The organism is Thioalkalivibrio sp. AKL17, assembly GCF_000377885.1.
GTDB lineage: Bacteria > Pseudomonadota > Gammaproteobacteria > Ectothiorhodospirales > Ectothiorhodospiraceae > Thioalkalivibrio > Thioalkalivibrio halophilus.
Window position 1 is genome coordinate 360119 of sequence record NZ_KB898764.1, and the last position, 229956, is coordinate 590074.

General features: G+C 67.2%; 204 protein-coding genes, 3 tRNA genes, 2 other RNA genes and 1 pseudogene (2 of these 210 only partly in view). 132 read left to right on the forward strand and 78 right to left on the reverse strand.

The genetic code is table 11. The features are described from left to right. A protein-coding gene (locus D577_RS13785) for a GGDEF domain-containing protein (RefSeq protein WP_051073604.1) crosses the window boundary here: on the forward strand, positions 1–824 show its 3' portion. 736 nt of this gene lie to the left of the window's left edge; the window shows 824 of its 1560 coding nt (coding positions 737–1560); its start codon lies beyond the left edge, outside the window; it ends in the stop codon at positions 822–824. 78 nt (positions 825–902) lie between these two features. Here the strand turns inward: D577_RS13785 and D577_RS0101665 are convergent, their stop codons facing one another. Both D577_RS0101665 and D577_RS0101670 read right to left on the reverse strand, forming a co-directional pair. Further along, positions 903–1439: an SCO family protein gene (locus D577_RS0101665; RefSeq protein ID WP_026288850.1), complete on the reverse strand. Its 537-nt coding sequence runs from the start codon at positions 1437–1439 to the stop codon at positions 903–905. A gap of 68 nt (positions 1440–1507) precedes the next feature. Next, the gene (locus D577_RS0101670; protein WP_018945865.1) at positions 1508–1888 is read right to left on the reverse strand and encodes a magnesium transporter MgtE N-terminal domain-containing protein; all 381 of its coding nucleotides are present in this window, start codon (positions 1886–1888) and stop codon (positions 1508–1510) included. 531 nt (positions 1889–2419) lie between these two features. Between D577_RS0101670 and alaC the strand changes: the two genes are divergently transcribed. From alaC to thrC, 3 genes are all read left to right on the forward strand, one after another. Then, entirely contained in the window at positions 2420–3622 is a 1203-nt protein-coding gene (alaC, locus tag D577_RS0101675; RefSeq protein WP_018945866.1) for an alanine transaminase, read from the forward strand. Between the two features lie 63 nt (positions 3623–3685). Further along, positions 3686–4993, forward strand: a complete 1308-nt coding sequence (locus tag D577_RS0101680) for a homoserine dehydrogenase (RefSeq protein WP_018945867.1) — start codon at positions 3686–3688, stop codon at positions 4991–4993. A 37-nt stretch (positions 4994–5030) separates the two neighbouring features. Beyond that, a complete protein-coding gene (thrC, locus tag D577_RS0101685; protein WP_018945868.1) occupies positions 5031–6173 on the forward strand; it encodes a threonine synthase in 1143 nt (380 codons plus the stop codon). Between the two features lie 48 nt (positions 6174–6221). Here thrC and D577_RS0101690 read toward each other — a convergent pair whose 3' ends face one another. Next, positions 6222–7100, reverse strand: coding sequence for a peptidylprolyl isomerase (locus tag D577_RS0101690; RefSeq protein ID WP_018945869.1), 879 nt, complete (start codon positions 7098–7100; stop codon positions 6222–6224). Beyond that, complete coding sequence (locus tag D577_RS0101695; protein ID WP_018945870.1) at positions 7101–7397, reverse strand: YciI family protein; 297 nt, start codon at positions 7395–7397, stop codon at positions 7101–7103. Between the two features lie 114 nt (positions 7398–7511). Here D577_RS0101695 and D577_RS0101700 point away from each other — a divergent pair, with 114 nt between their 5' ends. The 4 genes from D577_RS0101700 to D577_RS0101715 are packed head-to-tail and all read left to right on the forward strand — an operon-like array spanning position 7512 to position 11620. Next, a complete protein-coding gene (locus tag D577_RS0101700; RefSeq protein WP_018945871.1) occupies positions 7512–8132 on the forward strand; it encodes an L-threonylcarbamoyladenylate synthase in 621 nt (206 codons plus the stop codon). A 2-nt stretch (positions 8133–8134) separates the two neighbouring features. Continuing rightward, positions 8135–9505, forward strand: a complete 1371-nt coding sequence (locus D577_RS0101705) for a DUF945 family protein (protein ID WP_018945872.1) — start codon at positions 8135–8137, stop codon at positions 9503–9505. 49 nt (positions 9506–9554) lie between these two features. Continuing rightward, complete coding sequence (locus D577_RS0101710) at positions 9555–10775, forward strand: tryptophan--tRNA ligase (protein ID WP_018945873.1); 1221 nt, start codon at positions 9555–9557, stop codon at positions 10773–10775. 5 nt (positions 10776–10780) lie between these two features. Continuing rightward, positions 10781–11620, forward strand: coding sequence for a ScpA family protein (locus D577_RS0101715; RefSeq protein WP_018945874.1), 840 nt, complete (start codon positions 10781–10783; stop codon positions 11618–11620). Positions 11621–11668: 48 nt separating this feature from the next. On the opposite strand, the gene D577_RS0101720 is transcribed toward D577_RS0101715, so the two are convergent. From D577_RS0101720 to D577_RS0101730, 3 genes are all read right to left on the reverse strand, one after another. Next, positions 11669–14839, reverse strand: a complete 3171-nt coding sequence (locus tag D577_RS0101720; RefSeq protein WP_026288851.1) for an efflux RND transporter permease subunit — start codon at positions 14837–14839, stop codon at positions 11669–11671. After that, positions 14832–16148 (reverse strand): efflux RND transporter periplasmic adaptor subunit, encoded by a 1317-nt coding sequence (locus D577_RS0101725; RefSeq protein WP_026288852.1) that lies wholly within the window; start codon positions 16146–16148, stop codon positions 14832–14834. The genes D577_RS0101720 and D577_RS0101725 overlap by 8 nt, the downstream gene beginning before the upstream one ends. A gap of 181 nt (positions 16149–16329) precedes the next feature. Next, on the reverse strand, positions 16330–17313 hold the full coding sequence (locus tag D577_RS0101730) for a sigma-54-dependent Fis family transcriptional regulator (RefSeq protein WP_026288853.1): 984 nt from the start codon (positions 17311–17313) through the stop codon (positions 16330–16332). 282 nt (positions 17314–17595) lie between these two features. On the opposite strand from D577_RS0101730, the gene D577_RS0101735 reads away from it, so the two are divergent. From D577_RS0101735 to D577_RS0101835, 20 genes are all read left to right on the forward strand, one after another. Next, on the forward strand, positions 17596–18744 hold the full coding sequence (locus D577_RS0101735) for an efflux RND transporter periplasmic adaptor subunit (protein ID WP_026288854.1): 1149 nt from the start codon (positions 17596–17598) through the stop codon (positions 18742–18744). A gap of 42 nt (positions 18745–18786) precedes the next feature. Beyond that, positions 18787–22650 (forward strand): efflux RND transporter permease subunit, encoded by a 3864-nt coding sequence (locus D577_RS0101740; protein ID WP_018945879.1) that lies wholly within the window; start codon positions 18787–18789, stop codon positions 22648–22650. Between the two features lie 33 nt (positions 22651–22683). Beyond that, the gene (locus tag D577_RS0101745) at positions 22684–23412 is read left to right on the forward strand and encodes a hypothetical protein (RefSeq protein ID WP_018945880.1); all 729 of its coding nucleotides are present in this window, start codon (positions 22684–22686) and stop codon (positions 23410–23412) included. A 563-nt stretch (positions 23413–23975) separates the two neighbouring features. Next, positions 23976–24428, forward strand: coding sequence for a sulfur globule family protein (locus D577_RS0101750; protein WP_018945881.1), 453 nt, complete (start codon positions 23976–23978; stop codon positions 24426–24428). Positions 24429–24515: 87 nt separating this feature from the next. Beyond that, positions 24516–25142, forward strand: a complete 627-nt coding sequence (locus tag D577_RS0101755) for a ParA family protein (RefSeq protein WP_018945882.1) — start codon at positions 24516–24518, stop codon at positions 25140–25142. Between the two features lie 35 nt (positions 25143–25177). Continuing rightward, positions 25178–25837, forward strand: a complete 660-nt coding sequence (locus D577_RS0101760) for a hypothetical protein (RefSeq protein WP_018945883.1) — start codon at positions 25178–25180, stop codon at positions 25835–25837. 53 nt (positions 25838–25890) lie between these two features. Then, positions 25891–26439, forward strand: a complete 549-nt coding sequence (locus D577_RS0101765) for a hypothetical protein (protein ID WP_018869584.1) — start codon at positions 25891–25893, stop codon at positions 26437–26439. Between the two features lie 46 nt (positions 26440–26485). Beyond that, positions 26486–28057, forward strand: a complete 1572-nt coding sequence (locus D577_RS0101770; protein ID WP_018945884.1) for a dynamin family protein — start codon at positions 26486–26488, stop codon at positions 28055–28057. A 330-nt stretch (positions 28058–28387) separates the two neighbouring features. Next, positions 28388–28861 (forward strand): DsrE/DsrF/DrsH-like family protein, encoded by a 474-nt coding sequence (locus tag D577_RS0101780; protein WP_018945885.1) that lies wholly within the window; start codon positions 28388–28390, stop codon positions 28859–28861. Positions 28862–28991: 130 nt separating this feature from the next. Next, entirely contained in the window at positions 28992–29900 is a 909-nt protein-coding gene (gene cysM / locus D577_RS0101785) for a cysteine synthase CysM (RefSeq protein ID WP_018945886.1), read from the forward strand. A gap of 7 nt (positions 29901–29907) precedes the next feature. After that, positions 29908–30699: a 3'-5' exonuclease gene (locus tag D577_RS0101790; protein ID WP_018945887.1), complete on the forward strand. Its 792-nt coding sequence runs from the start codon at positions 29908–29910 to the stop codon at positions 30697–30699. 4 nt (positions 30700–30703) lie between these two features. After that, positions 30704–32029: a 23S rRNA (uracil(1939)-C(5))-methyltransferase RlmD gene (gene rlmD / locus D577_RS0101795; RefSeq protein ID WP_018945888.1), complete on the forward strand. Its 1326-nt coding sequence runs from the start codon at positions 30704–30706 to the stop codon at positions 32027–32029. Positions 32030–32070: 41 nt separating this feature from the next. Next, positions 32071–32709, forward strand: coding sequence for a MotA/TolQ/ExbB proton channel family protein (locus D577_RS0101800; protein ID WP_018869578.1), 639 nt, complete (start codon positions 32071–32073; stop codon positions 32707–32709). Further along, complete coding sequence (locus D577_RS0101805; protein WP_018869577.1) at positions 32706–33143, forward strand: biopolymer transporter ExbD; 438 nt, start codon at positions 32706–32708, stop codon at positions 33141–33143. Before D577_RS0101800 ends, D577_RS0101805 begins: the two co-directional genes overlap by 4 nt. A 5-nt stretch (positions 33144–33148) precedes the next feature. Then, positions 33149–34297 (forward strand): glycosyltransferase N-terminal domain-containing protein, encoded by a 1149-nt coding sequence (locus tag D577_RS0101810; RefSeq protein ID WP_018945889.1) that lies wholly within the window; start codon positions 33149–33151, stop codon positions 34295–34297. A 28-nt stretch (positions 34298–34325) separates the two neighbouring features. Beyond that, complete coding sequence (gene lpxK / locus D577_RS0101815) at positions 34326–35339, forward strand: tetraacyldisaccharide 4'-kinase (protein WP_018945890.1); 1014 nt, start codon at positions 34326–34328, stop codon at positions 35337–35339. Positions 35340–35346: 7 nt separating this feature from the next. After that, positions 35347–35541: a Trm112 family protein gene (locus D577_RS0101820; RefSeq protein WP_018945891.1), complete on the forward strand. Its 195-nt coding sequence runs from the start codon at positions 35347–35349 to the stop codon at positions 35539–35541. 7 nt (positions 35542–35548) lie between these two features. Beyond that, positions 35549–36316: a 3-deoxy-manno-octulosonate cytidylyltransferase gene (gene kdsB, locus D577_RS0101825; RefSeq protein ID WP_018945892.1), complete on the forward strand. Its 768-nt coding sequence runs from the start codon at positions 35549–35551 to the stop codon at positions 36314–36316. Next, on the forward strand, positions 36313–37650 hold the full coding sequence (locus tag D577_RS0101830) for an efflux RND transporter periplasmic adaptor subunit (RefSeq protein ID WP_018945893.1): 1338 nt from the start codon (positions 36313–36315) through the stop codon (positions 37648–37650). Before kdsB ends, D577_RS0101830 begins: the two co-directional genes overlap by 4 nt. Further along, the gene (locus D577_RS0101835) at positions 37647–40751 is read left to right on the forward strand and encodes an efflux RND transporter permease subunit (RefSeq protein ID WP_018945894.1); all 3105 of its coding nucleotides are present in this window, start codon (positions 37647–37649) and stop codon (positions 40749–40751) included. The genes D577_RS0101830 and D577_RS0101835 overlap by 4 nt, the downstream gene beginning before the upstream one ends. A gap of 19 nt (positions 40752–40770) precedes the next feature. Here D577_RS0101835 and D577_RS0101840 read toward each other — a convergent pair whose 3' ends face one another. Beyond that, a complete protein-coding gene (locus D577_RS0101840) occupies positions 40771–41499 on the reverse strand; it encodes an HAD family hydrolase (RefSeq protein ID WP_018945895.1) in 729 nt (242 codons plus the stop codon). A 62-nt stretch (positions 41500–41561) separates the two neighbouring features. Between D577_RS0101840 and D577_RS0101845 the strand changes: the two genes are divergently transcribed. Continuing rightward, a complete protein-coding gene (locus D577_RS0101845) occupies positions 41562–42077 on the forward strand; it encodes a cytochrome c (protein ID WP_026288855.1) in 516 nt (171 codons plus the stop codon). Between the two features lie 117 nt (positions 42078–42194). Here the strand turns inward: D577_RS0101845 and D577_RS0101850 are convergent, their stop codons facing one another. From D577_RS0101850 to D577_RS0101875, 6 genes are read right to left on the reverse strand one after another with little or no spacing between them, the layout of a single operon-like run. Further along, on the reverse strand, positions 42195–42986 hold the full coding sequence (locus tag D577_RS0101850; RefSeq protein WP_018945897.1) for a secretin N-terminal domain-containing protein: 792 nt from the start codon (positions 42984–42986) through the stop codon (positions 42195–42197). Beyond that, entirely contained in the window at positions 42973–43473 is a 501-nt protein-coding gene (locus D577_RS0101855; RefSeq protein ID WP_018945898.1) for a hypothetical protein, read from the reverse strand. The genes D577_RS0101850 and D577_RS0101855 overlap by 14 nt, the downstream gene beginning before the upstream one ends. A 27-nt stretch (positions 43474–43500) precedes the next feature. Next, a complete protein-coding gene (locus D577_RS0101860) occupies positions 43501–43953 on the reverse strand; it encodes a GNAT family N-acetyltransferase (RefSeq protein WP_018945899.1) in 453 nt (150 codons plus the stop codon). A 57-nt stretch (positions 43954–44010) separates the two neighbouring features. Beyond that, positions 44011–45267, reverse strand: coding sequence for a cyclopropane-fatty-acyl-phospholipid synthase family protein (locus D577_RS0101865; RefSeq protein ID WP_018945900.1), 1257 nt, complete (start codon positions 45265–45267; stop codon positions 44011–44013). After that, positions 45267–46034 carry a DUF1365 domain-containing protein gene (locus tag D577_RS0101870; protein WP_018945901.1) on the reverse strand — a complete coding sequence of 256 codons (768 nt, stop codon included), beginning with the start codon at positions 46032–46034 and terminating at the stop codon, positions 45267–45269. Before D577_RS0101870 ends, D577_RS0101865 begins: the two co-directional genes overlap by 1 nt. Next, positions 46034–47386, reverse strand: coding sequence for an NAD(P)/FAD-dependent oxidoreductase (locus D577_RS0101875; protein ID WP_018945902.1), 1353 nt, complete (start codon positions 47384–47386; stop codon positions 46034–46036). Before D577_RS0101875 ends, D577_RS0101870 begins: the two co-directional genes overlap by 1 nt. Before the next feature lie 85 nt (positions 47387–47471). Here D577_RS0101875 and D577_RS0101880 point away from each other — a divergent pair, with 85 nt between their 5' ends. After that, complete coding sequence (locus D577_RS0101880) at positions 47472–48227, forward strand: DUF3429 domain-containing protein (RefSeq protein WP_018945903.1); 756 nt, start codon at positions 47472–47474, stop codon at positions 48225–48227. Positions 48228–48257: 30 nt separating this feature from the next. After that, positions 48258–48881: a GTP cyclohydrolase I FolE gene (gene folE / locus D577_RS0101885; RefSeq protein WP_018945904.1), complete on the forward strand. Its 624-nt coding sequence runs from the start codon at positions 48258–48260 to the stop codon at positions 48879–48881. A gap of 18 nt (positions 48882–48899) precedes the next feature. Here folE and phoU read toward each other — a convergent pair whose 3' ends face one another. The 5 genes from phoU to D577_RS0101910 form a co-directional block, all read right to left on the reverse strand. Further along, positions 48900–49622, reverse strand: a complete 723-nt coding sequence (phoU, locus tag D577_RS0101890; RefSeq protein ID WP_018945905.1) for a phosphate signaling complex protein PhoU — start codon at positions 49620–49622, stop codon at positions 48900–48902. 14 nt (positions 49623–49636) lie between these two features. Next, positions 49637–50464 (reverse strand): phosphate ABC transporter ATP-binding protein PstB, encoded by an 828-nt coding sequence (pstB, locus tag D577_RS0101895; RefSeq protein WP_018945906.1) that lies wholly within the window; start codon positions 50462–50464, stop codon positions 49637–49639. Positions 50465–50507: 43 nt separating this feature from the next. Then, positions 50508–52175: a phosphate ABC transporter permease PstA gene (gene pstA / locus D577_RS0101900; protein WP_018945907.1), complete on the reverse strand. Its 1668-nt coding sequence runs from the start codon at positions 52173–52175 to the stop codon at positions 50508–50510. A 9-nt stretch (positions 52176–52184) separates the two neighbouring features. After that, positions 52185–54455, reverse strand: a complete 2271-nt coding sequence (locus D577_RS0101905; RefSeq protein ID WP_018945908.1) for an ABC transporter permease subunit — start codon at positions 54453–54455, stop codon at positions 52185–52187. 191 nt (positions 54456–54646) lie between these two features. Further along, a complete protein-coding gene (locus tag D577_RS0101910) occupies positions 54647–55615 on the reverse strand; it encodes a PstS family phosphate ABC transporter substrate-binding protein (protein WP_018945909.1) in 969 nt (322 codons plus the stop codon). Positions 55616–55773: 158 nt separating this feature from the next. Here D577_RS0101910 and D577_RS0101915 point away from each other — a divergent pair, with 158 nt between their 5' ends. Beyond that, positions 55774–56400 carry a YIP1 family protein gene (locus D577_RS0101915; RefSeq protein WP_018945910.1) on the forward strand — a complete coding sequence of 209 codons (627 nt, stop codon included), beginning with the start codon at positions 55774–55776 and terminating at the stop codon, positions 56398–56400. Between the two features lie 2 nt (positions 56401–56402). Here D577_RS0101915 and phoR read toward each other — a convergent pair whose 3' ends face one another. The 7 genes from phoR to D577_RS0101950 all read right to left on the reverse strand — a co-directional run bounded on the left by phoR (position 56403) and on the right by D577_RS0101950 (position 63630). Next, positions 56403–57716, reverse strand: a complete 1314-nt coding sequence (phoR, locus tag D577_RS0101920; RefSeq protein ID WP_018945911.1) for a phosphate regulon sensor histidine kinase PhoR — start codon at positions 57714–57716, stop codon at positions 56403–56405. Between the two features lie 13 nt (positions 57717–57729). After that, positions 57730–58419: a phosphate regulon transcriptional regulator PhoB gene (phoB, locus tag D577_RS0101925; protein WP_018945912.1), complete on the reverse strand. Its 690-nt coding sequence runs from the start codon at positions 58417–58419 to the stop codon at positions 57730–57732. 129 nt (positions 58420–58548) lie between these two features. Beyond that, on the reverse strand, positions 58549–59886 hold the full coding sequence (locus D577_RS0101930; RefSeq protein ID WP_018945913.1) for a DUF3422 family protein: 1338 nt from the start codon (positions 59884–59886) through the stop codon (positions 58549–58551). A gap of 50 nt (positions 59887–59936) precedes the next feature. Beyond that, positions 59937–60809 (reverse strand): squalene synthase HpnC, encoded by an 873-nt coding sequence (gene hpnC, locus D577_RS0101935; protein ID WP_018945914.1) that lies wholly within the window; start codon positions 60807–60809, stop codon positions 59937–59939. Between the two features lie 97 nt (positions 60810–60906). After that, positions 60907–61584 (reverse strand): phosphoglycolate phosphatase, encoded by a 678-nt coding sequence (gene gph / locus D577_RS0101940; protein WP_018945915.1) that lies wholly within the window; start codon positions 61582–61584, stop codon positions 60907–60909. Further along, positions 61581–62285: a bifunctional 2-polyprenyl-6-hydroxyphenol methylase/3-demethylubiquinol 3-O-methyltransferase UbiG gene (gene ubiG / locus D577_RS0101945; RefSeq protein ID WP_018945916.1), complete on the reverse strand. Its 705-nt coding sequence runs from the start codon at positions 62283–62285 to the stop codon at positions 61581–61583. The genes gph and ubiG overlap by 4 nt, the downstream gene beginning before the upstream one ends. A 7-nt stretch (positions 62286–62292) precedes the next feature. After that, a complete protein-coding gene (locus D577_RS0101950; protein ID WP_018945917.1) occupies positions 62293–63630 on the reverse strand; it encodes a TRZ/ATZ family hydrolase in 1338 nt (445 codons plus the stop codon). 201 nt (positions 63631–63831) lie between these two features. Here D577_RS0101950 and D577_RS0101955 point away from each other — a divergent pair, with 201 nt between their 5' ends. From D577_RS0101955 to D577_RS0101965, 3 genes are read left to right on the forward strand one after another with little or no spacing between them, the layout of a single operon-like run. Then, positions 63832–64962, forward strand: coding sequence for a polysaccharide export protein (locus D577_RS0101955; protein ID WP_038035878.1), 1131 nt, complete (start codon positions 63832–63834; stop codon positions 64960–64962). Between the two features lie 18 nt (positions 64963–64980). Next, positions 64981–65421 carry a low molecular weight protein-tyrosine-phosphatase gene (locus D577_RS0101960; protein ID WP_018945919.1) on the forward strand — a complete coding sequence of 147 codons (441 nt, stop codon included), beginning with the start codon at positions 64981–64983 and terminating at the stop codon, positions 65419–65421. Between the two features lie 35 nt (positions 65422–65456). Beyond that, positions 65457–67685: a polysaccharide biosynthesis tyrosine autokinase gene (locus D577_RS0101965; protein ID WP_018945920.1), complete on the forward strand. Its 2229-nt coding sequence runs from the start codon at positions 65457–65459 to the stop codon at positions 67683–67685. A 4-nt stretch (positions 67686–67689) separates the two neighbouring features. Here the strand turns inward: D577_RS0101965 and D577_RS0101970 are convergent, their stop codons facing one another. The 3 genes from D577_RS0101970 to D577_RS0101975 form a co-directional block, all read right to left on the reverse strand. Then, positions 67690–69597, reverse strand: a complete 1908-nt coding sequence (locus D577_RS0101970; RefSeq protein WP_018945921.1) for a nucleoside-diphosphate sugar epimerase/dehydratase — start codon at positions 69595–69597, stop codon at positions 67690–67692. Between the two features lie 126 nt (positions 69598–69723). Continuing rightward, positions 69724–69870, reverse strand: a non-coding RNA gene (locus D577_RS13910) — RtT sRNA. Positions 69871–69910: 40 nt separating this feature from the next. Next, a tRNA-Ser gene (locus tag D577_RS0101975) sits at positions 69911–70001 on the reverse strand. Positions 70002–70439: 438 nt separating this feature from the next. Here D577_RS0101975 and soxB point away from each other — a divergent pair. Both soxB and rlmM read left to right on the forward strand, forming a co-directional pair. After that, complete coding sequence (gene soxB, locus D577_RS0101980; RefSeq protein ID WP_018945922.1) at positions 70440–72173, forward strand: thiosulfohydrolase SoxB; 1734 nt, start codon at positions 70440–70442, stop codon at positions 72171–72173. A 261-nt stretch (positions 72174–72434) separates the two neighbouring features. Continuing rightward, a complete protein-coding gene (gene rlmM / locus D577_RS0101985; RefSeq protein ID WP_018945923.1) occupies positions 72435–73505 on the forward strand; it encodes a 23S rRNA (cytidine(2498)-2'-O)-methyltransferase RlmM in 1071 nt (356 codons plus the stop codon). Positions 73506–73516: 11 nt separating this feature from the next. On the opposite strand, the gene D577_RS0101990 is transcribed toward rlmM, so the two are convergent. After that, positions 73517–73936, reverse strand: coding sequence for a secondary thiamine-phosphate synthase enzyme YjbQ (locus tag D577_RS0101990; protein WP_018945924.1), 420 nt, complete (start codon positions 73934–73936; stop codon positions 73517–73519). Between the two features lie 217 nt (positions 73937–74153). Here D577_RS0101990 and D577_RS0101995 point away from each other — a divergent pair, with 217 nt between their 5' ends. From D577_RS0101995 to D577_RS13790, 5 genes are all read left to right on the forward strand, one after another. Continuing rightward, complete coding sequence (locus D577_RS0101995) at positions 74154–75632, forward strand: DUF3939 domain-containing protein (protein ID WP_018945925.1); 1479 nt, start codon at positions 74154–74156, stop codon at positions 75630–75632. Further along, positions 75629–76039, forward strand: coding sequence for a response regulator (locus D577_RS0102000; protein ID WP_018945926.1), 411 nt, complete (start codon positions 75629–75631; stop codon positions 76037–76039). Before D577_RS0101995 ends, D577_RS0102000 begins: the two co-directional genes overlap by 4 nt. Continuing rightward, on the forward strand, positions 76023–77786 hold the full coding sequence (locus D577_RS0102005) for a bifunctional diguanylate cyclase/phosphodiesterase (RefSeq protein WP_026288858.1): 1764 nt from the start codon (positions 76023–76025) through the stop codon (positions 77784–77786). The genes D577_RS0102000 and D577_RS0102005 overlap by 17 nt, the downstream gene beginning before the upstream one ends. Positions 77787–78115: 329 nt before the next feature. Beyond that, entirely contained in the window at positions 78116–78427 is a 312-nt protein-coding gene (locus D577_RS13915) for a hypothetical protein (protein WP_244263428.1), read from the forward strand. Then, entirely contained in the window at positions 78406–79011 is a 606-nt protein-coding gene (locus D577_RS13790) for a response regulator (protein ID WP_018945928.1), read from the forward strand. Before D577_RS13915 ends, D577_RS13790 begins: the two co-directional genes overlap by 22 nt. A 138-nt stretch (positions 79012–79149) precedes the next feature. On the opposite strand, the gene ssrA is transcribed toward D577_RS13790, so the two are convergent. After that, positions 79150–79511: a transfer-messenger RNA gene (gene ssrA / locus D577_RS13920) on the reverse strand. 131 nt (positions 79512–79642) lie between these two features. Here ssrA and purL point away from each other — a divergent pair. The 34 genes from purL (at position 79643) to D577_RS0102180 (ending at position 114082) form a co-directional block, all read left to right on the forward strand. After that, the gene (gene purL / locus D577_RS0102015) at positions 79643–83515 is read left to right on the forward strand and encodes a phosphoribosylformylglycinamidine synthase (RefSeq protein ID WP_026288859.1); all 3873 of its coding nucleotides are present in this window, start codon (positions 79643–79645) and stop codon (positions 83513–83515) included. A 24-nt stretch (positions 83516–83539) separates the two neighbouring features. Next, positions 83540–84079, forward strand: coding sequence for a PilZ domain-containing protein (locus D577_RS0102020; protein ID WP_018945930.1), 540 nt, complete (start codon positions 83540–83542; stop codon positions 84077–84079). Between the two features lie 65 nt (positions 84080–84144). After that, positions 84145–85545: a sigma-54-dependent Fis family transcriptional regulator gene (locus D577_RS0102025; protein WP_018945931.1), complete on the forward strand. Its 1401-nt coding sequence runs from the start codon at positions 84145–84147 to the stop codon at positions 85543–85545. Between the two features lie 144 nt (positions 85546–85689). Beyond that, complete coding sequence (locus D577_RS0102030; protein ID WP_018945932.1) at positions 85690–87063, forward strand: sigma-54-dependent Fis family transcriptional regulator; 1374 nt, start codon at positions 85690–85692, stop codon at positions 87061–87063. An 80-nt stretch (positions 87064–87143) separates the two neighbouring features. Further along, complete coding sequence (gene fliE, locus D577_RS0102035) at positions 87144–87473, forward strand: flagellar hook-basal body complex protein FliE (protein ID WP_018869492.1); 330 nt, start codon at positions 87144–87146, stop codon at positions 87471–87473. Positions 87474–87502: 29 nt separating this feature from the next. Beyond that, positions 87503–89197 carry a flagellar basal-body MS-ring/collar protein FliF gene (gene fliF, locus D577_RS0102040; RefSeq protein WP_026288860.1) on the forward strand — a complete coding sequence of 565 codons (1695 nt, stop codon included), beginning with the start codon at positions 87503–87505 and terminating at the stop codon, positions 89195–89197. Continuing rightward, positions 89187–90200 carry a flagellar motor switch protein FliG gene (fliG, locus tag D577_RS0102045; protein WP_018945934.1) on the forward strand — a complete coding sequence of 338 codons (1014 nt, stop codon included), beginning with the start codon at positions 89187–89189 and terminating at the stop codon, positions 90198–90200. Before fliF ends, fliG begins: the two co-directional genes overlap by 11 nt. Next, a complete protein-coding gene (locus tag D577_RS0102050) occupies positions 90197–90961 on the forward strand; it encodes a FliH/SctL family protein (RefSeq protein ID WP_018945935.1) in 765 nt (254 codons plus the stop codon). The genes fliG and D577_RS0102050 overlap by 4 nt, the downstream gene beginning before the upstream one ends. Next, positions 90958–92337 carry a FliI/YscN family ATPase gene (locus tag D577_RS0102055; RefSeq protein WP_018945936.1) on the forward strand — a complete coding sequence of 460 codons (1380 nt, stop codon included), beginning with the start codon at positions 90958–90960 and terminating at the stop codon, positions 92335–92337. Before D577_RS0102050 ends, D577_RS0102055 begins: the two co-directional genes overlap by 4 nt. Next, positions 92334–92795 (forward strand): flagellar export protein FliJ, encoded by a 462-nt coding sequence (gene fliJ, locus D577_RS0102060; protein WP_018945937.1) that lies wholly within the window; start codon positions 92334–92336, stop codon positions 92793–92795. The genes D577_RS0102055 and fliJ overlap by 4 nt, the downstream gene beginning before the upstream one ends. Positions 92796–92862: 67 nt before the next feature. After that, positions 92863–93948 (forward strand): flagellar hook-length control protein FliK, encoded by a 1086-nt coding sequence (locus D577_RS0102065; protein WP_018945938.1) that lies wholly within the window; start codon positions 92863–92865, stop codon positions 93946–93948. Positions 93949–94158: 210 nt separating this feature from the next. After that, complete coding sequence (fliL, locus tag D577_RS0102070; RefSeq protein WP_018945939.1) at positions 94159–94638, forward strand: flagellar basal body-associated protein FliL; 480 nt, start codon at positions 94159–94161, stop codon at positions 94636–94638. A 10-nt stretch (positions 94639–94648) separates the two neighbouring features. Further along, a complete protein-coding gene (gene fliM, locus D577_RS0102075) occupies positions 94649–95626 on the forward strand; it encodes a flagellar motor switch protein FliM (protein ID WP_018945940.1) in 978 nt (325 codons plus the stop codon). Positions 95627–95642: 16 nt separating this feature from the next. Further along, positions 95643–96236, forward strand: a complete 594-nt coding sequence (gene fliN, locus D577_RS0102080) for a flagellar motor switch protein FliN (protein WP_018945941.1) — start codon at positions 95643–95645, stop codon at positions 96234–96236. A 2-nt stretch (positions 96237–96238) separates the two neighbouring features. Continuing rightward, positions 96239–96673: a flagellar biosynthetic protein FliO gene (gene fliO / locus D577_RS0102085; RefSeq protein WP_018945942.1), complete on the forward strand. Its 435-nt coding sequence runs from the start codon at positions 96239–96241 to the stop codon at positions 96671–96673. Then, positions 96670–97425 (forward strand): flagellar type III secretion system pore protein FliP, encoded by a 756-nt coding sequence (gene fliP / locus D577_RS0102090; protein WP_018869481.1) that lies wholly within the window; start codon positions 96670–96672, stop codon positions 97423–97425. Before fliO ends, fliP begins: the two co-directional genes overlap by 4 nt. Before the next feature lie 9 nt (positions 97426–97434). Further along, positions 97435–97704, forward strand: a complete 270-nt coding sequence (gene fliQ / locus D577_RS0102095; RefSeq protein WP_018869480.1) for a flagellar biosynthesis protein FliQ — start codon at positions 97435–97437, stop codon at positions 97702–97704. Positions 97705–97733: 29 nt separating this feature from the next. After that, a complete protein-coding gene (gene fliR / locus D577_RS0102100) occupies positions 97734–98486 on the forward strand; it encodes a flagellar biosynthetic protein FliR (protein ID WP_371180221.1) in 753 nt (250 codons plus the stop codon). A 1-nt stretch (position 98487) separates the two neighbouring features. Beyond that, the gene (flhB, locus tag D577_RS0102105; RefSeq protein ID WP_018945944.1) at positions 98488–99648 is read left to right on the forward strand and encodes a flagellar biosynthesis protein FlhB; all 1161 of its coding nucleotides are present in this window, start codon (positions 98488–98490) and stop codon (positions 99646–99648) included. Further along, positions 99645–101744: a flagellar biosynthesis protein FlhA gene (gene flhA, locus D577_RS0102110; RefSeq protein WP_018945945.1), complete on the forward strand. Its 2100-nt coding sequence runs from the start codon at positions 99645–99647 to the stop codon at positions 101742–101744. The genes flhB and flhA overlap by 4 nt, the downstream gene beginning before the upstream one ends. Positions 101745–101799: 55 nt before the next feature. Next, a complete protein-coding gene (gene flhF / locus D577_RS0102115; RefSeq protein WP_081618793.1) occupies positions 101800–103206 on the forward strand; it encodes a flagellar biosynthesis protein FlhF in 1407 nt (468 codons plus the stop codon). Then, complete coding sequence (locus D577_RS0102120) at positions 103190–104014, forward strand: MinD/ParA family protein (protein ID WP_019570004.1); 825 nt, start codon at positions 103190–103192, stop codon at positions 104012–104014. Before flhF ends, D577_RS0102120 begins: the two co-directional genes overlap by 17 nt. Beyond that, positions 104011–104772: an RNA polymerase sigma factor FliA gene (locus tag D577_RS0102125; RefSeq protein WP_018945948.1), complete on the forward strand. Its 762-nt coding sequence runs from the start codon at positions 104011–104013 to the stop codon at positions 104770–104772. Before D577_RS0102120 ends, D577_RS0102125 begins: the two co-directional genes overlap by 4 nt. A gap of 39 nt (positions 104773–104811) precedes the next feature. Then, positions 104812–105192, forward strand: a complete 381-nt coding sequence (locus tag D577_RS0102130; protein ID WP_018945949.1) for a chemotaxis response regulator CheY — start codon at positions 104812–104814, stop codon at positions 105190–105192. A gap of 35 nt (positions 105193–105227) precedes the next feature. Beyond that, on the forward strand, positions 105228–106010 hold the full coding sequence (locus D577_RS0102135; protein WP_018945950.1) for a protein phosphatase CheZ: 783 nt from the start codon (positions 105228–105230) through the stop codon (positions 106008–106010). Positions 106011–106082: 72 nt separating this feature from the next. Further along, a complete protein-coding gene (locus D577_RS0102140) occupies positions 106083–108368 on the forward strand; it encodes a chemotaxis protein CheA (RefSeq protein WP_018945951.1) in 2286 nt (761 codons plus the stop codon). A 2-nt stretch (positions 108369–108370) separates the two neighbouring features. Continuing rightward, on the forward strand, positions 108371–109483 hold the full coding sequence (locus D577_RS0102145) for a chemotaxis response regulator protein-glutamate methylesterase (protein ID WP_018945952.1): 1113 nt from the start codon (positions 108371–108373) through the stop codon (positions 109481–109483). A gap of 1 nt (position 109484) precedes the next feature. Then, the gene (locus D577_RS0102150; protein ID WP_018945953.1) at positions 109485–110228 is read left to right on the forward strand and encodes a flagellar motor protein; all 744 of its coding nucleotides are present in this window, start codon (positions 109485–109487) and stop codon (positions 110226–110228) included. A 7-nt stretch (positions 110229–110235) separates the two neighbouring features. After that, positions 110236–111111: a flagellar motor protein MotD gene (gene motD / locus D577_RS0102155; RefSeq protein WP_018945954.1), complete on the forward strand. Its 876-nt coding sequence runs from the start codon at positions 110236–110238 to the stop codon at positions 111109–111111. A gap of 17 nt (positions 111112–111128) precedes the next feature. Next, positions 111129–111932 (forward strand): ParA family protein, encoded by an 804-nt coding sequence (locus D577_RS0102160; protein ID WP_018869467.1) that lies wholly within the window; start codon positions 111129–111131, stop codon positions 111930–111932. Beyond that, positions 111929–112678, forward strand: a complete 750-nt coding sequence (locus tag D577_RS0102165) for a chemotaxis protein CheW (RefSeq protein WP_018945955.1) — start codon at positions 111929–111931, stop codon at positions 112676–112678. The genes D577_RS0102160 and D577_RS0102165 overlap by 4 nt, the downstream gene beginning before the upstream one ends. A gap of 138 nt (positions 112679–112816) precedes the next feature. Then, entirely contained in the window at positions 112817–113275 is a 459-nt protein-coding gene (locus D577_RS0102170) for a chemotaxis protein CheW (protein WP_018869465.1), read from the forward strand. Positions 113276–113348: 73 nt separating this feature from the next. Next, positions 113349–113576 carry a hypothetical protein gene (locus D577_RS0102175; protein WP_018869464.1) on the forward strand — a complete coding sequence of 76 codons (228 nt, stop codon included), beginning with the start codon at positions 113349–113351 and terminating at the stop codon, positions 113574–113576. An 83-nt stretch (positions 113577–113659) separates the two neighbouring features. Then, positions 113660–114082: a DUF2802 domain-containing protein gene (locus D577_RS0102180; RefSeq protein WP_018869463.1), complete on the forward strand. Its 423-nt coding sequence runs from the start codon at positions 113660–113662 to the stop codon at positions 114080–114082. Positions 114083–114092: 10 nt separating this feature from the next. On the opposite strand, the gene D577_RS0102185 is transcribed toward D577_RS0102180, so the two are convergent. Next, entirely contained in the window at positions 114093–114410 is a 318-nt protein-coding gene (locus D577_RS0102185; RefSeq protein ID WP_018945956.1) for an EscU/YscU/HrcU family type III secretion system export apparatus switch protein, read from the reverse strand. Next, positions 114407–115600: a flagellar hook-length control protein FliK gene (locus D577_RS0102190; RefSeq protein ID WP_026288861.1), complete on the reverse strand. Its 1194-nt coding sequence runs from the start codon at positions 115598–115600 to the stop codon at positions 114407–114409. The genes D577_RS0102185 and D577_RS0102190 overlap by 4 nt, the downstream gene beginning before the upstream one ends. A gap of 154 nt (positions 115601–115754) precedes the next feature. On the opposite strand from D577_RS0102190, the gene D577_RS0102195 reads away from it, so the two are divergent. Next, the gene (locus D577_RS0102195) at positions 115755–116261 is read left to right on the forward strand and encodes a low molecular weight protein-tyrosine-phosphatase (RefSeq protein WP_018945958.1); all 507 of its coding nucleotides are present in this window, start codon (positions 115755–115757) and stop codon (positions 116259–116261) included. A gap of 59 nt (positions 116262–116320) precedes the next feature. Here the strand turns inward: D577_RS0102195 and D577_RS0102200 are convergent, their stop codons facing one another. Continuing rightward, positions 116321–119398: an Rne/Rng family ribonuclease gene (locus tag D577_RS0102200; protein ID WP_018945959.1), complete on the reverse strand. Its 3078-nt coding sequence runs from the start codon at positions 119396–119398 to the stop codon at positions 116321–116323. A gap of 478 nt (positions 119399–119876) precedes the next feature. Here D577_RS0102200 and D577_RS0102205 point away from each other — a divergent pair, with 478 nt between their 5' ends. The 3 genes from D577_RS0102205 to D577_RS0102215 are packed head-to-tail and all read left to right on the forward strand — an operon-like array spanning position 119877 to position 122550. Further along, positions 119877–120860: an RluA family pseudouridine synthase gene (locus D577_RS0102205; RefSeq protein WP_018945960.1), complete on the forward strand. Its 984-nt coding sequence runs from the start codon at positions 119877–119879 to the stop codon at positions 120858–120860. Then, positions 120857–121561 (forward strand): HAD family hydrolase, encoded by a 705-nt coding sequence (locus D577_RS0102210; RefSeq protein WP_018945961.1) that lies wholly within the window; start codon positions 120857–120859, stop codon positions 121559–121561. Before D577_RS0102205 ends, D577_RS0102210 begins: the two co-directional genes overlap by 4 nt. 29 nt (positions 121562–121590) lie before the next feature. Then, complete coding sequence (locus tag D577_RS0102215; protein ID WP_018945962.1) at positions 121591–122550, forward strand: S49 family peptidase; 960 nt, start codon at positions 121591–121593, stop codon at positions 122548–122550. Positions 122551–122617: 67 nt separating this feature from the next. Here the strand turns inward: D577_RS0102215 and D577_RS0102220 are convergent, their stop codons facing one another. The 5 genes from D577_RS0102220 to D577_RS0102240 are packed head-to-tail and all read right to left on the reverse strand — an operon-like array spanning position 122618 to position 129121. Continuing rightward, on the reverse strand, positions 122618–123313 hold the full coding sequence (locus D577_RS0102220; protein WP_018945963.1) for a CsiV family protein: 696 nt from the start codon (positions 123311–123313) through the stop codon (positions 122618–122620). Then, on the reverse strand, positions 123314–126784 hold the full coding sequence (mfd, locus tag D577_RS0102225) for a transcription-repair coupling factor (protein ID WP_018945964.1): 3471 nt from the start codon (positions 126782–126784) through the stop codon (positions 123314–123316). It lies immediately after the preceding gene. A 51-nt stretch (positions 126785–126835) separates the two neighbouring features. Further along, positions 126836–127756: a carbon-nitrogen hydrolase gene (locus D577_RS0102230; protein ID WP_018945965.1), complete on the reverse strand. Its 921-nt coding sequence runs from the start codon at positions 127754–127756 to the stop codon at positions 126836–126838. Next, complete coding sequence (locus tag D577_RS0102235) at positions 127753–128832, reverse strand: agmatine/peptidylarginine deiminase (RefSeq protein ID WP_018945966.1); 1080 nt, start codon at positions 128830–128832, stop codon at positions 127753–127755. Before D577_RS0102235 ends, D577_RS0102230 begins: the two co-directional genes overlap by 4 nt. Positions 128833–128839: 7 nt before the next feature. After that, positions 128840–129121, reverse strand: coding sequence for a hypothetical protein (locus tag D577_RS0102240; protein ID WP_018945967.1), 282 nt, complete (start codon positions 129119–129121; stop codon positions 128840–128842). 284 nt (positions 129122–129405) lie between these two features. Between D577_RS0102240 and D577_RS0102245 the strand changes: the two genes are divergently transcribed. Next, positions 129406–130656 carry a lipoprotein-releasing ABC transporter permease subunit gene (locus D577_RS0102245; RefSeq protein WP_018945968.1) on the forward strand — a complete coding sequence of 417 codons (1251 nt, stop codon included), beginning with the start codon at positions 129406–129408 and terminating at the stop codon, positions 130654–130656. Beyond that, positions 130649–131350: an ABC transporter ATP-binding protein gene (locus D577_RS0102250; RefSeq protein WP_018945969.1), complete on the forward strand. Its 702-nt coding sequence runs from the start codon at positions 130649–130651 to the stop codon at positions 131348–131350. The genes D577_RS0102245 and D577_RS0102250 overlap by 8 nt, the downstream gene beginning before the upstream one ends. A 12-nt stretch (positions 131351–131362) precedes the next feature. Here D577_RS0102250 and D577_RS0102255 read toward each other — a convergent pair whose 3' ends face one another. Next, positions 131363–132040, reverse strand: a complete 678-nt coding sequence (locus D577_RS0102255; protein ID WP_018945970.1) for a DUF2062 domain-containing protein — start codon at positions 132038–132040, stop codon at positions 131363–131365. A gap of 95 nt (positions 132041–132135) precedes the next feature. On the opposite strand from D577_RS0102255, the gene D577_RS0102260 reads away from it, so the two are divergent. The 17 genes and pseudogenes from D577_RS0102260 (at position 132136) to galU (ending at position 151391) form a co-directional block, all read left to right on the forward strand. Beyond that, complete coding sequence (locus D577_RS0102260) at positions 132136–134394, forward strand: ComEC/Rec2 family competence protein (protein ID WP_018945971.1); 2259 nt, start codon at positions 132136–132138, stop codon at positions 134392–134394. Between the two features lie 42 nt (positions 134395–134436). Continuing rightward, positions 134437–135525: an S-methyl-5-thioribose-1-phosphate isomerase gene (gene mtnA, locus D577_RS0102265; protein WP_018945972.1), complete on the forward strand. Its 1089-nt coding sequence runs from the start codon at positions 134437–134439 to the stop codon at positions 135523–135525. 77 nt (positions 135526–135602) lie between these two features. Beyond that, a pseudogene (gene gyrA, locus D577_RS0102270) lies at positions 135603–138126 on the forward strand (DNA gyrase subunit A); the annotation flags it as partial. Positions 138127–138247: 121 nt separating this feature from the next. Then, entirely contained in the window at positions 138248–139330 is a 1083-nt protein-coding gene (serC, locus tag D577_RS0102275; protein WP_018945974.1) for a 3-phosphoserine/phosphohydroxythreonine transaminase, read from the forward strand. A gap of 13 nt (positions 139331–139343) precedes the next feature. Beyond that, positions 139344–140507, forward strand: a complete 1164-nt coding sequence (locus D577_RS0102280) for a phosphoglycerate dehydrogenase (protein ID WP_018945975.1) — start codon at positions 139344–139346, stop codon at positions 140505–140507. 3 nt (positions 140508–140510) lie between these two features. After that, positions 140511–141596, forward strand: a complete 1086-nt coding sequence (gene pheA / locus D577_RS0102285; RefSeq protein WP_018945976.1) for a prephenate dehydratase — start codon at positions 140511–140513, stop codon at positions 141594–141596. A gap of 9 nt (positions 141597–141605) precedes the next feature. Next, the gene (gene hisC, locus D577_RS0102290; protein WP_018945977.1) at positions 141606–142757 is read left to right on the forward strand and encodes a histidinol-phosphate transaminase; all 1152 of its coding nucleotides are present in this window, start codon (positions 141606–141608) and stop codon (positions 142755–142757) included. Then, on the forward strand, positions 142754–143635 hold the full coding sequence (locus tag D577_RS0102295; RefSeq protein ID WP_018869440.1) for a prephenate dehydrogenase/arogenate dehydrogenase family protein: 882 nt from the start codon (positions 142754–142756) through the stop codon (positions 143633–143635). Before hisC ends, D577_RS0102295 begins: the two co-directional genes overlap by 4 nt. Before the next feature lie 4 nt (positions 143636–143639). Further along, the gene (gene aroA, locus D577_RS0102300) at positions 143640–144944 is read left to right on the forward strand and encodes a 3-phosphoshikimate 1-carboxyvinyltransferase (RefSeq protein WP_018945978.1); all 1305 of its coding nucleotides are present in this window, start codon (positions 143640–143642) and stop codon (positions 144942–144944) included. Beyond that, the gene (cmk, locus tag D577_RS0102305) at positions 144941–145666 is read left to right on the forward strand and encodes a (d)CMP kinase (RefSeq protein ID WP_018945979.1); all 726 of its coding nucleotides are present in this window, start codon (positions 144941–144943) and stop codon (positions 145664–145666) included. The genes aroA and cmk overlap by 4 nt, the downstream gene beginning before the upstream one ends. A 55-nt stretch (positions 145667–145721) precedes the next feature. Continuing rightward, complete coding sequence (rpsA, locus tag D577_RS0102310) at positions 145722–147392, forward strand: 30S ribosomal protein S1 (RefSeq protein WP_018869437.1); 1671 nt, start codon at positions 145722–145724, stop codon at positions 147390–147392. An 85-nt stretch (positions 147393–147477) separates the two neighbouring features. Further along, complete coding sequence (locus tag D577_RS0102315) at positions 147478–147774, forward strand: integration host factor subunit beta (RefSeq protein WP_018869436.1); 297 nt, start codon at positions 147478–147480, stop codon at positions 147772–147774. A 13-nt stretch (positions 147775–147787) separates the two neighbouring features. Continuing rightward, a complete protein-coding gene (locus D577_RS0102320) occupies positions 147788–148105 on the forward strand; it encodes a lipopolysaccharide assembly LapA domain-containing protein (RefSeq protein ID WP_018945980.1) in 318 nt (105 codons plus the stop codon). A gap of 6 nt (positions 148106–148111) precedes the next feature. Further along, positions 148112–149338, forward strand: a complete 1227-nt coding sequence (locus tag D577_RS0102325) for a tetratricopeptide repeat protein (protein WP_018945981.1) — start codon at positions 148112–148114, stop codon at positions 149336–149338. Further along, positions 149339–150079 carry an orotidine-5'-phosphate decarboxylase gene (pyrF, locus tag D577_RS0102330; protein ID WP_018945982.1) on the forward strand — a complete coding sequence of 247 codons (741 nt, stop codon included), beginning with the start codon at positions 149339–149341 and terminating at the stop codon, positions 150077–150079. 122 nt (positions 150080–150201) lie between these two features. Continuing rightward, a complete protein-coding gene (locus D577_RS0102335; protein WP_051073616.1) occupies positions 150202–150444 on the forward strand; it encodes a helix-hairpin-helix domain-containing protein in 243 nt (80 codons plus the stop codon). Positions 150445–150503: 59 nt separating this feature from the next. Further along, entirely contained in the window at positions 150504–151391 is an 888-nt protein-coding gene (galU, locus tag D577_RS0102340; protein WP_018945984.1) for a UTP--glucose-1-phosphate uridylyltransferase GalU, read from the forward strand. 18 nt (positions 151392–151409) lie between these two features. Here the strand turns inward: galU and D577_RS0102345 are convergent, their stop codons facing one another. From D577_RS0102345 to D577_RS0102395, 11 genes are all read right to left on the reverse strand, one after another. After that, on the reverse strand, positions 151410–152096 hold the full coding sequence (locus D577_RS0102345) for a rhomboid family intramembrane serine protease (RefSeq protein ID WP_018945985.1): 687 nt from the start codon (positions 152094–152096) through the stop codon (positions 151410–151412). A 22-nt stretch (positions 152097–152118) separates the two neighbouring features. Further along, entirely contained in the window at positions 152119–153804 is a 1686-nt protein-coding gene (ilvD, locus tag D577_RS0102350) for a dihydroxy-acid dehydratase (protein WP_018945986.1), read from the reverse strand. Positions 153805–153811: 7 nt separating this feature from the next. Further along, positions 153812–154132: a heat shock protein HspQ gene (gene hspQ / locus D577_RS0102355; protein ID WP_018869428.1), complete on the reverse strand. Its 321-nt coding sequence runs from the start codon at positions 154130–154132 to the stop codon at positions 153812–153814. 73 nt (positions 154133–154205) lie between these two features. After that, positions 154206–154886, reverse strand: a complete 681-nt coding sequence (locus D577_RS0102360; protein WP_018945987.1) for a class II aldolase/adducin family protein — start codon at positions 154884–154886, stop codon at positions 154206–154208. After that, positions 154883–156724: a complex I subunit 5 family protein gene (locus D577_RS0102365; RefSeq protein WP_018945988.1), complete on the reverse strand. Its 1842-nt coding sequence runs from the start codon at positions 156722–156724 to the stop codon at positions 154883–154885. Before D577_RS0102365 ends, D577_RS0102360 begins: the two co-directional genes overlap by 4 nt. Further along, a complete protein-coding gene (locus D577_RS0102370) occupies positions 156721–158193 on the reverse strand; it encodes a complex I subunit 5 family protein (protein ID WP_018945989.1) in 1473 nt (490 codons plus the stop codon). The genes D577_RS0102365 and D577_RS0102370 overlap by 4 nt, the downstream gene beginning before the upstream one ends. Next, positions 158190–158495, reverse strand: a complete 306-nt coding sequence (locus tag D577_RS0102375; protein WP_018945990.1) for an NADH-quinone oxidoreductase subunit K — start codon at positions 158493–158495, stop codon at positions 158190–158192. Before D577_RS0102375 ends, D577_RS0102370 begins: the two co-directional genes overlap by 4 nt. Further along, positions 158492–159436: a hydrogenase subunit MbhD domain-containing protein gene (locus tag D577_RS0102380; RefSeq protein WP_018945991.1), complete on the reverse strand. Its 945-nt coding sequence runs from the start codon at positions 159434–159436 to the stop codon at positions 158492–158494. Before D577_RS0102380 ends, D577_RS0102375 begins: the two co-directional genes overlap by 4 nt. Then, positions 159437–159736, reverse strand: coding sequence for a monovalent cation/H(+) antiporter subunit G (mnhG, locus tag D577_RS0102385; protein ID WP_018945992.1), 300 nt, complete (start codon positions 159734–159736; stop codon positions 159437–159439). Next, entirely contained in the window at positions 159733–160020 is a 288-nt protein-coding gene (locus tag D577_RS0102390) for a monovalent cation/H+ antiporter complex subunit F (protein ID WP_018945993.1), read from the reverse strand. The genes mnhG and D577_RS0102390 overlap by 4 nt, the downstream gene beginning before the upstream one ends. Then, on the reverse strand, positions 160013–160543 hold the full coding sequence (locus tag D577_RS0102395; RefSeq protein ID WP_018945994.1) for a Na+/H+ antiporter subunit E: 531 nt from the start codon (positions 160541–160543) through the stop codon (positions 160013–160015). The genes D577_RS0102390 and D577_RS0102395 overlap by 8 nt, the downstream gene beginning before the upstream one ends. 235 nt (positions 160544–160778) lie before the next feature. Here D577_RS0102395 and D577_RS0102400 point away from each other — a divergent pair, with 235 nt between their 5' ends. From D577_RS0102400 to D577_RS0102425, 6 genes are all read left to right on the forward strand, one after another. Next, on the forward strand, positions 160779–161528 hold the full coding sequence (locus D577_RS0102400) for a hypothetical protein (RefSeq protein ID WP_018945995.1): 750 nt from the start codon (positions 160779–160781) through the stop codon (positions 161526–161528). 371 nt (positions 161529–161899) lie between these two features. Continuing rightward, positions 161900–164320 carry a class I SAM-dependent DNA methyltransferase gene (locus D577_RS0102405; protein ID WP_018945996.1) on the forward strand — a complete coding sequence of 807 codons (2421 nt, stop codon included), beginning with the start codon at positions 161900–161902 and terminating at the stop codon, positions 164318–164320. Further along, positions 164313–165509, forward strand: a complete 1197-nt coding sequence (locus D577_RS13925) for a restriction endonuclease subunit S (protein ID WP_167539476.1) — start codon at positions 164313–164315, stop codon at positions 165507–165509. Before D577_RS0102405 ends, D577_RS13925 begins: the two co-directional genes overlap by 8 nt. 47 nt (positions 165510–165556) lie before the next feature. Beyond that, positions 165557–167401, forward strand: a complete 1845-nt coding sequence (locus D577_RS0102415; RefSeq protein WP_018945998.1) for a DUF262 domain-containing protein — start codon at positions 165557–165559, stop codon at positions 167399–167401. A 24-nt stretch (positions 167402–167425) separates the two neighbouring features. Then, positions 167426–168598, forward strand: coding sequence for a hypothetical protein (locus D577_RS0102420; RefSeq protein ID WP_018945999.1), 1173 nt, complete (start codon positions 167426–167428; stop codon positions 168596–168598). 40 nt (positions 168599–168638) lie between these two features. Next, on the forward strand, positions 168639–169253 hold the full coding sequence (locus tag D577_RS0102425) for a Fic family protein (RefSeq protein WP_018946000.1): 615 nt from the start codon (positions 168639–168641) through the stop codon (positions 169251–169253). On the opposite strand, the gene D577_RS14330 is transcribed toward D577_RS0102425, so the two are convergent. After that, positions 169231–169395, reverse strand: coding sequence for a hypothetical protein (locus tag D577_RS14330; RefSeq protein ID WP_167539477.1), 165 nt, complete (start codon positions 169393–169395; stop codon positions 169231–169233). The genes D577_RS0102425 and D577_RS14330 overlap by 23 nt on opposite strands. Positions 169396–169513: 118 nt before the next feature. Here D577_RS14330 and D577_RS0102435 point away from each other — a divergent pair, with 118 nt between their 5' ends. Together D577_RS0102435 and D577_RS0102440 are read left to right on the forward strand one after the other, a co-directional pair. Continuing rightward, positions 169514–172852, forward strand: a complete 3339-nt coding sequence (locus tag D577_RS0102435) for a type I restriction endonuclease subunit R (protein WP_018946002.1) — start codon at positions 169514–169516, stop codon at positions 172850–172852. Next, entirely contained in the window at positions 172849–173550 is a 702-nt protein-coding gene (locus D577_RS0102440) for a M48 family metallopeptidase (RefSeq protein WP_018946003.1), read from the forward strand. The genes D577_RS0102435 and D577_RS0102440 overlap by 4 nt, the downstream gene beginning before the upstream one ends. Positions 173551–173722: 172 nt before the next feature. On the opposite strand, the gene D577_RS0102445 is transcribed toward D577_RS0102440, so the two are convergent. Together D577_RS0102445 and D577_RS0102450 are read right to left on the reverse strand one after the other, a co-directional pair. Next, positions 173723–173798 (reverse strand) — tRNA-Asn (locus tag D577_RS0102445). 36 nt (positions 173799–173834) lie between these two features. Next, a complete protein-coding gene (locus D577_RS0102450; RefSeq protein ID WP_018946004.1) occupies positions 173835–175025 on the reverse strand; it encodes a pyridoxal phosphate-dependent aminotransferase in 1191 nt (396 codons plus the stop codon). A 62-nt stretch (positions 175026–175087) separates the two neighbouring features. On the opposite strand from D577_RS0102450, the gene uvrB reads away from it, so the two are divergent. The 5 genes from uvrB to D577_RS0102475 all read left to right on the forward strand — a co-directional run bounded on the left by uvrB (position 175088) and on the right by D577_RS0102475 (position 180206). Then, positions 175088–177169 (forward strand): excinuclease ABC subunit UvrB, encoded by a 2082-nt coding sequence (gene uvrB / locus D577_RS0102455; RefSeq protein ID WP_051073607.1) that lies wholly within the window; start codon positions 175088–175090, stop codon positions 177167–177169. A 27-nt stretch (positions 177170–177196) separates the two neighbouring features. Next, positions 177197–178249: a beta-N-acetylhexosaminidase gene (gene nagZ, locus D577_RS0102460; protein ID WP_018946006.1), complete on the forward strand. Its 1053-nt coding sequence runs from the start codon at positions 177197–177199 to the stop codon at positions 178247–178249. A 118-nt stretch (positions 178250–178367) separates the two neighbouring features. Beyond that, positions 178368–178736: a DsrE/DsrF/DrsH-like family protein gene (locus D577_RS0102465; protein ID WP_018946007.1), complete on the forward strand. Its 369-nt coding sequence runs from the start codon at positions 178368–178370 to the stop codon at positions 178734–178736. A gap of 128 nt (positions 178737–178864) precedes the next feature. Beyond that, positions 178865–179416, forward strand: a complete 552-nt coding sequence (locus D577_RS0102470) for a hypoxanthine-guanine phosphoribosyltransferase (RefSeq protein WP_018946008.1) — start codon at positions 178865–178867, stop codon at positions 179414–179416. A gap of 37 nt (positions 179417–179453) precedes the next feature. Continuing rightward, the gene (locus D577_RS0102475) at positions 179454–180206 is read left to right on the forward strand and encodes an S-methyl-5'-thioinosine phosphorylase (protein WP_018946009.1); all 753 of its coding nucleotides are present in this window, start codon (positions 179454–179456) and stop codon (positions 180204–180206) included. Between the two features lie 127 nt (positions 180207–180333). On the opposite strand, the gene D577_RS0102480 is transcribed toward D577_RS0102475, so the two are convergent. Together D577_RS0102480 and D577_RS0102485 are read right to left on the reverse strand one after the other, a co-directional pair. Further along, a complete protein-coding gene (locus D577_RS0102480; protein WP_018946010.1) occupies positions 180334–181692 on the reverse strand; it encodes an adenosylmethionine--8-amino-7-oxononanoate transaminase in 1359 nt (452 codons plus the stop codon). Positions 181693–181695: 3 nt separating this feature from the next. After that, entirely contained in the window at positions 181696–183066 is a 1371-nt protein-coding gene (locus D577_RS0102485) for a KamA family radical SAM protein (RefSeq protein WP_018946011.1), read from the reverse strand. Positions 183067–183332: 266 nt separating this feature from the next. Here D577_RS0102485 and D577_RS0102490 point away from each other — a divergent pair, with 266 nt between their 5' ends. Beyond that, a complete protein-coding gene (locus D577_RS0102490; RefSeq protein WP_018946012.1) occupies positions 183333–184463 on the forward strand; it encodes an aminotransferase class V-fold PLP-dependent enzyme in 1131 nt (376 codons plus the stop codon). 6 nt (positions 184464–184469) lie between these two features. Here D577_RS0102490 and D577_RS0102495 read toward each other — a convergent pair whose 3' ends face one another. The 10 genes from D577_RS0102495 to fabD all read right to left on the reverse strand — a co-directional run bounded on the left by D577_RS0102495 (position 184470) and on the right by fabD (position 193123). Continuing rightward, positions 184470–184808: a PilZ domain-containing protein gene (locus D577_RS0102495; RefSeq protein ID WP_024328801.1), complete on the reverse strand. Its 339-nt coding sequence runs from the start codon at positions 184806–184808 to the stop codon at positions 184470–184472. A 40-nt stretch (positions 184809–184848) separates the two neighbouring features. Further along, positions 184849–185874 carry a DNA polymerase III subunit delta' gene (locus tag D577_RS0102500; protein WP_018946014.1) on the reverse strand — a complete coding sequence of 342 codons (1026 nt, stop codon included), beginning with the start codon at positions 185872–185874 and terminating at the stop codon, positions 184849–184851. Continuing rightward, the gene (gene tmk, locus D577_RS0102505; protein ID WP_018946015.1) at positions 185871–186506 is read right to left on the reverse strand and encodes a dTMP kinase; all 636 of its coding nucleotides are present in this window, start codon (positions 186504–186506) and stop codon (positions 185871–185873) included. Before tmk ends, D577_RS0102500 begins: the two co-directional genes overlap by 4 nt. Beyond that, the gene (gene mltG / locus D577_RS0102510; protein ID WP_026288862.1) at positions 186506–187549 is read right to left on the reverse strand and encodes an endolytic transglycosylase MltG; all 1044 of its coding nucleotides are present in this window, start codon (positions 187547–187549) and stop codon (positions 186506–186508) included. Before mltG ends, tmk begins: the two co-directional genes overlap by 1 nt. Next, complete coding sequence (locus D577_RS0102515) at positions 187536–188342, reverse strand: aminotransferase class IV (protein WP_018946017.1); 807 nt, start codon at positions 188340–188342, stop codon at positions 187536–187538. Before D577_RS0102515 ends, mltG begins: the two co-directional genes overlap by 14 nt. After that, complete coding sequence (locus D577_RS0102520; protein ID WP_018946018.1) at positions 188339–189694, reverse strand: aminodeoxychorismate synthase component I; 1356 nt, start codon at positions 189692–189694, stop codon at positions 188339–188341. Before D577_RS0102520 ends, D577_RS0102515 begins: the two co-directional genes overlap by 4 nt. Before the next feature lie 18 nt (positions 189695–189712). Continuing rightward, positions 189713–190933 carry a beta-ketoacyl-ACP synthase II gene (gene fabF, locus D577_RS0102525; protein WP_018946019.1) on the reverse strand — a complete coding sequence of 407 codons (1221 nt, stop codon included), beginning with the start codon at positions 190931–190933 and terminating at the stop codon, positions 189713–189715. A gap of 109 nt (positions 190934–191042) precedes the next feature. Continuing rightward, on the reverse strand, positions 191043–191282 hold the full coding sequence (acpP, locus tag D577_RS0102530; protein WP_018869396.1) for an acyl carrier protein: 240 nt from the start codon (positions 191280–191282) through the stop codon (positions 191043–191045). A 127-nt stretch (positions 191283–191409) separates the two neighbouring features. Continuing rightward, positions 191410–192147, reverse strand: coding sequence for a 3-oxoacyl-ACP reductase FabG (gene fabG / locus D577_RS0102535; protein ID WP_018946020.1), 738 nt, complete (start codon positions 192145–192147; stop codon positions 191410–191412). Between the two features lie 31 nt (positions 192148–192178). After that, positions 192179–193123 carry an ACP S-malonyltransferase gene (fabD, locus tag D577_RS0102540; RefSeq protein ID WP_081618796.1) on the reverse strand — a complete coding sequence of 315 codons (945 nt, stop codon included), beginning with the start codon at positions 193121–193123 and terminating at the stop codon, positions 192179–192181. 183 nt (positions 193124–193306) lie between these two features. On the opposite strand from fabD, the gene infA reads away from it, so the two are divergent. Continuing rightward, positions 193307–193525, forward strand: coding sequence for a translation initiation factor IF-1 (infA, locus tag D577_RS0102545; protein ID WP_018946022.1), 219 nt, complete (start codon positions 193307–193309; stop codon positions 193523–193525). Positions 193526–193629: 104 nt separating this feature from the next. Here the strand turns inward: infA and clpA are convergent, their stop codons facing one another. The 3 genes from clpA to icd form a co-directional block, all read right to left on the reverse strand. Beyond that, entirely contained in the window at positions 193630–195906 is a 2277-nt protein-coding gene (clpA, locus tag D577_RS0102550) for an ATP-dependent Clp protease ATP-binding subunit ClpA (protein WP_018869393.1), read from the reverse strand. Positions 195907–195911: 5 nt separating this feature from the next. Then, positions 195912–196238, reverse strand: a complete 327-nt coding sequence (clpS, locus tag D577_RS0102555; protein WP_018869392.1) for an ATP-dependent Clp protease adapter ClpS — start codon at positions 196236–196238, stop codon at positions 195912–195914. 229 nt (positions 196239–196467) lie between these two features. Further along, entirely contained in the window at positions 196468–197730 is a 1263-nt protein-coding gene (gene icd, locus D577_RS0102560; RefSeq protein ID WP_018946023.1) for an NADP-dependent isocitrate dehydrogenase, read from the reverse strand. 100 nt (positions 197731–197830) lie between these two features. Between icd and D577_RS0102565 the strand changes: the two genes are divergently transcribed. From D577_RS0102565 to D577_RS0102595, 7 genes are all read left to right on the forward strand, one after another. Next, complete coding sequence (locus tag D577_RS0102565; RefSeq protein ID WP_018946024.1) at positions 197831–198313, forward strand: NUDIX domain-containing protein; 483 nt, start codon at positions 197831–197833, stop codon at positions 198311–198313. A 5-nt stretch (positions 198314–198318) separates the two neighbouring features. Next, on the forward strand, positions 198319–199440 hold the full coding sequence (gene mnmA, locus D577_RS0102570) for a tRNA 2-thiouridine(34) synthase MnmA (protein ID WP_018946025.1): 1122 nt from the start codon (positions 198319–198321) through the stop codon (positions 199438–199440). 61 nt (positions 199441–199501) lie between these two features. After that, positions 199502–200131 (forward strand): high frequency lysogenization protein HflD, encoded by a 630-nt coding sequence (gene hflD, locus D577_RS0102575; protein WP_018946026.1) that lies wholly within the window; start codon positions 199502–199504, stop codon positions 200129–200131. A gap of 17 nt (positions 200132–200148) precedes the next feature. After that, on the forward strand, positions 200149–202902 hold the full coding sequence (gene acnA / locus D577_RS0102580) for an aconitate hydratase AcnA (protein WP_026288864.1): 2754 nt from the start codon (positions 200149–200151) through the stop codon (positions 202900–202902). Between the two features lie 47 nt (positions 202903–202949). Further along, complete coding sequence (locus D577_RS0102585; protein ID WP_018946028.1) at positions 202950–203312, forward strand: hypothetical protein; 363 nt, start codon at positions 202950–202952, stop codon at positions 203310–203312. A gap of 2 nt (positions 203313–203314) precedes the next feature. After that, entirely contained in the window at positions 203315–204154 is an 840-nt protein-coding gene (locus tag D577_RS0102590) for an HDOD domain-containing protein (protein ID WP_018946029.1), read from the forward strand. Between the two features lie 7 nt (positions 204155–204161). Beyond that, on the forward strand, positions 204162–206114 hold the full coding sequence (locus D577_RS0102595) for a bifunctional diguanylate cyclase/phosphodiesterase (protein ID WP_018946030.1): 1953 nt from the start codon (positions 204162–204164) through the stop codon (positions 206112–206114). A 31-nt stretch (positions 206115–206145) separates the two neighbouring features. Here D577_RS0102595 and D577_RS0102600 read toward each other — a convergent pair whose 3' ends face one another. Continuing rightward, positions 206146–207537: a lyase family protein gene (locus tag D577_RS0102600; protein ID WP_018946031.1), complete on the reverse strand. Its 1392-nt coding sequence runs from the start codon at positions 207535–207537 to the stop codon at positions 206146–206148. Between the two features lie 74 nt (positions 207538–207611). On the opposite strand from D577_RS0102600, the gene purB reads away from it, so the two are divergent. Next, complete coding sequence (gene purB, locus D577_RS0102605; RefSeq protein WP_018946032.1) at positions 207612–208979, forward strand: adenylosuccinate lyase; 1368 nt, start codon at positions 207612–207614, stop codon at positions 208977–208979. A gap of 7 nt (positions 208980–208986) precedes the next feature. Next, the gene (locus D577_RS0102610) at positions 208987–210153 is read left to right on the forward strand and encodes a cupin domain-containing protein (RefSeq protein ID WP_018946033.1); all 1167 of its coding nucleotides are present in this window, start codon (positions 208987–208989) and stop codon (positions 210151–210153) included. A 49-nt stretch (positions 210154–210202) separates the two neighbouring features. On the opposite strand, the gene dusA is transcribed toward D577_RS0102610, so the two are convergent. After that, on the reverse strand, positions 210203–211276 hold the full coding sequence (dusA, locus tag D577_RS0102615; protein ID WP_167539478.1) for a tRNA dihydrouridine(20/20a) synthase DusA: 1074 nt from the start codon (positions 211274–211276) through the stop codon (positions 210203–210205). Positions 211277–211600: 324 nt separating this feature from the next. Between dusA and D577_RS0102620 the strand changes: the two genes are divergently transcribed. Further along, positions 211601–211906, forward strand: coding sequence for a hypothetical protein (locus D577_RS0102620; protein ID WP_018869379.1), 306 nt, complete (start codon positions 211601–211603; stop codon positions 211904–211906). A gap of 114 nt (positions 211907–212020) precedes the next feature. Continuing rightward, entirely contained in the window at positions 212021–213454 is a 1434-nt protein-coding gene (locus tag D577_RS0102625; protein ID WP_018946035.1) for a Glu/Leu/Phe/Val dehydrogenase, read from the forward strand. Here D577_RS0102625 and D577_RS0102630 read toward each other — a convergent pair. Beyond that, a complete protein-coding gene (locus D577_RS0102630; RefSeq protein WP_018946036.1) occupies positions 213447–214841 on the reverse strand; it encodes a M17 family metallopeptidase in 1395 nt (464 codons plus the stop codon). The two genes, D577_RS0102625 and D577_RS0102630, sit on opposite strands and share 8 nt — an antisense overlap. Before the next feature lie 92 nt (positions 214842–214933). Here D577_RS0102630 and D577_RS0102635 point away from each other — a divergent pair, with 92 nt between their 5' ends. The 4 genes from D577_RS0102635 to mnmD all read left to right on the forward strand — a co-directional run bounded on the left by D577_RS0102635 (position 214934) and on the right by mnmD (position 220198). Then, a complete protein-coding gene (locus tag D577_RS0102635; protein WP_018946037.1) occupies positions 214934–215911 on the forward strand; it encodes an ABC transporter ATP-binding protein in 978 nt (325 codons plus the stop codon). Beyond that, complete coding sequence (locus tag D577_RS0102640; protein WP_018946038.1) at positions 215908–216690, forward strand: ABC transporter permease; 783 nt, start codon at positions 215908–215910, stop codon at positions 216688–216690. The genes D577_RS0102635 and D577_RS0102640 overlap by 4 nt, the downstream gene beginning before the upstream one ends. Before the next feature lie 104 nt (positions 216691–216794). Continuing rightward, positions 216795–218324: a peptidoglycan DD-metalloendopeptidase family protein gene (locus tag D577_RS0102645; protein WP_018946039.1), complete on the forward strand. Its 1530-nt coding sequence runs from the start codon at positions 216795–216797 to the stop codon at positions 218322–218324. Positions 218325–218347: 23 nt separating this feature from the next. Continuing rightward, complete coding sequence (mnmD, locus tag D577_RS0102650) at positions 218348–220198, forward strand: tRNA (5-methylaminomethyl-2-thiouridine)(34)-methyltransferase MnmD (protein ID WP_018946040.1); 1851 nt, start codon at positions 218348–218350, stop codon at positions 220196–220198. A gap of 145 nt (positions 220199–220343) precedes the next feature. Here mnmD and D577_RS0102655 read toward each other — a convergent pair whose 3' ends face one another. From D577_RS0102655 to D577_RS0102670, 4 genes are all read right to left on the reverse strand, one after another. After that, entirely contained in the window at positions 220344–222518 is a 2175-nt protein-coding gene (locus D577_RS0102655; RefSeq protein WP_026288866.1) for a diguanylate cyclase, read from the reverse strand. A 227-nt stretch (positions 222519–222745) separates the two neighbouring features. Continuing rightward, a tRNA-Leu gene (locus D577_RS0102660) sits at positions 222746–222832 on the reverse strand. A 24-nt stretch (positions 222833–222856) separates the two neighbouring features. Next, positions 222857–224833, reverse strand: coding sequence for a M48 family metallopeptidase (locus D577_RS0102665; protein WP_018946042.1), 1977 nt, complete (start codon positions 224831–224833; stop codon positions 222857–222859). 12 nt (positions 224834–224845) lie between these two features. Further along, positions 224846–225430 (reverse strand): LemA family protein, encoded by a 585-nt coding sequence (locus D577_RS0102670; protein WP_018946043.1) that lies wholly within the window; start codon positions 225428–225430, stop codon positions 224846–224848. Positions 225431–225561: 131 nt separating this feature from the next. Between D577_RS0102670 and D577_RS0102675 the strand changes: the two genes are divergently transcribed. Both D577_RS0102675 and D577_RS0102680 read left to right on the forward strand, forming a co-directional pair. Beyond that, a complete protein-coding gene (locus D577_RS0102675) occupies positions 225562–226374 on the forward strand; it encodes a motility protein A (RefSeq protein WP_024328824.1) in 813 nt (270 codons plus the stop codon). A gap of 3 nt (positions 226375–226377) precedes the next feature. Then, on the forward strand, positions 226378–227232 hold the full coding sequence (locus D577_RS0102680; protein WP_018946045.1) for an OmpA family protein: 855 nt from the start codon (positions 226378–226380) through the stop codon (positions 227230–227232). A gap of 8 nt (positions 227233–227240) precedes the next feature. On the opposite strand, the gene D577_RS0102685 is transcribed toward D577_RS0102680, so the two are convergent. Beyond that, positions 227241–228428 carry an NAD(P)/FAD-dependent oxidoreductase gene (locus D577_RS0102685; protein ID WP_018946046.1) on the reverse strand — a complete coding sequence of 396 codons (1188 nt, stop codon included), beginning with the start codon at positions 228426–228428 and terminating at the stop codon, positions 227241–227243. Between the two features lie 212 nt (positions 228429–228640). Here D577_RS0102685 and D577_RS0102690 point away from each other — a divergent pair, with 212 nt between their 5' ends. Continuing rightward, on the forward strand, positions 228641–229165 hold the full coding sequence (locus D577_RS0102690; protein ID WP_018946047.1) for a hypothetical protein: 525 nt from the start codon (positions 228641–228643) through the stop codon (positions 229163–229165). Between the two features lie 101 nt (positions 229166–229266). On the opposite strand, the gene D577_RS0102695 is transcribed toward D577_RS0102690, so the two are convergent. After that, positions 229267–229956, reverse strand: partial view of a methyl-accepting chemotaxis protein gene (locus D577_RS0102695; RefSeq protein WP_018946048.1) — the final stretch only. 930 nt of this gene lie beyond the right edge of the window; only the last 690 of its 1620 coding nucleotides appear in the window; its start codon lies off the right edge, out of view; it ends in the stop codon at positions 229267–229269.

Sequence of the window (229956 nt, forward strand, 5' to 3'; positions counted from 1 at the left end):
AGACGGTGGTCAACACGAACGAGGCCTGGAGCACCAACATGGGCCTGACGGCGCCCGGGGCCAGCGTGCGCGATACCCTGATCTGCTCCGTGCCCGGGACCTGGGAAGAACTGGTGGCCGAACTGCAGTCGTCGCCCGATCGCGTGCTGGATAAAAAGGAGATCAGCCTGCGTCTCCCCAACGGGCAGGAAGGCCTGTTTGAGGTTTCCGTGGTGCTGCACGAGGAAAGCCAGCCCGTGATGGCCATCCTGACCATGGAGGACATCACCCAGCGCCGGCGGACCGAACAGACCATGCAGCGCCTGGCGTTCCACGACATGCTGACGGACCTGCCCAACCGTACCCGACTGCTGCAGGTTCTGGAGCAGGGCCTGCGGGCGTGGGAGCGTGACGGCCAACCCCTGGCCGTCCTGCTGATGGATCTGGACGGCTTCAAGCCGGTGAATGACACCCACGGCCACGACGCCGGGGACGAGGTGCTGCGCGTGGTGGCGCAGCGGCTGCGTCATGCGGTCCAGGCGGACGACCTGGTCGCGCGCCTGGGCGGCGACGAATTCGTCGTGGTCTTGCAGGGTTATGGCAACGGGGAGGCGGCCCGGGAAGTCGGGCAATGGTTGCTGGAACACATGGCGCGGACCATGGAGCTGGAGACTGCGGGCATTACTGTCCAGGTCGGGGGCAGCGTCGGGATTGCCCATGTCGGCCAGGGGGCGCGTGATGTGGATGATCTGTTGAAGCAGGCCGACGTAGCCCTTTATCAGGCGAAGGGTCAGGGCAAGGGCGTGGTCAGCGTCTATGATCCGTCCCGCGCAGCCACGGGCTGACATCCTCCCGGATCGTTTCACGCGGGAGAAGGCGAAGCGAAAGCCGTTGCGCCGATGCAGTGCCCTGGCAGAGCCGATTCAGTGTTGATCCGATGCCTGCATGTGTTCCCGCAGGGAATCTTCAAGCACCGAAGCCGGCGTGTCGTCCGGATACATGTGCACGATCTCGCCTCGGGGGTTGATCAGGTAGCTCCAGGTGGAGTGGTCGACGGTATATGCCAACGCCGAGTCAAGTTCCACCCGCTCGTATTCCGCACCGTAGCGCCCGGCCACCTTCGCGATCTGTTCGGGCGAGCCGGTCACCCCGGTGAAGGCCGGATCAAAGAAATCGACATATTCGGCGAGGTGTTCCGGATCATCGCGCCATGGGTCGACGGAGATCAGGATGAGGCCCGCTGCGTCGCGTTTGTCCGCCGGCAGTTCATCGAAGACTTTGGCCCAGCGGGAGAGGCTGACCGGACAGGCATCCGGGCAATGGGTAAAGCCGAAATACAGCACTGTCCATTGACCCCGGCGGTTGACAAGGGACACTGGACCGGCTGCGCTTTCCAGGGTGAAGTCGCCGCCTTCTGGCTGGGGACGCCATTGTCCCAGGCTCCATGCGATGAAGGCCACAACCGCCGCGGCTCCGATCAGGGTCCCGGCGAGCAGGAGCGGGCCTCGCCGGGACCAGCGGCCTGGCTTCACAGCCGGGCGCGATGATCCAGGATTACCCCGACCCCGTGGCGTTTGCCGGCGGGCAGGGCGTCGAGCACCTCCCGGCGTACGCCGGCCGGCAGCTGCTCGCAGGCACGCGCCAGCCCGTGGCTGGGCAGGCGGTCGGCGAGGCGCGCCACGGAATGCGGATCCAGCGCTCCGAGAACGTCGGCCTGGGCCCGCTCGGTGAGGTTGAGAAAGCGCATGCGCGCGGCGGCCAGCTGGCCGGCCTCCAGTGCGCCCTGGATGCCGGCTACGGCGGGGTCGGGGCGCATGTCGGCCCAGTGCACCCCGGGTACGGCGCTTTCACCGCGGAATTCGGCGCCGGTGTGGAAATCCTGCACGGTATCCATTGCCAATTCGGTCATGTTCGGTCTCCTCGCATCGGTTCGGTGAAACGGAAAAACACACGATGCGAAGGCCGTCCGGAGGTCCCCGATCGGGGAGCGGGCGGTGGGGGCAGGCACGACCCGGTCGCTACCGGGATGTGCGGGAACCCGTATCCGGCGTGTATCCACGTCACGACGGACCGGGTTCCGGGGCCTCGTTCAGACGAGGAGGCGGCGGGTCCGGGTCCGACGGACAGCTGGATACACGTCATCCGCCGCGCCGGCGGCCTTCGTGCATCGGCAACTGCAACTGTCCATGGGTGTCGTCATACCTCGTATGGCTCAACATGCGCTCGTGGCACCCGGCCACGAACGGGCGCGAATCATAGCTAAAGCGCGGGTGGCGAAACAAGCCTTGCGGCGGTGTGCGTTGACAGGTTCCCATGCGGGTTATAGTTTGACCCGTTTCCCGGCGCGCGCCGGATCAGGGTGCGCGTATCCTGATCGCGCCGGTCGCCAGCGCCGCAAAGCCTACGCCCGGTGATCCCGGGCCCAATCAGGAATCGACCCGTGACCGACGTCTTTCCCCGCATCGAGCGACTGCCCCCCTACGTCTTCAACATCGTGAACGAGTTGAAGGCCGAGGCACGAGCTCGGGGCGAGGACATCATCGACTTCGGCATGGGCAACCCGGACCAGCCGACTCCGAAACACATCGTCGACAAACTGACCGAGGCGGTACAGCGCGGCGACACCCACCGTTATTCGGTGTCGCGCGGGATCCCGCGGCTGCGGCGCGCCGTCACCCGCTGGTACCAGGACCGTTTCGATGTGGAACTCGATCCGGAAACCGAGGCGATCGTCACCATCGGCTCCAAGGAAGGCCTGGCGCATCTGGCGCTGGCCACCCTCGGGCCGGGCGACGCGGTGCTGGTGCCGAACCCGGCGTATCCCATCCATCCCTATGGCTGCGTGATCGCGGGGGCCGACGTTCGCCACGTGCCGCTGACCCCGGATGTCGATTTCTTCGCCGAGCTGGAGCGCGCGATCCGCGATTCCTGGCCCAAGCCGAAGATGCTGATCCTGAATTTCCCGGGGAACCCGACCACGCAGTGCGTGGATCTGGAGTTCTTTGAACGGGTGGTGGAGATCTGCCGCGAGCACGGGATCTGGATCGTGCACGATCTGGCCTACGCCGAGATCGCGTTCGACGGCTATCGGGCCCCCTCGATCCTCGAAGTACCGGGCGCCAAGGACATCGCGGTGGAGTTCTACACCCTGTCCAAGACCTACAACATGCCCGGCTGGCGGGTCGGTTTCATGTGCGGCAACCCCACGCTGGTGGCCGCCCTGGCGCGGATCAAGTCGTATCTCGACTACGGCACCTTCACGCCCATTCAGGTGGCGGCGATCTCCGCGCTGGAAGGGCCGCAGGACTGTGTCGAGGAGATCCGCGAGACCTATCGCGTGCGCCGCGACGTGCTCTGCGACGGCCTGAACAAGCTGGGCTGGGCAGTGGAAAAGCCGAAGGCGACCATGTTCGTCTGGGTGCCGATCCCCGAGCCCTATCGCGAGATGGGGTCGCTGGAGTTCGCCAAGAAGCTGCTGCGCGACGCCAAGGTGGCGGTCTCGCCCGGGATCGGCTTCGGCTCCTACGGGGATGACCACGTGCGCTTCTCCCTGATCGAGAACGAGCAGCGCACGCGCCAGGCCCTGCGGGGGATCAAGGCGATGTTCCGGGCGGATTCCGTCCTCGCCGATGCCTCCGCGTAACCAGGCATTCGAAGACCAAAACCCGGATGCGGTGCATCCGGACGATCAGGGAAACAGGATCATATGACGCCGGTAAAGATCGGAATTCTCGGACTGGGTACCGTGGGCTGTGGCACGGTGAACGTGCTGGCCCGCAACGGCACCGACATCGCCGGGCGCGCCGGACGCGGGATCGAGGTCGTGGCCGCGGCAGCCCGTGACATCGAGCGCGAGCGCGACTGCGACACTTCCGGAATCCGCCTGACCACCGACCCTGGCGTGGTGGTGGACGATCCCGAAGTCGAGGTGGTTGTCGAGCTCATGGGCGGTACCGAAACCGCGCGTGATCTGGTCCTGCGGGCGATCGATGCCGGCAAGCACGTGGTGACCGCGAACAAGGCGATGATCGCGCTGTACGGCAACGAGATCTTCGAGCGGGCCCATGCGCGCGGCGTGATGGTGGCCTTCGAGGCGGCGGTGGCCGGTGGCATCCCGATCATCAAGGCGATCCGCGAGGGGCTGGCGGGCAACCGTATCGAGTGGCTGGCCGGGATCATCAACGGGACCGGCAATTTCATCCTCACCGAGATGCGCGACAAGGGTCGTGACTTCGAGGACGTCCTTGCGGAGGCTCAGTCGCTGGGTTACGCCGAGGCCGATCCGACCTTCGACGTGGAGGGCATCGATGCGGCCCACAAGCTGGCGATCCTGGCCTCCATCGCCTTCGGCATCCCGCTGCAGTTCGATCGCGTGGCGGTCGAGGGCATCAGCGGGATCACCCGCGAGGACGTGAGCTTCGCCGCCGAGCTGGGCTATCGCATCAAGCATCTTGGCATCGCCCGGCGCATGGACAACGGCTACGAGCTGCGCGTGCATCCGACCCTGATTCCGGAACGCCGGCTGATCGCCAATGTCGACGGGGTAATGAACGCGGTGCTGGTGCAGGGCGACGCGGTCGGCCCGACGCTGTACTACGGCGCTGGCGCCGGGGCCGAGGCCACGGCCTCGGCCGTGGTGGCCGATCTGGTCGACGTGGTGCGCGCCCTGACCACCGATCCCGAGAACCGCGTGCCGCATCTGGCGTTCCAGCCGGATGCGCTGTCGGATCACCCGGTGCTGGCGATGGAAGACGTACACACCTCGTTCTACCTGCGCCTGCGTACCCAGGACCGGCCGGGCGTGCTGGCCGATATCACCCGCATCCTCGGCGAGCACGGCATCAGCATCGAGGCCATTCTGCAGCGCGAACCCGATCCGCAGCGCGGCGAGGCCACCATCATCATGCTGACGCACGCGGTGCGGGAAGGTGCGATGAACGAGGCCATCACCGCGGTGGAGGCACTGCCGCACCTGCTGACGCCGATCACGCGCATCCGCATGGAAGCGCTCTGAACAACCGACTGATCCGATCCACGACACGAGAATCCGCATGGCCCACGGACACCGCTACACCGGCCTGATCGACCGTTACCGCGATCGCCTTCCGGTCCACGACGACACCCGCGTGATCTCGCTGGGGGAGGGGGCGACACCGCTGATCCGCCTCAACAACATCCCGCGCGAGCTGGATAGCGAGGTGGAGATCTACGTCAAGTTCGAGGGCCTGAACCCCACCGGTTCGTTCAAGGACCGGGGCATGACCATGGCCGTCACCCGCGCCGTGGAAGAGGGTTCGCGGGCGATCGTCTGCGCATCTACCGGCAACACCTCGGCCGCCGCCGCGGCGTATGCCGCCCGCGCGGGGATCACCGCGTTCGTGGTGATCCCGGACGGCAAGATCGCGATGGGCAAGCTGGCCCAGGCGATGATGCACGGGGCAACGGTGATCCAGATCGCCGGGAATTTCGACGATGGCATGCGCCTGGTCAAGGAAGTCGCCTCGAACACGCCGGTGACCCTGGTCAATTCGGTCAATCCGTACCGTCTGCAGGGCCAGAAGACTGCGGCGTTCGAGATCATCGAGGAGCTGGGTCGGGCACCGGATTATCACTGCCTGCCGGTGGGCAATGCCGGCAACATCACCGCGCACTGGATCGGCTACAGCGAGATGGCCGCCCGCAGCAGCGAGGACGTGACCGACGCCTGCGCCTACTGCCAGGGGCACTGCAAGTATGCCGGCGGCGGCATGGTCGGGAACCGGCCGCACATGGTGGGCTATCAGGCCTCGGGTTCGGCGCCGTTCATGCGCGGGGCCATGGTGGACGATCCCGACACGGTCGCGACCGCGATCCGCATCGGCCATCCGCAGTCCTGGGACATGGCGTGGAAGGTGCGCGAGGAATCGGGTGGCTGGTTCGACGAATGCGCGGACGACGAGATCCTGGCCGCGCAGAAACTGCTGGCGGAGAAGGAGGGGGTGTTCTGCGAACCGGCCTCCGCTGCCTCTCTGGCCGGCGCCCTGCGCGACATTCGCTCGGGGCGAATCCCGGCGGGGTCCACCGTGGTCTGCACGCTCACCGGTAACGGGCTCAAGGACCCGGACACCGCGATCAGTCAGAGCGTGGTCCAGCCGACGCGGGTGCCCGCGGAGCTGGACGCCGTGTCGCAGGCGATCCGCGACAACCTCGCCTGAAACCGTTCACCTGAAGCCGCGGGACCGATTCCGGCCCCGCGGGCAGGGTCAGTTCGCCGGGCGTTCGGGGATCTCGATCCGGGCGGCTTCGCGCAGGCGTTCGATCTCTTCCTGGATCGCGCGGCTTTCCAGGATCTCGATCAGTTCGGCCCGCACGTCTTCCATGGGCGGCGGGTCGACCGGGCGCGTCTCTTCCAGCCGGATCAGGTGCCAGCCGAAGCGGCTTTCCACCGGATCCGTCGTCGTCTCGCCGGGTTCCAGGCGCTGCACGGCATCGCTGAAGGCCGGCACCATGCGGCCGGCTTCGAACCAGCCCAGGTCACCTCCGCGTTGGGCGGAGCCGGGGTCGGTTGAATGCGCTTCCGCCAGCTCGGCAAACGACACCCCGTCCTCGAGTTCGGCCAGCAGGTCCCGGGCGGTTTCCTCGCTCTCGACCAGGATGTGGCGGGCGCGGTACTCCTCGGCGGCCATCTGCTCCACCTGCCGCTCGTATTCGGCGCGCAGGTCGTCGTCGGTGAGTTCCAGCTCGGCCGTCAGGCGCTCCATCATCTCGGAGGCGAGGAAGTTGGTGCGGACCATCTCGAGGATCCGGCGCGTTTCTTCTTCCTCGTGCAGGCCACGCCGCTCGGCTTCCTGACGCAGCAGCCGCAGGCTGATCAGTTCGTCGATCACGCCATCATCGCCGGCCAGCCCGGGGTCGTCGTCCAGGCCGGAATAGGTAAAAACATCGGCCCGGGTGATCGGTTCGCCATCGATGCGCGCGAGGATTTCGGCGTCTTCGGTCGTCGTGGCGGCATCGGTTTCGTGGCCATTGCGTTCGTCAGCCGGACCATCGTTGCCGCAGGCGGCAAGAGAGGTGACGGCGGCCAGGATCGCGGCCGCGAGCAGGCCGCGGGGTGCGGACAGTGGAAACGTTGATGCGGCCATTCAGAACACCTGCTTGAAGGGGCGGACATCCACCGAGGCATACACCCCGGCCCGGACATAAGGATCGGCATCGGCCCATTCGCGGGCCGCTTCCAGAGACGGGAATTCGGCGACGATCAGGCTGGCGCTGAAGCCGGCCGGCCCCGGATCGGGGCTGTCGATCGCGGGGCACGGCCCGGCCAGCACCAGGCGTCCGGTATCGCGCAGGGCCTGCAGGCGTTCCAGGTGTTCCGGACGCGCCGCCAGGCGGGCGTCCAGCGAATCGGGGGCATCGTGGCCCTGGATCATGTAGAGCATCGGCATTCCGTGTCGGGGGACAGGCGGACATTGTAACGTCACGGGCGGGTGCGGCGTGATGGTCGGGTCACAGTTGCGCTACACTGCGCGCTTTGTCCGATCTGCGGTTCCCCCATGAGTACGTTCGCGATCCACCCCGAGAATCCCCAGCCACGGCTGATCCGCCAGGTCTGCGACCGGCTGCAGGAAGGTGCGGTGATCGCCGTGCCCACCGATGCCTGCTATGCGCTCGCATGCCTGCCCGGTGACAAGACCGGCGCCGATCGCATCCGCCGCATCCGCGAGGTGGACGAGACCCATCATCTCACCCTGCTGTGCCGTGACCTGTCCGAACTGGGGGTGTACGCCAAGGTGGACAACAGTGCCTTTCGGCTGATGAAGAACCGAACTCCGGGGCCCTACACCTTCATTCTCCCCGCCACCCGCGAAGTCCCGCGGCGGCTGCAGCATCCCAGGCGCCGGACGATCGGACTGCGGGTGCCGGACAGCCCCATCGTGTCCGCGCTGCTGGCGGAACTCGGTACGCCGCTGATGTCCGCCACCCTGCAGCTGCCGGGGGACGAGACCCCGCTGACCGAGGTGTGGGAGATCGAAGAGCGTCTTGCGCATGCGGTGGACGCGATCCTGGACGGAGGAGCAGGGACGCTGGAGGCCACCACGGTGCTGGACCTGACCGGTGACGGCGTGGAAGTGGTACGACAGGGCCTCGGGGACGTGGCCTTTCTGGAAGAATAGCCATGCGTAAATGGATCATCCTGGCCGCTCTGGTGGTCGCCATTGGTGCGGCGTGGCCCTGGTACGTCGGGGGACAGGTGGAAGACACCCTCGACGCCCGCATGGAGCTGCAGGCGGGCGGTCTGGAGCTGCGCCACGAGCCCGTTCGCTACGAGCGGGGCTATCGCGAGGCGCGTGCGGAAGGAACACTGCACCTGCGTCGGGGCGAGGACGCTTACGAGCTCCCGGTGGTGCACGAGGTGCAGCACGGGGTGCTGGGCGCAAGGATCGTCACCCGCCTGGATCATGCGGCCCTCGACGACGCCCTCGCGGAGCATGACGGCCTGGCCGCGATCCTGCAGCGTCTTGCCCCGGAGGCGGAGAGCCGGACCGGCCTGGGCGGCGGCGTCACGACCCGCCTGCGCGTGCAGGATGCGCGCCTGGATGTTGCGCAATGGCCGGCAGTGGCACCGCGCCGGGACGCGGAGGGCCCGCTGTGGCTGGAGTTCGAGGACGCCCTGGGGCAGTTCGCCTGGTCGGACGAGCAGGCGATGGCGAGTCTGTCGATCCCGCGTCTGCGACTCGATCAGGCGGACGGAACCCTGGTGTTCGAGGGACTGCGGCAGGTCCTGGCGCTGGAGCCCGACGCCGACGGGGTCTATGGCGTGCTTCCGGATTATGAAGGCGGCGTGGCGGCCGACCGGATGGAATGGACGGGTCCGGGATGCGAGGGCAGTCTGCTTCTGGAGCGTGCCCGGATCAATGCATTCCAGAGCACCCATGGCGACCGGCTGGACGCCCGCGCGCGTCTGGAGGTCGACCGGATGACGGTGACGCGGAGCACGCAGCGTCTCGTGCGCCAGAGCGGGCCGATGGATCTGCAACTGGGGCTGGAGCGCTGGGACCGCGCAGCCATGGAGCAGCTCGCCGGAACCCTGCGTGACCCGGCGCACCGGCGCCAGGAGGCCGAGCAACGCCGCGATCTCACCCATGCCGCGATGATCGATGCCGTGAGCCAGTCGCTGGAGCGCAGCCCGGCGGTGACGCTCGGGGCGATCATGAACGACGAGCCGGAGCAGCGGCTGGAGCTGGAGGGCAACCTGGTCTTTTCCGGTACGCCTGAAGGCTTCCGCATGCGCCCGGTGGAGGCGATCGCGCTGGACATGCAGGCCGCGGTCGGGCTGCAATGGCCGGAGTCGCTGGCCGGGCTGACCGACCCGGAGCCGTTCGGCCGGGTGCTGGCTGCGGCCGAGGCGGATGCCTGGCTGGAACGCGACGGCGAGATCCTGAGCGGGACTCTGGCGATGCGGGACGGCCGCATCCACGTCAACGACCGGGATCGTACGGCCAGCGCCCTGGGCCTGCTGTTCGCCGCCGCCGGCGGCATGTTCTGACACCGACCACCTCAGTCTCATCAGTCAACCATCAGGAAGGATCGCGACCGTGACCACCAATCAGGGGACGAACCAGCGTGTCATCTCGGGGATGCGGCCCACCGGGCGCCTGCACCTCGGGCATTATCACGGGGTCCTGAAGAACTGGATCGAGCTGCAGCACAACTACGAGTGCTTTTTCTTCGTTGCCGACTGGCATGCGCTGACCACGCACTACGAGGACCCGGGCGACCTGCAGCAATACGTGACCGAGATGGTGATCGACTGGCTGGCCGCGGGGGTGAGTCCGGGATCGGCCACCCTGTTCGTGCAGTCGCGCGTGCCGGAACATGCCGAGCTGCATCTGCTGCTGTCCATGATCACCCCGCTGGGCTGGCTGGAGCGGGTGCCGACGTGGAAGGACCAGCAGGAACAGCTGCGCGAGAAGGACCTGGCGACCTACGGTTTCCTCGGCTATCCGGTGCTGCAGAGCGCCGACGTGCTGGCCTATCGCGCCGGCATGGTGCCGGTGGGCGAGGACCAGGTCTCGCACCTGGAGGTCACGCGCGAGCTGGCGCGGCGCTTCAACCATCTGTACGGGCGCGAACCCGGGTTTGCCGAAAAGGCCGAGCAGGCCGTGGACAAGATGGGCAAGAAGGCAGCCAAACGCTACCGCGATCTGCGCAAGCGCTTCCAGGAGCAGGGCGAGGACGAGGCCCTGGAGGTCGCCCGGGCGATGCTGGAATCCCAGCAGAACATCTCGCTGAAAGACCGCGAGCGGCTGTTCGGCTACCTCGAGGGCGGGGGCAAGATCATCCTGCCCGAGCCGCATCCGAAGCTGACGCCCACCGCGAAGATGCCCGGGCTGGACGGGCGCAAGATGTCCAAGAGCTATGGCAACACCATTAGCCTGCGGTCCGAGCCGCAGGAGGTGGAGAGCCAGATCCGGACCATGCCCACCGATCCGGCGCGGGTGCGCCGCACCGATCCGGGGACGCCGGAAAAATGCCCGGTGTGGGAGCTGCATCAGGTCTACACCGGCGAGGAAAAGCGGGGCGAGCTCTACGAGGGCTGCACCACCGCCGGGATCGGCTGTCTGGACTGCAAGAAGCCCCTGATCGCGGCCATCCAGGAGGAACTGGAACCGATTCAGCAGCGCGCCCGCGAATACGCCAGTGATCCCGGGCTGGTGCGCTCGATCATGGTCGAGGGCTCGGAGGCCGCCCGCGAAGAGGCGCGCGAGACCCTGGAGGAGGTCCGCCGCGCGATGGGGCTGGACTACCTGCGGTAGAACCGGTGAGCGAACATGCCGAAGACGCCACCGTCGACCCCGTTGATCCGGCCGCCGCCGGGGAGGGCGAGCACGTCTGGCGTGTTCACGGCGAACCGGTCGCGGAGCTGCCCGAGGACCTGTACATCCCTCCGGATGCACTGGAAGTGTTCCTCGATTCCTTCGAGGGGCCACTGGACCTGCTGCTGTACCTGATCCGCCGGCAGAACCTCGACATCCTGGCGATCCCCATCGCCGAGATCACGCGCCAGTACATGGCCTACATCGAGGTGATGCGTGCCCTGCGCCTGGAGCTGGCGGGCGAATACCTGGTGATGGCGGCACTGCTGGCCGAGATCAAGTCGCGCATGCTGCTGCCACGCCCGGCGGAGTCGGGCGAGGAAGACGCCGGTGATCCGCGCATGGCCCTGATTCGGCAGCTGCAGGAATACGAGCAGTTCAAGACCGCGGCCGAACGCCTGGACGCACTGCCGCGCATGGAGCGGGATTTCTTCGCCGCCGGCGCCGCGACCGACGCACTGGAAGGCCCGCCGCCCCCGGCGCCGTCGCTGGATGCCCTGATGGATGCGCTCGCCGGGGTGATGCGGCGTGCCAGCCTGAACGCCCACCACCACGTGGCCACCGAACAGCTGTCGGTGCGCGAGCGCATGACCCGGCTGCTGCACGAGCTGGACAGCGAGACCTTCACCGACTTCGTCGGCCTGCTGGAACGGGCCGAGGGCCGCCAGGGCGTGGTGGTGTCGTTCCTCGCCATCCTCGAGCTGGCCAAGGCGGGGCTGGTGGAGTGGGGGCAGAGCGAACCCTACGCCCCCATCCGCCTGCGTCGGCGCGGCGGCGACGCCTGACCCCGACGCGCCCCGCCGCCCCGTGCCCCCCCTTCCGCGGGGCTGCGGTCAGCTCGCGTGGTGGGTGGACGTGGCGCCGCGATCGAATGCCCCCTCGTACAGGCGCAGCAGCGCCGGGATCACGAACAGTACCAGCACCGTGGCCACTGCCAGCCCGAACACGATCGAGATCGCCATCGGGATCAGGAACTGCGCCTGCACCGAGCGCTCGAACAGCAGCGGGGTGAGGCCCGCGATGGTGGTGACCGAGGTCAGGATGACCGCGCGCAGGCGCTGGCAGGAGGCCTCGATGATCGCCTCGCGCAGGGCCAGACCGCTCTCCCGCAATCCCTGGTAGAAGCTGACCAGGATGATGGAGTTGTTGACCACGATCCCGGTCAGGCCGAACAGGCCGAACATCGACAGCACGGTCAGCTCCACCCCGAGGATCCAGTGGCCCAGCAGGGCCCCGAGGATGCCGAACGGGATGATGGCCATCACGATCAGCGGCCAGCCCCAGGAGGCGAAGACCCAGGCGAGGATGATGTACATCAGGCCCAGCGCCAGCACCAGGCCCGTGCGCATGTCGGCAAACGTCTCCTCCTGATCCGCCGCCCGGCCTTCGAAGGACCAGTCCACGCCGTGGCGCTCGGCGACCGCGTCCAGCGGACCGTCTTCCAGCGCGGCGCGGATGCGCGCGGCATTGTTTACCGAGCGGTCGACTTCGGTGGATACCTCGATCGCGAGGCGGGTATCGGCATGCCGCAGGGTCTCGAAGCCGGGACGGGATGCGAGTTCCGCCACGTTCTCCAGCGGGGTCAGCTCGCCATCCGGCAGGCGGATCTGCAGGCGGTCCAGGCTTTCCGTCGCGTGGCGTTCGTCGTCGGGCAGACGCACGCGCACCTCGACCTCCTCCAGGCCATCCTGATAGATCTGCGCCAGATGGCCGTCGTAGGCGTCGCGCAGCTGCGCGCCGAGCTGCTCCGTGGTCAGTCCGAGGGCGCGGCCTTCCGGCAGGATGCGGAAGGTCAGCTGCTCGCGGCCGAACGGGGTGTCGTCCTGGGTGGCGAAGGTGCCCGGGAACTCGTCGAACAGATCGGCCACGTCCAGTGCCGCGTCCTTGAGGATATGCGGGTCATCGCCGGTCAGACGCACTTCGAGATCGCGCCCGGGCGGGCCGGCCTGACGCTCGTCAATAGAAAAGGTCTCGATGCCGGGGGCCTCGCGGACGTTGTCCCGCCATGCCTGGATGAACGCCCGGTTGCGCACCTCGCGGGCCTCCGGCGAGATCAGCTCGACCTGGATGTTGCCGAACTGGTCGCCCTGCGGGGCGTTGCCGTCGCCGGGGTCGATGCCGCGTCCGAGCCGGGTCACCGAGGCACGCACCAGGCCGCCGCCGAGTTCCTCGTCGGTTTCCTCCAGCGCCTGTTCGACGTGGATGAGGAACTCTTCGACCCGTTCCGGCGGGGTGCCGGCCACGAAGTTCACGCCCGCGTTGACGACCGTGCCCTCGGGCGAGGGGAAGAAGGTGAAGCCGATGCGTCCGGATGCCGCCAGGCCGATGGCCAGGATCACCGCGCCCACCGCCAGGGCGAGGGTGACCCCGGAGTGGTCCACGGCGTGCGTGACGGCACGGCGGAACGGGCCGTTGCGCAGGTTTTCGAAACCCCGGTCGAAGCGCGCCCGCAGGCTGCCGGCCGGCGGTTCCTCGAGGCGATCCATCACGCCCTTGAGATGGGCCGGAAGGATCAGGAAGGCGATCAGCAGGGTGGCCACGATCACGCAGATCACCACCAGCGGGATGTCGAACAGGATATTGCCGATGATCCCGCCGATCAGCATCAGTGGCATGAAGGCCGCGACGGTGGTCAGTGACGCGGCGACGACCGGACCGACCATCCGCTGAGCACCCTGACGTGCCGCCCGACTGGCCGACAGGCCCCTCTGATGCAGGCTGTAGGCGTGCTCGGAGACGACGATGGCGTTGTCGACGATGATCCCCAGCGACATGATGAAGCCGAACAGCGACATCATGTTGATCGAGCCACCCACCAGCCACAGCACCACGAATGCGGCGGTGAAGGCGATCGGGATGCCGAGGGCGACGCGCAGGGCGATGTGGCGGTTCAGGAACAGGAACAGGATCCCGAGCACCAGCAGGAGTCCCCCGGCACCGTTTTTCAGCAGCAGGGTGATGCGCTCGGACAGCAGCTCCCAGAAGGCATCGGTCTCCTGCAACTGGACACCCGGGGGCAGGGCGGGCCGGGTGCGCTCCAGCCACTGTTCGAGGATGCGCGCGGATTCCAGGGCGTCGCCGGTCTCGCTGCGCATCAGCTGCATCTCGATGGCCCGCGTACCCTGCGAGCGGACACGCACCTCGCCGTCCCGGGGGCGCAGGTCGATGTCGGCGATGTCGCCCAGCAGCACCCGACCGCGTTCGGGGTCGCCCTGCAGCACCAGGCGTTCGAAGGACACGATGTCGCGGGCCTGCTCCAGGCTGCGCAGCTGTCGGGCGGTGTCGTCGCGGCCGACGGAGCCGGCGGGCATGTCGCGGCTCATGCCGGCGATCGCGGCGCCGATGTCGGCCAGGGTCATGTCCAGGCGGTAGAGATTGAAGGCCGGCACCTGGATGGCCATCTCGTCTTCCGTGAGGCCGGTGAATTCGACCCGCGCGATGCCGGCGTCCAGCAGCTCGCGTTCGTATTGCCGGGCCAGGGTCCGCAGCTGTTCCGGGTCGTCGGGGCCGGTGATCAGCAGGCGCGAGACCGGTTCGTAGTTGATCACCTGATTGACGATCGGGGTCTCGGCATCCGCCGGCAGGTTGCGCTGCTGATCGACCCGGTCGTTGACCTGTTCCAGCGCGTGCGACATGTCTGCGCCGGGTTCGAACTCCAGGGTGATGGTCGCCACCCCCAGCGCGGAGGTGGAGGTCATTTCGCGCAGGTCGTCGACCGTGCGCAGGTCCTGCTCCAGCGGGTCGGTGATCGACTGTTCCACGTCTTCGGCGGCAGCGCCCGACCACACGACCTGGACCGTGATGATGTCGAGATCAAAATCGGGGAAGAACTGCGAGTTCAGCTGGTTCAGGGCATAGGCGCCCGCCAGCAGCATCAGCGCGATCAGCAGGTTGGCGGCCAGCCGGTGTTCCAGGAACAGCCGGATCGGACCGCGACCGGCCGCGCCCTCCGCATCGCCCCCGGCCGGGGCGCCGCCCGGCATGGGTGCGCTGGTTTCACTCATCGCCGGCGTCCTGCGGCTGGAGGTCCGGGTCGCCTTCGCGCACGGCTTCGGCCGCGGTGGGCAGGTCCTCGCGGTCCTCGACCTCCACGCGCAGGCCATCCACCGCATTGGGCAGGCGGGTGGCGATCAGGACGTCGCCGGCCGACAGGTCCGGATTGCGGACCAGCGCCAGGGTGTCCCCGGCCTCGCTGCGGTATTCGCCCAGACGTTCAACCTTCAGGGACTGCAGGCGGCCGTCGATTACGCGGAACATGGTGTCGCGCCCGTACAGGGCCTCGAACGGAACGGCCAGGCTGTCGTCTTCCTCGGGCAGGCGCAGGTCCAGTTCAAGGAAGCGGTTCAGACCCAGCGAGCGCCCGCCTTCGCGGATCGCAAACACGCCGTGCGAAGCGCTGGCGCCAGGCCGGGTTTCGCCTTCGATGCGGACCAGTTCGCTGGTGATCTCGCGGCCGCCGTTGCGGGCCGAGGCTTCCAGCGTTCTCCCCTCCGCCAGCAGCGCCTCCAGCCGCGGCTCCAGCGACACGGGAAGTCCGGCCCGGATCTCCACGTCGTCCACGTCGAACAGGCGCACCAGTTCGTCGCCCACCCGGGCGCGTTCGCCCGGCGAGGTCCGGACGGCGGTCACGCGGGCATCGAACGGGGCGCGGATCTCGGTGCGTTCCAGGTCCAGTTCGGCCTGTTCGACCGCGGCCCGGGCGCGATCCAGCCGCGCCTCGGCGCCGGCGATGCGCATGGGGGCATCCGCGATCGCTTCTTCCCGGTTCTGTACTGTAAGTTCGGCCTGTTCGAGACGTTCGCGGGCATCGTCGACATCTCTGTCGGAGCCCATGTCCCGCTCACGCAGGTTGCGGGCCCGGTCGAGGCCGCGTCGGGCGATGTCCCGCATTTCACGTTCGCGGATCAGGGCCTCGCGGTCGTAACGCGCCCGGAGTTCCTCGCTCTCGAGGGCCCCCTCAAGTTCACGCACCTCCGCTTCGGCCTGGCGCAGGGCGAGGCGGGCGTCGGCCGGGTCGATCCGGACCAGGAGGTCGCCTTGCTCCACATGCTGTCCGGTGCGGGCGGAAACCGTTCCCACGTCCCCCTGAACGGCGGCCCGCAGGGTCGCATCACTGGCCGATGCGCTGCGTCCGTAGAGCATGACGGAAGGCCGATGGGTGCCCGGTTCGGCGACGAACCCCCGTACTGGCCAGGAACGTTCCTCACCCGCGGGTGCGGGCGCCTCGGGACCGGTAGCGCGCAGGATCATGAATCCCGCCACGCTGAGCGCGAGGATCAGTACGGGGATGAGGGCACGGCCGACTCGCGGCATGACACGGGACATGCAGTTCTCGCTCGGGTCCTGGGCTGGATGGGGCACGGGCCTGACGCCCGGGCCTTGGAGACGGTGCACCGGTTGAAGTTCCCGTCCACGGGAGACCGGTATCAGTGTCTCCTGATGTGGCCAATCCTACCATCGGCGGCCCGAGGACCGCAGGCGTTCGGATGGTCTTTCAGGCGAGGTTATAGCGATGCAGCTTGCGCCACAGGGTCGTGCGGTCGATCCCGAGACTGCGGGCGGCCCGCGAGCGGTTGCCATTATGGGCGGCAAGGGCCTGGCGCAGGCGCCGCGCCTCTTCGGACTCCCTCGGGGATACCTGCGGGGCCGTGTCCGTGGGAGCCCCTTCCGGAAAAGCCGTAGCCGGGGCGGCAGCCTCCGCCGGTGGTGAAACGGTCCCGGGAGGCCGGCCTTCGGGCAGGGGAAAATCCTCCACGCGACCGTTGACCGCGTGCAGCTGGAGGCAGGCGAACACGTTCTCCAGCTCGCGGAAATTGCCGGGCCAGGGGTGGGCTTCCAGTTTGCGCCTTAACGCCGGCGCCAGCTGCAGCGCGTGTTCCTCGACGAAGCGGTCGAGGGTGGCGGCCAGGTCACGCGGCCGGGTCCGCAGGGGCGGCAGCTCCACCGTGGCGACAGCCAGGCGGTAGAACAGATCGGCGCGGAACTGTCCCGCATCCACGCGGGCCTGGAGGTCCTGATTGGAGGCGGAAAGGATGCGTACGTCCACCTGCCGCGTGGTGTTCTCGCCCACGCGTTCGAACTGGCCATCCTGCACCGCGCGCAGCAGCTTGGCCTGCAGACGCAGCGGCAGTTCACCGATCTCGTCGAGGAACAGGGTGCCGCCGTGGGCGGATTCGAAACGACCCTCGCGATCGCTCACCGCGCCGGAAAAGGCCCCGCGCACATGGCCGAACAGCTCCGATTCCAGCAGCTCGTCGGGGATGGCCGCGCAGTTGACTTCGACGAAGGGTCCGGCGGCCCGCGGGCTCCATTCATGGATGCCCCGGGCCAGGCGGGTCTTGCCGGTTCCCGACTCGCCCAGCAGCAGCATGCGAATGTCGCTGCCCGCCGCCCGGCGGGCGAAGACCATCTGGTGATGGCAGTCCGGATCGGCCGAACGGAACGCGTCCGGCAGACCCTCCCCACGATTCATTTTCATGGCCTTCCCCTCCGGGAAACTCACCGGGAGTATGGCAGCGGCGTTGCAACGCCGCCACCGCTGTTGCAACAAAAAAATTTCGCAGTAACAGATGCTTATATTCGAATTTCCGGGTGGCGCGTGTTGCAACACCCTGAGTGCGCGGTGTTTTTTCACGAGGACAAATATCTGAAATTCAATAATATTCTAATATTGGCATTTCTATTGCTTGTATCGGGGCGTGCTTTTCTCTACAACGAAACAAGACCAACGGAACAGGCACGCTGTCGGGGGGAGGTGCGAATGACGCTCATGCGAACGGCCAGCCTTATGCTGTGCATGGTCACCGTGGTTGGCACGGCCGGTGCGCAGACTGCCTGGACGCCGGCCCAGAGTCCGGGAACCACCAGTCCGGACAACACCGGGGTCCATGTTGCGCAGCCGCTCGCCGCGGAGCGCCATACCGTCAGCGGCACGGTGATCCCGTTCAGTGAGGTGACCCTGCGGGCGCAGTCGGGTGGCCGGGTGATCGCGGTCGAAGGGGTCGAGGGCGATCGCTTCGAGGCGGAAGAAGAGCTGGTCGCGATCTCCGACGATCGCCTGCAGGCTCAACGCCAGGCGGCGCTCGCCGAGATGCGTACCACCGAGGCGGCGATCCGCGAAGCACGCATGCAGTACGACCGCGAGGTCATTTCCCCGCGCTCGCAGGACATCGGGCAGATGCCGGGCATGGGCATGCCGTCGATGTTCGATCAGATGTTCACGCGCAACATGGGGCAGTTCATGGGATTCGGTGATCCGACCCTGGACCGCACCACGGATCTCTTTTCCCGCCACATCGGCGTCGATCAGGCCCGAGCGCGCTGGGAACAGGCCCGGGCCCGCGTCGAGGAGCTCGACGTCGCGCTGGAGGACACCCGTTCCCGCGCTCCGTTTGACGGGGTGATCATGCACAAGCACGTGGAACAGGGCGATACCGTTCAGCCCGGGCATCCTCTGGTCACCTTCGGGCACCTGGATTATCTGCGGGTGGAGGCCGCCGTGCCGGTTCGCCTGGTGCGTCAGCTGGATGTGGGCGACATCGTGCCGGTGACGCTCGACGGTCATGCGGAAGAAGTCAGCGCGCGGGTCTCGCGGATCTTCCCGCTGGCCGACCCGCAGCGCCATACCGTAACCGTGAAATTCGATCTCCCGCAGGAGGTCCGCGGCGGCCCGGGCATGTACGCCGAGGTGCATCTGCCGGGCGAAGTGACGCGCGAAGACCGGGTGGTGATCCCGGAGAGCGCGATCATCCCGGGCGGGGCCTTGCCGCGCGTGGCCGTGCTGGATGCCAATGACGAGGTGCGCATCCGCATGGTCCGGCTGGGGGCGTCGCGTGATGGCGGCGTGGTCGTGACCTCGGGGCTGGAACCCGGGGCGCGGGTGCTGCGGCACCCCGGCGGCCGCCATTGATGCGCTTCGAAATCGAACAATGACAGGACGTTCACGCCAGACATGAGCGACCAGGAACCTCGCAACCAGGAACGGCCCGGCGATCACGCGACCGATCCCGGCATCGCCGGGCGCATGGCCCGCGCATTCGTCCATTCGCCGCTGTCGCCGCTGCTGCTGCTGGCCAGCATCGCGATCGGCATCCTCGGCCTGATCGTCACGCCACGCCAGGAAGACCCGCAGATCTCGGTCCCGATGGTCGACATCATGGTGGAGTATCCGGGCGTACCGTCGGAGCAGGTGGCCAGTCTGGCCGCGCGGCCGCTGGAACGCCTGATGAGCGAGCTCTCGGGTGTCGATAACGTCTACTCGGTCTCGCAGCGAGGCGAGGCGATGGTTACCGTCCAGTTCGACGTCGGCGAGGAAATGGAATCCTCGGTGGTCAAGGTGCACGACCGGCTGATGTCGAACCGCGATCTGATGCCTCCGGGGGTCAGCGAGCCGATGGTGAAGCCCAAGGGTGCGGATGACGTGCCGGTGGTCACGCTGACCTTCTGGTCGCACGAGGTCGATGACGCGATGCTGCGCCAGATCGCCCTGGACGCGAAGCAGCAGCTCAACGAGGTACCCGACACCGCGCAGAGCTTCGTGGTCAGTGGCCGCGAGGAAAAACTGCGCATCGAGGTGCGGCCGGAACGGCTGGAAGGTTACGGGGTCACCCTGGATCAGATCGCGGGTGCGGTGCGCCAGGCCAATTCGGAACGCGGAGCGGGCGCGATCGAGGCGGGTGGACGGCACATGTCGGTGCACACCGGTTCGTTCCTGACCAGTGCCGAGGATGTCGAACGCCTGCTGATCTCGGTGGAGGACGGTCGCCCGATCTATCTGCGCGACGTGGCCGACGTGAGCTATGGCCCGGGGGAGGTGGATCGCTTCGTACGTCACTATTCCGGCCCGGCCGCCGAGGCCCCCGATGGCGCACCGGAAGGTGCGTCCGCCGTGACCCTCGCGATCGCCAAGAAGCCCGGCAGTAACGGGGTCACGGTCGCCAATGGCGTGCTCGAACGCCTGGAGCGCCTGAAGGGCTCCGCCATCCCCGACAACGTGGGCGTCGAGATCTCGCGCGACTACGGCAAGACGGCCAACGAAAAGGTCAACGAGCTGATCTTCAAGCTGTTTGTCGCGACCTTCGCGGTGACCCTGCTGGTGGCGCTGTTCCTGGGGCTGCGCGCGGCACTGGTGGTGCTGATCGTGATTCCGGTTGTGATCCTGTTCACCGTGTTCAGCGCGTGGCTGCTCGACTACACCATCGACCGGGTGAGTCTGTTCGCGCTGATCTTCGCGATCGGGATCCTCGTGGACGATGCCATCGTCGTGGTGGAGAACATCTACCGCCGCTGGCTGATGAAGCGCGGCCTGGATGCCGAAACCAACGTGGATGCGGTACGCGAGGTGGGCAACCCGACGATCCTCGCGACCTTTACCGTGATCGCTGCACTGCTGCCCATGGGCTTCGTGTCCGGGATGATGGGTCCCTACATGCAGCCGATCCCGGTTCTGGGGTCGGTCGCCATGCTGTTCTCGCTGGTCGCGGCCTTCGTGTTCACCCCGTGGCTGACCCAGCGGCTGCGCCCGAGCATGGCCTATCTGGAAAAGGCCACCGAAAAGGAACACCGGCAGGCCGAGCGGCTGGGTACGTTCTTCCGCCGGGTGATCCCCGGGCTGGCGGACAATCCCGCCCGGGGCTACGCCTTCCTGGCCGGTATCGTGGTGGTGTTCTTCCTGATGGCCAGCCTGTTCTACACCACGGATGTCCGGGTGAAGATGCTGCCGCTGGACAACAAGCCCGAATTCCAGGTGATGATCAATTTCCCCGAGGGCACGGCGCTGACCGAGACCGCCTCGCTCAGCGAAGCGATGGTGTCCGAGCTGCGGGAGTTCGAGGAAGTGACCGGGCTGCAGGCATATGTCGGCACTGCGGCGCCGTTCAATTTCAATGGTCTGGTGCGTCATTACTACCTGCGCCAGGACCCCTGGCTGGGCGACATACAGGTTCAGCTGGTGGACAAGGGCGATCGTGCGCGCTCCAGCCACGAGATCGCCACCGAGGCCCGTGAGCGTCTGACACCGCTGGCCCGCGAAGCCGGCGCCCGCATCGAAGTGGTGGAGATGCCGCCGGGGCCCCCGGTCCTGCAGTCGGTGGTCGCCGAGGTGTATGGCCCGGATGCCGATACCCGGCGTCAGGTCGCGCGCGACCTGGAAGGAATGTTCCGCGGGGCCGAGCACGTGGCGGACGTCGACAGCTTCCTGCAGGCCCCGCACGACGTCTGGCATTTCGACGTGGACCGCGACAAGGCCCTGCGCCGCGGTGTCACCGTGGAGACCGTGAACCAGACGCTGGAGACCGCGATCGGTGGCCGGGTCCTGGGCGACATCAAGGCGCGTTCGCTGGTGGAGCCGCACCTGATCGAGCTGCGCCTGCCACGCCCCACGCGCTCCGATATCGGGCGTCTGGAACAGCTGCCGGTGGCCTCGCAGCATGGCGGGACAGTCAGCCTGGGCGAGCTGGGTCGTTTCGTCGAGCGCCCGCAGGACGAACCCATCTATCACAAGAACCTGCGGCCGGTGGAGTATGTCACCGGCGAAGTGGTGGGGCGTCTGGCGGCGCCGGTCTACGGGATGCTCGAGGTGCAGGAACAACTCGCCGATTACGAGCTTCCCGACGGCAGTCGGGTGCAGCCGCACTGGCTGGGACCGCCGCCGAACGACGGCTCCACGGCGTTCGAATGGGCCGGCGAATGGACGGTTACCTACGAGACCTTCCGCGACATGGGCATCGCGTTCGCCATCGCCCTGATTCTCATCTACATGCTTGTGGTCTGGGAGTTCGGGAACTTCGTGCTGCCGGGCATCATCATGGCCCCGATCCCGCTGACCCTGATCGGGATCATCCCGGGCCACTGGCTGTTCAACGCCGAATTCACCGCGACCTCGATGATCGGGTTCATCGCTCTCGCAGGGATCATCGTGCGCAATTCCATATTGCTGGTCGATTTCGGTCGCCAGGCGGTGGATCAGGGACATGACGTCCGCGAGGCGATGATCCTCGCCTGTCAGGCGCGCACGCGGCCCATCATCATCACCGCGTTCGCGCTGCTCGCCGGTTCCAGCGTCATCCTGTTCGACCCCATTTTCCAGGGCATGGCGATCTCGCTGATGTTCGGGACCATCGTGGCCACGCTGCTGACCCTGGTCGTTATCCCGCTGGGCTGTATCTCCGGGCGGCGCGCGTTCTGTCCCGCCTCGCTGGAAGACGGCGACGGCACCAACGGCTCCGGCTGTGCTACCCCGACGAGTGGCAGTGCCGGGACCGGCCGTGACGACAATCCCTTCGGCCCGGCCGAGGGCGGACCGGTCACACGCGCAGTCCAGTATCTCGGGTTGTATCTGCGCTGCCTGGCCGCCGCCTTCGTCGAGGGCATGCGCGATCTTTTCCTCGCCTTGTTGAAGCTTCTGCGCGGCCGTTTCGGGGCGCGCCCGGGGCCGGGGCCGGGCGGTGGCCCGGGATCCGGCGGTTCCGGCTCGGACTCCGGGCCTTCTCCAGCCCCGTCGTCCGGTCCTGCGCCGGGTCCCCCCGCGTCGGGGGCCTCGGACGGCCCCTCCGGCCGTGAAGCGGATGCGGGTGCGAACGCCGAATCCGCGCCGGACGACGGGCATGAACCGAAGGAGCGAGATACGGACGCGCCGCGGAAATCCGGCAGCGCTTCCCGTTCCGCCGGGCCGAGTGCGACGCCGGATCACGATTCCGCCACGGCGGAACAGAAGTCGGACTCGGGGGAAGATGGCAATGAAACGTCTTCCTCGGAGGCGGGCCCCGGTGCACGCCAGTCGGGTGGCCGCCGACGCCGGGGTATTCGGCTGAAATGAGCAATCACTGAAAGAACCTCAAGGAGGTTAATGATGAAGAAGCGATTCAATGCACGCATGCTCGGTCTGGCCATGGCCGGCGCCGCAGTGGTCTCGATGTCCGTGCTGGGCGCGGCCCAGGCGGAAGAAGGGAACCCGGGCGCTCAGGGTCAGCCGATGGGCCAGCATGCCCCGGTCCCCGGTCCCTGGGGCCAGCCGGGTCCGTATGGACAGGGCATGGGCGGGCATCAGGGCGGCGAGATGATGCAGCGTCGCGATGCCTCCGGTGACTTCAGCTTCGGCATGTCCGGGCGCAGCCACGGGCAGGGCTACGGCCAGGGCCGCGGTCAGGGATATGGCCAGGGCTACGGTCAGGGTTACGGCCCGGGACATGGTTACGGTCAGGGTTACGGCCCGGGGTATGGATACGGCCCGGGCCATGGTGCCGGCTATGGTCCGCAGCAGGGTCATGGCCCCGGCATGATGCACGGTCCCGCGTACGGTCCCGGTTATGGTCCCGGCATGCAGGGTCCCGGAGGCTACGGCCAGATGCCGGAATTTGATCCGGAAGATCTGCCGGAGGACATGCCGGAAGAGATGCGCGAGCGCATCGAGAAGATGCATGCCGAGCGGCAGGAACGCATCGAGGAAATGGAAGCCATGCGCGAGGCCCGGATGGAGGCGATGAAGAAGGGTCGCCAGGCCTACATGGAGGAGATGGAACGCCAGCGCGAGATGCGCATGGAGCAGATGGAAGAGCGTCGCGACTCGGGGAACTACTGAGCGCCGGGTGACGCATGGGAGCGAGGCGAATGGCGTTCGGAGGTGACGGCATGCAGCGGGGAGCAACGGGGGGGCGGAGCGCCCTGCTGGTCGCCCTGGTGACGGTCGGGGTGATGGTGGCCGCTGCGGCTGCCGAGGCCCGGGAACGTCACAATCCGTGGCATGCCGGACCGCCATCCGCGGCCGATGCGGGAGAGCCGGGAGGCTTCTCCCGGGGCGAACCCCGGTCGGCCGGATCGTTCCCTCCGCCGGACTACGATCCGGCGCGGCGGGGACGCGAGGACCGCTCGCGCGTTCCCGCAGGTGAAGCACGCCCGGGTCCCGGGATGTCGCCCTACGGTTACGGGTCCGGTCCGTATCCGTATGGCGGCCACCGGGGGCCGGGGGCAAGTGAACCGGGCATGTCAGGATATGGATTCCCGTTCTTCGGCGGCCCGGGTTCATGGGGACCCTTTTCGGGGCCCTGAATCACCTGCCTTCGGGCAGGGGCCGGTGCGTGACCGCCCTCCGCGCATCGGTGGCAGAAATGGGAGGGCATGTCTCCGAGAGGAGGAGGTAACACTATGAGCAAGTTTCTGAAAGCAGCCGTTCTTGCGGCATCCATGGCCGGTCTGGCCGCTGCCCCGATGATGGCTTCCGCGCAGTGGGGCGGCCCGGGGTATGGCGGCCCGGGCTACGGGGCTCCCTACGGTCCCGGTTATGGCTATGGCCCCGGCTACGGTGGCATGCCGTTCTTTGGCGGTCCGGGTTACGGCCGCGGTCACAACATGGGCGACATGATGGGCGACATGATGGGCGATTTCGATTTCTCCGCCCGCGGTCGCGGTCATGGTCACGGCTACGGTCACGGGCGTGGTGACGGCTACGGCTATGGTCGTGGTCAGGGCTACGGTCCCGGCTACTATGGCCATCCGGGCTACGGTTACGGCCCCGGGTACGGCTATGGCCCGCAGCAGGGAATGCCGCAGCAGGGCATGCCGCAGCAGGGCATGCCGCAGCAGCAGCAAGAGCAGTGATCTGCTCGCACGGGCTCGCCCGTGCATGATCGGCTGCCCGGTTCGCCGGGCAGCCCGTTTTCGAATTCAATGGATCCGGGAGCCGCAATGCTGACCGTGGTGGCCAACCTGAAGGGTGGAACGGGCAAGAGCACCGTCGCTTTCAATCTCGCGCTCTGGCTGCTCGCGAAAGGGCACCGCGTGCAGGCCGTGGACCTGGATCCGCAGGGGACTCTCGGCGATGTCCTGGAAGTGCGGCAGGAGGAGGGGTACAGCCCCGCGCTCCCCGCCACGACCGATGCCGACGTCGCGCTGGGTCGGCAGGGGGATTTCGATCACTGGCTGGTGGACGTCGGGCCCTCCGCCATGGACACCCTGATGCAGGCGGTCGCCGCCGCGGACCGGGTGCTGATCCCGGTGCCGCCCAGTCAGGCCGACGTCTGGTCCACTCACCGTTTCGTGCGCGAGATCCAGGGGCGTCGGACCGATCGCGACACAGGCCCCGGCATCGAGGTATTCATCAATCGCGCCGACACGCACCAGTTCGTGCGCGAGACCGAGGAGACTGCGGAGGCCCTGCAGCAGATCGAAGGTATCCGTTTTCTGCACCCTCGGCTGAAGCAGCGCACGGCCTTTCGGCGGTCATTCAGCGAGGGCCTGGCGGTGAACGAGCTGGAGCCATCCGGCAAGGCGGCGGAAGAGCTGGATCGACTGGCCCGCGCGATTTTCGGATAAAAAGGGGCTATCCCCTCCAGGAAACGAGGTGACAAATGGGATCAGGTGAAGACAAGCCGCGCCACGGTTTCATCAATCGCTACTGGGTGCTGATCGTGATCGTCCTCTGGCTGATCGCCTGGTCCGCCCGTGACTGGCTGGCGCCGGCCGAACCGGAAGATCCGCCCGCGGATTCCGGCGTCGTGCTCGAGGAAGAGCCCCCTGCCGGGGACGAAGAAGCCGCCAGGGAAGAGGCTGCTCGGCAGGAAGCCGCTCGGCAGGAAGCCGCTCGGGAAGAAGCCGCCCGGGAAGAAGCCGCCCGGGAAGAAGCCGCCCGGGAAGAAGCCGCCAGGGAAGAAGCCGCCGGGGAAGAAGCCGCCCGGGAAGAAGTCGCGGAGGAACCGGCGGTGGAGGTCGAGGCGCTGCTGACCGAAGCGCGGGAGACGTACTGGCGCGAGGGCGCCGCAGCCGCGATGAACATTCTCGAAGACGGGCTGGAGACGCAGGCGTACGAAAGCCGGGAACGGGCGGACATCCTCGGGGAACTGGGCAATCTGCAACACGCCACCGGCGACGTTGAAGCCGCCATGGGCAGCTGGGACCGGGCGCTGGAGAAGCTTCCGGAGGGCGAACGCCGGGCGATGATGGCCCCACTGCGTCCGATCTATGCCCGGCATCATCCGCAAGGGGTGGACCACCTGGAACGGTTCCGCTGAGGTTTGCGGCACCCTCCACATCACGTGTGCTGTAGTCACCGACCGGAGGAACGATGGGTGCGAAAGACAGGCCAGCTGACGGCGACAGTCAGTATTACGAGGTCAAGGAAGAGGCGGACGATGCGCAACGACGGGCCCGGCGGCTCGAACTGATCGTCTATGCTTCCCTGGTCGCATTCGTTGTGCTGGCGGTGTACGGTTTCTGGTTGATCACCAGCCTGACCCGGGACGTGTCACAGCTGACCGAGGAGATCTCCTCGATGACCCGGGTGGTGGACCGCGACATGTCGGCGATTGTGCGCCACATGGAGGCGATGGAGGGCCGCATGGTGGATATTGCGGGGTCCACGGCCGAGATGGAGCAGAGCGTTGCGTCCATCAGCGAGGACACCGGCCGCATGAGTACGGACATCGGGTCGATGACCCGGGATACCGAGGTGATGGCCGGGTCCGTGATCGGCATGCAGCGTGACATGTGGAGCCTGAATCGCAATGTGGGCGGTCCCATGGGTATGATGAACATGTTCAACCCACTCTCGGGGCAGGGCGGTCCCTATCCGGGGTCGGGCGGCCCATACCGTCCGCCGTCGGCGCCGCGCTAGTCGTGTGCGCGGTCTGCCCCGGGCCCGAACCAATACGGAGATCGGAATGTTCAATCGACCTGGCAGCCGCGTCCGCAAGCAGCTCAAGCTCCTGAGTGACCGTCTGGCGGAGGAAAACCCGGTCCTCGAGGGCGTGGTCAATCCGTTCCGGGAACTGGATCGGGTCGGATATGCCTCGGGCCTGCTGGATCCGGAAGAAGAGTCCTACGCCTTCACCATTTCCTGGTGGCCGATGATCTCGGTCCTGGGGACCTTTTCCTCGGGCAAGTCCACGTTCATCAACGAGTTCGTGGGTGAAACCGTGCAGCGCAGCGGCAGTCAGGCGGTGGACGACAAGTTCACCGTGATCTCCTATGGCGGCAGCGAACGGGTGCAGGAGCTCCCGGGCCTGGCGCTCGACGGTGATCCGCGCTTCCCGTTCTATCGGGTGTCCGACGAGATCGAACGCATCACCGATGGTGGCGGGCGCACGGTGGATCATTTCCTGGCCATGAAGACCGCGCGCGCGGAGCAGCTGCGGGGCCGCATCCTGATCGACTCGCCCGGCTTCGATGCCGACGAGCAACGCACCACCATCCTGCAGCTGACCGACCACATCATCGATCTGTCGGATCTGGTGCTGGTGTTCTTCGATGCACGGCACCCCGAACCCGGCGCCATGCGCGACACTCTGGAACACCTGGTCAACCGGGTGGCCGAGCGCAACGACTTCACCAAGCTGGTCTTTATCCTGAACCAGATCGACACGACCTGGCGCGAGGACAACCTCGAGGAAGTCGTCGCGGCCTGGCAGCGCGCGGTGGTGCGCCAGGGGAATGCAACCGGGCGTTTCTACTGCATCTACAACGAAAGCGGTGCGGTGGAGATCGGGGACCCGCAGGTGCGGGAACGCTACGAGGAGAAATCCGCGCACGACCGCGAGGAGATCCACAAGAAAATCCGGGAGATCAGTTCGTCGCGGTCCTATCGCATTATTGGAGCATTGCAGGCGATTGCCGAGTCCATCGAGATGGATGTGCTGCCGGCGATCAAGCGCAGCCTCGACCGCTGGCGTCGTCGGGTGCTGCAGTTCGACGCGGGCATGATGGGGGTGCTCGTGGCGGTGCTCGCGGTGATCGGGTATCAGGCGACCGACGGCATCCGTCCGTGGATCGACGGGCGGGTGTGGGGAACTCTGCTGGATAACCCGGTCTGGACCTCGGCGGGCGTGATCCTGCTGGTGGTGGCTCTGGGCGGGATCCATTTCTTCAACCGGCGCTGGCTGGCGCGGCGAATCGCGCGCGAACTGCCGAAGGAATCGGCGGCGGGGAACTGGCAGGAGGCCTTCCTCAAGAGCACCCGTCCGATGCGTTCGCTATTCGCGCGCTCGCCGCGCGGACTCGGGCGGCGGCGTCTGGCGCGTCTGCATGGTCTCCGCGATCAGGCAGAGGCCTATATCCAGAAGCTCAACAATCAGTTCGTGGACGCACGTCCCGTGGATCCCGGCAGTGGCCGGGCGTCCGCGGCGGACGTCCACCGTCCGGCGGAGGCGGCCGAACGGCGGCCGGCGCCGGAATCCGGACCGAATCAGGAAGGTTCGGCCGAGGTCAGTGATGCAGGGAGCAACGGAACGCGGTAGGCTTCCGGCTGCCCTGGTTGGTGCCTGCCTGCTGTCGAAAAAAAGCAAAGCGGTCGCGGGACGGCCCAGGGCCGGCTGCACCGAAGGAGGAGAGCAATGACCGTACTGGCGTGGGTCATGTTTGGGCTGGCGATGATTCTGGTGCCGATTTCCGTCTGGGCCAGTCTTGCCGCCCTGGGCGTTTGCGCGGGTTGCGCCCTGGTTCGGGACTGGCGACGAGCGCGTCACAACGCCGGACACTGAAGTATCCGCGAATCACGCCATTCGGAGCCGGGTGGTGCAGGGGGCGCTACCCGGCTTCGCCATGTATAACAACAGGAGGAAAACTCAATGAGCGACGAACAGAAGAAAATGGCCATCATCGCGACCAAGGGCAGTCTGGACTGGGGGTATCCCCCGTTCATCCTGGCCTCCACCGCGGCGGCCCTGGGCTATGAATGCGAGATCTTCTTTACTTTCTACGGGCTGAAGCTGCTGGAGAAAAAGCTGGATCTTCAGGTGACCTCGCTGGGCAATCCGGGCATGCCGATGCCGATGCCCATGCCGGTTCTTGTGCAGGCCCTGCCGGGGATGCAGAAGATGATGACCGTGATGATGAAGAAGAAGATGAAGGCGAAGGGCGTCTCTGATCTGGAGGATCTGCGCGATCTGTGCCAGGAGGCCGAAGTGCGGATGATCGCCTGCCAGATGACGGTGGATCTGTTCGAAATGGACACCAGTCACTTCATTGATGGCGTGGAATACGCGGGGGCGGCGGCGTTCTTCGAGTTCGCCGGTGATTCCGACATCTGCCTGTTCATGTAAACGGGCGGGGCGTTCGCGCCATTCGGGCCCCGGAGCCGAGCTCCGGGGCCTTTTTGTTGACGGGGTTCACGTCGCATTCATCGTGTCCACGGACCCGCAAAGCCTGCGCGAGTCGTTATACTCTGCGGCCATGAAACGACTGCATCCCGATTCCTTTTCGACCCTCGAGGACTTCGTCGGCAACACGCCGCTGGTGCGCCTGCAGCGTCTGGCCGCGGATCTGCCGTCGACCGTGCTGGTCAAGCTCGAGGGCAATAACCCCGCCGGTTCGGTCAAGGACCGCCCGGCGGTGAACATGATCCGGGCGGCGGAACAGCGCGGTGACATCCGTCCCGGCGACACGCTGATCGAGGCCACCTCCGGCAACACCGGTATCGCGCTGGCGATGGCGGCTGCGATCAAGGGCTATCGCATGATCCTGATCATGCCGGACAACATGTCGGCCGAACGGCGGGCGTCGATGAAGGCCTATGGCGCCGAGCTCAAGCTGGTCACGCGCGAGGAAAGCATGGAAGGGGCGCGTGATCTCGCTCAGGGCATGGCGGACGCGGGAGAGGGCTTCCTGCTCAACCAGTTCGGCAATCCCGATAATCCCGATGCGCATTATCAGGGCACAGGGCCGGAGATCTGGCGCGACACCGAGGGCACGATCAGCCATTTCGTGTCTTCCATGGGCACCACCGGGACCATCATGGGGGTCTCGCGGTACCTGAAGGAGCGCAATCCGGAGATCGAGATCGTCGGCGTGCAGCCGGGGGAGGGGGCTTCCATACCGGGGATCCGGCGCTGGCCCGAGGCCTATCTGCCGACGATCTTCGAGGCCGCGCGGGTGGATCGCACCGTGGACGTGACCCAGGAGGAAGCGGAGACCACCATGCGCCGGCTGGCGGCGGAGGAAGGCATCTTTGCCGGGGTGTCGTCCGGCGGCGCGGTGGCGGCCACCCTGAGGCTCGCCGCAGAGGTCGAGGGCGGGACCTTCGTCGCCATTATCTGCGATCGTGGCGATCGCTACATTTCCACCGGCGTCTACCCCGACTGAGGCTGGCATGTCCGCTCCCGTACTGGTTTTTGACCTGGAAACGGTGCCCGATATCGAGGGCGCGCGCCGGCTGCACGACTTTGACGGCCTGACCGACCGGGAGGTCGCGGATGCGATGTTCGCGATGCGCCGCGCGCAGACCGGTTCGGAATTCCTGCGCCATCCGCTTCACCGCATCGTCTCCATCGGGGTGCTGTACCAGGGTGGGGAAGCGCTTAAGCTGTCGGCCTTCGGGCGCGACGGCGAGGACGGTCGCCCCCCGGACGAAGCCGAGCTCCTGCGCCAGTTCTTCGGCGTGATCGACCAGCGCACCCCGACCCTGGTGAGCTGGAACGGCAGCGGCTTCGACCTGCCGGTGCTGCACTACCGCGCGCTGGTCAATGGCGTGCAGGCGCCGCGGTACTGGGAGCAGGGCGACGACGACCGCGAATTCCGCTACAACAATTACCTGTCGCGCTTCCACTGGCGCCATGTCGACCTGATGGACGTGCTCGCCGGCTTTCAGGGCCGCGCGGTCACCGGGCTGGACACCATGGCCAGTCTGCTGGGTTACCCCGGCAAGCTGGGCATGGACGGATCCATGGTCTGGCCGGCCTGGCGCGACGGCCGGGCCGGCGAGATTCACGATTACGTGGAGCACGACGTGCTCAATACCTACCTAGTGTGGCTGCGCTTCGAGCACATGCGCGGGCATCTGACCGACGACGCGCTGAAGTCCCGCCAGGACCAGCTGGCGGATTACCTGGCCGCCAGCCCGGCGGAGCACCACCTGGAATTTCTCGAAGCCTGGCGGGGCTGACGGCATGGGCAAGAAGTTCGACCGCACACCGTTCGAGGCCGTGATTGAGGATGTGACCCTGGATGGCCAGGGGGTGATCCGGCGTGACGGCAAGGCCTGTTTCGTGCACGGGGCACTGGCCGGCGAGCGGGTGCGCGCGGTGCAGACCCGGCGCAAGCGCCGTTTTGATATGGCCGAAGTGGTGGAGGTGCTGGAGCCCGCTGCCGGCCGGGTGGATCCGCCCTGCGCGTTCTTCGGTCTGTGCGGTGGCTGCAAGCTGCAGCACGCCTCGATCGACCTGCAGCGCGAGATCAAGGAACAGGCCCTTTTCGACGCGCTGGAACGCATCGGTCATGTAACGCCCGAGGCGCGGTTCGAGCCGCTGACCGGGGCGACGCTGGGCTATCGGCGTACCGCGCGGCTCGGCGCCAAACATGTCCCGAAGAAGGGCGGGACCCTGGTCGGCTTCCGCGAAAGGGGCAGTCCCTATCTTGCGGAGATGGATCACTGCGAGGTGCTGCATCCGGCGGTGGGGCACCGGATCCGTGCGCTGCGGGACCTGCTGGACGGCCTGCAGGCGCGAGACCGGATCCCCCAGATCGAGGTCGGTGTGGATGATGACGACCGCGTGGCGCTGGTGTTCCGTCATCTCGATCCGCTGACCGACACCGATCGGGCGCGGCTGGCGACCTGGGCCGACGAGGAAGACATCAGTGTATTCCTGCAGTCGGGCGGGCCGGAGACTGTGGTCCATCTGGCGGGGCCGGATGCCCCGCTGGTTTATCGTCACCCGGATTTCGGCGTCGAGGTGGGCTTCACGCCCATGGATTTCGTGCAGGTCCACCCCGAGGTGAACCGTGCCATGGTGCGCCAGGCAGTGGCCGCCATGGAACTGGAGCCGGGGCACCGGGTACTGGATCTGTTCTGCGGGCTGGGCAACCTCACCCTGCCGCTGGCCACCCGGACGGCCGGCGTGACCGGTATCGAGGTGGATGAGGCCATGCTGGCACGTGCGGCGGACAGTGCCCGCGCCCAGGGCATTACCAATACCCGGTACGCGCGTGCGGATCTGGACGACGCCGAGGCCCTGTCGCGGGCCGACTGGCTGCACGAGGACTGGGACCGGGTCCTGCTCGATCCCCCGCGCACCGGGGCGGCCGCCGCCGTGGAGGCCCTTGGCCCGCGCCGGATCGAGCGCATGGTGTACGTGTCCTGCAACCCGGCGACCCTGGCCCGTGACGCCGAACGTCTGGTGCATCATCATGGCTACCGGCTGGAACGGGCCGGGATCATGGACATGTTCCCGCACACCGCGCACGTGGAATCCATGGCCGTCTTTTCCCGGGCCTGAGGGCGCGGCCGGATCGCGTGGTAACTCCAAGGAGGCAGTGAATGCTCGAGATCGTGAAAAGTGGCGGCTGGCTGATGGTGCCGATCCTGCTGTGTTCGGTGCTGGCCGTGGCGATCATCCTGGAACGTTTTATCTCGCTGCGGCGAGGGCGAGTGGTACCGCAGGGCCTGCTGGCGCGCGTATGGGAACAGATGCGCGAACACGGCCTGTCGATGGAGGACATCGAGCGCCTGCGTGAAAATTCCCCGCTGGGGGCCGTGCTGGCCGCGGGTCTGGCGACCCATGACCGTACCCGCCAGATCACCCAGGAAAGCATCGAGGAGGCGGGCCGGCGGGTGGCCCATGAACTCGAACGCTACATGAACACCCTCGGCACCATCGCGATGATCACGCCGCTGCTGGGGCTGCTGGGCACCGTGGTCGGCATGATCGAGGTCTTCACGGTGGTCACCGAGATCGGCGTGGGCAGTCCGCGGGATCTGGCCGGCGGCATCTCGCAGGCGCTGATCACCACCGCCACCGGCATCGGGATCGCGATTCCGGCGCTGATCTTCCATCGCTACTTCCGCGGCCGGATCGACGAGCTGGTGCTGGAGATGGAGCAGGAAGCCACCAAGCTGGTCGAGATCATGCACGGCGAGCGCAGTGCCAGCAGCGTCGAGGCCGGAGGCCGGGCGTGAAGTTCCGCCCGCCCACACAACGCGAGGAGCCCGGCGTCAATCTCACGCCGCTGATCGATGTGGTGTTCCTGCTGCTGATCTTCTTCATGGTCTCCACCACGTTCGACCGGCACGCCGACATCGACATCACCCTGCCATCGGCCGACCGGGAAGCGGAACAGGTGGACGATCGCGCCTGGATCGACATCGTGGTGGACGCCGACGGCCGTTATTTCGTGGACGGGCGGGAACTGGTGAACCGTCGGGCCGAAACCCTGGAACAGGTGCTGGGCGAAGTTCTCGAGGCCCGCGGCGATGACCCCGTGGTGATCCGCGCGGACGCCAGTGCCAGTCACCAGTCGGTGGTGCGGGCGCTGGACGTGGTGGGCCGCCTCGGTGTCAGCGCGGTGTCGATCGCGACACTGGGTGATGACGGCCGGGCGGCGGACGACTGAGCGGCATGTACACGACCGAACCGGGATATGGGGCCGGACTGGCGGGAGTCTGGAGCGCGGTCGGGCGGGACTGGCGCCGCGGTGACCGGGCACGCGCGCTGGCGCGGCTGGGGTTCCTCAGTCCGCCGGAGGACCGTGGCCGCCTGATCTGGATTCGGGCCGGGGCCGACCCCGAGAGCCTGCGCCTGGGGATCGAGCTGCTGGGATTCGTGCGCCACAAGCGTCAGGACGTGCGCCTGGTGCTGACCTTCGAGCGCGACTGCCCGGAGCTGTTCGAACAGCACATGCAGCCGTTTCGCAAGGTGGGCGTGGGGTACGGCCCCTGCGACCGGCCACGGGTCGTGCGCCGCGTGCTGGACCGCTTCCAGCCCGCGGGCATCATCCTGGCGGGCGGCGTGACCCCGCCCAACTTGCTGGAAGCCACGCAGGCCCCGGTGATCGCGGTGAACGCGGCACCGCCGGCGCGGCCGGCGGCGCGGGGTCTGGAGCTGGCCTGGCCCCGTGATCCGGAGGAGAGCCGGTGCTGGAGTGATCGCGCCGGCGAGGGAGGTGCCGCGCGGTGGCTGGAACCGGCGGATCCGATGGCGCGTTTCGTCGAAGCGCAGGCGGACGTGGTCCTGCGCTCGCTGGTGGGTGGCGAGGTACGCCGGCTGTGGTGGTGGCACGGCACTGCGGCCGGCTGGCCGGACTGGCGCGCCGCCTGGGAGGCCTCCGGTTTCGGGGAGGAGGATATCCTGCTGGCCAGTCTGGAAGAGGATCCCGGTCACCCGCTGCCGGGGCGTTCACTGCGGGTGAGCGAATGGGATCGCAATGCGCTCGCCCCCGGGAATGTCGTGCAGCTGGACGACCCGCGCTGGTTCGCCGCGGCGGCCAGCGCGACGCAGGCGGTGCATCTGGATGCCCCGGGATCGCGGGTGTTGTGGCAGGCGCTTGCGGGCGGGACCGCGGTCAGCCTCGGGCGCGAAGGGACCCTGGAATTGCCGGTGGAGGTGCACGCCGATCCGCAGGCGGTGCTGGCCCGCTGGACCGCGTTGCGCGACGATGCCGCCGTCCGCCGGCAGCTGGGGGATGCCGCCCGCCGCCGGTTCTGGGACGAGCGACGGCGGGTGGATGACCATTTCGAGACGCTGCTGGCCGAGGTCTGGGACTGGTGAGCCCGTTGCCGGGGAACGGAGGCCACGCATGAATACCGCCTGGCTGAGTCGATGGTGGTGGCGGCACTGGAGCCAGCGCGGCCCGGTGGCCGCGACGTTGTACCCCCTTTCGCTGGTCTATGCCGGTCTTGCGGAATACAACCGCATGCGCCTGGAAGAGATCCGCCGGAATACCCGACTGCCATTGAAGGCCGTGATAGTGGTCGGGAATCTGACGGTTGGCGGCAGCGGCAAGACCCCGATGACCGACTGGCTGGCGCGGCGTCTGACGGAGGCGGGTTATCGTCCGGGGATCGTGTCCCGCGGCTATGGCCGGCGTGGCGAGGCGGGGCAGGCGGTGCATCCGGATTCGGATCCGGCTGAGGTCGGGGACGAGCCCGTGCTGCTGGCCCGACGGACCCGGCTGCCGGTCCAGGTGGACCGCGATCGCGTGCGTGGCGCACGCGCGCTGGCCGACCGCGGCGCGGACGTGGTGATCGCCGATGACGGCATGCAGCACCATCGACTGCCACGGGATCTGACCGTGTTGATGGTGGACGGACGCCGGGGCCTCGGCAACGGTCTGTGTCTGCCGGCCGGGCCGCTGCGCGAGCCGAAGGCGGCACGTGCGCGGGCCGATTTCGTCGTGCGGACCGGTGGCGAGGCCGGTGTCGACGAAATCCCGATGCACCTGGTCCCGGCCTCGCGCCTGCGGCGGGTGGACGGCAGTGACGAGACCATGCGCCCGAGGCTTCTGGGCGGGCAGGAGGTCCACGCGGTCGCCGGCATCGCCGACCCGGAACGTTTTTTTTCCATGCTGGAGCAGCGCGGCATCTACGTGATCCGGCACCCGTTTCCGGACCATCATCGTTTTCGCGCGCGCGATCTGGCGTTTGATGACGACCTGCCGGTTCTGATGACCGAGAAGGATGCCGTAAAATGCCGGTCGTTCGCGCAATCCCGCCACTGGTACTGGCCCGTGGCGGCCAGCCTTCCAGCCACTTTCGAGCCGGCCCTGCTGCAGCGTCTCAGGACCAGCATCCGGCTCCGCCATCTGGGGTAAGTACAACATGGACAACCGCCTTCTCGACATCCTCGTATGCCCGGAGACCAAGGGCCCGCTGAAATACGACCGCGAGAATCAGGAGCTGATCTCGGTGCAGGCCGGTCTGGCGTACCCGATCCGGGACGAGATCCCGGTGATGCTGGTGGACGAGGCCCGGCACCTGTCGGACGAGGAAAAGGAACGCTGGCGCGACGTCTGAGGGCGCCGTGGAACCCTTCGTCGTCGTCATTCCGGCGCGGCTGGCCTCCAGTCGTCTGCCGGAGAAGCCGCTGGTGCCGGTCGCGGGCCGTCCGCTGATCGCGCATGTCGTCGCGCGTGCGCGGGAGAGTCGTGCCTCCCGCGTCATCGTGGCGGCCGACGATGAACGGGTGCTGGCCGCAGCCCGCGAGGCGGGCGCGGAGGCGGTGTTGACCGCCGCGGACCTCCCGTCGGGGACCGACCGCATCGCCGCCGTGGCTGCGAGGGAGGGCTGGGGTGACGAATCCCTGGTGGTGAACCTGCAGGGGGACGAGCCCCTGACGCCCGGCGGGCTCCTCGACGAGCTGGCGGCCCTGCTGGCGGAATCGCCGGAGGCCGAGATGGCGACCTTCGGGGTGCCGCTGGGCAGTGCGGCCGATCTGCACGATCCGAACCAGGTCAAGCTGGTGACCGACGACCACGGGCGGGCGCTGTATTTTTCCCGCGCGCCCATTCCCTTCGACCGTGAGGCCGCGCGCGCCGGCCGCGACCCCGACACGTCGGCGGCCGTGCGTCACCTCGGACTGTACGCGTATCGCGCCGGGTTCCTGCGGCGCATGAGTGCGACCCCGCCTGCGCGTCTCGAACGGCTGGAGCAGCTGGAGCAGCTGCGAGCCCTGGCGATGGGCGCGCATATACGGGTGGGGCTGCGCGCGGAGGCGCATCCGCCCGGTGTCGACACCCCGAGCGATGTAGAACGCGTGGAAGCCGTGCTGGGGCAGGCGGGAGGTTCATGACGGGCGGGTGGCCGCGTCGCCGGACGGCGGGTTACGCCGCGGGTGTCCTGATACTGGCGCTGGTGTTGACCGGATGTGGCGAGGGGCCGTCGGAGGCGCCCGCACCCGAACGGCCCGTCAAGCTGGTCACCGTGAGCGAGCGGGACACTCTCATCGAGCGCCGCTTCTCCGGGCGTACCCAGGCGGCGGAACGTGCCTGGCTGGCGTTTCGCGTCGGAGGGGTGGTCGAGTCGGTTGCGGTGGAGCGCGGCGAACGCGTGGACGAGGGCGACCTCCTGGCGCGTCTGGACCCGCGCGACTTCGAGCGCCGGGTGCGTGAACTGGAGGGCGGTCTGTTGGAGGCCCGCGCGGAGCAGCTGATGCTGGAGCGCGGCGCACGCGAGGAAGAACGGCGCCAGTTGGAGGCGCGGCTGGAGGCGGCCGGGGCCCGCGAGGAACAGGCCGAGTCCGAATACCGCCGGGTGGCGCGCATGCGCGACGACGGTCATGTGAGTCAGTCGGAATATGACCGCGCCCGCCGGGCTCTGCGCGAGGCCGCGGCGGACCGGCGTTCGGCGCAGGAGGCGCTGACCATCGCGCGGGCCGGCGGCCGCGAGGAGGAGCGCGAGGCCGCCCGGGGCCGGATCCGGCGCATCGAGGCGCAGCTGGAGCAGGCGCGCGACGCACTGGAAGACAGCGAACTCAGAGCCCCGTTCACCGGTTACGTCGCCGAACGCGATCTGGAACCGCATGAACCGGTGCAGGCCCATCACCCGGTGGTCCTGTTCGAGGATCTGGAATCCATCGAGATCGAGGTCGGCATTCCCGAGGGGCTGCTGGCCTGGCGGGACCGGCTGGAGGCGGTGGAGGTACGCATTCCGGCGCTGGACGACGCGCGTTTCTCCGCCAGCATCCGGTCGGTCGGGGTGGACGTGCTGCCGGGACGGCAGACCTATCCGGTCAAGGTGCGTCTGGAGACCCCCGACCCGCTGACCCTGCCCGCGACGGCGCTTGACCCCGACCGGGTCCTGCCGGGGATGACCGCCGAGGTCGCCTTCCGGGCGCGCCCCGAACCCGGTGTCGGCGTAGTGCTGCCGCCGTCCGCTCTGGTGGAACACGCGGAGGGCTACGCGGTGTGGGTGCGGGACCCGGAGGACGGCCGCGTCGCCCCGCGCCAGGTGGAAGTGCTTGGCGCGGATGGTCGCGGGGTGCGCGTGCAGGGTGATCTGGAACCGGGTGATGAGGTCGTCTCCGCGGGTGCCGGGCGGCTGCGCGAGGGCCAGCGTACCCGTCGGTTCAATGACGAAGCCCCGGCTTCGGGACGCGACACCGGGGCCGGGGGCAACCGGCCGTGAATCCGCCCGGCGGCGACAACGCCGGGTCCGGGTTCAACGCCGCGACCTGGGCCATCCAGCGGGCCCGGCTGGTGGTCTTCCTGACGGCCCTGCTGGTCCTCGGCGGGACCTGGGCCTTCATCGACATGGGCAAGCTCGAGGATCCCGAGTTCACCGTGCCGACCGCGCTGGTGCAGACCGGGTATCCCGGTGCTCGAGCCACGCGGGTGGAGGAGGAGGTCACCGAGGTCCTGGAGCGCCATATCCAGCAGCTCGACGAGCTGGACGAACTGGAATCGGTCAGCCGCCATGGCGAGTCGGTGATCTTCGTCCACGTCGACGAGGCTCTGGGGGATCAGGCCCAGCGCCAGGTCTGGGACGAGCTGGAACGCACCGTGCGCGCGGCGGTGCCGGATCTTCCGGAGGGGATCCGCGGTCCACTGGTGGACGACGACTACGGGGATGTCTTCGGTACCCTGCTGGCGATCCACGGCGAGGGCTACAGCCACCGCGAGCTGCACGACTACGCCGATGAACTGCGCCGTGAACTGCTGCGCCTGCCCGGGGTGGCGCGGGCGGAGCTGTTCGGCGATCGCGGCGAGCGGATCTTCGTCGAGACCCGGCGTTCCCGTCTGGCCGCACTGGATCTGCATCCGGGGGTGATTATCCAGGCCCTGGAGCGCCAGAACGTGGTGGCGCCCGGCGGGGCGATCGAACTGGAGGAGGATCGCGTCCGGCTGTTCGTCTCCGGGGTGTTCGAATCGGTGGACGACGTTCGCCACCTGGCCATCCACAACCCCGAGACCGGCGAGCGTTTCCAACTGCGCGATGTGGCCGAAGTACACCGCGGTGACGCCGAGCCGCCGGAGCGCATATTGCGCTACAACGGTCAGCCGGCGGTGGCGCTGGGGGTGAGCCCGACCGAAGGGACGAACGTGGTCGCCCTGGGTGACGACGTCCTGGAGCGCATCCAGGCGTTGCGCGGGGATCGCCCGGTGGGGATCGACATCGACACGGTCAACTTCCAGCCGGAGACCGTGCGCGCGGCCATCCTGGATTTCGGCGGCAATCTGGCGACCGCGGTGGTCATCGTGCTGGGGGTGCTGCTGGTAGCGCTCGGGTGGCGCACCGGCCTGATCGTCGGCATGGGCGTCCCGCTCACCATCCTGGCGACCTTTTTCGTGATGTGGGTGGCCGGCATCGAACTGCACCGGGTCTCGCTGGGGGCCCTGATCGTGGTGCTGGGGATGCTGGTGGACAACGCCATCGTCGTCGCCGAACTGATGATGACCCGCATCCGGCGCGGCACCGAGCGGCTGCAGGCGGCGCGCGAGGCGGTCAGCGAGACCGGCGGGCCGCTGCTGATCGGGACCCTGATCGCAGCGCTGGCGTTCTCGCCGATCAGCATGACGCCGACCCTGGTGGGCGAATTCACCCGCTCGCTGTTCTGGGTGGTGGCGATCGCGCTGGGCCTGTCGTGGCTGCTGGCGGTAACCCTGACGGCCCTGCTGGCGTGGCGCTGGTTGCCGGGTCCGGTGAATGGCGACCCGACCGGCACGGAGACGCCCGGAATCGGCACGCAGCTGCTCGCGCTCTATCGCCGGGCGCTCACGGCCATGCTGCGCCATCGCCGTCGGACCCTGGCGTCGGTGGTCGGCCTGATGCTGGTCGCGGTCGCGTCCTTTGCGCTGGTACCGCAGATCTTCTTCCCGCCGGCCGACCGGGCGCAGTTCATGATCGATCACTGGCGGGGAGAAGGGACGCGCATCGAGACCACCGCAGCCGATGTGGCGCGTCTGGAATCCTGGCTGTCGCAGCACCCCGAGGTGGAAAGCTACACGGCCTTCATCGGCGAGGGGTCGCCGCGGTTCTATCTGCCGATGATGCCCGAGCTTCCCAATCCGGCGCTGGCCCAGATCCTGGTGCAGGTCGAAGACGTGGATCGACTGCATGACATCATCGCGGAGACCCGCGAATGGATGGACGGTCGCTTCCCCGGGGCGGAACCTCGGGTGCGGCCGATGCAGCTGGGGGAGCCCGTGCGCTATCCGGTGGAGCTGCGGCTGTCCGGGCCGCAGGACCGGGCCGAACTGCGCGCCACCGCCGACCGCGTGCTGGAATGGATGGAAGGTCACCCAGACCTGGAACGGCCCCGGCATGACTGGCGCGAACGCACACTGACGCTGGACGTACAGGTGGATCAGGACCGGGTACGAGCGGCCGGGCTGTCCAGCGCCGAGGTGGCCGAGACGCTGGAGGCCGGGGTCAGCGGCATGCCGATCGGGGTGTTTCGCGATGGCGATCAGGCCCTGCCGGTGCTGTGGCGCTTCCCGGAGGACGAACGCCGGGATCTGGCACAGCTGCACACCCTGGAGATCTGGCCGCGCGACGGCGGGGCGGCGGTGCCACTGGGCCAGGTAGCCGAGGTGGAGCCCGTGTTCGACGAGGCGGTGATCTGGCGCCATGACCGGCGCCCCACCGTGACCCTGCAGGCGGACCTTGCCCCCGGTGCCACCGCCAGCGGTTTCGTGCGCGAGGCCGACCCGGTGATCGACACCCTGCTGCAGGGCACCGGGAACGCCGGGCGAGTGGAGCGCGCATGGGGCGGCGAGTTCGAGGCGGCCGCCGATGCCCAGGCCAGCGTGCTGGCGCCGGTGCCCGTCGTCCTGGGGCTGATGGTGGTGTTACTGCTCTGGCAGTTCAACAGCTTCCGCAACACCCTCGTGGTGGCACTCAGCGTCCCGCTGGCGGTGGTGGGCGTGGTCGCGGGTCTGCTGCTGTTCCGGCAGCCGTTCGGTTTCATCGCCCTGCTGGGGGCAATGAGCCTGGGCGGAATCCTGCTGCGCAATGCGATTGTGCTGGTGGAGCAGGCCGAGCTGGAACGCCGCCGCGGACTGGAACCCCTGGAGGCCCTGATCGAGGCCGCGGTCAATCGTTTCCGCCCGGTGCTCCTGACCGCCCTGACCACCATCCTCGGCATGATCCCGCTGGCGCTGTCCGGACCGTTCTGGGCGCCGCTGGCCATCGCCGTGATGAGCGGCCTTGCCGCCGGCACGGTGCTGATCCTCGGCGTGGTGCCGGTGCTCTACGCGACGCTGCACCGGCTCCCGCGCCCGGCCTGAAATTGCCGCGGGTCGGGATTCAGTCGTGCAAGCCGAGTATGCGCGGGAGCTGCCCGAGACGGCCCAGACGCGGCGGGGCGGGAACCGGGTGTTCCCAGGGCAGCGCGTCGGGGTTGTACCAGGCGGCGTTGAGACCCGCATCCAGCGCCCCGAGGATGTCCGCCACGGGGTCGTCGCCGACATGGAGGATGGCCGGTGCCGGTACGCCGGCACGCCGGCGCGCGTGTTCGAAGATTCGCGGATGCGGTTTGGCGGCGCCCGCTTCGGCCGCGGGAACGGCGAAATCGAAATAACGGCCCAGGGGCGTGCGGAACACGTCGGCGTTGCCGTTGCTGATGGCGCCGAGGGTGAATCGGCCATGCAGGCGGGCGAGCACCGCGTCGGCCTCGGGGAACGGGGTCACCTCGTTGCGGGCATGCCAGAAGACCGCGAAGCCTTCCTCCTCGAGGGTGTCCGGACAGACCTGGCAGCGTTGTGCAAGACCGCGCAGCCATCGCTTGCGCAGGCGGGTAAGGTCGTGGCGCTCTTCCTCGGGTGCGGCACGCATGAAGCCCGCGCGGTCGGCCACCAGCTCCTCGGGTTCGAAGCGGGCGCAGACTGCGGGCGCGCGTTCGCGCAGCCAGGCGTAGAAACGGTCTTCGGCATGACGGATGACCGGCATCACCGGCCAGAGGGTGTCGTCCAGATCGAACGTGATGCATTCGATCGAATGATCGGGTACGGAGGCGGGTCGAGCTTTCGAATTCATCGAACGTTATTGTCGGAGTTTTGCGTCGAGCGTCGCTTTTCCGAACCTCAAGCAGGTGTAAAATGAAGGGGAATTTTAATCGTGCAGCTTTCATTCTGCCCGAAAAGGAGAATCACAACATGAAGAAGCTCTTTCTGCGCAGTCTTCCCGTGGCCCTGCTGGGTGCGATGATGATGACCGGTACCGCTCAGGCGGTCGATCCCGAGGACGCGATCGAGTATCGCCAGGGCGTGTTCAAGGCCTTCAGCTGGAATTTCGGCCCGATGGCGGGCATGGCCCAGGGCGAGATCCCGTTCAACGAGGAGATGTTCCTGGAGCGTGCCGATCAGCTGGCGCGCCTGGCCGACATGCCGTGGCAGGGCTTTACCGAGGGCTCCGATCTCGGTGAAACCGATGCCATGATGGAGGTCTGGGAAGACCGCGAGTCCTTCGAACAGAAGATCGCGGACTTCGAAGAAGAGGTTTCGCGCATGACGGCCCTGATCGATGAAGGGGCCGATGAAATGCAGCTGCGCCGTCAGGCCGGCGAGATCGGCCAGTCCTGCAAGGCCTGCCACGACAGCTTCCGCGCTGACTGATCGGCAGGCGGGGCCACCCGGCGGTATACGCCGCCGGGTCGGCCCGTGCCGAACGGAGACATACCGGGGCCCGTCGCTGCAGCGGCGGGCCTTTCTGGTTGCGGGCCGCGCACGACTTCAGCGTAACCCGGGGGCCGTGGCGTCCTCCGCCGGGTCCACCCGGATCTCCAGCGATACGTCATCCCGGGCGCGGGTGGTGCGGCGGCGAACGGGCGGGTGAACGTCGCGGGCGTCGCTTTCCAGCCGCGAACGGATGCCGGCGAAATCGTGCCAGCTCCCGGGCTCCAGGGTGATCTCCGTTGCGACCCGTTCGTGCTCGGCGCCGCGCTGCAGGGGCGTCTGATGGAGATGGGTGATCGCCACGCGCACGCGGCCATCGGGTTGCATGCGGGGTTCCACGGCGAAGCCGCGCGCCGTGTCGCGATAGATGGGTTCGATGGCCACGCCGGCACGGCCGGCAAACAGGCGGTAACCGGCGGGCAGCGTCTCCCCGACCATCAGAACGGCGCGCCCTCCGTCGCGCAGCCGCAGGAACTGCTCGCGGTCCTCGTCTCGCCGGGTGGTAAAGCGCCGGATACGGCCGGCGGTTTCGTCGTCGTGGTCGCGGTGGCGGCGCACGCGCAGGACCAGATCGGGGGACGCACGGTCGAGCTCCGCCACCATCTGGCGGATCTCCTCAATCTCGTGCGCCGGCGCCCGCACCAGCAGGCGGAAGCCATCCGGCTGCAGGGTGGCGCCGGGGAACAGTTCGCGCAGGTCGTGCACCACGGCCTCGGCCCGGCGATTCTGCAAGTCGATGACCGTGACGCGGTCGGCCGCGTCGCGAGCCGTGGAGCGGAGAGGCAGGGCGAGGAGGCAGGCGGCCGCGCTCGCCCGCAGGAACCGTCGGCGTCGGTCAGAGATGGACACGTCGCAGTTCGTCCGAATCCCGGCCGGCTTCCCAGCTCGCTTCGAATTCCTCGGCGCGGCGCCGGGTCCGGCCTCGATGATCGGTTTCACCCCGCAGGATGCGCTGGCTGCCCGAACGCGTGAACTGCATCCAGCCGGACTGATCGGCGATGACCGTCACCACCAGCGGTGCGTTTTCGTCGGGTTCCAGCACCCGCACGGAGACCGCGGTGGTCAGGCGCTTGAGCGTGCCGACCAGTTCGGGCAGACGGTCCTTCAGTGCCAGGTCGTCGTCCACCAGCAGGCGAATGTCGGTGGAGCGGTGGCGCTGGGCCATGCGCGCGAGGGTGCCGGGGAGATCGTCGTCCGCGACTTCTTCCAGCAGCGATACCGGAGCATGGATCCACAGGATCCGCCCGGCGTTTTCGCTCATCTCCCGCAGCATTTCGCGGGCCTGCTCGCGCGGGTCTTCCGTGGTTTCCTCGACTTCGCCGCCTTCCGTGTTCATGCCTTCTCCTTTGTCATCCGGCCCGTCTCATCCGGCGCGGGCCATGGAATTCCGGATGCGCCGCAGCATGCGCCGGTGGGGGATGCCCGCATCCTCGAACGTGTCACTGATGATAAAGAAATCGTGACGGGCATAGAATCCCAGGCGAGTCGCCTGGGCGTTCAGCCAGACCTCCCGCCAGCCGTGGCGGATCGCTGCACTCAGGGCGCACTCGAGCAGATGCGATCCGATGCCGTGACCGCGCCAGGGCTGGCGCACGGCCATGCGTCCGATCTGGCCGCTCGGCAGCAGGCGCAGGGTGCCGATGGGTTCGCCTCCCGGCTCCTCCGCCAGCCAGTGCAGGGCCCCGGCGTCGAGGCCGTCGAATTCAAGGTCTTCGGGCACCTGCTGTTCCTCCACGAAGACTTCGCGGCGAATCAGGGACAGTGCCTTCCGGTCGGCAGGCCAGCTGGCCTCCCGAAAGTTGATGCGCTGGGACATAACCACCTCCTCCTCGTGGCCGGTTACCCAAGGCCACGCCGGACAGAAGAGTCTAGTTCAGCCTCGGGGTTCCTGCCCGTGAGGCAGTCCGCGTTCCGGGCGTTCCATGACGGTCTGCATCAGGTCGACCCGAGCGGAACTGAAACCGATTTCGCAGTACGCCAGGTAGTAACGCCACATGCGCAGAAACGCCGGTGAATAACCGAGCGCCTCGATGGGCCCCCGGGTGCGCATGACCTCGCGGTACCAGTGCATCAGGGTGCGGGCGTAGTCGGCACCGAAGAACGCGCGCTCGGTGACCTGAAGGCCGGCCGCGGCCGCCGCGTCGCCGAAGCGTGCCGGGGTCGGGAGCATGCCGCCGGGAAACACGTACAACTGGATGAAGTCGGCGTTGCGGCGGTAATACTCGAATGCCGCTTCCTCGATGGTAATGACCTGAACCGCGGCACGCCCGCCGGGCCGCAGGCAGCGGTGCACCTGCTCGAACCAGGTGGACCACCAGCGTTCGCCGACGGCCTCGAACATCTCGATGGACACGACGTGGTCGAAGGTCTCGTTCAGTTCGCGGTAGTCCTGCAGACGCAGGTCGACCCGGTCCGCCAGTCCCGCCTGCCGGATCCGCTCGCGGGCGTATTCCAGCTGCTCGTCGGACAGGGTGACGCCGGTTACCCGGTAGCCGCGCCGGGCCGCGAATTCCGCAAAACCGCCCCAGCCACAGCCAATCTCGAGGATGTGGGCGCCGGGTTCCGGAGCCAGGCGCGTCAGCAGGCGTTCGTATTTGTGCTCCTGGGCGCGCTCCAGGGATTCGTCGCCGCGACAGAACAACGCGGCGGAGTAGCCCATGCCGCGATCCAGCCACAGGCGGTAGAAGTCGTTGCCGAGATCGTAATGGAAGCGGATATTGGCGCGGCTGCCCCGGCGCGAGTTGCGCCGCAGCCAGTGGCGCAGGGCATCCACTCCGCGTTGCCAGGCGGGGCGCTGGTACACGCGGCCGAGCCGGTGTTCGTTCTCCATCGCCAGACGCAGCAGGGCATGCAGATCGGGCGTGGTCCATTCGCCGTTGATGAAACCCTCGGCGAAGCCGATGTCGCCGTGGCGGGCCAGTCGCACAAGCGTGGCCCACGGCCGCCGCAGGTGCCAGACCGCTTCGCTGCCCGGGCCCTGCCCGGCGATCTCGCGGCGTTCGCCATGCGGACCGATCAGGGTCAGGTGACCGTGGTCCAGTCCATGGATACGTCGCGCCAGCAGATCCAGGGCCCGGCTCGCCGCGGACCGGGACACGGCCGGAAGCCGTTCGCTGCGTTGCAGTTCCATCAGCTCAACTCCTTTTCGGGCGGGTCGGGCCGCGGGTGATAGCGCCCGCCGCGCCACCAGATCTTCAGCGCCTGCCAGTGGATCAGGAACAGGACCTGGAGGGTCATCCAGGGCATGCGGGCCCACTGGCGCAGCAGGGCCGCGTCGGTCATCGGACGGACATGCCCGTTCTGGGTGGCGACCAGCAGCAGCCGGTCGTCCTGGTATTCGCGGATCGCCACGCGCATCGAGCTGCCTTCGTGCAGTTCGGGCACGGTCACGGCGAACGCGTAGCGTGCGTCCATATCGATGAACGGCGAGACGTGGAACTCCTTGTCCTTCTCCCCGCGCAGCATGCCCCCCGCGCTGTCTCCGGCCGGCAGCAGATAATGGTGATGCTGGCCGAAGGTGTTGCGGACTTCCAGCAAAACGGCCTGCAGACGCCCGTCGATGTGATGGCAGTACCAGATGCTCAGGGGGTTGAAGGCATGGCCGAGGACCCGGGGCGTGGCCTGCAGGAGGATCGCGCCGCCATCCGGCTCCAGTCCGCCCTCGCGCAGCCGGGCCTCGACCCACGGCCGCCAGGGCGTCCCATCGCGGCGGCCGTGGTCACGGGTATGCAGGCTGAACAGATTGAAGCGATCCAGCGAGAACCAGCGGCGGTTGCGCGCCAGATCTTCGATCCGGTCGATGTCGAACAGCGCGCTCACCACCCGGTAGCGAAAACGGTAGTCCGGCCCGTGCAGGCGACGGTGCATGACATGGCCGGGAAGCAGGGCGGCATCCATCAGGTTTGTCCCGTCACGGTGCGCACCGCGGTTCCCGCGGGCTGACTGGCGTCTGCGCGGGGAACAGCCAGGGGTTCGGAACCCGCCGCCCAGGGCATTTCCACTCCCAGTGCGCGCCCCACGCTCCGTGCCGAACGCAGGCCGTCCTCGTGAAAACCGTCGCCCATCCACGCCCCGGCAAAATACAGGCCGTCCTCGCCCTGGTGTTCGGCCAGTGCAGCACGCGCCCGTTCGGCCGGTGCGTCCATCACCGGGTGTTCCCACAGGAACTCGCCCAGGGTCAGCGAAGGATGCGGGTCGTACAGGGGGTTGAGGCTGACGATGTAGTTCTCGCGACGCTGCAGCCGGTGCAGGGCGTTCATCCAGTAGGATACCGAGACGCCGCGTTCGCCGGTTGTGCGTGCGCGAGAAAGGTAGTTCCACGAAGACCAGACCCGCCGGGAGCGCGGCATCAGCCGGGCGTCGGTATGTAGCAGGGCGCGGTTTTCCTGAAACTGGCAGGCGGCCAGGCGGGCGCGGGTGGCCGCAGGGCCGCCGTCCAGCAGCCGGCGGGCATCGCCCGCGTGGCAGGCGAACACCACGCGGTCGAACTCTTCGGGTTCTCCGGGTCCGTGCACCCGCCACTGCGAGGCGCGGGCCTCCACGGCGGATACCGCGCCGTGCGACACCGAGCCGGGGGCCAGACGCTGCGCCAGACGCCGGACGTAGCTGCGCGAACCGCCGACCACCGTGCGCCACTGCGGGCGGTCGCGCAGATCCAGCAGACCATGATTGAGGAAGAAGCGCAGGAAGCTGGCCGCCGGGAATTCGCGGATGCGCGCCGGCGGACACGACCAGATGGCCGCGCCCATCGGCAGCAGATAGTCTTCGGTGAAGCCGCGCCCCAGGCGATGACGGGCCAGGAACTCGCCCAGCGTGCCCTCCGGCATCTCCTGCCGTGCATTCAGTTCGTGCCCCAGGCGGTTGAAGCGCAGGATATCGGCGACCATGCGCAGGAACCGCGGACGCAACAGATTGGTGCGCTGGGCGAACAGGGTGTTCAGGTCGTTGCCGGCATATTCCAGCCCGGCGGGTTGTTGTGAACAGGCAAAGCTCATGTCCGTGGGACGGGTCTCGACGGCCAGCTCCGCGAACAGGCGGGTGAGCAGGGGATAGTTGCGTTGGTTATAGACCACGAACCCGGTGTCGATGGCGGTCGGCCCCTCGGGGTCGGCCACATCCACGGTATGCGCATGGCCCCCGAGCTGCGGCGCCTGTTCGAACAGCCGAACATCGTGGCGCTGCTGCAGGATCCAGGCCGAGGCGAGTCCGGCAATACCGCCGCCGATGACGGCGAGGCGCTGTCTTTGCATGTCCGGGCTCTCCAGCGGCCGGGGTCGATATCTATCTTATACAATACCTGTACAATGGCTGTAAATGACGCCGAAGGAGACGAGCATGGCGGAGACCAACCCTGACTGGCCCGAACCGGTGCGCCGCGCACTGGAGGAATACCCGATCGTGCTGGTGACCTCCGGTCTCAGCGACACCCGCGAAGCGGAGGCCCTGCTGGACCAGCAGCGGCCCGGCGAGTGGACCCGCCTGGAATGGGGCATGGGGTCGGCCGGGAACCGCGCGGCGTTCCACCAGTTGCAGCAGGCCACCGGCATGCGCATCCTGCCCCTGGTGGTCACGCGGGAAGGCGCCCTGGGCGGGGTGCCCGAACTGCGCGCCTGGCTGGGTGATACCACGCCGGACACGCCTCGGACCGACGCGCGGGACCCGGTCCTGACGGTGCTGGGCGCCGGCGGACTGATACCGTTCGTGTTCTTCGGGGCAGGGGCATGGATCGCCCATCCGGAATGGCAGGCTTTCGCACTCAACGCGCTGGCGCTATATGGTGCGGTCATTCTGGCGTTTCTGGGGGCGATCCACTGGGGCATCCACCTGGCGGACCGTTCCCATCGAGTGGGGCCGCTTTCGGGCCCTGCCTGGGCGGTCATCCCGCCCGTGCTGGCCTGGCTGGCGGTCCTGCAACCGTTGCCCGAGGCGATCATGACCCTGGCGGTCCTGTTCCTGGGCGTGTTGTGGGTGGACCGGCTGAGCCTGCGTGACCGGCGACTGCCGCCGGGCTATCTCACCCTGCGCATGGTGCTGACCACCGGCGCGATCCTCTCCCTGGCCGCGGGCCTGGGGGCGGTCACGGTCGGTTGATCCGATCCGCTCTGATCCAAGGAGAACATGATGGATGCCGCTTCGCACAGCGACTCGCACAATGACAAGGAATCCGATAACCGCACGCCGGCCAGCGAACTGGCCGGGCACTACCGCGAGATCCTGGTCGGGCTCGGCGAGGACCCGGAACGCGAGGGCCTGAAGGACACCCCGCTGCGTGCCGCGAAGGCATTGCAGTACCTCACCCGCGGCTACGAACAGGACCTGGACACCATCGTCAACGGGGCACTGTTCACCTCAGACAACGACGAGATGGTCCTGCTGCGCGACATCGAGCTGTATTCGCTGTGCGAGCACCACGTGCTGCCGATCATCGGCAAGGTGCACGTGGCCTACCTGCCGGACGGCAAGGTGATCGGCCTGTCCAAGATCGCACGCATCGTCGACATGTTCGCCGCCCGCCTGCAGATCCAGGAAAACCTGACGCGTCAGATCGCCGAGGCCCTGCAGCAGGTGACCCAGGCCAAGGGCGTGGGCGTGGTGGTGGATGCCCGCCACATGTGCATGACCATGCGCGGCGTGGAAAAGCAGCACTCCTCGATGGCCACCTCGGTCATGCTCGGCGCGTTCCGTGAGGACTCGCGCACCCGGCGCGAATTCCTCAACCTCATCGGCCGAGGCGGGCGCGACTGAGCGTCGGCCCGAAATCGGTCAGCGCCGATCCCCGGTGGCCTCGGCCGCCATCTGTTCGTAGCTGGTGTGGCGCACGTTCTTGCCCTTGACGAAGTAGACGACGTATTCGCAGATGTTGCGGGCGCGGTCGCCGATGCGTTCCAGGGAGCGGGTGGCCCAGACCACGTCCATCAGCCGCGGCACGGCGTCCGGGGCGGCGGTCATCTGTTTCATCAGCTTGTGGGTGACGGATTCGTACAGGCTGTCGATCTGGATATCCTGCTGGGCAACACGCACGGCCTGTTCGGTGTCCATGCGGGCGAAGGCGTCCAGCGCGCCACGGGTCATGTGGCGCACGTGTTCGCCCATTTCCGCGAGATCGCTCATGGGGGCGGTCTGACGGTCGGCTTCGAGCAGGTGCAGTCCCATGCGGCCGATGCGTTCGGCTTCGTCGCCCATGCGTTCGAGGTCGGTGATGGTCTTGATTACGGCGATCACCAGGCGCAGGTCGGAGGCGGTGGGCTGGCGCCGGGCGAGGATGTGGGTGCACTGCTCGTCGATCTCCACCTCCATCGCGTTGATGCGGTAGTCGGTGGTGATCACGGTCTCGGCCTGCTCGGTGTCGCCCTCGACCATGGCGCTCACGGCATCGGCAAGCTGCTGTTCCACCAATCCGCCCATTTCCATCACACGCTTGATGATGTCTTCCAGTTCTTCGTTGAACTGCCGGGAGATGTGCTGCTTGAAAAAACTCTTGTCCATGGTGTCGGGGCTCCTCAGCCGAAGCGGCCGGTGATGTAGTCCTCGGTCTGCTTTTTCGCGGGCGAGGTGAACAGGGTGTCGGTGTCGGCGTATTCGATCAGTTCGCCCATGTACATGAACGCGGTGTAGTCGGAGACGCGGGCAGCCTGCTGCATGTTGTGGGTGACGATGACCAGCGTGTAGTCCTTCTTCAGCTCGATCATCAGCTCTTCGATCTTGAGCGTGGCCAGCGGGTCCAGCGCCGAGCAGGGCTCGTCCAGCAGCAGCACCTCGGGGTCGATGGCGATCGCGCGGGCGATCACCAGGCGCTGCTGCTGGCCGCCTGACAGGCCGAAGGCGTTCTCGTGCAGGCGGTCCTTGACCTCGTCCCACAGGGCCGCGCGGCGCAGGGACTTTTCCACCACGTCGTCGAGGCGGCGCCGATTCTTCACGCCCTGCAGGCGCAGGCCGTAGGCCACGTTCTCGTAGATCGACTTGGGGAAGGGATTGGGCTTCTGGAACACCATGCCGACCCGGCGGCGCAGCTCGGGTACGTCCACGTTGGCACCGTAGATGTCCTCGCCGTCGAGGCGGATGGTGCCTTCGATGCGGGCGACGTCGATCAGGTCGTTCATGCGGTTGAAGCAGCGCAGGAAAGTGGACTTGCCGCAGCCGGACGGTCCGATGAAGGCGGTGATCCGGTTCTTCGGGATGCGGATGTCGATACCCTTGAGCGCCTGGTCGTCGCCGTAGTACAGCTTCAGGTCTTCTGCGGTCAGGCAGATGTCTTCGCGATCGATGTTCAGGCCGCGCGGGGCCTGCTGCTGGGCCGGATTGACGGCGTGGGTCCGGGTGTCACTCATTTCGGGTACTCCGTGGCGAATGGGGTTCGACGCCGATCGCGTCTCAGTCGCTTTCCGCGCGGTATTTCTCGCGCAGATGGTTGCGGATGGAGATGGCGGTCAGGTTAAGGACGACGATCAGCAGCACCAGGATCAGGGCCGTGGCGTACACCAGCGGCCGGCCTGCCTCGACGTTCGGGCTTTTGAAGCCCACGTCGTAGATGTGGTAGCCGAGATGCATGAACGCACGGTCCAGGTGCAGATAGGGGAAGGTGCCGTCCACCGGCAGGTTGGGCGCGAGCTTGACCACGCCCACCAGCATCAGCGGTGCGACCTCGCCGGCGGCGCGCGCCACCGCAAGGATCAGGCCGGTCATCATGGCCGGCGCGGACAGCGGCACGATCAGCCGCCACAGGGTCTCGGCCTTGGTGGCGCCCAGCGACAGGGAACCGTGGCGTACGCTGCTGCCGATCCGTGTCAGGCCCTCCTCGGTAGAGACGATCACCACCGGCAGGGTCAGCAGGGCGAGCGTCAGCGATGCCCAGATGATCGCCGGCGAACCGAACGTGGGCGAGGGCAGGGCATCCTGGAAGAAGAGCTGGTCGATGTTGCCGCCGATCAGGTACACGAAGAAGCCCAGGCCGAACACCCCGAACACGATCGACGGTACCCCCGCCAGGTTGTTCACCGAGATGCGGATGATGCGCACCAGCGGGCCCTGTTTCGCGTATTCGCGCAGGTAGATCGCGGCAAGCACGCCGAACGGGGTCACCACGATCGACATCAGGATTACCATCAGCACGGTGCCGAAGATCGCCGGGAGGATGCCGCCCTCGGTGTTCGCCTCACGCGGGTAGCCGGTCATGAAGTCCCAGAAACTGCCGACGTAGTGGCGCAGTTTGGCGGCCGTGCTCATGTCGTTCGGCCACCAGGCGTTCACGATCTGCGACAGCGCGATGGTGGTGCGCTGGCCATCGGCGGTTTCCAGCACGATGGCGTAACGGGCGACTTCCTCGCGCAGGGCGTTGCGTTCGGATTCCAGCTTGGCGTATTCGGCGTCCAGGGCTGCCTGTTCCTCGTCGAGTTCCCGGTGGCGCTGCGCGCGCTGTTCCTCCGGTAGCGAGGTGTCCCGTTCGAGGCCGCGACGGTCGAGCCGCACCCGTTCCATCTGATGGTTGACCTGACCGATCTCCACCCGCTCGATGCGTTCGAGCTGCTGCACCAGATCGCGGGTCTCCCGGATGCGTTGTTCGAAGGCGGTGCGTGCCGCTTCGCCTTCGGCCACGGTCTCGCCGTCCTCGCGGTATTCCCGGATGAAGCCGAAGAAGTCACCCCATTGCAGGCGTTCCAGCACCACGGCGTCGCGCGGGGTGCGGCGTTCGGACATCGCGTCTTCGAGATACCAGCGGAAGTCGCGTGAATCCAGGTCGCGGTTGCCGCGCTTGATCAGGTGGCGCACGACGATTTCCTGACCCTCCGGCACCTGAAAGCCGGCTTCCCGCGCGGCCTGGGCGGTCATGGTCTCCGAGCGTGCGAGTTCGCCCATCACCCCCCGGGGCTCGCTGTCATCCGCGGGCTGGTATTCGAACTCGATGACCTCGGACGGCCAGAAGAACGACAGGCCATTCACCGCGATCATGGTGATCAGCCCGAAGACCATCACCAGTGAGGCGGCGATTGCCCCGGCATTCAGCCAGATCCACGGGGTGCCGGACTGGAACCAGTGTTTCATCGTTGTTCCTTACAGGGTGCTGTATTTGTTCCGCAGGCGCTGGCGCACGATCTCGGCGATGGTGTTCACCGTGAAGGTGAGGGCGAACAGGACCAGCGCGGCCAGGAACAGGATGCGGTAATGGGTGCCGCCCACCGCGGTCTCGGGCATCTCCACCGCGATGTTCGCGGAGAGCGTGCGCATGCCCTCGAAGATGTTGAAGTTGACCACCGGGGAGTTGCCGGTCGCCATCAGCACGATCATGGTCTCGCCGACGGCGCGGCCGAAGCCGATCATCACCGCCGAGAAGATCCCCGGGCTGGCGGTCAGCAGCACCACGCGCACCACCGTCTGCCAGGGGGTGGCGCCCAGTGCGAGCGAGCCCTGGGTCAGGTGCCTGGGCACGTTGAATACCGCATCCTCGGAGATCGAGTAGATGGTCGGGATCACCGCGAAACCCATCGCGATCCCGATCACCAGGGCGTTGCGCTGGTCGTAGGTGTAGCCGGCGTCGGTCAGCCACTGACGGGCATCCCCGTTGAACATCCAGATTTCCAGATGCGGGCTGATGAACACCGCGAACCAGCCCACCAGCAGGATCACCGGGATCAGGATCGCGGCTTCCCAGCCTGCGGGGATCGCACGGCGTACGCCCTCCGGCAGGACCCGCGTCCAGATATAGGCCATCACCAGCATGGCCAGCGGGAGCAGAATCAGGATGCTGGCTACCGCGGGCAGATTGGCCTCGATGAACGGGGCCAGCCACAGGCCCGCCAGAAAGCCCAGGATGACGGTCGGCAGGGCCTCCATCAGTTCGATGCTGGGCTTGGTCAGGCTGCGCATGCGGCTCGACATGAAATACGCGCTGTAGATCGCCCCCATGATGGCCAGCGGGGTGGCGAACAGCATGGCGTAGAAGGCGGCCTTGACCGTTCCGAGGGTCAGCGGCACCAGCGAGAACTTGGGTTCGAATTCGTCGGTGGCGGATGACGACTGCCACACGTAGTCGCCGCCGGAACGGCCCTCGTACCAGACCTTTTGCCACAGCACGTGGAAGGAGACTTCCGGGTGCGGGTTGGACAGGTCGTTCACGAACCAGCTCTCGGCGTCGTCGATCGCGATCAGCATGCGATTGCGCGGGTCGATGTACGCGCGGTAGAGGGGACGGTCGCTGATCGTTTGCTGGAGCAGGGTGCGCTGCGAGGTCGGGTAATGGACCGCCAGGGCGCCCGAGGCATCGGTGGTGGCGAACCCCTTGCGGATGTATTCCGGCTGGGTGTTGGTGACCGCATCGGTATGTTGCGGGAAGTCGCGGACGCGGGTGATGCGGTTCACGTTGTCTTCGTCGCGCACCAGCATGTACTGGGCGACCGAGCCATCCGAGCCCCCGACCACGACGGAAACCGTCCCCAGGATGTATTCCAGCGAGGTCACCTCGGCATCGTCCCCGCGCACCACGCGCTGGCTGTCGACGAGCCGGGCGTCGCGGGGAGTGCTGATGTCGTAGAAATGCAGCCGGCCCCGGTCGTCGCCCACCATCAGGTTGCGTCCGGTAATGTCGACCAGGATGCGGGTCGGTGTCGCGTCCCCGGGCAGGGAGGGCAGGTCGTGGGCCGAACGGGTGACCTCGGTCTCGCCGGTCATCATCGAGGTGCGTTCCTCGAAGTTGACCAGTCGCAGGTCACCGTCCTCGGTGGCCGCGGCCACCCGCACGCCGCTGGAGCCTCGCTGGATGCCGACCACGTCGATGGCCCGGCCCTCGGAATCCACGTCCAGCAGCGCCGAATCCTCGTCTCCCAGGGGGTACACCAGGCCCGGATCGTATTCGCGACCCTGCGGCGTGAAGCGTTCGTTGTATTCGTATTCGATGGCCAGTACCTGGCCGTTGTCCAGGCCGGCCGCGACCAGGCGCGTGCGCGGTTCGGCCATGCTGAAACTGGTGACCCGTACGTCATCCGGTATCGGCAGCGGCTGTTCGCGTACCACCTCGCCGCTGTACGGGCGGAAGAAGACCGCCCGACGGTCCTCGGTCAGGCGCACGGCCATTTCGCGATGCCGATTGACCGCCAGGTGGATGGTCCCGGTGTCGGCCCCGCCGGGTGCATCGTAGGCCGCGCGTTCCTCCAGCGAGGCGCCCTGGAACATCGGCAGGGTTTCGCTCAGGAGGTAGACGAACATCAGGGTCAGGGCGCCGATCACGGCCAGCCCGAAAAATCCGATCAGGTAGCGGGCCGAGGTGTCCTTGGCGCGGCGCCAGCGCTGGAAGCGGTCGAGGGTGGTGTTCGCGATGGTGCCGGGCATTCGGTTCCCCTGAAATATCGACGGGCGCGTGACGGTCGTTGGCAGGGATCCTAAGGGCGCGTTGTGACAGTCCGATGACACTGCGGTGACAGGCATTTGAACGCGCAGCGGCTCGTGCTCAGGGGCATAAACGAAAAAGGCCCGGACATTGTCCGGGCCCTGATGCCTCCCCATTGCGGGAGGTGCGCCGGTTATTCGAGGCCGAGGGCCTCGCGCTGGCGCTTGGCGACCGTCTCGGGCAGCGGGACGAAGCCGTCGCGCACCACGACCTCCTGGCCTTCCTTCGACAGCACCATCTTCAGGAACTCGGCCTGGCGCGGGGCGAGGCCGTCTTCCGGGTGGTTGTTGACCGCGACGTAGAGGAAGCGCGACAGGGGGTAGTCGCCGGAAGCGGCGTTCTCGGCAGTCGGCTCGTACAGGGCATCCTCGCTCTCGCCGAGGGCGATGGCGCGGACACCGGAGGTGTTGTAGCCGATGCCGGAGTAGCCGATGCCGTTGAGGGACTCGGCGACACCCTGGACGACCGAGGCGGAACCCGGCTGCTCGTTCACGGCATTCTTGAAGTCACCGTCGCACAGGGCGTGCTGGCGGAAGTACCCGTAGGTGCCGGAGACCGCGTTACGCCCGTAGATGGTGATGTCGCGGTTGGCCCAGGAGCCTTCCAGGCCGAGCTGGCCCCAGCGGTTGATGTCCTCGGCACCGCCGCAGCGGCGGGTGGACGAGAACGCCGCGTCCACCTGTTCGATCGACATCCCCTCGATCGGATTGTCGCGGTTCACGAACACCGCGATGGAGTCGATGGCCACCGGCACCAGGGTCATCTCGTAGCCGTGGCGCTGCTCGAACGAGGCCTGCTCGCTGTCGCGCGGCTGGCGCGACATCGGGCCGAAGTCGGCCGTGCCCTCGGTCAGGGCGGGCGGGGCGGTGGAGGTGCCGGCACCCTGGATCTGGATGTTGACGTTGGGGTAGAAGTCCTGGAACTCCTCGGCCCACAGCGCCATCAGGTTGTTCAGGGTGTCCGAGCCTTCGCTGGACAGGTTTCCGGAGATGCCGCTGACGGTCTGGTAGGCCGGCAGATCCGGGTCGACATCGGCCATCGCCGGTGTGACGGCAAGGGCGGCGGCCGCGGCGGCGGCCAGAACACTACGCTTGAACAGCATGGGTCACTCCCTCGTGCTTGCTTGACGGTGCGTCGGACCGGTGGGTCCTTGATGCCGGATTATCGGGAGCCATGCTTGCAGTTTGGTGACGGCGACGTGACAGAAGCATGACAGGGGGCTGTAACGGGATTGTCATCGGCGCTTCATACAGTGCACCCATGAAAGCTGATCGTCCCCTTCGCGTCTGGCCCCTGGCCGCCCGTGTCCTGGTGCGTCCGGGACCGGTGCTGCGCTCGCTCGCCGGTCACGGTCCGCTGCCTTCGTGGCAGGCCGTGTTCCTGCGTTTCTCTCTGCCCCTGGTGCTGACCAGCGTCATCCTCAGTCAATGGCTTTACGGGCTGATGCCGCCCGCGCTGCCTCCCGAGTCCATTCCGGATCCGGTAGGCTTCGGCGTCTACAGCGTGCTGGCGATGACGGTGGGGGTCGCGGGGCTGACCCTGTCGGCTCACTACCTGGTGGAGCTGTTCCAGGGGCCGACGGGTCCCGAGCGGGCCGCCATGGCCGTGACTCTGGGGCTGGTCCCGGCGTGGCTGGGCAACGTGGTCGCGGCGTTCCCCTGGCCCTGGGGCAACGGTCTCGCGCTGGCCCTGATCCTGTACAGCCTTGCGCTGCTGTATGTGGCTTTGCGCGAATTGCTGGGACTGAAACGCGGCAACCGGATCGGCCTGTGGGCGGCCACGCTGTTCTCCGGGGCGTTCATCACGCTGGTCTTTGGCTGGGCGTTGATGGACCTGATCCCCGGGGCTGCCCCGGAGCTGCGTCTCGGCACGACCTGGTTGATCTGAGTTCAGTTTTCGCAGCGCCGCACCGCATGCACCGGGAAATGGCAACTGAAGCGGCTGCCGACGCCCAGTTCGCTGTCGATCTGCAGCTGTCCCTGGTGGCGCAGCAGCACGTGCTTGACGATGGCCAGGCCCAGGCCGGTGCCGCCGCGATCCTGGCTGCGGGCGTCATCCACGCGGTAGAAACGCTCGGTCAGCCTCTCCAGATGGTGGCTGGCGATGCCGGGACCGTTGTCGTCCACGGCGAGGGTAGCGCCGCCGTCGTCGGTTGCGGACCAGCTCAGAGTGACCCGGGTGCCTGCCGGGGTGTACTTGATGGCATTGAACAGCAGGTTGGCGAAGGCCGATCGCAACTCGGTCTCGGTGCCGAGGATTTCCAGATCGGGCTCGGCGTCCAGTGCCAGGTGGTGGCCGCGGTCGCCGGACAGCAGTTCGGCCTCGTCGATCAGATTGCGCAGCATCTTGGTCGGATTGAACCAGGTCTGCTCGCCCTGTTCCGCCCCGGTCTCCAGGCGCGAGAGCATCAGCAGGTCGTCCACCAGCAGTTTCATGCGCTCGGACTGTTCGCGCAGCAGGCGTACCGAATCCATCAGTTCCGGCTGGTCGACCAGTTCGTCCTCGAGGGTTTCGGCCACGCCGTAGAGCACGGTCAGCGGGGTGCGCAGTTCATGGGACACGTTGGCGATGAAATCCCGGCGCATCACCTCCAGACGGTGCAGGTGCGTGGTGTCGCGCGCCAGCAGCAGGTACTGGTGCTCGCCGTAGGGCACCAGACGGATCTCCAGTCGCCGGTTCGCATCCAGCGGCGACGGCATGTTGAGGCTCTCCTGCGGCGCGCTGGCGGGATCCATGAAGCTCAGGAAATCCGGATGGCGCACCAGGTGGGTGATGCGGCGGCCCTCGTCGGCCGGCCAATCCAGGTCCAGCAGGCGCGCGGCGGTGGGATTCGCCCATTCGATCCGGTGCTCGGGGTTGAGGACCACCACCGCGTCGGGAAGGGCGCTGGCCGAGTCGCGATAGCGTTCCAGCGTGCGCCGCAGGCCGGCCACCCGGCGCAGTCGCCGCTGGCGGCGCTGGTGCAGGTTGGTGAAGATCTCGCCCCATATCCCGCGGGCATCCGGGGGCTCGCTGCGGCCGCCGCGACGGGCCCAGTTTTCCAGACGGTAGAGCTGCAGGAGGTTCCAGCCCAGCGCGGCGGTCAGCAGGGCCGTCGCGGTGATCCACGGGTAGCCGAGGGCCCATCCGGTGCCGAGAATGATCAGGCCGGCGAGCAGGTTGCGGGCAATAACCCGTGGCCAGGGATTGAAGGGGGGCTGCAAGGGGCGGATCCGGTCAGGGCTGGTCGGAGAAACGGTAACCGGAGCCCCGCACCGTCTGCACCAGGTCGTCGTGTCCGGTTTCGGCCAGGGCCTTGCGCAGGCGACGGATGTGGACATCCACGGTGCGTTCCTCCACGTAGACGTTGGTGCCCCAGACCTTGTCCAGCAGCTGCTCGCGGGTGAAGACCCGGTCGGGGTGGGTCATGAAGAAGTGCAGCAGGTTGTATTCGGTGGGGCCCAGGCTGACCGGTTGCCCGTTGCCGCTGACCCGGTGTGAGACAGGATCGAGCGCCAGACCGCGGAATTCCACAGGCTCCTCCGAGCTGGTGGGCGTGGTGCGCCGGAGCACGGCCTTGATCCGCGCCACCAGCTCACGCGGCGAAAACGGTTTGACAATGTAATCGTCCGCGCCGACGTCCAGCCCGCGGACGCGGTCTTCTTCCTCGCCGCGCGCGGTCAGCATGATCACCGGGATGTCCCTGGTGACCGGGCTGCCCTTGAGTTCCCGGGCCCACTCCAGACCGCTGATGTCGGGCAGCATCCAGTCAAGCAGCACCAGGGCCGGGGGATCCTGCAGCAGAGCCGAGCGGGCACTGCGGACATCGCCAGCCTCGCGCAGATCGTAGCCGGCCCGGTTCAGGGGCAGGCGGAGCATCTCGCGGATGGCGAGATCATCTTCCACGAGCATGATGGAAACAGCCATGTCGGCCTCCGGTTGCGTAATGACCGCATTGCATAACAGCCGTGTTACAGGAGTGTGAACGCTCGCATCGTGGTGAGCGTTCCCGGCTGTATCCGGGCGGCCCGATCCGGGTGTCCGGGTCGGCGCGGCTCAGCGCGAGTGTCCTGGCTCCTCATCGGTACGGGCCGTAATGCGCGCGCGCATGCGGCGCAGGGCATACCACACGCCGCCGATCACCACCGGGACCGATGCGCCGATGGCGATGTTGACCGGAAGCGGAAGGGTTCCGGCATCGTCCAGCCCGCGCAGGAAATAGGCGAGCAGGCTGGTGAGATAGTAGGAGATCACGACCACCGACAGCCCCTCGACGGTTTCCTGCAGGCGCAGCTGCAGGTGGGCGCGCCGATTCATGGAGCGCAGCAGGTCGCGGTTCTGGTTTTCCACGGCGACATCCACGCGGGTGCGCAGCATGGAGGTGGTGCGGTGAATCCGGGTCGCGAGATTGTTGAGCCGTTCGTCCTGCGAGCGGCAGGTGCGCATGGCCGGGTCAAGGCGGCGGCCGAGGAATTCGCACAGGGTCTGCAGGCCCGGGATACGCACGGGGCGCAGTTCCTCGGCGCGCTTGTCCACCATGGAGGCGTATGCCCGCGCGGCGTGGAAGCGGGTGGCCGTGTGGCTGCCCATGCGCTCGACATCGGCGGCCAGGTCGGACAGCGCGGCCAGCAGCCGCTGTTCGCGGTCCGTGCCGTGGAAATGTTCGGAGATCCCGGCCATTTCGTCGTTGATGTCGTTGAGGCGGCCTTCCAGTTCGTTGAGCTCGGGCATCAGCTCGCGGGCCAGCGGCAGGGCGAGCAGGGCCATGAGGCGATAGGTCTCCAGCTCGAGTACGCGCTGCACCAGGCGGCCGGCCTGACGGGGTGACAGATCCACGTCGCGGACCAGGAAACGCTCGAAGCCGTCCTCGCGTACGCGGAAATCGGTGAACACCCGCCCATCCCCGCCCGATACACCATTGCCAACGAACGAATGGGGCGCGAACAGCTCGCCCAGATCCCGCATGCTGCGCACCGGGGCCTCGCGCGGCTCCAGCTCCAGGTGGATGGCGGCAATGGTCTCCCCCGGCAGGCCGGTCAGCCAGTCGATGGGCACCCGATGGATGGCGGGATGGGTAAACGGTTCCTGCCGGGGTTCGTTCACAACGAAGAACGCCCAGGTGGAGAATTCGTTGTGGCGTTCCCAGCGCAGGCGGAACTCGCCCAGGTCCACGGCCACGAAGTTCTCGCCGTTCAGCGGGGGCTCGATTCCGTGCCGCCGGCACAGATCGGCGACACATTCACGTTCCCGGTCGATGGCTTCGCGCGGGCTCAGCAGGGTCAGCCAGGAGACCCGTGCCGGCGGATCCAGGGGCTCGTAGAAACGGGTATGGATCTCTTCCTGGATGGACTCGCGCAGGGGGTGGTTGCCGGGCAGCAGCGGGTTGGTTTGCATGTCAGTAGTCGGCTGATCGTTCGGAGTCGGGATCGGGTCGGGGTGGACGTTCAGGCACCGCGTCCCCGTCGGCGCGGCCGCAGACTGTGCCACAGGACCACCGCCATATCGCGCGCGCCCAGGCGGGGGCGGGCGAAGGCATCGTTCTCCTGGCGCAGGCGCCAGAGCACGCGCGCGCCGCCATTGACGATGGCACGGATCTCGAGACCGAGCCGCCCGCCCAGGGTTCCGCCCAGCGGCGCGCCGGCGCGCAGCAGGCGGTCGGCGCGGGCGTACTGGAACTGCATCAGGTTCTGCAGGGGCAGGGTGTTGAGCCGCTCGCGCAGCATCACCTCGGTCACGCCGTAGCGGGCCATCTCGTCCTGCGGGAGATAGATGCGGTCGTTCTCGCGGATGTCCTGGTGCAGATCCTGGTAGAAGTTGATCAGCTGCAGGGCGGTGCAGATGGCATCCGACTGGCCCAGCATGGCGTCATCGGGTTCGCCCTGCAGGTGCAGGATCAGCCGGCCGACCGGGTTGGCCGAACGTCGGCAGTACTCCATGACCTCGCCGATGTCCGCATAGCGGGTCTTTTCCAGATCCTGGATGAACGCGTCCGCGAGGTCGACGAAGGGTTCAACGGGCAGGTCGAAACGCTTCTTCGCGTCCGCGAGCGCGATCCATTCGGGGGCGCTCTCCGCAGCCGGGTCGTCCAGCGCGCGGACGTGCTCCTGCATCGCCTGCAGCTCGGTCCGGCGGGCCTCGACCGGGCGCGAGTCCTCGTCGGCGAGGTCGTCGGCGTCGCGCGCGTAGCAGTAGATCGCGGCCACCGGGTCGCGTATTGGGCGCGGCAGCAGGCGCGACGCGACCGGGAAGTTCTCGTAGTGCGACCGGGCACGCTGGCGGCAATGCCGATAGGCAGCGGCGATGTCGGGGCGGGCCATGTCAGCTCCAGTCGGGGATCTTGGTGCACCCATTATGCCGGTTTTGTCCTGTGTGGGAGGCCGGCCCTCCGGCCGATGGGACGGGCGGGCCTGTCACTCAGCCGGCGGCGCGGGTGAACGTCTCGCGCCAGCCCCAGAAGTCGCCGGGATGGTCCAGGACACCGTCGGCACCCCAGCCGTCGGTGTTCTGACCGGCGTCAATGTAGCCCCAGGCGGCGATCAGCGTGCTCATGCCGGCGGCACGGCCGGCAGCGATGTCGCGTTCTGCATCGCCCCAGTAGCAGTGGTGTGCGGGCTCGAGCCCGGTCTGGCGGGCGGCCAGCCACATGGGGTCGGGGTCCGGCTTGCGCCGATTGAGGCTGTCGCCGGAGACGATCGCGCTCATGCGCGGGGCGAGGCCCAGGGCCTCCAACAGCGGTTCGGTCAGCCACGCGGGCTTGTTGGTGACCACGCCCCAGCGCCAGCCGCGCGCCTCGATCTCGTTCAGCAGGGCGTCCATGCCCGGGAACAGCGCGGTGGCGATGCACAGGTCGCGCGCGTAGATCTCGAGGTAACGCTTTTTCAGGGCCTCGGTTTGCTCGTCCGGCGCGTCGGGGAAGGCCAGGGTGACCAGGGCGTGCGAGCCGTGCGAGACATGGTTGCGCACGGCATCGAAGGGCAGGGGCGCGCGGTCGTTCTCGGCCAGCAGCCGGTTGAGAGCGGCATGCATGTCGGGTGCGGTATCGAGGAGGGTCCCGTCCAGATCGAACAGGACCGCGCCCGGTTCGTGGCTCATGCGCGTGCGGCCATCAGGTAGTTGACGTCGGTGTTCGGGGTCAGGCGGTAGCGTCCGGACAGCGGCGACCACGTGAGCCCGGTCATGTCCGCTACTTCCACCTGGTGCCGGCGCAGCTGCGCGGCCAGTTCCGACGGACGAATGAAACGGCCGTACTCGTGGGTGCCGGCCGGCAGCAGGCGCATTACGTATTCGGCGCCCACGATGGCCTCGGCAAACGCGCGCGGCGTGCGGTTGATGGTGGAGAGGAAGATCCAGCCGCCGGGCCGGACCAGCCGGCACAGGGCGTCGATCACGTTCTCCGGGTCCGGCACGTGTTCCAGCATTTCCAGGCAGGTGACCACGTCGTATTCGCCCGGGTGCTTTTCCGCGTGCTCCTCGGCCGTTACGTGCAGATAACGCACGGAAACACCGCTGTCGTGGGCGTGCTCGCGAGCGACTTCCAGGTGTTCGGCTCCGGCATCGAGTCCGGTGACCTCGGCCCCGCGCACGGCCATTGCCTCGGACAGGATCCCGGCGCCGCAGCCGACGTCCAGCACCTTCTTGCCGACGAGATCGGCGTGGCCGTCGATCCATTCCAGGCGCAGCGGGTTGATTGCGTGCAGGGTGGCGAAGGCCCCGTTGGGGTCCCACCATTCGTGCGCGCGATCCGTGAATTTGTGGATCTCGGCCTGATCGACGTTGGAATGGATCTGGGTCATGGGCGGTTCAGCTCTCGCAGGCTTGCAGGGTCTCGGCCACGCGGCCCTGCCACCGGACGGCGCTGGCGTGGATGGCCTCAAGGTCAAGCGTAAGCAGTTCGCGGTCGGCGAGCAACGCCCGGCCGTCCACCCATACGTCGCGCACGGCCTCGCGGGTGGCGGCATAGACGATGCGTGCGTGCGGATCGTGTTCGGGCTGCAGCTCCGGGGAGGTCAGGTCGAGGCTGATCAGATCGGCCCGCTTGCCCGCTTCCAGTGAACCGATCTCGTGGTCCAGCCCCAGGGCGCGCGCGCTGCCCAGGGTTGCCATCTCCAGCACGCGCTCGGCCGGCAGCGCGGCTGCATCGCCACTCACGCCCTTGGCCAGCAGGGCCGCCGTGCGCATCTCGCCGATCATGTCGAGGTCGTTGTTGGAGGCGGTTCCGTCGGTGCCCAGCGCGAGGTTGATCCCGGCCTCGTCCAGGCGCGCCACGGGGCAGAAGCCGGACGCCAGTTTGAGGTTCGATTCGGGGCAGTGCGTGATCGACACCGGCCGGCCTTCCAGCAGGGCCAGGTCCTCGTCGCTGACCTGGGTCATGTGGACGGCCATGAACGGCTGGTCCAGCAGGCCCAGACGGGCGAGCCGGGCCAGCGGGCGTTCACCGCCGTTGCTCACCGCCTCGTCCACCTCGCCGGCGGTCTCGTGGACGTGGGTGTGCACCGGCACGCCCAGCTCGCGGGCGCGCTCGCCCACCCGCTGCATGCTCTCGTCACCGACGGTGTAAGGCGCGTGAGGAGCGACGGTGAAACGGATGCGGGGGTGATCACCCCAGGTCTCCACCACCTCGCGGCCGCGCTGGAAGTATTCGTCCGGGGTCTGCGCCCAGGGGGTGGGAAAGTCGAACACCGTCAGGCCCATCACCCCGCGGATGCCGCTGGCATCGACCGCGGCGGCGGCGTCCCCCACGAACAGATACATGTCGGAGAAGCAGGTGGTGCCGCCGCGCAGCATTTCCGCGGCAGCCAGCCGGGTGCCGTCGTTGACGAACTCCGGCGACAGCAGCCGGCCCTCCACCGGCCATACGTAGCGCTTCAGCCACTCCATCAGCGGCTGGTCGCTGCCGATGCCGCGCAACAGGGTCATGCCGGCATGGGTGTGGGCGTTCACCAGCCCCGGCATCAGGGCGTGCCCCTCGCGATGTTCGTGGCGGGCCTCGGGATGCTCGGCGAGGGCCTGTTCGCGCGGCTGGACGGCCAGGATGGCACCGTCGCGAATGACTACCGCATGGTCTTCCAGGACGGCTCCCCGTGGAACCACGGGCAGCACCCAGGAGGCGCTCAGGATCAGCGTGGCTGCTTCGGACATCGGAACTCCGCGATGACGGTTTGAAAATCGGGTTTCGGAATCCGCGCATGGTAAGGAAACGTGGACCAATGTACACGTTCGCGGCCCGGCCGACGGACCGCGGCGATACTCGGAAAGGATGGGGCCGGAACTGTGGAACATGCCCGCACCGAGCTGTATCCTTGCGGCCTTCAGAGATCGCCAAACCGGGTGCAGTTGCCAATGATCGCAGCAGGAAGCTGGAAAACCGCGGTGCCTCTCGTGGTCGCCGTCGCCCTGTCGGGCTGCGGGTTCGCGCCGGGTGGTTTCATTCAGGAGCGCGCCGAGAGCGAACCACTGCACGACAAGGTGGAAGTGAAGCCGATCACCCGGGGTCTGGTTCGTCAGGAGGCCGAGGATCCCGTCCAGCCGGATCTGGAACAGGCACGCGAGGAGCTCGAGGCGGATGACACGCGGTACGACTACCGGATCGGTCGCGGCGACGTGCTCAGCATCATCGTTTATGACCATCCCGAACTGACGATCCCGGCCGGTTCGGAACGCTCGGCGGCCGAATCCGGCAATACGGTGCATTCCGACGGGACCATCTTCTATCCGTTCGTCGGACGGGTGGAGGTCGAGGGCCGAACGGTCGCCGAAGTGCGGGACATCCTTGCGGAAGAGCTCGCCGCGGTCATCAATGATCCGCAGGTAGAAGTGCTGGTGGCGGATTACCGCTCGCAGCAGGTGCACGTGACCGGCGAGGTGCGCGAACCGGGGCGCCAGCCGGTGACCAACGTTCCGTTGACGGTGCTGGACGCGATCAATGATGCCGGTGGGCTGACCGAGGAGGCGAACTGGCACAACGTACGTCTGACACGCGATGGTGAAGAAGTGCCGCTGTCGATGTACGCGATGCTGAGCGAGGGCGATCTGTCCGAGAACCGCGTGCTCCGGGATGGCGACGTGCTGCACGTGCCGGACACGACCGACCAGAAGGCGTATGTGCTGGGCGAGGTGGGCGAACCGCGCAGTATCCCGATGGGACGCGGACGGATCTCGCTGACCGACGCACTTACCGATTCCGGTGGCTTCAACGAGGCGACGGCGGATGCCAGCGGCATCTTTGTGGTCCGTCAGGCGCCGCCGGACAGTGACCTGCTGGCGACGGTTTACCAGCTGGACGCCCGGGATGCCACGGCGCTGGTGCTGGGGACCGAGTTCGAGCTCGAACCCATGGATATCGTCTATGTGACGACGACTCCCCTGGGGCGCTGGAACCGTGTGATCAATCAGTTGCTGCCGACTGTTAACGCTGTTTATCGTGCCTCCCAGGCCACGCGCGACGTGCGCGAGCTGCGCGACGACTTCTGAGCGGGCAGGGTGGAACGGATGTTTGAACGGATCCTCGTGGTATGTACGGGCAACATCTGTCGCAGTCCGGTGGCCGAGGCGATGCTGCGCCGGCATGCCCCGGAGCGCAGCATTGGCTCGGCCGGTCTGGGCGCGCTGGTCGGCGAGGGTGTCGCGCCGCAGGCGCGGGCACTGGCGGAGGCCGATGGCCTGGACGTGTCCGGTCACGAGGCCCGGCAAGTGACCACCGGCATGCTCGAGCAATCGGATCTGGTGCTGGTGATGAGCGACGGGCAGCGCCAGGCGATCGGCCGCAACCACCCCCGTGCCCTGGGCAAGACCATGCGTTTCGGCCACTGGCTGGATGACGGTCGCGGGCGCGATATTCCCGATCCCTATGGCAAGAGCGACGAGGCATTTCGGCAAGTGCACGCGCTGCTGACCGAAGCCGCACAGAGCTGGGCGGAGCGACTGGGCTGATCTCCCGGCCGCGCCACGACAGGAACAGGTAACCCATGACGCAGACCCCCGCTTCCCCGCCGCCGGCGGATGACGAGATCGACCTTGGCCGGCTGCTCGGACTGCTGCTCGATCACAAGTGGTGGATCGTCGGCATCACCTTCCTGTTCATGCTGGGCGGAGGGGCGTATGCGACCCTCTCGACGCCGGTCTACCAGGCGGATGCGCTGGTCCAGGTGGAGGATACCGGCGGTGTCAGTGCACCACTGAACGACATGCGCGAGATGCTGGGGCGCGAGCCGCGTGCATCGGCGGAACTGGAGATTCTGCGTTCGCGCATGGTGCTGGGTCAGGCGGTGGATCGCGAGCGCCTGGACCTGATCGTGCGTCCGGTGCGCCTGCCGGTCATCGGAGATTTTCTGGTCCGCCGGGACTGGGACCGGAGCCGGGCCGCCGTGTTGGGCGGCGTCGCCGAGCGCTATGCGTGGTCCGGAGAATCGCTGACGGTGGGCGATCTGCGGGTCACGCCCGCGATGGAAGGGGAAACCCTGACACTGCAGGTCACCGGCGAGGATCAGTTCCGCCTGGCCCACGACGATCGGGTCCTGGGAGAAGGCCGAACCGGGGAGGAGGCGAGCTTCCTCGACGGGCAGATCATCCTGTTTGTGGAGGACATCTCGGCCGGGGCCGGGGCCCGCTTCGAACTCCAGCGCCACGCTCGGCTGGCCGCGATACGCGATCTGCGCAACCGTTTCCAGGCCACGGAACAGGGCAATGAGAGCGGTGTCTTCAGCCTGACATTCACCCACACCGATTCGGAACAGGCTCGCGGCGCCCTGAACGCGATCAGTGACATCTATCGCCGCCAGAACGTCGAACGTCAGGCCGCGGAGGCGGAACAGAGCCTGGAGTTCCTGGAAGAGCAGGTGCCCCAGGTACGGGCACGGCTGCGGGAAGCGGAAGACGCCCTGAACGAGTATCAGGTGGAGCAGGAAAGCGTCGACATGTCGATGGAGACGCAGGCGGTCCTCGACCGGCTGGTTGACCTGGAGCGCCAGATCACCGAGCTGGAATTCGAGGAGGCGGAGATCTCCCGTCGGTACACGCAGAACCATCCGACCTACGTCACCCTGCTGGAAAAACGCGAGCAACTGGAGAACGAGCGCCGGGAGCTGCAGCAGGAGATCGGGGGTCTGCCGGAGACCCAGCAACAGGTACTCCGGCTGCAGCGTGATGTCGAAGTGAACCAGGAAGTCTATGTCCAGCTGCTCAACCGCATGCAGGAGATGGACATCACGCGAGCCAGCACGGTGGGGAATGTCCGCATCCTGGACGATGCCGCAGTTCTGCCGTCACCGGTGGAGCCACAGCGCGGGCTGATCGTGGCGCTGGCAACGGTCCTCGGCGGCATGCTTTCGGTGGCGCTGGTGCTGCTGCGCGGGATGCTCAACCGGGGCGTTGAATCACAGGAGCAGATCGAGGAACTGGATCTACCGGTCTATGCGACCGTACCGCTGTCGGACGTGCAGCAGAAACTCGTCAAGCGGCTGCGGCGGCGGCGTGATCTGAAAAGCGGGCGTCGACGCGGGGCCACCGGGGAAGAAGGGGTCGTGACGGGGGTGCTGGCCTCGTATTCCCCGACGGACGGGGCCATCGAGGCGCTGCGTGGTCTGCGCAGCAGCCTGCATTTCGCGATGCTCGAGGCGGCGGACAATCGGCTGGTGATCACCGGTCCCAGCCCGGGTGTCGGCAAGAGTTTCATCTCGGTGAACCTGGCGGCGGTGTGTGCCCAGGCGGGCCAGAAGGTCCTGGTGGTCGACGCCGACATGCGCAAGGGGCACGTTCATCATGCGTTCGGCGAGGCCAGTGCGGGCGGTCTCTCCGATCTGCTGTCGGAGAAGCTGACGCCCGGGGAGGCCATCCGCCATACCGATATCGAGGGCCTCGATTACATGGCCCGGGGCTCGGCGCCCCCGAATCCCGCCGAGCTGCTGATGAACGAGCGTTTTACCCGGTTCCTCGATCAGGCGAGCGAGCAGTACGACCTGGTGCTGATCGATACGCCGCCGATCCTGGCGGTGACGGACGCCTCCGTGGTCGCGCGCCACTGCTCGACCACCCTGATGGTGGTGCGCTTCCAGCTCAACCCGCCGCGCGAGATCGAGGCGGCGCGGCGTCGTCTGGAGAGTGCGGGCGTGGAAACCCGGGGTGTGATCCTGAACTCGATGGAGGCCACCGCGAGCGCCAGTTACGGGTACGGCTACTACCACTACTCCTACAAGTAGCGGATCAGCTGGCCGGCCGGTATTCGGGGACGATTTCCCGGAGCCGGGTGCGGGTCGCTTCGGCATTCATGGCCCGATCCGCTTCTTCCAGGTCTTGCAGTGCCTGGTTCAGGGCATCCGCCGGCGCCCGGTCTTCGCGAGCCTGCATGATACGGGGGTGTCGCGTGCTCTCCACGTTGTCGCCAATGAGCAGTTCTTCGTAGAGCTTTTCGCCCGGGCGCAGCCCGGTGAACTGGATCGCCACGCCGTCGGGCGGGTCGCCGTTGTCGTCCCGGACCTGGCGGCCGTGCAGGCGGATCATGCGTCGGGCGAGATCCTGGATTCGTACGGGCTCGCCCATGTCGAGGACAAAGACCTCACCGCCGCCGGCCATGGTGCCGGCCTGGATCACCAGCTCGGCGGCCTCCGGGATGGACATGAAGTAGCGCGTGATCTCGGGGTGGGTCACCGTGACGGGGCCGCCTTCCCGGATCTGGCGATGAAACAGGGGCACGACGGAACCGGATGATCCGAGGACGTTGCCAAAGCGCACCATGGAAAACACGGTAGCCGGGGTGCCGGCTGCCCGGTCCTGCAGGATCATTTCCGCCAGCCGCTTGCTCGCGCCCATGACGTTGGTGGGGCGCACGGCCTTGTCGGTACTGATGAGGATGAATCGTTCCACGCCGGCCGCGATCGCGGCGTCGGCCAGCACCCGCGTTCCGAGGACATTGTTGCGCACTCCCTCGACGGCATTCTCCTCGACGATGGGTACGTGCTTGTAGGCGGCCGCATGGTAAAGGGTCTGGATCCGGTGGCGGGCGAGGACGGATTCCACCCGCCGGGGCAGGGTGACCGACCCCAGAACGGCATGGATCGGGCAGTCCAGGCCGAGCTCGGCACGCAGTGCCTGCATTTCGTGTTCGATACGGTAGAGCGCGAATTCGTTGCGTTCGAACAGGACGAGTTCGGCCGGTCCCTGGCGGAGGATGCGCCGGCACAGCTCCGAGCCGATGGAGCCGCCGGCACCGGTGACCATTACGCGGCGATCCACAATGCTGCATTGCAGCAGGTCCGGCTGAGGCGGCACCGGGTCGCGTCCCAGGAGATCCGCCACGTCGATATCTTCGAGCTGGTCCAGGCGCGCCTGGCCGGAGACGACGGCCTCCATGGAGGGTACCGACTGCACATGCAGGGGATAGGGCTCGAGGCGCTCCAGGATGGCCTTGCGCGCCGAGCGCGAGGCCGAAGGAACGGCCAGCAGGATGCGCCGGATGCCGTACTGGTGCATCAGCGTCCCGATCATCTGCGGGGGGTGGACCCGAATGCCGTTGATCGCCTGCCCCTGCAGGGCCGGGTTGTCGTCGATGAAGGCGATGATGCGGAACTGCCCGGTGGTGCCGAGGCCGCCAGCGAGCTGCATCCCGGCGGCACCGGCGCCATAGACCAGTACGGGTTCCGCGTGGCGGCGCAGTTCGTTCACGTTCTGGTACCAGCTGCGCACGAGAAAACGGCTGCCACCCACGTAGATGAAGGCCAGGAGGGCGAAGGCCACCGGGACCAGGCGAGGGAAGTCGTCCAGCCGGCCAATCGCCGCGGCCGCCCACAGGAATCCGGCGAGCAGGACGACCCCGGTGGCCACGGACCATACCGCGCGGATTCCCATGAAACGAACCACGGCACGGTAGAGGCCCAGCCGGGCGAAGATGAACACACCGACCACCGGCAGCAGGGGAAACAGCCACCAGGCATTGATCAGGGCTTCGGGCAGGGGTTCGGCCAGACGGAGGGCGAAGGCCGTCCACAGGGCGAGCGGAAGCATGGCCACATCGGCCGCGACCATCAGCCAGCGCTTGGTTCGGCGCGGCAGGTTGATGAGGGAGCCCAGCCAGCGGGTGCGGTGGTCGCCCGTTTGATCCTTGGGGTTGCCCATTCTTCCCTGGTCCCGGCGCGGAGTGCGCGCCATACGCGGAGCCGATGTAAAAAAAGGGCCGCGAGGGCCCTTTCTTGCCGAGTTCCGGCGTTGCCCGCTGCGGGCGCCGGAATACCCCCTGAAATCTGGCGGAGAGGGAGGGATTACTCGCCACGCTGTGGCTCGCCCTCCGGGCCATCGCCTGCGACGATGTTCGGGTGCCGCGGTGCGGCACCCGTCGAACCCGGCTTGTCCGATTCCTCGGGTTCGAATCCCTCATCCGACCGGGATTTACATGGAATCAGGGGCCCGGTTGCCCCCTGATTCTGAAATCTGGCGGAGAGGGAGGGATTCGAACCCTCGATACGGGGTTACCGTATACACACTTTCCAGGCGTGCGCCTTCGACCGCTCGGCCACCTCTCCGTAAGCTGCGAAAGGTTAAACGACATCGGCGCCGTGTGCAATGGACGAGATCGCGCGTTCCCGAGTGGCGGGCCTCGGGGGATGCCGGCATTACTCGTTGATCTGCATCACGAACTCGCTTTCTCCTGACGCTACACTTGAACTGTCCGCTTTCTGCGGTGGTGGTCGCCGGCAGGCTCTCTGCCCCGAGCCGGGCACCGTCAAGTGGTGTATGTCGCGTGTTGGCCCCTTCAGGACGAAGGGGCCTTTTTTGTTATCCCCTTAGCGTGTGGGCGTTTTGCGACGCAGCCGCCGTTCCGCGTCACGCTGTAGCAATGGCCTCTGTCGGGACGGAATAACCGATGTCGGGCCGACGTCTTTTCGTTCACCAGGGCGTCTGGCAGCGCTACCCGGCCGACGTCTTTACTTCATTCAGGTCCTAACACTCAGGAGTGGTATATGAACCTCACGCGGAGGGAATTCCTCGAAGTCATGGTGGCCGCCAGCGCGGCCGGTCTCGCCACCAATGCCTGGGCGGGCGAGAGCATCGACTGGCAGCGCGCGCCGTCGGATTTCTACGACATTTCTCCGTTCGGGAACGTGTCTCTGCTGCATTACACCGACTGCCACGCGCAGCTGCGCCCGGTCTATTTCCGTGAGCCGGACGTGAACATTGGCGTGGGGGACATGCAGGGCAAGCCGCCGGTGCTGGCCGGCGAGGCGCTGCTCGACCACTTCGGGGTCGAAAAGGGCACGCCCGAGGCCCATGCGCTGACCTTCCTCGATTTCGCCGAGGCGGCCGAGAAGTACGGTCGGGTCGGCGGCTTCTCGCATCTGTCGACCCTGGTCAAGCGCCTGCGTGCGGACCGGCCGAACTCCCTCCTGCTGGACGGTGGCGACACCTGGCAGGGTTCGGCGACCTCGCTGTGGACCGGCGGGCAGGACATGGTCGACGCGCAGAAGCTCCTGGGCGTGGACGTGATGACCGGTCACTGGGAGTTCACCTTCGGTGACGAGCGCGTCAAGGAAGTCATCGAGAACGACTTCAAGCCCAACGGCATCGACTTCGTCGCGCAGAACGTCGAGGACCGCGACTGGGGTGACCGGATCTTCGAGCCCTACACCATCCGCGAGATGAACGGCGTCCCGGTGGCCGTGATCGGACAGGCCTTCCCGTACACCTCGGTGGCCAATCCGGATTACATGTTCCCGGAATGGTCGTTCGGCATCCGTGACGACAAGATGCAGCAGATGATCGACGAGGTGCGTCAGAAGGGCGCGAAGGTCGTGGCGATCCTGTCGCACAACGGCATGGTGACGGACATCGAAATGGCCCGCCGGCTGCGCGACGTCGACGTGATCATGGGCGGCCACACCCACGACGCGATCCCGGGTGCGCTGGAGATCGAGAACGCCGCGGGCGAGCGCACGCTGGTGACCAACGCCGGTTCCAACGGCAAGTTCCTGGGCGTGCTGGATCTGGATGTGAACGACAGCGGCATCAAGGACTACCGCTTCAAGATGCTGCCGGTGTTCGCCAACATCCTGGACGCGGATCCGGAGATGGAGGCGCACATCGAAGAGGTGCGCAAGCCGTTCGAGGACAAGCTGCGGGAAGAACTGGCGGTGACCGACGACGTCCTCTACCGCCGTGGCAACTTCAACGGTACCTTCGACGAGGTCATCGTGCAGGCGATGATGGAGGAGATGGACGCCGAAGTCGCGCTGTCGCCGGGTTTCCGCTGGGGCGTGAGCGTGCTGCCGGGCCAGCCGATCACTTTCGAAGAGCTGATGACCCAGACCGCGACGACGTACTCCGAGACCACGCGCAACGAGATGACCGGCGCGGATCTCAAGCACGCGATGGAAGACGTGGCCAACTCGATCTTCAACGAAGACCCGTATCGTCATCGCGGCGGTGACATGGTGCGCACCGGTGGTGTCCGCTACACCATCGACCCGCACAAGCCGATGGGCGAGCGCATCACCGACATGGAGATCAATGGCGAACCCATGGATCCGGAACGGCGCTATGTGGTGGCGGGCTGGGCCGACGTGCATCAGCCGCATGACACGCCCCCGGTCTGGGAAGTGGTGGGTAACTGGCTGCGCAACCAGGATACGGTCAACGTGGGCGAGCCCTACCTGCCGAAGCTGAAGAACGTGGAGGGCGATCCCGGCCTGGCTCGCTAAGGCCGCCAGATGCTCCGGATCCTTGCGATCCGGAGCCGGATCGTGAAGGGCCGTCCCGCGAGGGGCGGCCCTTTTTGTTGCCCCCGAGAGGCCCCGAGTGAAGGAGGGATCCCGGAAAGGCTCCCGGGGTGGTTTCTCGGGGTACCCTTGATGGGAGCGTGCTTGCACGCGAACAACGCGGGGTGTTGATTGGCGCCGCGATTCGCGGCCGGGGCCGCTCCACAGGGCGCCGCAGGCGCGCGGAATTACTTGGGGAGGATCATGGAAGAACTGCTTTTTTATTGCCGGGCAGGATTCGAAAAGGACCTGGCCGGCGAGCTGGCCGCGGAAGCCGCGCGCGAAGGCCTGGCCGTCTATCCACGGTTCGGTGAAGGGACGGCCTTCGTCCGCTTGTTATCGGCCGATGGCGATCCGGCACCGCTGCGCGACGCGTTTTCCCTGGAAGAGCGGATCTTCGCGCGCCAGCGCCTCCCCGCGCTGCATCCGCTGGAGGGCCTGTCACGCGAAGATCGGGTGAGCCCGGTCGTGGAACGGATCCGCGCGAGCGGCTGGGCGTTTGAGGCCATCTGGCACGAGACGCCGGATACCAACAAGGGCAAGGAGCTGCACCGCCTCGGAAAGGCACTGGAGCGCCCGCTGGCCTCGGCGTTGCGCAAGGCCGGCGCGCTGCGCGGACAGGGTGAGGCGCAGGGTTGTCGTCTTCATTGTTTCTGGACGGCCGGGGACCGTGTGCAGCTGGGTCTGGCCGCGCCGGAGAGCAGCAGCGACCGTCCGGGGGGCATCCTGCGGCTGAAGGCCCCGCGCGCGGCGCCCAGCCGTTCCGCGTTGAAACTCGAGGAAGCCTGGCACCAGTTCCTGACACCCGAGGAGCGCGAACAGCGACTGGCGGAGGGCATGACGGCGGTGGATCTGGGGGCGGCGCCGGGGGGCTGGACCTGGCAGCTGGTGCGGCACGGCCTGCATGTCCAGGCCGTGGACAACGGTCCGATGGATGCCGACCTGATGGCCGGGGGCCAGGTGGAGCATATCCGCGAGGATGCGTTCACCTGGATGCCCCCGCGTCCGGTGCACTGGCTGGTGTGCGACATCGTGGACCGGCCCGGGCGCGTCGCGGACCGCATCGGCGACTGGCTGGAAGCGGGCTGGGCGGAAGAGGCAATCTTTAACCTCAAGCTGCCAATGAAGAAGCGCTACGAGACCGTGCGTGAATGTCTTGATCGACTGGAGGGCCGGCTGGCCGGGCACGGATTTCGCCTGCGCGCGCGCCAGCTGTATCACGATCGCGAGGAAATCACCGTGCACGCCCGTCCGGCCCGTGGTGCGGCCGGCTGAAGAAAACCGGGTTATTCGCCCTGCACGGTCACGGTGATACGACGGTCGTGTCCGGCGTAACGGTGCTCCCAGAGGAAGACCCCCTGCCAGGTACCCAGAGCGGGGCGGCCGCGGGTGACCGGGAGAGTGAGGTCATTGTGGGTCAGCATGGCCCGGGCATGGGCGGCCATGTCGTCGTCGCCTTCCATGTCGTGGCGGTAGGCGGGGTCGCCGTCCGGCGCCAGCCGGGCCAGGATCGTCTCCAGATCGCGCCGGACGTCCGGGGCGGCGTTCTCGGTGATCAGCAGCGACGCACTGGTGTGGTGCTGGAAGACGTGGCAGGTGCCGGTGGTGATGCCGGAATCGCCGATGATTCGGGCAACCTCGCGGGTGATGTCCAGGCTCTGGCGCCCGCGGGTGTGGAAGGTGAGTGGCTGCTGGTACACGGGCATCCCGATCTCCTTGCAAGGGTTACCTGGGCGGGGGTGGGGTGTTTATACCGCATGCGGGACCATGATCCTACCGGGACGGCGCAACGCTCGGGTGCTCCCTTTCGTGGAAGACCGGAAGCCGGGCATGATTGGCAAGGGGATGCCGAGGGAACCGGCAGAAACCATTATTGGTCAATGGGAACAGGGTTCAATCCAGCAACCGACAAGGAAGCATGACATGGACTCAGTGACACGTGACGCCGACCCATCCACGGTCGCCGGGGAGCTGGAACGGGTCTCCTCCGGCGTTCCCGGCCTGGACCAGGTTCTTGACGGAGGGCTGATCGCCCGCCGCGGCTACCTTCTGCGTGGTGGTCCCGGGCTGGGCAAGACCACCATTGGTCTGAGTTTTCTCCTCGCGGCGGAGGAGGAAGAGCGAACACTTTTCATCGGTTTTCAGGAGCCGGAGGCGGAGCTTCAGGCGAATGCGGCCAGGGTCGGTCTCGATACCCGCCGCATCGAGTTCCTGAGCCTGGCCCCATCCGAGGAATTTTTTACCGGCGCCGAGACCTACGATGTCTTCGCCGCCTCCGATGTCGAGCAGGCCCCGATGATCGATACGGTGGTCGAGGCGGTCGAACGCATCCAGCCGGAACGGGTTTTCATCGACTCGCTGACCCACCTGCGGCTCATGTCCGCCGACCGCTACCAGTTCCGCCAGCAGGTGGTTTCATTGCTGCGGTTTCTCGTCGATCGGGGCGTCACCGCGATGTTTACCTCGGAGTTTTCGGCGGAGAGCCCCGATGACGACCTCCAGTTTCTGGCGGACGGTGTCATCACCCTGGACCCGGGCATCTCCAGCCCCACGGTCGAGGTGTCGAAGCTGCGCGGCTCGCGGACCCGTCGGGGGCCGCACCAGTACCGGGTGGACGAGAGTGGCGTGGAGGTGTTTCCGCGCATCCTGCCGCCAATGCGACGGCTGACGAACGGCGCGGGCAGCGTGCAGTTCCGCAGCGGGAATGGCGATCTGGACGAGATGCTCCATGGCGGCCTCGAGAGTGGCACCATCACACTGATCACCGGCCCCAGTGGTGTCGGAAAGTCGACCGTGGCGGCCATGATCGCGGCCGTGGCGGCCCGGGACGGTCATCGCGCCAGCGTGTTCCAGTTCGAGGAGGAGCTGGATGGCTATCTACGGCGGCTGCGGAACCTGGAAATCGACGTGGACGGTCCGCTGGAATCGGAGAACCTGCGGGTGGAACAGATCGAACCGCTGCGATATCTCGCCGAGGAGTTCATGGCAGACCTGCTGCAGCGGATTGAGGAGGAAAACATCGATCTCGTGGTGATCGACAGTGTTACCGGCTTCGACATGGCCCTGAACCCGGACGAGGCCGTCCACCGCCCGCTGCACACGCTCGCCAAGTCGCTGTCGAGGCGCGGCATTACGGTGCTCCTGGTCAACGAGAACCATGCCTTCGGCGAAGATTTCCAGATTTCGTCGCGCGACATCAGCCATCTGGCGGACAACGTGATCTTTTTCCGTTATGTCCATGGGGGCGATACCCTGGAAAAGCTGATCGGGATCCTGAAGAAACGGATGTCCAATTTTGAACGGGTTCAGCGCCGCTTCGAGATCGCTCCGGGTGGTTTCCGGGTCGGGCAGCCGGCCAGTGCGGTACTTCAGGGCGATGGCGGCCGGAAGGACAAGACATGACCGCGGAAACCCCGCTCGGCGTGATCCTGATCGTGTATCAGCCGGGCAATGCACGCGTGCTGGCCCGGGCCGCCGAGGAAGCGGGCATGGCGGCAGCCCGGGCATCCACGGCGGACGAACTGCAGGCACTGCTGAATCAACGGGAAGGCCACTGGGTTGCGCTGGTCGATCCATCGGGCTTCGGCGAGACGGTCTGGCCGATGTGTCAGCGACTGCAGGACCATGGCATCCCGTTCGTCGTCCTTTCCACCAATCGCCATCGTGATGCCGGGAACCGTTCGCTGCAGTACGGGGCGGCCAGTGTGTTGTACAAGCCGGTCGCCAAGGAGGCATTGCTGAATCTGCTCCGGAGCCTGCAGCCGGGGACGGGATCCACCAGGGAGGACGCGGATGACGGACAGGCCTGATCCGGGTGATTCGGGGACGAATGTCCCGCCCCCCGCCGCCTGGCGGCCGGTGGCCTCGCAGGCCTCGGCCACTGACGTCGGGAAGCCCCCCCGCATCCTCTCGCTGATGGACGGACGCGGCAATCGCCAGCAGGTGGAGAATCTGTTGTCGGCGCGTTACCAGGTGGTCCATCCAGACAATATTGAACTGCCGTCAGACGGCTTTGACCTGGCCATCGGCGACGGCCCGGGGCTGGTGCGCTGGCATGATGCGCTGTACGAAGCGAAGAGCGCCCAGCAGCCGGTGTTCCTGCCCGTGATGCTGATGCTCCCGCGTGCGGACCTGCGCAGCCGGGCAGGCCGCCTGCGTTCCATCGTCGACGAGTTTGTCATCAGCCCTGTCGACCGCTCCGAATTCCTCGAACGCGTGGAACTCCTGCTGAGTGCCCGCCATCAGGCTCAGACCCGGCACGAGGAGCTCGTGCGCATCGTGAACTATGACCGCGTGACGGGCCTGCCCAACCGCCTGCTATTCCATGAAAGGGTGCGCAGCGAGCTGGAAAGGGCAAGGGAAGAGGGCGTATCGGTTCACGTGGTGGTGATCCACACGCCGTTCACCAGTGTGCTCGAGACCTTCGGTCATCGCGGCCTTGATCGTGCCGCGGTCGCCTGTACCGAACGATTCGCGCATCTGCTGGAGGAAGAGACGGAGCTCGCCCGGCTGGATACCGAGGACTGGGGTGCTCTGGTTGTCGACGACACGTTGCCCATGGACCGGGTGATGCCGCTGTGCAGCCGCCTCGCACAGATGGAGCGTCGGCCGATCCGGATCGCCGGCGAGTCGGTCCACCTCAGGGCCCGCATTGGCATTGCCAGTTACCCCGAAGACGGCAGCGACGCCGAAAGTGTGATCAACGCGGCGATGATGGCCGCGGCACAGGCGGGCGAGGGCGAGCCGGCGTTCTATTCGGAGAACCGGCGCGAGGCCATGCTGCATCATCTGCGCACCGAGGCGGCGCTGCATGATGCACTGGCCGAAGACCAGTTCGAGCTGTGGCTGCAGCCCAAGCTATCGCTCACGGACAACCGGATTGCCGGTGCCGAGGCCCTGATCCGTTGGCGTCTGCCTTCCGGCGAGCTGGTGCCGCCAGGGCGGTTCATCCCGGTCGCCGAATCCAGCGGTTTCATCCGCCGGATCACGCCCTGGGTCCTCGCCACTGCCTTTCGCATCGCCGCGGAGCTGCGCGACGGCCGGGAAGGCAGGTTCGTGCTGGCGGTGAACATCACGCCGGCGGATCTCGCCGATACGGATTTCGTCAATCAGATGCGAGCCCTGTGCGCCGAGCACGGACTGCCACCCGAAGCGATCGAGATCGAACTCACCGAGACCATGCTGTGCGAGACCGGCACCGATACCATCGGGCGCCTGCAGACGCTGCGCGAGGCCGGGTTCCGGGTTGCCATCGACGACTTCGGCACCGGTTATTCCTCGCTCGGCTACCTGCAGCAGTTGCCGGTGGACACCCTCAAGATCGACAAGCAGTTTGTCGACGGCGTACCCGGCGAAGCGGGCAGCGATACGGTGATACGCGCAATCATTCACCTCGCGCATGACTTCGGCCTCAAGACCGTTGCCGAAGGCATCGAGAACGAGGACCAGCTCGCTTACCTGCGGGATGCCGGCGTGGCCCTCGGGCAGGGCTTCCACATCGCCCGACCAATGCCCACCGGCGAGTTCGCCGGATGGCTGGAGCAGTGGAACAGCTGAAGCCCCCGTGAATTCACGGAATAAGCGCAACCCCTGAACCCGTATGGGGTGGCCAGCTGCCGCTTCAGGGCCCCATGCCTCGTTTCCCGAACGGAGGGATTGAGGCAGATCATGTCCGAGCCAGTGCATCCGCGTTTCCGCGCCTCCCGGGCTTGTCCGGGCTCGAGAAATGTGAAAGCTTCAACAAGAAAGCATGTTACCGGTATATGCAAGGGGCTGCCGGGCCGCTGCCTGGAAGCACCCGGGAGGGGGAATAATGAAGGGTATCGTTTTCACGGGCAGATGCCTCCACTACCCGCAAATTCGGCGGTACAGGGCTGGGACTGGCCATCACGCGGCATTTCTGTCAGATGCTTGGTGGCGAAATCCGTGTGGTCAGTGAATACGGGGAAGGTTCTACGTTCACGATGGAGTTGCCGGTGACAACGCCGTCCGGCGAGACCCCTCCGGAGGTTCGGGGCGGTGAGTCGGCGACCGGCAATGCCACGCACGGGACGACCATACTTGTGGTGGATGACGACCCCTCCGTACGCGATCTTCTGGCCCGGCAGTTGCGCACTGTGTCGAGGTCGCGACGGACGGCGAACAGGCGCTGCAGAAGGCCAGGGAAATCCGTCCGGTGGCGATCACGCTGGATGTAATGATGCCGCAGATGGACGGCTGGGCGGTGCTGAGCCGGATCAAGCGCGATCGTGTTCTGACCGATATACCCGTGGTGATGGTCACGATCATGGATCAGAAGACCACAGGATTTGCGCTGGGGGCGACGGACTATGTCACCAAGCCAGTGGATCGAAAGCGACTTGCCACCGTGCTCTCGAAATTGACGACGTCCGAGCCGCGTAACCGGATTCTAGTGGTGGAAGACGACGCCGGGACACGGGATGTTCTGCAGCGTACTCTGCAACGGGACGGGTGGATGGTTTCTCTGGCCAGCGATGGAGTCGAAGGCCTGGAGCGCCTTCGGTCCGAGCCGCCAGCTGCAATCCTCCTGGACCTGATGATGCCCCGTATGGATGGTTTCGATTTCCTGGAAGAGATTCGTCGAAACCCCGACTGGAAGGACATCCCGGTTATCGTGGTGACAGCCAAGGAGTTGTCGAATGCCGAGCTTGAACGCCTCCACGGCCGCGTCAGTGAGGTAATCGGGAAAAAGCCTCGCGAGCTGGAAGAGCTCTTTGGGCACATCCGCTCCGTGATCAGCGAACACCAGGCGGCAGACTGAAGACATCCCCGCTCACACGCGAAAGCGGCTCGAGGTCGCACGTGTGGCCTGATCGGCGTTTCCCTGTCTCATCGTGATTGGGCAGGTGATGGGGCGCAAGAAAAAGGCACCCGTAGGTGCCTGATTTTACAGCTTAACTGGTGGAGGCGGCGGGAATCGAACCCGCGTCCGCAGGCCCTCCGCCCTCGGCTCTACATGCTTATCCTGTCTTTGCGTTTAACCAGCCGCTACCCGACAGGCAGGGAAGACGTCTGGCGATCCCGGTTGAGTTTTAACGGATCCGCGCCGGGCACGCTTCACCGCGAGCTTGTGAGAGTCGACGCCCGATACTGGACGCACAAGCACGGCTCCAGTCGGACGGCACCCTACCGGGTTTTAAGCGGCGAGTGCGTAGTTGTCGTCGTTGGCAACTATTTTTTTGCAGTGATTTTTACGAGGCTCACTACATCCTCGGCATGCACCTCAGGTTTCGCGACCCGCGTCGAATCCAGGTCGCCCCCTTTGCAACTACTCGGACAGGGTACCGCAGTCGGAGTTCCCGTGCACCTCCGACATTCTCCCGGAGGTGGCGGTGCTCCGGTACAATGCGCGGCTCGAAACAGGTCCAACCACGGCACACCGGGTGAAGATGATGCGGGTTTTTCAAGGCGGCACGGCGGTTTCCTCCTTTCGACTGCGGACGCTGGAAGCGGCGCTGGAGGAGCGCACCGGGGTGCCGGTCCGCCTGGCGGCGCGTCATCTGTATTTCGTGCATCTGCACCGCCGGCTCCATGCGGACGAGGAGAAGCGTCTGGCCGCGCTGCTGGACGAAGGCGAGGCCTGGTCCGCTCCGGCATTCGAGGCGGTGCGCGAACCCGTGGTGATCCCGCGCCCGGGCACGATCAGCGCCTGGTCATCCAAGGCCACCGAGATTGCCCGTCATGCGGGGCTGGAATCCGCCGTGGAGCGGATCGAACGGGGTACCCACTGGTACGTGGGTGGTGAGCTGCCGCAGGGGCTGGATCTTGTGGACATGGCTGCGCCCCTGTTCGACCGCATGACCGAGGCGGTCATCGAAGATCCCGCGGACGCGGGCGCCCTGTTCCGCACGGAGACGCCGCGTTCGCTGCAACGGGTGGGCCTGGAGCCGGATGCCCGAAGCGCGCTGGCGCGCGCCAACGGGGAGCTGGGGCTGGCGCTGTCGGAAGAGGAGATCGATTACCTGGCCGAAGGCTATCGAGCGCTGGGGCGGGCCCCGACCGACGCCGAGCTGATGATGTTCGCGCAGGCGAACTCCGAACACTGCCGGCACAAGATCTTCAACGCCCGCTGGGTAGTGGATGGCGAGGAGCAGGACCGCACGCTTTTCGGAATGATCCGCGAGACCCATCGGCTCCATCCGGACGGGGTGCTGTCTGCCTACAGCGACAACGCCTCGGTGATCGCGGGGCATCGCGGGGTGCGGCTGATGCCCGGGCCCGATGGCGAATACCGTCGCGAGGACCTGGATCTTCCGGTGCTTATGAAGGTGGAAACCCACAATCATCCGACCGCGATCTCGCCGTGGCCGGGAGCGGCCACGGGCTCCGGCGGCGAAATCCGGGACGAGGGCGCCACCGGGCGGGGGTCGAAGCCCAAGGCCGGCCTGACCGGGTTTACTGTGTCCAACCTGCGTATTCCGGCGTATCCGCAGCCGTGGGAACGGGATTTCGGGCGCCCGGGACGGATCGAGAGTGCGCTGAACATCATGCTGGAGGGGCCGATCGGCGCCGCGGCCTTCAACAACGAATTCGGACGACCGGCGCTGTGCGGGTATTTCCGCACGCTGGAGTCCGCGTTGCCGCAGCCGGACGGTGGAGAGGTCCTGTACGGTTACCACAAGCCCGTGATGCTGGCCGGCGGCGTGGGGTCGATGCGTGCCGAGCACGTGCACAAGGGCGAGGTGCCCGCACAGACGCCCATCGTGGTGCTGGGCGGTCCCGCCATGCTGATCGGACTGGGCGGTGGGGCCGCGTCGTCGATGGCCAGCGGCTCGAGCAGCGAGGCCCTGGATTATGCCTCGGTGCAGCGTGGCAACCCCGAGATCCAGCGGCGCTGCCAGGAGGTGATCGATCGCTGCACCGCGCTGGGTGAAGGCAACCCGATCCGTTCCATCCACGACGTGGGTGCCGGCGGACTGTCCAACGCGATCCCGGAGATCCTCGACGATGCCGGACGGGGCGGGCACATGGAGCTGCGCGAGGTACCCACCGCCGAGCCCGGCCTGTCGCCGATGGAACTGTGGTGCAACGAAGCGCAGGAGCGCTACGTGCTGGCGGTGGACGCGGCGGCCCTCGAAACCTTCCGCGCGATCTGCGAGCGCGAGCGCGCGCCGTTCGCGGTGGTGGGGCAGGCGACCGATGACGGCCACCTGCGAGTGGATGACCGGCTGTTCAACGAGCCGGCGGTGGACATGCCGATGGGCATGCTGCTGGGCGCCACACCGAAGATGACGCGCGAGGACGCGCGCCGGGCCCCGCCGGTCACGACGCTGGAAACGGCCGGTACGGATCTGGCGGAGGCGCTGGAGCGAGTCCTCAATCTGCCGGCGGTGGCCGCCAAGCACTTCCTGATCAGCATCGGTGACCGTTCGGTGGGCGGCCTGGTGGCGCGGGATCCCATGGTCGGCCCCTGGCAGGTGCCGGTGGCGGACTGCGCAGTGACGCTGACGGACTTCGACGGGTATACCGGCGAGGCCATGGCCATGGGTGAACGTTCGCCGGTGGCGATCCTCTCGGGGCCGGCCTCCGGACGCATGGCGATCGGCGAGGTGGTGACCAACCTGGCCGCCGCGGACATCGAAGGCACCCGGACGATCCGCCTGTCGGCGAACTGGATGGCCGCTGCGGGGGTGTCGGGCGAGGAGGCCGGACTGTTCGATACCGTCCGGGCGGTTGCCGAAGATCTGTGCCCGCAGCTCGGCATCAGCATCCCGGTAGGCAAGGACTCGCTGTCGATGCGCACGGTCTGGCAGGACGCCGACGGTCACGAGCGCCACATGCATGCGCCGGTAACCCTGGTGGTGTCGGGTTTTGCCCCGGTGGCGGATGCGCGCCGGACCCTGACCCCGGAGCCGGATGCCCGCGAGCGGGGCAGCCTGTGGTTCGTCGATCTGGCGGCCGGCCAGATGCGTCTGGGCGGCTCGGCCCTGGCGCAGACGGCGGGCGGCATCGGTGAAGTGCCCCCGGATGTTGAAGATCCGGCGGCGTTGCGCGCATTCGTGGACGCGGTCGGCCACCTGCGCCGCGAGGGGCTGCTGTGCGCCTACCACGACCGCTCGGACGGAGGCCTGATCACGACCCTGCTGGAGATGGGCTTTGCCGGACGTCTCGGCCTGGACATCGACGTGCCGGCGGGGGTGGACCCGGCTGCCTGGCTGTTCAACGAGGAACTGGGGGCGGTTCTGCAGGTGCGGACCGGAGCCGAGGACGCCCTGCGCGAGGCGATGCAACAGGCCGGTCTCGGCGCGCATCTGCACGAGGTGGCCCGTCTGCGCAGGGACGAGACGGTCACGGTCGCGCAGGCCGGGCAGAACCTGCTGGAGTCGACGCGCGCCGGGCTCCAGCGTCAGTGGCAGGCGACCACCCGACACATGCAGCGGTTGCGGGACAATCCTGAATGCGCGGACGAAGAGCATGCGCGGATCGATGCCGATGACGGCCTCACCGAACGCCTGCATTTCGATCCCTCGGAAGATATTGCGGCGCCGTTCATCGCGACCGGGGCGCGTCCGCGCGTGGCGATCCTGCGCGAGCAGGGTGTCAACGGGCAGCTGGAAATGGCGGCGGCCTTCGAACGGGCGGGCTTCCAGCCGGTGGACGTGCACATGACCGATCTGCTCGAGGGACGGCGGGATCTGGCCGACATGCAGGGCCTGGCCGCCTGTGGCGGGTTCTCCTATGGCGACGTACTGGGGGCCGGTGGCGGCTGGGCCCGCACCATCCTCAATCACGAGGGGCTGCGCACGCTGTTTGCGTCCTTTTTCGAGCGCAACGACACCTTCAGTCTCGGGGTGTGCAATGGCTGCCAGATGCTGTCGCGGCTGGCGCCGCTGATCCCGGGGGCCGGGCACTGGCCCCGCTTTGTGCGCAATCGTTCGGAACAGTTCGAGGCGCGCCTGTCGCTGGTGCGGGTGGAGCCGGGGCCGTCGGTGCTGCTGGACGGGATGGGGGGGTCGGTGCTGCCGGTGGTGGTGTCGCACGGAGAAGGGCGCGTGGAATATCCCGGCGAGGCCCCGGTGTACGACCAGGCGGCGCTGCGCTACGTGGAGGCCGACGACTCCCCGGCCGAGGCCTACCCGGCCAACCCCAACGGTTCGCCGCGCGGCGCGACCGCCTTTACCAGCGAGGATGGCCGCGCGACCATCATGATGCCGCATCCCGAACGGGTGTTCCGCACCGTGCAGCACAGCTGGCACCCCGCGGAGTGGGGCGAGGACGGTCCGTGGATGCGTTTGTTCCGCAACGCCCGGGCATTCGTTGGCTGACCGACGGCCGTACAGGGGGAAATAATGAGCGAACAGGACTGGAGTGACTGGCTGGGGGAGACCCTGACAGTGAACACATCGCTGGCGGTGGGTCCGACCAGCCGTCCGCTCACCCACGGCGAGCTGGCCGAGCGTCTGGTCGACGGTATCGAACTGTTCGAGGCCGGCGGTGGACGCAACCACGCCGCCCACGGGGTGGCGGACGAGACCACCCAGGAACTGCAACGGCTGGAACGCAAGCTGGACCTGCTGGTGCATCTGCTGGCCGAATCGCTGGAGCCCGAACGCCCGTCGGTCCGGCCGGTCGTCATCAGCCGCGGCGGTATCGTGCTGCCGGAGGGCACGCTGCCCGAAGATGCCGATCGTCTGGCGTTGTATTTGAGCGACTTTCTGCCCCAGCCCCTGGTGCTGGGTGTCGAACCCCCGACACGTCGCAACAAGGCCCAGTTGATCCGCTGGACCCCGCATGATGACCGCATGCACGACGCCCTGGGGCGGTGGATTTTCCGTCTGCATCGACGCGACGTCGCGGAGAAACGACAGAAAGTTGACGGGGGTGGGTGATCGCTATAATACTGTGATCGGCTTCACGCATGAGGCCACTCATACTCCGACCCGGGCCTTACAGCATGGCGACATCCGCGGACGACGAACACGGACTCCACATCGCCCTGGGGGGCGAACCCGAAGCTGCCCGTGACACACGGGCCATCCTGGCCTCCATGGGCTGCGAGGCCGAGACGCGCATCGACGCGAACGGACTCACCGATGGCCCTCGCGAACCTGCCGCCATCTGGTTGTGCGGCCCGGCATCCACGGTCGCGGCCCAGGCGGATGCCGCACCCGACAGCCTGCCAGTGGTGGCCCAGCCGACCGACGGCGGCAAGGTTGAGCACCAGGCCGTGGACTGGGTGGTGGAACACCCGGTGTCGGTTTCTCGGGTGACCCAGATCCTGCAGTGGTTGCGGTTCGGCGGTCAGCGCGTGCATGACGACGTACCCGGACTGGTCGGTCACCATCCGACCATGGTCGGGGTCAAGCGGCTGGTGGCGCAGGTCGCGCGAACCGATGCCACCGCGCTGATCCTCGGCGAGACCGGTTCCGGCAAGGAGGTGGTCGCCCGGGCCATCCATGATGCCTCGGATCGCGCCGACAAGCCGTTCGTCGCGGTCAACTGCGGCGCGATTCCCCCGGATCTGCTGGAAAGCGAGCTTTTCGGCCATGAGAAGGGTGCGTTCACCGGAGCCTTCACCGCCCGCACCGGACGTTTCGAACTGGCGCAGGACGGCACGCTGTTCCTGGACGAAATCGGCGATATGCCCCTGCCCATGCAGGTCAAGCTGCTCCGGGTGTTGCAGGAACGCGTTTTCGAACGAGTCGGGTCGAACAAGTCCATCACCACGCACGCGCGCATCATCGCCGCGACCCATCGCAATCTCGACGAGGCCGTGGCGGAGGGGAATTTCCGTCAGGACCTGTTCTTCCGCCTCAACGTCTTCCCCATTGAACTGCCGCCGTTGCGCGAACGCGCCAGTGACATTCCGCAGCTGATCACGGCGCTGGAGGAGCGGCTGCGCGAACAGGGGGGCAGCCCCGCGCACCTGACGCCGGCGGTGGTGGCTCACCTGGAACGTCTGGACTGGACCGGCAACATCCGCGAACTGGGCAATCTGCTGGAACAGCTGTCCATCATGTACCCCGATCTGCCGGTGGACCTGGGGCAGCTGCCGCCGCGCGTGCGTCCGGAAGGGGTGGAGGATCGCAGCGGTGCGGCGGCGGAACCGGGCGGGGCATCGGCCGGGTCGTCGGCATCGGCCACCGGCCCGAACATGCCGGGACCGGATGGCCTGCCACCGGAAGGCGTCGATCTGCGCGATTATCTCAACGACCTGGAACGCTCGATGATCGAAGCGGCGCTGGCCGATACCGGTCATGTGGTGGCGCGGGCCGCGCGGCGGCTCGGCATGCGGCGGACGACGCTGGTTGAGCGCATGCGCAAGTTCGGACTGGGACGGGATTCTGACGGCTGAGCCTCCGTGGCAAGGTGTTGCCGCTGTCGAGATCCCGACGAAAACCGGCAACCCTGTTTGCAGGTACCTGAATAACCGGGATTTATTCATAGTGGCACACTAACTGCTTGAGGCAGTCCGAATCCCATCGACAGGACTGCACCGATGCCTCGAGCGACCCTTCTTCTGGTCAATGCCGACGCCGCCCTGCGTGAACGCGTGGTGCAGGTGCTGGCCACCATCCCGCGGGTTCGCCTCCAGGACTGCACCGACGGAGAGCTCGAGCGCTCCCTGGAAGCGCAGCGCCCCGAGGTCGTCCTGATCGCCCATCCCGCGACCGCCGCGCTGCGTGAACGGATCCCGGCACGGTTGCCGGTCGCGGTGATCAGTCCGGATGCGACCCATGACAACGAGATCGCCGCCATGCGCGCCGGCGTGGATGCCCATTTCGGCCTCCCAGACATGGCGGCGCCGCTGGCGCAGTGGCTGCGCGATCAGCTCCCCGGCCCCGGCACCCGGGCCCGGATCCCGGAAATGGTGGCGCACAGCGAGCGCATGCGTTCGCTGGATGCCTTTGCCGAACGGATCGCGCAAACCGCTGCGACGGTCTTCATTACGGGCGAGTCGGGGGTCGGCAAGGAGGTGCTGGCGCGGCAGATCCATGCGCACTCGGCCCGTGCGCAGGGGCCGTTCGAGGCGATCAACTGCGCCGCGCTGCCCGAGGCCATGCTGGAGGCCCTGCTGTTCGGGCACGCGAAGGGGGCCTTTACCGGCGCGATCGAGGCGCGGCCGGGCAAGTTCGTACAGGCGGACGGTGGCACGCTGCTGCTGGATGAGGTGACGGAAATCCCCGTGCATCTGCAGCCCAAGCTGCTGCGCGTGCTGCAGGAACGGGAAGTGGAACCGCTGGGCGGGCGGCGCACCCGTCCCGTCGACGTGCGGGTGATCGCAACCTCCAATCGTGATCTGCGCGAGGCGGTGGCCGAGGGGGTACTCCGCGAGGACCTGTATTACCGCCTGAGCGTGTTCCCGGTGCGGATCCCGCCGCTGCGCGAGCGGCCGGAGGACATCCCGTCGCTGGCGCGGGCGCTGCTGACCCGCGCCAGCCAGGGCCGGCTCGTGGAACTGGCACCGGAGGCCGAATCGCGGCTGATGGGGCATGACTGGCCCGGGAATGCCCGCGAGCTGGCCAACGTGATGGAGCGGGCGGCCACTCTGGCCGGCGAGCGCAGCGACGGGCGGGTCACGGCCGAGTCCATCTGGCTGGATGCCGACATGCTGGAGCATGGCGAAGGTGTCAGTGCGGCTGGCGCTCCTTCCGTTCCGGCGGCTTCGGATGACGACATCCCGTCGGCCCCTCTGCTGGAACAGACCCTGCAGACCCAGGAAAGCCGGGTGATCCTCAACGTGCTGCGAGAAGCGGGAGGGCGCCGCAAGGAGGCCGCGGAACGGCTGGGAATCAGCCCGCGCACCCTGCGTTACAAGCTCGCGCGACTGCGCGAATCGGGCATCCATGTCCCCCGCACCGGAGTGGTCTGAGAGCTGGCCCGGCATTTGCTTGGGATTGGTTTGAGCGGGGGCGAGGCACCGTCGTCCCGTGTGGAAGCCGGAGGTAACGCATGAGTGAAATGCAGATCCAGAACGTGTTGCAGCAGATGCGGCAGCTCTCGGAAAGCGGGAGCGTCGAGGCTCCTGCGTCCGGAGGTGGAACCGGTCAGGCCGGTGGCGCCGACTTCCAGAACGTCCTGCGTGACTCGCTGCGCAACGTGAACGAGGTGCAGCAGGAGGCGACCGATCTGCAGACCCGTTTTGAACTGGGCGATGAAAACGTGTCCCTGCCGCAGGTGATGGTGGCGATGAACAAGTCCAGCCTGGCGTTCGAGGCCACCAATCAGGTGCGCAACCGCCTGCTGGATGCCTATCAGGAAATCATGCGGATGCAGGTGTAGGCCTGTAATCCCTCCGGAGAGACGTGATCATGGCCGCAGCACAGCAAAGTCTGCCCGCCGTCGTCAGCGGCGGCATCAAGGATTTCGGCACCATGCCGGCCGGCCGACAGCTGGCCCTGATCGGCATGCTGGCCGGTGCGCTGGCCGTGATTGCGGGGATCGTATTCTGGGCGATGAGCCCCACCTTCGTCCCGCTGTATTCGTCGCTCGACCAGGACGAGGCCGCGGAGGTGGTGACCGCGCTGGACGGGGCCGGCATCCGCTACCGTATTGATACGAATACCGGTCAGATCAAGGTGCCGCGCGGCGATGTGGGTGAAGCCCGCCTGCATCTGGCCGGTGAAGGGCTGCCGCGTTCCGGGGATGTCGGCTTCGAGCTCCTGCAGGAGGACACCGGGATCGGCACCAGCCGGATGATGGAAAGCGCGCGCCATCGCCGGGCGATGGAAGGCGAGCTGGGCCGCACGGTCTCTTCGCTGGACGCGGTCGAGCGTGCCCGCGTGCACATCGCCGAAGGACAGGATTCGGTCTTCGTGCGTGAACGCACCCCGGCGACCGCCTCGGTAACCGTGCACCTGCACGGGGGCCGCTCCCTGAGCGAATCGCAGGTCCGGGCCATCGTCCACATGGTGGCCTCCAGTACCTCGGACCTGTCGCCCGAAAACGTGACCGTGGTCGACCAGCAGGGCCGGCTGCTGACCGAGGACGGAATGGAAGAGGGCGGCATGCGCAGCAGTGGCGACCGTCTGTCGTTCCAGGGCCAGGTGGAGCGCCGCTATGCCGAGGCGATCCGGGACCTGCTGTCGCCGCTCGTGGGCGGCGACCGCGTGCGGGTGCAGGTGTCGGCGGACATCGATTTTTCCGAAATCGAACGTACCGAAGAACTCTACGACCCCGACACGATCGCGCTGCGTTCGGAGCAGATCTCCGAAGATGTTCGCGGGGACGCCGGCGAAGGGCCGATGGGCGTGCCGGGCGCGCTGACCAATCAGCCGCCCGCCGGGGGCGCCGTGGGCGAAGAAGAAGGCGAAGGCGCGGAAAATGGTGAGAATGGGGCGGCCGGTCAGCGCTCGGGGTCCGCGACGCGCAACTACGAGGTGGATCGTCGCATCGCCCACATCCGCGAAATGCCCGGCGGCGTCGAGCGGCTGTCGACCGCCGTGGTGGTCGATTTCCGCGAGGAAGTGGGCGAGGATGGCGAGGTCCAGCGCGTCGCACGCGACGCCGAGGAAATCGAGCGTCTGGAGAACCTGGTCCGCCAGGCGGTGGGCTTCAGCGAGCAGCGCGGGGATTCGATCAACGTGGTCAGTGCTCCGTTCGAGGCGCCGGTGGAGGAAGAAATCGTCGAGGCAGAACGCCCGTTCTGGACCCAGGCCTGGTTCATGGAGCTGGCCAAGCTCATCGGGGCGCTGATGCTGGCCCTGATCATCCTGCTGACCGTGATCCGTCCGGCCCTGAAACATCTGATGAGCGGTGCAACCGCGCGCCCGGCGCAGCAGCCGCAGGCGGAGTCGGACGAGAATCTCGCCCTGACCGACCAGAGCGGGGAATCTGCGGCCGGTGGTGGCGGTCCCAGCGGTGAGGGCTCCGCGGTGGCTTCGCTGACCGGGCCGGAAGAGGATCAGCAGGAGATGGACCTCGAGGCCGTGCGGGGGATGGTGAAGGAAGATCCCAAACGCGTGGCGCAGGTAATGAAGACCTGGTTGAACGAAGATGGCCGATAGCAAGAAGTCCAAACTGGATGGCGCGGAACGGGCGGCCGTGTTCATGATGAGCCTCGGTGAGGATTCCGCCGCCGAGGTCATGCGCCACATGGGGCCCAAGGAGGTCCAGAAGATCGGCGCGGCCATGGCCAACATGGAGCGCATCTCGCGCACCGACGTGAACGCGGTGCTGGAGGACTTCTCCGGGCACGTGCGCGAGCAGACCGCGCTGGGTATCGGCGCCGACGATTACGTGCGCAGCGTGCTGCAGAACGCGCTGGGCGAGGACAAGGCCGAGGGCCTGATCGACCGTATCCTGCTGGGACGCAACTCCAAGGGGATCGATGCCCTGAAGTGGCTGGACCCGCGCGCGATTGCCGACATGCTGCGCAACGAGCACCCGCAGATCGTCGCCATCGTGATGTCGCACGTGGACGCGGATCAGGCCGCCGAGACCCTCAGCTATCTGCCCAAGCGGGTACAGTCCGACGTGGTGATGCGCATCGCGACCCTGGACGGGGTGCAGCCCTCGGCACTGCAGGAGCTGGATGACATCCTCGACCGTCAGCTTTCCGGCAACAACACCGCCAAGACCTCGATGGTCGGCGGGGTGAAGACGGCCGCGGACATCATGAACCTGATGGACGGGTCGCGCGAGGCGGAGATCATGGATACGGTCAGCGAGATGGACCAGGATCTGGCCGGCCGTATCGAGGAGCTGATGTTCGTCTTCGACAACCTGATCGACGTCGACGACCGCGGGATCCAGACCCTGCTGCGGGAGGTGTCCACCGAATCCCTGGTGCTGGCGATGAAGGGTGCCGACGACGACCTGAAAGACAAGATCTTCAGCAACATGTCCAAACGCGCCGCCGAAATGCTGCGCGAGGACCTGGAAGCCAAGGGGCCGGTGCGCGTGTCCGAGGTCGAGGGGGCGCAGAAGGAGATCCTGCAGGTCGCTCGCCGCCTGGCGGAGAACGGTGAGATCGTGCTTGGCGGCAAGGGCGGGGAGCAGATGCTGTGAGCGTGCACGACGCCGGGTCCGCCAGCGCGGCCTCCCTGTGGGAGCCGCCGGAGTTCGACGAGAACGGCAACGAGCCGGAACAGCGGCGCCTGCCCACCGCCGCCGAGATCGAGGCGATCGAGGAAGAGGCGCGCCAGAACGGTTTCGAGCGGGGCTACGCCGAGGGCCATGAACTGGGCAAGCAGGAGGCCGAAAAGGCGGCGCGGGCGCGCGAGGAAAAGAAGCTGCGCGAGGCCGTGGCGGCCCTGGAGTCGGTGGGTCAGGGGCTCAGCGATCCGCTGGCCGATGCCGCGGATTCCCTGGAACCGGAACTCCTGTCGCTGGTGACCGCGCTGGCGCGCCAGGTGATCCGGGTGGAGCTGCAGACTCGTCCGGAGATCATCCGCGAGGTACTGGATGAGGCGATGCGGCAGCTGCCGGGGCGCAATCGCAGCGTGCGGGTCCATCTGAACCCCGAGGACCAGGCCCTGGTCGAGCAATGGGGGTCCGCGCAGGCGGGCGAGATCAGCTGGGTCCCGGACCCGGAACTGGCGCGCGGTGGCTGTCGGGTTGAGGCGGGTGCGTCCGAAGTGGATGCCAGTCTGGAGCGCCGTCTGCGGCAGGCCGTGGAGGCCATCTGGGACGGCCACGCGAACGTGCCGGACACGGATCCGGAGCCGCGCGAGCCGGTCGAGGCCCCCGCGCATGACAGGGCTGCCCCGGAGAAGCGAGAGGAACCCGGGGACGATGCGTCGGCCCGTGATGAGGAGGATCCGGCATGACCGCCAGTATTCGCGATGCCCATACACGCCAGCGCGACGGGCTCACCGCGGGCCTGCGCGAACGGCTGGAGCAGTCGCGCGGGCGGGTCGAACGGGTGGCGGCCCCGCAGTCGCAGGGGATCCTGTCGCGCGTGACCGGTCTGACCCTGGAGGCCGAGGGCCTGCGCCTGCCGCTGGGCGGCCGCGCCCTGATCCATGGCGAACGGGGCGAAACCGTGCCCGCCGAGGTCGTCGGATTCCAGAACGACCGGACGTTCCTGATGCCGGAGGAGGCGGCCGCCGGGCTGGTGCCCGGGGCCCGCATCGAGCCGGTGGACACCCAGCGTTCGGTCCCGGTGGGCAATGGCCTGCTGGGGCGGGTGATCGACGCCCGTGGCGAGCCACTGGACGGCCTCGGGCCGATCCGAACGCATGACCGCGCCACCCTCAACGGACAGCCGATCAACCCGCTGTCGCGCGCCCCGGTGCGCGAGCCTCTGGATACCGGCGTACGCGCGATCAACGCGCTGCTGTCGGTCGGGCGCGGCCAGCGGCTGGGGCTGTTCGCCGGTTCCGGCGTGGGCAAGAGCGTGCTGCTGGGGATGATGACCCGCCACACCAGCGCCGACGTGATCGTGGTCGGGCTGATCGGGGAACGCGGGCGCGAGGTCAACGACTTCATCCACGAGATCCTGGACGAGGAATCCCGCCGGCGTACGGTGGTGGTGGCGGTCCCGGCCGATCAATCGCCGCTGCTGCGCCAGCACGGGGCCTGGGTGGCGACCACGGTGGCGGAACAGTTCCGTGACCAGGGGCTGAACGTGCTGCTGCTGATGGACTCGCTGACCCGCTTCGCCCAGGGCGCGCGCGAGATCGCGATGGCCATCGGCGAACCGCCGGCCTCCAAGGGGTATGCGGCCTCGGTGTTCGCGCGCCTGCCGCAGCTGGTGGAGCGTGCCGGCAATGGTGACGTGGGCGGGGGCTCGATCACCGGATTTTATACGGTGCTGGCCGAGGGGGATGACCCCAACGATCCGATCGTGGACGCTGCGCGCGCGATCCTTGACGGGCATGTAGTGCTCTCGCGCGAGATCGCCGAGACCGGTCGCTACCCGGCCATCGATGTCGGTGCATCGATCTCGCGCGTGATGAGTGCGCTGACGACGCCCGAACACGAGAAAGCGGCACGGCGGTTCCGTGATCTGGCCGCCACCTATCAGCGCAACCGCGACCTGATCTCGGTGGGGGCCTACCGCAAGGGTGCCGATCCACACCTCGACCAGGCCGTGGCGATGCATGACCGGCTGGAGCAGTTCCTGGCGCAGGGCACGACCGAGGCGGTGGATTTTGCCACCGCGCGGGATCAGCTGATCGCACTCACCGGGGGCGGGGCATGAATCCGCAGCGCATCGAACGGCTGTTGCGCATCCGCCAGATCGGCGAGACCGAGGCGACTCGCGAACTGGGCGAACGCATTGCTCAGCTGAACGCCGCCGAGGCCCAGCGCGAGCAGCTGGAAACCTTCCAGCAGGAATACCTGGCGGCCTCCATGCCGCAGGACCCCAACACCCTCAAGTGGCTGGCCGGCATGCGGCAGAAGCTGCGCGAGGCGCTGGAACAGCAGGCCCTGCGCATCCAGGCGGCCGAAAGCCAGGTGGAGACGGCTCGCGAGCAATGGCTGGAACACCATCGCGACTGCATGTCGCTGGAAAAGCTGCTGGAACGCACGCGAGCCGAAGACCAGCGTCATCAGGCCCGGCGGCAGCAGGTGGAGCAGGACATGTGGGCGACCCGCCAGGCCTTCGCACGGGAACCGGAATCCGGTGAACGTACGGTGAACTGGCAGGAATCTTGAAAGGCACGAGTACGCAGCCCCCGCAGGGGCGGACGCGCGCGGTGCGCGCAACAGGCGAGGACGGGACATGATCGCAGCACAGGCATCGGGACAGGGGCTGGGAGCGCTGGCGCAGCTGCTCGACGGCGGCGAGGGTATGGATCGGCTCAAGGAATTGAAAGACAAGGGAAAAGGCGGGGAAGACGGTTTCCTGAAGGCACTCCGCCCGCAGCTGGAAGCGATGCTGGGCGCGCTCGGGGTGGATGATTCCGAGCTGGCCGAGCTGGATCTGGAAGGACTGATCCAGCGGTTCCAGGATCTCCTGCAGGGGCAGGATCTGACCGCTGTGGACGGCATGCAATTGCCGCCCGGCTGGCTCACCGGCGAGGAAAGTGACGGAGAGATCGACGGCCGCGAGCTGCGCAGTCTGCTGGAAGACGGGCCCGAGTCCGGAGCGGCGGGCGACGGCATCCCGGTTTCCCTGATGCGCCTGTTCCTGCAGGCCGGCCCGGAAGGGCAGAACCCGGGGTCGCGGCTGCAGGAACTTGCTCCGGGGGCGCTGACCGGCGGTGGCTCGCGTGAAGGGACCACCGAGGTCCTGGCCCAGTGGCTGACGCAGGCCTCGGAATCGGCGCGCAGCGGCCGTGAGAATGCGCAGGCACTGGCCCAGCCGGCGACCCAGGCCTCCGATGCCGAGGGCGCGCGGGGCGGCGGGATGCGGCTGGATCTGACCCGTCTGCTGCAGACTTCGGGCGATCGCCAGCTTGCGGAGCAGATCCAGATGATGGCGCAGGCCCGTGGCGGGCGCACCGAGATGAAACTGCATCCGCCTCAGCTGGGGGTCCTGGATGTGCGGGTCAGCATGGAGGGGGATCGTGCCAGCGTACAGTTCTTCAGTACCAACCCCGTGACCCGCGAGGTGCTGGAAGCGGCAATGCCGCGCCTGCGTGACAGTCTGGCCGACAGCGGGCTCGAGCTCGCCGATGCCTCGGTGTCGGATGAACCGCCGGAGGATTCCACCGATACGGAGATGGCCGGCGACGGTTACGGCGGCGGGGATGAGCCCGGTGTCGCCACGGGTGCGGATGGCGAAGGGAGCGATGAAGAAGAAGGCCCCGTCGCCCCCGGCAGCACCCTTTCCTTCCTCAACCGTCGGGTGGACCTCTTTGCCTGAGGCCCGTTCCGGCAGACCGCCCGCCAGAATTTCGACGCGTCGCTCGGACGAACAACCGGTTCGTTGACGCATGAATCGGGCGGCGCCTTGACCCCGCGGGGTGTCTTTTCCACTGAAAAGACCACAACCTTCTGTTTCTAAAATAATCTTTGTTCATGGCACCGCGCTTGCTTGGGTTCGGGCAGCGAATCCACGCAACGCGGGTGTGTCATGGCGGAGAAGGAAGTCGAACTCGAGAACAAGGGGGGCGGCGGCAAGAAATGGATGATCATCATCCTCCTGGTCGTCGCCGTTCTGCTCGCCGGCGGCGGAGGCGCGGCCGCCTGGTTTCTGCTGTCTCAGGAGGCTGACGAAACGGCGGAAGATCTGCCGCCCGAGCGCCACTATTCATCGCTCGATCCCATGACGGTGAACATCGATGCCCCGGGAAGCGTGCAGTTCCTGCGCGTGCAGATCGGTCTGGTGTCCACCGACCCGGCGGTCCTGGAAGCCGTGGAGGATCATCTTCCCGTAGTCCGCAACGACATCCTCGGCGTCCTCTCGGATCAGGAATATACCGAGCTGAACACGCGGGAAGGCAAGGAAGCGCTGGCGGAGGACCTGACGGCCACCGTCCGTGCGATCCTGGAGTCGCGCGAAGCGCCCTTCGATCTGGAGCGCGTGGTGTTCACCGAACTGGTCATGCAGTAAGGCGCGCGTCATGGCACAGCAAACCGACATCCTGAGCCAGGACGAGATCGACGCGCTGCTGCACGGCGTCGATGCCGGTGACGTCGAGACCGAGGAGGAAGAGTTCCCCAGCGACGGTCAGGCGCGCGAATTCAACTTTGCTACCCAGGACCGGATCGTGCGCGGGCGCATGCCCACGCTCGAGATGATCAACGAGCGCTTTGCCCGGCATCTGCGCGTGCGGCTGTTCAACATGCTGCGGCGTTCGGCCGAGATCTCGGTCAGCGGCACCCGGCTGACCAAGTTTTCCGAGTACATGCACTCGCTGTTCGTGCCCACCAGCCTGAACCTGGTGCGCGCGCATCCACTGCATGGCACCGGACTGTTCGTGTTCGATCCCAAGCTGGTGTTCATCCTGGTGGACAACTTCTTCGGCGGCGACGGGCGCTTCTACACCCGCATCGAGGGCCGTGACTTCACCCCGATGGAAATGCGGGTGGTGCACAGCATCCTCGAGGGCGCGTTCGAGGACATGACCAAGGCCTGGGAGCCGGTCATGGACATCGACTTCGAGTTCCTCAACTCCGAGGTCAATCCCCAGTTCGCGAACATCGTGAGCCCCACCGAGATCGTGGTGATCAACGAATTCCACATCGAGCTGGATGGCGGCGGCGGCAATCTCCACGTGACGCTGCCGTATTCGATGATCGAACCGATCCGCGAGCAGCTGGATACCGGTATCCAGTCGGATCGCTCCGATGTCGATCAGCGCTGGATGAACGCCCTGCGGGAAGAGGTTCAGGACGCGGACGTGGAGATCGCCTCGGTGCTCACCGAGGCGGAGGTCACCGTGCAGGAGCTGCTGGACATCAAGCCGGGCGACATCATTCCGGTGGACATCCCCGAAGAAGTCACTCTGAAGGTCGAGGATATCCCGCTGCTGCGCGGCAAGTTCGGGGTTTCGAATGGCCAGAACGCGATCAAGATCAACGGTCGCGTACAACGATAGGGAAGAGGACAGGACGATGGCAGACGACGACAAGCGTCCGGATCAGGAAACCGAACAGGGCGACGGCGAGGAGTCGGTGGATCAGGATGCCCTGGCCGATGAATGGGCTGCGGCCCTGGCGGAGCAGGATGACAGCTCCGGGGGCGAGGCGGAGGACCCCGACGCACTGTTGGCCCAGGCGCAGTCCAATTCGCACGAGAGCGATGCGGCCAACGCCGCGTCCACCGGCACCGGCGGCCGCAGCAAGGCGGCTGCCGGGGGCGAAAAGGAACGCAAGCACAAGCCGGATCCCAACGCACAGCCACTGGAACCGGATGAACTGACCGATTCCGGGGGCGGCGAAGAAGAAGACGTGAATCTGGACATGGTGCTGGACGTGCCGGTGACCATCTCCATGGAGATCGGCCGCACCCGCATCCCGATCCGTAACCTTCTGCAGCTCAACCAGGGTTCGGTCGTGGAGCTGGAACGCCTGGCCGGGGAGCCGCTGGACGTGCTGGTCAACGGGACCCTGATCGCGCACGGCGAGGTCGTGGTGGTGAACGAGAAATTCGGGATCCGCCTGACCGACGTGATCAGCCCCAGCGAACGCATCCGGAAGCTGAAATAGTCATGTGCTCGCGTGTTCTTCCCGGATCGCTCTGGCTGCTGGCGCTGCTGCCGGCCGGCGCCCTGGCCGACGAGGACGGCGGCGCAATGAACGCTGCGGCCTACCTGACGCAGCTGATTGGCGGGCTGATGATCGTGATCGTGGCGATCGTGGTGCTGGCCTGGGTGCTCCGGCGCACCCAGGGGAGCGTGGGCCACGGTCGGCAGATGATCGATGTCCAGTCGGTCCGCTCGGTGGGTGCCCGTGAACGGCTGATGCTGGTTCGCGTGGGTGATGAACAGGTGCTGATCGGCGTGGCGCCCTCGGGGATCCGCACGCTGCACACCATGGAGACGCCGGTCGAGGTGCCGGCCGGCGGCGAAGGCCCCGATTTTTCCGGCGTGCTGAAGCGCGCGGTGCGTTCGCGCCGCGCCAGCGGGGGAGGTCAGGAGTCGTGAGTCTGCGGAGCTATTTCCCCTGGCTGCTGCTGGGGCTGTGGCTGCTGCCCGGCCTGGCGGGCGCTCAGGTGGGGCAGGGCATCGAGGCGGTGACCATCACCACGGACGAGGACGGCGGGGAGACCTGGTCGGTGACCCTGCAGATCCTCGTGCTGATGACGCTGCTGACCCTGCTGCCGGCGGCCCTGATCATGATGACCGCCTTCACCCGGATCCTGATCGTGCTGGCGATCCTGCGCCAGGGCCTGGGCACGTCCCAGACACCGTCCAACCAGATCCTGATCGGGCTGGCGTTCTTTCTCACGCTGTTCGTGATGGCGCCGGTGTTCGAAGAGATCCACGAGGTGGCGGTGGAGCCCTACCTGGCCGAGGAGATCGGCACCGAAGAGGCCCTGGAAACGGGTATCCAGCCGCTGCGGGGTTTCATGCTGGAGCAGACCCGCGAAAGCGATCTGCGAATGTTCGCGGAGATCAACGGTATCGACGGCTTCGAGGATCCCGACGACATCCCGCTGTCGCTGCTGGTGCCGTCGTTCGTGACCAGTGAGCTGAAGACGGCGTTCCAGATCGGGTTCCTGATCCTGATCCCGTTCCTGATCATCGATCTGGTGGTGGCCTCGGTGCTGATGTCGATGGGCATGGTGATGCTGTCGCCGCTGATCATCTCGCTGCCGTTCAAGGTGATGCTGTTCGTGCTGGTGGACGGCTGGGCCCTGCTGATGAACACGCTGGCAACCAGCTTTTTTGTTTAGGAGAGGCGGATGACACCCGAAACGGTTGTGGATATCGGGCGCGAGACGCTGATGGTGGTTGTGCTGCTGGCGGCGCCGCCGCTGCTGACGGCGCTGGCCGTGGGCCTGGCGATCGGCATGCTGCAGGCGGCGACCCAGATCCAGGAAATGACCCTGTCATTCATTCCCAAGCTGCTGGCGATGTTCGCCGCGCTGCTGATCAGTGGACACTGGATGCTGTCGCTGGTGATCGAGTTCACCGAGCGCCTGTACGAGAACGCGCCGGGAATGGTGGGCTAGGGGGCCTCGTGGAGATCACCACCGACCAGATGCTGATGTGGGTGGCCGCAGTGATGTGGCCGCTGGCCCGGATTGGCGCGATGCTGGTGGTCATGCCGATCTTCGGCGGCGACCAGCTGAACGCGCGCATGCGCATGGGCCTGGCGCTGGTGCTGGCGGTGGTGGTGGCGATGCAGGAGCCCGCCCTGCCCGAGGTGGATCCGATCAGCCTGGAGGGGGCGATCGTGACCCTGCATCAGGTCCTGATCGGCCTGACCATGGGTTTCATCCTGCAGCTGGTGTTCTCCGCACTGACGCAGGCGGGGGAGGTGGTGGCCCTGTCGATGGGGCTGGGCTTCGCCTCGGTCATGGATCCGGCGCAGGGCATTCAGGTACCGGTGATCTCCACGGTGTTCGTGACCATGGCGACGCTGATCTTTCTCGCCCTGAACGGCCACCTGATCCTGTTCGAACTGCTGCTGGCGAGCTTCGAGACCATGCCGGTTGCGCCGTCCGGACTGGATGCGGAGGCCTTCATGCAGGTGGCGCTGTTCGGCCAGACGATGTTTGCCGGGGCGGTCCTGGTGGCGCTGCCCGCAGTCGCCTCGCTGCTGGTGGTGAACATCTCCATGGGGGTCATCACGCGGGCCTCCCCTCAGCTCAACATCTTCGCCGTCGGCTTCCCGATGATGATCCTGATGGGCTTCGTCCTCCTGCTGCTGATCCTGCCCGGGCTGCCCGAGCGCGTGGGCGAGCTGGCCATGGAAGGTTTCGGACTGATGCAGGTCCTGCTGGGGTTCTGACATGGCGGAGAACGAGAACGGACAGGAAAAAACCGAAGAGCCGACCCAGAAACGGCTCCGCGAGGCGCGCGAGAAGGGTCAGGTCCCGCGCTCGCGGGAGCTGTCGACCTTTCTGGTGCTGATCACCGCCGGTATCTTCATGCTGTTCTTCGGCCCGACCCTGGGCGGACAGCTGGCCAACCAGACCCGGGCCCGTCTGGACTTCGAGCCGGAGCTGGCCCATGACCCGGATCTGTTGCTGCCCTATCTGGCGGATCAGATCTTCCAGACGCTGATGGCGCTGCTGCCGCTGTTCGGGATCCTGATGGTGGCGGCGGTGATGGCGCCCATCCTGATCGGCGGCGCCAATTTCTCCTGGCAGGCGGCGGCGCCCAAGGCGTCGAAGCTGAACCCGATCAAGGGCCTGCAGCGGATATTTTCCTGGCAGGGGCTGATGGAGTTCGGCAAGACCCTCGCCAAGTTCACGCTGGTCGGCACGGTCGCGATGCTGACTCTGTGGACGTTCTCCGACCGTCTGCTGGGGCTGGGCTACGAGCCACTGCACCAGGGTGTGTCGCATGCGGCCCAGATCGCGCTCGGCACCTTCATCGCGGTGTCGGCGGCGCTGATCATCGTGGCGGCGATCGACGCGCCGTTCCAGATGTGGAATCACCAGAAGCAGCTGCGGATGACGCGGCAGGAGCTCAAGGACGAGTACAAGGAGACCGACGGCAAGCCCGAGGTCAAGCAGAAGATCCGCCAGCAACAGCAGGAAATGGCCCAGCGCCGGATGATGGAAGAGGTGCCGAAGGCCGACGTGGTGATCACCAACCCCACGCACTATGCCGTGGCGATCGTCTACGAGGCCTCGAAGATGTCGGCGCCGAAGGTGGTGGCCAAGGGCGTCGACGAGGTCGCGGCGAATATCCGCGAGATCGCCGACGAGCACGACATCATCCGGGTCGAGGCACCGAAGGTGGCGCGCGCACTCTATTTCACCACCGACCTGGACCGGGAGATTCCCGACGGCCTGTTCGTCGCGGTGGCGCGCATCCTCGCCTACGTTTACCAGCTCAAGCGGGCCGACCAGGGCGTGGACATGCCGGACGATCTGCCGGTGCCGGACGAATATCTCGATCCCCACCAGGGACGCCACGGCCGGCGCCGGGAGGATGACGCATGAGCTTCCTCGATCGCCTGAGCGGCATGGGCCGCTGGGGGCTGGGCGCCCCGCTGCTGCTGATCGCGATGCTGTCGATGATGGTGCTGCCGCTGCCGCCGGTGGCGCTGGACGTGCTGTTCACCTTCAACATCGCGCTGTCGCTGGTGGTGATCATGGTCGCGGTGTACACCCCGCGGCCGCTGGAATTCGCGGTGTTTCCCACGGTGCTTCTGGTGGCAACCCTGCTGCGTCTGGCGCTGAACATCGCCTCCACCCGGGTGATCCTGCTGGAAGGGCATACCGGAACGGACGCGGCCGGGCAGGTCATCCAGGCCTTCGGCGACTTCGTGGTCGGCGGCAACTACGCGGTCGGCCTGGTGGTGTTCGCGATCCTGATCATCATCAACTTCGTGGTGGTAACCAAGGGTGCGGGGCGCGTGTCCGAGGTCAGCGCCCGCTTTACCCTGGATTCGATGCCGGGCAAGCAGATGGCGATCGATGCCGACCTCAATGCGGGCCTTCTGACCCAGGAAGAGGCGCGCCGACGGCGTGACGAGATCGCCCAGGAGGCCGACTTCTACGGTTCCATGGACGGGGCCTCGAAGTTCGTGCGCGGGGACGCCATCGCCGGGATTTTGATCCTGTTCGTGAACATCATCGGCGGACTCACCATCGGCGCCCTGCAGCACGGGATGTCCATCGGCGATGCCGCCACCAACTATGTCCTGCTGACCATCGGTGACGGCCTGGTGGCGCAGATCCCGTCGCTGGTGCTGTCCTCGGCCACGGCCATCATCGTGACCCGCGTATCCACCACCCAGGACATGGGCCAGCAGGTCATCGGCCAGATGTTCTCCAACCCGCGCGTGATGTACGTCGTGGGTGGGGTGATCGCGTCGCTGGGCATGGTGCCGGGGATGCCCAATGCGGTGTTCCTGGGCCTGGCTTCGCTGGTCGCCGGCGGCGGTTACCTGATGTCGCGCCGGCGGCACGAGGAGGCAGCCGAGGTGGAGCGTCTGCCGGAGGCCGAGCAGGAACCCTCGCCGGAGAACCGCGAGCTGTCGTGGGACGACGTGCCGCCGGTGGACCTGGTGTCGCTGGAGGTCGGCTACCGCCTGATCCCGCTGGTGGACCGGACCCAGGACGGCCAGCTGATGGGGCGGATCAAGGGCGTACGCCGCAAGCTGTCGCAGGAGCTGGGCTTCCTGCTGCAGCCGGTGCATATCCGCGACAACCTCGAGCTGAGTCCGAACACCTACCGCATCGCCCTTCTGGGCGTGACCGTCGCCGAGGCCGAGGTGTTCCCGGACAAGGAGCTGGCGATCAATCCGGGCGAGGTCTTCGGTGAGGTACCGGGGACGCCGACCAAGGATCCGACGTTCAACCTGGATGCCCTGTGGATCGACCCCGAGAACCGCGAACAGGCGCAGGGGGCCGGCTACACCGTGGTGGACGTGTCCACGGTGATCGCGACCCATCTGTCGCAGGTGTTCCGCGAAAACGCACACCGGCTGATCGGCCACGAGGAGGCCCAGCACCTGCTGGACCAGCTGGCGCAGCGTTCGCCCAAGCTGGTGGAAAACCTGGTGCCGAAGACGCTGTCGCTGAGCGTGATCCTGAAGGTGCTGCAGAACCTGCTGGCCGAGCAGGTCTCCATCCGCGATCTGCGCACGATCGCCGAAACCCTGGCAGAGGAGGGTGCCAAGAGTCAGGATCCCGGCACTTTGACCGCCGCGGTGCGGGTCGCGCTGTCGCGCTCCATCGTCCAGGACCTGGTGGGACCGGAGGAGGAGCTGCCCCTGATCGCCCTCGACCCTTCGTTGGAACAGCTTTTGCATAAGTCTCTGCAGGGCAGCAATGGCGACACCGTCGGACTGGAGCCGGGCCTGGCCGAACGCCTGCAACGATCGGTGGGCGAGGCCGCCCAGCGCCAGGAGGCGGCGGGACAGCCGGCGGTGCTGGTGGTGGCCCCGGAAATCCGCTCCTGGATCGCCGGGTGGCTGCGGGGCGCGGTGCGCAACCTGACCGTGCTCGCATTCACCGAGATCCCGGACAACCGGCGGATCCGGGTGGTGGCCACGGTGGGACAGGATGAAGCAGACAAGAAGTCGGCGTGATGTGCGAACGGGCATGGCCTGAAGCACCAGTCAACGATCGGCGGGAGAGCGAACGATGAATGTCAGACGATACCGGGCACGGGACATGCGCGACGCGATGCGCCAGGTCCGCGAGGAGCAGGGCGAGGACGCCGTAATCCTGTCCAGCCGCCGGGTCGACGGCTGGCTGGAGGTGGTCGCGGCCCTCGATGGCGGCGAGGCGCCCGCCGGAACGGCGGAGGGTGACGGCCGGGGTGCCCCGCGGCAGGACGACGCCGGTAGCGGGGCACGCTCCGCCCGGGAATCGGCGCGACAGGGTGTGCGCGATGAACCGGCCCCGCGCGGTGAGCACCCCCGCGCGCCGGAGCCCGCGGCGGCTTCCGCCGGCGGGGGGTCGGGTGCCGGGTCCCGGCAGCGACCGGCCCCGCAGTGGCCCACCGACCCCGAGGTGTCCGCGATGCGTCAGGAACTGCGGGATCTGCGCAGTCTGCTGACGCGGCAGTACGAAGAGAACGAGCAGGCCCGCTGGGCGGCGCGGCATCCACTGGCGGCCGAATGCAAGGCGCGGCTGATGGATCTGGGCTTCCGCGAGCCGCTGGCGCGCAGCCTGGCCGGCAGCATCCTCGACGATCACACCTCGGAGGAGGCATGGGAGCGCCTGCGGGCGCGCCTGTCGGGTGCCATCGTGACCGCGCGCGCCTCCATCCTCGACGAGGGCGGGGTGCTCGCGCTGGAGGGACCGACGGGGGTCGGCAAAACCACCACCATTGCACGGATTGCACTGCGCCAGATCCGCCGCATGGGGCCGGATTCGGTCACCCTGGTCACCATGGACGCCCAGCGCATCGGCGCGACGCGGCAGTTGCAGGCCTTCGGCCAGATGGCGGGAACCGCGGTGTGTGTGGTGGAAACCGAGGCCGAGCTGCGCGAGATGGCGCGGCGCTCGGCGGGCAGCGGGCACCTGATCCTGGTGGATACCGCCGGGCAGTCGCCGCGTACCGCTCCGCGGGAACCCCTGCTGACGGACATGCCTGCGGACGTGCGCGCGGAGACCTGGCTGGTGATCGCGGCCACTACCCAGGGCATGGCCCTGCGCCGGGTGCTGGAGGCTTTCGCCCCCACGGAACCCTCGGCCCTGGTACTGACCAAGCTGGACGAGGCGGAACAGCTGGGCGAGGTGCTTTCGGTACTGCTGGACCAGCCGCTGGGTGTTGCGTTCATGAGCGACGGCCAGCGCATCGCCGAGGATTTCCATCGCGTGGATACCGGACATCTGACCCGCCTGGCGCTGCAGGAAGAACCCGAGCACGGGGCGGCCGATGCCTGGGTCGACGAGGCGATGCAGGCCTGGCGGCGGCGCCAGGCGACGGAACGCGAGGCCCGGCGACCGCGATCCGCGGACGAGCCGGCCGCGGGCGAGGAGCCCGCGCCGCTCGAAATGATTCAACCGGTGCTGAAGGGACATCATGTCACACAACACTAAGCCCCTGAAGGTGGTCGCGGTGGCCTCGGGCAAGGGCGGGGTCGGCAAGACCAATGTCTCGGTCAACCTGTCGGTCGGACTGGCCCGACTGGGACGCGAGGTCATGCTGTTCGATGCGGACCTGGGGCTCGCAAACGTCGATGTGCTGCTGGGCCTGCGTCCGCAGCGGACGCTGCACGACCTGGTGACCGGGGACGTCGAGGATCTGGAAGACGTGATCATCGAGGGCCCGGAGGGAATCCGCGTGGTGCCTTCCGCGTCCGGGATCGCGACCATGGCCAACCTGAGCCGGCCGGAACATCACGGCCTGATCCAGGCCTTCAGCATGTATACGCGACCGCTGGACGTGCTGGTGGTGGATACCGCGGCCGGGTTGCAGGAGTCGGTGACCAGTTTCTGTCAGGCCGTGCAGGAGACCCTGGTGGTGGTCACCGACGAGCCGGCATCGATGACCGACGCCTATGCGCTGATCAAGGTCCTGCATCGGGATCATGGCGTGAACCGGTTCCGCGTGGTCGCGAACATGGTGCAGGGCCGTGCCGGGGCGGAACGCGTGATGCAGAAGCTGCAGGCGGTTTGTTCCACCTATCTGCCGGAGGTCATACTGGATCTGGTGGGCGTGATTCCGCTGGATGATGCCCTGCGCCAGGCGGTGCAGAAACGGGCGCCGGTGGTGCAGCAGTCCCCGGGCAGCCCGGCGGGACGGGCGTTCCTCGAGCTCGCGCGCAAGGTCGACGGCTGGCCGGTGGCCCGCGGCGCCAGCGGGGGGGTTGGATTCTTCGTCGAGAGGATGCTGCAAAGCGCATGAACACGCCAAAGAACAGACTTTCGGGATACGCCCGGGCGGGGACCGGGGGACCGGATCAGCTGGTCGCGGACCACGTCGAGCTGGTGAATCGGATCGCCCATCACCTGATGGCCCGGCTGCCGGCCTCGGTGCAGGTGGATGACCTGGTGCAGGCAGGCATGGTGGGGCTGATCGAGGCCGCGCGGCAGTTCGAAGGCGGCCAGGGGGCGACCTTCGCCACCTACGCCGGGATCCGCATCCGCGGGGCGATGATCGACGAGCTGCGTCGCAGCGACTGGACGCCGCGCTCGGTGCACCGCAACAGCCGGCGGATCTCCGAGGCGATGCAGACGGTGGAGGCCCGCGAGGGCCGCGCCGCTCGCGCTCCGGAGATCGCCGAGGAGCTGGGCGTCCCGGTGGAAACCTACTACCAGATGCTGGATGATCATGCCGGTGCCCATCTGTTCGCGCTGGACGAGGTGGGCGGCCCGGAGGGCGAGGCGGATCGCGTGCTGGAAGGGCAGGAGCAGTCCCCGTCGCGGCGCATCGAGGCCGGGGAGTTCCGCGAGGAACTGGCCGGCGCACTGGGCGATCTGCCCGAGCGCGAACGACTGGTGCTCAACCTGTACTACACCGAAGAACTCAACCTGCGCGAGATCGGTGCGGTGCTGGACGTGACCGAATCGCGCGTCAGCCAGATCCGCAGCCAGGCGGTGCACCGTCTGCGGGCGCGTCTGGGCTCGTGGCTCGAAGACGTCGAGTCCCTGCAGATATTCTAAGGTTCAAACACATTCCCGGAGCGAACTGTGGACAAGGGTATGAAAATCCTGATCGTGGACGACTTCTCCACGATGCGGCGCATCATCAAGAATCTCCTGCGGGATCTTGGCTTCAACAACACCATGGAGGCCGACGACGGGAGCACCGCCCTGCCGATGCTGCAGAACGGCGACTTCGATTTTCTGATCACCGACTGGAACATGCCCAACATGCCGGGCATCGACCTCCTGCGCGAGGTGCGCAAGGACGAGCGGCTGAAATCGTTGCCGGTGCTGATGGTCACGGCCGAAGCCAAGCGCGATCAGATCGTGGAGGCGGCAGAGGCCGGCGTGAACGGTTACATTGTGAAGCCCTTCACGGCCGAGACGCTCAAGGAGAAGATCGAAAAGATCTTCGAACGTATTGAAGCTCAAGGCTGAATACCGCGACCGGCTGACACGGCAAGAGAGACCCGATGACCGAACAAGAGAATGCCTCCGGGGAAGACCGGCTCGCGCTGGCGCGGGAGCTGGTGGGCGCTCTGGAAGGCGGTGACGAGGAGGCTTCGCGCCGCCTGATCCAGGAGCTCGCGCGGCCTTACGAGCGCGAACTGTTCGACGAACTGGGCAAACTGACCCGCGAACTGCACGAGGCCCTGGAGAGCTTCCGGGGCGATTCGCGTCTGGTCGAGCTGGCGCAGGACGAGATTCCGGATGCACGCGAGCGTCTGAGTTACGTGGTGACCCAGACCGAACAGGCCACGCACGAAACCCTGAATGCGGTGGAATCGTCCCTGCCGATTGCCGAGGCGTTCGCCGGGCGTGCCGCGGAACTCACCGAGAAATGGACCCGGTTCCGCAACCGCGAACTGTCGGTGGAGGAATTCCGCGAGTTCGCGCGCGAACTCGATGCGTTTTTCGAACAGACCGGCAAGGACACCGAAGAACTGCGCCGGTTGCTGTCGCAGGTCCTGATGGCACAGAGCTACCAGGATCTCACCGGGCAGGTGATCCGGCGGGTCATCCGTCTGGTCACGGACCTGGAGGAAAGCCTGGTCTCGCTGATCCGCCTGTCTTCCGGGCGCCTGGAGAAGGATGCCCGGGCGGCGGCCGAACAGGCCCCGGAGGCGGAAGAAACCGCACGCGAGGAGGACCGCCGCGGGCATGGACCCGCGGTGCCCCACACTCAAGATTCCGGCACGGATGTCGTTCAAGGACAGGACGAGGTGGACGATCTGCTGTCGAGCCTGGGGTTCTAGGGTCCGTCCCGGGATCCCCTTGCACCGGCAGCCATCTGCCGACGATTCGAGTCACCGGAACGGAGAGACCGCATGGCCATCGACCCCAACGACGAAATCCTCCAGGACTTCCTGATCGAGGCGGGGGAGCTGCTGGAAGGCCTGAACGAACAGCTGATCGACCTGGAACAGCATCCGGACGATACCGATCTGCTGAATGCGGTCTTCCGCAGTTTCCATACCATCAAGGGCGGGGCCGGTTTTCTCGGGCTGGACCCGCTGGTGACGGTCTGCCACAACGCCGAAGACGTTTTCAACCTGCTGCGCAATCACGAACGTCAGGTGGACGGTCATCTGATGGACACGATGCTGCGGGTCCTGGACTCGCTCAACGTGATGTTCGGCGAGCTGCGCGACGGCCAGGAGCCGACGCCGGCGCCCGAAGATCTGGTCGACACCCTGCGAAGCATGGCGCGCAACGAAACGGTCCCCGCCGCCGGCGGCGGGGACGAAGCCGCCCCGGTCGCGGAAGAAACGCCGGACGCGGCTCCGGCCGGGGAGGCAGCACCGGGATCGGCCGACGACTGGCCGGAGGAGGCGCTGGAGGAAGCGGCCGAACCGCCGTCCGCGCCGGAGCCGGCAGCGGATGACGCGCCGGGCGATGACGAAGTCCGCGTGGGTGCCGGGGACGAGATCACCGACGACGAGTTCGAGGCCCTGCTGGACAGCCTGCACGGAGACCAGCCACCGAAACCGGTGGATCCGGGCACGGCAGCGGAGGCGGCCCCGGAGGTCGCGGCTGCGGATGGCGGTGACGCGGGTGGGGGCGACGACGAGATCACCGACGATGAGTTCGAGAGCCTGCTCGACGAACTGCAGGCGAAAGGAGCCGGCCCACCCACCACGCCGGCCGAACCGGCCGAGCCGGGCCCGTCCGCCGCTGCGGAACCGGTTCCGGAAGGTTCGGCGTCCGCCGCCGGGGCCGGCGGCACCGAACACGCGGACACCGCGCCTGCCGCAGAGCCGGCGGCAGCCTCGCCCGGAGGCACGGGCGGGAAGGAACAGAAGGCGGAAAGTTCCGGTCCGGCGCCCACGTCCGGCGGTGGGCGCGGCGGTGCTTCCGGCGGGGGTGCCGGGGGCGGCGGCCAGGGCGGTGGCGGAAATCAGGGCGAGACTTCGGTGCGCGTGGATACCGAGCGCCTCGACGAGATCATGAATCTTGTGGGCGAGCTGGTGCTGGTGCGCAACCGGCTGAGCATGCTGCGCTCCGAGCACGTGGACGATGAACTGGGCAAGGCGATCAGTTCGCTGGCGCTGGTGACCTCCGACCTCCAGGCCTCGGTAATGAAGACCCGCATGCAGCCGGTGAAGAAGGTCTTCAACCGTTTCCCTCGCGTGATCCGCGATCTCTCCCGGAATCTGGGCAAGGAAATCGATCTGGAGATCTTTGGCGAGGAGACCGACCTCGACAAGAACCTGGTCGAGGCCCTGTCGGACCCGATGGTGCATCTGGTGCGCAATGCGGTGGACCACGGGATCGAGATGCCCGACGAGCGCGAGGCAGCCGGCAAGCCGCGGCGCGGCACGGTGGTCCTCGGGGCCGCCCAGGAGGGCGACCATATCGCCCTGATCATCAAGGACGACGGACGTGGCATGGATCCGGATGCGCTACGCCGCAAGGCGGTGGAAAAGGAGCTGATGGAGCCCGCGATGGCCGAGCGCATGACCGACCGCGAGGCCTTCAACGTGATCTTCATGGCCGGCTTTTCGACCAAGGCCGAGATCTCGGATGTCTCCGGCCGGGGCGTGGGCATGGACGTGGTCAAGACCAGCCTGAACCAGCTCAACGGCACCGTGGAGATCGAATCGGAGGTCGGCGTCGGCACGACGTTGCGGGTGAAGCTGCCGCTGACCCTGGCGATCCTGCCGGCGCTGATGGTGATCCTGGGCGAACGCCGTTTCGCGATCCCGCTGGCGGCGGTCTCCGAGATCCTCGATCTGGACCTCACCCAGACCCATTACGTGGACGAGCAGGAAGTCATTGTGGTGCGCAACCAGACCCTGCCGATCCATTATCTGTCGCGCTGGGCGAAGCCCGGCGTGGAACCGGAACCCCGCGAGAACGCCCATGTGGTCGTGGTCCATGCGGCCGACCGCAAGGTCGGCCTGGTGGTCGACGGTCTGGTGGGGCAGGAAGAAGTTGTCATCAAGCCTCTGGGCCAGAATCTTCAGGGGGTCAAGGGCCTGGCGGGCGCTACCATTACCGGCGATGGTGGCATTGCACTCATTCTGGATGTCTCGGACCTGGTCACCCTGCTGGTGAATCAGGTACCGGGCAGCGGGCGCGCGCGCCGGGCCGCCCGACGAGCTGAGGGCTGAGGATGCCGGTCAAGGTTCTGGTGGTGGATGATTCCGGGTTTTTCCGACGCCGGATTGCGGAGATCCTGAACGCGGATATCGGGATCGAGGTCGTGGGTACGGCCGAGGATGGCCAGAAGGCGGTCGACGCCGTGAAGGAACTGGACCCGGATGTCGTGACCATGGACATCGAGATGCCGGTGATGGACGGCATCACGGCGGTCCGCAAGATCATGGCCGACCATCCGCGACCGATCCTGATGTTCTCCAGCCTGACCACCGAGGGTGCCCAGGCAACCCTGGACGCGCTGGAGGCCGGTGCGGTCGACTTTCTGCCCAAACGCTTCTCCGACATGGCCGGGGACGAAGACAGTGCGCGTGCCCTGCTGCGCCGGCGGGTCCGCAGCCTGGCACGCAGCCGCGCTCGTTCCTCCAGCGCGCCGGGAGGGGACCGGCCGAAAACCGAGGCACCGGTCTCGGAACGCCGTCAGGCGGCGGACCGCAAGGCGAGCGAAACCGCGCGCGAGACCCCCAAGCCGCCGGTGGCCCGTCCGCCGGCACCGCTCAGCTCCCTGCGCGCGGTGCTGATCGGGACCTCCACCGGCGGGCCGGTGGCGTTGCAGGAGGTGCTCAAGCACCTGCCGGCGAACTTTCCGCTCCCGGTGGTGCTGGTCCAGCACATGCCGGCAAGCTTCACCCCGGCGTTCGCCGAACGACTGGACGCGATCTGCCCGATCCGCATCAAGCAGGCGGTGGACGGCGACTTCCTGCGTCCGGGCACGGCTCTGCTGGCCCCCGGTGGCCAGCAGCTGACGCTGGAACGCGGTTCCCAGACCCGCGTGCGGGTGACCGAGAGTCCGGCGGGCACCATCTACAAGCCGAGCGTGGACGCGGCCTTCGAATCGGCCGTCGATGCGCTGCGCGGCCAGGTCCTGGCCGTCATCCTGACCGGCATGGGGGCGGACGGCCGCGAGGGCGTGCGCGCGCTGAAGGGTTGCGGGGCCCAGGTGTGGTCACAGGATGCGGCGACCTCGGTGGTGTACGGCATGCCGGCGGCCGTCGCGGAGGCCGGATTGACGGACCACGTGTATCCGTTGCAGGAGATCGGGCCGGCACTGGTCAAGGGGTTCTGCTGACGTGGATATCCTGAGCCTCATCGGGATTCTCCTGGGGCTCGTTGCGGTGCTGGGCGGCAGCATCGCCAAGGGTAGCGGGATCGGTGCGCTGTGGAATGCCGCGGCGTTCATCATCGTGGTGCTGGGAACCCTCGGCGCGACGCTGGTGCAGGCGCGCCTGGGAGTCTTCATGCACGGCATGAAGATGCTGCCGTGGGTCTTTCGTCCGCCGGCGATCGACAACGCTGCGATGATTCGCCGCGTGGTGGAATGGTCGAACATCGCGCGCAAGGAAGGACTTCTCGGACTGGAGAGCGTAGCCGAAGAGGAACGCGACCCGTTCGCCCGCAAGGGGCTGCAGCTGCTGGTGGACGGATCCGAACCGCAGGTGATCCGGCAGATCCTGGAATCCGACGTGGACAACCGCGAGGCCTTCGATCTGCAGGGCGCCAAGGTCTTCGAGAGCATGGGGGTGTATGCGCCCACGCTCGGCATCGTGGGCGCGGTCATGGGGCTGATGGCCGTGATGCAGAACCTGACCGATCCGGATCGCCTGGGCGCCGGGATCGCGGCCGCGTTCGTGGCCACGGTCTACGGGATCGCTTCGGCGAATCTGCTGTTCCTGCCGGTGGCCAACAAGCTGAAGGCACTGGTGCAGGAACGCTCCCGTCACCAGGAGATGCTGATGGAGGGTCTGATCGCGATCGCGGAGGGAGAGAACCCCCGCAATATCGAGAGCAAGCTCGGCGGCTACGTGCACGGGTAGGACGAACATGGCCCGGCGCAAACATCAGGAGGAGGAAGCCAACCACGAAGCCTGGGCGATCCCCTACGGCGACCTCGTGACGCTGCTGCTCGCATTTTTCGTGGTGATGTATGCGATCTCCTCGGTCGACGAAGGCAAGTACCGGGTGCTGTCCGACTCGCTGGTGGAAGCCTTCGGGACCCCGGGGCAGCTGGAACCGATCCAGGTCGGCGATCCCGGTGTGGTCGCACCACCGTCGGACGCGGACGTACCGCGTTCGCTGGCGCCCATCGACATCCGGCCGGGGCTGCTGGACGAGGGCCCGCAAGCTCTGGACCGGGCGGCCTCGGGTCTGTTCGAGGAGCGCGGTGACGAAGATCTGCAGGGCCTGCTGGACGAGATCGCCGAGGTCGCCGCCGAGATCGAATCGGCGATGGCACCGATGATCGAGGACGGGCAGGTGGACGTGACGCGGGACACCTACTGGCTGGAGATCGAGATCACCAGCCAGTTGCTGTTCCCCAGCGGCGAGGCCACTTTGAACCCGGACGCGGAGCCCGTGCTGGAAGATATCGCGGGGGTGCTGGCGCCGCGCGCGGCGCGCATTCACGTCGAGGGGCATACCGACAATGTGCCGATTACCACCGCGGTCTATCCTTCCAACTGGGAACTGTCCGCCGCGCGGGCGGCCACAGTGGTCAGGATGTTCGAACAACAGGGCATGGACCCGGCCGACATGGTGGCGCTGGGGCACGGGGAATATCGACCGGTGGCGGACAACGAGACCGCGGCCGGGCGGGCGGAAAACCGCCGGGTGGCGATCGTGGTGCTGCCCGGGGCTCCCCCGCGCGAAGACGGACAACGGGAACCGGAACAGCTGCGCGACGAATTGCCGTCGCCGTAGCCACGAGAGGACGTCGCATGAAGATCTGGGCAGTGGCCAACCAGAAGGGCGGGGTGGGCAAGACCACCACGACGGTGACCCTGGGCGGACTGCTGTCCGGTCCGGACCAGCGTGTGCTGCTGGTGGACATGGACCCTCACGGCTCGCTCACCGCGTATTTCGGACACGACCCCGAGACCGCGACGCGTGGCGTGTACGAACTGTTCAATCAGGCGGTGGAAGGCGAGCGTCCGGACCCGGCCGGGCTGATACGCGAGACACCGTTCCCGGGACTGGATCTGCTGACCGCGAGTACCGCGCTGGCGACGCTTGACCGTCAGCTCGGTACGCGGGGCGGCATGGGGCTGGTGCTGCGTCATGCCCTGGAGGGCGTGCAGGACGACTACGACTATGTCCTGATGGATTGCCCGCCGATGCTGGGCGTGCTGATGGTGAACGCCCTGGCGGCCTGCGACGAACTGCTGGTCCCGGTACAGACGGAATTCCTCGCCCTGAAGGGGCTGGAGCGCATGATCAACACCCTGACGATGGTCCAGAAATCGCGCAAGGCACAGCTGAACTACCGCATCATCCCGACCCTGTTCGACCGGCGAACCCGCGCGGCGCACGAGGCGCTGGCCGAGTTGCGGCGGCAGTACGGCGACGAGGTCTGGTCCGGGGTGATTCCGGTGGATACCAAGTTCCGTGATGCCTCCAGCGCAGGACAGCCGCTGTGCTTCATGATCCCGGATGCCCGCGGCGTGCTGGCCTATGCCGACCTGCTGGAAACCATCGGCGGACGGCTGCCCCGGACCCATGGGGAGAGGAGACAGGCAAAATGAGCCGTCACCGGCAACAGAACGGGCCGCTGCTCGCCGAGCCACAGGCCCTCGAGGACTACTTCGGCGACCTGCTGGATGCGCCGGAGCCGGCCCCCGCCGAGCAGAAGGAGGAACGGACCGCGCAGGATTCGCGTACACCGGTGGCCGAGGCACCGGCCGGCCCGCGCAGCCTGATGCGCGACGACATCCTGGAGCCGGTGGACACCCCGGTGGAGGTTCCGGCGAGCGAACCGGCGCCGGTTTCCGGCCCCGCCGCACCGCCGCCGGAAACTCCCGTGGGTCCGACGTATCCCCGGCCGGAGAAACCATTCTCGGCCCTGGTGATCGAAGCCGGGCCACTGACCCTGCTGGCCCCCCTGGTGGACCTCGGAGGCGTGACACCGCTGGATCAGCTGAACATCCGCCCGACGCCGGCGCATTCCCCCTGGTATCTGGGGATCGCGGACAGCAACCAGGGGCGGGTGCAGTTGATCGACCTGGCCGCCATCGTGACGCCGTCGGACCGGGAGTACGAACCGGATACCGCGCGTCAGGTGGTCTTCCTCGCGAACTCGCGCTTCGCGCTGGCCTGCCGGGCGATCCACGGGACCCGCACGATCGATCCCGAGCAGTTGCGCTGGCGCAGCGAACGGCGCCGGCTGCCGTGGCTGGCGGGCGTGGATCGCGAGAAGATGGCGACCCTGCTGGACCTGACGGCGTTGCACGGCAGTCTCGAGGGCGGGGACTGGGAGTCCGGTCAGCAGTGAACCACCGGCCGGACCAGGTGGCATTCAAGCCGCCAGGACGTCGGCCGTTACATTGAAAAAGAATCCATGTTGCGTGTCCGTCCCGGCGGACACGACCGCTCCAAGAGGATGAGCATGAGCGCACAAGACGTTGAATCCATGGCCAAGGCCGATACCGCTCCGTACGTGACCTTCAGCCTGGCCGACGAGACCTACGCCATCGACGTGCTCCAGGTCCAGGAGGTGCTGAAGGTGTCGGACATCGCGCCGGTACCCGGCGTACCGGATTACATCCTCGGCATCATCAACCTGCGCGGCAACGTGGTCACGGTGATTGATGCGCGTCGGCGCATGGGGCTGGAAGACCGCGAGCCGGACGATGCCTCGCGCATCGTGATCATCGACGTGGACGATCAGAACGTGGGGATCCTGGTGGATTCGGTGTCCGAGGTGGTGCGGATTTCGCCCGACAGCGTGGAGGCGGCGCCGGAGGTCGGCAACGACGAAAGCAGCCGTTTCATCCAGGGCGTAACCAGTACCGAAGCGGGTCTGACCATCCTGGTCGACCTGAACAAGCTCCTCTCCGACGAGGAGTGGGCGCAGCTGCGGGAGCTGTAGCCCGGCGCTGGCTTCGCCCGGTCGGGCGGGACGGCGCACCGATGCACGGGCAGACCGTGCGGGAGGTAAAAAAATGGTGGACGAGCTCCAGCACGACCGTTCCGTACGGCCGCTTTACCCGGTCCTCAGGCCACCTCGCGACGTGCGTCCGGTGCACACCAGTGTGGCCGGCCACGCCCTCAGCGACGACCATGATCGCGACCCGATCCTGCGCCCCGGGATCCCCCCGGCCCAGCAGAAACCGCCACGCCTGGCCGAACGCGAACGGCGCCGGGGCGGGCGGATCGACGAATACGCCTGATTGCCGTCGCATCGCATCTCCGGACTGGCCTCGGACCGTGACTTCACGCGACAATCGGGCCAGCCAACGGGGAGCACGGGTTGATGGGAGAGAATCTACTGGTCTGGCTTGCGGCGGGGATCGCGCTGCTGGCCACCATCGTGGCGGGATTCGCCGTTGCGCTGGTGCTGCTGCTGCGGCGGCAGCTCACGGCTCTGCGGCAGGACTACCAGCGCCAGGCGACCTCCCTGATGGCCCTGCAGGGGGCGATGAAGGTCCTGTCCGAGGGGGTGATCAATCACGGTCAGGCGCAGGCTTCGGTACAGCGGGCGCTGGAACGCCTGCACGACCAGCACACCGAGCTGCGTGCGCGTGACCCGGACCAGGGGTCGTACGAGAAAGCCATCCAGCTGGTCCGCGAGGGTTATCCGCGCGAGGAAGTCCGCCGGCTCTGCAGCCTGACCGCCGCGGAACTGGACCTGATCTACAGCCTGCACGGTGCCGGGAGCGCGCGTGACGACGACTGACGGGGGCTGATCAGGATCGTCCGAGGTCCTCCGGCGTGATCCCCGCCAGCAGGAACACGAAGGCCAGTACCTCCGCCACGGCAACGTAAAGCTCCTCGGGGATCTCCTCGCCCAGCGGCACCTGGGCCAGGGCTTCGGTCAGGGCGGTGTCATGATGCAGCGGGATATCGTGTTCCTCGGCGATCCGGAGGATCTCCTCCGCGGTCACTCCGGCGCCCGACGCGGTGATGCGCGGTGCCTGCCGGCGATCCCACTCCAGGGCGACGGCCCGGTCATGCCCCGGTGCCCCCGTGGCCCCGCCCGTTCGCCTGTCGCGGCCACGGGTCATGCTTGTTCGTCCAGCATGCCGTGCGCCCGGTCCGGCCGGGCCTGCGGATCGGTATCCACGTCGCCCTGGCGCACCGCAAGACTCGCCGGTTCCAGGTCGCGCGCGGCCAGGTTGTCGCGCAGGGACCCCTGGCCGGCCTGCAGGCGTTCCACGGTCTCCGCACGTTCGGCGGTAAAATGTACGTGCAGTTGTCCGGCCCGTGAATGCAGCACGATGAGGGTCGGACCCAGGGCCGGCAGATCGAGGGTCAGGTGACAGCGCCAGTCGCCTTCGGTGGCCCCGTCGTGCTCGCCGGCGTGTCGTTCGATCTCGCCATGCAGGCCCTGTACCCCCTGCGGGGTGCGAAACGGCAGTTCGAACAGCCAGCGCTGAGGATCCGCTCCGTCGCCGGTGGCCTGCAGCTGGAGACTGGCGAGGCGAGCCAGCATGCCCTCCAGCAGCGGGCCCGTCCCGCCCGCGGGGGCCGACCCGGCACCGCCGCCCGGGCCGGTACCGGGCATCTGCCGCAGGGCGTCGGCCGCCCGCAGCAGCCGGGCCTTGAGGTCGCCCGACACGTTCGGGCCCGCGCTGCCCGGTGTGCCGGACTGGGCCAGCATGGACTCCAGCCACACCCCGGAGGCACGCGTCGCCTGCTGCAGCCCTTCGGGGCGGGTCAGGCCGGAGGCGTCGGGGAGACCGCGCACCAGGGCGTCGATGCGCGTCGAGGCCGTGTCGGCGCGGGGGTCCGGAGGCGTTGCCGCGGCGGAGAGGGCCTGCAGCGTTGGCGCCAGGGCGCGCGCCGCGGGCAGGGTCCGGCGCAGCAAGGCCGCCAGGCGATCCGTCTCCGCCGGCGACCCGGTCCCGATGCCCGGTGAACCCGCGGACGGCAGGAGCCGCACTTCCAGCGAGGGCGAGCTGCGCGTGACCTCGGCCGTCAGGCGCTGGCCGCTTTCGGCACGGGCAGCCAGCGCCTCGGACATCGCGCCGGCCAGCCGAGCGACCATCACGCCGGGGCGATCGCCACTACCACCGCTACCACCCCCGGTGGCGGGCACTTGCAGCCGGACGTTGCCGTCCGCCAGGCGCTCGATCATGCGGACCTCCATCCGCTGTCCAACGGCGGCCAGCGGATCGCGGACCCCGCCGGCACGCGCACCGTCCGCGGAGGCGGGGAGGGGTAGCAGAGGACGCGAGCCGGTGAAATCGCCCATGGGAACGCTCTTCTTGCTGGAATGCCGAATCAGCATGGCACAAAGCCCGGCTCGGGCGGAATCTCGGGCACGAGCATGCCTGCTTGTCACAAGGGCCGCGGCCGGGCAGGCTCCTGCCGCGTCGAGTCATTTATTCATCAACAGAGGAAACAACATGTCCAAGCTGCGTGTACTCATGGTCTGCATGGGTAACATCTGTCGTTCGCCGATGGCACATGGCGTACTCGAACAGCGCCTGCGCGAGCGCGGGCTGGAGAACGTGATCGAAGTCGATTCTGCCGGGACCCATGGCTACCACATCGGCTCCGGGCCGGATCCCCGGGCGCGCGATGAAGCCCGGGGCCGCGGCTACGACATCAGCCACCTGCGCGCGCGCCAGCTGGAGCGCGAAGATTTCGATGAATTCGACTACATCCTGGTAATGGACGAGGCGAACGAGCGGATTGCTCGCCAGTTGCAGGGCAAGGATACGCGCGCGCGCCTGCAACGCTTCCCCGAGTACGCCGTGAACCGGCCGGAAACCGAGGTCCCGGACCCGTATTACGGTGGAGGGGAGGGTTTCGTCCATGTGATGGACCTGGTCGAGGCGGCCGCGGACGGCCTGCTCGCGCACTTCGAACGCGAGCACGGCATCAGGCCGCGGAAGGGATCCACTGGCTGACCGGGAATCCCGCCTCCACAGGTACATGCCTGCGGGGACGGGATTCATGGAACCGGGCCTCAGTCCTTCTTCGACCCGGAACCGTCTGCGTCCGTCTCGCCGCCGGTGTCTGCGGGCGCGCTGTCCGCGGGCTTGCTGTCCCCGGCGCCCGCCGCCGGGCTGGCATCGGTGGCGCCGCTGTCGTCGGAGGCTTCGCTCGCGGGTGCGCTCTTGCGGGACCGGGTCGAGCTCGTGCGGCGACGGCGGCTGGACGGGGCCGTGCTGGCCTCCGGGGATTCGTCGGATGATCCGGCTTCGGGCGCGGATGCGGAAGCCGCGTCGCTGGCGGGCTCCGTCACCGGCTCCGCGCTGCCCTCGTCACTCGTATCGCCCTCCGCCTTTTGCGCAGCCCGCGAACGTCCGCGGCTGCCGGAGGAACGCCGCCGACGGCTGCTGCTTCCACTCGCGTCTTCGCCGGTGTCATCGCTGGCCGCCTCCGGAGCCTGCTCCGCCTGTGCCTCGGCCGGGGCCTCGTTGTCCGCGTCCCCTTCGCTGGCGGCGGATTCCTTCTTTTTCGCCGGCTTGCGGGTGCGGGGCTTCCGCCCGCCGGATGCCGATGCCGCCTCGCTGTCTTCCTGCGAGGGGCTCGGCTCCGGCGCTTCGGCGTCCGGCGCCGGTTCGGCGTCGGAGCGGACCGGGGTGGTGGCCTGCGATCCGGATTCACTGCTGTCGGCCGTGGGCTCGCCGGAGTCGGTGCCGCCGGAATCGGTGGCGTTGGCGTCCTGGTCGTCACGGGGCTCCTGGCTGTCCGCTGCCGCGTCGCTGCTGCGGGCACGGCCACCGCGACGCCGGCCACCACGGCGGGAACGCCGGCTGCGGGTCCGCCCCTTGCCGTCATCCCCGCTGTCCTCGCCGCTACCGGAGGTCTCCGGCGCACGATCCGCGGCTTCCTGTGTGGTGGCCTCTACGGGCGTATCCGCGCTGGTTTCGGCCGTCTTCGGGCCTTCATTCGCGCCTTCAGGGGCGGTCTTGTCGTCGCTTTTGTCTTCACCCTTGCGGGACTTGTCGGCGCCGCCGGCCTTGCCGGAACGCCCGCCGCCGGCGGACTTGCCCTTGCCTTCGCCGGGGTCGCTGGTCCTCTCCTTGCGCGGCTTGTCATCACCTTCGGGCTTGCCGCCGTTGCGGCCGCCACCCTTGCCGGTGCGCGTTTCCTCCCCGGACTTGTCGGGTTTGTCGGACTTGCGGGACTTGTCACCCTTGCCGCCGCGGGAACGGCGGTTGCCATTGCCACCGCTGTCGCCACTCCTGTCGCCGGACTTGCGGTTGCGATCCGGCCCGCGCTCGCCACCCTTGCCACGGCGCCGGCCACGCGCTTCGCCCTCTGCCGGCGTGTCCGCTTCGGTCGGCGTGCCGGCGGTGCTGGCCGGGGGACGGCTGTTGGGGAACAGCGCGGACCAGATGCGTCCGAAGAAGCCAGGCTGGGCCACCGGTTCCGGCGGCGGCCCGGCCGGAGCGGAGGGGGCCGCACCGGTCGGCGGCGCGGCCGGGGACTCCGGCGGTGGTGCGGATACCCTGACGCCCTGAACCAGCGGCTTTTCCGGCTTCTGCCGACGCTCCTGGTGCGGGTCCGGGTCTTCCTCCACGATCTCCACCAGCTGGTGGCTGCTGCGATCGCTGACCACGTCCTCGCGTTCGTCGCCGCGCACGCGCTGCACGGTGAAATGCGGGGTAAAGAACTGCGGGTTGGGGATGATGCTGATCTCGACCCCATGACGCTCTTCGATCTCGCCGATGGCCTGGCGCTTCTCGTTGAGCAGGAAGGTGCCCACGTCCACCGGGACCTGGGCCAGGACCAGGCCCGTACGGTCCTTCATGCCTTCCTCCTCCATCAGGCGCAGGATGGACAGCGCCATGGATTCCACGCTGCGGATCTGGCCGTGGCCGTGGCAGCGCGGGCAGGTGATCTGACTGGATTCGCCCAGCGAGGAACGCAGCCGCTGGCGCGACATTTCCAGCAGCCCGAAGCGGCTGATGCGGCCGACCTGAACGCGCGCGCGGTCCATCTCCAGCGCCTCGCGCAGGCGGTTCTCGACCTCGCGCTGATGCTTGTTGGCGCTCATGTCGATGAAGTCGATGACGATCAGGCCGCCGAGATCACGGATCCGCAGCTGCCGCGCGACTTCCTCGGCCGCTTCCAGGTTGGTGTGGAAGGCCGTCTCCTCGATGTCGCCGCCCTTGGTCGAGCGCGCCGAGTTGACGTCGATGGAGATCAGCGCCTCGGTATGGTCGATCACCAGGGCACCGCCGGACGGCAGCTGCACCTCGCGGTCAAAGGCACTCTCGATCTGGCTTTCGATCTGGTAGCGGTTGAACAGCGGGACCGGGTCGGTGTAGTGCTTCAGCTTGCGCAGGCTGTTAGGCATGACCATGCGCACGAACTCGTCGGCCTGTTCGTAGATGGTGTCATCGTCGATGATCACCTCGCCGACATCGGTGCGCATGTGGTCGCGCAGGGCACGGATGATGACGTTGCTTTCCTGGTGGATCAGGGCAGGGGCCCGGGCCTTTTTCGAGGCCTCGGTCACCGCCGACCACAGCGCTGTCATGTAATCGAGGTCCCACTGGAGCTCTTCGGTGCTGCGGCCGACACCGGCGGTGCGGGCAATCAGGCCCATCTCTTCGGGGATGTTCAGGCCCGACAGAGCCTCGCGCAGTTCGGCCCGGTCCTCGCCCTCGATACGGCGCGAGACGCCGCCGGCCTTCGGGTTGTTGGGCATCAGGACCAGGTAGCGCCCGGCCAGGCTGATGAAGGTCGTGAGCGCCGCACCCTTGGTGCCACGCTCTTCCTTTTCGACCTGGACCAGGATCTCCAGGCCTTCCTTCAGGAACTCGCGGACGGGCTTGTCGCTGTCGGCCGGTGCCCCCACCGCCGAATGCGCGATTTCCTTGAACGGCAGGAAGCCGTGGCGGTCAGCCCCGAAGTTGACGAAGGCCGCTTCGAGGCTGGGCTCGACGCGGGTGATCTTCGCCTTGTAGATGTTGGCTTTCTTGCGCTCGCGCGAGGGAAGTTCGATGTCGAGGTCGTACAGCCGCTGGCCGTCGACCATGGCGACGCGCAGCTCTTCCGGCTGCGTTGCGTTGATCAGGATGCGTTTCATGCGATGGACTCGTTGGGGCGTCCCGCTGCTCCCCGACAGGGCCGGTCGGGCGGGCGGTGACCGTGCGGCACGGATGCTGTGCTGAAAAAGTGCGCGCAGGGGCGGCGCGTAGCGTGAGCCAGCGCGCCAGCCAGGTATTCACCAGCAGCCACGGGATCAGCCGTCCTTCTGGACAGCGACCGGGGAAGCAGGACTGGGTTAAAAGAAATAGTGTCACGCGTTCGCTCTTGGCGAGGGCCGTCCGGCCCCTGCGCTTGAGGCGCGGGCCGGAGCGGTGGATGATTCGTGGCGGCGTACGCCCGAAGCGGGGTACCGCCAGCGGGCAATGTAGGATACAAGGCCCTGCCGCGGCAAGTTTTTTGCTACTTTATGACGACGGACGGCAGGATCCGTTCTGTCCCCCGGGTGACGATCGTCGCGGCGTCGGCAAGCACGGCGCGCATGGCCGCGGGCAGGGGACTGCGGTAGCATTCCGCGCATGAAATCCCGATCTTCCGACGCCGGCGCTTCCGGCCCCCGCGAGCTGGTGGTGGGCGAGCGCGCCGACGGCCAGCGTCTCGACAATTTCCTGTTGCGCGAACTCAAGGGCGTGCCGCGGAGTCTGCTCTACCGGCTGATCCGCAAGGGGGCCATCCGCGTGGACGGCCGGCGGGTCAGCGCGCGCCAGCGCCTGGCCACGGGCTCGAAGGTCCGCGTGCCGGACCTCGAGCGTCCGCAGGAGACCGGGACCCCGGATGTGCCGCCGAAGGTGCTGGAACGCCTGCGCGGGGCGATCCTGTTCGAGGACGACGACTACCTGGTGCTGGACAAGCCCTCGGGTCTGGCGGTGCACGGGGGCAGCGGTCTGCCCTTCGGGATCATCGAGGCGATGCGGGTGTTGCGGCCGGATGCGTCGCTGGAACTGGGTCACCGCCTGGACCGCGAGACCTCCGGGTGTCTGGTGCTGGCCAAGGGGCGCGAGCCGCTGCAGGCCCTGCACGAAGCCCTGCGCGACGGGCGCGTGGACAAGCGTTACCTGGCGTTGCTGGTCGGCCGCTGGAAAGATGATCAGCCCATCCATTGCGATGCCCCGCTGGGCGCGGATCGCGGCGACGACGGGCGCCGTCGCATGTCCGCGGCGGGCGACACCGGCGGACGCCAGCGCGCGGCGAACAGTGTGTTCATGCCGCTGGAAGCCCATGGCGCCTTTCAGCTGGCCGAGGTCCGCATCGGCACCGGACGGACCCACCAGATCCGGGTGCATGGCCGCGAGATCGGTCATCCGGTCGCGGGCGATCATGAGTACGGCCTGCCGGATGCCAATCGCAGGCTGCGTCAGCTGGGCCTCGAACGCCTGTTCCTGCATGCCCAGGCGCTGCGCTTCGAGGACGGAAGGGGCGAGGAGCGGATCTTTTCCGCTCCCATGCCGGACGAACTGCAGCAGGTGCTGGAAAATCTGGACACGGCGGACACGACGACATGAAGGCAACGGGCACGGATACGCAGGTGGCATTGCTTCCGCCCGACACCGGGGAGCTCCGCCTGGTGGTCTTCGACTGGGACGGGACGCTGATGGACTCGCCGCGGCGCATCATCCATTGCCTGCGCCGCGCGGCCCGCGAGCACGGCCTTCCCGAGCGCGAGGAAAGCGCGCTGCGTGGCATCATCGGGCTGGGGGTGCAGGCGGCGGTACGTCAGCTCCATCCCGAACTGGACGATGCCGGGATACAGGCGTTCGCCGCGAGCTACCGCCAGTGTTACCTGGAGGCCACGGATGCCCCGGACGAGCCGCTTTACGCCGGCGTGGAGGCGCTGCTGGAGGACCTGGACCGGCGCGAGATCCTGCTGGCGGTGGCCACGAGCAAATCCCGCGCCGGGCTCGACCGGACGCTGGCGGCCAGTGGACTGGGCCCCCGCTTCGTGGCCACCGTGACCAGTGACGAGCAGCCGTCCAAGCCCGGCCCCGCGATGCTGGAGGACCTGTTGCGGCGTACCGGGGTCGCCCGCGAGCGGGCGCTGATGGTGGGCGACAGCATCTACGATCTGCAGATGGCGCGGGCGGCCGGGGTACGGGCAGTGGGGATCACCCACGGGGCCCACTCGGATGCGCGCCTCGCCGCCGAGGAACCGGCGGCGCTGGTGCCGGACATTCCCGCGCTGCACCGCCGACTGATGGAACCGTGACGGACCGCGGCTAGAAGAGGACGAACGAGATGGGATGGTCGAAAGACGACAAGCCGGGCTGGGAACGTGAAACCCTGGAGAACCTGGTCCAGGCGCAGGTCATCGAACAGCGCCGCGCGCGCCGTTGGGGCATCTTTTTCAAGATCCTGCTGTTCGCCTATCTGTTCGCCCTGCTGATCCTGGTGCGGGGCGACGGCTTCGACAGCTGGTTCGAAACCGACAGGAAACCCTCGGAACACGTGGCCGTGGTGGACGTGGACGGCATGATCGCGGCCTCGGCCCGCGCCAATGCGGAGGACCTTACCCGGACGCTCAAGCGGGCGTTCGAGGATGACGGCACGCAGGCGGTGATGCTGCGCATCAACTCCGGTGGCGGCAGTCCGGTGCAGGCCGGGATCATCCACGACGAACTGCTGCGCCTGAAGGAGGAACACGAAGACATCCCCCTGTACGCGGTGATCGGGGACATCGGGGCTTCGGGCGCGTATTACATCGCGGTAGCGGCCGACGAGATCTACGCCGACCGCGCCAGCCTGGTGGGCTCCATCGGCGTGCGTCTGGACAGCTTTGGCGTGGTGGACCTGATCGACAACATCGGTGTCGAGCGCCGGCTGTTCACCGCGGGCGAGAACAAGGCCTTCCTCGACCCGTTCCTGCCGCTGGAGCCGGACCATGTGGATCACATGGAAGGCCTGATCACGGACGTCCATCAGCAGTTCATTGATGTGGTCCGTGCCGGACGCGGCGAACGTCTGGACGAAGACGCCGATATTTTCAACGGGCTCACCTGGACCGGCGAACGGTCCGTGGAGCTCGGGCTGACCGACGGTCTCGGCAATCCGCGCAGCGTGGCTCGCGACGTGATCGGAATCGAGGAAATGGTGGAATTCCGTCCGCGCCGCACGCCCATCCAGCTGTTCCTGGAGGACCTGGGCACGGTGGTGATGCAGCAGGTGCTGAATCTGGAATCCACGCCTCAGTGGCGATGAGCCGGCGAACCGGAACCCGGCAGGGGCTGGGCCGCCCCGCGGACTCCATGTCCGGCGGGCGCGCGCCTCAGTCGCTGGTGTCGATGCGCGTGACGCGCGCGATCATGCCGACGACCGGGTGATCAAGATAGAACAGGTCGTCGCCCGAGTTCATCCGCTGATGCCCCCGGACGGCGATGGCGGTATCCCCGGCGGTCGCGTCATGGAAGATCAGGTCGGTCTCCAGATGCAGGAAACGACCGACCCAGACCCGCAGGCGGCCTTCCAGTTCGTGACGTTCCTCTGCCGGTTCCTGCAGGATCGGTGAGACCGGACCACGATCGTCGTACAGCGGCGTGCGGCGGTCGAGCGAGCGTCCCTCACTTACCGTCAGCCACGGCGTGGAGGCATGGTCCCGGCCGCGCTGGTCCCACGCGAGGGTTGCAATCAGGCGGCTGTCGCGATCGTCCTCGATGCGCCGGACCACATGGCCGAGGTCGAAGCCCCGGCGCGAACGCCGGTAGGTCCCTTCGCCGATCGGGCCGGAGCCGGGAGACGGCTGCAACGCGGCCCCCGTCGTTTCCAGCAACCGGCGGCTTTCTTCGGTCAGGTGCTGGAAGATCACCAGCTCGATGCGGTACTCACGCCCGACCTGGGCCAGCGCCGGAGCGGCGGGCACCAGCCAGGGCAGGGCCACCAGCGCGCCCAGCAGCCGGCGCCGACCGGGGCTGTGCGGACCGGACCGGACGTCGGTCGACGGGGACTCGCGATGTTTGCGTGACATTCAGGCCGCCTCCCGGTTGCGGCTGATGGTGTTCAACAGGCGGTGAACCGCCTCGGTTCGGGCTTCCAGCGTCTCCATGCTGCCATGGAAGTGGAAGGCCTTCTGTCCGTCCAGACGATACCCCTGCGGGTCCGACTGCACCAGTTCCACCAGGGCCCCGATGTCCAGATCGGGATCCGTTCCAAAGACCAGGCGGCCGCCGGCCGGCCCCATCTCCAGCTTGCGGATGCCCAGGGGGGTCAGCCGCAGGCGCAGGCGCGCCGCAGCGAACAGCGTGCGCGCGGCATCCGGCAGCAGACCGAAGCGGTCGACCAGCTCCACTTCCAGATCACGCAGGGCTTCCTCGGAATCGGCGTTGCTGATCCGCTTGTACAGGATCAGCCGGGTATGCACGTCGGGGACGTATTCGTCCGGGAGCAGCGCCGGCATTCCCAGCTCGACCTCGGTCCCGGTTGGCTCGGGGGCCTCCAGCTCGGGCATCTTGCCGGAGCGCAGCGCGCTCACCGCGCGGTTGAGCAGGTCGTTGTACATGTTGAAGCCGACCTCGGTGATCTGCCCGCTCTGCTCGTCACCCAGCAGCTCGCCGGCACCGCGGATCTCCAGGTCGTGTGAAGCGAGGGTAAAGCCGACTCCCAGGTCTTCCAGCGAGGCGATCGCCTCCAGGCGCTTCTTCGCGTCCGCGGTGAGGCTCTTCCACGGCGGGGTCAGGAGATAGGCGTAGGCGCGATGATGCGAGCGGCCGACGCGGCCGCGCAGCTGGTGCATCTGCGCCAGACCCAGCTTGTCGGCGCGGTTCATCACGATGGTGTTGGCGGTGGGCACGTCGATCCCGGTCTCGATGATGGTGGAGCAGACCAGGATGTTGTAGCGACGGTGATAGAAGTCGAGCATCACCTGTTCCAGCTCGCTCTCACGCATCTGGCCATGCGCCACGCCGACCCGCGCCCCGGGCAGCAGTTCGCGCACCTGCGCGGCGGTCTTGTCGATGGTGTTGACCTCGTTGTGCACGAAGTACACCTGTCCGCCGCGCCGGATCTCGCGCAGGCAGGCCTCCTGGATGACCGCGTCGTTCCATTCGTTGACGAAGGTCTTCACCGCCAGGCGCTCGCGCGGCGGGGTGGTGATGACCGACAGGTCGCGCAGGCCGGCCAGCGCCATGTTGAGCGTGCGCGGTATCGGCGTGGCGGTCATGGTCAGCATGTCCACCTGCGCGCGCAGCTTCTTCAGGGCCTCCTTGTGGCGCACGCCGAAGCGCTGTTCCTCGTCGACGATCACCAGCCCGAGGTTCTCGATCTTCAGATCCTTCTGCAGCAGCTTGTGAGTGCCGATGACGATGTCGACCTTCCCTTCGCGCAGGCCCTCGAGCACGGCTTCCTGCTGTTTGGCCGAGCGGAACCGCGACAGCGATTCGATCTGCACCGGCCAGTCGGCGAAGCGGTCGATAAAGTTCTGGTGATGCTGCTGCGCGAGAAGAGTGGTGGGCACCAGCACCACCACCTGCTTGTGGTTCTGCACCGCGACGAAGGCGGCACGCATCGCCACTTCGGTCTTGCCGAAGCCCACGTCGCCGCAGATCACCCGGTCCATCGGTTGATCCGCAGCCATGTCGGACAGCACCGCATCGATCGCCTGCTGCTGGTCGAGGGTCTCCTCGAACGGGAAGCCGGCGGCGAAGGCGTGATATTCGGGGGTCTCGGTCTCGAACACCGTGCCCTGCGTCGCGGCCCGGCGGGCATGGATATCCAGCAGCTCCGCGGCCACGTCACGCGCCTTCTCCGCGGCCTTGCGCCGGGCCTTGCTCCATTGCTCGCTGCCGAGGCGGTGCAGCGGGGCGTGTTCGGCATCGGCCCCGGCGTAACGGCTGATCAGGTGCAGCGAGGAGACCGGCACGTACAGGCGCGCGCCATCGGCATACTCGAGGGTGAGGAATTCGGAGGGCTGGCCGTTGATCTCCATGGTCTGCAGGCCCAGATAACGGCCCACGCCCTGTTCCTCGTGCACCACCGGGGCGCCAATGGTCAGGTCGGAGAGGTTCTGGATCACCGCGTCCGCGTCGCGGGTAGGGCGCGCCCGCCGCCGGGTCTGGCGTGCGCGCTCGCCCATCAGGGCGGATTCGGGGACCACGATACGGTCATCCGGCAGCCGGAATCCTGCCGCCAGTGTACCGACGGTCACGTGCAGCCCCGGTTCGCTCGCGAGGAAGTCCTCCCAGCCAGCCACCGCATGATGGTCCAGGCCGTGATCCCGCAGCAGGGTCAGCAGGGCCTCGCGGCGTCCGGCGGACTCGGTGGTCACCAGCACACGCGGGCCTCCGGAGAGCGCGTCCTGCAGCCGCCGCGCCGGGTCGTCGCGGGCGGGTTCCAGGGCCATGTCGGGCGGATCTTCGCACCGGAAGCCCACCTCGCGCCCGCGCCCGGCGGGCAGGGGAGCGGGGTTGGCTCCCAGGGCGAGCCCGGACGTGTCCCCCAGTGCCCCGGCCAGCGCCTCGGGGTTGAGATACAGCTCGTCCGGAGGGAGCAGGGGCCGGTCCACCTGATGACGCAGCTGGTCATAGCGCTGGAAGACCTCGTCGGCGAACTGCGCGGCTGCGGTGGCGATGTCGCCCACCTGCACCACGCGGGCCTGCGGGCAGTAGTCGAACACCGTATCCAGCGCTTCGAAGAACAGCGGCAGGTAGGATTCGATGCCCGGCGGCACAAGTCCTTCCGAGATGTCGCGATAGATCGGGTGGCTGCCGGGATCACCTTCGAAACGGGTGCGGTAGCGGCTGCGAAATTCCCGGATCGCCTCTTCATGCAGCGGAAATTCGTGGCTGGGCAGGATCTCGAGGCGCTCGGTGGTCTCGGTGGAGCGCTGGGATTCCGGGTCGAAATGGCGCAGCGAGTCGATCTCGTCGTCGAGGAACTCGATGCGCACCGGCTGTTCCGCGCCCATCGGGAACAGATCCAGGATCTCCCCGCGTACCGCGAATTCGCCGTGGCTGATCACCTGCTGTACCGGGTTGTAGCCCGCCTGAACGAGGTCCTCGCGCAGCTGCATGCGGTCGAGACGCTGACCCTTGTGCAGCGCGATGCCCTGTTCCGCCAGCCACTGGCGCGGGGGCAGGCGCTGCATCAGGGTGGCCACCGGCATCAGGATGATGCCGCGCTCCAGTCCGGGCAGGCGGTACAGGGTGCGCAGCCGTTCGGAGATGATGTCCTCGTGGGGCGAGAACACGTCGAACGGCAGGGTCTCCCAGTCGGGCAGGCGCAGCAGGGGGATGTCCTGCCCGGCGGTGAAGAACGACCACTCTTCCTCCCACTGGTCCGCGGCCTCGTTGGATTCCGTGATCACCAGCAGCGGGTGCGGGAAATCCCCGGCGGCCTGCGCCAGTGCCAGCGTGCTGGCACTGGGGCCCAGGCCGGTCCAGGTCTCGAACCCGGAGCGGGGAAGGCGGCCGGGATTCAGGGGGTTGCGCAGTTCTTCGGACATGCGGTGTGAAGCTTTCGGAATGGCGGACGCGGCATTATACGGATTCCGCGCTTACGATTCCGGGTCGATGTAGCGCTTCAGGATAGGGTCGTAGGCGTCGATGCGCCGGTCCCGCAGGAACGGCCACATGCGCCGGACGGTGTCGACGCGGGCGATGTCCAGGGTAAACGCCAGGACCTCGGGCGCGTGCTCGCCGGCGCGGGCGAGGAATTCGCCCTGCGGGCCGGCCACAAAGCTGCTGCCCCAGAAATGGGCGCCGGCAGACGCGCCCGACGGGTCGCGTTCGTGCCCGGTGCGATTGCACGCGACGAGCGGCAGACCGTTGGCCACCGCGTGCCCGCGCTGAACCGTGATCCAGGCTTCGCGCTGGCGTTCGCGTTCGTCCGGGGGATCCTCCGGATCCCAGCCAATGGCGGTGGGATAGATCAGTACCTCGGCTCCGGACAGGGCCGTGATCCGGGCGGCTTCGGGGTACCACTGGTCCCAGCAGACGAGCACGCCCAGCCGGCCCACGGAAGTATCGATCGGCCTGAAGCCGGTATCTCCGGGGGTGAAATAGAACTTCTCGTAATAGCCCGGATCGTCGGGGATGTGCATCTTGCGGTACGTGCCCACCAGGCGCCCGTCGCTTTCCAGCACCACCGCGGTGTTGTGGTAGAGGCCGGGTGCGCGGCGCTCGAACAGCGACCCCACCAGCACCACGCCATGGCGCCGGGCGATCTCGCCGAGGCGGCGGGTGGAGGGGCCGGGGATCGGCTCGGCGCGATCAAAGGTCGCGGCGTCCTCGGTCTGGCAGAAGTAGGGGCCGGTGTGCAGCTCGGCCAGCACGACCAGCCGTGCGCCACCGGCCGCGGCCTCGGCCACCGCGTCCTCGGTAACCTGCAGGTTGGCGTCGACGCTGCCGGCATCGCGATGCTGGACCAGTGCGGCCTGCAGGGGCGCCCGGCGATCGGGACGGGGTGCGGCGGTCATGCGTTGGCGGCTTCGTCTTCCTCCGGGATGCCGAGGGCGCCCCGCGGATAATGCATGGTCAGACAGTGCAGACTGCCACCCTGACGCAGTACCGCACGGGCGTCCAGCAGCAGGACGTCGCGTCCGGGAAAGGCCTCGGCCAGACGTTCGCGGGCCACGGCATCGGCCGGATCATCGTGCGCCGGCACCAGCACCGCACCGTTGAGCAGGACGAAATTGGCGTAGGTGGCCGGCAGGCGCCGGCCGGCATGCTCCAGGGGCCGCGGCCAGGGCAGAGGGATCAGGCGGTAGGGCTCGCCCGAGGCCTGATGCAGTACCTCGAGCTGACGCTCCATCGCCGCCAGTTCCGCGTAGTGCGGGTCGTCGGGGTCGTCGCAGTGCTGGTAGGCGATGGTGTCCGGGGCGCAGAAGCGCGCGAGGGTGTCGATGTGGCCATCGGTGTCATCGCCTTCCAGGTGGCCGTGTTCCAGCCAGAGGATCCGCCGGGCGCCCAGGTGCTGGCGCAACGCGGCCTCGATGGTTGCATCGTCGAGTTCCGGATTGCGGCCGGCGTGGCGCAGGCAGGAGCGGGTCACCAGAAGGGTGTCCTGACCGTCACTCTCGATGCTGCCCCCCTCCAGCACCAGGGGGACGTCCTCCACCGGGCTGGTGCCGAAGACCCCCTGCGCGGCGAGGGCGGCGGTGATCGCATCGTCCCGGTCGGCCGGATATTTGCCGCCCCAGCCATTGAAGGTGAAATCCAGCAGATGTGGCCGACCCTGGTGATACACCGTGATCGGGCCGTAATCGCGCGCCCAGGTGTCGTTGGAGTCGGCGAGCGCGAACCACAGACGGTCGCTGCGGATACCGGCTTCCACCAGCAGCCCGGAAAACGACTCGATATGTTCGGGATCGCGGGCCACGATCAGTACCGGTTCGTACTGGCTGATGGTGGCCGCAAGTCGGGCGAACACCGGCTCGACCTCATCCAGGCTGTCGGCCCAGTCGCTGTCCGCATGCGGCCAGGTCAGCTGAATACCCGCATGCGGCTCCCATTCCGCCGGCAGCCGGCGGATATTTTCGTGTCCGGTTTCCAAGGCGGCGTCAGTCGTCGTTGCCGTGCACGATGGTGTGGATCACCCAGCGATCCTCGAACACCACCGAAAAGCGGCCGTAGTCCCAGCGGGTGATCGGTGGCTCGCCCACGGTCGGATGCCGGGTTGCCGGCTCGCCGTAACGGCCGCGTACCGTTTCCTTGGTCTGCCCGCGAGTTGGCACGCTCTCGCGTTCCTTGATGGTGAACGAACCGTCCTCGAGCCGCAGGATGTCGGCCTGGGCGGTTCCGGCAAGCCCCGCGCCGCCGGCGAGAAGGAGGGCGGCAAGCACTCCGGTCGCACGGTGGATCGGGGATCGGGAGGCAACGCGTTTCCCTGGCATGGCCATGTCTCCGTCTGGATGTGGGTCCCGGGGTCGGACCGGGCTGGCTCGCACTTATAGTAGGGGAATATGGGATTTTGTGCATCCGCGTTGCGGCCCTTGCCGGTAGAACCACTACCGGCTGCGTACCGCGCCTTGTCTCGGAAAACCCGGGGTGCCGGCCAGAGCGTGTACATCGATCGGTGTTTCTTCGGGGGATGGGCGGACGTTCGCAGTTCTGGCATGCTTGCGGGATGTTCCGACCCCTGTCCGTTGCGATCGGCCTGCGCTATACGCGCGCCAAACGTCGCAATCATTTTATTTCGTTCATCTCCGTGGTCTCGATCCTTGGCCTGATCCTGGGCGTGATGGCGCTGATCACGGTGCTGTCGGTGATGAACGGCTTCGAGAAGGAGCTGCGCGAGCGGATCCTCGGCATGGCGTCGCACGCCACGCTGGAGGAGAGCCGACGGGCCCTGGCGGACTGGGAAAGCGTGAAGGAACGCGTGCTCGCCGTCGACGAACGCGTGCTGGCCGCGGCCCCCTACGTTCAGCGCGAGGCCATGCTGAGCGCACGCAACCGGATTTCCGGCGGCATGATCCGGGGAGTGGATCCGGCACTGGAACTGGAAGTGGCACCGATTGGCGAGCACATGGAGGAGGGTGCGCTGGAACAGCTCGAAGGCGGCGCCTACCGCATCATTCTGGGCCGCGAACTGGCCGCTGAACTGCAGGTGCGGGTGGGTGAATCGCTGATCCTGATGGCCCCGCAGGCGAGCGTGTCTCCCGCCGGGGTAATGCCGCGCATGCGGCGCTTCGAGGTGGTCGGGCTATTCGAGGTCGGCATGTATGAATACGACCGGGGTACGGCCTTCATTCATCTGGACGACGCCCGCGCGGTGTTCCGCACCGGCGAGGATGTCTCCGGGCTGCGCCTGCGCGTGGACGACATGATGCAGGCGGGCCGGATCGCTCAGGACCTGACGCGCGAACTCAACGGCGCCTATTTCATCTCCGACTGGACCCGGCAGCATGCGAATCTGTTCCGGGCGATCCAGATCGAGAAGATGGTGATGTTCATCATCCTGTCGCTGATCGTCGCCGTGGCGGCCTTCAACATCGTGTCCACGTTGATCATGCTGGTCACCGACAAACAGGGCGATATCGCGATCCTGCGCACCCTCGGGATGCCGCCCTCCGGCATCATGGCGGTATTCGTGGTCCAGGGGATGGTGATCGGTCTGTTCGGGATCCTTCTGGGGACGGCGGCGGGTGTTGCGCTGGCGCTCAACATCGACGTGGTGGTGCCGTTCATCGAACAGGTGACCGGGGTCGAATTCCTGTCCGCCGATGTCTATTACATCAGCGATTTGCCATCGGAACTGGATCCGGCGGATGTGCTGCGCGTGGGCGGGGTGGCGTTCCTGCTGACCGTGCTGGCGACCCTGTTCCCGGCCTGGCGCGCGGCACGGACTCAGCCGGCGGAGGCGCTGCGCCATGACTGATCACGACGTGCATGCAACGGTACTGGAGGCGCGGGGTCTGGAACGCCGCTTTCGCGACGGCAAGCTGGACGTGACCGTGCTCGGCGGGGTGGATTTCACCCTGGAGCCCGGCGCGCTGGTCGCGATCATCGGCGCCTCCGGCAGCGGCAAGAGCACGCTCCTGCATCTGCTCGGCGGCCTGGACCGTCCGACCGCCGGCGAAGTCCGGCTGCTGGGCACGCCCTGGTCCGGGATGAGCGAGGCCCGGCGCGGGCGCCTGCGCAACCGGCATCTGGGCTTCGTGTACCAGTTCCACCATCTCCTGCCCGAGCTGACGGCGGCCGAAAATGTCGCCATGCCGCTGCTGATCCGCCGGACCCCGGGGCCGCAGGCACGCCGCGAGGCGCTGCACTGGCTGGAACAGGTGGAGCTGGGTGATCGTGCGGAGCACAAGCCCGCGGAGCTTTCCGGTGGCGAGCGGCAGCGCGTTGCCATTGCCCGCGCGCTGGTGACACGCCCCTCGGCGATCCTCGCGGACGAGCCAACCGGCAACCTCGACCAGGAACGGGCACAGCACGTCTTCGCTCTGCTGCGGGAGATGAACCGCGCCACGGGCACGGCGCTGGCCCTGGTCACCCACGACACCACGCTGGCCGCGCAGATGGACCGTTCGGTTCACCTGGTCAAGGGCCACCTGCAGGGTAACGGCGACTGAGGGAAACACTGATCAATGCGGGCGCGAACGGTCGTCGTCGCCGGAACGCGTGCCGGAAGCCTGCGAGTCCGCTTGCCGTTCGACGGCCTTCGTCTCGCGTGATTCCCGCGGCGCTTCCGGATCGACCGGGCTGCGGGAGAAGACCTCGCGCAGCTCGGCCTCGCGCTCGCGCCGCTGGCGTGCGAGGTACCGCCGATGGCGCACGCGCTGGATCACGTTCAGGCGCCACAGACCCCGCACCAGCAGATAGCCGGCCAGTCCTGCCGCCACGCCCAGTACCAGTGACCCGGTCATCAACGGCTTCCACACCGTCAGCATCTCGGTGGCGAACCATTCCCAGGTGATCTCGGTGCTGAATTGGCGCGGTTCTTCGCCCAGGAGCTTGCGGCCCACGGTATAGGCCGTATACAACATGGGGGGCATGGTCACCGGGTTGGAAATCCACACCAGGATGACCGAGATGGGCAGGTTGACCCGGGCCAGAATGGCGATCGCACCCGCGATCAGCATCTGCATCGGGAGTGGCAGGAAGGCCACGAACAGCCCCACGGCAAAAGCACCGGCCACGGAGCGGCGGTTGAGATGCCACAGATCCGGCGAGCGCAGGCGGGGCCCCAGCGGGGCCAGCGCACGGTGTCCCCGCAGGCGGTCCATGCCGGGGAACAGCTTCTTGATGATGTGTCGGGCCATGGTCTCGGGTTCGACTCCTGCCGGCCTTGCGCGTCACCGCCTGGGGCAGGCGGACCCTACCCCGTGGATGCCCCGCGGACAATGCCGGGGCAGGCATGATTCCCTTCGCAGCGGGTTTTGTGGCCGCTCTGTGGCTGGTGCACCAACTGCCGGCCCTGCCGCCACCGTGGATCTTCGCGGCGCTCGCCACCACTCTCGTCGCCTCCATGGTAACGCGCCATCCGGCGGCACTGCCCGCGATCCTGGCGGGGACCCTCGCAGGGCTGCTGCTGGGGACCGTTCATGCCACGACCTGGCTGGACCGGGTGGTGACGCAAGCCGAACCGGAGGCCACGCTGAGTGGCCGGGTCGTGGACCTGCCGCGCCACGGCGAACGCAGCTCGCGATTCCATCTGGCGACGCACGGCGACCCACCGCGCCGGCTGGAGGTCTCGGTCTATCCCCCGCGGGCGGATGTTGAGGCCGGGGACGTGCTGCGCCTGAAGGGGCGCCTGTATCCACCGCAGGGCCGTGCCAATCGTGCCGGCTTCGACCGTGAGGCGTGGTTCTATCGCGCAGGCCTCCATGGTCGCCTGAACGTCTCGGCCGCTGACCTGCGTCATGCGGTCGATGACACGGCCCCGGGGGCCCTGCGCGGAGCCCTGCACCGACAGCGCGCCACGCTCCGGGACCGCCTGCAGGCCGCCGCTCCGGAACTGCGCCACCCGGGACTGGTGCAGGCGCTGGTGATCGGCGAGCGCAGCGGCATGACGGATGCCGAATGGACTGCCTTCCTGCAGACCGGCACCAATCACCTGATGGCGATCTCGGGGTTGCACGTGGGCCTTGTGGCGGGGTTCGCGGCCCTGCTGGCCACGCTGCTCTGGCGTCATGTGGCCGGCGTACGGGAACGCTGGCCCCGCCGCGTGCTGGCGGCCACCGCGGCGGCCCTGGCCGCGCTGGGATATGCGGCGCTGGCGGGTTTCAGTATCCCCACCCAGCGCGCTCTGCTGATGCTGCTGGCGGTGCTGGCCGCGTTGCTGCTGGGGCGGGGCGGGACCCCGTGGCGGGCGCTGGTGCTCGCAGCGCTCATCATCCTGATCCGTGACCCGCCCGGCGTACTGGCGCCGGGCTTCTGGTTCTCGTTTGGTGCCGTGGCGGTGATCCTCGGCCTGCTTCAGGGGCGCCGCGCTCGCCCCGGGCTGCGCGAAGCCATGGCGATCCAGGTGCTGCTGGCGCTCGCCATGCTGCCGCTGGCGCTGGCATGGTTCCAGCTGGGATCGTGGATCGCGCCGCTGGCCAACATCGTGGCCGTCCCGTTGATCTCCTTTGTGGTACTCCCGGCACTGCTGACAGGGGCCGGACTGGCCATGCTGTGGCCGCCCCTGGGCGGCCCGCCGTTGTGGCTCGGCGATGCGGTGCTGGGGCTGCTGGTCACGCTGCTGCAGGCCCTGGCCGACCTGCCGGCCGCGGTGGCCGAACGGGGCGTTCCGCTTGCGGCGGCCCTGCTCGCCGGCCTGGCGGTGATCTTTCTGCTCCTGCCCGGACGTCGCCGGATGGCCCCCTGGGTGCTGCTGGCGGCCCTGCCGCTGGGTTTACCCCTGCGCCCGGACCTGTCCCACGGCGAGCTGCGGGCGGAATTGCTGGATACCGGGCGCGAGGCGGTGGTCCTGCTGGAGACCCGCAACCACGTGGTGGTCTACGGCCCGGGGCGTGCCCGCGACGTGGAATCGGCCTTGCTGCCTGCCCTGCGGGCACGCCAGCGAAACCGAATCGACCGGGTCATCGTGGCCGACGGGCGGCTTGACGACAGCGGGTCGCGCGCCGCCGCACTGCAGGCACTGACCGCGGCCGTGAAGGTGGAGCGGGTGCTGCACCGCGACGAGCGACACCCCCGACGGATCCGCGAGTCCGGTCCGGTCTATCGGGCCTGCCGGGCCGGGCAGCAGTGGCAACGGGACGGGGTGGTGTTTCGCGTCCTGCATCCACCACGCGGCTGGGACGCCTCGCGCGCCGCCAGTTGCGTGCTGCGGATCGAGACCGCCGGTGGCGCATTGTTGCTGACCGGCGGGCTGCGCGGACTCGGTGCGGCGGTGCTGGGCCACGAAACGCCCGACGAGGACCTGCAGGCACGCCTGCTGGTGACCGCCGAACCCGCGAAGGCCGTCGACGACGGAGAGGGGCGGGCCGGGGTGCGGGCACCCACCCGCTGGGTAGCCGGCACGATGCCCGACGGGCCCGTCGGGTCGGGCGCTGGCGGCCTGCGTGCCACGTCCACGGACGGGGCCCTGCGCCTGAGGGGCGGAACTGCCTGGGAGGCGGGAGCGGGTTGGCGGAACGAACGTCGCCGGTTCTGGCAACGGCCGCACCCCTGAACGGCCGAGGCAATCCATGTCACTCCACGATAAACTGGGCGGATGAACGATTTTGTCTCCGATACGATTCGCCCCGTCCGCTTTGCCGACGACCGTCTGTGGCTTCTGGACCAGCGCCGTCTGCCCGCGCAGGAAACCTTCCTGCCCCTGGATGATGCCCCGGCGGTGGCAGACGCGATCCGCGAAATGGTGGTACGCGGGGCACCCGCGATCGGCATCACCGCGGCGTTCGGCGTGGTGCTGGCCTGCCATCAGGCACTGCAGGCCACGGACTGGCGCGAGCGCGTGGGCGCCGACATCGCGACCCTGCGGGCGGCGCGGCCCACCGCCGTGAACCTGTTCTGGGCGCTGGACCGGATGCAGGCGGTGGTGGCGGCCGCCGGAAGCGCCCGGGCCGCGCTGACCGCGACGCGCGAGACAGCCATGGCGATGCTGGAAGCCGACATCGCCGGCAATCGCGAGCTCGGCGCCCATGGCGCCGCGCTGATCGAACCGGGCCGCGCCGTGCTGACCCATTGCAACACCGGCTCTCTGGCGACCGGGGGCTACGGGACCGCGCTGGGAGTGATTCGCGCCGCCTGGGACCAGGGGCGCATCACCGGGGTCTACGCCGACGAGACCCGTCCCTGGATGCAGGGCAGCCGGCTGACGGCCTGGGAGCTGGTGCATGACGGGATTCCGGTGACCCTGCTGTGCGAAGGCGCCGCGGCGCGGCTGCTGCAGAGCGGGGAGGTCGGCTGCGTGGTGGTGGGGGCGGATCGCATTGCGGCCAATGGCGACACCGCCAACAAGATCGGCACTTACGGGCTGGCATTGCTGGCGCGAGCGCACGGCGTGCGTTTCATGGTCGCCGCCCCGGTCGCCACCATCGATTATGCAACCCCCGCCGGCGATGCCATCCCGATCGAACAGCGCGATGCCGGAGAAGTACTGACGCTCGCGGGCCAGCCCCTGGCAGCCGCCGGGGCCGCCGCCTACAACCCGGCATTCGATGTCACCCCCGCCGGGCTGATCGACGCCATCGTGACCGAGCGGGGAGTGATCGAAACCCCCGACGCCGAACGGCTGGCGGCGTGGCGGCCGCACCCCGGAGATACCCCCGAACCGCGAGGCGTTCACGAGGGAACCTGACCGCCCCGGCAGGGCTCCTCCGGCGGGGGAATATGGTATGATCGCGGGCTTGTTCTAACGGACGGCGTGACCCATCAATGGCTGAATTCGCCAAGGAAATCTTCCCGGTCAATCTCGAAGACGAGATGCAGCAGTCCTACCTCGATTACGCGATGAGCGTGATTGTGGGACGCGCGCTCCCCGATGTGCGCGACGGCCTCAAGCCCGTCCATCGTCGTGTGCTCTACGCCATGCGCGAGCTGGGCAACGACTGGAACAAACCGTACAAGAAATCGGCCCGCGTGGTCGGTGACGTGATCGGTAAATACCACCCGCACGGCGACTCGGCCGTATACGACGCCATCGTCCGCATGGCGCAGTCGTTCTCGATGCGCTACATGCTGGCCGACGGGCAGGGCAACTTCGGTTCCATCGACGGCGACTCGCCGGCCGCGATGCGTTACACCGAAGTACGCATGGCGCGGATCGCAACCGAGCTGCTGGCCGACATCGACAAGGAAACCGTCGATTTTGTCGACAACTACGACGGTTCGGAACAGGAACCTTCGGTCCTGCCGGCAAAATTCCCGAATCTGCTGGTCAACGGCTCCTCCGGGATCGCCGTGGGCATGGCGACCAACATCCCGCCGCACAACCTGCGCGAGGTCATCAATGCCTGCGTGGCGCTGATCGACCACCCCGAGATCGATATCGACGGCCTGATGCAGTACCTGCCGGGCCCGGATTTCCCCACCGCCGGGATCATCAACGGCGTCGAGGGGATCCGCGAGGCCTACCGCACCGGGCGCGGTCGGGCGGTGATCCGTGCGCGTTCGCACGTGGAGCCGCTGGAAGGCGGGCAGCGCGAGGCCATCGTGGTCACCGAGCTGCCGTACCAGGTGAACAAGGCGCGCCTGACCGAGAAGATCGCCGAGCTGGTCAAGGAAAAGCGCATCGAGGGCATCTCCGAGCTGCGCGACGAGTCCGACAAGGACGGCATGCGCCTGGTCATCGAGCTCAAGCGCGGCGAGATGAGCGAGGTGGTGCTCAACCATCTGTACATGCACACCCAGATGCAGAACGTGTTCGGCATCAACCTGGTGGCGCTGGTCGACGGCCAGCCGAAGGTGCTGAACCTGCGGCAGATCCTCGAGGCGTTCCTGCGCCACCGCCGCGAGGTGGTGACCCGCCGCACCATCTACGACCTGCGCAAGGCACGGGAGCGGGCCCATGTACTGGAAGGGCTGGCGATCGCGCTGGCCAACATCGATCCGGTGATCGAACTGATCCGCAACGCACCCAATCCGGCCGAGGCGAAGGCCGGACTGCTGGCGCGCAGCTGGCCGCCGGGCATGGTGGAGGGGATGCTCGACCGCGCCGGGGCCGCGGCCTCGCGCCCGGAAGACCTGGAAGCCGAATTCGGCATGGGCGAGGACGGCTACCGCCTGTCCGAGACCCAGGCCCAGGCGATCCTCGACCTGCGCCTGCACCGCCTGACCGGACTGGAACAGGACAAGATCGTCGACGAATATCGCCAGCTGCTGGATACCATCGAGGACCTGCTGGACATTCTCGGCTCGCCCGAACGCCTGCAGCAGGAGATCCGGGGCGAGCTGCTGGGCGTGGCCGAGCGCTTCGGCGACGAGCGCATGAGCGAGATCCGCGAGCAGCAGGCCAACCTGACGCTGGAGGACCTGATCGGCGAGGAGGACGTGGTCGTTACGCTGTCGCACGCCGGTTACGTGAAGTACCAGCCGGTGGCGGACTACCGCGCACAGCGGCGGGGCGGACGCGGCAAGGCGGCGGCCAGCTTCAAGGAAGAGGACTTCATCGACCGCCTGCTGGTGGCCAATACGCACGATACGGTGCTGTGTTTCTCCAGCCGCGGCCGGGTGTACTGGCTGAAGGTCTACGAGCTGCCACAGGGCTCACGCGCATCCAGGGGCAAGCCCATCGTCAATCTGTTGCCTCTCGAATCCGACGAGCGCATCAATGCGATCCTCCCGGTGCGCAGCTACGATCCGGATCATTACGTGTTCATGGTCACGGCCCAGGGCACGGTCAAGAAGACCCCGCTGACGGACTTCTCGCGGCGGCGCGCCAGCGGCATCATCGCCGTGGATCTGCGCGAGGGCGACCACCTGGTGGACGTGTCGCTGACCGACGGCAGCCAGGACGTGATGCTGGTGACCACCGCGGGCAAGGCGGTGCGCTTCTCCGAGACCGACGTGCGCGCCATGGGCCGCACGGCCTGCGGGGTGCGCGGCGTGCGCATGGACGACGACCAGCGGGTGATCGCACTGCTCAACGTGGACGAAGGCGCGGCGCTGTTTGCCACCGAGAACGGCTACGGCAAGCGCACCCGCTTCGACGAGTTCCCGGTCCACCGGCGCGGCGGCCAGGGCGTGATCGCGATCCAGACCGAAGGGCGCAACGGCGCCCTGGTGGGAGCCGCCCGGGTGCAGGAAGACGACGAGGCGATGCTGATCACCAATGGCGGCACGCTGGTACGCATGCCGGTGGAAGAGATTCCGCTGATCGGCCGCAACACCCAGGGCGTACGCCTGATCCGTCTGGATTCCGGCGAACAGCTGGTGGAACTGGCACGGGTGGCGCGCTTCGCCGGCGACGAGGACGACACTGACGCGGAAGCCGACACGGAGAATCAACAGTCGGCCGCCCCGGAAACGCACGAGGACGAGCCGCAGGGCGGCCGCGAACCCAGCGAAAAGGGAGATGAAGAATGAGCCGAATCTGGAACTTCAGCGCCGGCCCCGCGGCCCTGCCGCAGGCGGTGCTGGAACGGGCACGCGACGAGATGCTGGACTTCCACGGTACCGGGATGTCGGTGATGGAGATGAGTCATCGCGGCAAACCCTTCATGGAAGTCGCTGAAAAGGCGGAAGCCGATCTGCGCAAGCTGATGGGCATCCCCGACGACTACGCGGTGCTGTTCCTGCAGGGCGGGGCGACCGGGCAGTTTTCCGCGATCCCGATGAACCTGCAGCCGGGTGGCCAGCCGATGGACTACATCGATACCGGGGCCTGGTCCGGAAAGGCGATCAAGGAAGCGCAGAAGGTGGGGCCGGTGAACATCGTCGCCAGTTCCCAGGCCGAGGGCTATGCGTCCATCCCCGAGCGTTCGACCTGGAAACTCGATCCGAACGCCGCCTACGTGCACTACACGCCGAACGAGACCATCGGCGGCGTGGAATTCCACGAGGTGCCCGACGTGGGCGACAAGCCGCTGGTGGCGGACATGTCCTCCACCATCCTGTCGCGTCCGATCGATGTCTCGAAGTTCGGCGTGATCTACGCCGGCGCCCAGAAGAACATCGGTCCGGCCGGCGTGACCGTGGTGATCGTGCGCAAGGACCTGCTGGAACGCGAGAAGGGCCAGGTACCCGCCGTCCTGGACTGGAAGCTGCAGGCCGACAACGACTCCATGTACAACACCCCGCCGACCTTCGGCTGGTATTTCGCCGGCCTGGTCTTCGAATGGCTGCTGGAGCAGGGCGGGCTGGAAAAGATGGCCGAGATCAACCAGCGCAAGGCGGACAAGCTCTATCGTTTCATCGACAACTCGGCGTTTTATCGCAACCCGGTGGAGCCCAGTGCGCGTTCGTGGATGAACGTGCCGTTCATCCTCGCCGACGACAGCCTCGACGGTCCGTTCCTGAAGGAAGCCGACGCGGCTGGTCTGTCCTCGCTGAAGGGCCACCGCTCGGTGGGCGGCATGCGCGCGAGCATCTACAACGCAGTGCCTGAAGAGGCCGTCGACGCCCTGATCGAATTCATGGCGGATTTCGAGGAACGCCACGCCTGAAAAGGAGGTCGTGATGTACCGCGTCAAGACCTACAACAACATTGCGCTGCGGGGGCTGGAACGCTTCCCGCGCGAAACCTACGAAGTCGCCTCCGGTCTGGAAGACCCGGATGCGATCATGCTGCGCTCGCATGACCTGCACGGGGAGACCATCCCGGATTCGGTGCTGGCCGTGGGGCGCGCCGGCAGCGGGGTGAACAACATCCCGGTGCAGGATCTCACCGAGCGCGGCGTCGCGGTCTTCAATGCCCCCGGGGCCAACGCCAACGCGGTCAAGGAGCTGGTGATCGCGGGGCTGCTTCTCGGAGCGCGAAATCTGGTGCCGGCCGCCGGTTATGTGCAGTCCCTGGATCCCGATGATTCAGGGTTCACGGCCGCAGTAGAACAGGGCAAAAAGCGCTTTAGTGGCTTCGAACTCCCGGGGCGGCGGCTGGCCGTGCTCGGCCTGGGGGCGATCGGGGTCAAGGTGGCGAACGCCGCCCGGTCCATGGGGATGGAGGTCGTGGGCTTCGACCCCAAGATCACCGTGGAGAGCGCCTGGCAGATGGCGTCGGACATTGAACGTGCGCGTTCGGTGGATGCGGCACTGGAAGGGGCGGATGCGGTCACGGTGCACGTACCCCTGACCGAAAACACGCAGAACCTGGTCAATGCCGAGCGCATCCGTTCGATGAACCCCGGCGCGATGGTGCTGAACATGGCCCGCGACGGGATCGTCGACGACGCCGCGGCCGGCGAGGCCCTCAACGAGGGCCACCTGCACGCCTACGTGACCGATTTCCCGGTCCCCGGCCTGCTGGATCACCCGCGGGTGATCACGCTGCCGCACCTGGGGGCGTCGACCACCGAGTCGGAAGAAAACTGCGCGGTGATGATCGCCGACCAGATGCGGGACTATCTCGAGAACGGCAACGTCGTCAATTCGGTGAACCTGCCAACCCTGGTACTGGAGCGGAAGGGGCAGGCGCGCATCGCCGTAATCAACCGCAACCTGCCGGACCGTGTAGCGCAGATCTCGCACGTCATCGGTGAATCGGACATCAATATCCTGCATCTGATGAACGACTCGCGTGGCGACATCGCCTACACCATGCTGGACGTGGACGGACATCCCAGTCCGACCACGCTGGATGCGCTCTATCGCATCGACGGTGTACTGCGGGCGCGGGTGCTCTAGGTCGTGAGCGAAGGGGAGTCCCTCGCGTCGCTGCGCGCGCGGATCGATGCGATCGACGGCGAGTTGCTGGCCCTGCTCAGCGAGCGGGCCCGCTGCGCGGAATCGGTCGCGCGGGTCAAGCGCGACAACGGCGAGGAGCCGGTGTTCTACCGGCCGGAACGCGAAGCCGAGATCCTGCGTCGGGTGCGGGAGGAGAATCCGGGGCCGCTGGCGGATGACGTGATCGTCCGGCTGTTCCGGGAGATCATGTCCGAATGTCTGGCCCTGGAGCATCCGCTGACGGTGGCCTATCTGGGGCCGGAGGGGACCTTCACCCACCTGGCCGCGCGCAAGCATTTCGGCCATGCGGTCACGACCACGCCGCTGGCGTCCATCGACGCCGTGTTCGGCGCGGTGGAAACCGGGCGGGCGCAGTTCGGCGTGGTTCCGATCGAGAACAGTTCCGAGGGCGTGGTCACGCATACGGTGGACTGCTTCATGGACTCGTCGCTGCAGATCTGCGGCGAGGTCGTGACGCCGATCCACCATCACCTGCTGTCGCAAAGTGCCGGTCTCGGCGAGGTCCGCCAGGTACTGGCCCACGCCCAGGCCCTGGCGCAGTGCCGGGAGTGGCTGGATACCTGGCTGCCGCACGCCGAGCGCCATGCGGTGGCCAGCAACGCCCGCGCGGCGGAACTGGCGGCCGGGGATGGGTCCGCGGCGGCGATTGCGTCGCGCGTGGCGGCGGAGCACTACGGGGTTCCGGTGCAGGTGGAGCACGTGGAGGACCGCGCCGACAACACCACCCGGTTCCTGATCATCGGCACGGCCACCACCCGTCCCAGCGGCGCGGACCGTACGTCGATCATGCTGAGCACGGCCAACCGGCCGGGCTCGCTGTACGCGTTGCTGAAGCCGATCGCCGAGGCCGGCATCAGCCTCACGCGCATCGAATCCCGTCCCTCGCGCTGTGCGCAGTGGACCTACGTGTTCTTCCTCGACCTGCTGGGACACCAGGAGGACCCGGAAATCGCCGGGTGCCTGGAACAGCTGAGGGAGACCGCCGACACGGTGAAGATCCTGGGCAGCTACCCCCAGGCCGCAACCTGAGAGGCATCCATGGCAACGAATCCTTCCGAATCCGAAGCCCCCGGGCCGGGTCCGGCCGCCCGGGCCGTGTCCGGCGTGCAGGGACTGCAGCCGTATCAGCCGGGCAAACCGGTGTCCGAGCTGGAACGCGAGCTGGGCATCAGCGAGGCGGTCAAGCTCGCTTCCAACGAAAACCCGCTGGGCCCGTCGCCGCGCGCCGTGGAGGCGGCCCGGGGCGTGCTGGGCGAAGCCCATGTCTACCCCGACGGCAATGCGTTCGAGCTGAAGGCGGCGCTGGCGGTGCGTCATGGAGTGGACCCGGCGCAGATCACCCTAGGCAACGGCTCCAACGAAGTGCTGGAGCTGATCGCGCGGACCTGGCTGGCGCCGGGGCGGGCGTCGGTGTTTTCCGCCCACGCCTTCGCGGTGTACCCGCTGGTGACGCAGGCCACCGGGGCCGAGGCGCGCGTGATCCCGGCCGTGTCGGCGGACGATGCCCGCCAGCCGTTCGGGCACGATCTGGATGCGATGCGCGCCCGGGTGGATGACGACACCGCGGTGGTGTTCGTGGCGAACCCGAACAACCCGACCGGTACCTGGCTGGATGCGCAGGCGCTGGAGGCCTTCGTGGCGGCGATGCCGCCGCAGACCATCGTCGTGATCGACGAGGCGTATGCCGAATACGTGGAAGAAGACGGTTATCCGGACGCCACACGCTGGCTGGACCGCTATCCCAACGCGGTCGTCACCCGGACCTTTTCCAAGATCCAGGGGCTGGCGGGGCTGCGCCTGGGCTATGCCGTGAGTTCGGCGCCGGTGGCCGACATGCTCAACCGCGTGCGTCAGCCGTTCAACGTGAACGCGGTCGCTCAGGCGGCCGGTCTGGCCGCGCTCGAGGACAGCGACCACATCCGGCACTCGGTGGCGGTCAACCGGGAAGGCCTGGTGCAGCTGGGGCGCGAACTCCGGGCCATGGGCCTGCGGGTCATCCCTTCGGTCGGCAATTTCATTACCTTCGACACCGGCACCGACGTCAACGCGGTGCATGACCGTCTGCAGCGGCGTGGGGTCATCGCCCGGCCTGTGGAAAACTACGGGCTGCCCGGGCATCTGCGCGTCACGGTCTCGACCGCGGAGGATAACGAACGATTCCTGGCCGCCCTGCGCGAGGCCCTTGCATGATCGACCGGCTGGTCATTTTCGGAGTCGGCCTCATCGGCGGTTCGCTGGCCCTGGCGCTGCGCGAGGCCGGGGAGGTGGGGACGGTCGTGGGCTGTTCGCGCAATCCGGACAATCTGCGCGAGGCCGAACGCCTCGGCGTGATCGACGAATGGACCACCGATCCGGCCGAGGCCGCCCGGGGGGCCGACATGGGCGTGCTGGCCGTACCCCTGGGGGCCATGGAAGGGCTGGCGGCATCGCTCGCCGGGATCTGGCCGGAGGATGCGCCGCTGACCGACGTGGGCAGCAGCAAACAGGCGGTGCTGGAGGCCCTGGCGCGGGGGTTCGGCGAGGTTCCGCGGCAGTTCGTCCCCGGGCATCCGATCGCCGGCACCGAGCAGAGCGGGGTGGCGGCCGCCTTTCCCGAACTGTTCCGCGAACGGCTGGTGATCCTGACGCCGGCCGACGCCACCAGCGTAATGGCGACCAACCGCGTGACTGCGATGTGGCAGACCGCCGGCGCGCGGGTCGAATTCATGACGCCGGCGCATCACGATCACGTGCTGGCAGCCACCAGCCACCTCCCGCACGTGCTGGCCTTTACCCTGGTGGCGTCGCTGTCGAAGATGAGCGACCGCGACGAGATCTTCCATTATGCGGCGGGCGGTTTCCGCGACTTCACCCGCATTGCCTCCAGCGATCCGGTCGTCTGGCGCGACATCTGTCTTGCCAACGGGCCCTCCATCCTGGAGGTGATCGAACGTTACCAGGCCGATCTCGAATCCCTGCGGCAGGCGATCGAGCAGGGCGACGGGCAGCGCCTGGAGCAGGAATTCACTCACGCCAAGACCACGCGGGATCGTTTCTGTGATCCCGCCCGAGCTCAACTGGATACCTGAACCGATGGATACCCTGACCGTTCAACCCGGCGGCGTCCTCAGCGGGACCCTGCGGGTCGCCGGCGACAAGTCGATTTCGCATCGGGCGATCATGCTGGGGGCGCTGGCCGAAGGCGCCACCCACGTGACCGGCTTCCTCGAAGGGGAGGACTGCCTCGCTACCCTGGAGGCGTTTCGCGCGATGGGTGTCCCCATCCGCCGCGAAGGGCCGGGCGAGGTCATCATCGAGGGGGTCGGGATGCACGGCCTGCGTGCGCCCGATGGTCCGCTGGACATGGGCAATTCGGGTACCGCCATGCGACTTTTGTGCGGTGTGCTCGCCGGGCAGGCGTTCGACAGCGAGCTCACCGGCGACACCTCCCTGTCGCGTCGGCCCATGCGCCGGGTCACCGAGCCGCTGGCGCGCATGGGCGCGCAGATCGACACCGCCGAAGGCGGCACCCCGCCGTTGCGGGTGCGGGGCGGACAGCCGCTGCAGGGCACGGAATACGCCCTCGAGGTCGCCTCCGCCCAGGTCAAGTCCGCACTGCTCCTTGCCGGCCTGTGGGCCGAGGGCCGCACCTGCGTGACCGAACCCGCGCCAACCCGCGATCACACCGAACGCATGCTGGAAGGTTTCGGCGTCGAAGTGGAACGTGACGGGGCCACGGCCTGTGTGGCCGGCGGCGGGCGCCTGCGCGGTGGCGACGTGGACGTACCCGCGGACATCTCTTCGGCCGCCTTCTTCATGGTCGGGGCGTCGATCGCGCCAGGTTCCCACGTGATCCTGCGCCACGTCGGGGTCAATCCGACCCGGACCGGCGTGATCGAGATCCTCCGCCGCATGGGCGCCGATATTCGTCTGCTGGATCTGCGCGAGGTCAGTGGCGAGCCGGTGGCCGACATCGAGGTGCTGTCGCACGAGCTGCGCGGGATCGAGATCCCGGAGGATCAGGTGCCGCTGGCCATTGACGAATTCCCGGCCATCTTCATCGCCGCCGCCTGCGCCCACGGCGAGACCGTGCTGACCGGCGCCGAGGAATTGCGCGTCAAGGAAAGCGACCGCATCCAGGTGATGGCCGACGGCCTCGCGGCCCTCGGCGTCGACTGCGAGGTTCGGCCGGACGGCATCCGCATTCAGGGGGGCGACGGTTTTCAGGGTGGCGAGATCCAGAGCCACGGAGATCACCGCATCGCCATGGCCTTCGCCATGGCCGCACTCCGCGCCGACGCGCCCGTCACCATTCACGATTGCCGCAACGTCGCGACGTCGTTCCCCGACTTCGCCGACCTGGCGCGGCAGACCGGACTGCACCTGGAGGCCCAATGACCCCGGTACTGACCATCGACGGTCCCGGCGGCGCAGGCAAGGGTACCGTCTGCATGCGCATCGCGGCGGCCATGGGCTGGCACCTGCTCGACAGCGGCGCGCTGTACCGCCTGGTGGGCCTGGCCGCACGCCGGCAGGGTGTGGAGCCGGACGACGCGGCGGCCGTCCCCGACCTGGCTCAGGCGCTGGACGTACGCTTTGAAATCGACCGCGATGCCACACGGGTCACGACCCTGCTGGAAGGCGACCCCGTCGACGAGGAGCTCCGCACCGAGCAGGCGGGCAACGACGCCTCGCGTGCAGCAGCCATTCCCGCCGTACGCGAGGCGCTGCTGCAGCGCCAGCGCGATTTCGCGGTGCCGCCGGGCCTGGTCGCCGACGGGCGCGACATGGGGACCATCGTGTTCCCCGAAGCGGATCTGAAGATCTTTCTCGATGCCAGTGCCGAGGAACGTGCGCGGCGTCGCCAACTGCAGTTGCTGGAACAAGGACTTAGTGCTAGCCTTGAAGATCTTCGGGAAGAGATGGAAGAACGCGACCGTCGCGACCGCGAACGCAGCGTGGCGCCGCTCAAGCCGGCCGAGGATGCCTGGGTCCTGGATACCACGGATCTGGACATCGTCGCCGTGGTCGATCTCATCCTGGAGCGCCTGCGGGACGTACTCCCGGAAGACCGCCCCCCTGCCGACGAAACCCCCGGCAGCGGGATCGACAACACTTGAAACCGGTTTCAGGAAGTTTCTGTAACCGCATTTAATTTAACAGGTTTTTAAATCCATGAGTGAAAGTTTCGCGCAACTGCTCGAAGAGAGCATGGCCTACACCCAGATGCAGCCGGGTGCCATCCTCAGTGCCACCGTCATTGAGGTGAACCCGGAAGTCGTCGTGGTGAACGCGGGCCTGAAGTCCGAGGGGGTCATCCCCACCGAGCAGTTCATGAACGACGAAGGGGAACTCGAAGTCGCCGTGGGCGATGTCGTGGAAGTTGCCCTGGAAACCCCGGAAGACGGCTTCGGCGAGACCCGCATGTCTCGCGAGAAGGCCAAGCGTGCCAAGGCCTGGGATCGCCTCGAACGGGCGATGGAAGACGAGGAATACGTCACCGGCAAGATCTCCGGCAAGGTCAAGGGCGGCTACACCGTCGAACTGGGCGACATCCGTGCATTCCTGCCGGGTTCACTCGTGGATGTCCGTCCGGTGCGCGATACCGCGTATCTGGAAGGCAAGGAGCTGGAGTTCAAGCTCATCAAGCTGGATCGCCGTCGCAACAACGTGGTCGTGTCGCGTCGCGCCGTGGTCGAGCAGGAATACAGCGCCGAGCGCGAGGAACTGCTCAAGAACCTGCAGGAAGGTGCGCAGGTCAAGGGTATCGTCAAGAACCTCACCGACTACGGTGCGTTCCTGGATCTGGGCGGCATCGACGGCCTGCTCCACATCACCGACATGGCCTGGAAGCGCGTCAAGCATCCGTCCGATGTCGTTGAAATCGGCCAGGAAGTCGAAGTCAAGGTGCTCAAGTTCGATCGCGAGCGCATGCGTGTCTCGCTGGGCCTGAAGCAGCTGGGCGAGGATCCGTGGGAGAACATCACCCGCCGTTACCCGACCGGCACCCGCATCTTCGGCAAGGTCACCAACATCACCGACTACGGCTGCTTCGTCGAGATCGAAGACGGCGTGGAAGGCCTGGTGCACGTCTCCGAAATGGACTGGACCAACAAGAACGTGAACCCGGGCAAGGTCGTGGCCATTGGCGACGAGGTCGAGGTGATGATCCTGGACCTGGACGAAGAGCGTCGCCGTATCTCGCTGGGCATGAAGCAGTGCCAGTCCAACCCGTGGGACGACTTCGCCGCCAACCACAACCGTGGCGAGAAGGTCCGTGGCCAGATCAAGTCGATCACCGATTTCGGCGTGTTCGTGGGCCTGGAAGGCGGCATCGACGGCCTGATCCACCTGTCGGATCTCTCCTGGAGCGAGTCGGGCGAAGAGGCTATCCGCAACTTCAAGAAGGGTGACGAGGTCGAGGCCGTGGTCCTGTCCGTGGATCCGGAACGCGAGCGCATCTCCCTGGGCCTGAAGCAGCTGGACCGCGACCCGTTCGCCAACTTCGTGGCCGAACACAGCAAGGGCAGCATCGTGAAGGGTACGGTCAAGGAAGTGGACGCCAAGGCCGCCGTGATCGAACTGGCCGATGGCATCGACGGGATCCTGCGCGCCGCCGACATCTCCCAGGACCGCGTGGAAGACGCGCGCACGGTGCTCAACGTGGGCGACGAGGTCGAGGCCAAGTTCATGGGTGTGGACAAGAAGACCCGTGCGATCAGCCTCTCCATCAAGGCGAAGGATCGTGCCGAGGAGGCCGAAGCCGTGTCCGAATACGGGCAGGGCGGCGGCGCCACCACCTCGCTGGGCGACCTGCTGAAGGAACAGATGGGCAAGAACGACTAAGCCCCGTTCCACCGCCCGCATCCGCGTCGCAATCGCGGGTGCGGGCCTTTTTTTGTCTTTCCTCCCCCTTTGCTGCGAGTGCCAGATGACCAAATCGGAATTGATCGACAATCTTGCCCGCAAATCACCGCACCTTCCGCCACGCGACGTCGAGCTGAGCGTCAAGGCCCTGCTGGAGCGGATGAGTCAGGCACTGGCCAGTGGCGAACGGGTGGAAATTCGCGGATTCGGCAGCTTTGCGCTGCATTTCCGGCCCCCGCGCATGGGTCGGAATCCCAAGACCGGCGAGGGCGTGGCCCTGCCCGGCAAATATGTCCCTCACTTCAAGCCCGGCAAGGAATTGCGGGAACGCGTCAATGACGGCGCGCAAAAGGACCAGTAGGCGGATACGACGAATGGCCGAGCGCGGAAAGTCCCGGCTGCGGCATTGGGTCGCATTCGTGGCCCTGATCCTGATCTCCTCGAGCATCGGGATCCTGGTGGTGTTCAACGAGGGCGCCGCCACCCTTCATCTCCCCGGTCTCACCCTCGAGGCCCCCTTGATCGTGCTCCTGGGCCTGAGCGCCCTGGCGGGTGTACTGATTGCATCCCTGATCTTCTGGCTCAGGCTGCGGCGTCTGCAACGCAAGATCGACCGGCTGCGGGATGAGAACCGTGCGCTGCGGGTCGAAGTGGAACAGCTGCGGACCGCGCCGATGCGGGATTTCTACTGAACCGGAATGATTGAGGACTGGTTCTGGCTGCTGTTGCCGGTTGCCGCCGCCAGTGGCTGGTGGGCCGCGCGCCGAGGTGTTCCCGAGGAGGAAGAAACCCGCGATCCCGCGCTGGACCGCTATCTCCAGGGCGTACGATATCTGCTGGACGATCGTACCGACGATGCCCTGCAGACCTTCATCGAAATGGTCGAAGTCGACCATGAAACCTTTGAAACGCACGTGATCCTGGGGCGCCTGTTCCGGCGGCGGGGCGAGGTGGACCGCGCGATCCGCATTCACCAGAACCTGGTGGCGCGCCCGGCGCTGACCGACGCCCAGCGGGCACAGGCGCTGTGCGAACTGGGCCAGGACTTCCTGCTGGCGGGGGTGCTCGATCGGGCCGAGGGGGTGTTCCGCGAACTCATGAATTCGCCGAACCAGGCCTCCGAGGCACTGGAAGGCTTGCGGCACGTGTACGAGACGCAGCGCGAGTGGGGCAAGGCGATCGAGGTCGGCAACCGGCTGCGCTCCGAGGGCTCGCCACAGGAACCCCTGCGGGTTGCGCATTACCATTGCGAACTGGCGAGCGAGGCGCTGGAACGCAATGACCTGGCCGAGGCCTCCGAACGGGCAGGCCAGGCCGAAGCCCTGGTACCGGGCCTGTCGCGGTCCCTGCTGCTGAAATCGGAAATCGCCGAACGCGAGGGACGCATTCGCGAGGCCATTGATCACGGCAGCGACGCAGTCGCCCGGACGCCGCGGCTGGCACCGTTGCTGGTCCCGCGGCTGGAGCAGTTGCATCAGGCCCTGCCGGGCGAGCATCGTCTGGCGGCGCTGGAACAAGTACTGACCGACCTGGCCGAGGAACGCGGCGTGACCATGGCGCGTATCGCACTGATGCGGCTGTATCGACGGACCGGACGCATGGACCGGGCGCTGCATGAGCTGGGGGTCATCCTGGCCCAGCGTCCGGTGCCCACGTCGGGGCTGCTGGAGGCGGTGCGCTGGATGAAGGTACTGCCCGCGGTGCAGAGCTACGTGAGCGAATTTACGGCCTTCGAGAAGGCGCTGTCGGATCAGCTGCGCAGTCAGCACCTGTATCAATGCACCAACTGCGGCTACCAGGGCCGCGGCCATGTCTGGCAATGCCCCAGCTGCCGGCGCTGGGACACCCTGCGCGGGCTGGATTTCGATATCGATCAGACCACCGAGGACGCCGAAGCGGCGCTGATTCGCGAGGAGAGCCACTGAATGGACCCGGTAACGGAAACCCCGAACCTGCAGGAGCCGCGGCTGATCGTCGCCCTGGACTTCGCCTCCGGCGACGAGGCGCTGGCCTTTGCCCGCGGTCTGGACCCCCGCCAGTGTGCGCTGAAGGTGGGTTTCGAGCTGTTCGTAGTCGCCGGACCGGACCTGGTCGAACGCCTGCACGCTCTCGGCTTCCGGGTATTCCTGGACCTCAAGTTTCACGACATCCCCAACACGGTTGCGGCCGCCTGTCGCGCGGCTGCCCGCATGGATGTGTGGCTGGTGAACCTGCACGCTTCCGGCGGCCTGGCGATGATGCGGGCGGCCCGTGACGCGGTCCGCGAGGTCAATGAACGGACGGCCCTGCTGGCCGTAACGGTGCTGACCTCCAGTGACCGCGCAACCCTGGAGGAGACCGGCGTACAGGACACCCCGGATGGCCAGGTCATGCGCCTGGGGCGCCTGGCGGTGGAGCAGGCGGGGCTGGACGGGCTGGTCTGCTCGGCGCGCGAAGCTGCGATGCTGCGCCGGGAGCTGGGAGCGGCGCCCAGACTGGTGACACCCGGGATTCGCCTGGAGACGGCCGGGGGCGACGACCAGAAACGGGTGATGACGCCGGAACGGGCACTGGAGGCCGGCGCCAGTGCCATTGTGGTCGGCCGGCCGATCACCCGTGCGCAGGATCCCGCCGCGGCGATGCGGACGATCGCGGGACGCATGCAGGGGGTTTCCCCGACGCAGTGATCGGGCTAGGATCCATGGTGAGCGCACGGAAGATGGCGCTCGCCACCATTGAAAAAACAAGGAGGTTCACCATGATCCGTACTGTATCCATGTTCCGTTTTGCCCGGGTGTTGCTGCCCGCCATGGCGCTGGGGCTGAGCCTCGGCTCGCCGGTCACTGCCGGCGAACAGGTGCCCGTCAACGTCAATTCGGCACCGCTGGAGGAGCTGGTCACCCTGAGCAATGTCGGTGAGGTCACGGCGCGTGCCATCCTCGAACACCGGGAAGAACACGGTGATTTCGAATCCGTGCAGGCCCTGACCGAGGTGTCCGGCATTGGCGAACGGACGGTGGAAATGAATCTGGATCGGATTGAACTGGAATAGGGAGAGCGGCCGGGGCATGACCGCCATCGTGCGGCCATGCCCCGCAGCCCGGAGGGCACATGACCGAAAAGAGCAAACGAATCCGTACCGCGGTCTTTCCCGTGGCCGGCATGGGGACGCGCTTTCTGCCGGCGACCAAGGCCAACCCCAAGGAAATGCTCCCGGTGGTGGACAAGCCGCTGATCCAGTATGCCGCCGAAGAGGCCGTCGCGGCGGGGATCGATACCCTGGTGTTCGTCACCGGACGTAACAAGCGCGCCATTCCGGATCACTTCGACAAGGCGTACGAGCTGGAGAACGAGCTGGAGGAACGGGGCAAGACCAAGCTCCTCGAACGCATCCGCAACATCGTTCCATCGAGCGTCACCTGCGTGTATCTGCGCCAGGCCGAAGCCCTGGGGCTGGGGCATGCGGTCGCGTGTGCGCGCCCCGTGGTGCGCGAAGAACCGTTCGCCGTGATCCTGGCGGATGACCTGATCGAGGCGGTCGATGGCGGGGCCACCGCGCAGATGGTGGAACAGTACAACAGCCATGGTTGCAGCGTGCTGGGCGTGGAAGAGGTGCCCGAAGACCGCACCCATCAGTACGGCATCATCGATCCGGAACGCACAGCCCCCCGCAGCTGGGACGTGAAGGGCATCGTGGAAAAACCCGATCCGGCCGATGCGCCGTCGAACGTGGCCGTGGTCGGGCGCTATGTGCTGACGCCGCGGATCTTCGATCTGCTGGAACGGCAGGAACCCGGGGCCGGCGGCGAGATCCAGCTGACCGATGCCATCGATCGCCTGCGCGAGGAGGAGCGCGTGACGGCCTGGGAGTTTTCCGGGCGACGTTTCGACTGCGGCAGCAAACTCGGCTACCTCGAAGCCACAGTCGAGTTCGCGCTCAAGCACCCCGAACTCAAGGACGATTTCCGCGACTACCTGCGCACGCGGACGGACAGCTGACGCGTCCGGGCCCGGCGCTCACCACCAAAGCCGACGATGCCGGGGCCGAACCGGCAACCGCCCGCGCCAGTACTGGATCATCAGCAGGCCGACCACCATGCCGCCCAGATGCGCGAAATGGGCGATCCCCGACATGGTCCCGGACACCCCCAGATAGAGCTCGAGGATGCCGTAGCCGATCACGAAGTACTTGGCCTTGATCGGAATCGGCAGGAAGATCAGGAACAGGCGCTGGTTGGGGAACATCATCCCGAATGCCAGCAGCACCCCGAACACCCCGCCGGAGGCCCCCACCGTGGGGTAGATGGCATCACCGTTGCCCCCCGCTGTAACCACCAGCTGCACCAGACCGGCCCCGATCACGCAGATCAGGAAATAGGTCGCGAACATGCGCGAACCCCATGAATTCTCGACCTGAACACCCAGCATCCACACCACGAACATGTTGACGAACAGGTGCAGCGGCCCGCCATGCAGGAAGCCGTAGGTCACCAGCTGCCAGACTTGGAAATCCGGCACGCGCATCATCGACCCGTCCTGCATGATCGTGGACGGGGTGCCGATCGGCCACAGGGCGAAATGGGCCATCAGCCAGTTGCCCAGCGCGGGCATGGCCAGGAACAGCAGGACGTTGGTGACCAGCAGAAAGCCGATCACCGGAGGCATCATGCTGAAGCGCGGCGAGCGCGGGTCAGGATGGGTCATGTGGAGGATGCGCCGATCCGGCTCAGAAGTCGTCGGTCACGGCACCGCGGCTGGCCGATCCCACCGTGCGCGCGTATTTGGCAAGCACGCCGCGGGCCACCGGGGGCTCCGGGGCCTTCCAGGCCGCCCGGCGGCGTTCCAGTTCCTCGGGGTCGATATCCAGATCCAGCTGGTTCCGGTCGGCGTCGATCACGATCGGGTCGCCTTCCTGCACCAGCGCGATGGGTCCACCGGCGGCCGCCTCGGGCGCAACATGACCCACGACCATGCCGTAGGTGCCGCCGGAGAACCGTCCGTCGGTGACCAGGCCGACTGCATCTCCCAGACCGGCACCGATCAGCGCCGCGGTGGGGGCCAGCATCTCGCGCATCCCGGGCCCGCCGCGCGGTCCTTCATGGCGAATGACGATCACGTCGCCCTCGCGGATCTTGCCGGCGAGAATCGCGTCGAGGCAGGCCTCCTCGGAGTCGAAGACCCGGGCGGGTCCCCGGATGCTGCGCCGCTTGAGGCCGGTCACCTTGGCCACGCCACCTTCGGGGGCCAGGCTGCCCTTGAGGATCGCCAGGTGGCCCTGTGGATAGAGCGGGTCGGCCGGGGTGCGGACCATGTCGGCGGCCTCCGCCGGCGGGGCGGCGGGCGCATCGCGAAGGGTCTCCGCCAGGGTTTCGCCGGTGATCGTCAGGCACTCCCCGTGCAAAAGGCCGGCGTCCAGCAGCAGGCGCATCACCAGCGGGGTGCCGCCGGCCTGGTGGAAGGCGGTGGTGACGTAACGCCCGGAGGGCTTGAGATCGCACAGGACCGGGGTGCGACGGCGAATCCGTTCGACATCGTCCAGATCCAGGGGCACCTCGGCGGCGTGCGCGATCGCCAGCAGGTGCAGCACCGCGTTGGTGGAGCCGCCCAGGGCCATGACCACCGCGAGGGCATTCTCGAACGCCGGCCGGGTGAGGATGTCGCGCGGCTTGCGATCGGCATGGATCGCCTCCAGCAGGACCTCGCCGGAGCGCGCCGCGGACTCGCCTTTTTCCGGATCCTCGGCAGCCTGGGTCGAGGATCCCGGCAGGCTCATCCCCAGCGCCTCGAAGGCCGAGGACATGGTATTGGCGGTGTACATGCCCCCGCAGGAACCCGCGCCGGGACAGGCGTTGCGCTCCACGCCCTGCAGGTCCTCGTCGGACAGCCGACCGGCGCCGTGCTGCCCCACGGCCTCGAAGGCACTGACGATGGTCAGTTCCTGGCCCTTGTAATGCCCGGGCTTGATGGTGCCGCCATAGACGAAGATGCCCGGCACGTTGAGGCGGGCGAGGGCGATCATCGCCCCGGGCATGTTCTTGTCGCAGCCCCCGGTGGCCAGCACCCCGTCCATGCTCTGCCCGTTGACCACGGTTTCGATCGCATCGGCGATCACCTCGCGCGAGACCAGCGAGTACTTCATCCCCGGCGTGCCCATGGAGATGCCGTCGGAGATGGTGATGGTGCCGAAGGTCTGGGGCATGCCGCCGGCCTGACGCACCGCTCGTTCCGCGCGTTCGGCAAGCGCGCCGATTCCCGTGTTGCAGGGGGTAATCGTACTGTGCGCGTTGGCAATCCCGACGATCGGACGCTGGAAATCGTCGTCTCCGAACCCGACGGCGCGCAGCATGGCGCGATTGGGTGTGCGGCGCGGCCCTTCGGTGACCACGCGCGAGCGGCGGTTGTCCTGGCTCATGGTGTCCTCAGTGTGTCCGGGTCTGGTTCTCGCGACTGTAACGCCCGTTCATGAAGCGGTCGAAGAACTTGCCCAGGTCCGGGTGATCGATCTGTTCGCCCGAGGTGTCGCTTTCCAGATGGCGCTCGGCCACATAGGTGCTGTGGGTGTAGCCATCCACCAGCACGTGGTACCACGGTTGGTCCTTGGGCGGCCGGCTCTTCGCGACCGTCTCGTACCATTCGTCCGAGCCGTTGTAGACCGGGTCGACATCCACGATGACGCCGCGGTAATCATACTTGAGGTGATGGACGATCTCGCCCACCGAAAAACGGGTGCCGCTGGCCATGGTGCAATCTCTCTGCTCGCAGGGGTGAAAACAAAAGAATAGACCGGGCGAGCCCGGGGCGCGTCACGCCGTCTCAGGGTTCGTCCGGTTCCTGTCCGGATCCGCTCGGGGCCGCCTCCCGCCGCGGGCCGTACTGCTTGAAGGCCTCCCGCACGCGCTGCATCTCCGCGGCATCCAGCAGGGCGGGGCCGCCGATGGACAGGCTCAGCACGTACTGCCGCGCCAGCAGTTCGACCTCCTCGGTGAGCCACAGCGCGCGTGCGAGGTCCGGCCCGGTGGCGATCATCCCGTGGTTCGCCAGCAGACAGGCGTAGCGGTCATCCAGTGCGGCAAGCGCATGTCGCGAGAGTTCCGGGGTCCCGAAGGTGGCATACGGGGCACAGCGGATGGAGTCGCCGCCGGCGGCCGCGATCATGTAATGCAGCGGCGGGATGTCGCGCTGCTGGATCGCGACCACGCTGGCGTACACCGAATGCACGTGCACCACCGCATGGATATCTTCGCGTTCCCGCAGGATCGCGCGATGAAAATGCCATTCGCTGGAAGGCTTCTGGTGCGCGGGCCAGCGTCCCTCGGCATCCATGTACACCAGGTCCTCCGGCGCCAGGTCCTCGTACGCCACGCCGGAGGGGGTGATCAGCAGGCCGTGACCGCAGCGTACACTGACGTTACCGGATGTACCCTGGTTGAGGCCGCGCCGGTTGGTTTCCAGCGCCGTGTCGATCACCGCCTCGCGCAACTGTTGCTCGTTCATGCGCCTGCCTTCGTCCGGAACCGTCCCGCGCATTCTGCCTGACGGGCGCGCCCGGAGCATCCGGCCGCAAGGGTTCCGGGGAGTTCGCCCCGGGCAAGCACCCGTCCGTTCGCGGCCAAGGCCGCTCCTACCTCTGCAGGAGCCTGCCTGCAGGCGAACAGAGTGTCTGTGGGAGCCTGCTTGCAGGCGAACCGAGCCGGAGTCGCCGAAACGGCCAGCGCGAGCGCCAGCAGCAGGATCATCGTGGTGGCCACGCGCCCGATAACCGGCCAGCGATGCAGCTGGCGTTCGGTCAGGGTCCACCAGTGGGCCAGCCGGGCCATGCCGGGCAGGGGGCGCGGGGCGCTTCGGTCCGGTCCGGGTTGCCGCGCCGCGACCGTGCCGATCCCGGGCCACCGGGATTGCAGCCACCATGCCCCGCCTGCCAGCACCCCGGCCAGTAGCAGCGGCCAGAGGCCGTCCCCGAGGGCCGTTGAAGTCAGGGCGTATTCGCGCAGGGAGGTATCCGCTAACCACCAGGGCAACAGCAGCCCCGCAACGAGGGTCAGCAACCAGGGTGTCATGCCCCTGGTGTCAACGGCGCCGCCGGTCGTCGGCTTCAAGTCGGGCTCCGGGGGATGGCTGGCCGCGCGGCGCAGGAAATGCAGCATCAGCAGGGCGGTGGCGGTGCCGGTCAGCCCCGCCAGCCAGCCGGGCATTCCGGTCGTGAGGGCGGCCTTGGCCAGGGCGCCGCCGGAGAGCGGCGCGGCCGCGAGCGCGGCCCCGGCCAGCGCCAGGCCAAACAGCAACGCCCTCCGGGTGCACCGATCCGCCGCCGTGGCCAGCAGCCCCGTTCCGAGGAACAGCGCCCCCTTGGCCAGACCGTGATGAGCGAGCATCACCGCCAGGCCCGCCCAGACCGCGGCCGGCGACGTCCCGGCCGCGGCCATCCCGAGCAGGGCGACCACCAGACCCATCTGACTGACGCTGGACCAGGCGAGGATGGTCTTGGGTTCGGACTGGCGCAGACCCGCGGCCACGGCATAAAAGGTGCCCGTGAGGCCCAGCGCGGTCAGGATCAGGGCGCCGTGCCCGGGGATCTCAAGACCGCCTTCCAGCAGTCGCCATGCCCCCAGGGCGCCGACCTTGATCATTACCCCGCTCAGCACCGCGCTGGCCGGCACCGGGGCCACCGCGTGGGCCCGGGGCAGCCAGGCATGCAGCCCCGGCGCGCCCAGCTTCAGGCCGAAGCCGATCGCGAACAGCAGGGCGGCGGCCGGTTCCATGCCCGCACCCAGTCCGACGAGATCCGGCGAATTCCCCGGACCGGCGAGCATGGTGGTCCAGGCCACCGCCGTGAACAGCGCGACCTCGCCGATCAGCATCAGGCCGAGGTAGAGCCGTCCGGCCCGCAGGGCCGTCACGCCGCCGGTGTGGGTGACCAGACCGTAGGCCGCGAAGGTCATCAGCGCGAAGCCGGCATAGAAGGTGAGCAGATCCGCCGCCAGCACCAGCAGCAGGTAGCCGGCCAGGGTCAGAAGCCAGAACACGGCAAACCGCAGCGGGTGTGTCAGCGGGTGTCGATGGGCGTACGCCCCGGCGAGCAGCCACAACAGGGCGCCGGGCAACAGAAAGGCGCGGGCCGTGCCATCCAGCGCCAGACGGGCCTGATCCAGCAGCCCGGGCAGCACGATCCCGGCATCGGGGTCGGGGCCTGCCAGGGCCAGCAAGAGCGCCGGCAGGGCCGCCAGCGGCAGCAGGATGGTGGCCCGGCGACGCAGGGCGGGGAGCGCGAGCGCGGTCAGGGCCAGCCATGGTGCCAGCACGGCAAGCAGCAGTGCGAGCTGCGTGGCGTTCATGCGGCCAGCCCCCCGGCCTCAAAGGCCGAGCGCAGCGCCGTGGCGAACAGGCCGCTCGCGATCGCCGCCAGGGCCAGCAGCAATGCGGCCCGGGGCATGGCGAGCGGAATGGGCAGCGGTTGCGCCCGTGCGGGGACCGCGGCCGCATCAACGCTTCCCGCACGCAATGGATCACGCAGGATGCGCCACAGGTATCCGGCGGTGATGAACGTCCCGAGCACGATCACTGCCGCCCAGGGCCAGGCGCGCGCGGCCAGGGCCGATTCCAGCAGCCACCACTTGGCAACGAAGCCCCCGCTGGGCGGCAGACCCACCAGACTCGCCGCCGCCAGCGCGATCGCGATCCAGGCCAGCAGGCTGCCGCCGGCCATCGGCGGGCCGATACGGCGCAGATGGTCGCTGCCCCATTGCCACGCCAGGCAGCCCGCTGCCAGGAAGAGGCTGCCCTTGGCCAGGCCATGGGCCAGCAGCAGCATCAGCATGCCCGCGTGGGCCTGGTCGGGCAGGGCCCCGGCGGTCGCCAGCGGGAACACCAGCAGGCCGAAGCCCAGCTGCGAGACGGTCGAATACGCGATCACCATCTTCAGATGGCGCTGGAGCATGGCCAGCACACCGCCCCAGATCACCGCCGCCGCCCCCAGCAGGCCCAGCAGCTGTGCCGGCAACCCCGGAAGCATTCCGGCAAACGGACCGAACCACAGACGCACCAGCAGATAGAACGCCGCGGTCACCACCACAGCGGAAAGCACCGCACTGACCGCCGCATGCGCTCGCCCATGGGCCGAGGGCAGCCAGAAATGCAGCGGGAAGATCGCCCCCTTGAGCAAGAGACCCAGGGTGATCATCACCGCGGCCGCCAGGGTGACGGGTTCCTCCGCGGCCCGGCCGGTCAGCAGGACGATATCCAGCGCGCCGTACTGTCCGTAGAGCAGGGCGACGCCCAGAAGATACAGCGTGGACCCCAGCAGCGTTGCGAGGAAATAGCGCCATGCCGCGGCGAGCGCCGGCCCGCCGGCGGCGGCGATCAGGGCCACCGCCGCCAGCGCCACCATCTCCAGGATCACGTAGAGATTGAACAGGTCGGCGGACAGGAACAAGGCATTGAGCCCGCCCCACAGGAACAGCCACAACGGCCAGAAATAACGTCTCTGGCGACTGTCCGGCACCAGACGGCGCTCGGCAAGGCGATAGATCGCCGCGGCCAGCGCGACCACAGTGGTCAGGACAAGCAGGGTCAGGGCGAGGGCATCGATCTGCCAGCCGATTCCCAATGGCGCGGCCCAGCCCCCCAGATCCTGGCGCCAGGGGCCGGTGCGCAGGTTTTCGAGGACCAGAACGGCCAGTACCGGCAACAGCAGCAGTCCGGTACCCAGCGTCGCCATGCGGCCCCGGCGCGGATGCGCGAAGGCGACGGCCGCCGCCATCAGCGGCAGCCCCACCACCATGGCCGTGGCCAGCGCGATGCTCACGGGTCGCGCGAGTCCCGGCCGTGGTGGCCGTTCGCGGGCCCGCCACGCCGCTCCAGCAGGCGAACCATCAGCCCCAGCGCCACCGCCGTGGTCGACACCGTCACCACGATGCCCGTCAGCACCATCGCGTGAGGCACGGGGTCCAGTACCTCGGCGGCATGCGCCAGCGCCACCAGCAGCAGGAAGACCGCGGTGGTCAGGACGTTCAGCGCGAGGATCTTGCGCATCAGCTGCGCACGGACGAACAGCCCGTGCAGGCCGATGATCAGCAGCGCGATGGCCAGCAGCAGATACAGGGTCATGCCGGCCTCCGGGTGTCCCAGTCGGCCGGGGGCTCGCCACCCAGATACAGCGCGAACAGCAGCAGCGCGATGGAGAGCCCCGCGGCAAGCTCCAGCAGCAGGATCAGCCAGCCGGCCAGCTCGACCGGGTACTCGAAGAACCCGTGCCCCCCGGCCATCACTGCGAAGGCCACCCCCAGCATCGCGGTCATCCCCAGCGCGAGCGCCCAGCGCCACGGGCCGTAGACGTCACCCGACAGCCAGGGCCGGGCGCCGGCCAGCAGCATCAGCACGCCGCCGGCGCCCATCACCGCACCGGCCGGGAAGGCACCCCCGGGCGCATGACTGCCCCGCCACAGCAGATAGGCCGAAACCAGCACGAACGCCGGGAACAGCACGCGGCCCAGAGCGGGCAGGGCGGGCGACACCAGTTCGGGCGAGGAAGGCCAGGGGGTAGGACCCAGCGACCACAGCACGACCACGCCCAGCAGCAGAATGGCGATCTCCAGCAAGGTGTCGAAGGCGCGGAAGTTGAGCAGTACGGCGGTGACCGGGTTTTCCACCCCGGAGCGCCCGAGTTCCGCGGCCACCGGTTCGCCCAGCCCCGGGGCCGGGAGCAGCCACGCCGCCCCGCCCAGGCCGGCCAGCAGCAACAGCCCCATCGGCAGCCAGAACGCCCGGTCGCGCCCGCGCTGGCACACATCCGACGCGCGCCCCGCCTCCCAGTCCAGCCGCCCCAGCGCGGACAGCAGCAGCGCACCGGTGATGCCCGCGCCGATTGCCGCTTCGGCCAGAGCGATGTCCGGGGCCTCCAGGCGCACCCACGCCAGCGCCATCAGCAGTCCGAACACCATGAAACTGACCACCGCGCGGAACAGCCCCGCCGCGTGGATCGCCTGCCAGGCGGTCCACAGCAGGGCCGTGGCCAGAACCCCGTCGAATGCCAGACCCAGGGCGCCCATTCACAGCCCCCACGGCCGGATACCGCGGCGCAACGCGGCGCGTGCGATCAGACCCGCCCCCACGGCCGTGGCGACCAGCATCAGCAGCCACACCAGCAGCAGTTTCAGGGTCAGGGTCAGACTGCCCGAATACACCCCCAGCCCCAGGCAGATCATGCCCAGGCCGATGTTGTCGGCCTTGGGCTGGGCATGCAGGCGGGTATACACATCCGGAAAACGCAGCAGCCCCAGCGTACCCAGCAGCAGGAACAGCACACCGCCCACCGTCAGGATCCCCCCGATCACGCCCGTCAGGCTCACGGCCGGTGCTCCTCGTCGCTGGAACGGGTCCGGCCGGACCAGGCGCGGTTCACGAACGTGACCACCGCCAGCGCCGATAGCAGCGCAAACACCAGCGCCAGATCCACCAGGGCCTCGCGCTGCGTCAGCACTGCCAGCAGCAGCGCGATGGCGATGGCCGAGGTCGCGAACATCTCCGCGGCCAGCATGCGGTCGGCGGCCGTTGGCCCGCGCAGCACCCGCATCAGCCCCACCACGATGTTGAGCATCAGCAGGATCACCAGGAACGGGAACAGATCAGTCATTGGGCGATTCTGGCTGAAACATGTTCATCACATGCCCCTCCAGACGCTCCAGCATGTCCTGGGTCCGGCGGGGACGGGCCAGCACATGCAGCGTAATCGCCTGTTCCGAGATGCGCACGCACAGGGTCCCGGGCATCAGATTGACCAGATTGGCGAACATCAGGCGCGGGGTCCCCGCCGGCAGCGCCCAGGGGTAATCCAGCAGGGCCGGCTCCAGCGGGCAACGGGGATGCACCGCACGCCAGGCCACATCCAGCGCGCTGCGCAGCGAAAAGAACAGAAACACCGGCACGAAGGCGATGATCCCGCGGATTCGCCAGCCCCCCGTCCATCCCGGCGCGAAGGGATTGAGCCAGGCCGCCGCCAGGATCGCCGGCACGCCCCACCACCAGGCCCCCGGATCGCCCTCGGTCAGGATCCACCAGATCCCGGCGTAGCCCGCCACGCGCAGTACCCACCCCGACCAGCGCGCCCGGGCCACCCCCGCACGGTTTCCCCGCAGCCCGCCACCGGATCCGTCCATGCTCCATCCCCGCACCACAGTCGCCAGTGCCCGCCAGTTTCCCCCACCCGGGCCGCATCGCGCCAGCGGGCAGAGCAAGGTCGCCTTCGCCCGGAATACACCGAAATTCTGGCATCCTCGCGATTGCGATATTCCCTCCTGGTCTTTAGGGTTTAATCGGGAATGCCAGACCCTTCTGTGGTGACCCTGGATACGGGTCGACATCACCGCGAGAGACGACGGGCACGGGGGAGATATGGGTGCAGGAAAAGGCAACGATACCGATTACGGGCCGTACGATGCGCAAGAGATGGAGGGCGCACTGCGGCGGTCGCTGGCGACCGACCGGCTGACGCTGGGCGTGCGGCTGGCCACCCTGGTGGTGTTCTACGCGCTGGCGGCCCGGGCGGTGGCCGACGGGCTGCCCGCCAGCCACCTGCTGATACCGCTGGTGTTCGAGTTCGTTTTCATGCTGTGGCTCGGCCTTGTGATTTCGCGCACCGTGGTCGACTGCCCGGACTTTCGCGCTGCCAACGGAATCGGACTTGTCCCGTTGTTCTGGACGCTGGCCGTGGCCGGAGGAGCGCTGATCTGGCTGGCCTGGGGCGAGGACGGCCTGTCAGCCGCTCGCGTGCCCGATGCGGCGCTGCAAACCTGGCAACACAGCATCGAAACCGGTCTGGTCTGGGCAATGCTCGCCGGCGTCATCGGGCTGACCGCCGCCAGCGCGCACGAGATCGCCGAGTGGCGACGCACCGGGGGAGCTTTCATATGGACCTCGACGCTGTTTGCAACCATGCGGATTTTGCTGGCGATATTCGTGCTCCCGCTGGTTATTTTCCTCCTTCTGCCCCTGTTGATCCCGCTGATCACACAGATGATCCACGGGGAGCTCAATCCCGCCTGGGCGGTGTGGACGGTACTCCTGGTGCTCGACCTCGGCGTGGTAGTGACGGGCGCATTGCTGCATCGTCACCTTGAGCAAAAGGCCGCTCAGGAGGCCTGATTCGTTATGGGAAAGCGGATGCGGGGCGGCCCCGCGAGTTGCTGTAAATGAGGATGTACGGCCCGGGCGCGAGGGCGTGACGGCCTCCGCATGATCGGGGTGCGCGGCTGCACGCAAGACCGGGCGACGGGTGGTGGCTGGACTTCCCGGATCGGTTCCGGGGGCGGCATGGTGGCGAGCCCGTGTCCTGACGGAGGAGAGTGTTTGCGCGCCCAGCGGCCGGGGCATGGCCCGGCCGTGGCGGGGTGGAATCGGGATCGATACCATGACGCTCGGCCGGGCGACGGGCGTTGTCGTCACGTCGGGCGAGCATGGCCGGGCAAACGGCGGATGCGACACACCCCCTCACGCGATTCAAGGATGGCCCCTGCATGATCCTCACCCTGAACCAGCTCGAACGGCACCTGTTCGCGGCGGCGGACATCCTCCGCGGGCGCATGGACGCCTCGGAGTTCAAGGAGTACATCTTCGGCATGCTGTTCCTGAAGCGCTGTTCCGACGTCTTCGAGCAGCGGCGGGAAGAGGTGCGCGACAACCTGCGCGCCAGCGGCAAGAGCGAGGAAGAGATCGCCAGGCTCGTCGAGATGCCGAGCTGGTACAAGGCGGACTTCTACGTGCCGCCGAAAGCGCGCTGGGAGTACCTGCTGAACGAGGCCCACCAGGGCGTGGGCAACGAGCTGAACAAGGCGCTGGCCGGACTGGAAGAGCACAACCCCAGCCTGGCCGGGGTGCTGGAGCACATCGACTTCACCCGCAAGGTGGGCTCCACCACGCTGCCGGACAAGAAGCTGCGCGACCTGATCGTCCACTTCAGCGAGTACCGCCTGCGTAACGAGGACTTCGAGTTCCCCGACCTGCTGGGGGCCGCCTACGAGTACCTGATCCGCGATTTCGCCGACTCGGCCGGCAAGAAGGGCGGCGAGTTCTACACCCCGCGGCCGGTGGTCCGCATGATGGTGCGGCTGATGGATCCGCAGGAGGGCCACAGCGTGTACGACCCGTGCATGGGGTCGGGCGGGATGCTGATCCTGTCCAAGGAGAACCTGGAAGAGCAGGGTGGCGACACGCGCAAACTCAACCTGTTCGGTCAGGAGGCCTCCGGCTCGGTCTGGGCCATCGCCAAGATGAACATGCTGCTGCACGGAATCAGCAGCGCCGACCTGCGCAACGACGACACCCTGACCGATCCGCAGCACGTGGAGGGCGGCGAGCTCAAGCGCTTCGACCGCATCCTCACCAACCCGCCGTTCTCCATCGGCTACACCTCCAGCCCGCACTTCCCGGAGCGCTTCCACTACGGCAGCGTGCCCGAGGGCGCCAAGAAGGCCGACCTGATGTTCCTGCAGCACATGGTCGCCAGCCTGAACGGCAACGGCCGCCTGGCCACCGTAATGCCCCACGGCGTGCTGTTCCGCGGCGGCGACGAGAAGCGCATCCGCGCCGGCCTGCTGGAAGACGACCTGGTGGAGGCGGTGATCGGCCTGGCGCCCAACCTGTTCTACGGCACCGGCATCCCGGCCAGCATCCTCGTGCTGCGCGCCAGGGGCGCCAAGCCCGAGGAGCGCCGGGGCCGCGTGCTGTTCATCAACGCCGATCGTGAGTACCACGAGGGCCGCGCCCAGAACCACCTGCTGCCGGAACACATCGAGAAGATCGTCAGCACCTGGGATGCCTTCGAGGATGTGCCCGGCTTCGCCCGGGTCGTGCCCCTCGAGGAGCTGCGCGAGAACGACTACAACCTGAATATCCGCCGCTACGCCGACAACACCCCGCCGCCCGAGCCCCAGGACGTGCGCGCCCACCTCAAGGGCGGCGTGCCGGTGAAGGAGATCGAGGCCCGGCGCCCCCTGTTCGACGCCCAGGGCCTGGACCCGATGCACCTCTTCACGCCCCGTCCGGACGATCCCGACTACGTGGACTTCGCCGACCACCTGAGCGAGAAGCGCGACCTCAAGCCGGCCATCGAGGCCGACACCGGCCTGCAGGAACGCGAGGCCCGCGTGCTGGCCGCCTTCGAGGCCTGGTGGGCCGAGCACGGCGCCAGCATCACCGCGCTCTCCGGCAACGGCGGTCGCCTGACGCAGTTGCGCGACGAGCTGCTGGGCAGTTTCTCCGCCGCCCTGGAGCCCACCGGCATGCTCGACCGCTTTGCGGTGCGCGGCATCATTGCCGGCTTCTGGTTCGACAACAAGAACGAGTTCCGCACCCTGCAGACCCGCGGCTGCCGGGGCGTGGTGGACGCCTGGCGCACCACCATCATCAGCCAGCTGGAGGACGATCAGAACAAGGCCAACCCGCTGGACCACCGCCTGGTGCACTTCCTGCTGCAGGACTACGTGGCCGAGCTCGAAGAGCTGGCCACCCGCAAGGCCGAGCTGGACGCCCGCATCAAGGCCGCCGAGGCCCGACCCGATGGCGATGACGACGGCGAGGGCGAAGCCACCAGCGAGGACGACGACGCCCCGACCCCGGCCGAGATCAAGGCGTGGAAGAGCGAACGCACCCAGGTGAAGAAACAGCACAAGGCCAGGGTCGCCAGTTTCGAGACGCACCTGAACACCGCCGTGGATGCTCTGGACGAGCCCGCAGCCGCCGAGCTGGTCGGCACCATCCTGCACAACGATCTCAAGGGCATCCTCGAGCGGCACATCCGTCAGCAGCGTCAGCAGGTGATCGCCGCCTTCGAGACCTGGTGGGACAAGTACCGGGTGACGCTGACCGACATCGAAGCCGAGCGTGATGCCGCCGCCCGGGAGTTGGAGCAGTACCTGGAGGGGCTGGGGTATGTTTGATGCTCGGCATTGGAAGAATGCCGCACTCGGAGAGTTGGCGGACATCAGCAGCGGTGAGTCACTTCCTGCGACTCTACGGAACGGTCCGTTCGATCTGATGGGCGCCAATGGTTCCATCGGCCGAGCCGCTAAATGTAATTTCGATGGGGGGGTGTTGGTAGGCCGGGTTGGTGCAGCGGGTGAGGTGAGCAGGATTTTGGAGCCTTGCTGGGTCTCGGATAATGCGCTGATGGTTAGGCCAAAAAGTGATCGTCTTTCCTCGCGCTATGCATTTCATCTTCTCAATAACCTTGGCCTAAACAGTATCGCCACGAAAACGGCTCAGCCTCTGGTAACACAGTCTCAGCTTAGAGGGCTGCAGCTTTTCCTCCCTGAGTTGGTTGATGAACAAGCCGCAATTGCCGATCTGCTCGACACCCTCGACACCCAGATCCAGAAGACCGAGGCGCTGATCGCCAAGCTGGAAAAGGTCAAGGAGGGCCTGCTCCACGACCTGCTGACTCGCGGCATCGACGAGAACGGCCAGCTCCGCCCCAGCCCCGAGGAGGCGCCGGAGCTCTACAAGGAGTCGCCGCTGGGGCTGATTCCGAGGGAGTGGCAATATGGGCAACTACAAGATTTCGGTCAGCTGGTCTCTGGGCAGCATATCCCCGGTGAACTTAGCAATAGGGATGGAAGAGGGGTTCCATACTTCACAGGCCCCACTGACTTCTACTCAGGACAGACCATTACAAGCAGTTACACTGAGTTCCCGCAAGCCATGTGTTCAAAGGGGGACCTCCTAATAACAGTTAAAGGCTCTGGCTGCGGAAAAACAGCTACAGCATCAACTGATGCATGTATAAGCAGGCAGTTGATGGCTTTCAGCTTCAAGGGGGTTGAGCAAGTCTTCTGGCGCGCTTTTTTTTCAGCAAATGAGAATATGATCAATAGGATTGCGGAAGGTGGAGCAATCCCGGGAATTAGTCGCCAGCAACTTCTCCATATTCCTGCGGCCTCCCCTACATCCGAATATGAATTCAATGCCATATCAGAAACCATTGCGGCGCATGAAAAAAGGCAATTTTTGGAGGCACGTCAACTGAAGAAATTAAACAAACAAAAGTCAGGCTTGATGGGCGACCTCCTCACCGGCCGCATCCGTGTCAGTCCCTTGCTGGAACCCGCCGAGGCTGCGACGCCGGCATAGGCCGTAGGCCGCCACAACAACCGCACCACAGCGCACGGGGAACCGCCATGACGACCTTCGACAGCACCAAACGATCGCTGCCCGAGCTGCTCAAGGACATCACCACCGGCAAGATCCAGCTGCCGGACTTCCAGCGCGGCTGGGTGTGGGACGACGACCACGTGCAGAGCCTGCTGGTCAGCATTGCGCGTTCGTTCCCGGTGGGGGCAGTGATGCTGATGGAAACCGGTGGCGAGGTGCAGTTTCAGACGCGGCCGGTGGAGGGGATCGATCCGAAGGGGGTGGGGGCTGAACCCGACCAGTTGATCCTGGACGGGCAGCAGCGGTTGACCAGCCTGACCCAGGCGGTGGGGCTGGAGACCCCGGTGGATACCCGGACCTCCAAGGGCAAGCCGATCAAGCGCCATTACTACTTTGATGTGCGTATGGCGCTGGAAGGGGAGGATCGGCTGGAAGACGCGGTGTTCGCGGTCGACGAGAACCGCCAGACGCGCACCAACTTCGGGCGCGACGTGGAAATCGATCTGTCCACGCGCCAGCTGGAGTGCGAGCGACTGTGCTTCCCCTGTGACCGGATCCTCGACGACTCCGGCTGGCTGCAGGATCTGTTCCGCTACAACCAGGACGCCATGGGCGAGTTCCTGGAGTTCCAGAAGAAGATCCTTAGCGCGTTCTCCGCCTATCAGCTCCCGGTGATCGAGCTGAAGAAGGAGACCTCCAAGGAAGCGGTCTGCCTGGTGTTCGAGAAGGTGAACACCGGCGGGGTGCAGCTTTCGGTATTCGAACTGATCACCGCCAGCTACGCCGCCGAGGGCTACAACCTGCGCGACGACTGGTACGGCTCCGACATTCGCGACGTTCCCTCGCGGCAGGCGCGCCTGGCGCAGCACGAACTGCTGGCCGACGTGGAGAACACGGACCTGCTGCAGGCGGTCACCCTGCTGCACACGCGCGAGCGCAAGCAGGAGGACATCGCCGCCGGAAAGCAGGGCAAGCAGGTGCGTCCGGTGAGCGCGAAGCGGGCCTCGGTGCTGGACCTGCCACTTCCGGCCTACCAGCGATGGGCCGACGCGGTGGAGCAGGGCTTCGTCGAGGCGGCGTACTTCCTCAAGGGCGAGTGCTTCTACAGCCGGCGCGAGCTGCCCTACGCCACGCAGCTGGTGCCGCTGGCCGCGGTGATGACCCTGCTGGGGAACCGTTGGCGCGAGCCGCGCATCCACAACAAGCTCTCCCGCTGGTTCTGGAGCGGTGTGCTGGGCGAACTCTACGGCGGCGCCGTGGAGACCCGCATCGCCCTGGACCTGGAGGAGCTGATGTACTGGTTCGAGGACGACGACGCGCTGCCACGCACCGTGGTGGACGCCTCGTTCGACCCGGCACGCCTCGATACCCTGCGCACCCGCCTGAGTGCGGCGTACAAGGGCATCAACGTGCTGATCCTGCGTGAAGGTGCCCGGGACTTCTTCTGGAAGGGCGATATCCAGGCCCTGGACCAGCAGGGCGTCGAACTGGACATCCACCACATCTTCCCCCGGGCCTGGTGCGATGGCCGGGACATCCCGCCCCGGGTGTACGACTCGATCGTCAACAAGACCCCGATCTCGTTCAAGGCGAACCGGATGATCGGCGGCGATGCGCCCTCGGAGTATCTGCACCGCCTGCAGAACCACGAGCAGGTCCAGCTTGGCGACGCGGATATGGATGCCATCCTTGAGGGCCACCGCATCCCGGTCGACGCTCTGCGCGCGAACGACTTCGATGCCTTCTACCAGCAGCGCAAGCGCCGCCTGCTGGAGATCATCGAGAAGGCCATGGGCAAGAAGGTACTCATGGGCACTGATGAGGGCATCGACACGTACGAAGACGCCATTGCACCGGAAGAGTTCTCTTAACGGGTAGAAACCGGAGCGCTGCCAATGCCGACCTACGGAAACATCCTGCTGCGTCAGGACGGGAGCGTTGCTCTCATGACCGCTCGCCGTTCTGCGTTGGGGGTCACTGGTGGCCGGGACGAGGCTTGGCTGCGCGATCTTCTGGCCGACAATCCGGACTTGCTGCCTATCGAGGAGATCGACCCCTCATTCGCACCTCTGATCCCGCTGTGTACCGAGCTGCAAACCGAGGCTGGCCCGGTGGACGCTGTGTTCATCAGCCCCTCCGGTCGGCTGACGCTGGTGGAGTGCAAGCTGTGGCGCAACCCCGAGGCCCGGCGCAAGGTGATCTCGCAGATCCTGGACTATGCGCGGGCCGTCTCCGGTTGGAGTTACGCCGATCTGCAGCGCCGGGTGGCGGCCGCCACCGGTCGCAAGGGGAATGCACCGTTCGAGACCGCCCGTGAGGTGCAGCCCGATCTGGACGAGGCGGCCTTCGTCGACGCTACAGCCAAAGCGTTGCGGGAGGGGCGCTTTCTGCTTCTGATCGCCGGTGACGGCATCCGCGAAGGCCTCAGCGGCATGGCGGAGCTGATCACCCGCAACGCGGCGCTTGGCTTCAGCTTCGGTCTGGTGGAAGTGGCCCTCTACGAATTCGGCGAGCAGGGCCTGGTGGTGCAGCCTCGAGTCGTGGCGCGGACGGAGACCATCGAACGCACCTTCCTGCGCGTGGGAGATGAGGGAGAGCGCCTTCAGGAAGTGACGGATGATACGGAAGAGGAGGGGGAGCCGGTATCACGCGCCGACGAACGCGCCTGGTGGGAGCCGCTGACCCGGATCAGCTTTGATGATCCCGAGCAGGAACCGCCCGCCTACCGTCCGCGCAACCATGTTCGGGTGCCGATGCCGTATCCAGGGGTCTGGATCACGGCCTTCAAGTTGATGTCCGACGGGGTGTGTGGGGTCTTCCTTGCGGGCAGAAAGACCGATCTCCACCAGGCGCTCGACCGGCTGAACGAGGAGCGCGAGGCGATCCTGGCCGAGCTGCCCGGGGTGTCGCACTCTCGTTACTCGTACGATCCGGAACGACCCGGATTCTCCATCTACGCCGACCTGAACGATTTCGAGACCGACGATGCCTGCCGGGAGTGGTTGTCCCAGCAGCTCAATCGCTACGTGAACGCCTTTCGGCCCCGACTGAAGGCGATGGCCCGGTGAGAGGCACGGTACGCGTGAACCCTATGGAAGCGGAGCGGACATGAGCCGGTATCGAGCGACCGGGCCGGAGGGGAGTGCTGAGCCCGGCTCTGACGGTCGGGTGTTGGCGAACAAGATGGGTATTACCGATCAGCGCGAGCTGGACGAGGCGGAGGCCCAGCTGTTGCGAATGCTGTACGAGGAGGTATTTGCGAACCTGGAGCCAGACCAGCCGCTGGATGTGCCCCTGATCAAGCATTGGCACCGCCGCTGGTTGGGCAACCTCTATGACTGGGCCGGTCAAGAGCGGCAGGTCAACCTGCAGAAGGACGGCTTCATGTTCGCCGCGGCTTCACAAGTCCCGTACCTGCTGAAGGAGCTGGACGAGAAGTGGCTGAAGACGCGGACCCCATGCTGTGACATGGCGCGTGACGAAGCGATCCTCGTGATCGCGGAGATCCATGTGGAGTTGATCCTGATTCACCCGTTCCGGGAGGGGAACGGGCGGATCGCACGCCTTCTCGCTGATGCGATGGCGTATCAGGCGGGTATCGGGCCGATGGACTACAGCGACTGGGATACGAACAAAGCCGAGTATATCGCGGCGATTCACGCCGGGTTGGGCGGCGATTACCAGCCCATGGTCGAACGGGTCAGCCGAGCCGCAGCGATTTGAGGCGCGGGTTGGGTTTGCGCAGCCGGGCTTCAATGGCCTTGCTGGATTCGCCGGTTTCAACCGCCGTCGAGGTCGCGACCGCCCGGATGATGGCCTCACGGCTCACTGGCTTGCGGGACGCTTTTTTGTGGGGTGTTTTCATGGCGAACTCCTCGCAATGCAGGTCTCATTATACGCTTTGGGCCAACTCGTTGCCCATGGTAGGAAGGATGAAGTTGGCACAGTTGCTATGCTGATCCCACAGACCACTGGAGCGCGGTATGGCCGGGCCGGAATACACGGACGTTGAGAAGCCGCTGATCGATCAGCTCGTCGGGCTGGGATGGACGCACCTGGCCGGGTCGGTCGAGGATCCCCGGGCGACCCATCGCGAGAGCTTCGCGCAGGTGGTGATGGAGCCGGTGCTGCGCGAGCGGGTGCGGGCGATCAACCGGCGGGCGGGTGAGCCCTGGCTGGACGAGAAGCGCCTGGATCAGGCGGTGTCTGCGGTTACGCGCATCCCGGCCAGCAAGGTGATGGAGGCGAACCGGCAGGCGACCGAGCTGTTGCTGGGTGGCCTGACCGTGGAGGGCCTGCCGGACTGGGACGGAGGCCGGGGCCAGACCATCCGTCTGATCGACTGGGACGAACCGGCGAACAACCATTTCCTGGTGGTGAACCAGTTCAAGGTGAAGTGCCCGCCCGGGTTCGATGTCGGCAAGGGGCACATCATCCCGGATCTGGTGCTGTTCGTGAACGGCATTCCGCTGGTGGTGGTGGAGTGCAAGAGCCGCACGGTGCCGGAGGGCATCAGCCAGGCGGTGGATCAGCTGCGGCGGTATCACGACCAGCGCTTCCAGGATTTCGAGGTCGAGGAGCATGAGGGCGCGCCGGCGCTGTTCGCGACCAGTCAGCTGCTGGTCGCCAGCAACTTCGACGAGGCGCGCGCGGGCACCGTGAGGGCGGCGTTTGCCCATTACCTGAGCTGGAAGACGGTGGTGCCGCGGCGCGAGTCGGAGGTGGCCGAGGCGCTGGGCGTGGCGGAGCTCTCCGCCCAGCAGCGCCTGGCGGCGGGCATGCTGGCGCCGGATACGCTGCTGGATATCGTGCGCCATTACACACTGTTCATGAACGCGGGCGGGCAGACCATCAAGCTGGTCTGTCGCTATCAGCAGTATCGCGGGGTGACCCGCGCGATCGAACGGCTAAAGACCGGGGCGACCCGGCGCGAAGACGGCGAGGTGGACCGGCGCGGCGGGATCATCTGGCACACCCAGGGCAGCGGCAAGAGCCTGTCGATGGTGTTTCTGGTGCGCAAGCTGCGCACCGACCCGGAGCTGCGCCGCTTCAAGGTGGTGGTCATCACCGACCGCAAGGATCTGCAGGCCCAGCTCTCCGAGACCGCCGCGCTGACCGGGGAGACGGTGGCGACCGCGGCGAATACCACGCGCCTGAAACAGCTGCTGGCCCGGGAGGGGCCGGGGCTGGTGTTCGGCACCATCCAGAAATATCGCGACCCCGACATCGAGGGGGAGGGCGGCGCTGGCGAGGCGCCGGGGAACGCGGCGCAGGATGATCCGCGCAAGGTAGCGGATCCGCCCGGCGAGTACGCGACCCCGGCGGCGCCGAAGCGCAGCGAGCCCTTCGAGGTGCTGAACACCAGCGAGGACATCCTGGTGCTGGTGGACGAGGCGCACCGGACCCAGGCCGGCGACCTGCACGCGAACATGATGCGGGCGCTGCCCAACGCGGCCCGCATCGGTTTCACCGGTACGCCCATCATCATGGGCGAGAAGAAGCGCACGCACGACATCTTCGGCGACTACATCGACCGCTACACCATCAAGGAAGCGGAGCAGGACGGCGCCACTGTGCCGATACTGTACGAGGGGCGCACGGTGAAGGGCGCGATCAAGGACGGGGCCAGTCTGGACGGCCTGTTCGAGGACCTGTTCCGCAGCTACAGCAAGGAAGAGCTGGAGGCGATCAAGAAGAAATACGCCACCAAGGGGCAGATCTTCGAGGCGCCGCAGCTGATCCGCGAGAAGGCCGCGGACATGCTGCGCCACTACGTGACCCACATCCTGCCGAATGGCTACAAGGCCCAGCTGGTCGCCTACAGCCGGCGGGCGGCGGTGCGCTATTTCGAGGCCCTGAACGAGGCCCGGGACGAGCTGTTGCAGGAGGCGATGGCGCTGTCGGTGGAAGACAAGCAGCTGGACGATGCGCAGCTGGTGGCTCGTCCGGAGCGGGTGAAGGCGGCGATCCAGGCCTGGCGTTATCGGGACCTGCTCCGGCGGGTGGAGTTTGCCGTGGTGATCAGCGGCGGCAACAACGACGATGCGGCGTGGGCGCGCTGGACCGACCGCAGCGCGGTGGAGAACCACATCCAGCGCTTCAAGAAGCCGCTGACGCACGACGACCCCGAGAAGGCCGATCCGCTGGCCTTCCTGATCGTGAAATCCATGCTGCTCACCGGCTTCGATGCGCCCATCGAAGGGGTGATGTACCTAGATCGTTCGATTCGCGAGGCGGAGCTGCTGCAGGCGATCGCGCGCGTGAACCGTACCGGCCACCACAAAACCCACGGCATCGTGGTGGACTACTTCGGCGTGGCCAATCACCTCAAGGAGGCCCTGGCGGCCTACAGCGAGGAGGACATCGAGGGCGCCCTGCAGAGCCTGAAGGACGAGATCCCGTTGCTGCGCGATCGTCATCTGCGTGCGGTGGACGTGCTGCGCCAGCAGGGCGTGGAGCGCCTGGAGGACGTGGAAGAGGCCGTGCAGGCCCTGGCGGATGAGCGGGTGCGAGCCGAGTTTACGGTGAAGCTCAAGGAGTTCAGCCAGAGCCTAGATGACGTGCTGCCACGCCCGGAAGGGCTGGAGTTCGTCAACGATGCAAAGCAGCTGGCCCATATCCACGCCCTGGCCCGCAACCGCTACAAGGACGTGCCGTCGCTGGGGCAGGACGTGGGCAACAAGGTGCGCAAGCTGATCGACGACTACGTGATCTCGCTCGGCATGGACCCGCGCATTCCGCCGGTGCAGCTCACCGATGCTGACTTCGAGCGGCACCTGAACCGTCAGGTGGGCGATCGCGCCAAGGCCTCCGAGATGGAGCACGCGGTCCGCTCCCATATCCGAAAGCACCTGGACGAAGACCCGGTGAAGTACGGGCGGCTGAGCGAGCGGCTGGAGGAACTGCTGCAGCAGCTGGATGGCCAGTGGGCGGAGCAGGTCGATGCACTGGAGGGGCTGATCCGGCAGCTGCGGGAGGATGAGCCCGTGGACGGCGAGGCGCTGCCCGGCCTGCCGGCCCACGCCGTCCCGTTCTGGCGTGAACTGGTGCAGAGCACCGGTGCGGACGGCGCTCCGACGGGGGACACCGAAGCGGGGCGGCTGATCCACGTCACCGAGGGGCTGCTTGGGGTGATCCAGGACGAGATCGACGTGCCCGATTTCTGGAAACCGTCCCATATCCCGGACCAGGAGCGGCTGAAGGGCCAGCTGTTCCAGCACCTGGTGGAGCGGGACGTGGTGCCGGTGGAGGAAGTCGAGCCGCTGGTGGAGCGCCTGTTCGATCTGGCGCGGGCCAACCACGACCGCCTGGTCAGCGCATGACGGAGCTACAGGTAGAAGACCTGACCTTCCGGGTGCGGGAGAGCCGGCGCCGCAAGACACTGGAGATCACCGTGGACCGGGATGGCGGGCTGTTCATCGCGGCCCCTGCGGGGACCGACCCGGAGCAGATGCGAACCTTCGTGGTCGAGAAACGCGGGTGGATCTACAAGAAACTCGCGGAAAAGGCCCGGCGCCACCGGCCACTGCCAAGGAAAGAATACGTGGATGGCGAGGGCTTCCTGTACCTCGGGCGCAGCCATCGCCTGAAGACGGTCCCGGCGGCCGCGCAGGCCGCCCCCCTGAAACTCGATGGCGGTCGCTTCCGCATCCGCGAGGATGCCCTGAGCGATGCACGCCGGCATTTCATCCAGTGGTACACCGCGCGGGCGAACGACTGGCTGGGCCGCCAGGTGGATGCCCACGCGCAGCGCCTTGGTCTGTCACCCGCGGGCGTCCGAGTGCAGGACCTCGGGTTCCGCTGGGGCTCCTGCGGTCGGGGCGGCTGGCTCTACTTCCACTGGAAGACCATCCTGCTGCCCCGGAACATTGCCGAATACGTCGCGGTGCACGAGCTGATCCACCTGCACGAGCCCCACCACACCCCCGAGTTCTGGCGCCGCCTCGAACGCGCCATGCCCGACTACGACCAGCGCAAGCGCTGGCTCGCCGAACACGGTATCGAAGTGGAGGGGATCTGAGCCATCCGGGCATCTCTGGTGACGCTCAAACCTCATCTGGGGAAGTCGCCAATGGCTGTACTCCGAGGCGATACCGGGCATGTAGCGGGTACATGCGGCCCCAAGTGGTACAAATCCGGGTACACAAACGAAAAAGGCCAGCCCGAAGGCTGGCCTAAGTCGTTGTTTTGTCTGGCTCCCCGGGACGGGCTCGAACCGCCGACCTAGTGATTAACAGTCACCCGCTCTACCGACTGAGCTACCGGGGAATTAGCCGCGTATCGTATAGCCCGATCCGGGGTCCGTCAAGCGTTTCGGGAGGCGAACTCGCGCAGGCGTTCCAGTGCCTTGTCCAGCATCTCCAGGCTGGTGGCGAAGGACACGCGCAGATGCCCGGGGGCCCCGAACGCGCTGCCCGGGACCAGGGCCACGCCGGCCTCGTCCAGCAGTCGCTCGCCGAGGGCCACGTCGCTGTCGACCCCGGCACGTTCCATCAGGCCGGTGACCCGCGGGAAGCAGTAGAAGGTACCGTCGGGCATGCGGCATTCGATGCCGTCGATGGCGTTGAGGCCGTCCACCACGTGCCGCGCGCGCTGGGCGAACGCCGAGCACATCTGGCGTACGCAGGTCTGGTCGCCGTTGAGGGCGGCTTCGGCGGCCGCCTGGGCGATGGAGGTCGGGTTGGAGGTGCTCTGCGACTGGATCTTCTTCATCGCGCCGATCAGCTCGGCCGGGCCCCCGGCGTAGCCGATGCGCCAGCCGGTCATGGCGTACGCCTTGGACACGCCATTGAGGACGACAGTGCGCTCCAGCAGGTCGGGGGCTGCGTTTACGATGTTCACGAACTCGGTTTCGCCGAAGCGGATGTGTTCGTACATGTCGTCGGTGGCGATGACGATCTGCGGATGGCGCCGCAGCACCTCGGCGAGGGCCTCCAGTTCACCGCGCGAGTAGGCGGCGCCGGTGGGGTTGGAGGGGCTGTTCAGGAAGATCAGCCGGGTGTTGCCGGTGATCGCGGCTTCGAGGGTCTCCGGTCGCAGCTTGAAGCCTTCTTCCTGCGAGGCGCTCACGATGACGGGCCGTGCGCCGGCCAGCATCGCGATGTCGGGGTAGGAGACCCAGTAGGGGGCCGGCACGATCACTTCGTCACCCGGATTGAGCAGGGCCTGGCACAGGTTGAAGATACTCTGCTTGCCGCCGGAGGAGACCAGGATTTGCCCGGGAGTGAACGTGAGCTCGTTATCACGTTCAAACTTGCGGATGATGGCGTCCTTCAGACCGGCCGTGCCGTCGACCGCGGTGTACTTGGTCTCACCGCGGGCAAGCGCATCAATCGCCGCCTGCTTGATATGCTCCGGCGTATCGAAGTCCGGCTCGCCGGCCCCCAGCCCCACGATGTCGCGGCCTTCGGCGCGCAGCCGGGCGGCCAGGGCCGTAACGGCCAGGGTGGGGGAGGGCTGGATGCGCTGTACACGATCGGATAGCTGGATTTCCAAGGGACTGCCTCGATGTGGATGGGGTCGAGCAGGCGGAGAGGCCGACCGGCTCGCGGCCCGAAATGATACTGAAATCAGACGCGGAGGATAAGCGGTTGGCGGAACATGAAGATGGAACGTTCCGGGTGGTATCGAAATACCAGCCGGCGGGGGACCAGCCCCAGGCCATTCGCGAACTGACCCGGGGCATCGAAGACGGCCTGGCGCACCAGGTCCTGCTGGGCGTGACGGGTTCGGGCAAGACCTTCACCGTCGCCAACGTGGTGGAGAACCTGCAGCGCCCGACGATCGTGCTGGCGCCCAACAAGACGCTGGCCGCGCAGCTCTACGGCGAGTTCAAGGAGTTCTTCCCCAACAACGCGGTGGAGTATTTCGTTTCGTATTACGACTACTACCAGCCGGAGGCCTACGTCCCGTCCTCGGATACGTATATCGAGAAGGACGCGTCAATTAACGACCACATCGAGCAGATGCGCCTGTCGGCCACGCGCGCGCTGCTGGAACGCCGCGATGCCATCATCGTCGCCTCGGTCTCGGCCATCTACGGCCTGGGCGACCCGCGCAAGTATCTGTCCATGGTGCTGCACCTCAAGCGCGGCGAGCGCATCGACCAGCGCGACCTGCTGCGGCGCCTGGCCGAACTGCAGTACACCCGCAACGACACCGAACTGCGCCGCGCGACCTACCGGGTGCGCGGCGAGGTGATCGACATCCATCCGGCGGAATCCGAACGCGAGGCGGTACGCATTGAGCTGTTCGATGACGAGATCGAGCGGCTGTCGTACTTCGACCCGCTGACCGGCGAGGTGTCGGGCACGGTGCCGCGCCTGACGATCTACCCCAAGACCCACTACGTCACCCCCCGCGAGACCCTGCTGGAGGCGGTGGACAAGATCCGCGACGAGCTGAAGGAGCGCCTGGATTTCCTGCGCCAGGAGAACCGGCTGGTGGAGGCCCAGCGCCTGGAACAGCGCACCCAGTTCGATCTGGAGATGATCCTGGAGATCGGCTACTGCAACGGGATCGAGAACTACTCGCGCTATCTCTCCGGACGCGCGCCGGGCGAGCCGCCGCCGACCTTCTTCGACTACCTGCCCGAAGACGCCTTGCTGGTGATCGACGAGTCGCACGTGTCGGTGCCGCAGGTAGGCGGGATGTTCAAGGGTGACCGTTCGCGCAAGGAGACCCTGGTGGAGTACGGCTTCCGCCTGCCGTCGGCGCTGGACAACCGGCCGATGCGCTTCGAGGAATTCGAGCAGCTGATGCCGCAGACCATCCACGTCTCGGCCACGCCGGGGCCGTACGAGCGCGAGCACGCCGGCGCCATCATCGACCAGGTGGTACGGCCCACCGGGCTGCTGGACCCGGAACTGGAGGTGCGCCCGGTGGCTTCCCAGGTGGACGACTGCCTGTCCGAGATCCGCGACCGGGTGGAGCGCGACGAACGCACCCTGATCACCACGCTGACCAAGCGCATGGCCGAGGATCTGACCGACTACCTGTCGGAGCACGGCGTGCGCGTGCGTTACCTGCACTCGGATATCGACACGGTCGAGCGCATGGAGATCATCCGCGACCTGCGTCTGGGCGAATTCGACGTGCTGGTGGGGATCAACCTGCTGCGCGAGGGCCTGGACATGCCCGAGGTCTCGCTGGTGGCGATCTTCGACGCCGACAAGGAGGGCTTCCTGCGCTCCGACCGCTCGCTGATCCAGACGATCGGCCGCGCGGCGCGCAACGTGCGCGGCAAGGCGATCCTGTACGCGGACACCATCACCGGCTCGATGCGCCGCGCGATCGACGAGACCGAACGCCGCCGCGCCCGCCAGATCGAGCACAACGAGGCCCACGGAATCACGCCCGAAGGCATCCACAAGAGCGTGGCGGATATCCTCGAGGCCGGGCAGGCCGCGCCCGGCACCCGGCGCAAGTCCGGCGAGCGCAAGGGCGCGGACAAGAAGGTGGCCGAGGAGGCCGCCGACTACGTCGACGCGCCACAGAATGCGGCGCGCGAGATCGAGCGTCTGGAACAGGAGATGTTCCAGAAGGCGCGCGACCTGGAGTTCGAGGAGGCGGCGCGTCTGCGCGACCGCATCGAGAAGCTCAAGGCCCTCGCTTTCCTGCCCGAGGCCTCGCTATCCTGATGCGCCCCTGACACCCCGGACCCGCCCATGCGCACACAGGATCCCCGCCCGCCCGGCGTGGTCATGCTCGACCTCGTCGGCACCGAACTGACCACCGAAGACCGCGAACGCCTTCAGCACCCCGCGACCGGCGGGGTGATCCTGTTCGACCGCAATGTCGGCGGGCCCGAACAGGTGCGCGCCCTGACCGGCGCGATCCGCCGTGAGCGCCCCGAACTGCTGATCGCGGTGGATCAGGAAGGAGGGCGGGTACAGCGCCTGCGCGAGGGCTTCACCCGCTTCCCGCCGATGCGCAGCCTCGGGGAGCTGCATGACCAGGTGCCGACACGGGCGCGCGAACTGGCCCGTGCCGCCGGCGAACTGCTTGCCCTGGAGCTGCAGTCGGTGGGCATCGATTTCAGCTTTACGCCAGTGCTGGACCGGGATCTGGAGATCAGCGAAGTCATCGGCGACCGTGCATTTCATGACGATCCCGCGGTGATCGCGGAACTCGGGCTGGCATTCGTACGCGGTCTGACCGCCGCCGGCATGGCCTCGGTGGGCAAGCATTTCCCCGGACACGGGGCCGTGGCCGCAGACTCGCACGTGGCCGTGCCGGAGGATCCGCGCCCGCTGGCCGAGATCGAGGCCGGAGATATCGAGGCATTCCGGCCACTGACAGGGCATCTGGAAGGGATGATGCCGGCGCATGTAGTGTATTCCGCTGTGGATGCACGGCCCGCCGGATTCTCCCGTACCTGGCTTCAGGCCATCCTGCGCCGTGAGACGGGCTTCCAGGGGGCGATCTTCTCCGACGACCTCGCGATGGCCGGCGCCGAAACCATGGGCTCGCCCGCCGAGCGGGCGGACGCAGCCCTGGAGGCGGGCTGCGACATGATCCTGATCTGCAATCGCCCGCAGGAGGCCGATACAATCCTCGATCACCTGCGCGAACACCAGCAGAATGCCGACACCCGGGCGCGCCTGCGGCGCATGCACGCCCGGGCCGTGGAGAGCGATCCGCGCCGTCGCGAGGCCCTGCGCGTCCAGCTGCACGCCTGGCTGGAAGCGGGCCATGCAAGCCCGACGAAGGGTTCCTGACCGCAGCGTTTGCCGCCCCGTTGGCGCCGGGCTACCGACCCGCCTATAATGCGCCACCGGTTCGACACTGAGCTGCTAATAATATACTTAACCAATCCCACAATGATGGAGAATCGTCATGGCCGATAAGCTCATGATCGTCATGGTCAACACCGACCCGAACAATCCGTCCGAACTCGGCGCCCCGTTCTTCCAGGCCACCGTGGCCGCCGCCATGGAATACGACGTCGAGGTCGTGATGACCGGCCGTGCCGGCGAACTGGCCAAGAAGGGCGTGGCCGAGAACCTGTTCGTGCAGGAAGGCAGCAGCAAGAGCGTCTACGACTTCATCAAGGACGCCCACGAAGCCGGCGTCGTGCTGAAGGTCTGCACCCCGACGCTGGACCTGTGGGGCAACGACCTGATCGACGAAGTCGAGGAAACCGTGGGCGGCGCCTACGTGATCTCCGAGGCGATGGACGACGACACCGTCACCTTCACCTACTGAGGCGAAGCGACGGAATCCGTCGAGTGACCGGCCGGCCCCAGCGTCGGCCGGTCCTGTTTCGGGGCGGGGCATTCGCCACGCCCGCAGGCCGGGACTCCGCTTCCGGCCCCAGACGACCGGGGACCCGCATGAATCCCGAACAGGCACGTGCCACGCTCCGCGACGCCGACTGTCTGTACAGCCGTGACGCGGTGGAAACCGCCATCGACCGACTGGCCGAACGCACCGCGCATCAACTGGCGGACGAGAACCCGCTGGTGCTGGGCGTGATGAACGGCGGAGTGGTCCTGCTGGGCGGGCTGCTCACCCGCTGGTCCTTCCCCATGCAGGTCGATTACCTGCACGCTACCCGCTATCGCGGCGCCACGCGCGGCGAGGAACAGCTGCACTGGCTGTCCCTGCCGCACCAGTCCATGCAGGGACGCACCGTCGTGATCGTCGACGACATCCTCGACGGCGGCATCACCCTGGCCGGCATCCAGAACTTCTGCCGGGAGCAGGGCGCCCGTCGCCTGGTCACCATCGTGCTGGTGGACAAGGCCAACCCCGAGCGGGACCCGTCGATTACGGCCGACCATGCCGCCCTCGAAGCGCCGAACCGCTATCTGTTCGGCTACGGGATGGACTACCAGGACTATCTGCGCAACGCGCCCGGCATATTTGCCGTGGCCGAAAACTGAGACACCATACCCGACCAGCGAATCACGAGAGCGCGCGATGACCGCACCCCGACTGGCCATCATTGGCGGCACCGGACTGACCCGACTGAAGGACCTGGAGATCACCCACCGTCGGGTGATGCACACGCCGTATGGCGAACCCTCCGGCCCGCTGGTGTTCGGACACCTCAACGGCATTGAGACGGTGTTCCTGCCGCGGCACGGGGCGCGTCACACCATCCCGCCACATCAGGTGAACTATCGCGCCAATGTCTGGGCCCTGCACAACACCGGGGTCGAGGCCGCCATCGCGGTGGCGGCGGTCGGCGGCATAACCGAATGCATGCAGCCGGGGCAGCTGGCAATCCCCGACCAGATCATCGACTACACCTGGTCGCGCGCGAACACCTATTTCGAAGGTGGCCACCTGGACGAGGTCACCCATGTAGACATGACCTGGCCGTACTGTCCCGAGGTTCGCGAAAAACTTCTGAACGCAGCCGGCGAGCTGGAACTACCTGTCTGCGAGCAGGGGACCTACGGTGCTACCCAGGGACCGAGGCTCGAAACCGCGGCGGAGATCGACCGCATGGAACGAGACGGCTGTGACCTGGTGGGGATGACCGGCATGCCGGAAACGGCTCTGGCTCGGGAGCTGGGCCTCAGTTATGCGGCCTGTGCGGTGATTGCCAACCGTGCCGCCGGGCGCAGCAAGGGCGAGATCACCATGGACGAGATCGGGCGCAATCTGGAAACCGGGATGGAGCAGGTCAAACGTCTTCTTGCTCGCGTGATCGCGAGTCTCGACTGAAGGGGTGCACGCAGACGAGCGTGCTTCTCCGTCCATCTACACGATTTAACATAATATTCATTATGCGACATTACATGGACACAGGAAGGAATCGGTTTACGCGATACGCTGATTACGCGCCGTGTCGTCAGTCGCGGGTGGCGATGTCGATGCCCTCGCCCATGACGTCCACGAGGAAGTCGATCTGCTCCTCGGTGATCACGTAGGGGGGCATGAGATAGGAGACATTGCCCAGCGGGCGCAGCAGCGCTCCCCGGGTCAGACCGTGCCGGTAGATGTCGAGCCCCCGCCGTTCCTGCCACGGATACGGGGTCCGGCTGGCCTTGTCCTGCACCAGCTCGACCGCGGCGATCATGCCGTGCTGGCGCACGTCGGCCACGTGCGGGTGATCATTGAGCGGCTCCAGGCGGCGCGCGATGTGCGTGGCCAGCTCGCGATTGCGCTCCAGCACCGGTTCGGACTCGAAGATGTCCAGCGTTGCCAGCGCGGCCCGGCAGGCCAGCGGATTCCCGGTGTAGGAATGCGAGTGCAGGAACATGTTGAGCTTTTCGTAATCGTCGTAGAACGCCTGATAGACCCTATCGGTGGTCAGCAGCGCGGCCATCGGCAGATAACCGCCGGTCAGCCCCTTGGACAGGCACAGGAAGTCGGGCGTGATCGGCCCCTGCTCGCAGGCGAACAGGGTCCCGGTACGGCCGAAGCCCACCGCGATCTCGTCGGCGATCAGGTGCACGCCATGGCGGTCGCAAGCCTCGCGCAGCAGGCGCAGGTATTCCGGGTCGAACATGCGCATGTGACCGGCGCACTGCACCAGCGGCTCGACGATGACCGCGGCGACCTCGTGGGCGTGGCGTTCCAGCGCCTGTTCCATGTGCGCGAACTGGCGGCGCGCCACATCGGCGCAGTCCTCGCCCGGCTCGCGGTGAAAGCAGTCGGGGCCCGGGACATTGATCACGTCCAGCATCAGCGACTCGTAGGTGTGCCGGTACAGCGGCACGTCACTGACCGAGAGGGCCCCGATGGTCTCCCCGTGATAGGCGTTGGAGACCCCGATGAAGCGGGTTTTCTGCGGCTGGCCGACATTGCGCCAGTAGTGGAAACTCATCTTGAGCGCCGCTTCCACGCCGGCCGAGCCGTTATCGGCCAGGAACACCCGGTCGAGGCCCGCCGGCGTGATGTCGATCAGGCGTTCGCTCAGCTCCACCACCGGTTCATGGGTGCAGCCGGCCAGGATCACGTGCTCCAGGCGGTCGACCTGGTCCTTTAGCGCGTCGTTGATGCGCGGATTGGCGTGGCCGAACAGGTTCACCCACCACGAGCTGATCGCGTCGAGGTAACGGTTGCCGTCGAAATCGTACAGCCACACGCCCTCGCCCCGCTCGATCGGCAGCAGGGGAAGCGTGCCCTCCTCCCCGTAATCCTTCATCTGGGTACAGGGATGCCACAGGGCACGTAGGTCCCGCCGGCGTACGTCTTCGTTGCTCATGGATCAGACCCCGTGGCCGGCCTTCATCGCCTCGAATTCGTCCTCGAAGAAGAATTTCTCTTCACCGAAAGCCGGTTTCAGCTGATTCAGCCAGGTGGCGTTCTCGTCGTAGCGGGCAAAGAACGGACGCTGCACCCAGTCCGGGTTGCGACCCTGGATGAAGCGCAGCACGAAGACCTTCTCCCCGTGGATCTCGGTGACCCCCTGGATCTCCACCTTGCCCGGATCGGCGCTCATGGATGGCCCGCGCGCGGTGCGAGCCAGCCCCGAGACCTGCTGCATCGCCTCGCGGTAGATCTCCCATGCACGCGCCAGCGGCACCTCGAAGTAGCGCCGGGCGCCGGTGTCACGTTCCACGAACATATAGTACGGAATGATCCCGAGCCGCACCTGCTCGCGCCACAGATCGGCCCAGGCCTGCGCGTCGTCGTTGATGTGGCGCAGCAGCGGCCCCTGAGCACGGATCTCGGCGCCGGTGTCACGCACCCGGCGAATCGCCTCGCGGGCGATCGGCGTGCGCAGCTCGTTGGGATGGTTGTAATGCGCCATGAGCGCCACGTGCTTGCCGCCCTCGACCAGCTGTTCCAGCAGCCGCAGCAGGTCATCGGCATCACTTTCGGTCACGAAACGGTAGGGCCAGAAGGACAGCGCCTTGGTCCCGATCCGCACCGTCTGGACATGCTCCAGCCCGGGTTCCAGCAGAGCTTCGAGATAGCCGCGCAGGTTCCTGGTTTTCATGACCATCGGATCGCCACCGGTCATCAGAAGATCGGAGATCGCCGGGTGCTGGCGCAAGTACTGGTGCAGCAGATCGGCATCGGTGGAGGCGATGCGCAGTTCCTTGTCCCCCACGAACTGGGCCCAGCGGAAGCAGAAGGTGCAGTACGAATGGCAGGTCTGTCCCTGACTGGGGAAGAACAGCACCGTCTCGCGATACTTGTGCTGCAGGCCGTTCATGACCTCGCCGTCATCCTCGCTGGGCCGGTTCAGTTCCATCTGGCCGGCCGGATGCGGGTTCAGCTCATCCCGCAGCTCCTTCGCCAGGGCCGCGATCTCCTTGCGCTCGGCCCCGCGGCGATGCAGCGCAGCCATCCGCTCGTAGGCCTCCGGGGACAGCATCTCCCGCTGCGGGAAGGTGAGCTGGAACATCGGGTCGTCCGGGATATTGTCCCAGTCGATCAGCTCGTCGATCACGTACTCGTTGATCCGGAATGGCAGCACGCTGGCCACCACGCGCATGTCGAAACGCATGGCCTCGGGGACACGCTCGAGGGCTTCGATCCGGTCCAGGTTGCGATCGTTGTAGACCTTGAAGTCACGTGGCTCGATCGAGCCGGCTTCCGGGTCCTGGTAGAACTTGAGAACGGAATTCATCCGTGCCTCCTGTCGACGGTCGATGCGCCCGCTCCGGCCCCCGGGCCGTCGCGATCGTGGGAATTACGGTTACTTCGGGACCGAGGCGGTCACACGGCGGGCCTTCGGGGCGAGGGCTGCCGCCTCGGTGGTGAGCGGCGTCAGGGAAACAGCGACGCGTACGTTATCAAGCACCTCGCGGGCGGACAAGAGATTTCGCGTGACTCTCAGGTTACCACCCCTGCGGCAGTGTGGGTTACCCTCGCCGAACCTGAAAGGAGGGCGTCATGCACCCGGAATTCCCCCACAAGGACATCATTCACCTCAACCATGCCGCGGTCGGACCGTGGCCCCGGCGCACCGCCGAAGCGGTCGAGGCCTTCGCCCGCGAGAACCTGCATTACGGCTCGCGGGGTTATGGACGCTGGCTGGAAACCATCGCCGCCACACGGGAGCTGGCGCGGCAACTGATCGGTGCACCCGAGGCGGAAGACGTGGCCTTCGTGAAGAACACCTCGGAGGCGCTGTCCATGGTGGCCTTCGGTCTGCCCTGGCAACCGGGGCAGAACATCGTGATTCCCGAGGGGGAGTTTCCCTCCAACCGCGTGGTATGGCACGCCGCTGCCCAACGTTACGACCTGGAAGTCCGGGAGGTCGCCATCGGCGAGGAGCCCGAGCTGGATCTGCTGCGGGCCTGCGACCAAGCCACGGCCCTGGTGTCCGCGAGTGCGGTGCGCTATGACTCGGGCCTGCGCATGGACGTTCAGTTCCTCGGCAACGAGCTGCACGGGCGCGGCATCCTGTTCTGCGTGGATGCCATCCAGCATCTGGGCGCCCTGCCCTTTGACGCCCCGGGATGCCGTGCGGATTTTGTGATGGCCGACGCGCACAAGTGGATGCTGGCTCCGGAAGGCATCGGTCTGTTCTACGTCAATCCGGAGGTCCGTGATCGCCTGCAGCTGAACGAATACGGCTGGCACATGCTCGAGCACGCCGGCGACTTCGACAACCCCGCGCTGACGCCCTCGCCCGGCGCCCGGCGTTTCGAGCCCGGCAGCCCCAACATGCTGGGCATCCAGGCGCTCCACGGCAGTCTTTCACTGTTGCTGGAAACCGGCATGGACCGGGTGGACGAAGAGATCCGGGAGCACTGGCTGCATCTCGAGGATCGCCTGCGCGGACTGGGCTGCGAGATCCTCAGTGCCCGCCACCGCCGCGCCGGCATCCTGACCTTCCGCCCCTCCGCGGGCCTGCTGGGGGATACCCCGCTGGAGACCGTCTACCACCGGCTGCAGGCGGACGGCATCCTGTGCGCCATGCGCGGCGGCGGGATCCGTTTCTCCCCGCATTTCTACCACGAGACCGCGGATCTGGACCGCGCGGTGGAGGGGCTGCGCGAGGCCCTGCCGGGCGGGTAAGACCGTTCAGAAGGTGTGGGTTTTGCGATCCGAATTGAGCATGCCGCCCAGGTGATCCTCGATCCGGCGGCGGGTCTGCCCCTTGTCGGAGGTGTTGAACTGGACTCCGATACCGCGCAGGCGGTTGCCCTGGGCCCGTGGCGGGGTGATCCAAACCACCGTACAGGGCGTTGGCAGGCGATCACCGTCCTCCAGCAGCGACAGCAGCAGGAAGACCTGATCACCCAGCTTGTACGACTTGTCGGTGGGAATGAACAGCCCCCCGTTGCTCACAAAGGGCATGTACGCCGCATACAGCGCGGGTTTTTCCTTGATTGCCAAGGTCAGCATCCCTTGCCCGGCCATGAGCCCTCCCCAATTTCCACAGTGGTTTTTGCAGCGGCGCTCAGTATGCCCCGGAGCGCCCCCGCGATGCCAGCCGACTGGCCGTCGCCTGCGGCAGCATGGCCGCCGCCATGTCTTCCAGCCGCAGCTGCGGGTTCAGCTGCGCGCGCGCCTGACGCTGCCAGCGCCGCGATTCCTGGACCAGCGAGGCCAGTCCCCGCGCCCCGCGCTCACGGGCAAAGGCCTGCAGCCGATCCGGCGGGAACTGCGCGGCGAATCGATCCACCTCGCCGCTCACCAGCCAGCGCTGGGCCGACAACAGCAGGGCCTGCCAGCGCGGCAGCAGGGTCTCCAGGTTGCAGCGCGCCAGGTGCGTGACCGCCGAATGCAGCTCGCGTGTCTGCAACAGTTCCGCCAGAGCCTCACGTTCCTGTCGCCAGGCGGCGTGACGCTCGGGATCCGCCAGGAGTTCGGCCGCGACCACCGGGCGTCCGAGGCTGGCCGCCCAGGCCTCGTCCACCGCCGAAGAATCCGGCGCGCCGGCGGCCAGCCAGTCACGTGCGGCCTCGAGATCCGGCGCCGGAAGATGCAGATCCTCGCACCGGCTGCGAATGGTGGCCGGCAGGGCCGAGGGTCGCGCGCTCTCGAGAACGATCAGCCCGCCCGCCGGGGGCTCTTCCAGGGTCTTGAGCAGCGCATTGGCCGCACTGGCGTTCATGGCGTCCGCCGGATGCAGCCGGAGCACTCGCCAGTCACCGGAGCCGCTGAGCGCCAGGAATTCACCGGCTTCGCGCACGGCATCCACCGGGATATCCTTGCCCGGCTCCGGCGGCATCACGTCGTGCAGCTCCGGATGCACGCCCCCGAGAAAACCGCGACACCCGCCACATTCCCCGCAGGCCGGCTGCGTGCCCGTGGCCCTTTCGCAGAACAGGCGCTGCAGCAGGGCCGAGACCAGCAGGCCCTTGCCCACGCCCTCGGCGCCGGTGACCAGCAGGCCACCGGGCAAATGCCCGGCCGCCGCGCGCAGCACCAGCGCCTGCCAGGGCTGCGCGAGCCACGGCGGCACCGCGCCCGGCTCGTTCACGTAGACGCCTCCAGCAAACCGCGGGAGCGCAGTCCATCGAGCATCCGCTGCCCCACGGTGGCGGCATCCGCCGAGGCATCCACCATCAGATAGCGCTGCGGTTCGGCATCGGCCCGGCGCCGGTAAGCCGCGCGGGCACGTTCGAAGAAATCCATCGCCTCGCGCTCGATGCGGTCCCGTCGTCCCCGCTGCACGGCCCGCTCCAGCCCGGTTGTCGGGTCGATGTCCAGCAGGATCACCAGATCCGGTCGCAGATCGCCCTGCACCCAGTCCTCCACTGCCGCAACCCGGGTGTCGCCCAACCCGCGTCCTCCGCCCTGATAGGCAAAGCTCGCATCGGTAAAACGGTCGCTCACCACCCACTGTCCCGCATCCAGGGCCGGACGGATCACTTCGGCGAGATGCTGCGCGCGCGCCGCGAACATCAGCAGCAGCTCCGCCTCCGGGATCATCTCCGGCAGGTCCGGATCCAGCAACAGGCCGCGCAGGCGTTCGCCCAGCCCGGTGCCCCCGGGTTCGCGGGTCGCGCATACTCGGTGGCCGGCCGCCTCCAGCGCCGCGACCAGGGTTTCCATCTGGGTGGTCTTGCCGGCCCCTTCTATGCCCTCGAGGGTCAAAAATCGCCCGGTCATCAACGTCCCCTTCGGCCGTAGCGGCTCGCGTCGCCATCCAGCTGATAGCGAATCACGGCCTCGCGATGTTCGCGATAGGTCTCGGAAAAATGGTGGCTGCCATCATTGCGCGAGACAAAAAAGAACTCCCGGGTGTCCGCCGGCCGCGCGGCCGCTTCGATGGCGGCCCGGCCCGGCAGTGCGATGGGCGTCGGCGGCAGCCCTGGCCGGGTATAGGTATTGTACGGATGATCCCGCTCCAGCTCCGCACCCGTCAGTCGTTGCATGCCCGTCTCCTGCACATACAGCAGTGTAGGATCGGTCTGCAGCCGCATCCCCTCGCGCAGGCGATTCACGAACACGGCCGCCACCCGGTCACGCTCGTCGCCGCGCCCGGTCTCGCGTTCCACGATCGAGGCCAGGATCAGCAACTCGTACGGCTCCTCCAGCGGCAGATCCTCGGAACGCCCCGCCCAGGCCGCATCCAGCGTGGCCCGCATCGCCTCGTGGGCACGCCGCAGGACGTCCAGCGAGTCGGTCCCGGAGCCGAAGAAATACGTATCCGGCAGGAACCAGCCTTCGGGGTGCTCGATGTCGTCGAGGCCCAGGACATCCGGCAGATTGTGGACACCCACCGATTCCGCCGGCGGGTCCAGTTCATCATGCCGGCGCACCGCGGCGAGTGCCTGGCGCACGGTCCAGCCTTCCGGCAGTGTCAGACGGTGCCGGACCACGTCGCCACGTGCCATGGCCTGCACCAGGTCCGCCGGGGTCATCCCGGCATCCACCGCGTACTCGCCGGCCTGGAGCCGGCCCGCCACACCCTGTCGCCGGGCATACACCTCGACCACCCGCGCCGACTCCACCCAGCCGCGGCGTTCGAACTCCCGGCTGAGGCTGCGCAGACCGGTCCCCGGCTGCAGCTCGAAGCGCTGCGGCTCCTCCAGGGCCAGCGGGCGTTCCAGCTGGGCCCGATACCAGTCGGCCAGCCACAGCGCCCCGGCCGCAACCGCCAAGAGCGTCAGTACGCCCGCCAATGCCATGATCTTCCTAATCCGCTTCATGCAGTGCCCTCCTGAGCGCCTGCAAGGCCGCAGGCTCGGTCCTCGCCGCCCCGCCCCCGATCAACACGCCCGCGGCCAGCCCCAGCCGCGCGTTGCTCACATACAGTCCGTCGGCGGCCTGCAGACGCTCGTACGTCGGCCAGGCGACCTCGGTGCTGACACCAAATTCCTCGGCCTTCTCCAGCACCCAGGCACGTCGCGTGCCGGCGATTCCGGCCTCGCCAACCGGTGGTGTCACGAGGTGAGTCCCCTCGCGCAACCACAGGTTCCCCTGCGTGGCACAGGTAATCCGACCGGCGGCGTCCCGCAGGATCGCCTCATCCTCTCCCTCGCGCCAGTGCATGCGCGCCAGCACGTTATCCAGGCGTCCCAGGTGCTTGATCCCGCCGAGGGCCGGATTGACGCTGGCCGGTATCGTCGAAAACCCGATGCGCAGCGGCGTCGCCCCTGCCGGGTCCGGCCGCGACATCTCCGGCCCGGCACTGACCAGCCGGGTGACCGCTGGCTCCGCCGGAGGCGCATAGCCTCGCGGGCCGCGACCCCGGGTCAGGGTAAGACGCACCAGCCGTTCGCCCGGCCCCGCCGCCGCCTCGATCTCCCCGCGCAGCCACTCCGGGTCCTGCGCGGGGAACCCCAGGCGCTGCAGCCCCAGCTCGAGGCGCGCCCGATGCCACGCCCACAGGCAGGCATGCCGCTGGCGTACCAGTACCGTCTCGAACAGCCCGTCGCCCAGCAGCAGGCCCCGATCGTCGGCCGTCACCTCCGATCCGGAGCCATCGTTCGCCCGACTCACCCCGCGCGCTCCACATCCGTACCCAGTGCATCCAGCAGACCGCGCGCCTTGTGCCGGGTCTCCTCGAGCTCCTGGTCGGGATCCGAATCGGCGACGATCCCGGCGCCGGCGCGAAACCGCAGTTCCCGGTCCCGCACCACCAGGGTACGGATCAGGATATTGGTATCCATGCGACCGTGATCACTGACATAACCACAGGATCCGGTGTAGGCCCCGCGCGGCACTCGGCCCTCCAGTTCCTGGATCACCTGCATGGAGCGGATCTTGGGGCATCCGGTGATGGTCCCGCCCGGGAAGGTCGCGCGCAGCAGTTCTTCCGCGCGCGTCCCCGGCCGCAGCCGTGCCGTGATGCTGGACACGATGTGGTGGACCCGGCGGTAGCTCTCAATGGTCATCAGCTCGGCGACCCGCACGCTGCCGGTACATGCCACGCGGCCAAGATCGTTGCGTTCCAGGTCCACCAGCATGATGTGCTCGGCGCGTTCCTTGAGGTTGACCTCCAGTTCGCCATAAAGCTCACGGTCGGCGTGCGCATCCGGGTCGCGCCGACGGGTGCCGGCGATCGGCCGGGTTTCGGCGACGCCTTCCTGAGCCGACACCAGGCGTTCCGGCGAGGAGCTGATCACCTCCGCTCCCGGCAGCCGCAACCAGGCCGCAAACGGCGCAGCGTTGGCACCCCGCAGGCGCCGATAGAGCTCGCCGGTATCCAGGGACCGGTCGGCACGAGCGTGCCATTCGCGTGACAGGTTGGCCTGGAAGGTATCCCCGGCGCGGATGTACTCCAGCGCCCCGCGCACCGCCGCGCGGTAATATTCGGGATCGTCCTCCTCGATCTGCAGCATCGGCAGGTCGCCGCCCCCCGGGCCCGCCGCCGCGTCCGTTGCCACCGCCGCCAGATCGGCCTCCAGCTGCTCGCGCCGCGCGCGATCAGCCTCGGAATCCACCCACCAGGTGACTCCTTCGTGATGATCGCGGATCAGCGCGGCAGGAAACCGCGTCGCAACGGCCGTCGGCAACCATGGATCCGGTGCAAAGCGCCCCAGCGCGGGCTCCAGGTGCCAGGCGAATTCGTAGCCCACATACAGGAACCAGCCACCGAAGAACGGCAGATGGGCATGTTCGGGGGCTGGCATGCACGCGGTCGGCGGACACCCCAGATCGACATCGGCCGCCGCCAGCAATGCGTCACCATCGCCGGCATCCAGCGTGCGCCCGGGGAACGCAAACAGGATGGAAAAGCGCGCCGGCGCCTGCCCGATCAGGGCCGACTCCAGCAGATGCGGATAACGCTGGGGGAAACGCCCTGCGAGGACCGCCAGATCGATCCCCGAGGGCAGCCTTTCGACGGCCATGCCCGCGCGAGGCCGGCGTCAGATGGCGCGGAACACCAGGGTTCCGTTGGTGCCGCCGAATCCAAAGGAGTTGGACAGGGCCACGCGGGTGTTCATGTCACGGGCCTCGTTGGCGACATAATCCAGATCGCAGCCCTCACCCGGATTGTCCAGGTTGATGGTTGGCGGCGAGACCTGATCACGCAGGGCCAGCGCGGTAAACACAGCCTCGATCCCGCCCGCGGCACCCAGCAGGTGCCCGGTCATGGACTTGGTCGAATTGACCAGAAGGTTCTTCGCATGATCGCCGAAGGTCCGCTTGAGCCCCTCGGTCTCGGCCAGATCCCCGGCCGGGGTAGAGGTTCCGTGGGCGTTCACGTACCCCACTTCCTCCGGCTCAACGCCCGCGTCTTTCATGGCCCGGACCATGCACTTGGATGCCCCGCTGCCATCCTCGACCGGCTGGGTCATGTGATGGGCATCGGAATTCCAGGCGAAGCCGCCGATCTCGCAGTAGATGTTCGCGCCGCGGGCCTTCGCGTGTTCGTACTCCTCCAGGACCATCACCCCGGCCCCGTCACTGAGTACGAAACCGTCCCGGTCGGCGTCCCATGGCCGCGAGGCGCGGGCGGGATCGTCGTTGCGGGTCGACAGCGCGCGCGCCGCGGCAAAGCCGCCGATGCCCAGCGGCGTGGTGGCCATCTCGGCCCCGCCCGCAACCATCGCGTCGGCATCGCCATAGGCGATCATGCGCGCGGCGTCACCGATGTTGTGGGTGCCGGTGGCACAGGCGGAGACGATGGAGATGTTCGGCCCCTCCAGTCCCCGCATGATGGAGAGATTCCCCGCCACCATGTTGATGATGGCGCTGGGGACGAAGAACGGAGAGATCTTGCGGGCCCCGCCCTTCAGGTAGGCACCGTAGGAACGCTCGATGTAGGGCAGCCCCCCGATGCCGGAGCCAATCGCGACCCCGATCCGCTCCGGATCGGAACTGTCCGCGGACAGCCCGGCATCATCCAGGGCCTGGAGTCCCGCCGCCAGACCATAGATGACAAAGGTGTCCATCTTCTTCTGGTCCTTGACCGGGACATAGTCATTGGCATTGAAGTCCCGCACCGCGCCGGAAATCTTGACCGGCATGTCCGAGGCATCGAACACGTCGATGGGCGTGATCCCGCTCTTCCCGGCCTTGATGCTGGACCAGGCCTGGTCGATAGTGGATCCGACCGGGGACACGATGCCGAGGCCGGTGACCACAACACGTCGCTTAGCCAATGATTTTCTCCCTCGAAAGACGGCTGCACGCGGACGGCGAAGAGGGGGACGCGCCGTGTTGGCGCGCCCCTCGCCGCGACCATGGACCCGATCAGTCCTTGGCGTGCTCGTTGATGTAGTCGATCGCCTGCTGCACGGTGGTGATCTTTTCGGCCTGCTCGTCGGGGATTTCCGTTTCGAATTCCTCCTCGAGCGCCATCACGAGTTCGACGGTGTCAAGCGAATCCGCGCCCAGATCGTCGACGAAAGCGGCGGCGTTCGTGACATCCTCTTCCTTGACTCCCAGCTGCTCGACAACGATTTTCTTGACGCGTTCTTCAATGCTGCTCATGGTTGAAACATCCCCTTGGATATGAGGCGGGTCCGGTAAAGGTCCGCCATTCTATTGAAAAGCACCGCCGTGATCCACAACCCCGGCGGAGGACTCCGCGTAACGGGCCCGCGGCTCAGTGCATGAATCAGTGCATGAACATGCCGCCGTTGACGTGCAGGGTCTCGCCGGTAATGTAACCGGCCTCGTCGGACGCCAGAAAGCCCACCGCCGCCGCCACTTCCTCGGCGTCACCCAGACGGCCCAGCGGGATCTCGCCCAGCAGCCGTTCGCGCGTCGCCTCGTCCAGCTCGCGCGTCATGTCAGTGTCGATGAATCCGGGGGCCACCGTGTTGACCGTGATATTGCGGGCGCCCACCTCGCGCGCCAGGGAGCGGGCGAAGCCGGCCAGCCCGGCCTTGGCGGCGGCGTAGTTGGTCTGTCCCGCATTCCCGGCCGTCCCGACCACCGAGCCGATCAGCACAACCCGCCCGCGGCGGGCCTTCATCATGCCCTTGATGACCTTCTGCGTGAGTCGAGCGGCCGCGGTCAGATTGGTGTCGATCACCGCATCCCAGTCCTCGTCCTTCAGGCGCATAAAAAGGTTGTCGCGGGTGATGCCCGCGTTGTTCACCAGCACCTCGATGCCGCCCTCGGTCGCCTGAATGTCCTCCAGCGCGGTCCTGACCGATTCGGCATCGGTGACGTCCATGGCGACACCGCGGCCGCCCCAGGGGGCCAGGGCCTCCGAGATCCGGCCGGCGCCGGCGTCGCTGGTGGCGGTGCCCACCACCTGCATGCCCTGTTCCGCCAGACGGCGGGCGATGGCCGCGCCAATGCCGCGGCTCGCCCCGGTCACGAGAGCGATTCGTTGGTTTTCCGACATCAACGGTTTCCTTGCTGTTGGGAAATGGGCGTCAGCCGGCGGTCAGCCGGTCACGGACGCTTTCCAGGGTGGCCCGATCGGCCACGTCCGGATGATCAATCGAACGGTCGATGCGTTTCGCCAGCCCGGTCAGCACCCGACCGGGGCCACATTCCACCTGCACCCCGGCGCCGGCATCGCGCAGCCCCTGAACGGTTTCGACCCAGCGGACCGGGCGGTAGAGCTGCTCCGCCAGTCGGGTCTTCAGGCTGTCCACGTCGCTCGCCGGTGCGGCGGTCACGTTCTGCCACACGGGAATCTGCGGGACACGGAATTCGACGGTGTCCAGCGCCGCCTGCAGACGTTCGGCCGCCGGGCGCATCAACGCACAGTGGGAAGGGACCGACACCGGCAGCTTCAGCGCCCGTTTGGCGCCCGCATCGCGAGCCGCCGACACCGCGCGGTCCACGGCCCCGGCCGTGCCGGCGATCACCACCTGTCCCGGTGCATTGAAGTTCACTGCCTCCAGGGTGTCGCCCTCGGCCTGTGCCTCGCACAGGGCGATCACGTCGGCATCCTCCAGGCCAAGGATCGCGGCCATGGCCCCCTCGCCTGCGGGCACGGCCTCCTGCATGGCCCGGGCGCGCACCGCGACCAGACTAACGGCATCCGGAAACCGCAGGGCCCCGGCCGCCACCAGGGCGCTGTATTCGCCTAGGCTGTGTCCGGCCACCGCCATGGGCTCCGCCCCCCCCTGTTCACGCAGCATCCGCCAGCAGGCCACGCCAGCCGCCAGCATCACGGGCTGGGTCCAGCGGGTCTCGTCGAGCTGTTCCGCCGGTCCGTGCTGAACCAGGCTCCACAGGTCGGCGTCCAGGCAGTCCGAGGCTTCCTGAAAGGTATCGCGTACCACGGCGAATTCATCACCGACATCGGCGAGCATGCCCACCGACTGGGACCCCTGTCCCGGAAAAACCGCTGCCCAGGAAACTGTCATGGTTCGTGTCCGAAATTCACTGGATGAGAAAGCGGGCGTAGTTTAGGCGCTGACGCCGGCCCCGGCAAACCCCGAAACGCGACCGGTTTCGTGTCCATCGAACGAAAAACCGGGAGTTTCCCTTGAGTTCCATCCATGCATCCGCATAATGTCGCAACCCTGATTCATTACGCGAGGAACTGCATGGCGAAGGAAGACGAAATCGAGCTCGAAGGAACCGTCGTCGAGACGCTCCCCAACACCACCTTCCGGGTGGAGCTCGAGAACGGGCACACGGTCACCGCGCACATCTCCGGGAAGATGCGCAAGCACTATATCCGGATCCTGCGCGGCGACAAGGTCATCGTGCAGATGACGCCCTACGACCTGAGCAAGGGTCGCATCGTCTACCGCAACAAGTAAGCGCGCCACAGTCTCCCCGGCATGCAAAAGGCCGGCGCCCCGAAGGGTGCCGGCCTTTTTCGTGAGGGACACCACAGGCTCGTGGTGTCCCGTTCGTGGTCGGATCAGGAAGAGACGGCGGGTTCGTGGATATCCATCTCGAGACCGTCCTCGCCCAGGCGCACGGTCACTTCGCCACCCTGCGCCAGCTTGCCGAACAGGAGTTCGTCCGCCAGCGGCTTCTTGATGTGCTCCTGGATGGTCCGCCCCATCGGCCGCGCACCCATCTGCGCGTCGTAGCCGTGCTCGGCCAGCCAGGCGCGCGCCTCGGATTCCACCGTCAGGGTCACCTTCTTCTCGTCCAGCTGGGCCTGGAGCTGGGTGAGGAACTTGTCGACCACGTTCAGGATGGTCGCCTCGTCCAGCGGGCCGAACTGGATGGTGGCATCCAGACGGTTGCGGAATTCCGGGGTGAACGTCCGCTTGATGGCTTCCATCGCGTCGGTGGAGTGATCCTTGCGCGTGAAGCCCACCGACGGCCGCGAAGCCGCTTCGGCACCGGCGTTGGTGGTCATCACCAGGATCACGTTGCGGAAATCCACTTCCCGCCCGTTGGCGTCGGTCAGCGTGCCGTGGTCCATCACCTGCAGCAGCACGTTGAACACGTCCGGGTGCGCCTTTTCGATCTCGTCCAGCAACAGCACCGAATGCGGATGCTTGAGGATGGCATCCGTCAGCAGGCCGCCCTCGTCGTAGCCGACATAACCCGGCGGCGCACCGATCAGCCGCGAGACCGTGTGGCGCTCCATGTATTCGGACATGTCGAAGCGGGCCAGATGGATACCCATCTGCTGGGCCAGCTGACGCGTGACCTCGGTCTTGCCGACACCGGTCGGACCGGCGAACAGGAAGGAACCGATCGGCTTGTCCTGGTCACCCAGGCCGGAACGCGACATCTTGATGGCCGTGCTCAGGGTGCCGATCGCCTCGTCCTGACCGAACACCGTCATCTTCAGGTTGCGTTCCAGGTTGCGCAGGGTCTCCTTGTCGGTGCTGGACACCGATTTCGGCGGGATGCGCGCGATCTTGGCCACGATGTTCTCGATGTCCTGCACGCCGATGGTCTTCTTGCGCTGGCTCACCGGCAGCAGCTGGCGACTGGCACCGGCCTCGTCGATCAGGTCGATCGCCTTGTCCGGCAGGAAGCGATCGGTGATGTAGCGGTCCGACAGCTCCGCCGCAGCCTGCAGCGCCGGCTTGGTAAAGCGCACGTTGTGGTGCGACTCGAAACGCGACTTGAGCCCTCGCAGGATCTGATAGGTTTCATCCACCGTGGGCTCGGGTACCTCGATCTTCTGGAAACGCCGCGCCAGTGCGCGGTCCTTTTCGAAGATCCCGCGATACTCCTGATAGGTGGTCGAACCGATGCACTTGAGCTCACCGGAGGCCAGCATCGGCTTGATCAGGTTCGAGGCATCCATTACCCCGCCGGACGCGGCACCGGCCCCGATGATGGTATGGATCTCGTCGATGAACAGGACCGCGGCGGGTTCCTTCTTGAGCTGGGCCAGCACCCCTTTCAGGCGTTTTTCGAAGTCGCCGCGATACTTGGTTCCGGCCACCAGCGCGCCCAGGTCCAGGGCATAGACCGTGGCTTCCTCGATCGCTTCCGGCACCTGGCCATCCACCACGCGCCGCGCCAGCCCCTCGGCGATCGCGGTCTTGCCGACCCCGGCCTCGCCGACCAGCAGCGGGTTGTTCTTGCGCCGCCGGCAGAGGATCTGGATGGTGCGCTCGATCTCGTGGTCCCGCCCGATCAGCGGGTCGATCTCGTCATTGCGCGCCTTCTCGTTGAGGTTGGTCGCGTACAGCTGCAGCGCGTTGGTCTTTTCTTCGGTCACCGTCTCGCCCTGCTGCTCGGAGGATTCCTCCGCCTGCTCCTGGTGAATCTGGCCGAGCTCGTCCTCGCCGACCTTCGAGATACCGTGGGAAATGAAGTTGACCACGTCCAGACGCGAGATGTTCTGCTGGCCCAGCACGTACAGTGCCTGACTGTCCTGCTCGCCGAACAGCGCCACCAGGACGTTGGCCCCGGAGACCTCCTTGCGACCACTGGACTGCACGTGGAACACCGCGCGCTGCAGGACCCGCTGAAAACCGAGGGTCGGCTGGGTCTCGCGCGTGTCGTTCGGCGGGATCCGCGGGGTGTTTTCGTCGATGTAGGCCTCCAGTTCGTCGCGGATCCGGTCAAGATCCGCACCGCAGGCACGCAGTACGGTGGCTGCACTGGGGTTCTGGGCCAGGGCCATCAGCAAGTGCTCCACGGTCACGAACTCGTGGCGTTTCTCGCGGGCCTCCTTGAAGACCAGGTTCAGACTGAATTCGAGTTCCTTGTCGAGCATGGGGGTCAGGCCTCCTCCATCGAGCATAGCAGTGGGTGCTGATGGCTCCGGGCGTATTCATTCACCTGGGCCACCTTGGTCTCGGCGACATCTCGAGTGTAGATGCCGCACACGCCCTTGCCCCGGGTATGCACCTGCAGCATCACCCGGGTGGCCTTCTCGCGATCCATGCCGAAGAAGGTCTCCAGGACCTCCACCACGAATTCCATCGGCGTGTAGTCGTCGTTGTTCAACACGACCTTGTACTGCCGTGGCGGCTTGAGTTCCGGCCTCGATTCATCGACCGCAACGGAATCGTCGTGATCGGGTTGGCGGGGCTTGTCGTCACTCATCTTTCGGTCCAGCTCGCACTCGTGGCGCCCTCGGGCACCGCGTGTTCATTTCTGTAGAGTCCTGACATCATCGAACGGTTCCCGGCGCTTGCCAAGTGTCCGCATGGCGCGGGAGGCCAGCCCGCCTGTGGTGGGAGCGCAGCCCTCTGCGCGATCAGGCATGGCCGATCGGCCAGGGGGCTGGCCTCCCACAGGCTGTATCTCCACTGGCTGCCTGCGCCCGGGTCGTTCAGCCGTCCATGTGGCGGATCATCGCCTCGCCGAAGGCGGAGCAGGCGATCGGTTCCACCCCGTCCATCAGCCGCGCAAAGTCATACGTCACCTCGCCGGCGGCGATCGCCCCCTCCATGCCGCGCACCACGAGATCCGCCGCCTCGGTCCAGCCCAGGTGGCGCAGCATCATCTCGGCCGACAGCACCAGCGAGCCCGGATTGACCTTGTCCTGACCGGCATACTTGGGCGCGGTACCGTGCGTGGCCTCGAACATCGCGGTGGTGTCGGAGATGTTGGCCCCGGGCGCGATGCCGATCCCGCCGACCTGGGCGGCCAGGGCGTCGGAGATATAGTCCCCGTTCAGGTTCAGGGTGGCGATCACCGAGTAGTCCTCCGGGCGCAGCAGGATCTGCTGCAGGAAGGCATCCGCGATGACGTCCTTGATCACGATCTCGCGACCGGTCTTCGGGTTCCTGAACACCTGCCACGGGCCACCGTCGAGGTCCTCGGCACCGAATTCCTCGCGCGCCAGCTCGTAGCCCCAGGCCTTGAAGGAGCCCTCGGTGAATTTCATGATGTTGCCCTTGTGCACCAGGGTCACCGACGGGCGGTCATTGTCGATCGCGTACTGTATGGCCTTGCGCACCAGCCGCTTCGTACCCTCGCTGGAGACCGGCTTCACGCCGATCCCCGCGGTATCCGGGAAGCGGATCTCGCGCACGCCCATCTCGTCCTGCAGGAAGTCGATGAGCTTTTTCGCCTCGGGCGTGCCGGATTCGAACTCGATGCCGGCGTAAATATCCTCCGAGTTCTCGCGGAAGATCACCATGTCGGTTTTTTCCGGTTCTTTCAGCGGGCTGGGCGTACCCTGGTAGTAGCGCACCGGACGCAGGCAGACATACAGATCCAGCTTCTGCCGCAGCGCCACGTTCAGCGAACGGAAGCCGCCGCCCACCGGGGTGGTCAGCGGGCCCTTGATCGACACCTTGTATTCGCGCACTGCATCCAGCGTCTCATCGGGGAGGCCGGAGTCATCGTCGTAGACCTGCGTGGCCTTCTCGCCGGCATAGACTTCCATCCACTCGATCGCCTTCTGGCCGCCATAGGCCTTCTCCACCGCCGCATCCGTGACCCGGCGCATCACCGGGGTGATGTCCGCGCCGATGCCGTCCCCCTCGATATAGGGGATCACCGGACGATCCGGCACCACCAGGCCGCCGTCCTTGCCCACCTCGATGGGTTGGCCTTTCTCCGGGATGCGAATGTGCTGGTACGCCATGAAGACTCCTTTTGCAGCGCCGTGTCATTGGGATTTGGATGCCGGCGATTATACATGGCCTCCGTGGCCTTCGCCGCCGGGCGGCGGGTATCATTGCGCCATGAATGAACGCCTGCGCTGCCATATCACCGTCGCTGCGGTCATCGAGGATCGAGGCCGCTTCCTGTTTGTCGAGGAAGAGGATGCGGGCCTGCGCGTTCTCAATCAGCCCGCGGGCCACCTGGACCCGGACGAGGACCTGATCGCCGCAGTGCGGCGCGAGGTCCGCGAAGAGACGGCCCTCGAATTCGCCCCGCAGCACTCGCTGGGCTGCGACCTGCTGCGTCTGGCCGACGGCGCGGTCATCCTGCGCGTGGCCTTCACCGGTACGGTGTCGGCACCGGCGCAGCCGATCCGCCGCGACCCCGCAATCCTTGCCACCCACTGGCTGGATGCCGCCACCGCGCTGAACGGTCATCGCCTGCGCAGCCCGCTGGTGGCCCGCAGCCTGCGACGCTGGGAATCGGGTCTGCGCCTGCCGCTGGAATCTGCCGGCGAACTCGTCGACAACGTGCGGCCCGCCCCCGCACGCCCCGAGGAATGAGCCGCATGGCCACCAGTGAACGCATCATCGTCGGGCTCTCCGGCGGCGTGGATTCGGCGGTCGCCGCCCTGCGCCTCCTGCAGACGGGACACCGCGTCGAAGGCCTGTTCATGAAGAACTGGGAAGACGATGACGCGGACGGCCACTGTGCCGCGGAAGACGACTACGCGATGGCCCGCGAGGTCGCGGCCACCCTGGAGATCCCGTTGCACAAGGCGAACTTCGCCGAGGATTACCGCCAGCGGGTCTTCGCCCACTTTCTCCACGAGTACCGCGCCGGCCGCACCCCCAACCCGGACATCCTGTGCAACCGCGAGATCAAGTTCCGCGCCTTTCTCGAGCAGGCCCAGGCACTGGGCGCCGACGCCATCGCCACCGGCCACTATGCCCGCGCCTGGCACGGCCCCGACCACAGCGAACTGCGACTCGCCGAGGACGCCAACAAGGACCAGACCTATTTCCTGCACGCCCTGGATCAGGCACAGCTGCGCCCGGCCCGTTTCCCGCTGGGGGACCTGCCCAAGGAACGGGTGCGCGAACTGGCATACGAGCACGGCCTGCCCAATCACGCGCGCAAGGATTCCACCGGCATCTGTTTCATCGGCGAACGCCCGTTCCGCGAATTCCTCGCCCGTTATCTCGAGGGCAGCGAGGGCGACATCTGCACCCCGGACGGTCGCGTGGTCGCCCGCCATCACGGCCTGATGTTCTACACCCTGGGGCAGCGTCAGGGACTGGGCATCGGCGGGGTCGAAGGCGCGGCCGATGCCCCCTGGTACGTGGTCGACAAGGACCTCGCGGGCAACCGACTGATCGTGGCGCAGAATTCGGCCCATCCGCTGCTGATGAGCCCGGAGCTGACGACCGAACCCGTGCACTGGATCCACCGCTTTCCGGCCGAAGGGGAAACCCTGCAGGCGCGTCTGCGTCATCGCCAGCCGCTGCAGGACTGTCGGGTCTGTCCGGAGGCGGACGGACGCGCGCGCGTGGTCTTCGAACAGCCGCAGCGTGCGGCCACGCCCGGCCAGTCCATCGTGTTCTATCGCGACGGCACCTGCCTGGGGGGCGGCGTGATCGCCACACGCCACACCCTGTCCGCGGACACCCCGGTTGCCGCCGGGGCATGAGTCCGGAGGGCGGTTTCCGGTATAGTGCCTCCCCTGATACCCAGACCCGGACGGACACGGCTTGGAGCGCAGCGACCACAACCGCACCCTGGCACTGGCGGCCATCTTTCAGGCCGCGAGCCTGGTCAAGGACCTGGCCTGGCGAGGCTCCTGCGACGAATACGAGCTGGAGGTCCTGATCGGAAGCCTGTTCGCCTTCGACTCGACCACGCCCGAGGAGATCTATCGCGGCGAAGTCAGCCTGCGTACCGGGCTGGAACGCGTGCGCACCCAGCTGGAAAGCGGTGGCAAGCCGCCGGACATGGAGATCACCCGCTACGCGGTGGGGCTGATCTTCCTCGAACGCAAGCTGCAGAAGCGCGGCGACATGATGCAGCAGCTGGCCGACGGCCTGCAGGGCGCCCAGCGGCAGGTGGACTACTTCACCCTGACCCACGAGAGCGTGATCTCGCGGCTGGGCGAGATCTACAAGGAGACCATTTCCGAGCTCGGCCCGCGCATCATCGTCCAGGGCGAACAGAACAATCTCTCCAACCCGGATACCGCGGCCCGTATTCGCGCGCTGCTGCTGGCCGGCATCCGCGGCGCCGTGCTGTGGCGCCAGGCCGGCGGCTCGCGCTGGAAGCTCCTGTTCGGGCGCAAGCGCCTGATGAACGAGGCCGGCCACATTCTTCAACGTCTCAACACCTGACTTCGGATGGACGCATCATGAGCGACGCTATGCCCCGGAACACCCGCACCCTGTCCGCCGGCGGACACGAGTGCCAGTACGTCCCGATCGCCGACGACCGACGCGCGCAGACCCTGCCCTTCGCGCTCAAGGTGCTGCTGGAAAACCTGATGCGCCACGAGGACGGGCGCACGGTGACCCGCGACGACATCGAGGGCCTGCTGGACTGGGACCCGGCGGCGGAACCCTCGCGCGAGATCGCCTTCCGGCCGGCGCGCGTGCTGCTGCAGGACTTCACCGGCGTCCCCGCGGTGGTCGACCTCGCCGCGATGCGTGACGCCATGGAAGACCTCGGCGGCGATCCAGCGAAGATCGCGCCCCTGCAGCCGGCGGAGCTGGTGATCGACCACTCCGTGCAGGTCGATTCCTACGGCGAGGCCAATTCCATGAACCTGAACGCCGAGCTGGAATATTCGCGCAACCGCGAACGCTACAGCTTCCTCAAATGGGGCCAGCAGGCGTTCGAGACCTTCAAGGTCGTGCCCCCGGATACCGGCATCGTGCACCAGGTCAACCTGGAGTACCTGGCGCGCACCGTGTTCCTCGAGGACCGCGCCGACGGCAGCTGCATGGCCTATCCCGACACGCTCGTCGGCACCGACTCCCACACCACCATGATCAACGGCCTGGGCGTGCTGGGCTGGGGCGTGGGCGGGATCGAGGCCGAGGCCGCCATGCTGGGCCAGCCGATCTCCATGCTGATCCCGCAGGTGGTCGGCTTCCGCCTGACCGGCAAGCTGGCCGAGGGCGCCACCGCCACCGACCTGGTGCTGGTGATCGTCGAACAGCTGCGCAAACACGGCGTGGTCGGCAAGTTCGTCGAATTCTTCGGCGACGGCCTTGCCGACCTGCCGCTGGCCGACCGCGCCACCATCGCCAACATGGCCCCGGAATACGGCGCGACCTGCGGCATCTTCCCGATCGACGACGAGACTCTGGAATACCTGCGTCTGACCGGCCGCGAGGAAAGCCACATCCAGTTCATCGAGGCCTATGCCCGCGGGCAGGGCCTGTGGCGCGACGACAGCGCCCCGGTGGCGCGCTACTCCGACCTGCTGGAGCTGCACCTGTCCACCGTCGAGCCGAGCCTCGCCGGACCCAAGCGTCCGCAGGACCGGATCCCGCTGAGCCAGGCGGGTGCCGAGATCAGTCGCCACCTGGACACGGTCCTGAAGGAACGCGTTTCCGGCAAGGACGAGCCGTCGGAGGCCGAACGCTTCGCCACCGAAGGCGGCCATACCGCAGTGGGCGTAGAGCATCAGGCGGAAGAACCGCATCACACAGCCATCGAGATGGGCGGCGAGACCTTTACCCTGGACCACGGCGACGTGGTGATCGCTGCGATCACCTCCTGCACCAACACCTCGAACCCGTCGGTGATGCTGGGGGCCGGCCTGGTGGCTCGCAAAGCGCGCGAGCGCGGCCTGAAGGTCAAGCCGTGGGTCAAGACCTCGCTGGCCCCCGGCTCGCGCGTGGTGACCGATTATCTGCAGAACGCTGGCCTGCTCGAGGACCTGGAAGACCTGGGCTTCTATGTGGTCGGCTACGGCTGCACCACCTGCATCGGCAACTCCGGTCCGCTGCCGGAAGCGATCAGCGAGGCCATCGTGAAGGACGACCTTGTGGTCTCCTCGGTGCTCTCCGGCAACCGCAATTTCGAGGGCCGCATCCATTCCGAGGTGCAGATGAACTTCCTCGCCTCACCGCCGCTGGTGGTGGCCTACGCCCTGGCCGGACGCTCGAACCTGGATCTCTACAACGATCCGCTGGGCGATGATGCCGATGGCAATCCCGTCTATCTCAAGGACATCTGGCCGACTTCTCAGGAGGTGCGTGACGAGGTGGCCCGCCATGTCGGCGCCGGCAGCTTCACCACCGCCTACGGCGACCTCTATACCGGCGAGGACCGCTGGCGCAATCTCGAGGCCCCGTCAGGCGACCGCTTCGATTGGCAGGAAGACTCCACCTACGTGCGCAAGCCGCCCTACTTCGACGGCATGGGCATGACGCCCGCCGAGACCCCGGACATCGAGGGCGCGCGGGTCCTGGCCCTGCTGGGCGATTCGGTGACCACCGACCATATTTCGCCGGCGGGCTCCATCGCATCGGACAGCCCCGCCGCCCGTTACCTGGAAGAACAGGGGGTCAAGCCCGCCGACTTCAACTCCTATGGCTCGCGGCGCGGCAACCACGAGGTGATGATGCGCGGCACCTTCGCCAACGTGCGCCTGCGCAACCTGCTCGCACCGGGCACCCAGGGCGGCGTAACGCGGCACCTGCCGGACGGCGAGCAGATGTCCATCTACGACGCCTCCATGCGCTATCAGGCCGAGGGGACCCCGCTGGTCGTCATCGCGGGCAAGGAATACGGCACTGGCTCCTCGCGCGACTGGGCCGCCAAGGGGACCCTGCTGCTGGGCGTGAAGGCGGTCATCGTGGAAAGCTACGAACGCATCCACCGCTCCAACCTGGTGGGCATGGGCGTGCTTCCGCTGCAGTTCCACGACGGCGAGAACGCCGAATCGCTGGGCCTGACCGGCGAGGAGACCTATACCATCACCGGCATCCGGAGTGGCGAGGCGAAGGAAGCGACGGTGACCGCCACCGCCGATGATGGCTCACGGAAGGAGTTCCGCGTGCGCGTACGGCTGGACACCCCGCAGGAGATCGACTACTACCGTCACGGTGGAATATTGCCGTACGTCCTGCGTCAACTTGCGGGCGAAGGCTGAATCGCATCATGTCGCGAATCGCCCCCACTGCGGAACTGCGTGCCGGGATGACGCTGGCCGCCCCGGTGCATGACCGTTCCGGTCGCCTGCTGATCCCCGCGGGCATGACCCTGCAGGACAAGCATCTGCGGGTCCTGCGGGCCTGGGGCGTCAGCGAGGTGCGGATCCAGGACGGGGACCCGCCCGCGACCGAACCCGTCCCGGATGCGGCCGAGGGTACGCAGCCGACCACCGGCGAAGAGGATCCGGATGCCGCCGAGGCGCGCCTTGGCGCCACTGCGGACGAAGCGCTGGCGGAACGCTTCCAGCACTGCGACATCGAGCGCTTTCCGATGGACGGGATCTACCGCATCGCGCGACGTGCGATGATCGACGAACTTCGGCAGTCCAGGGGTGCGGGCTCGCGATGACTATGCGGTTGGAAGATTTCCTGCAGGCGGATGACGCGCTGTGCAGCTTCTCCGGTGCGTTCAATGCCATCGTCGAACGCATCAACGATCCAACCGCGAGCGTCGCCGACATCACCGAGGCGATCGAACTGGACCCCACGGTCGCGGCCAAGACCCTGCGCCTGGCCAATTCGTCGTTGTACGGGTTCCCGCAGGAGATCGAGACCCTGCATCGGGCAGTGGCCATCATCGGCCTGCAGCAGATCCGGCAGATCGTACTGTCCACTGTGGTGATCGAACATTTCCGCGGCCTGCCGGTGATCGGCGTGGACATGAGTTCATTCTGGCGACACAGTCTGGCGACCGCGATCATCGCCCGCGGGATCGCCCGTTTCCGTCGCGAAGCCAACGTTGACCGGCTGTACCTGTTCGGGCTGCTGCACGACATCGGCCGTCTGATTCTGTTCCTGCGCCTCGGCCGCGATACCGAGGAGCTGATCAACCTGCGCGAACGCGACGGTGAGCTGCTTTTCGTCACGGAACAGCGTTTTCTCGGATTCGACCATACGACCATCGGCAGCGGCCTGCTGGAGCAATGGGGCATGACGCCCGCTCACGTGGAAGCCACCCGCTATCACCACGACCCGCTGGCCGCGCCCGCCTTCCCGGTCGAGGCCGGCATCGTGCACGTCGCCGATTCGCTGGCCAACGCCCTGCGCCTGGGTTCCTCCGGGGAGCGCATGGTGCCGCCGGTCCGGGCCGAGGCTTTTGAACGTATAGGACTGGAGACCGCCGCCTGTGAAGATATCGCCGATACGGCACGCGAACAGCTCGATCAGCTGGCCCGAATCCTCCTGGACTGACCCCGCCATGAGCCCTTCGTACCGGACGCCGGAAGAATTCGAGCAGCTGCAGGAGCGAATTCGCTACCTGGAGCAGAGCCTCGAGGGCAACGCCTACGTGATGGACGTGCTGTCCTCGACGACGGCAATCTTTGGCGATACCGAGGGCAACCGCCGCCCCGAAGTGATCGTGCGCAACACCCTCGAAGCCGTGCGCCGCCTGCTGGCGCTTCCGGAGTCGGCCATCTATCTGCTCGACGGCGACGCCTCGTTCAATCTGGCCCAGCACGACGCGGAAGACGATACCCCCGGTGACCTGCCCGACCGTGTGGAACAGCTGATCCAGCAGGGGACCTTCTCCTGGGCCCTGCACGAAAACCACCCGGTGTTCCTGCCCGCCGGCGAAGATGGCGGGATGGTGCTGCTGCACGTCATATCCACCCGTACCCGGGTGCGCGGGATGTTCGCCGCCCGGCCGGGCCAGGACGAAGCCCCGCGTCACGAACTGGTCATGTCCGCCCTGACCCTGGTGCTGTTCAACGCGGCCTACGCGCTCGAATCGGCCGATCTCTACCACCTGATGGAACGGCGCCAGCAGGCCCTGCAACGCATCACCGAACGGCAATCGCGCGAGCTCCTGCATCACATGTCGCACGACTCGTTGACCAACCTGCCCAACCGCATGCTGTTCAGTGACCGTCTCGCCCAGGCCATGGAGCGTCATGCCAACGGCTCCAGCCATGTCGCGCTGATCCTGCTCGACCTGGACAATTTCAAGCGGCTGAATGACGCGCTGGGTCATCGCGCGGGGGACGAACTGATCCGCAAGGTAGCCACCGATCTTTCCGTCCTCCTGGAGACCCCCCGCGGATCAACGGGTGGCCAGGGCCCCAGCCCGACGCTATCGCGGCTGGGTGGCGACGAATTCGGCATCCTGGTGGAGGGGATCCAGGGGCTCGAGGGCGTCGTCCGTCTGGTGACCGAAATCGTGCGGACCACGGCGGTGGAACGGACGGTGGCCGACCATCCGGTGCTGACCTCCTGCTCGGCCGGGATCGCAGTGTTCCCCTACGACGGCGACGAACCCGACGCCCTGCTCAGCAACGCCGACGCCGCGATGTACGATGCCAAGGAACGCGGCCGCAACGGCTTCCGCTTCTACACCCAGGACCTCAATTCGCGAACCTTCCGGCACTTCCGCCTGGAAACCGACCTTGGCGGCGCCATCGAGGATGACCAGCTGCGGCTGCACTATCAGCCCAAGATCGAGCTGGCGACCGGCCGTGTCGTGGGTGCCGAGGCCCTGATCCGCTGGGACCACCCGCGTCTGGGGATGCTGCCCCCCGGTCAGTTCATGGAAATCGCGGAAGACATGACCCTGATCGAACAGATCGGAGAATGGGTTCTGCAACAGGCCTGCCGCGATCTCGCCTCCCTGCCCGGAACCGCGCAGGCGCTTCCGCATATCGCCATCAACGTCTCCGCGCGCCAGCTGCGCCAGCCCAATCTTGCGGAGGAATTCTTCGCGATCACCGAGGAACACGGGATCCCCGCCGACCGCATCGAGCTGGAGCTCACCGAGAGCGTGATCATGGATGACGCCGACACCGCCGCGCGCGTGTTCCAGCGCCTGCGCGAAGTCGGCATGTCACTGGCAGTGGACGACTTCGGTACCGGACATGCATCGCTGACCCAGCTCAAGCAGCTTCCGGCCGACACCCTCAAGATCGACCGCTCCTTCGTGATGGATCTGGAGAAGAGCCACGAGGACGCCAAGATCGTGCGTGCGATCGTGGTCATGGCGCGCAGCCTGGACATGCAGCTGGTGGCCGAAGGAGTGGAAACCGACGCGCAGATCCACTTGCTGCGGGAATTCGGCTGCGATTACGCCCAGGGGTTTCGCTATTCCCGGCCGGTCGCCTTCGACGAATTGCGGGAGATGATCGTCAACGACGTGCGCATGCTGCCCGAGTCCGAATAACGCGAACACCGAACCGCGCCGAACGGCCGGTTCAGGCGCCGCCGTCCGCTCCTCCGGTCAGACGCAGCGGATCCAGCAGGCCGCGCAGGCGATCGCGGTCCATGCCGGTGTGCTCCGCCGCCACTTCGATGATCGGCCGCCCGGAGGCGTAGGCCTCCTTGGCGATGCGGGCCCCCGCCTCATAACCGATCTCGGCGTTGAGCGCGGTCACCAGGATCGGGTTGCGATCCAGGGCCGCGCGCATCACCTCCTCGTTGACGCTGAAGCCCGCCACCGCGCGCTCGCCCAGATGGTCGGCGGCGCGCGCCAGCAGCCCCGTCATCTGCAACAGGTTGTCGGCGATCAGCGGCAGGCCCACGTTGAGCTGGAAATTGCCGGCGGCGCCGGCGGCCGTGACCGCAGCGTCCAGTCCGATCACCTGGCGCGCCGCCATCAGCACCGCTTCAGGAATAACCGGGTTCACCTTGCCGGGCATGATCGAACTGCCCGGCTGCAACGCCGGCAGCGCAATCTCACCGAGTCCGGCGAGCGGGCCCGAGTTCATCCAGCGCAGGTCCTCGGCGATCTTGATCAGCGCGGTGGCCACGGTCCGCAGCTGACCCGAATATTCCACTGCGGTGTCCTGGCTGGCCAGCGCGGCGAACCCGTTCGGCTCGCGCCGGAATGCCAGCCCGGTGCGTTCGGACAGGCGCTCCGCCACCCGCTCGCCGAACCCTTCCGGGGCATTGACCCCGGTACCCACCGCGGTCGCGCCGATGGCCAGCCGCCCCAGCCGGTCGCGGGTCGCCTCGAGGCGCTCCACCGCCTGCTCCAGCTGCGTGCGCCAGCCGGACAGTTCCTGGTCCAGGCGTACCGGCATGGCATCCATCAGATGAGTACGACCGGTCTTGACCAGGGTCTTTGCTCCCGCCTCGCGCCGTGCGATGGTCGCGATCAGGCGCCGCATCGCCGGAAGCAGCTCGTGTTCCAGCTGGTTGAGTGCGGCCACGTGCAGCGCCGTGGGGATCACGTCGTTCGAGCTCTGCGAGCGGTTCACGTGATCATTGGGGTGGACCGCCCCGGTGGCGCCGGTCGAGGCCAGATGCGCCAGCACCTCGTTCATGTTCATGTTGCTGCTGGTGCCCGAGCCCGTCTGGTACACGTCCACCGGGAAGGCATCGGCATGCTCGCCCAGCGCCACCGCCTCGGCCGCCTGCACGATGGCCTGCGCGGCCTCTCCGTCCAGCTGGCCCAGACCTTGATTGGCCTCGGCACAGGCCGCCTTGACCTGCGCCAGGGCACGGATGAAGGCGCCCGGCAGCGGGCGTCCGGCGATGGCGAAGTTGTCGATTGCACGCTGGGTCTGCGCGCCCCACAGGGCATGTTCGGGCACCTCCACGGTGCCCAGGCTGTCGTGTTCCTGGCGATGGCCTGATCGGGTCATTCCTGGCTCCGGCGGTCGACTTGATCGTTGTATTATACTGCGCCGCACAAGCAAGCCCCATCACAAGGCCGACCATGTCTCTGAACGCCCTCACCGCCATCGCCCCGGTCGATGGCCGTTATGCCCGTCACACCCGCGACCTTGCTCCCTGGTTCAGCGAGCAGGGCCTGATGCAGGCCCGCGTGCGCGTCGAGATCGCCTGGCTCAAGGCGCTGGCCGCCGAGCCCGCGATCACCGAGGTCCCGGCGCTCTCCGCCGAAGGCACCGCCGCGCTGGAGCGCATCGCGGCCGAGTTCGACAACGCCGCCGGCGAACGCGTGAAGGCCATCGAGGCGACCACCAATCATGACGTCAAGGCGATCGAGTACTACATCAAGGAGCAGATGCAGGACCATTCCGAACTCGCCGCACGCATGGAGTTCGTGCATTTCGCCTGCACCTCCGAGGACATCAACAACCTCGCCTACGGCGTGATGGTGCGCGAGGCGCGCAACGAGGTGATGCTGCCGGCGCTGGACGGCATCGTGGATACCCTGCGCCAGTTGAGCGGGGAGTTCGCCGACCAGCCGATGCTCTCGCGCACCCACGGTCAGCCCGCCTCGCCCAGCACCATGGGCAAGGAGATCGCCAACGTAGTGCACCGCCTGCAGGCCCAGCGCGAGCAGCTGGCCGGCGTGGTCTGCCGCGGCAAGATCAACGGCGCGGTGGGCAACTTTAATGCCCACGTGGTGGCCTACCCCGAGGTCGACTGGCCGGCACTGGCGCGGCGCGTGGTCAGTGACCTGGGCCTCGAGCCCAGTTCGCACACCACCCAGATCGAGCCGCACGACTACCTCGCCGAGATGTTCCATGCCTTCATGCGCGCCAACACCATCCTGCTGGATGCCTCGCGCGACATCTGGGGCTACATCTCGCTGGGCTATTTCAAGCAGAAGGTCGTGGCCGGCGAAGTCGGCTCCTCGACCATGCCGCACAAGGTCAACCCGATCGACTTCGAGAACGCCGAAGGCAACCTCGGCCTGGCCAACGCGGTGTTCGATCACCTCGCCGGCAAGCTGCCGGTCTCGCGCTTCCAGCGCGACCTCACCGACTCCACCGTGCTGCGCAACATCGGCATGGGCTTCGCGTGGTCGCTGATCGCCTGGAAGGCCTTCGCCCGCGGACTGGGCAAGCTGGAGATCGAATCCTCTCGCATGGAGGAGGATCTGGATGCCAACTGGGAGGTCCTCGGCGAAGCGGTGCAGACGGTGATGCGCCGCTACGGCATCGATTCGCCCTACGAGAAACTCAAGGACTTCACCCGCGGCCGCCGGATCACCCCCGAGGCCCTGCACGAGTTCATCGACGCGCAGGACATCCCCGAGGAGGCCCGCGCGCGCCTGCGCGAGCTGACCCCCGGGCGTTACACCGGTCTGGCGGACCGCCTGGCCCGCGACGTCTGAGTCGACCATGGCAGCGCCCGATCCGGATACCCCGCTGACCCTGCTGGGCGGACTCACGCCGGCCGCGTTCCTGCGGGATTACTGGCAGCAGAAACCCCTGCTGATCCGCGGCGCGATCCCCGGGTTCCAGAACCCCATCGAAGCCGACGATCTCGCCGGTCTGGCGACCGATCCCGAGGCCGGCAGCCGGCTGGTCCTCGGCCACCGCGAGCGCAACGACTGGGACGTGGAATACGGCCCGTTCGAGCCGGACCGCCTGGCCCGGCTGCCGGAACGCGACTGGACCCTGCTGGTCAGTGATATCGAACGGTTCTGGCCCGATGGCCCCGGATTCCTCGCGCAGTTCGATTTCATCCCGCGCTGGCGGCGCGACGACCTGATGATCTCGTACGCCCCGCCCGGCGGCTCGGTGGGCCCGCACGTGGATCAGTACGACGTCTTCCTGTTTCAGGCGGCGGGCCGCCGCCGCTGGCAGATCCAGGATCCGCCCGGGAACCCGGAATGCTTCGAGGATTTGCCGCTGGCGATCCTGCGGGACTTCCGGCCCACCGACTCCTGGGATCTGGAACCGGGCGACATGCTGTACCTGCCGCCGGGCGTCCCGCATTACGGTGAATCCCTGGATCGCGAATGCATGACCTGGTCCGTCGGCTTCCGCGCCCCGGCCATCCTCGACGTGCTCACCGGGTTCCTGGAAGAACGCGCGAACGTGATCGGGGATCAGGCCCGCTTCGAGGACCCGGGGCGCCCCGCCGACCAGTGGCCGGGGGAGCTTCCGGCCGGCGACCGGCGCGAACTGCGCGATGCCCTGCGGGCCCTGCTGGCGGCGGACGACGCCGATCTGGACGCCTACCTCGGCCGCTTCCTGACCCGTCCCACTGCAGGCACCGGGCTGGCTGCCCCGGACGAGGACGCCCCGCCCCCGACCCCGCAGCCGGGCGTTCGCTACCGCATCCATCCGGGCATCCGTCGGGCCTGGTTCCACGGTCCGGACGGCCCGGTGCTGTGCATCGCCGGGCATGATCACCCCGCGCCGGCGCTGGAACCGGAACAGCTGGAGATCTTTTGTACCGTGGAGAGCCTCGCCGCGGCAGACTGGGAAGCCGGCTTTCCGTCGATCCATCAGGTGCTGGAAGATGGCCTGCGCGAGGGGTGGCTGGAGCCCGACGACTGAGGGAAACACTGAGCGGCGGTACCGCCCGGGGCCAGCCCTGCAGCGGATTTCAGCCGGCCGGGGCCACCGCGTCGACCTGCGCCGCCGGACAGGCGGCCGCCGCCCGTTCGATCAGTTCGGGGCCGGCATCGGGACGATGGGCCCCTTCGGTCAGGATCCGCCGCCACTGCCGGGCCCCGGGTTCGCCGTGGAAAAGCCCCAGTATGTGGCGGGTCAGCCGCGCCAGCGGCACGCCCTCGCGCCGCATCCCTTCGGCCATGTCCTGCAGCTTGCGGACCACCTCGGCACGCTCGGGCCGCCGGGCCTCGCCGAAATACAGCCGGTCGACCTCCGCCAGACTCCAGGGGTGATGATAGGCATGACGGCCGAACATGACCCCGTCCAGGGTGGTCAGATGTTCGCGCGCGGCCTCCACGTCATCCAGCCCTCCGTTCAGCACGATCACGCACCCCGGGAATTCGGCCTTCAGCCGGTGTACCCGCGCGTAGTCCAGCGGCGGGACGTCGCGGTTGTCCTTCGGGCTCAGTCCCTGCAGCCACGCCTTGCGCGCATGCACGATGAAATGCCGGCAACCGGCATCCGACACGGTACGCACGAAGGCATGCAAATCCGCATCCGAATCCTGCTCGTCGATACCGATGCGATGCTTGACCGTCACCGGGATGTCGACCGCCGCCTGCATGGCCTCCACCGCGCGCGCGACCCGGTCGGGTGTCGCCATCAGGCTGGCTCCGAAATCACCCGACTGTACCCGGTCCGACGGACAGCCCACGTTGAGATTGATCTCGTCGTAGCCGAAGTCCTCGCCAATGCGCGCGGCCTCCGCCAGCGTGTCGGGCTCGGATCCCCCCAGCTGCAGCGCCAGCGGATGCTCGACCTCCGCGTAGCCGAGAAGATGCGCGCGATCGCCCCGCACCACCGCGTTGGCATGCAGCATTTCGGTGTACAGCAGCGCATGCCGCGTCAGAAGCCGGTGGAAGCGTCGGCACCAGCGGTCCGTCCAGTCCATCATCGGCGCGACGGAAAAGCGCTCCGGCCGGCCCGCGAGCGATGGCACGCAGGCCGTCGGCGAGCCGGATTGCGGCGCGCACACGATGGGGTTGGCAGAAGGCGGATCGGACATTCCGGGCTGAACCATAAATGGGCCGCCCATGGTGTCCCGGCGCGCCCCCGACGTCCAGCAACGCCCGACTCTGCCTGTGCCAATGCGACACGGGTCAGCCTGACCCGCTGTGTCCGACCGACTCAACCGCCCGCCGCCGGGCTATCTCTGGAACCATTTCACAGAATCCACCGTAACCCACTGATCCTTTGGGCTTCCAGACACCCTCTCCCTCACCTGGCACGGTCCCTGCTTTCCCTTCGGGTGCAGACGCCGGCTTCGCCGCTATCTTCGGCCTCCGGAGTCTGCCGAGATCTTTTTACAGACCCCAAGGAGCGCAGATCCATGAAATATCGCAAGACTGCCATCGCTTTTGCCCTCTCCTCCCTGTTCACCATTGGCTCCATGGCTACCGCCGGCGCCATGGGCGGCGGCGGTGCCGAACAGGGCGGTGCCCCGCCGGCCGAGGAAGGGGCACCGGAAGCGGGGGCTCCCCCGGAGGCCGGTGGTGCGCCTGACGCCGGAGGGGCTCAGGGCGGTGCGCCGCCGGCAGACGAGGGTGCTGCCGGGGGTGCCGATGCCGGTGGCGCGCCCATGGGTGCAGAAGAAGACGAAGACGACGACGAAGACGACGGCGCTCCGGACTGGTAACGCGCCCTCCCCTGCACACGCCGAAGCGGTCCTGCGGGCCCTTCGGCGTCTTTTTGCCTGCATGCGGGCCTGCGCATGTACAATCCGATGCGAATTCAGTCACGGAATCGCCGGATGACGTCTCCCGCAACCCCGCAGACCAACGATTTCCAGCAGAACGTTTCGCGCATGGTGGAACGCGCGATGCGCTACCTCGAGATCCCCGACGGGGCGTGCGAGGCGCTGCAAACCTGCGATTCGGTCATCCAGGTGTCCTTCCCCATCCAGTTCCGGGACCGCGTGGAGGTCTTTCATGGCTGGCGAGCCGTGCATTCCGCGCACCGGCTTCCGGTCAAGGGCGGCATGCGTTTCGCACCCAACATGGACCAGGCCCACGCCGAGGCCCTCGCGGCACTGATGTCCTACAAGTGCGCAATCATCGACATCCCGTTCGGCGGTTCCAAGGGCGGTCTGCGCATCGACCCGCGCCAGTACAATGAATGGGAACTGGAACGCATCACCCGCCGGTTCGCCCACGAACTGATCCAGCGCGATTACATCTCGCCGGCGCAGAACGTCCCGGCCCCCGACGTCGGCACCTCCCAGCGGGAAATGGCCTGGATGGCGGACACCTATCGCCAGCACCGTCCGGACGATATCAACCACGTCGCCGCGGTGACCGGCAAACCGGTGGATCTGGGCGGCATGCGTGGCCGGCTGGAAGCCACCGGCCGCGGCGTGCAGTACGCCCTGCAGGCCTTCTTCCGTTCGAAGGCGGCCGTCGCGGAGGCGGGCCTCGAGGGCGGCCTGAGTCAGCAGCGGGTCATCGTCCAGGGCTTCGGCAACGTGGGCTATCACCTCGCCCATTTCCTGCAGCAGGACAACAACGTCCGCATTGTCGGGATCATCAAGAGCGATGGCGGCATCTACGCCGAGCAGGGCCTCGATGTCAACGCGGTACATGACTACATGAACCGCACGGGCACCCTGGAAGGCTATCCGGGCGTGCGTTTCGAACGCGATGGCAACCGCCTGATGGAAGAAGACTGTGACGTGCTGGTCCCGGCCGCGCTGGAAGGCGCGATCCACGAGGACAACGCGCCGCGCATCCGCGCCCGCCTGGTGGTCGAGGCCGCCAACGGCCCCTGCACCTTCGAGGGCGACCGCATCCTGCAGCAGCGCGGAATCACGGTGCTGCCCGACGTGTTCGTCAATGCCGGCGGCGTGGTGGTCTCCTATTTCGAATGGGTGCGCAACATCCAGCACATCCGCTTTGGCCGCATGGAACGCCGCTACGACCAGGCCCAGGGCCAGCACATCGTCAGCGCCATCGAGATGATGACCAACCAGGATGTGCCCGAGTGGCTGCGCGACTCCATCGTGCGTGGTGCCGAGGAGATCGATCTGGTGCGCTCGGGCCTGGACGACACCATGCGCGAGGCCTTCAGCGAGATGCAGGAAGTGCGCGAGGTGGAAAGCAACGGTGAGGTCCTCGACTACCGTACCGCGGCGTACCTGATCGCCCTGCGCAAGATCATCCGCGCCCGTCCCGACCTGAAGGTCATCTGACCCGACCGAAACGGGCCTCCAGCGCCGCGAACACCGCCCGCAGCCCCATCGCCTCGCCACCCTTCGGCCGGCCCGGGCGTGCGCGGGTGTTGAAGGCCATGATGTCGAAATGCAGCCAGGGCGTTTCGGCCGGCACGAAATCCTGCAGGAACAGCGCCGCGGTGATCGCCCCGGCCTGCCCGCCCGAACTGGCGTTGACCACGTCGGCCACGTCGCTCTCCAGCATGTGCCGGTACGGCGCATGCAGTGGCAGCCGCCAGACCGGATCGTCCCACGCCCGTGCCGGCTCTTCCAGGGCGGCGGCCCAGGCGTCGTCGCTGGCGAAGAACGCGGCGATCTCGTGCCCCACGGCCACCCGCGCCGCACCGGTCAGGGTCGCGAAATCCACCACCAGGGCCGGCTCCAGTTCGCCCGCGCGGTCCAGCAGATCGGCCAGCACCAGGCGGCCCTCGGCATCGGTATTGTCGATCTCCACGGTACGCCCGCTGCGCGTGCTCAGGACATCGCCCGGACGGAAGGAACGCGAACCCACCGCATTCTCCACCGCCCCGATCAGGACCGTCAGGCGGACTGCAAGTCCGGCCCGCATGATCAGGCCGGCCAGCCCCAGCGCCGTGGCCGCACCGCCCATGTCCTTCTTCATCTGCCGCATCGCACTGTCGGGCTTGATGTTCAGACCGCCCGAATCGAAACAGACCCCCTTGCCCACCAGTACCACCGGCGGGGCATCCTCCGGCCCCCAGGTCAGCTCGATCACCCGCGGGTGGTGTTCGCTGGCGCGCCCTACGGCATGGATGCATGGCCAGTCCCGGGCCACCTCATCGGGATCCGCCACCACCCGGGCGGCTCCGCCGTGACGTTCGGCCAGACCCTCGGCCTCCGCCGCCAGTTCGCCCGGCATCAGATCGGCCGGGGCCGTATTGATCAGATCGCGGGTGTGGCCGATCGCCGCCACCATGGATGTGACCCGCTCCCGATTCACCCCGTCCGGCCAGATCAGCCGCACCGGCGTGTCGTCGGTCGGTGGCTCGCTGCGATATCGGCGAAAGCGATAACTTCCCAGCCCCCAGCCGACCGCCGCCCGTTCGATCGCCTCCGCTGTCAGTCCCGCCTCCTGCAGGCGATAATCTCCCCCCGGCAGGGACCCCGCCGCCGCGGCCAGCATCCACAGGGGCTGGTCGACGTCGTAGCCGACCAGGACCGCTTCCAGCTCACCCTGGTCCCCGGCGATCTGCAGAACGCCTCCGGCCTCGCCGGTAAAACCCGTCGCCCGCGCCCAGCGCGCATAGCGTGCGGGCCGCCCCTCCAGCGCGGCATGCAGCGACTCCGGCGTCACGGGTATCAGTTCAACGGCGGCGGACGACTCATCAACAAAAACGGATTCCACTGGGGGCTTCCTCATCTGCACGGCAAAGCCCCCATAATAACGCCACCTGCGGCCGGGACGCCCGGCCCCCACCGACCGACAGGGAACGTGCCATGACGCCAGCACTGGAAATCCGCGGGCTGCGCAAGACCTACAGCAACGGCTTCGAAGCCCTCAAGGGAATCGACCTCGAGGTCTCCCCCGGCAGCTTTTTCGCCCTGCTCGGGCCCAATGGCGCCGGCAAGTCGACCACCATCGGCATCATCACCTCGCTGGTGAACAAGACGGCCGGGGAAGTCCGGGTGTTCGGCCACGACCTCGACCGGGATCCCCGGGGCGTCAAGCGCTCGATCGGCCTGGTCCCACAGGAGTTCAATTTCAACCAGTTCGAACCGGTGGGCGAGATCGTCGTCAACCAGGCCGGCTACTACGGCATTCCCCGCCGCGAGGCCTGGGACCGCGCCGGCCACTATCTCAACGAACTGGGCCTGTGGGACAAGCGCGAGAACATGGCCCGCATGCTCTCCGGCGGCATGAAACGCCGCCTGATGATCGCCCGCGCCCTAGTGCACGAACCGCGGCTGCTGATCCTCGACGAACCCACCGCCGGGGTCGACATCGAGTTGCGGCGCTCCATGTGGGACTTCCTGCAGAAGATCAACGATGACGGCCGCAGCATCATCCTGACCACCCACTATCTCGAGGAAGCCGAATCGCTCTGCCGCAACATCGCGATCATCGACGACGGCCGCATCATCGAGAACACCACGATGAAGCAGCTCCTGGCCAAGCTCGAGACCGAGACCATGGTGCTGGACCTGGTGGAACCCCCGCTGGCGGTACCGGAGGGCGGCCCGATCCCGCTGCGACGCATCGACGAACTGACCCTGGAGGCCGAGATCCACTCCAACCAGAACCTGAACGATCTGTTCCAGCTCCTTGATAACCAGGGGATCCGGGTCCAGAGCATGCGGAACAAGGCGAATCGTCTGGAAGAGCTCTTTGTCCGCATGACCCAGAACGAGGCCACCCGCAGCCCGCTGACACCCGGCGGCGACGGAGCCACCGAGCAGCAGGAGGGCCAGGCATGACCCGCGCGGATCTCCGGTTGTGGGGCACCGCCCTGCGCACCATCGCAATCAAGGAAATACTGCGTTTTGCCAGAATCTGGGTGCAGACCGTGTTGCCCCCGGTCGTCACCACCGCGCTGTACTTCATCATCTTCGGCGGCCTGATCGGCGAACGCATTGGCGAAATGGAAGGCTTTCGCTACATGGACTTCATCGTTCCCGGGCTGATCATGCTGGCGGTGATCACCAACAGCTATTCCAACGTCGTATCATCATTTTTTGGTTCAAAGTTTCAGCGTCATATCGAGGAGCTGTTGGTCTCGCCGATCCCCAACAGCGTCATCATCCTGGGCTTCATATTCGGCGGCGTAGCACGCGGGCTCACCGTGGGCGTGGCCGTTCTGATTGTCTCGCTGTTCTTTTCGCCCCTGAGCGTGCACAACCCGATCGTGATGCTGCTGGTCGTCCTTTTGACTTCCATCCTGTTCGCACTGGCCGGGCTGATCAATGGAGTCTTCGCACGAACTTTCGACGATATCGCGCTGATTCCAACGTTCGTTCTAACCCCTCTGACCTACCTCGGAGGCGTCTTCTATTCAATCAGCCTGCTGCCCGATTTCTGGCAGGGCGCGTCCATGCTGAACCCGATCTTTTACATGGTGGACGCCTTTCGTTACGGCAGTCTGGGAACCAGTGACTTTCCCGTGATCGCATCCTTTGCCATCATCGCGATGTTCATCATTGTGCTCTATGGTCTGGCACTGTGGCTTCTGAATCGGGGAACGGGCATCCGCTCATGAAGACATTCAAGCGACGGCACCGCGAGAATCGGCGCATCCGTGAGGGTGGTTCACATCGCGGCCAAACGTGGTATAAATCGGCAACGCCCAACGGAACCACTTCCATGAACGGTCAGCGCAGGATCACGTCTTCGGTCATCGTGGGAACCGCCGGCCTCGCCCTCGCAGTGGGTTCCGGCCTGGTCCTCGCCTCCAAGCCACAGGAAACGGAACAGCCCCTGCAGATCGCGCCACTCTCGACCGCGGACTCCGGGTCGCCGTACAACGGTTCCGGGTCTCGGGACACGGGGACCCGTGCCGACTGGAGCCAGGCCTCGGTGGCCGAACCGGTGCCCGCGGTGGGCGGCGCGGTTCCGCCGGGGGACACCCGCACGGTGGCATTCGCGTTCGAACCGGAGCGGGATGCCGGAGAGCCGCCGTCGGCCAGCGAGCCGACGACCGGGGCCACTTCGTACGAAACCTTTGACCTGGATGACGACGAGCCCTCCGCAACGGCCGAACTCGGCCACTCGGACTGGAATTCGCACACCCTGGATCGCAACGAGCGCCTCTCCGGGCTGTGGGAACAGGAATGGGATCTGCCGCTGGCCACGCTTTATCGCCTGCTGGACGACGACGAAAATGCCGACATCCTGAACCGTGTTCGCCCGGGCCAGGAGATCGAGTGGCAAGTGGACGACGAAGGCTACCTGACCCGGATGCGGCTGTGGACCGACAGCGCCTCGGGCTACGAATGGGTCCGCGAGGAGGACGGCTGGGACTTTGACCGCCATGAGGTCGAGAATGCCCGCGAGACCTCGCACCTGATCATCAGCGCCGAGATCGACGGCTCGATTTCCGCGGCCCTTTCTCGCCAGACCGAACTGTCCTCGCGGGCGGCCGCGGCGATCGCCGTGCTGATGGACCGCCACCTGCCGGTGCGCCTGAACGCACGCGCCGGCGATGAATTCACCCTGCTGGTGGAACAGGAGACCGTCGTCGGCGAGGACACGCCGCAAAATCTGAGACTGCTGGCGTTCGACTACAACGGCGAGCGGATTCAGGAGGAAGCCGCGCGCAACGTCAACGGACGCTTCTATCGCCCGGACGGCGAAAGCCTGCTGCCGCCGTTCGACCGCCGCCCCTTCTCCGGCAACTACCGCATCAGCTCGGGCTTCGATCCGCAGCGACGGCATCCGGTCACCGGGCGGGTCGCGCCGCACCACGGGACGGACTTCGCCATGCCGGTGGGGACCCCCATTCAGGCACCGGCGGATGGTCGAGTCACGCGCGTCGAGCACGACCGGTATGCCGGTCGCTTCATCGTGATCGAACACGGGCAGGGCTACTCCACGCGCTATCTCCATCTGGACCGTGCCCTGGTCAGCCCGGGGGATGATGTCGAGCGGGGCGATCGCATCGCCCTGTCGGGCAACACCGGACGCAGTACCGGCCCGCACCTGCACTACGAGGTGCACGTAAAGGGACGGCCGAAGGATCCGATGCGAGTGGCGTTGCCCGAGAGCGACTCGCTCGAAGGCGAAGACCTCGAGCAGTTTCGCGAGATCGGCGAAGTCCTGTTCGCGCAGCTGGAGAACGGGCAGCGCGGCGAACAGGTCGCTCTGCGGCCGTTCAGCGAACTCGCCGGGCAGTAAGAACCAGCCCGCCGCTCCCGCCGTTGCCCGAAGCACTGGCCTTTGCACGTCTCGAATGGAGGGACGGACAGCCCGTCTCTCCCGAGTTCGGCGACGGCTATTTCGGCTCGGACGCGCCGCTCGAGGAAGCGCACGAAGTCTTTCTCGAGGCCAACGACCTTCCGCGGCGTTTTGCCCGGCCCGGCGCCCGACTTGCGGTCGCCGAGACCGGCTTCGGCACCGGTCTCAACGCCCTTCTGACACTGCGGGAGTGGCGCTCGCGGGCGCAGCCCGACGGCTTCCTGTCCCTGATCGGCTTTGAATCACGCCCCCTGCACCCCGACGACCTCGACCGCGCACATCGGATGCTGGGGCTGGACGGACCTGACGCCGAGCGTCTGCGCAGCGGTTACCCACCTCCGGTAACCGGCCTGCACCGGATCCATTTCCCGCAGGCACGAGCAGTCCTGACCCTGGTGTTCGGTGATGCGGCCGTCACCCTCCCGCAGCTGAATGCCGGCGTGGATGCCTGGTACCTGGACGGATTTGCACCGCGTCGCAACCCCGGCCTGTGGAATATTGGCGTGTTCCGTCAAATGGCGCGTATCTCCCGGCCCGGCACCACCTTTGGAACCTATGCAGCGGCCGGACAGGTGCGGCGGGACCTGGAAGCGGCGGGCTTCACCGTGCGGCGGGAACCCGGCCATGGCCGGAAACGCGAACGGCTGTGCGGTCATTTCGGCGACAGCAAACCCGCAAGCGACCCGGAAGATCGCCCGCGGCCCGAGCGCGTGGCGGTCATCGGCGCGGGTATTGCCGGGCTCTCGGCCGCCCTCGCCCTGCAGGACCGCGGCTGCAACGTCCACCTGTTCGATCCCGCCGGTCCCGGCGGCGGAGCCTCCGGTAACCCCGCCGCGGTGCTTCTGCCCCACCTGCTGCCCGACGACGCCGGGCTCAATGCCCTCGCCCTGACCGGGATGCGGCATACGCATGCGCTGATCAAGCGTGCCGCCGAAGGGCTGAACGGCGATGAATCCGAGGTCCTGCTGGGAGACAGCGTCGCCTTCCATGGTATTTCGGGGCATGCGCGCAAGCGCGTGCAGCGCCTGCGTGCGCGCGATCCGGCCGAGAGCGGGTATCTGTTCGATCCCGCCGCCACCACCCCTGCCGGCGCCCCGGGCCCGGTTCTGGACTACCCCGGCGGACGAGCGGTCAACATGAGCGCCCTCTGTCGCGGCCTGGCCGGCGCTCTTCCGGCAGTGGAACGCTACCGGGTCAGGGAGGTCCGGCCCGGACCCGACGAAGTGCTGCTGGAGTTCGACGGGGATCCGGCAACAAGCACGACCTTCCACGCCGTCGTCATCGCCACGGCTGGCGTGCCCCTTTGTCCCGAACAGGCACGGCTCGACACCGTTGGCGGACAGATGACCCGTCTGCGTTACCCGCTGGCAAGTCGCGATTTCCGGGTGCGCACCGGCCAGGGCTACTGGATACGCCAGGACACGGACGACCACTGGATCGGCGCAACCTATCGCCATGACGGCCTGCCCGATGATCCGTCCCTCCCGCCCGAACCGACTATCGAAGACGACCATCACAACCTGAGGCACCTGGCATGGGTACCGGGGATGCCGTCTCCGGAGGATGCCCGCATCATGGAACGCTGGACCGGGATCCGCGCCGTCTACCGGGACCGTCTGCCGCTAGTGGGAGCATCCAGCGTGGACGCGCGCGGCCGGGTGATGCTGACGCTCGGGCACGGCTCCCGTGGGCTGCTGTATGCCCCGATCAGCGGTGAACTGGCCGCCGACCGGCTGGTGGACCTGCCGGAACCCGTTGAAAAGGCCGTGGCGCGGCGCCTTTCACCGCGGCGCCTGGACAAGGGTCCGGGTTAAGGAAACGCTGATCCATGTGCACGCTGGCGGTGGTTCCCCGGGTTTTCCGAGACAAGGCGCGTCGCGCAGCGGGTAGTGACTCCGCCTGCAAGCGACGCAACGCAGGATCGGGGAACCGGGAGTGCCAACCCCGATCAGTGTTTCCTTAACGGACGTCGTCCCCCTCCACCCACGCCACCGCATTGCGTCCCCGCCCCTTCACCCGGTACATCGCCCGGTCGGCGGACGCGATCAGTTCGGACAGGCTCTCGCCGTGCTCCGGATGAAACGCAACGCCAATGCTGGCCGTGACGACGACCGAAACCAGCGCACCGTCATCCAGGGTCAGCTCCCATCGGGTTTCGAAGACGCCGCGGATCCTCTCGATGAGGGGGGGCACTTCATCCCGTGAGGCGAGGGATCCCGTCAGTATCAGGAATTCGTCGCCACCCAGACGCACGAGCAGGTCCTCGGCCCGCAGCTGGTCCGCGAGAGCCGCGGACAACCTGCGCAGTAGCTGGTCACCCACCGCATGTCCGTACTGGTCATTGACCGGCTTGAAACAGTCCAGATCGATGAAAATCATGGCCAGCTGCTCGCCCTGGCGTCGGGCACGGGAAGACATGCGGGGAAACGCGCGTTCCAGCGCCGCACGATTGGCCGCCTCGGTCAGTGGATCCTGCCACGCGAGCGTCTGGAGCCGCTCTTCCAGGTGGCGGCGGGCCGTGACATCCAGCGCATGCCAGACCACCGCCGCCCGGCCTTCGAAATGCGCGGCAATGGGACGCACGCGGGCCTCGAACCAGCGTTGCCCGTCCTCGCGGCATTCGCCCGGGGCATATCCCTCCGCCGATCCGGCCGGATGCAGAACGCCCGGGTCCAGAAGATATTCGGTTTCCTGCAGGGCTCCCTCGGAGAGCGCACGCCTTACAACCGCGAGAAACTGCCGGGCCACGGGCTCGGGCAGCAACTCCTCCACGCAATGGCCCACGATCGCCCCGGGCCCCTCAGCGTCGACTTCCCCCCGTGCCCAGGCATCTCCGAAGGAGCGATATACCCTCCCCTCTTCGCCAATGACCAGCGCGTGCCCGGGCATGGCCTCGAACAGGGCATCCTGCAGGTCGCGCGCCTGGGCAAGGGCCTCGAACAGCATCCGGTTTTCGTGCACGTCCACGAGGATGAGGAGCATGGCCTGCCCCTGCTCCCATGGGATCGGCACCCAGCGCAGCAGATGGAAGCGCCAGTGACCATCCGCCATGCGGACACGGACCTGACGGCCGGATGGCTCCGGGTCTTCTTCGGAGAAGTCGAGATCGGCCGGCAGACCTTCGATATCGTCCGGATGAAACAGAGCAAGGTCTTCAACCGTACCGAGCACACCGGGGGTGCGCCCGGTAGCGCGGCGAAACGCCGGATTGGTCCAGAGCAACCGTGTACCCCGCACCACCAGCGTGGCATCTTCCAGGTTGCTGACCAGTGCATGATATTGCGCCAGAAGGCGACGACGGTCGCGGACGTATCCCGTCACGCGCCAGCTGAGACCGCCCAGGGCCAGCGTACCGACGATCCCGAAGGCCCACCAGGCCGGTGGCCGGGCGGTGGGAATGGCATCCTCCGCCGGGCGCGCCAGCAGCACCCATTCGCCACCGGCAAAACTGACCGTCTGGCGCCATTCAATGGGACCGGCCGCGATCTCCTGCGGATCATGGAACACCTCACCACGCGCGCCAGTCCCGTCCCTGCCCTTTATGGCAAGCTGCACGAGACCGCTGCCCTGCCCGAAACCCGCCCGCTCCAGAATCGCCTCGAAATCGAGGGCAACGCTGGACATCGTGAACAAGGGGGCAGACGGCGAACCGTTCGTCACCCCGTCAACGGAGCCCGGTACTCCAACCGGGCTGCGTACCAGCAGGCCGACCCCGCCCTGCTCCAGTTCCCAGGGCCCGGCCACCACCGTCTGTCCGGAATCCATGACCCGACGGAACGAGTCTCCCTGTTCGGGGTGCTCCGCAATGTCGAGGCCGAGGGCTTCACGATTGCCCTCCAGCGGATACACGAAATGGATGCGGGAACCTGCCAGCAGCGTCAATGAGCGGAAGACTTCCGGATCCCGGCGATAGAGCCGTTCGGCCACGCGTTCGAATTCCTCGACATCCAGACCGGGCCGGGCCTCGGCATAGGCCGAAAGACCGATGGTGGCGTGAACCAGACTGTTGATCACGCTTTCCAGGCGCGTACGCTTGCTGGCTACCTCGCTGGCGAGGTTGGAGTGATGGCGCTCCGTGAGCTGCCGCTCCCAGGCGCGATCCGCCAACAGGAACATGCCGGCAAACAGCAGCATTGCCACGAAGCCGACGGCCAGTGGCAGGGAACGCGGACTCCCGTGAAGGACCATCCCGCCAACGTCGTGGGCCCCGGGGTTTCGACCAGAATCTTCTTCGGACGGCTGGCTCATTTCCCCTGTCCCCGCAAACGGGGTCCCTTGAATCCACAATGCATCGGGAGCGGCACGAAAACCATTGCCTGTTGTCCTTCCGCCGGAAGAGCACAGATTCCCGGCAGAGAAGCTGGTGGGGACGGCCGGACTCGAACCGGCACGGCCTTGTGGCCGGCAGATTTTAAGTCTGCTGCGTCTACCTGTTTCGCCACGCCCCCGCAGACACGGCGGATGATACCGCGTCAATCGGCGGAGGACATTCCCTCCTCGCCGGCGTCGAATTCCGCCAGCGGCAGCGGGACGTGCATCGACGCCGCCATGGCCCGCAGCAGTTCCACTTCGGCGGTCCGTACCTGCCCCCCGTGCGTCACGGTCGTCAGCATGGCCCGCACAAGGCGTTCCTTGTCCGCCATGCGCAGCGCATCGAGGGTATCCAGCACCTGGTCGAGGACTCCCGCCCATGCCCGGCTCCCCTCGGATTCGGTCCAGGCTTCGGGGAAATCCACCGCCGCCGGCGCCTGTCCCTCGATGCGCTCGATCCCCGCCGTCAGTGCGGCGCGTCCGGCGTCCGGGTCCCCGGGGTGGCCATGACGCGCGAGCACGGCCAGCAGGAACCGGGCCTCTTCGTGGTGCCGATCGAGTCGCCCATGTCCACCGGCACCGTCGTCACCAGGCTTTCCGGCATCCATCAGATGCCGGTTGAGCAGACGCCCCAGGGCATATTCAAATGCCGAAACCCGGCCATCCGCATGGATCAGGCTTTCCACCAGCTCCTGCAACTGCTCGCGTTCCTCGCGCGGGTGGCGGCGCAACACGGGGAAGGCCATCTCCAGCAGCGGAATCCGCAGGTCGTCACGCAGTTGCGGCACCATGTCGAGCAGCTGTCCGACCCTGCGCTCGCTGTCCCCGCCGCGTTTCTCCGCGACCATCAGGCGTTGTTGCTCACGCACATCGGGGTCGGCATTCATCAGGAGATACAGCACCACTTCCGCTGCCCAGCCATCGCTGTGGGCGGCCTGTTCCAGCGGCCCCGGCATCGAGGCCATCAGGAGCCCGGCACCGAGTATCTGCGCCAGTCCCGGATCGGCAATGCCGTCCACCAGCCGGTCGGCATCCAGGGGCAGCCCCCCGGGGCCCCGCCGGTCTTCCTTTTCCTCCTGCTCGGCGGCCGCCTCGGCCGCGGCCTGCCCCGACTCGGCTTCTTCACGCATGCGCCGGGCGACCTGCTCGAACTCGGACGGATCGAACCCCGGCTCGATCGCCCGAATCCGTTCCTCCAGTGGGGGGTGCGTCGCGAACATGCGCCCGAGGCCTCCACTGGCGAACAGCATGTGCCCCACCTCTTCGGAGTCCGCATCGAGGCGGGCATGACGTGCGCCGATCTTCTTCAGAGCCCCGGCGATGCCATCGGGCTGACGGGTAAACTGCACGGCCGAGGCGTCCGCCAGATACTCGCGCTGGCGCGAAACCGAAGCCCGGATCCAGCGGCCGAAGAACAGGCCGATGTAGCCCACCACCAGCAGTGCCAGGCCCGCGGCCATCAGACCGGCGGCGTTGCGGCTGTCACGCGAGAAACGCATGGCGATCAGCACCCGCTGCCCCACCAGGGCAAGCACCAGGATCCCGTACAGGATTCCGATCAGACGAATGTTCAGGCGCATGTCGCCATTGAGGATATGCCCGAATTCGTGGGCGACGACGCCCTGCAGCTCGTTGCGGTTGAGGGTTTCCAGGGTCCCCCGGGTCACCGCGATGGCTGCGTCGCCCGGCGCATGCCCCGCAGCAAAGGCATTGATGCCGCTTTCCTCCTCCAGCACGTAGATCTCCGGTACCGGCACCCCGGAGGCGATCGCAATTTCCTCGACCACGTTGACCAGGCGTCGGCGCAGCGGGTCCCGGGTGTCCGGCTCGACCCGCGTGCCGCCCAGCTCCCGGGCGACCTGGCCACCCCCGCCTCGCAGTGACGACGCCCGGTAAAGGCTCGCGCCACCGATCAGGACGATCGTGAACAGGGTCACCCAGAACAGGAGATCGAGATTGTTCCGGACCAGCTTGTCCAGCTGCAGGGGCTCGCCCGGCTGTGCCGATGGATCGTGGCCCAGAAACAGCAGGGCGATCGCGTTCATCGCCACCACGATGGCCAGGACGGCCAGGGAAAACAGGACCAGCAGGACCCGGGTGCGGCGATGCGCCCGGTCCTGGTGTTCGAAAAAGTTCATGGTCGGGCTCGCTTACTGGAAGTTGACCTCGACCGCCTCCCGGCGCTGCGGATCCTCGATTTCCAGCAGCTCGGCGCGACGGAAACCGAAGTTGTTCGCGATCAGGCTGTTGGGGAACATTTCGCGCAGGATGTTGTAACTCATCACCGCGTCGTTGAATGCCTGCCGCGCGTAGGCGATGCGGTTCTCGGTGCTGCTGAGCTCTTCGGAGAGCTGCATCATGTTTTCGTTCGCCTTGAGGTCAGGATAGGCCTCGGACAGCGCGAACAGACGCCCGAGCGCGCCGGACAGCCCCTGTTCGGACTGCGACAGCTCACGCATGGCCTCGGGGTTGGAAGGATCGGCCGCCGCCTTCTGCAAGCTGCTCTGAGCCTGGTTCCGGGCCTGGATGACCGCCTCCAGCGTATCTTTCTCGTGCGCCATGTAGCGATCCGCGACCTTCACCAGATTGGGGATCAGGTCATACCGGCGGTTGAGCTGAACATCGATCTGCGCGAACGCGTTCTGATAGCGATTGCGCGACGTCACCAGGCGGTTGTACGTCCAGACCCCCCAGATCACCAGAAGGATCACGATCCCGAGCAGGACCCATTCCATGTCTCTTCTCCCATGCTTGCAACGAGGTCTTGGCAGTGTACGCCTTCCACCGCCGGCTCGCGAGCGCGACGCGCGGGCGCGGGATGTTTATCCTTGGGACATATGTCCAACCAATCCCGGCCACTGCTCCCATGAATGTTTCATCCCTGCTGGGCATGATCGGCGGGCTGGCGCTGTTCATCAGCATCATCGCCTTCACCAGCCAGGACCTGCTGGTATTCCTCAACCTCCCCGGTCTGGGCATCGTGGTGGGCGGGACCCTCGCTGCCACCCTGCTCAGCTACCCCCTGCATGAGCTGGTGCGGGTGTTCCGTCTCGCGGCCACGGTCATCCGCGACGAGCGCTACGACGTCACCCAGGACATGGAGGAGATCGTCGAAGTCTCGCGGCTGTGGTTCGCCCAGAACCTGCCCCGAGTCCAGGAGCGCCTGGAGAGCCTGCGCAACCCGTTCCTCAAGACCGGGGTCCAGCTGGTCATCGACGACACGCCCATGGAGGACGTTTCGGATCTGCTGCACTGGCGTCTCGCGCGTCTGCGGGCCCGCGAACTCGCCGAGGCCCAGGTGTACCGCACCATGGCCACCTATGCGCCCGCCTTCGGCATGCTGGGGACGCTGCTCGGCCTGATCAACCTGCTGCTGACCACCGAGACGGACGATTTCGCGGTAATCGCCGTGAACCTGGGCATTGCCCTGATCACCACCTTCTACGGCATCCTGCTGGCCAACCTTGTGTTCCGCCCCATTGCCATCAAGCTGGAACGCCGTACCGAGGAACGCGTGGTCGTGATGACCATGGTGCTGGAAGGCATCATGCTGATGCGCAAGGGGCGTACCCCGGGCTACATCCGCGAGACCCTGCGTTCGTTCGCCGAGAACCACCACGATGAAATCCGTCAGGTTCCGCCGACCGAGGAAGACGAACCAGGAGCGGGCGGGCGCTGAACCATGGCCACGAACGGCGAACCGGAACCGGCCGCATCCGCTCGGGACCAGGCTCGGTCCCGCGACGGGGATCATGTCCTCGCGCGCGATGCGCTGGCGCCGGAAACCGGGCGCAGCCCCGACAGCCTGCGCGAGGACGAACACGCCTGGATCCTGACCTACCTCGACGTACTGACTCTGGTGATCGTGGTCTTCGTGATCATGCTGACCTTCGCCGAACCGCGGGACGAAAGCATCCGCGCCGCCGATGACGACCCGGTGGAGCTGGTCTATCGCGACCTCTCCAATCTGGTCGATCCGCGGCTGTTCCGGCTGTCACCCGAGGCCCCGGAAGTGCCCCCCGGGCCGGTCGAAGATCCGCCGCTGGCCGCCGATCCGCCCTCGCCCGTGGCGACCCCGGCCGACGACCCGCCGCCGGAGGCCGATCCCGAGGCAGTGCGCGACATGCGCGACCGCGCACCGGAGGGCGTCGAGGTCATCGAACAGCCCGGCAGCATCGAGCTGCGGATCCAGGACGACATCCTGTTCGCCACCGCGCAGGCCGATCTGGCCGCCGACGGGCAGGCGTTGCTGGACGACCTCCTTCCGCTGCTGGAAGAACACGAGGGTCGCGTGACCATCGAGGGCCATACGGACAACGTGCCCATCGCGACCCCGCGCTTCCCGTCGAACTGGGAACTCTCCTCGACGCGCGCCAGCGGTGTAGTGCGCTATCTCGTCGACCGCGGCATCGACCCCGGCATCCTGCAGGCGGTCGGCCACGCGGACACCCGTCCGGTGGCCGACAACGACACCCCCGAAGGGCGTGCAGAGAACCGCCGCGTATCCATCGTGCTCGAAACCCCCGCCGACTCCTGAGGCCGTGATCAGACGGCCTCGCCGGCGGCGTGGCCGGAGGCCCAGGCCCACTGGAAATTGTGGCCACCGAGATGCCCGGTGACATCCACCACCTCGCCGATGAAATAAAGCCCCGGGTATCCCTTCGCCTCGCAGGTGCGCGACGACAGCGCGCGGGTGTCCACGCCCCCGGCCATGACCTCCGCGCGGGCATAGCCCTCGGTACCCGACGGCGTGAACACCCAGGGCTGGAGACGACCGGCCAGCGCGGCCAGGTCGGCGTCGGAGAACCGCTCCAGCGGCCGCTCCGCCACCTCCGGATCCAGCCAGTGCCGGGCGACCCGCCGGGTGAGCCATTCGCCCAGCACCCGGAGCAGCTGGCGCTTCGGCGTGTCTTCGCGCGCTGCGCGAAGCCCCTGTTCCAGAGACTCACCGGGGAACAAATCCACCGTCACCGATTGCCCCGGCTGCCAGTACGAGGAGACCTGCAGGATCGCCGGACCGCTCACACCCCGGTGGGTGAACAGCACATTCTCGCGAAAGCCCGCATCGCCCGCCTCGGCCACCGCGTCCAGCGCAATGCCGGACAGCCCCTCCACCGCCGTACGTGCGTCACCGTCCAGGGTCAGCGGAACCAGCGCGGGCCGCGTCGGCTCCAGCGGGATATCCAGGCGTTGCGCCAGATCCAGGCCGAAGCCCGTCGCGCCCATCCGCGGGATCGGGTAGCCGCCGGTCGCGATCACCAGGGATTCGGCCTCGATGACCGCGGACGGCGTGCGCAGGCGCCACGGCGCTTGATCGGTGGCAACCTCCACGGGCGTGGACGTCCGCAGGGTCACCCCGGCCGTGGCGCATTCGTCCAGCAGCATGCGCACGATATCCTTCGACGAACGATCGCAGAACAGCTGACCGAGCTTCTTTTCGTGATACGGGATCCCGTGCGCCGCCACCAGGGCCACGAAATCCCAGGGCGTGTAACGGGCCAGGGCCGATTTCACGAAATGCGGATTCGCGGACAGGAAGTTGTCCGGCCCGCATTCCATGTTGGTGAAGTTGCAGCGGCCGCCCCCGGACATCAGGATCTTCTTGCCGGCCCGCTCCGCGTGATCCAGAAGGACCACGCGGCGCCCGCGCGCTCCCGCCACCGCCGCGCACATCATGCCCGCGGCCCCGGCCCCGATCACCGCCACATCGAAGATTTCCGTCGATTCGTTCATGGGCGGGGATTCTACCCGAGCAGGCCGCGCGGGCGGATCCATGCCGCCGGACAGGCACCAACTTGCCGGCATGGAACCCGTTCCCTGTACTATACTCGTATCCGGAAAGGCCTCGGGGGGCTTGCAAGCTGATTTCGTGCGTCTCTCCCGCACCCTTCCGGGCATACCCCCTGCGTGGCCCTGCCGACAGCGAACCTGAACAGGAGCGACCCATGATCAACGGGATCGGACCCAATCCGGCCGCCATGGCCAGCCAGACCGCCGCCATGAACGCCAACCAGAATCCGGCCCAGAATCGTGCCGAGGGGGCTCAGCAGCCCGGATCGGCCCAGGCCCCGCAGGCCAGCTCCGGAGCACAACCGGCCCAGCCGGGTCAGGCCACGTCCGTCGGCGCCAGCCAGGGCGCCACCGCCCCGTCGCCCCAGGCGGCCGACACCCCCTCGGCCGCGCGCGGCATCGAGCAGGCCAGCGGCACCCAGGAAGCAAACGCCACGGGCGGGGCCACGGCCGCCGGTCCCATCAACGGGCCCGAGGGCGGTAACGCCGTCAGCGCCACCGACGAGGCGAGCAGCGTCGACGGGGCCGGCAACAACGGTGACGACCGATCCGTCCAGCTGGCCGCCCGCGAAGAGGAGCAGGTGGCCGAAGACAATCTGGCCGCTACCCTGATGCCCGACGGCACCATGGACAACCGTGGCATCAACACCGCGGGCTCCACCCTCGACATCCAGGTCTGACACCGCGGCTGCCCGCCGACCGGCCCGGCGGGCAGCGCACGGTCTCGACCGACCGGACCTGCCGCGACCCCCACCTGCACCATTCCGGCGGACGGCCACCCTTACACGCGGAAGCGCTGGGTCATCTCCTGCAGTTCGCGCGCCAGGCGCATCAGTTCCGCTGCCGAATCACTGGCCTGGCTCGCCCCCTCGGCGTTCTGCTCGGCCTCTTCGGTCACCGTCGCCACATTGCGGTTGATGGTCTCCGCGACCTGGCTCTGCTCCTCGGCCGCGCTGGCGATCTGGTCAATCATCTCGGTGATCGACTGCACCGCCTCGCGGATATCATCCAGCGCCGAACCCGCCTCGCCGGCCTGATCCACGGTCGCGCGCGCCCGCTCCTCGCCGGCCTGCATCACCTCCACCGCGTTGCGCGTGCCCCCCTGCAGGGTCTCGACCGTGCGCCGGATCTCCTCGGTGGATTCATGCGTACGCGACGCGAGGGCCCGCACTTCGTCGGCCACCACCGCGAAGCCACGTCCCGCCTCTCCGGCACGTGCGGCCTCGATCGCGGCGTTCAGCGCCAGCAGATTGGTCTGTTCGGCAATCTCCTGGATCACCTGCAGGACCTTGCCGATGCTCTCCGAGTCCTGCTCGACCCGCTGGATTGCCTCCGCGGCACGATGCACTTCCGAGGCCAGCTGCTCGATCCCGGTTACGGTCCGCTGCACCACCTCCTGGCCACTGCGCGAAGATTCCAGAGAGCGGTGTGCCGCCTCGGTCGCCGATTGCGAGTTACGGGCCACATCCTG

What these genes read in the sequence shown, in the direction of transcription:
- D577_RS0102380 (WP_018945991.1), bottom strand. Translation starts at nt 159,436, where the DNA reads ATGGGCGCCCTGGGTCTGGCATTCGACGGGGTTCTGGCCACGGCCCTG.
- fliO (WP_018945942.1), top strand. Translation starts at nt 96,239, where the DNA reads ATGTGCTCGCGTGTTCTTCCCGGATCGCTCTGGCTGCTGGCGCTGCTG.
- D577_RS0102690 (WP_018946047.1), top strand. Translation starts at nt 228,641, where the DNA reads ATGATCAACGGGATCGGACCCAATCCGGCCGCCATGGCCAGCCAGACC.
- D577_RS0101840 (WP_018945895.1), bottom strand. Translation starts at nt 41,499, where the DNA reads ATGAATTCGAAAGCTCGACCCGCCTCCGTACCCGATCATTCGATCGAA.
- purL (WP_026288859.1), top strand. Translation starts at nt 79,643, where the DNA reads ATGCGGGTTTTTCAAGGCGGCACGGCGGTTTCCTCCTTTCGACTGCGG.
- D577_RS0102625 (WP_018946035.1), top strand. Translation starts at nt 212,021, where the DNA reads ATGACGTCTCCCGCAACCCCGCAGACCAACGATTTCCAGCAGAACGTT.
- D577_RS0102400 (WP_018945995.1), top strand. Translation starts at nt 160,779, where the DNA reads ATGGGTGCAGGAAAAGGCAACGATACCGATTACGGGCCGTACGATGCG.
- D577_RS0102165 (WP_018945955.1), top strand. Translation starts at nt 111,929, where the DNA reads ATGAGCCGTCACCGGCAACAGAACGGGCCGCTGCTCGCCGAGCCACAG.
- D577_RS0101865 (WP_018945900.1), bottom strand. Translation starts at nt 45,267, where the DNA reads ATGGAACTGCAACGCAGCGAACGGCTTCCGGCCGTGTCCCGGTCCGCG.
- D577_RS0102215 (WP_018945962.1), top strand. Translation starts at nt 121,591, where the DNA reads ATGGGATGGTCGAAAGACGACAAGCCGGGCTGGGAACGTGAAACCCTG.
- clpA (WP_018869393.1), bottom strand. Translation starts at nt 195,906, where the DNA reads ATGCTCGACAAGGAACTCGAATTCAGTCTGAACCTGGTCTTCAAGGAG.
- D577_RS0102230 (WP_018945965.1), bottom strand. Translation starts at nt 127,756, where the DNA reads ATGACCGCCGCACCCCGTCCCGATCGCCGGGCGCCCCTGCAGGCCGCA.
- D577_RS0102365 (WP_018945988.1), bottom strand. Translation starts at nt 156,724, where the DNA reads ATGAACGCCACGCAGCTCGCACTGCTGCTTGCCGTGCTGGCACCATGG.
- D577_RS0101930 (WP_018945913.1), bottom strand. Translation starts at nt 59,886, where the DNA reads ATGCAAACCAACCCGCTGCTGCCCGGCAACCACCCCCTGCGCGAGTCC.
- D577_RS0101760 (WP_018945883.1), top strand. Translation starts at nt 25,178, where the DNA reads ATGGGATCAGGTGAAGACAAGCCGCGCCACGGTTTCATCAATCGCTAC.
- D577_RS0101855 (WP_018945898.1), bottom strand. Translation starts at nt 43,473, where the DNA reads ATGAACACGGAAGGCGGCGAAGTCGAGGAAACCACGGAAGACCCGCGC.
- D577_RS0101735 (WP_026288854.1), top strand. Translation starts at nt 17,596, where the DNA reads ATGACGCTCATGCGAACGGCCAGCCTTATGCTGTGCATGGTCACCGTG.
- acnA (WP_026288864.1), top strand. Translation starts at nt 200,149, where the DNA reads ATGAGCGACGCTATGCCCCGGAACACCCGCACCCTGTCCGCCGGCGGA.
- fliN (WP_018945941.1), top strand. Translation starts at nt 95,643, where the DNA reads ATGGCAGACGACGACAAGCGTCCGGATCAGGAAACCGAACAGGGCGAC.
- D577_RS0102125 (WP_018945948.1), top strand. Translation starts at nt 104,011, where the DNA reads ATGAACACGCCAAAGAACAGACTTTCGGGATACGCCCGGGCGGGGACC.
- fliQ (WP_018869480.1), top strand. Translation starts at nt 97,435, where the DNA reads ATGACACCCGAAACGGTTGTGGATATCGGGCGCGAGACGCTGATGGTG.
- dusA (WP_167539478.1), bottom strand. Translation starts at nt 211,276, where the DNA reads ATGTCCGATCCGCCTTCTGCCAACCCCATCGTGTGCGCGCCGCAATCC.
- D577_RS0101960 (WP_018945919.1), top strand. Translation starts at nt 64,981, where the DNA reads ATGTTTGAACGGATCCTCGTGGTATGTACGGGCAACATCTGTCGCAGT.
- D577_RS0101810 (WP_018945889.1), top strand. Translation starts at nt 33,149, where the DNA reads ATGTACACGACCGAACCGGGATATGGGGCCGGACTGGCGGGAGTCTGG.
- mtnA (WP_018945972.1), top strand. Translation starts at nt 134,437, where the DNA reads ATGAACGATTTTGTCTCCGATACGATTCGCCCCGTCCGCTTTGCCGAC.
- D577_RS0101860 (WP_018945899.1), bottom strand. Translation starts at nt 43,953, where the DNA reads ATGTCCCAGCGCATCAACTTTCGGGAGGCCAGCTGGCCTGCCGACCGG.
- motD (WP_018945954.1), top strand. Translation starts at nt 110,236, where the DNA reads ATGGCCCGGCGCAAACATCAGGAGGAGGAAGCCAACCACGAAGCCTGG.
- lpxK (WP_018945890.1), top strand. Translation starts at nt 34,326, where the DNA reads ATGAATACCGCCTGGCTGAGTCGATGGTGGTGGCGGCACTGGAGCCAG.
- fabG (WP_018946020.1), bottom strand. Translation starts at nt 192,147, where the DNA reads ATGTCGGAAAACCAACGAATCGCTCTCGTGACCGGGGCGAGCCGCGGC.
- D577_RS0102030 (WP_018945932.1), top strand. Translation starts at nt 85,690, where the DNA reads ATGCCTCGAGCGACCCTTCTTCTGGTCAATGCCGACGCCGCCCTGCGT.
- D577_RS0102390 (WP_018945993.1), bottom strand. Translation starts at nt 160,020, where the DNA reads ATGACTGATCTGTTCCCGTTCCTGGTGATCCTGCTGATGCTCAACATC.
- D577_RS0101690 (WP_018945869.1), bottom strand. Translation starts at nt 7,100, where the DNA reads ATGGCCGCATCAACGTTTCCACTGTCCGCACCCCGCGGCCTGCTCGCG.
- hpnC (WP_018945914.1), bottom strand. Translation starts at nt 60,809, where the DNA reads ATGGCCCGCCCCGACATCGCCGCTGCCTATCGGCATTGCCGCCAGCGT.
- D577_RS0102185 (WP_018945956.1), bottom strand. Translation starts at nt 114,410, where the DNA reads ATGACCCGTGGCCGCGACAGGCGAACGGGCGGGGCCACGGGGGCACCG.
- pstA (WP_018945907.1), bottom strand. Translation starts at nt 52,175, where the DNA reads ATGAAACACTGGTTCCAGTCCGGCACCCCGTGGATCTGGCTGAATGCC.
- aroA (WP_018945978.1), top strand. Translation starts at nt 143,640, where the DNA reads ATGGATACCCTGACCGTTCAACCCGGCGGCGTCCTCAGCGGGACCCTG.
- D577_RS0102635 (WP_018946037.1), top strand. Translation starts at nt 214,934, where the DNA reads ATGACGCCAGCACTGGAAATCCGCGGGCTGCGCAAGACCTACAGCAAC.
- D577_RS0102600 (WP_018946031.1), bottom strand. Translation starts at nt 207,537, where the DNA reads ATGACCCGATCAGGCCATCGCCAGGAACACGACAGCCTGGGCACCGTG.
- pyrF (WP_018945982.1), top strand. Translation starts at nt 149,339, where the DNA reads ATGGACCCGGTAACGGAAACCCCGAACCTGCAGGAGCCGCGGCTGATC.
- cysM (WP_018945886.1), top strand. Translation starts at nt 28,992, where the DNA reads ATGAAACGACTGCATCCCGATTCCTTTTCGACCCTCGAGGACTTCGTC.
- D577_RS0101740 (WP_018945879.1), top strand. Translation starts at nt 18,787, where the DNA reads ATGAGCGACCAGGAACCTCGCAACCAGGAACGGCCCGGCGATCACGCG.
- D577_RS0101705 (WP_018945872.1), top strand. Translation starts at nt 8,135, where the DNA reads ATGCGTAAATGGATCATCCTGGCCGCTCTGGTGGTCGCCATTGGTGCG.
- D577_RS0101905 (WP_018945908.1), bottom strand. Translation starts at nt 54,455, where the DNA reads ATGCCCGGCACCATCGCGAACACCACCCTCGACCGCTTCCAGCGCTGG.
- pstB (WP_018945906.1), bottom strand. Translation starts at nt 50,464, where the DNA reads ATGAGTGACACCCGGACCCACGCCGTCAATCCGGCCCAGCAGCAGGCC.
- tmk (WP_018946015.1), bottom strand. Translation starts at nt 186,506, where the DNA reads ATGACCGGGCGATTTTTGACCCTCGAGGGCATAGAAGGGGCCGGCAAG.
- hspQ (WP_018869428.1), bottom strand. Translation starts at nt 154,132, where the DNA reads ATGGCCAGCGGCACCCGTTTTTCGGTGGGCGAGATCGTCCATCACCTC.
- serC (WP_018945974.1), top strand. Translation starts at nt 138,248, where the DNA reads ATGAGCCGAATCTGGAACTTCAGCGCCGGCCCCGCGGCCCTGCCGCAG.
- fliL (WP_018945939.1), top strand. Translation starts at nt 94,159, where the DNA reads ATGGCGGAGAAGGAAGTCGAACTCGAGAACAAGGGGGGCGGCGGCAAG.
- fabD (WP_081618796.1), bottom strand. Translation starts at nt 193,123, where the DNA reads ATGACAGTTTCCTGGGCAGCGGTTTTTCCGGGACAGGGGTCCCAGTCG.
- D577_RS0101845 (WP_026288855.1), top strand. Translation starts at nt 41,562, where the DNA reads ATGAAGGGGAATTTTAATCGTGCAGCTTTCATTCTGCCCGAAAAGGAG.
- D577_RS0102435 (WP_018946002.1), top strand. Translation starts at nt 169,514, where the DNA reads ATGGCCGGGCCGGAATACACGGACGTTGAGAAGCCGCTGATCGATCAG.
- D577_RS0102255 (WP_018945970.1), bottom strand. Translation starts at nt 132,040, where the DNA reads ATGGCCCGACACATCATCAAGAAGCTGTTCCCCGGCATGGACCGCCTG.
- D577_RS0101790 (WP_018945887.1), top strand. Translation starts at nt 29,908, where the DNA reads ATGTCCGCTCCCGTACTGGTTTTTGACCTGGAAACGGTGCCCGATATC.
- fliF (WP_026288860.1), top strand. Translation starts at nt 87,503, where the DNA reads ATGGCCGCAGCACAGCAAAGTCTGCCCGCCGTCGTCAGCGGCGGCATC.
- flhA (WP_018945945.1), top strand. Translation starts at nt 99,645, where the DNA reads ATGAGCTTCCTCGATCGCCTGAGCGGCATGGGCCGCTGGGGGCTGGGC.
- D577_RS0101910 (WP_018945909.1), bottom strand. Translation starts at nt 55,615, where the DNA reads ATGCTGTTCAAGCGTAGTGTTCTGGCCGCCGCCGCGGCCGCCGCCCTT.
- cmk (WP_018945979.1), top strand. Translation starts at nt 144,941, where the DNA reads ATGACCCCGGTACTGACCATCGACGGTCCCGGCGGCGCAGGCAAGGGT.
- D577_RS0102475 (WP_018946009.1), top strand. Translation starts at nt 179,454, where the DNA reads ATGACCGCACCCCGACTGGCCATCATTGGCGGCACCGGACTGACCCGA.
- uvrB (WP_051073607.1), top strand. Translation starts at nt 175,088, where the DNA reads ATGATACTGAAATCAGACGCGGAGGATAAGCGGTTGGCGGAACATGAA.
- D577_RS0102145 (WP_018945952.1), top strand. Translation starts at nt 108,371, where the DNA reads ATGCCGGTCAAGGTTCTGGTGGTGGATGATTCCGGGTTTTTCCGACGC.
- D577_RS0102120 (WP_019570004.1), top strand. Translation starts at nt 103,190, where the DNA reads ATGTCACACAACACTAAGCCCCTGAAGGTGGTCGCGGTGGCCTCGGGC.
- rpsA (WP_018869437.1), top strand. Translation starts at nt 145,722, where the DNA reads ATGAGTGAAAGTTTCGCGCAACTGCTCGAAGAGAGCATGGCCTACACC.
- D577_RS0102170 (WP_018869465.1), top strand. Translation starts at nt 112,817, where the DNA reads ATGGCCAAGGCCGATACCGCTCCGTACGTGACCTTCAGCCTGGCCGAC.
- D577_RS14330 (WP_167539477.1), bottom strand. Translation starts at nt 169,395, where the DNA reads ATGAAAACACCCCACAAAAAAGCGTCCCGCAAGCCAGTGAGCCGTGAG.
- D577_RS0101780 (WP_018945885.1), top strand. Translation starts at nt 28,388, where the DNA reads ATGAGCGACGAACAGAAGAAAATGGCCATCATCGCGACCAAGGGCAGT.
- D577_RS0102055 (WP_018945936.1), top strand. Translation starts at nt 90,958, where the DNA reads ATGACCGCCAGTATTCGCGATGCCCATACACGCCAGCGCGACGGGCTC.
- D577_RS0102190 (WP_026288861.1), bottom strand. Translation starts at nt 115,600, where the DNA reads ATGGGCGATTTCACCGGCTCGCGTCCTCTGCTACCCCTCCCCGCCTCC.
- ilvD (WP_018945986.1), bottom strand. Translation starts at nt 153,804, where the DNA reads ATGAGCCAGGACAACCGCCGCTCGCGCGTGGTCACCGAAGGGCCGCGC.
- D577_RS0101695 (WP_018945870.1), bottom strand. Translation starts at nt 7,397, where the DNA reads ATGCTCTACATGATCCAGGGCCACGATGCCCCCGATTCGCTGGACGCC.
- D577_RS0102020 (WP_018945930.1), top strand. Translation starts at nt 83,540, where the DNA reads ATGAGCGAACAGGACTGGAGTGACTGGCTGGGGGAGACCCTGACAGTG.
- fliJ (WP_018945937.1), top strand. Translation starts at nt 92,334, where the DNA reads ATGAATCCGCAGCGCATCGAACGGCTGTTGCGCATCCGCCAGATCGGC.
- D577_RS0102280 (WP_018945975.1), top strand. Translation starts at nt 139,344, where the DNA reads ATGTACCGCGTCAAGACCTACAACAACATTGCGCTGCGGGGGCTGGAA.
- gph (WP_018945915.1), bottom strand. Translation starts at nt 61,584, where the DNA reads ATGAGCCACGAACCGGGCGCGGTCCTGTTCGATCTGGACGGGACCCTC.
- D577_RS0102670 (WP_018946043.1), bottom strand. Translation starts at nt 225,430, where the DNA reads ATGGAATGGGTCCTGCTCGGGATCGTGATCCTTCTGGTGATCTGGGGG.
- D577_RS0102480 (WP_018946010.1), bottom strand. Translation starts at nt 181,692, where the DNA reads ATGAGCAACGAAGACGTACGCCGGCGGGACCTACGTGCCCTGTGGCAT.
- D577_RS0102210 (WP_018945961.1), top strand. Translation starts at nt 120,857, where the DNA reads ATGAAGGCAACGGGCACGGATACGCAGGTGGCATTGCTTCCGCCCGAC.
- D577_RS0101700 (WP_018945871.1), top strand. Translation starts at nt 7,512, where the DNA reads ATGAGTACGTTCGCGATCCACCCCGAGAATCCCCAGCCACGGCTGATC.
- D577_RS0102195 (WP_018945958.1), top strand. Translation starts at nt 115,755, where the DNA reads ATGTCCAAGCTGCGTGTACTCATGGTCTGCATGGGTAACATCTGTCGT.
- phoU (WP_018945905.1), bottom strand. Translation starts at nt 49,622, where the DNA reads ATGGACAAGAGTTTTTTCAAGCAGCACATCTCCCGGCAGTTCAACGAA.
- folE (WP_018945904.1), top strand. Translation starts at nt 48,258, where the DNA reads ATGGATGCCGCTTCGCACAGCGACTCGCACAATGACAAGGAATCCGAT.
- D577_RS0101950 (WP_018945917.1), bottom strand. Translation starts at nt 63,630, where the DNA reads ATGTCCGAAGCAGCCACGCTGATCCTGAGCGCCTCCTGGGTGCTGCCC.
- D577_RS0102590 (WP_018946029.1), top strand. Translation starts at nt 203,315, where the DNA reads ATGCGGTTGGAAGATTTCCTGCAGGCGGATGACGCGCTGTGCAGCTTC.
- D577_RS0102175 (WP_018869464.1), top strand. Translation starts at nt 113,349, where the DNA reads ATGGTGGACGAGCTCCAGCACGACCGTTCCGTACGGCCGCTTTACCCG.
- rlmM (WP_018945923.1), top strand. Translation starts at nt 72,435, where the DNA reads ATGGAAGAACTGCTTTTTTATTGCCGGGCAGGATTCGAAAAGGACCTG.
- fliM (WP_018945940.1), top strand. Translation starts at nt 94,649, where the DNA reads ATGGCACAGCAAACCGACATCCTGAGCCAGGACGAGATCGACGCGCTG.
- D577_RS0102595 (WP_018946030.1), top strand. Translation starts at nt 204,162, where the DNA reads ATGAGCCCTTCGTACCGGACGCCGGAAGAATTCGAGCAGCTGCAGGAG.
- D577_RS0102440 (WP_018946003.1), top strand. Translation starts at nt 172,849, where the DNA reads ATGACGGAGCTACAGGTAGAAGACCTGACCTTCCGGGTGCGGGAGAGC.
- D577_RS0102675 (WP_024328824.1), top strand. Translation starts at nt 225,562, where the DNA reads ATGAATGTTTCATCCCTGCTGGGCATGATCGGCGGGCTGGCGCTGTTC.
- D577_RS0102000 (WP_018945926.1), top strand. Translation starts at nt 75,629, where the DNA reads ATGACCGCGGAAACCCCGCTCGGCGTGATCCTGATCGTGTATCAGCCG.
- D577_RS13925 (WP_167539476.1), top strand. Translation starts at nt 164,313, where the DNA reads ATGTTTGATGCTCGGCATTGGAAGAATGCCGCACTCGGAGAGTTGGCG.
- D577_RS0102610 (WP_018946033.1), top strand. Translation starts at nt 208,987, where the DNA reads ATGGCAGCGCCCGATCCGGATACCCCGCTGACCCTGCTGGGCGGACTC.
- D577_RS0102420 (WP_018945999.1), top strand. Translation starts at nt 167,426, where the DNA reads ATGCCGACCTACGGAAACATCCTGCTGCGTCAGGACGGGAGCGTTGCT.
- D577_RS0101915 (WP_018945910.1), top strand. Translation starts at nt 55,774, where the DNA reads ATGAAAGCTGATCGTCCCCTTCGCGTCTGGCCCCTGGCCGCCCGTGTC.
- D577_RS0101820 (WP_018945891.1), top strand. Translation starts at nt 35,347, where the DNA reads ATGGACAACCGCCTTCTCGACATCCTCGTATGCCCGGAGACCAAGGGC.
- D577_RS0102645 (WP_018946039.1), top strand. Translation starts at nt 216,795, where the DNA reads ATGAACGGTCAGCGCAGGATCACGTCTTCGGTCATCGTGGGAACCGCC.
- rlmD (WP_018945888.1), top strand. Translation starts at nt 30,704, where the DNA reads ATGGGCAAGAAGTTCGACCGCACACCGTTCGAGGCCGTGATTGAGGAT.
- clpS (WP_018869392.1), bottom strand. Translation starts at nt 196,238, where the DNA reads ATGAGTGACGACAAGCCCCGCCAACCCGATCACGACGATTCCGTTGCG.
- D577_RS0102470 (WP_018946008.1), top strand. Translation starts at nt 178,865, where the DNA reads ATGAATCCCGAACAGGCACGTGCCACGCTCCGCGACGCCGACTGTCTG.
- D577_RS0101970 (WP_018945921.1), bottom strand. Translation starts at nt 69,597, where the DNA reads ATGGGCAACCCCAAGGATCAAACGGGCGACCACCGCACCCGCTGGCTG.
- D577_RS0102315 (WP_018869436.1), top strand. Translation starts at nt 147,478, where the DNA reads ATGACCAAATCGGAATTGATCGACAATCTTGCCCGCAAATCACCGCAC.
- D577_RS0101965 (WP_018945920.1), top strand. Translation starts at nt 65,457, where the DNA reads ATGACGCAGACCCCCGCTTCCCCGCCGCCGGCGGATGACGAGATCGAC.
- purB (WP_018946032.1), top strand. Translation starts at nt 207,612, where the DNA reads ATGTCTCTGAACGCCCTCACCGCCATCGCCCCGGTCGATGGCCGTTAT.
- D577_RS0102585 (WP_018946028.1), top strand. Translation starts at nt 202,950, where the DNA reads ATGACGCTGGCCGCCCCGGTGCATGACCGTTCCGGTCGCCTGCTGATC.
- acpP (WP_018869396.1), bottom strand. Translation starts at nt 191,282, where the DNA reads ATGAGCAGCATTGAAGAACGCGTCAAGAAAATCGTTGTCGAGCAGCTG.
- mnmA (WP_018946025.1), top strand. Translation starts at nt 198,319, where the DNA reads ATGGCCACCAGTGAACGCATCATCGTCGGGCTCTCCGGCGGCGTGGAT.
- fliE (WP_018869492.1), top strand. Translation starts at nt 87,144, where the DNA reads ATGAGTGAAATGCAGATCCAGAACGTGTTGCAGCAGATGCGGCAGCTC.
- D577_RS0102685 (WP_018946046.1), bottom strand. Translation starts at nt 228,428, where the DNA reads ATGAACGAATCGACGGAAATCTTCGATGTGGCGGTGATCGGGGCCGGG.
- fliG (WP_018945934.1), top strand. Translation starts at nt 89,187, where the DNA reads ATGGCCGATAGCAAGAAGTCCAAACTGGATGGCGCGGAACGGGCGGCC.
- D577_RS0102220 (WP_018945963.1), bottom strand. Translation starts at nt 123,313, where the DNA reads ATGTCACGCAAACATCGCGAGTCCCCGTCGACCGACGTCCGGTCCGGT.
- D577_RS0102200 (WP_018945959.1), bottom strand. Translation starts at nt 119,398, where the DNA reads ATGAAACGCATCCTGATCAACGCAACGCAGCCGGAAGAGCTGCGCGTC.
- D577_RS0102180 (WP_018869463.1), top strand. Translation starts at nt 113,660, where the DNA reads ATGGGAGAGAATCTACTGGTCTGGCTTGCGGCGGGGATCGCGCTGCTG.
- D577_RS0102680 (WP_018946045.1), top strand. Translation starts at nt 226,378, where the DNA reads ATGGCCACGAACGGCGAACCGGAACCGGCCGCATCCGCTCGGGACCAG.
- D577_RS0102490 (WP_018946012.1), top strand. Translation starts at nt 183,333, where the DNA reads ATGCACCCGGAATTCCCCCACAAGGACATCATTCACCTCAACCATGCC.
- D577_RS0102465 (WP_018946007.1), top strand. Translation starts at nt 178,368, where the DNA reads ATGGCCGATAAGCTCATGATCGTCATGGTCAACACCGACCCGAACAAT.
- flhB (WP_018945944.1), top strand. Translation starts at nt 98,488, where the DNA reads ATGGCGGAGAACGAGAACGGACAGGAAAAAACCGAAGAGCCGACCCAG.
- D577_RS0102325 (WP_018945981.1), top strand. Translation starts at nt 148,112, where the DNA reads ATGATTGAGGACTGGTTCTGGCTGCTGTTGCCGGTTGCCGCCGCCAGT.
- D577_RS0101880 (WP_018945903.1), top strand. Translation starts at nt 47,472, where the DNA reads ATGGCGGAGACCAACCCTGACTGGCCCGAACCGGTGCGCCGCGCACTG.
- mfd (WP_018945964.1), bottom strand. Translation starts at nt 126,784, where the DNA reads ATGTCCGAAGAACTGCGCAACCCCCTGAATCCCGGCCGCCTTCCCCGC.
- hisC (WP_018945977.1), top strand. Translation starts at nt 141,606, where the DNA reads ATGGCAACGAATCCTTCCGAATCCGAAGCCCCCGGGCCGGGTCCGGCC.
- D577_RS0102065 (WP_018945938.1), top strand. Translation starts at nt 92,863, where the DNA reads ATGATCGCAGCACAGGCATCGGGACAGGGGCTGGGAGCGCTGGCGCAG.
- D577_RS0101730 (WP_026288853.1), bottom strand. Translation starts at nt 17,313, where the DNA reads ATGAAAATGAATCGTGGGGAGGGTCTGCCGGACGCGTTCCGTTCGGCC.
- D577_RS0102130 (WP_018945949.1), top strand. Translation starts at nt 104,812, where the DNA reads ATGAAAATCCTGATCGTGGACGACTTCTCCACGATGCGGCGCATCATC.
- D577_RS0102665 (WP_018946042.1), bottom strand. Translation starts at nt 224,833, where the DNA reads ATGAACTTTTTCGAACACCAGGACCGGGCGCATCGCCGCACCCGGGTC.
- icd (WP_018946023.1), bottom strand. Translation starts at nt 197,730, where the DNA reads ATGGCGTACCAGCACATTCGCATCCCGGAGAAAGGCCAACCCATCGAG.
- D577_RS0101725 (WP_026288852.1), bottom strand. Translation starts at nt 16,148, where the DNA reads ATGCCGCGAGTCGGCCGTGCCCTCATCCCCGTACTGATCCTCGCGCTC.
- D577_RS0102620 (WP_018869379.1), top strand. Translation starts at nt 211,601, where the DNA reads ATGAAATATCGCAAGACTGCCATCGCTTTTGCCCTCTCCTCCCTGTTC.
- D577_RS0102260 (WP_018945971.1), top strand. Translation starts at nt 132,136, where the DNA reads ATGATTCCCTTCGCAGCGGGTTTTGTGGCCGCTCTGTGGCTGGTGCAC.
- D577_RS0102405 (WP_018945996.1), top strand. Translation starts at nt 161,900, where the DNA reads ATGATCCTCACCCTGAACCAGCTCGAACGGCACCTGTTCGCGGCGGCG.
- D577_RS0102295 (WP_018869440.1), top strand. Translation starts at nt 142,754, where the DNA reads ATGATCGACCGGCTGGTCATTTTCGGAGTCGGCCTCATCGGCGGTTCG.
- D577_RS0102250 (WP_018945969.1), top strand. Translation starts at nt 130,649, where the DNA reads ATGACTGATCACGACGTGCATGCAACGGTACTGGAGGCGCGGGGTCTG.
- D577_RS0102395 (WP_018945994.1), bottom strand. Translation starts at nt 160,543, where the DNA reads ATGGACGGATCCGGTGGCGGGCTGCGGGGAAACCGTGCGGGGGTGGCC.
- D577_RS0101765 (WP_018869584.1), top strand. Translation starts at nt 25,891, where the DNA reads ATGGGTGCGAAAGACAGGCCAGCTGACGGCGACAGTCAGTATTACGAG.
- D577_RS0102425 (WP_018946000.1), top strand. Translation starts at nt 168,639, where the DNA reads ATGAGCCGGTATCGAGCGACCGGGCCGGAGGGGAGTGCTGAGCCCGGC.
- D577_RS0102005 (WP_026288858.1), top strand. Translation starts at nt 76,023, where the DNA reads ATGACGGACAGGCCTGATCCGGGTGATTCGGGGACGAATGTCCCGCCC.
- D577_RS0102335 (WP_051073616.1), top strand. Translation starts at nt 150,202, where the DNA reads ATGGCGCTGGGGCTGAGCCTCGGCTCGCCGGTCACTGCCGGCGAACAG.
- infA (WP_018946022.1), top strand. Translation starts at nt 193,307, where the DNA reads ATGGCGAAGGAAGACGAAATCGAGCTCGAAGGAACCGTCGTCGAGACG.
- D577_RS0102655 (WP_026288866.1), bottom strand. Translation starts at nt 222,518, where the DNA reads ATGCTGCTGTTTGCCGGCATGTTCCTGTTGGCGGATCGCGCCTGGGAG.
- D577_RS0102135 (WP_018945950.1), top strand. Translation starts at nt 105,228, where the DNA reads ATGACCGAACAAGAGAATGCCTCCGGGGAAGACCGGCTCGCGCTGGCG.
- flhF (WP_081618793.1), top strand. Translation starts at nt 101,800, where the DNA reads ATGAATGTCAGACGATACCGGGCACGGGACATGCGCGACGCGATGCGC.
- phoB (WP_018945912.1), bottom strand. Translation starts at nt 58,419, where the DNA reads ATGGCTGTTTCCATCATGCTCGTGGAAGATGATCTCGCCATCCGCGAG.
- D577_RS0102520 (WP_018946018.1), bottom strand. Translation starts at nt 189,694, where the DNA reads ATGGCCGTCGAAAGGCTGCCCTCGGGGATCGATCTGGCGGTCCTCGCA.
- D577_RS0101995 (WP_018945925.1), top strand. Translation starts at nt 74,154, where the DNA reads ATGGACTCAGTGACACGTGACGCCGACCCATCCACGGTCGCCGGGGAG.
- mltG (WP_026288862.1), bottom strand. Translation starts at nt 187,549, where the DNA reads ATGAAGCGGATTAGGAAGATCATGGCATTGGCGGGCGTACTGACGCTC.
- D577_RS0101870 (WP_018945901.1), bottom strand. Translation starts at nt 46,034, where the DNA reads ATGGATGCCGCCCTGCTTCCCGGCCATGTCATGCACCGTCGCCTGCAC.
- D577_RS0101770 (WP_018945884.1), top strand. Translation starts at nt 26,486, where the DNA reads ATGTTCAATCGACCTGGCAGCCGCGTCCGCAAGCAGCTCAAGCTCCTG.
- D577_RS0102565 (WP_018946024.1), top strand. Translation starts at nt 197,831, where the DNA reads ATGAATGAACGCCTGCGCTGCCATATCACCGTCGCTGCGGTCATCGAG.
- D577_RS0102360 (WP_018945987.1), bottom strand. Translation starts at nt 154,886, where the DNA reads ATGAACGAGCAACAGTTGCGCGAGGCGGTGATCGACACGGCGCTGGAA.
- D577_RS0101670 (WP_018945865.1), bottom strand. Translation starts at nt 1,888, where the DNA reads ATGACCGAATTGGCAATGGATACCGTGCAGGATTTCCACACCGGCGCC.
- D577_RS0101955 (WP_038035878.1), top strand. Translation starts at nt 63,832, where the DNA reads ATGATCGCAGCAGGAAGCTGGAAAACCGCGGTGCCTCTCGTGGTCGCC.
- D577_RS0101800 (WP_018869578.1), top strand. Translation starts at nt 32,071, where the DNA reads ATGCTCGAGATCGTGAAAAGTGGCGGCTGGCTGATGGTGCCGATCCTG.
- D577_RS0101750 (WP_018945881.1), top strand. Translation starts at nt 23,976, where the DNA reads ATGAGCAAGTTTCTGAAAGCAGCCGTTCTTGCGGCATCCATGGCCGGT.
- nagZ (WP_018946006.1), top strand. Translation starts at nt 177,197, where the DNA reads ATGCGCACACAGGATCCCCGCCCGCCCGGCGTGGTCATGCTCGACCTC.
- galU (WP_018945984.1), top strand. Translation starts at nt 150,504, where the DNA reads ATGACCGAAAAGAGCAAACGAATCCGTACCGCGGTCTTTCCCGTGGCC.
- D577_RS0101755 (WP_018945882.1), top strand. Translation starts at nt 24,516, where the DNA reads ATGCTGACCGTGGTGGCCAACCTGAAGGGTGGAACGGGCAAGAGCACC.
- D577_RS0101830 (WP_018945893.1), top strand. Translation starts at nt 36,313, where the DNA reads ATGACGGGCGGGTGGCCGCGTCGCCGGACGGCGGGTTACGCCGCGGGT.
- D577_RS0102245 (WP_018945968.1), top strand. Translation starts at nt 129,406, where the DNA reads ATGTTCCGACCCCTGTCCGTTGCGATCGGCCTGCGCTATACGCGCGCC.
- fliR (WP_371180221.1), top strand. Translation starts at nt 97,734, where the DNA reads ATGCTGATGTGGGTGGCCGCAGTGATGTGGCCGCTGGCCCGGATTGGC.
- thrC (WP_018945868.1), top strand. Translation starts at nt 5,031, where the DNA reads ATGGCCCACGGACACCGCTACACCGGCCTGATCGACCGTTACCGCGAT.
- soxB (WP_018945922.1), top strand. Translation starts at nt 70,440, where the DNA reads ATGAACCTCACGCGGAGGGAATTCCTCGAAGTCATGGTGGCCGCCAGC.
- D577_RS0101875 (WP_018945902.1), bottom strand. Translation starts at nt 47,386, where the DNA reads ATGCAAAGACAGCGCCTCGCCGTCATCGGCGGCGGTATTGCCGGACTC.
- D577_RS0101720 (WP_026288851.1), bottom strand. Translation starts at nt 14,839, where the DNA reads ATGAGTGAAACCAGCGCACCCATGCCGGGCGGCGCCCCGGCCGGGGGC.
- D577_RS0102375 (WP_018945990.1), bottom strand. Translation starts at nt 158,495, where the DNA reads ATGACCCTGTATCTGCTGCTGGCCATCGCGCTGCTGATCATCGGCCTG.
- D577_RS0102025 (WP_018945931.1), top strand. Translation starts at nt 84,145, where the DNA reads ATGGCGACATCCGCGGACGACGAACACGGACTCCACATCGCCCTGGGG.
- D577_RS0101990 (WP_018945924.1), bottom strand. Translation starts at nt 73,936, where the DNA reads ATGCCCGTGTACCAGCAGCCACTCACCTTCCACACCCGCGGGCGCCAG.
- D577_RS0102640 (WP_018946038.1), top strand. Translation starts at nt 215,908, where the DNA reads ATGACCCGCGCGGATCTCCGGTTGTGGGGCACCGCCCTGCGCACCATC.
- D577_RS0102320 (WP_018945980.1), top strand. Translation starts at nt 147,788, where the DNA reads ATGGCCGAGCGCGGAAAGTCCCGGCTGCGGCATTGGGTCGCATTCGTG.
- D577_RS0102485 (WP_018946011.1), bottom strand. Translation starts at nt 183,066, where the DNA reads ATGAATTCCGTTCTCAAGTTCTACCAGGACCCGGAAGCCGGCTCGATC.
- D577_RS0102495 (WP_024328801.1), bottom strand. Translation starts at nt 184,808, where the DNA reads ATGGCCGGGCAAGGGATGCTGACCTTGGCAATCAAGGAAAAACCCGCG.
- D577_RS0102415 (WP_018945998.1), top strand. Translation starts at nt 165,557, where the DNA reads ATGACGACCTTCGACAGCACCAAACGATCGCTGCCCGAGCTGCTCAAG.
- D577_RS0102345 (WP_018945985.1), bottom strand. Translation starts at nt 152,096, where the DNA reads ATGACCCATCCTGACCCGCGCTCGCCGCGCTTCAGCATGATGCCTCCG.
- D577_RS0101680 (WP_018945867.1), top strand. Translation starts at nt 3,686, where the DNA reads ATGACGCCGGTAAAGATCGGAATTCTCGGACTGGGTACCGTGGGCTGT.
- D577_RS0102205 (WP_018945960.1), top strand. Translation starts at nt 119,877, where the DNA reads ATGAAATCCCGATCTTCCGACGCCGGCGCTTCCGGCCCCCGCGAGCTG.
- D577_RS0102160 (WP_018869467.1), top strand. Translation starts at nt 111,129, where the DNA reads ATGAAGATCTGGGCAGTGGCCAACCAGAAGGGCGGGGTGGGCAAGACC.
- D577_RS0102140 (WP_018945951.1), top strand. Translation starts at nt 106,083, where the DNA reads ATGGCCATCGACCCCAACGACGAAATCCTCCAGGACTTCCTGATCGAG.
- ubiG (WP_018945916.1), bottom strand. Translation starts at nt 62,285, where the DNA reads ATGACCCAGATCCATTCCAACGTCGATCAGGCCGAGATCCACAAATTC.
- D577_RS0101745 (WP_018945880.1), top strand. Translation starts at nt 22,684, where the DNA reads ATGAAGAAGCGATTCAATGCACGCATGCTCGGTCTGGCCATGGCCGGC.